Here is a 199,423-nt window from a genome sequence, read left to right as displayed (position 1 = left end):
ATACCAATCATTTTGCCTTGAAAGGGCGGTTATACCTCAAAGCCCTGCAAGCGGCTTTTGCGGAACTGGCCGTCCTCAAAAATCAACTCAGCCAACATCCACAAATGGAGTTGGCGTAACATCAGTTCTTACTTTCAATAAAAAGTATTTAGTACAGTCAAACATTTCTAATACTGTTTTCGCCTTCTCCTGGCTGCCTTTGCGCACCGATGGCAACAGAACGTCGAATCCATCCTGATACTTTCGTACTTACCGTTGCAGTGTAAACAGATCTTTTGATAGTACACCCGCTCCCCATAGCGTTCGGCGCGTTCATACTTGAAATTACGTACGGGTTTAGATTTGATGGGTTCTTCCATTGGGATAAAAGTTAAGTAGTGAATTGGACTCAATAAGTTCTGTAAAATCACTGTATAATCACTGCATAAGCAAACGATAAGCTTCCCATAATCGGGCAAAACCATGCCTAAAGCCACTAAAAAGCCACCCAAAAGCCTATAAGGACTTTTGCTGTATTACCTCATTCAAATCATTGTAAGTTGCGTATAGACTTGAGCGGTCTTTAACAGGGAAACCAACAGCCTGTAAGTTGCCATAGGCCGCACGTCCGGCAGTGTCATTGTCAAAAAAACAGTTGATGCGTTTCGCGCCTTCCAGCGTTGCCAGGGCTTGCTTTAGGTTGGTCGTGGAATTAAGAATGATCGTTGTGCAAACCGGACGTACAAACAGGCTCATGGTTAGGTAAGACAGGAAATCAAAAAAGCCTTCAAACAAATCAATCTCGTCGGAGCCTGCTACTGGAATGGTTCGGATCGCACTGACACCTAACCAGCCTTTGAACAGCTTGGATCGCAGGGCGTAGCTGTAGCTATCCTTATCGGTCTTGAAGCCAACGGCGTAATACGCCCGGTTTTTATTGAGGTAGCGAATCTCATAGAGGTATCGTTTGGCAAGTGCTGGTGGAATGCACCGGCTCATGACATAATCCATCAGAACGTGGTTAAATAAGGCTCGTTCGTCCAGCAAGGTCATAGCCGACGACTCGTCGGCTTGTGGGGTTGTATTGACAATAGATAGACCGCTGAAAGAAGAAGCAGGTTTTCACGCATGGTTTATCAACATCAAGTGCAGCATAATGAACGGACGAAACCAGTTGGAACCTTCTATCGCTCGTAAGGTGGATTCAGGATTTGTTCCCCAAAATTATCTGCAAATAAATCGCGATGTGGAAAGCATAGCTGTAATCTCCAGCGGGAAGATTATTGCTTGTGAATGTTCCTCTATCGGCTAGCGCGGGCCAGTGCTAATCAAACCCAACCACCAGCTATTCAAGATTTAAAATAGACCATGTTAATCGCATTGAACTATTGCGGTATTGACGGGCAATGTACCGATACTAAAGGGACGCATCATAAAAGCGATTAACTATTAACGGAATTGAGAAGCCCTTCAAAATACGTTTAAGTCCTGCCGAATAAAGATCTGGTTGTCCCAAACTCATCCTTTACTTATCTGCACTCAGGACCTATCCACTTGATGTAGCTTTACAGCTACATTTGAACAGCTAGAGAGCTATTTGAAATGGCTGTGTTACAATAAATCTTTGCTTGACGAAACGAATGCACGTTCTGTGTACTCCATTCTCTAACCCAGTCTCTCTTGGAACATCTGGATTCGAAATCGACACATCAAATCAATGAAGAAGGTTTGTGGAATCTGTTTCTGGAAGGAGATCGGGCCGCTTTAGGCGAGATAGCTAACAGGCATTACAATAAACTTTACAACTACGGAACCCGATTTACCCAGGATAAAGATTTTGTGCGGGACTGCTTGCAGGAGCTTTTTATGGAATTATGGGAAAGGAGAGACAAGCTTTCGAAGATCCAGTATGTAAAACCCTACTTGCTGACATCGCTACGGCATAAGCTGATTAATGAATCCTTTAAATTGAAGCGATTTAAGCAATACGAAGAGCTGCCGTTTCTGTCTGATGTTACTGAAAAGCCAATTGAATTGTCAATTATTGAACTCGAATCGTCTTGGGAAAATGCGATGAGGCTCAAAACTATTATTTCCGGACTCACGAGCAGGCAACAGGAAATAATATACCTCAGGTTTTATCAGGGGCTGGAATTTGTAGAAATCACCCAGATTATGAACATGGAACGACAGAGCGTCGCAAATCTGCTTCACCGTTCTTTAAGGGACATACGTGATAAATGGCGTGCTGCGGAATTTTCAACGCCCTTGCTATTATTTTTCTTACCAACTACCCTATTCATTATCAACTACTTACTAACTAATTTAAAAAAAAGCATCATTCTATGAGTATGTATATGCCAATATTACACCTATATGATAAAAATGGGCACAAAATACTCGAATGAAAAAATACAGTTCGTATGACGCGCCTGATTTTGCGGCAGATGAGTTTTTCCAGGAATGGGTACTCCGGCCCAACAAGTCAAGCGAGCGATTTTGGAGACAATGGCTCTCAGATCATCCCGGCTCCCAAAGCACACTTTGGGAAGCCGCAGAATGGGTCATAGCCATTCACTCGATGTATCCGGATGACCTTACAGAAGAATGCAGGAAGCAGGAAATAATTAAGCTTTTTGAGAAAAAAGCTCCAAAAAAAATACGGTGGTTTCACATCGCCGGCCAAACTGGTTACTGGCTACGCGCAGTTGCCGTTTGTATCCTTTTGTCAGGTTTGCTAGGTTGGTATTATACTTCAACTTTTCATACTGTAGACTACACGACTCCGTTCGGGCATGCGCCGGATGAAATGGTCATCAGCGAGAACAAATCTGAAAAAGCCGTTACAATTTTGCTTGATGATGGCAGCGCGATCACACTCGATACCGGAAGCTCTATTAGATATCCCAAAAATATTAGATACTCAGTCAGGAAAGTTGAGCTGACAGGGAGTGCTTTTTTTGATGTTGCTCGAAATACAGAGAAACCATTTCTGGTAATTGCCGGCGAGACGTTGACCAAAGTCCTTGGCACAAGTTTCAGGATCAAATGTAGTCGTAATAAAGTAGTCGTAGCTGTTAAAACCGGTCAAGTTTCCGTGCGTTCCAATGCGGATCGGGGTAGTACAGATGCAGACGTCCTCCTCACCCAGAATCAACAAGTCGTTTACGACAGCCAAAGTGAAAATTTTCGATCGGGTAAGGTGGAAGTCCCCTGGGGCCTGCCGGACATGCGAAATGTTCAGCTAGTACCTGACTTGGAGGATACGCTTGTCTCCGAGCTTTTTCGGAGGCTTGAAATGAGTTACGGAGTCCAAATATCCTATAATGAAACAAGTTTTTCAGATTGCCGTATCACCACCCAATTTACTGATGAAACACTACGGCAGAAATTACAGGCAATCTGCTCAGTTACCAAAGCGACTTTCAGATTTGAAGATGGACGCATTGTAATCGAAGGTGCCTGCCAGTAAGCTACATAACGATCAGCAACGGAGTAGCAACCTTGACCGACTATGAGAATCAAGCAAGGATATCACATCCATTCCGGATGAATAAAAAAAACTGCCCATTATCTAATGAAACTCACCAAACCCTTAAAGAAATGCACGTACATATACAACTGCCACTCTTGACACGTATATTGGTAAGCGTTGTACTCAATACGCTCGTAGTAATCCTTATATTTAGTGGTAGTACCCAAGCTTCCCGCTCCGAGACTCAGGACATGCTGAGTAAAAAGATCAGTATCCAGGTCAATAATGAGCCAGTTAAGAAAGTGTTTCGAAATCTTAACCGGCTTACAGGCGTCAAATTCGCCTACAACTCAGGGTTATTCGAGGAAAACAAACGAGTTAGTATAAAGGCGATCAACAAATCACTTGCCGAGGTCTTAAACGGAGTTTTCGAGCCGCTGGGCATAGGTTACAGTGTCCAGAACAATCTGGTCTTGCTCAAACCGTTAGAATCGCCCGTCACGAGTGAAGCAAGGACTTATCAGCCACCCTCGAAATCCTTCAACTTAGTAACTGGAAAAGTTACCGATAATAACGCGGGCCCGCTTCCGGGTGTAAGTATTGTTGTAAAAGGCACGCAGAGGGGAACTGTTACCAATGAAAATGGAAGTTTTACGATTGATTTGCTGGCGCAGGATTCCATTCTCGTTTTCAGCTTTATAGGTTATCAGAACCGCGAAGAAAATATTCGTAACCGTTCTGAAATCAACGTCGTGCTCATTCCCGAAAACAGATCGTTGGATGAGGTGGTCGTGGTTGGCTACGGCACCCAGAAAGTTTCTGACTTGACCGGCTCGGTTTCCAGAATTTCGGAGAAGGACATACAGAGTCGGCCGGTCTCATCTTTTCAGGACGCCATTCAGGGGCGTTCCAGTGGTGTTTATGTACGGCAAACAGGCGGGAATCTTGACGGACGGTTTTCGATCTCCGTGAGAGGGACCGGCTCTGTTACCGGGAGCAATGACCCTCTGGTCGTAGTTGATGGCATCCCACTGTTCAGCGGAGGCTTTTCCACGATCAATCCGAAAGATATTGTGTCCATCGATATCCTTAAAGATGCATCAGCAACTGCCATTTATGGTGCGAGGGCAGCGAATGGTGTACTCTTGATAACCACACGACGCGGAAAAGAAGGGAAATCCAACATAACCGTTAGTGCAGATATTGGCATCGAACAAATGTCAAACCAATACCATGTACTCACAACCGAACAACAGAGAAGGCTATTTGTAGACGCGTTTAAAAATACAGGCAAGAACACGGCGGCCTATGAAGACCTGACTAATCCGGCCTGGCAGATCGACACAGACTGGCAAAAACTGGGAACCCGGACAGCCGCAAGACGTAGCTATTCGATAGGACTGAGCGGTGGGACCGATAAGAGTACCTATTCGGTTTCGATTGGGCATCTTGACCGACAGGGAACGATAAGAAACTCCGACTTCAAATCGTATAGCTTCCGGGCCAACAACGACATTACCATCAAAAAAAGGTTAAAGGTTTCATCAAACCTCTCGGGCAGCCATCAGATACAACATGTCCTTAACCAGGATAGTTGGGGAGGAGGTACTTATGGTTCGTTTCTATCCAGCCATTCCTACACCAAGCCATACGACGATAACGGAAACCTGACTGCGATCAACACCGCAGCGGATCCCTATTTCGGAGCTAACTCTAATCCGTTGATCGACCAGTTCCAGCCAGTCAGGGAAGAAAAGCTGACCCGTTTGCTTGGTGCCGTCAAGGCTGACCTTGACATTGTGAAAGGCCTGCGGTTTGGCGGCAGCCTGGGTGCCGACCTTGTCCTCGGCAATAATTACTCCTACCTCCCTGTTTATCAGATCGGGCTGTTCAGCAGGCCGCAGGGAAGTGTAACCATCCGATCAGGACAAGATCTCAACTGGTTGACTGACGCCACTTTTCAATATGACAAGGAATTCAACAAACATGGTGTCAAGATCCTGGTGGGCTTTTCAACTCAACAATTCAATACGCGTTCGGCCACTATCACCGGGACGGGAACGCTCGACAATGCGCTGAACCAGCTTTCCAACCAAACCAACTTTAACGCCACAGGCGCAGAGGTTAACTCGGGACTTGTTTCTTCTTTTGCCCGTCTGAATTACAGTTATAACGACAAATACCTGCTGACCGCTACGGTCCGAAGGGATGGATCATCCAAATTCGGGCCGGCCAAAAAATACGGAACGTTCCCATCGGCCTCAATAGCGTGGCGGGTTACGCAGGAAGATTTTGCCCGTAATATTCCCGGATTGCACGAGCTGAAATTAAGATCTAGTTATGGACTGACTGGAAACCAGAACCTGGGAGATTTCTCATTTATAACAAGGGCCGGCCCGGCATCGTATGTTTATGGTAATTCAGTGGTAATTGGAAATGCTGCACAAAACATTGGCAATCCGAACCTGCAATGGGAATCAGCCAGGCAGTTTGACGCCGGGCTGGATCTGAGTTTGCTTAGAGGCCGGTTATCCTTTACACTCGACTATTACCACAAACTATCGGACAATCTTCTTATCAGGACGCCGATCCCCTTTACGTCCGGTGTCCAGGAAGATCCGACTGTCAACATCGGATCGCTGAAGAACACGGGATTTGAGTTTTCCCTGAATTCTCAGAATATATCGGGAAAAGTTAGCTGGTCCACCAATTTCAATATTAGTACCAATAAAAACGTAGTGCTGGATTTAGGTAAAAATTCTATCGGCGACCCATTACAAATTCCCGGTGGCGTTATGCCGCTTTCCAACGAGATCACTAACCTAACCGTTACCGGTAGGCCCGTTGGCGCATTCTACATGTACAGATTTATAGGTATATGGCAGTTAGGAGAAGAAGAAGCTGCTAAAAAATGGGCAAATGCTGTGCCGGGGGACCTCAAATTCGCAGATAATAACCATAACGGAATTATGGATGAGGGCGACAAAGAGTTTGTTGGGCAACCGCAACCGAAAGTGTTTGGAGGGATAAACAACACCATATCGTATCATGGCTTTTCGGCTTCGTTCCTATTCAATTTTGCAGCGGGCAATAAACTCTATCATTCCATGAGGAACCTGAACGCCAGGGCTGTACCGTTCAACCAGCAACTTGCCGAGGTCGCCGACTACTGGACTCCTACAAACCCAACTAATAAAGTCCCCAGAGCCTCTCAGCAATCAGGCAATACCACGTATTTGGCCACCAAAGTTTCGACCCGTTATCTCGAAAATGCAGACTTCCTGCGTCTTAAAAATGTAAACCTGTCATATGACTTTTCTGAACAAGTAGTTAAAAAATTACGATTGGACGCTGCCAGATTGACACTAAGCGCAACTAATTTATTCACTTTAACAAAATATACCGGACTAGACCCCGAAGCCTCAAGCAATGCTAGTCTGCTCTGGGCTGGTATCGATCTCACACCCTACCCACTTACCAAGCTCTATTCCATGTCCTTTTTGGTAACCTTTTAATATCAGACCCATGCTAAGCATCACACAAAGCAGCAGGAGATCTTTTTACGCATTGATCATAAGCCTTGCATTGTCTTCCTGCTCCAGTCTTTTAGACCCCGTACCACTGGGAATAATCGAACTTAACAAACTCTTTACGACCCGTGATGGGATAATTGCTGCCGTAAATGGAAGCTATGCACCTTTACAAGCCCTTTACCGTGGCCCAATGCAGCAATTAACAGACCTGGCCAGTGATGACGGCTGGACCTGGCGTAATGAACTTGATCCAGATGTTTACATTATCCAGGCAAATTCAACCTATAATCGAGATGTATGGGAGACTCATTACCTGGGAATTTGCCGCGCAAACGACGTCATCAACAACATCGAGAACGCGGCAGATTTAACTGATCCGGTATTGAAAAAGGCTGTGGAGGGGCAGGCAAAGTTCATTCGTGCCTATTATTATTTCAACCTTGTAAGGCTTTTCGGGGACGTTCCTCTAATAGTCAGGCAAATAAAAACGCGTGATGACGCAGAACAGCCGCGGGCTGCGACCAAAGAGATCTATGCCCAAATAAAAAAGGATCTTTCCGACGCTGAAACACTGCTACCTGCGAATTATTCAGGCTCTTTTGGCCTGGAAAAAGGCAGGCCAACTGCCCAATCTGCTTCCGCATTGAAAGCCCTGGTCCATCTGGAACTCGAAGAATGGGACCAGGTAAAGATCGCCACCGAAGGGATTATCAATAAAGCAGCTCTACCAGTGAACTATGCCAGCAACTTCAACGGAACTGCCGAAAATAGTCCAGCGAGTTTTTTTGAAGTGCAATACGGTGGCGTAGCCAGCGCGACTACTAGCATCCTTGGTCAATCGTGGTCGCCTACCAGCGCAGGTGGCCAAGCGGCTATGCTGCCTACGGACAATACCATGAATGGGACCGGTGGAGGACTTTCATCCGGGAACGGCATTGTTCAGGCTTTTGAGCCTGGCGATCTTCGCAAAACCGTTTCTCTTGCGAGCTACGATCTGATCAATTTCCTTGATGTCAATCGCGCCAAGGGTAGCCTGCTATACGTTAACAAATATTACAATACCGTCGATCCCAGAGGACAAAGTACCTGGAATTATCCGCTGATCAGACTGTCTGAGATAATTTTGACACGAGCTGAAGCCTTGAACGAAATTGGTTTTCAGGCGGATAAAGAGGCTTTCGAATTGCTGAATCTGGTGCGTACGAAGGCTGGTTTGAAGCCTTTACTATCCTCAGATATCGGCGGGCAGGAGGAATTTCGCAACGCGATCAGAAAAGAGCGACGAACGGAGCTGGCCTTTGAAGCAAAACGGTACTTCGATCTGAACCGCTGGGGAATACTGGCAACTACAATTCAGGAACAAATGAATTTGTCGAAACGGACATTCCCAGCAGCCAGGTCCGCTTCCCACCCTATTACGGGAAAACAGTACTTTTTATATCCGTTACCGGCAACAGAATTTATCAATAACGCACGGTTGGGACAACAAAATCCCGGCTACAACTAAATCGACGAACAATGAAATTACTTCGTAGAATTTCAAACGCCAAAATAGTAGCGGCATGTGTCGCTTCTATAACAATTTTGTGTATACCTTCTTTTAGAAATGTGCCGACAGACGGTCCGGGTACAAAAGCCGATCTGCCCAATATCGTTGTCATTCTTGCAGATGATATGGGTTATGGTGATATTCGAGCTTATAACCCTGAATCTCAGATTCCGACTCCAAATCTGGATAAGCTGGCCGTTGGTGGTCTGAGGTTTACGGACGCCCACTCGGGTTCGTCGGTCTGTACGCCAACGCGTTATGGTCTGCTGACCGGCCGCTATGCTTTCCGGTCTTCACTCAAAAAAGGCGTTTTGGGAGGATATTCGCCCCCGCTGATTGAGAACGACCGCTTTACAATCGCCGATCTGCTTAGTAATGCTGGCTATCATACGGGTATCGTTGGCAAATGGCACCTTGGCTTATCCTTCGCAATCGATAGTGTTACCACTTCGACAAATGCGCCGGCAGATTCAACATCCGGTTGGCCAAACGGCAACGGCATCAATGTAGAAAAGCCGTTGGTGAATAGCCCTAATGATGTAGGGTTTGATTACAGCTATATTATTCCGGCTTCACTGGATATGCCACCATACGTCTATTTTGACGATAAAAAGCCCACGGAACGGGGCATTGTACAACTTGAAGGAAGCAAATATCCGCGTGGGGTGCTCTGGCGTGAGGGCAAAGCATCGGCAAACTTCAACATCCACGCAACACTCGACCACTTTTCAAAAAAAGCTACTGACTTTATATCAAAATCGGCCCGGTCGGAAAAACCTTTCTTTTTATATCTTCCGCTAACAGGGCCGCACACGCCCTGGCTCCCTTCCCAACGTTTTAAGGGCAAATCAAAGGCAGGTATATATGGTGATTTTGTAGCCCATACCGACGCTGTTGTTGGCGAGGTAATGCACACCTTAGACAGCCTTGGCATCACCGGGAATACGTTGGTTATATTCACGTCAGACAACGGAGCGGACTGGAGGCCTGGTGATAAACAGTTATTCCCTGCCCATCAGGCAAATTATATATTCCGCGGTCAAAAATCGGATATTTGGGAAGGTGGACACCGGGTGCCTTTTTTGGCAAGTTGGCCAATGGGCATTAAACCGGGCCGGCAGACTTCAAACACTATTTGCCTTACTGATCTTCTGGCTACCTTCGCAACGATCACACACCAAAAAATACCCGCTTCGGCCGCACAGGACAGCTTCGATTTCTCAACTGTCCTCACAAATAATGCTCCAGTAAACCCTACAAGGCAAAGCATTATCCACCATTCGATAAAGGGCATGTTTGCACTCAGAAAAGGCAAATGGAAGTACATTGAAGGAAAAGGAAGCGGTGGATGGTCGGAAGACAATTCCCCGACGGCAGATTTGCAGGCTCAGTTGTATGATCTGGAAACAGACCCCACCGAAAGCAAAAATGTGTTTACATCGTTTTCAGACATAGCGCGCAGTCTAGACAGTGAGTTACAAAAGCAGAAAAAATCGGGTTACACCAGATCGGGGAGCAATAAGTGACCCGCAGCGGAAATAGCCAGATAGGAGACAATAAGCCTCATTCTTGTAGGGGCGTTAGTAACACATTTTTATTTTATGATGAAAAAATACGAAAGCAAGATTTTGCTTCTAACAGTATTTATGTCATTTATGACATCGGGAATCTGGGTTTCAGGGCAAAACACAATGAGCACTGCAAGTCGGCCTACGATTATATTCATTTTGGCAGATGATTGGGGATATGGTGATTTGGGGTGTTATGGGAATGCCGATGTTACTACCCCCAATCTAGACAAATTAGCGTCCCAGGGAACCCGTTACACGCAATTCCACGTGACCAGCGGTGTTTGCTCTCCGAGCAGAAGTTCGATACTTACCGGACATTTTCCGGCCAGGCATCGTATTCATGGGCACTTTGCAGGAAATGGGGAGAATTCCAGTCGAAACATGCCGAACTGGCTGGATGAGAACTTGCCGGTATATTTACCAAAACAAATGCGTGAAGCGGGTTACGTTACCGCACATATAGGAAAGTGGCATCTGGGCGGTGGAGGGGCGCCCAATGGAGATACGGGAGCGCCCGAACCGAAGGTATATGGTTATGATGAAACCAGAGTATGGAATGGTAACGGACCCACCTGGAAAGGTGATCAGCATTGGCCGACGACGAGGTACATGGATAATGACACGCTTTGGATTCAGAATTCGAGCAAACTGGCAGTCGACGAGTCAATTGATTTTTTGCGAAGGAACAGGGGGAAGTCGCCCATGTTTTTGAATATTTGGTTGAAGGACCCACATACCCCGCTTGCCCCATCAGCGCGGCAAAGAAAACCGTTTAAAGGTTTAGAACCCGATAAAGAGACGTATTATTCGGTGTTGGCAGATGCAGATTACCATATTGGAAGGCTCATAGATAGCTTGGCAAAAATGGGACTTGATGATAATACATTGCTGATCTTTACAAGTGACAATGGCCCCGCAAACTATGCGCCGGCAAGAATCGCGGGGTCGACAGCGGGCTTGAAGGGACGAAAAACTGATATTTTTGAAGGAGGGGTTAATGTCCCCTTAATTATAAGGTGGCCCGGCCACGTTGCTGCGGGAGCGGTAGATACCCTGAGTGTTTTGTCGGCGGTTGATTTACTGCCTACCTTCTGCGAATTAGCAGGGAATAAGCTTCCGAAAGAGTTTAAGCCAGACGGGGAAAGTTTTGCCAACTTGTTGCAAAAAAGGCCCTTTAAGCGTTCAAAGCCACTATTTTGGGAATGGAGATTTCCTTATCTGGGAACCGACCGTAATAGACAAAATAGCTGGGCCAACATCGCGGTACGAGATGGAGACTGGAAATTAATAGCGAATAATAGTATTAATCGAATTGAACTTTATATGATCTCCGTCGATCCGTTTGAAACAAAAAACTTGGCGAACGACAATCCGGAGAAAGTGAAAGAGCTGCTTAATAAATGGAATGAGTGGAAATCCGGGCTTCCGGACTAAGAGACATTAATAGGTCGATGGCTATCCCAGAGCTTAAACCTTGTACACGTTTACCATCTAAATCTATGCGAAGTTTTTTTCGATATTTTCTTATCCTTATACAACTTCTGCTATTGGTAGGATCTTCTTACAGTCAGATTACCCGGCCACTTACTTCGCGTCCCAATATTATTGTCATTGTTGCCGACGATCTCGGCTTTGGTGATTTGGCTTGTTATGGCAACAAAAATCACCAGACACCCAATATCGATAAGCTAGCGCGAGAAGGTATAAAGTTTCTTGATTTTCACTCGAATGGCGTCGTTTGCAGCCCTACAAGGGCATCGTTACTTACCGGGAAATATCCTCAAAGCACTGGCATTACAGGTGTAATTACAGCAAAAAGCCATCGGGATGTTGGGCTGGATGCCAATGAGACACTGATTTCGGAAATCTTAAAAGGAAATGACTATAAGACTGGTATAATAGGGAAATGGCATTTAGGGTACGACACAATCTATTCGCCTGTTAAGCAAGGATTTGACATCTTCAAAGGATACGTCAGTGGCAATGTTGATTACAATACACATTTCGATCTGGAGAACCATTTCGACTGGTGGTCCAATACAAGTAAATCAGACGAAGCAGGGTACACAACAGATCTGATAACAAAACATGCTTTGTCATTTATCGACCAAAATAAGAGCAACCCGTTCTTTTTATACATTGCTCACGAGGCACCACATGCACCATATCAGGTAAGGGATAGCCGACCTGAACGCACCGGAGACCCTGGATTTAAACCTGAACCGGTTACGGACAAAAGAAAGTTATACGGGCAGATGATTGGAATTATGGATGAAGGTATAGGGGAAATTATCACAGCGCTCGACAAATACAAGATTTTAGAAAATACGCTTATTCTGTTTCTATCAGATAACGGAGCTACTGAGGTCGGTTCTAATCTTCCTTTCAAAGGTCAAAAAGGGCAGGTTTGGGAAGGTGGACATCGCATCCCAATGATTGCCTACTGGAAAGGAGTAGCAGCCCCTCAAGTCACCGATGAACTTCTTATGACGATGGATATATTTCCTACAATTTCAGAATTAACAGGTTCTAAAATCCCGGAAAACGTGCAGTTAGAAGGTAGAGGCTTTAGAAATATACTATTAAATAGAGCCTTCCATTCAACAGAAAGGCCGGTTTTCTGGAGCTTTAAAAATTCTGGGGCAGTAAGAAAGGGTAAGTGGAAGCTAGTCAGGGAAAATCAGGACTATTATTTATATGACTTAAGTAAAGATTCGGGAGAGACGGAAAGCGTATTTAAGCAATTTTCCTCCACGGCCAAGCAGTTAGTGGACTTGCTAGTCCGATGGGAAAGGAAAATGTCGGCCATTCCAGCGAAATCGTAATTGCCACAGAATTTTAGTGAGTTTAAAAGAAGGCATTTAGTTCCTGCTTAACTACCTAGCTCAGTAGGCTTATTTTGCAGCTACAACGAGTATGAAACCAAAGCCCAATATTCGTCGAAACGAAAATGCCTGAATCTGAAGCTGGCTATGATTAGGCCACATACAGTTAACGTATACTGATATAGGTTAGCTTAAGTTTTCGGCTCTACCTCGATTTATTTCTATATTCATTTGACTGGTTTATGGCAGATTACCAAATTCATTTTATTATGCTAAGATGTCGGTATTTTGCAACAATTAAGTAACTATTAATCTGACCATAGTGTTGAATGAATTCATAAACACCGGGGAGATAACTCGGGGTAAACTGTCAGCCGATCAGCAAAATTCGGTTTTCGTATGCAAATTAGTCGCTTTCATATAAAGCACTGACAAACAGGCGACGACGTAGCGAAGCGATTACATCTTACTCTAAAATCGACTATCTAATCGCAAAAAAAGAGTTGTTCAGCTGCCATATCCTGAAAGTATGGCAGCTGAACAACTCTTTTTTTAGGGTAAACTAGTTACTGCCAGCCACCGCCCAGCGACCGGTACAACTCAATAAGCGATAAAAACTGCGCCCGTTTTGTCTCGATCCGCGACAGTTCAGCATCCAGCACGCTCCGCTGGGCCGTTATCACTTCCAGATAAGTAGCGTATCCATTGATGAACAGTTCATTCGACGTCGTAGCTGCCTTCCGCAGCATGGCTACTTCCTGATCCTGGATATCGGCAACACCCCGATAGTTTTCCAGGCCTTTCAGGCTACTGACCACCTCGCTAACGCCATTTAGAATCGTTTTCTGATAGGCATAATACGCTTCTTTGCTCCTGGCGACCGACACGGCATAATTACCTTTCAGCAATCGCCGGTTAAAGACCGGAGCCGTCAGGCCACCTAAAGCACCCAGCGCCAGCGAGGCAGGGTCGAAAAAGGTGGCAGCCCGGAAGGAATTCAACCCAATATAGGGCGTTAGCGTCAGCGATGGCAGAAAGTCAGCCTGCGCCACGGCCACATCAACATTGGCCGCTTCCAGTTCGCGTTCGGCCTGCCGAATGTCGGGTCTGCGACGTACCAACTGAACCGGTAGTCCAGCAACAACCGAGGCTGGAACCTTCTGATCTTCTATCGACCGACCACGCGCAATCGGTTGAGGGTAACGACCCAGCAAGGCATTTAGCTGATTTTCGACCTGAACAATCTCCTGTCGAACTTTGCCTTCCAGACCCCGCGTGTTCAGTAATTGAGCCGTAAACTGCTGAACAGCCAGCTCTGTTACCCGACCGGCCGCTTTCTGTACATTGACCAGTTCGACAGCGCGCTGTTGCAACACAACATTTTCCCGAATAATATCCAGTTCACCATCCAGCGCCAGCAAGGTGTAATACAATCGGGCAACTTCTGCCGTCAGTGCAGTGACGACCAGATTCTGCCCTTCCTGCGAAGCCAGCACACGGGTGTATGCAGCCCGTCGGCGATTGCGAAGCTTGCCCCAGATGTCAAGCTCCCACGAACTGCGAAAGCCCAGAAAAAAGTCGGGAGTGGGATTTGGAATACGGCTCTGCCCGTTGATATTTTCCGACAGGTTCGTGTCGTAGTTCCCGATCCCGTTCATCGTATACCGACCGTATCGATCCAGACCGGCAGCCGCTACAGCGTTGACAGTCGGCAACAAGGCCCCCTGACTGATCTGAAAACCGGCCCGAGCTATTTCTATGCGCTGGATAGCCATCTTCAGATCGGGATTCTGGCCCAGCGCCGTATCGATCAACCGAACCAGATACGGATCGGAAAATAGTTCTTTCCGGTCCAGATTACCGATGCCGACCGAATCGGTGCGGCCGATAAACGACGCAGGCACGGACATATCGGGTGTTTTTGAAGGTGTATGAACAACCCGACAACCACTCAGACTGGTCAGAAAAACGACCAGACTAAGTCCGTAGGCAAGGCTATGTTTCTTGAAGGATAGCACCGTTGGCATTCGTTTTAGTAGCTAGTAAATTAGAACCTGGCTCATCATCTGCATTCGTATTTTTCGAGGCAAATCGCTGAGCTAGTTTAGCGAATAGAATATAAAGTCCGGGCACCAGAATCAGGCCGAAAATGGTCCCGATGAGCATGCCGCCGGCAGCAGCCGTTCCGATCGATCGGTTACCCAATGCACCCGCTCCCGACGCAATACAGAGCGGAATCAACCCGGCAATGAAAGCCAGTGAAGTCATCAGAATAGGCCGCAAACGGGTAACAGCCCCTTCAACGGCCGCTTTTACAATGGATAATCCCTCCTGTTGTCGCTGGTTGGCAAACTCCACAATCAGAATGGCGTTCTTACCCAGCAAACCAATCAGCATGACCAGCGAAACCTGCGCATAAATGTTGTTTTGCAGACCCGCGAATTGCAGGCATAAAAACGAACCAAAAATCCCGGCAGGTAACGATAACAGAACCGCCAGCGGCAAAAACAGGCTCTCGTATTGCGCCACCAGCAGCAGATACACAAAGACCAGACAGATGGCGAAAATATAGATGGCCTGATCGCCCGACAGCACTTCTTCGCGCGACATACCCGACCATTCGAAGGAGTAACCGCGCGGCAGGGTTTCTTTAGCCACCTCCTGCACCGCCCGCAGGGCATCACCGCTACTGTAGCCCGGTGTCGGATCGCCATTGATCAGGGCCGACATGTACATGTTGTAGCGGGTGATCTGTTCCGGTCCGTATACACGCTGAAGGCTGACAAAATTCGAATAAGGGACCATTTCGCCCTCCCGGTTCTTCACCCGCAGATTCAGTACATCTTCTGGCTTTGCCCGGTATTCGGGAGATGCCTGTACCATAACTTTATACATCTGCCCGAACCGAATGAAATTCGACGCGTAATAGCTACCCATCAGCGTTTGCAGCGTACTCATCGCATTATCGATCGAAACGCCTTTCTGCGCGGCTTTATCCTGGTCTACCTGCAACAGATACTGCGGAAAGCTGGGGTCGAAGCTTGTAAAGGCATTCCCGATTTCTGGCCGCTTTTTGAGGGCTGCAATGAAATCATCAGCCACCTTTTTTGTCTTTTGCAGATCGCCGGAGCCCGTTCGGTCCAGCATTCGCAGTTCGAAACCACTGGAGTTACCAAAGCCCGGCACCGTTGGCGGTGGGAAAAACTGAATGCTGGCATCCTGAACAGTCTTCGTTTTCTGTTCCAGATCGGCAATTACCTCTTCCATCGTTTGCGTGCGCTCATCCCAACTTTTCAGGTTGATCATGCCCATTCCGTAAGAAGCTCCTACCCCATCGGTCATGAGGCTATAGCCAGCCAGCGTCGATACGTTTTCGACAGCTTCCATGCGTGAGGCCACCTGCTGAATTTTGTCCAGTACATCTTCCGTACGCTTCACTGTAGCCCCAACGGGCGTGGTCACGTTTACGTAAATCATACCCTGATCTTCCGTTGGAATAAACCCGCTCGGCAAATACGAGGTGATTCCCCAGGTACCGGCGGCAAACAGCAGCAGCATCGCAACGGTAACAGCCCCACGGCTGGCAACCCGCCGGAGAATTTTCTGATAGCGGCCCGTCATGGCATCGAAGCCCCGGTTGAAGCTGGCAAAAAACCGTCCGAGCAATCCGGCTGATTCATGAGCGTGGGTAGGTCGTAGCAACAAAGCGCACAAAGCGGGCGTGAGCGTTACGGCATTGATACCCGAGATGACAATGGCAACGGCCAGCGTCAGCGAAAACTGTCGATAGAAAATTCCGACCGGCCCCGACATGAAGGCTACAGGCACGAACACCGCCGACATAACCAGCGTAATAGCAATCAATGCCCCACTGATTTCCTTCATTGCCGCAAACGTAGCGGCCCTCGGCGACAGATGGCCGCCCCCGGCGCTGGTCTCAGCCATCTTGGCGTGAACGGCCTCAACGACCACAATCGCATTATCGACCACAATACCAATGGCCAGCACCAGCGCAAATAGGGTAAGCAGGTTGATCGAAAAACCGATCATGCTCATGAACGCGAACGAACCAACCAGCGCTACCGGCACTGCCAGGGCGCAAATCAGTGTCGAGCGCCAGTCCTGCAGGAAGATAAATACGACCAGAAAAACCAGCACAAAAGCCTCGATCAGGGTGCGGACCACCTCGTGTATCGACGCATCCAGAAACCGTGATACATCGTAAGCGAAGTTGTAGGTCATGCCGGGCGGGAAGTTCGTTTTCTTCAGTTCAGCCATCCGTGCTTTCACGTTGTTGATAACTTCCTGCGCGTTCGATCCTGGCCGTTGTTTCAGCATGATCGATGCCGACGGGCGACCATCCGTTTTCGACAGTACATCGTAATCAAGTGAGCCGAACTCCACGTCGGCTACATCCTTCAGGCGCAGAATCGATCCGTCGGATTCGGATCGCAAAACGAGGTTTTCGTACTGTTTCGGATCGAAGAACTTACCGCTGTAACGAAGTACGTACTGAAGCACCTGCGAAGCACGACCCGAGCTTTCACCCGCTTTACCGGGAGCCACTTCGACGTTCTGTTCACGGATGGCGGCAATTACTTCATCGGGCGACACGCCGTAGGACGTCATACGATCGGGTTTGAGCCAGACCCGCATCGAATATTCCCGCGAGCCCATGATATCGACAAACCCAACCCCATCGATCCGTTTCAGTTCGGCCAGCACGTTGATGTCGGCGAAGTTGTAAATGAACTTCTCATCGACGCTCGGGTCATCGCTGAAAATATTGAGGTACAACAGCATACTGTTCACCTCTTTTTCGGTCGATACCCCGGCTTTAATAACCTCTTCAGGTAATTCATCGAGCACTGTTGTCACGCGGTTCTGAACGCCCATAGCCGCCAGATCGGGATCAGTACCCACTTTAAAAAACACCTGAATAAGCGTACTACCATCGTTGCCCGAAACCGAGTTCATGTATACCATACCCGGCACTCCATTAATGGCGCGCTCCAGCGGCATGGCTACAGCCTTGGTGGCTACTTCGGCATTAGCGCCTGTATATTTGGCTGTTACCGTTACCGAGGGTGGCACAATATCGGGAAACTGCGTAATGGGCAAACCGACCAGAGCAAGCCCTCCCAGCAGTGTAATAAGCACCGATATAACCGCCGATAGCAACGGTCTTTTGATAAATAAATCGAACATAATTTCAGTGGACAGTTTTCACCAGGCACCTTTCCGTTCATCGTATGCACCGATACGACAAAACAGAATTGCCTACTGAAAACTTTTGGGTTATTGTTGAGCTAGCGTACTTTGCGACGAGAGACTATCAGCAGAAACGGCTTCCGGAATGATCTGCATACCATCGCGGACATTCTGAATTCCTTCATAAACGACCCGTTCGCCCGGCTCCAGACCCGATTGCACCAGATAGTACTGGTCTACCCTGCCCTGGGTTACAAAACTCCGCGACTTCACTTTGTTGGATGCATCCACGATGTAGACATAGTTCTTGTCCTGCACCTCAAATACGGCCTTCTGGGGCACCAACAGCGCATCGTCTACGTCATTCGCCAGCCGGATCTTGCCCGACGATCCGTGTCGAAGGAGTTTTTCCGGATTCGGGAATCGCGCCCGGAAAGCAATGGTTCCTGCCCCTTCTTCAAAGACACTTTCTACTGTTTCGATCTTGCCCTTATGGGCATATTTTGAATCATCGGCCAGCAGCATTTCCACCGTCTGGATGCCCTCGCTGGGATTTTTTCGGTGTTTTTTGACGTAGGCCAGGTATTCCTTTTCCGAAACGTCGAAGTAGGCATACACTTCGCGGGTATCCGATACGGAAGTCAGCAGAGCCCCTTCTTCGATCAGGCTACCCATCTTGAACGGAATCCGGTTAATAACGCCATCGAAAGGTGCTTTAACACTCGCATGCGACAGTCGGAGTGCAGCGTTATCCTGCATCGACTTTGCTTCGTCAATAGAGGCACGGGCGGCATCTAATTTGGCCTTGGCCAGTTCGAGTTCAGAAGGAGAAACGACGTTTTTATCGACGAGCAATTTCACCCGACCCAGCTCAACTTCAGCAGTTTTAGCTCCTGCTACGGCACTTTTTAAATTGGCTTTCGCCTTATCGAGTTCGGCCTGATATTCGGCCTCATTGAGTTTAAACAACAATTGTCCCTGCCGAACAGGTTGCCCTTCGTCGACGAAGATCTTTTCCAGAAAGCCCGACACCCGAGCCCTGATTTCAACATTGCGAACCGCTTCCAATGTGCCGACATACTCCTTTTTGAGCGTCGTGGATTGACGTGCCAATTTCACAACGGGCAACGTCAGTGTTTCCGGCTGATCGGTTTGTGCTTCCTTACCCGTACAGCCAATTAGTACCGCACCCATGAGAAGGGCGGCTAGAATTCCATAGTTTTTCATCTTTTAAGGCAGATAGTATACGCGTGAAAACAAGGCAGATACAGCCATCCTTTCGGTGGCTACCTACCAGCTATCACACAGATTGATTTATCGTGAAGACCAGGCCATATGTGTAAAGGCGCGACATATTCCATCAATAGACCAGATGGTTCTGCTCTTTTGACGCATAGGGAATCGCATCAGAAACGTTTCTTACACACGCGGGTTATGCCGCGAACTGGGGGGGAGGAGACGAAATTTCGGGCACATGTGTAGGAACATGTGCAGGCTTGAAGGGCACCGATTGCCGATTCAAATACCAGTAATGTTCGGCTAAGGTGCGGAACACAAACAGCTGATGGAAGAAATAATCCTGTTCAACGTTGGTTACCTCGGAGTCGTCGGATTCTTCGTGTTCGGGTATGGCATTTTCGAGACCGAAGCATTCTTCCAGCAGAAGCTCACTGAAGCTTTCTATTTCGTTGATCGACAAATTCTCGCGTCGTTCGCCGGGAAACCTGGGGGTAGCGTATGGATCAGGCGCATCAATACTGACATTGATGACGTGTAACGCCATCAACAGGCAAAGTAGCCGGTGCAGTACGGATTGACGCTGAAGATTACCCATAAACCCAATTTGGTTGGTAGGTTCACAAATATAACCAGCAACGGGCATAACCTGTTCCATCTTACCAATTCCAGGAGCAGATTGGCAATTTCTTTTAAGTTTTCCTTGGTTTGCTACAATTTAGAAAGTTAGGTCATTAGCCGATGGGGCAAATTATCGCTTAAGTCATTGAGTCAAATGGCGCAATTATGTATTGATCTGGTGGCCAAAAGCGAATTTGCCTATTTACCTGCACAGAAACCGTGGCATACTTCTGTGCCTGATTAAATTATTCTTCTACCTTACGGATTGACAAAACACTCAGTTGTGCTGGCTTTTCGTCGGTATTGGTCAGGCCGCTTACAGCTACTTTCTGCTCGACGGCTTCGGTCTGTAGCCAGTTACGCAATTTACTCGCGTATCCTACCTGTGTCCATTTCGTTGGTAGCCCATAGGTCAATTGCCCGCCCGGCTTCAGCAAGTTGAGCCCCAGTTCAACAAACAGTACGTACGGATCGGCCTTACTTGTATAGGTATTTGGAAACGTTCCCTGAAAATACGCCCTGGAGCTGGGAAATCCTTCGGGGCGAGTGAATGGTGGAACGCCGATCACAGCATCAAAACCCGCATAATTTCCGGTTTCATCAAGCACGTCAGGAAACGCAAATCGCCACTCAACCGCCTGCTGAAACACACGTTGTTTATTGATGTAAGCCGCTTTTTTCTGTTGTAGGTGGCTGGTTAGCTTCTGTTGTCGGTCATCCTGACTAATGGAATCAAACGGTAAAGCCGCCTGTGCGAGTCTGGCTTCGAGCCGACGAATCTCAAGAACTTCTTTCTGCCCAGCGAGTGCTACCTGATTCAGAAATTCGGCAAATTCCTGTATTCGGGCATGAATTTGTTCTTCATCCGGCTTTTCTGGATTTTGCCGGAGGGCCAGCGCATCCATTCTATACTGGTTGAAGTCGATCAGAAATTTCTCGCGAATTGGGCTCTTCAAACCATCAGCCTGAAAATCCAGACCGAATCGCGACACCAGCGCATTGCCGATTTTTATATTTAAGGCGCATGGTAGAGACGCAATATCCCGTCGGTCAACTTTACCCGTCGCTTCAGTAACCGGAACGCTTTTTATCAATTCGATCCATAGCCTCAAGGTACAGAAATTGACGGCGATGGAACTAATATCTACACCAAAGAGGCAGTTTTCCAGAAGCGTCAGTTTTTCATGAACTATTGTTTTCTGGACCCGCTGCATTTCTACAGGGGAAAATTTGGTCAGGTTCGCTCCTTCCGGAATGTACTCAAATGGCTCACCATCCTCATTGTTGATCACTAATTCGTTATTGACAGAGCTGACACAAAGTTGATGAATACGTTGCCCGTCGCTATCGACCAGAATGCCCAGCTCGGCTTTCAGAACGATAAGTTCATGCAGAGCTGCTACAAGAAAACGTCCGCTACCAACGGCTGGGTCTACAATGCGAAGGCTATTGAAAACAGCATTGAAGCGCAGCAGTGACTGGGGTTCATGAAAATGACTGAAGTAACTACTGAGTTCTTCAATACTCGTTGCCTTAATCGAATCGTCGGGGCGCAGGGAATTCAGATCGGGATAGGTGGTAAATGTCGAGACCACCGCCCTACGCACGGTATTGCGAACAATCTCTGCAACCAGGTGATCCGGAATTAGTACTGAATTAGTACGATAGCAGTTGATCATCTCAAAAATCGCTCCCAACGCGGCTGCCGTAATGTTCGGTTTATCTTCCTGCACGACAAGGGGATCGTCAACGGAGAAATCATAGGCATCCAGAAAATTCTGCAAATAGTGTAGTGTTGAGCGTTGTGCTGCCTCTGGTCCAGCCTGTACATTATTGAGAACTGTCTGGCCAGCTATTGGTAATTCGAGCGTATTGTCAAGATCGCCGATCGTTACTGTCTGTCGTTCAAGATCGGTCTTATCAAACAGGGAACAAGCTAAATAGGGAACACGTCCAAACCGGTTTATGCTATCAGCAGACCGACGTTCTTCCGGTACGGCCATTACGTCGAAAAACAACGCATTAAGTGCGGTGAAGTCATGAATCCGCTGTGCAGTCAGAACGTGGGCGCTTTGGTCGTGCAGACCATACTTAACCAGTTGTGCGTCGAGCAGTTTTATAAACAGCATACGACCAAGCCAGGTAAAGCATAGTTCCAGCCCAATAGCAACCAGTTGATCCGTTTCCGTAGCACCGTAGGTAGCCAGTCCTTCCACATTTACCAGCGCATTCTGTTTTCGGAGCTGACTAATGGCATTTTCTAATAACGACCCCTCCGCCCGTTCATTTTCGGGCAATCGCTGAATAAGCCGGCCTTTCTTATTGGTCGGTAATTCGTGTAGTCCAACGATGTAGAGCAGTTCATTATAAAAGCGTTTGCTGACGGCGTCTGTGCCATTTGGCAGCGGTTGTTTTAGTAAATGTTCTGGCGAGAACACCTTAACGACTGGCATCAGGGCGCGATTTCCCTGCTCGGGAGGGAGTTTGAGCGCATCGGCAAATTCACGCAGATTCAGGTATGTGACCGGTACGTCGACGTCAAGATCACGCAGAATACGAGCCGTTTCGGTATAGAAAAAAGCGTCGTCTTTCTTCTGCTGTTGCCTAAGCTGAAACAATCGTTTCAGCCGGGCATTGTCGTAAAAGAACTGACGAAAATCGGTTTCGTCGAAAATGAACCAGTTATAAACGTCCGTAATAATTAACTGGCAAACTACGTGATCCGGGTCGCGTTCACGAAGCTCGAAGTAGTATAATATCAGTTCATGAAGGGCTTTGACATTATTTTTGAGCGGAGTCATCATCTCGGCCGCAAACACTTTTCGGGTCTCGATAATAGCGCTCGAGGGGAAGCTGCCCGGCAATAATTTATCAGGAGTTTCCGACGCTACGGGTCCGGTCTGAATAACAAGATCGATCCATTCGTTCGTATGAACGTCGAAGGTATTGCCATAGAACATTTCGCTCAGAAATTCGGCAACAATGTTTTTCTGGTACTCTTCGGACTCTTTCTCGTCTACCCGCGAAAACAGCCGCGTCAATGCGCTACGGAATGTATCTAGTTGCTCCTGCGGGACCGATTGCCGGGCATATGCTTTATTGAGTGACTGAAGTGGTTTACGAAGGTGGAGCCTCATGGAGGCAAATTTAACGCTAAACAAAGAGAACACAGAGGCTTTGCCGTGTTCACAAGTTTTTTTCGACTTGCCCCTGCTCACTCTCTGTGTTCTCTGTACTGACTAACTCTTATTCCCGAACAACTGATTCCAGACGCTCTTGGCCTTTTCCTTCGCTTCTTCGATTTGAAGAGCGGCTTCAGCCTTCAGTTCGTCGAGCTTAACCTGCGCAGCTTCGAGTTGCACGGATGCTTCAGCTTTCAGTTCATCAAACTTATCTTCGGCAACATCCGATAATTCGTCGGCTTTGGCAGAAGCAGCGGCAAAAACGGTTTCGGCCTGCGCTTGCAGAGTAGCCAGATTCTCGGCTGTAGATGCCTTCGCTGCGTCGAAATGCTCAGTCGCCTTTGCTTTAATCCCTTCAATATCAATATCTTTTCCAAACTCCTGCGCTTGAGCAACCAGCTTGTCTTTCAATTCATCGAGTTGGGTAGCCGCTGCATTGAGGTGTTGGCCAGCTTCGGTTTTGAAGGCCTCGAGTTTCTCGGCAGTGGTTGTCTTGGCAGCCTTTACTTCTTCGGCAGCTGTGTTTTTTGCGTTGTCTTCCATAAAATCACTTGTGGGCTTTTAATAATGAGCGAAAATTGAACAGAAACGGGGGCAAAACCAAAAAGAAAGGGAAGAAGGGAAAAAGACGAGCGGAAATGGTAACAGGGCCTGAAGAGAGGCAGGTCCCGTTTTCGGGTCGTTTTCCCTAAGCTACCCCAGCCGCCGGACAATCAGGCTATTGACCAGTTCAAACAGGTTGGCGGGTTTTAGCGTGCGCCAGTTAGCAATGTCCAGCGTACCGCCAAAGTTGATGTAATAGTCCAGGTGGTATTTTTTCCATTCGCGTTCAATAAACTCCGGCGAATGAATAGCCGCAATCCAGCCATCCTCTACATCCTCAAACCATTCTTCATAATAACTGTCATCAGATCCGTGGAAATTAAAAATATTTTCACTGATCAGAATAAAATACTTGATTCCCTCATAGACCAGCAGGTCTATGACCTGCCGCTTCAGGTACATGATATCGTTGTGGAGCGTATCGTTCCATTCCCCAAAAAGTTCGATCACGACAAACTGACGATCATAATTGGCGAACAGTATCTTGCAATACAGGGTTTCTGAGCCAATTTCGTCCCAAAGTGGATGGATGTAATAGCCGTATATATTGTTTTCGTACTGCTGCATATTATACTCCCGTTCGTGAAACGGCGACCGCTCGTCGTCAGCCGATGTATAATATTTTTCCCAGCCGTAAAAGGGTTCGATGTCCTGCATAATCAATTTCACAAATGAATGCTTAATGAATAATCGGGTCACTGGCGCAATGAACATGTGAATGGAATGCCTATTCACGTACTCGCCAGTCTACTCACTCACTAATTAATTTCGTAACCGCTTTTAGAACGAATTGGTTGAACGAATTGCGTATTTTGCTGACGATGAAAATGCGGTTTCGTCAGCTCGAATCGTTTGTCGTACTGCTCACGTATCCCGCAAGGCACTGCGTCAGGCATTTACGCCCATTTGGCGGGTAAAATACCGTTTTTTTGTACAAGCCGAAGAACTCACTATATCCGTACAGGCCTATTGCATTACTCGTAGCTTTACGGCATGAAACCCATCAGCAAAAACATTCTCATTACGGGTGTCTCAACGGGCATTGGGTACGGCGCAGCCAAACAGTTCGTTCAGCGTGGTTATACAGTCTTCGGGAGCGTTCGTCACCAGACCGACGCCGATCGGCTCGTGGCTGAATTGGGCGACAATTTCATTCCCCTGCTGTTTGACGTAACCGATACGGATGCCATTGCCGAAGCCGCAAAATTTCTCACCACCCGGCTGGCTAACAGCGGGCTTGGTGGTCTCATCAATAATGCGGGAATTGCCATGGGCGGCCCACTGCAATATCAGCCCATCGACACAATACGAAACCATTTTGAGGTCAATGTATTGGGATTAATTCAGGTCACGCAGGCGTTTCTGCCATTGCTTGGTGCACGGGCCAATCATGCTGTCCAGCCTGGCCGGATTCAGAATATCAGTTCGGTGAATGGACAGGTCGCGATTCCGTTTATGGGTGCCTATGTCGGTTCCAAACACGCCGTAGAAGGCATTTCGCACAGCCTGCGACGGGAGCTGGCGCTGTTTGGTATTGAGGTCGTTATTGTTGGACCGGGAGCCGTTAAAACACCCATTTGGGGCAAAGGAACAGATATTAGTGCCTATAACAACACTGTCTATTATCCGGCCATGCAATGGTTTCTGAAACAAGTCGAGACCTCCGAAAAGCGTGGATTTTCAATTGATTACCTCGGCGAGCGCATTGTACAGATTCACGAAACAACCCAGCCACGAACCCGTTATGCATTAGTACCCAACAAGCTAACAAGCTGGATACTACCCCGGCTCCTCCCCGATCGAATGATTGACTGGATATTGGGACGAGTTAGCGGATTGCGGTATAAACCGTAAGGTTTGCTCCTTTCACTGGTTAAGTCAATAGCTTTCTTTTGAGCAAGTAAAAAACCATGCTTAAACCCGCTTTTCAAAAAGACGACACTCTCCTGGCCGACATCGAAACGGCCCGAAATCACCCCGAATCACTGCATATCTGGTGGCTTGGGCAGAGCGGTTTTCTGGTACAGTATAATGGCAAACAGTTACTGTTCGATCCGTATCTATCGGACTCATTATCGGAGAAATACGCCCATACTGACAAGCCCCATGTACGTATCTCAGAACGGGTTATTCAGCCGGGCCATTTGGGTATGATTGATGTTGTCACATCCAGCCATAACCATACTGACCATTTAGACTATAATACCTTATTCCCCTTGTTTGCTGCCAATTGGCAGCTGCAGCTGGTTATTCCTGAGGCCAACCGCACCTTTGTAACAGATCGGCTTGGTATCGCTCCAGATCAGCCCATTGGCCTCAACGATAGCCAAACAGTTCCTGTAGGTGGCTTCATCTTTCATGGTGTTCCGGCGGCCCACAATGAATTGGAGCGTGATGCAGAAGGCCGTTGCAAATTTATGGGCTTTGTGGTCGAGATCGGCCCCTATCGTGTTTACCATTCCGGCGATACACTCTGGTACGATGGCATGGTCGATATTCTGAAACCCTTCAAGGTAGACGTAGCTTTTCTGCCCATTAACGGCAACAAACCCGAACGGCGTGTGGCGGGTAATCTTAACCCCAATGAAGCAGCCCGACTTGGCCGCGACATTGAGGCCAAACTCGTTATTCCGCACCATTACGATCTGTTTGAATTCAATACTGCCGATCCGGCCGATTTTGTGAAAGCCTGTGAACAGTATGGCACGCCCTACCGCGTCATGCAACTGGGCGAAGGCATAAGCATTGACTAGTAGAATCACGACAAAACACACGATGAAAACCTCCCTCCTGCTCCATTTACCGGCTTTATTGCTCCTGATTGCACAACTTAGTGTAGCCCAAACGCCTAACTTCAAGATACAGGTTGTTGATAACCAGATCAATATTGGTTATGGGCTAGCCATTGGCGATGTAGATGGCGACAAACGACCCGATATTTTACTGGCCGATCAGAAAGAGTTTGTCTGGTATCAGAATCCCGGCAATAAAACCAGCCCGTGGAAAAAGTACGTCATGGCAGCCAATCTGACTCCACAGGATAACGTCTGCATTGCCGCCCGCGATCTGGATGGCGACGGGCGCGTGGAGGTGGCCGTTGGCGCAGGCTGGAACCCTGCCGAAACCGGTGACAGTACCAAATCAGGCGCCGTATTTTATCTCGTTCGCCCGCAGGACCCAACACAACGCTGGGAAGCCATTCGCCTACACCATGAAGTAACTACCCACCGGATGCGCTGGGCGAAAACTGGCAAAGACAATTATCAGTTAATCGTTGTTCCTTTACACGGACTGGGCAACAAAAATGGCGAGGGTCGGGGCGTACGAATCTGGGGCTATGAATTCCCGAAAGATCCGCGTAGTACGTGGAAACGTCAGCTGGTAGATTCAACAATGCACTTGACTCATAACTTCGAGATTTGGGAAGATGGAGCAACCACCGGACTGATCGTGGCCGGAAAAGAAGGCGGCAATGTGTTCGAATGGAAGAAAAAGAAGTGGCTTCCGGTCGACGACGAATCGGCCAGTAATGCGCTGCCGCTCCTCAACAAAGGCGTTGAAGGCATTGGCGAAATCCGGCGCCTGAACGGTGGAAGTGCGATTGCAACGATTCAGCCGATGCACGGTAATCTGCTTCAGGTAGAAAGCGGTTCCTACTCGTTCAAAAAATCGACAACGAAAGGTTCCGATAAAGAGGTCGACGTTCTAACCGATATATTCAGTCAGGGACATGCGCTTGCCTGTGGTGATTTTCTGGGTGTTGGCAGCGATCAGATTGTGGCTGGCTGGCGCAACCCAAACGCAGCCGGGAAAGTAGGTATTCGACTCTTTAAGCCCAAAGACGAAGGAAATGTGGAAGGCTACTCGCTGGACGATAGTGTCCGAATGGCCTGCGAAGACCTTCAGACAGCCGACCTCGATGGTGATGGTGATCTGGACATTATTGCTTCGGGCCGCGCCACGTTAAACGTACTGATCTACTGGAACCAGTTGAAATGACCTAGTCGCCGATCTTAACCATGACGCGGACAATTTTTTTGTATAGTCTTTCTCTGGCAGGCCTGGTCATTGTACTGAAGCTATTAGAATACCGTTTTTTAGTTCGTGTTTTACCGCTGGAAATTTACCTCGGCACTGTTGCTGTTTTGTTTACAGCACTAGGTATATGGGCAGGACGAAAGCTCACCCGGACAAAAACAGTAGTGGTTCACGAGTCTGATTTTCAGTTCGATCCGGCGTTACTGGCAAAGGTCGGCATTAGTAAACGGGAATACGAGGTGCTTGGACTTATGGCGCAAGGTCTTTCTAATCAGGAAATAGCCGATGCCCTTTTTGTCTCCCTCAATACCATCAAAACGCATTCGTCAAATTTATTTCTCAAGCTCGATACGAAGCGCCGGACGCAAGCGATCCAGAAGGCTAAGAATCTCCGCCTGATTCCCTAATACATTGGTATGATTCTACGAATCGGCACACAAATCATACTTTCGGGTGATGCAGACGCAAGGGCATTTAGCTTGTTTCGCTGAAAAAAAATCATGAAAAGAATCGTCTTGATTTATGGCCTCATTGCCGGAACCATTGTAGGAGGCATGTTTGCCGTCACAGCTCCATTATGGCAAAATGGAACCATCACCTTCGACAATGGCATGTGGGTTGGTTATGCCACCATGGTCATTGCCCTATCCCTGATTTTTTTCGGGATAAAATCGTATCGCGACAATCATTCAGGCGGTGCAATTTCCTTTGGAACGGCATTTAAAGTGGGAATCCTCATTGCATTGATTGCCTCTTTACTCTACTGCATTGCCTGGGAAATCTGTTACAATACGCTTTACCCAAACTTCATGGAAATGGCCGCCCAATACAAGCAAGCAACCATGAAAAACAGCGGGGCCACAGCACAGGAAATCGCAAAGACGATGGCCGAATTTCAGGAGAGTGCTGAGTCGTATAAGAATCCGTTGGTGCGTTTTGCCTTTACACTTATGGAAATTTTCCCGGTTGGCGTGGTTATTAGCCTGATTAGTGCGGCTCTCCTTCGAAAAAAAGAATTCCTTCCAGCTGACTAACAACGATACCCGTCATGTTAGTCTGATACGTACGATTGTATAGTGTCGAACAGGAAGGAGTCTGGCAACATGTATAGTGCTGTATACAGCTAACACCCATTCGAACTCTTTATTCGTATATTATACTATCTGACTAGCAGTGCTTATGGCTTATCTAAAGTTATATTGATCAATTGCTGGTTCCGTATGACACCAATAGGTAAGGCTTTCAGGTAGTGTAGTTGGCTTTGAATAGCCACTAACTGACTGACAGTGGCTACCGTTGTCCCATTCACGGTTCGGATCACATCGCCTTTCTGTAGTCCAGACGTTACTGGCTGGTCGCCTTGGGGGATCTCAACGACAAGAATACCCAGTTCATCTGGTAGCCCGTAAGCTGACCTATCCCCGGCACCCCGTATATCCCGCACTTTTATACCCAACCACATTGTTTCTGCTTGTTCCTTCTCTACAGTCGGTTGAAGCAACAAGGGCAGTTTGGGTGACCGGGTCAAACTGCGTAACCTGGCCGTCTGCACACCAAACCCATTCATTGAAAAATTCTGAAATCCTAACGCTAATGCCGGACTGTTTTTAGCTACCCGGTAATCACCCTGTTTCGGATTCAGAAAATGGGGATCACCGAAACGACTGTGTGCATCGGTTCCATTTTGCTGAGCCTTCAGTAAAGCCTCCTGGTCAGGAAATAAATTATTATCAAGTTCTTTGCTCCAATAATTAATTCGAATTGGCGCGTAAGGCCGTGTAACAATATTTTTCCGAAAGACATCTTCATTGTTTTTAAACCAGACGTGTGGATGGAACGAGTTGTTTAGTATGACATTATTTTCGGCAGTCCGGTAAAAGCCTTCCCGAAATTTTAAACCACCATTCAGCAATACGTTATTATAAATGTGGTAATTACTACTGCCATCATCCAGATCAATGTCCCAGCCATGATCGCAACGAAATCGATTATTCCGAATAACGATCGTCTTTTGAGCATCTAGCTTAATTAATTCCGGGTGGGAAGCCACAAGGCTATCCATCGTTTTCCGATTCGGATGCCAGAATCGGTCGCGTCCCCATGAATTAAAGGCGCCATGATCACCCGTTTCCAACACGGTGTCAAACACATCGTTGAATTCTAACAGATGACCACCCCAGGTACCATCGCCAATATTGATGCCTGCCCGAGGTGTCTGATAAATTGTATTATGGCGTACGGTAATGTCAGATGTCATCGAAATTTCGATCGCCGTTGCCTGTTTTTCAATCTCCCCAATATGATGAATCAGATTGTCCTCTGCATTGCACTGAGCCGGGTAACGGTCATTCTTTGGCCCGGGTTGTAAATCCATTTTTTCATAAGGCACAAACCACTCATATCGGAAGGCGGGTGAACGTACCGCTGAGGTATCTCCAACAAAACCAATAGCCGTTGCACCAATGTGGTGAATATGGCACCCTTTCACCGACGTGTTTCGGTTGTGTCGGCTAACCAGTATGGCATTCCCGCCCAAGTTTGACAACTCACAATCAGCCAATTGGCAATTTTCCGTATTCTCCAGGTAAACAGCCGCTCCTCTGTATAGCATCCAGTCGCTGCGTAATAGGGGTTCGTAGGGTTCCATAAACGTACGCTCCGCATTGACCAATCGAATACCCTGAATCTGTACCCCTCGAAGTGGAACTTCAGGAGTGCCTCTCAAGTCAAGTAATGACTGTAACCCTGATACCTCAATACGAGCCGTTTCTAAGTTCGTGCCTTGGCCGGGGATCACTGAAAGCGTATGCGTTGTTTTATCATAGAACCATTCACCGGGAGAATCTAACTCCTCAATTATGTTTTCCACAAACCGATATTTAGGGTGCATCTCCGAAGGACGGTTGTTCTGCCAACCGCCTTCGGAGATCAATTTCCCATCAACTTTACCCTTGATCCGGTAGTGAAAACTTCCCCATTCATGCGAATGAAGCGCATGAACATAGCCCCCTTCCGGATTTTTCCAGCGCTGAATTCGTTCTTCACTAAGTGCATCGGAGGCCGTTCCATGAAAAATGCGGGCTGTCGAATCATAATTCGGGTAGCGGGCCAGGTTCTGCTTCTGCCCGTTTATAACTAATTGCCCAAACGAATCTCCCGTTACCGTTGTCGTCCAGATATGCTCTCCATTCTTTTGCCAACGTCCGGTAATTTTCCGGCCGCCATTTAGTTCGACACGCTCGTCTCTATACGCACGAATCAATAGCCGTTTCGAACCGATTCGCTGTGGATCAATATGAATTGTTTTGGTAAGATAGTAAATGCCCTGTCGAAGATAGATTTGAACCTCAGCATGCGGGGCTGTTCTTACTTTATCCAACGCTTTTTCCAGCGTAGCTACTGGTGCGGTCAACGTACCAGCCTGCGTATCGTTACCGGAAGGGGCAACGTATATCCGCGTTTGTGAATAAGCGAATGAGGATACCAGTAGGGCGCAAAAAGTCAATTGTTTCATACAATGAATGGTTGACCAGTCAGCATGGAATTACTTCCCGTTAGATTAGTAAGAATCAGCATGCGTTCTGGGCTATATTTCGATGGCAACGGTTCTATTTACCGTAGGTTGGATTTTGGGGAATATTGTTATTCTGAATTTCAAAATCCGGGATGAGCCAGGTATTGTTATAGTTACCAATTGGTACGGACAATTTGTCGCCCCGGGCCTGCTGCACTTTAGCGAAGTTATTGGTACGCTTGAGATCGAACCAGGCTTGATCTTCGGCATATAACTCCCACCGACGTTCATTAAAGACAGCTTCCCGAAATTGATCTTTGCTCAGACCAGCCAAAGCAGGCACCTGAGTCGGATCCGATTTGTTGATGCGTGCCCGTTCCCGAATCGTATTGATAAAGCTGTAGGCCAACGTCGGACCTGCCAGCTCGTTTTCAGCTTCAGCAGCAATCAGGTACATTTCAGCCAGTCGAAAAATGGGCGTCGTGTAAATTAATTTACCGGCTACTGCCGTTGGGGTTAGGTTTTGACTAACAAATTCAGGATCAACATACTTGTTGTAGTAAGGCCGAAGTGTATTGTCAGCCTGATCTTTCGTGGTCGTGACAATTCCCCAATCCTTACGGCGATCACCTTTGGGAAAGCTATTCACAAAGGCCATTGTGGGTAAAAGAATTGGACTATAGCCAGTACCAGGATACGTTATTGTTTGACGATCATTCCCCGAAACAACTCCATTATAAAGTATCTCCCAAATGGATTCTGATGTATAAGCTGAATTATGGAATACCTTACCATAATCGGGGATCAGGCTATATTTACCAGAATTTATAACGGCAATTGCTTTATCACGGGCATCCTTGAAAAAGGCGGTTTGATTCAGAGGATTCCCAGCCATTGTCAGGTATACTTTTGCCAGCAACGCTGTTGCTACCCATTTGTTTACGCGACCCTGAGCTGCTGTTTCGGGTAATTGCTGTTCTGCCGTAATCAGATCGGCCACAATAAGCGCATAAATATCCTTCTGGGGTGACCGGGGTATTGCTACCTGATCAAATGATTGAACCGTTTGCGTACGCAGTGGTACATCGCCAAACAACTGTACCAGATTAAAGTACGCAAAACCACGTAATGCTTTAGCTTCTCCTTCCAGTCGCTTTCTATCCACATCAGTTAAAAAACTCGCAGCCGGTAGTTTTTCGAGCAGTTGATTGGCATTACTAATCATCTGGTACCAGCCTTGCCATGTGTTGCGGAACGCCCAGTATGTAGTACCTGGATTATTCTGCCAGATTTGAAGCGTATTTTCAGTAGCCGACGGTTGGTCGTTATAGTCCGCAAAGAGTTCTTTGGGTTTCTCTGCTTCACCTCCGTATAAAGCGGGTAGCTGTGCATACAGCCCGTTTGCTGCTGCTTCGAAGCTATCTTTGGATGTAAAAAAATTGGCTGGCGAAATAAAACTAAGCGGCTTTTCAACCAGATCCTGCTCGCAACCGCTTCCTATCAACCCCAGGCAGATAGTATAAATAATTAATTTATGTTTCATGGTTAACAGGGATAGTGGGTTAGAAAGTGGTTTTCAGGCCAATAGTTATTGACTTCATTGACGGGTAAACGCCACGGTCCCATCCATTGACAACGGAGCTATTCCAGGATGCTTCGGGATCATAGTGAGGAAACTTTGTAATGGTCAACTGATTCTGGGCGCTTACGTACACCTGCAACTGCTGAAGTTTAATTCGCTGAAGTAAAGGCTGGGATAGGTTATAAGCGAAGGTTATATCGCGCAGGCGCAGATAAGAGCCCGGCTCTACCCATTTGGACGTAGGATCGCCGAAATTATTAGTGGAAACCGCCCGTCCATATGTGTTACTGGTACCAGGCCCAGTCCAGCGATTTTCCCAGGCTTCCTGGCGAACATTCCAGCTGCCATTTACTGCATTATAATATTTGCTGAACTCGTTTACGATATCATTTCCGTAGGTGCCTACCAGCAGGAAGCTCAGCGTAAAGTTTTTATAGGACAAGTTGTGATTAAACCCAAAAGTAAATTTAGGCTGCAGCTTGCTTAGCGTCATCCGATCCTGGTCACTCACAACACCATCGTTGTTGCTATCCTGAAACCGGTAATCGCCTGCACGCTTGGCCGGTTCGCCATTGGCAACGGCTTCATCGTTCGTTTGATAAACGCCGTCAATTTTATATCCCCATAGTTGAAAAGGAGACTGGCCTAGGATCAATGGAAACCAGTTTCCACCGGCGACGTTACTCACTTCGAGCCGGGTAATGGCATTGCCCTGTGCATCTTTACCTAAATCAATGACCTTAGCTCGGTTAAAATTCATGGTCAGCGTGGACGTCCACTTGAGAGTGCCAACCAAATTTTTGGTCGATAACTGCAACTCAAGCCCTTTATTCTGAATTTCACCTACATTCCTTAATGCAGACCTGAATCCTGACGACGTAGGAAGTGTGGCTTGTAATAATAAATCTTTCGTATTCTTAATGTAGTAATCAGCCGTCAGGGCTATCCGTCCATTCATAAAGCCGACATCGACACCTGCATCAAACTGATGGGTTGTTTCCCATTTTAAATCTTTATTCGCCAATGAACCCTGTATAAATCCAACGGTTTGTTTCCCGTCGAAAGTTGGGCTGACCACGCTTAGCTGCGACAGTGTCTGATAAGGCGAAATTGCCTGATTACCAGAGCTACCATAACTTAGGCGAAGTTTTAGATCAGAAATGGATTTGATCGGTTGTAGAAAGGCTTCATCGGATAAGCGCCAGGCAAAGGCCGCCGATGGGAAAAAAGCAAACTTATGGTTTTCGCCAAATTTAGAGGAGCCATCGTACCGCCCGGTCAGCGTAAGCAGATAGCGATTTAAGAGTGAATAGTTTACCCGACCCAAATACGAAATCAGCTTATACTGGCTCGAGTAACTGGATGGTGCACTGAACTTTGCGCCCGATTGAAGGGAGTTGTTAAGCAGCAGGTCACTCGTAAATGTATTTGAACTACCCGACAATCCATCCGACTGATTGACCTGATACGTAAATCCGGCTACAGCATCGATGCCGTGAATACCAACTGTTTTAGCATAGGTCAATAAATCTTCATTGACAATGGTAGCCCGGTACCCAAATGATTTTAATGCGCTCCCCCCCGGCTGACCAATTGTAATTGTTGAGGGTGCGAAATTATCGGATTTACTGACGCCCGCATCGACACCCGTATTAATGCGAATACCTAATCCTTTTCCCAGATCATACCGAAAATCGATGCTGCCAACTACCCGATTGTCTGTATTGCGATTGTAATAATCGTTAGCCAGACCAACCGGATTTGAGCCTCCCCATTGAACACCCGTAAAGCGGGTATACGTTTTCCCATCCGCTTCATAAATACCACTGATGGGCGACATAACCAGGGCTGTAAAGGGAACTCCCAATTCCGAATTAACATACGTATTGGCCGTTTTAGCCTGGGTAACGGCCAACGCTGTACTTAATCTACCCCGCGTTCCCAGTGTCTGGTCGCCATTAATCCGAAAGGATAGCCGTTTAAAACCAGAATTTCGGACAATACCATCCTGATCGAGGTAATTAAGGGAGGCATAGTATTTTGTCTTGTCATTGCCGCCAGTAACAGACAGTTGATGGCTCATCATGGGTGCCTTACGGTACGCCTGATCCTGCCAGTCGGTTCCCTGACCAAATCCCCGAATCTGATTATCCGTATAAACAGGCGCTTTCCCATCATTTTGGGCCGTTTCATTCACCATTTGAGCGTATTCGGTGGCATTGAGCAGATCAATTTTCTTACGAAGGCTCTGTACGCTGTAGTACCCCTGATAACTGACAGATGCTTTGTTCTGACCACCTCGTTTCGTAGTAATCAAAACAACACCATTGGCTCCCCTGGAACCGTAGATGGCTGTTGCCGAAGCATCTTTAAGGATTTCTATCGATTGAATATCACCTTGATTCAGATCAGACCCGACTCCGTCGAGTGGCATTCCATCGATCACGTAGAGCGGATCGTTTCCACCCGTAATCGAATTAGCGCCCCTCACCCGAATGATCATCGCTTCACCCGGTTGCCCCGATTTTTGATTGACCTGAACGCCTGCCGCCTGGCCCTGTAACGTACTGGCTAAGCTGGTTACGGGAACCTGATTGATTTTTTCAGAACCGACCGATGATACGGAGCCCGTTAAATCTGATTTTCGAACCGTTCCGTAGCCAACCACGACCACTTCGTTGAGCGCCTGATCACCAGGCACTAACATTGTCGTTAAACTGGTTTGATTACCAACTATTACTTCTTTCTTTTGGTATCCTACAAAACTAAATACCAGCACAGCACTGGCATCGGGAACATCAATACGATAGTTTCCATTAGCATCCGAACTTGTTCCCCGCTTCGTATTTTTCACGACAATACTAACGCCTGGCAAACCCGCTCCTTTTTCATCTTTAACAGAGCCAGTAACGGTCATATCCATCGGCCCAATCGATTGGCTACCAGCAAGATGATCAGTGATTTCGAGCGATGCTTCGGGCTGTATTCGAGAAAAAATAATTTGCTTTCCCGATACTTCAAACTGTACATTTCTGGGCTTAAGCAAGCGTGTCAGTAAATCGGCCAGCCGTTCATTGGTTGCGATGATTGAAATGCGATCTTCGGCATGAATAACCTTTGAATTGAAAACAAACTTTACGTCAGCTAATTGACTCAACTGCTTCAGGGCTTTATTAAGCCGGGTTTGCTCAATTTTTACATTTATTCGCCGTTCGAGAAGATCCTGCGCATTAACGTCGGCGCCGAAGCTAACAGCACTGAATACCAACGCCACAGTGAGTTGAATGGCAGTGATTTTCATAAGCGTAAACAGTAGCGTTTTTTTCATTAGTTTTACGAGGTTTTAACTAGTTAAACCAAAAAGATTCCTCTCATCCATGTAAATGGATGCTCTGACTGAGAACATAGAGGGGATTTCAAAAGCCGATAGTGCCTGGCCGCACTATCGGCTTTACTGCTTAAAAGGAATTAGTTTACACCATAGGCAGCTCACAGATAAAAGGTTAAGAATAGATACAGTCTGTAAATCGGTAGTTCCTGTTTATTGGCATCCGGTTGAATGAATGACAATCTTACCGTCGATAATCTCATACGTAGCGCCAATACCTTTACAAATGATAGCCAATTGTTCATTCATTGTTTCATCGGCAAGAGAAGCAGTCAGTGCGCAGTCTCGCATCAGATCCGAATCGTAAATAATGGCGATGCCATAGGCTTGTTCGAAGCGTTGGAGTACCGTACCGACAGGCGTTTCATCGAATTCAAAATCGCTGGTTTTAAGGCTGTGATCTACTACGGCCGGTTTTTCTACCAACATTTTTTTGAATTCAGCATTGACTTTCGAAAATTCAACCTGCTGGTTAGGAGTTAATGAAATGACGCGTTTATCCATAAAAGAGGCTTGATGCGATCCTGCATGGTCCGTATTTGCATACACAGCTACTTTACCAGTACGAACGGCAACCGTTAACTGGCAATCTTCAGGGTAAGCCCGAACCCGAAAACTAGTTCCCAATACACGGGTAACGATCTGATCAGCATAGACCAAAAAAGGATGTGCTGGATTTTTGACAATGGTAAAGAATGCTTCTCCGGTCAGGGTAACTTCACGGCTTGAATCGGCGAAAACGCTCGGATAAGCAAGTGAGGATTTGGGAGAAAGCGCTACCTCACTTCCATCGGGCAATACTACCCGCACTGGCTGCTGCGTATCATTTCGTTTAACCTCTATACGACGGGGTAACTGTTTCGACGCAACCGGCTCCGTTCCTGACAGGAATTGGTGTTTTGACTGATTAAGCCACCACCCTCCTATTCCTGTCAGGAGCAGCACGGCAGCCGCTACAGCCCTCCATGACAAAAATGAACGGGTTATGCGTTGAAACGGCTTATGCGTCTCTTGCCGGTCGATTCTGTGGAGCATCCGCTGCACATCTTCCTGAATCTGATCCTGACTAACAATAGGTTGCTCGATGTGTAAACTTAAAACCAGTTGGCGAGCCAGTTTTAGATCGGCCGTTCGATCAGTGTGGTGCGCTAACCATTCCTCCCAAAAAAATTCGTTGGCAGGAGTGGGATTTTTGATCCAGTCCTGGAAATACGGATCAAATAAAAAATCGTCAACTGTGAATAATTCGTAGTCAGGCATATTGAACAGCATTCATATCCTGATAGCGATAAACTCGTTGCAGATACTGTTTCTAATTAAACTTTTTTTGTTTTTCGGCTACGCGGCATCAACCTATTAGCGGTAGCAGCAGGAGCAACCAGAAAATTTCGGCGCTGACCTTATGACGGAGTTGGCGAAACGTGGTTTGAAACAAATTTGAAACTGACTGCTCAGATATACCCATGATTTGAGCAATCGAGGGACGATCAATATTGTGATAGAATCGGAGATAGATAGCTTCCTTAGCCCGTGGTGGTAATTGATTTATTAATTGCTGGATGTGTTGTGTATTAGTTTGAGCCTTTTCATCCTCAATCAACTGATCTTCAGGCGAAAAAAATATAGTAAATCTTGTATCTTCATACTCATCAGCTATGGGGATTAAGCTGACTCGTTGGCGAAGTAGGTGTTTTTTGTGAAGCAGCCGACGTAACATAGCCATCAGATAAGGCAGAACCTGACTGGTAGTTAACCGACTAAGGGTTGTGCGACAGTTCCAGAGATCAACAAATATATCCTGAATGCAGTCCCGTATATCATCTTTTTCCCGGTTAAACTTGGTACCGTACCGAATCAGAGCTGTATAGTTTCTGGTCATCAATTTCCCTAAAGCCACAGGATCACCTTGCTGAAACTGGCCCCATAACAGCGCATCATCGATAGTGTCCGCAACATTCATACCTTTATTATCGTGAAATAATATAAATATATCTTTAAAAATAATTATTTGTACAAATATAACTCAACAATAATATCATTTATGCTGACTTTTATTTTTTAGTCATGTTTTGCCTAACTACTGGCTTGAAAAATCAGTGTACAATTCTGTTGACTGTACAGATTACTGCCCAACAACAAAGGGAGCGTATGGACTATTTGCGCAACTAGTCCATACGCTCCCTTTGTTGTTGTGATTCAGAATAACCTGACTGTTAATTAATAGTCAGTAATAAATTAACCAGCGTATTTTATTACTGATTCCCCAACTGCCCGGCCAGTGAACGAAGAGCCGAAGATAAGCCTTCGAGCCGGGGAGCAATATCACCTTCAGACCCCATCAGCGTACTAAATTCAACGGTTTGGGTTGCAAGCCGGTTAAATAACTGACTCAACTCAGTGGTGTTAATCTGACCACTTTCCAGCTCGGTTTTTACCTGTTCGAGCGTAGTTGTGATTTCGGTAGCATTTTCGGCTTTGCGGAGTTCTACCAGCCATTCGTCAATAACACCCGTGCCACTCTGTGGTGTCGATGTTGTAAAGTCTGTGCCCAAAACACTCATCGTTGAATCGAGCAGATCGGTTGATTCTTCGTGTGATAGCATATTAGAGTTGACTGCTAAAGTTTCGTAATGCATTTACTAATTGCTTCAACTGGCCAGCGGTTACCTGATCAACACTTGGTTCATGCGAAAGAGCCGTTGTATGACTGGCTAAACTCAGGAGCAAATGCCGGATTTTATCGCTGTCGTACTGTTCTGATTTAAGGTGATCGCGTAGCTCGCCCAGTTCAGCCAGAATACGTTCTGCGCCAACATCGCCCCGCAATGCATTTAGCCAGCCTTCCAGCAAAAGGATACCTCGCTCAGCCGAAAGAATGGTTGTAATCCCTTCGCCAAATGCGCCCAGTGTATCAGTGAGCATCCGATGCTCGAGTGTGGTTTGCGTTTCCATAATGTAGTGAATTAGGTTTTGTACGTCGTAAAAAGGATAAATGGCTAGCTATTCAGGTATCCGTTACAGTTTATTTCCAAAGCTTCGTAGAATTTTTGACAAGCTTTCCAGACCGCCCGTCCAGGTTCCTTCGGCATATGGCCCTTCGGCAACGCTCTGGGTTTTATCGGCCAGACTGAGCATTAATTCACGAATGCGCTGATCGTTCGGCTGAGCACTCTGTAATTCGACACGAAGCTCGTTCAATTCAGCCTCAAGCTGATTTAAATTCGGATCACCCTGTAAGGCCTGTAGCCAGCCATCAATGAGCATCACGCCCTGAGCTGGCGAAATAGTCGACTCATTCTCGTGGCGAAGCGTTCCGAGCGTGTCCTGCAGCATTCGTTCTTCCAGTATGTTCGATCCCATTTGCGTTTGTGGTTTGTAGTCTGTGAAATTCGGTTTATAGTTTCCCATTAATGCTTCCGTTACATTGGAGCCAGCCATAAACCGAATTCCAATAAACCGTAAACTTTTATAGTTGTGCAGCCAGCTTTCGGAGCGAGGTTGCCACGTTTTCCAGCTTACCAGACGTTTGTTCATGAATATTCGATCCCTGCGCCACCTGCGACGTGTGATCGGCAAGGCTAAACAGTAATGCACGAATACGGTCAGCATCTGGATTAGTGAACTGTAGCTCACTCCGTAGTTCCTTTAGCTTTCCTTCAATAATTTCGGCACTTATATTTCCTTCAATGACTTTCAGCCATCCATTAATAAGTTGGACGCCATCGGCAGGAGATGTTTCCGTTCCATCCCCAAACGCCCCAACTGTCTGATCAAACAGCCGCTGATCCAATGCGTGTGAAGCCATAAACGTAAGTGATTAGATTAGTGAGTTGTCGGGTCATAAAGTCACTGGGCGCAGTTACTAACGCTGGAACGTTATGACTCCTGACCATTATTTATACCGCCGTTGAAATCTGTCCGGCAAAGTTGCGAAGCGCCGTAGCCAGTGTCTGTAAGCGGGATTGTAGATCGCCTTCAGCTTTCGGAGCTGCTTTGTCGGTCTTATCGGCCAGTTCGTTCAATAATTGCTGAAGTCGCTGCGGACTCGGCTCTCCCGTTTTTAACTCATCGTGAAGGTGAGTAAGAGGCTCCACCAGATCGCCGGTGAAATGATTAGTTTTAATCGATGAAAACCAGTCCGTAATGAGCGACATTCCTTCCTGGGGCGATGCTGCCTGGCCCTGATCAAAAGCTGCTACTGTAGCATCAAGCAGGGTTGTAGCCGACGAACCGGTTGTTTGCGAATGTTGATTTGCCATAGTCGTTGAGAACCACCGAAGCGGAGGTTAATTGGTTTTGTATTTACTAAAACCCTTCAATCGACGCTTTGTTTGGGGGCAAAACAAAAGAGAGAGCCTGCCTTATCGCAAAACCCTCTCTTCCTGTTTATTACGAATTTAGTACTGTGAGCGTCCTCCCGAGGAGCCAGTATCGGTATCCGATTCGTACCTGGCCGCATGGTCAGGCCTGTTTTCACTCGATACACCCGACGACCGGGTGCCTGATTCCGGACTATAATCGTCGCCGGTTGCGCCCCCTATACTGCGAGCACCACCGTCGCTACCAGTCGTATCGTCCATGTCGATTATCGATGTACCTGCGCCACTGTTTGTTGACTCGCCACCAACTGTACTCGTCATGGGTGCCTGCCCTCCCATATTGGCCGGTTTCGACGAGCCTCCGAGCTGATAACTGAATCCTTCCAGCGCTTCGATCAACGGAGCAAGCTTTGTTTTCACGTCGCTATCAGCTAAACGGGCGGTATGTCTGACCTGATTAACCAGGTTTTCGAGGATTCCCCGGATATGCCATCCGTTCGGGTTGCCACTTTGTAGCTCAGCTTTCAGTTCACTCAAACCGTTTGCAACAGAAATCGTGTTCTGTTCGCCATTACGTAATGTGGTTATCCAGGTGTCAATGAGCGAAATACCGTCAAATGGGGAGATATCGGTCGTATTGCCATTGAAGGCATTAACGGTTGTATCAACTAAATTCGATGCATGCTGATTCAGTGCCATAATGATCGGGTTTAGGATTAGATAATTTAAGATTGTCAGCTATTGTTTGCTACCTGCCGATGCAGGTTCTCAAGGGTTGCCACCAATTGAGAGAGTTCTTCCTGTTCGGCACTGGCTTCGGCCGTAGCAGCCACTTTCTGGGTTTGGCTGATCAAATCTTCCAATAAAGCGGCAATACGCTGGTTGTCGGGCCGGTTGTACTGCTGGGCTACATGAACTTCGGCCCGTAAACTTTCAAGCGTATCGGCAATGTCGTCGGTATCTTCATCACCTGCAACATCGAGTCGATTCAACCATTGATCGATGATGGATAAACCGTCAGTGGCCGTTGTTTCGCCAATCCGTCCATCGAATGTATTAACTGTTTGCTCAATGAGCGACGTCTGGTTTTGATTCTGAGAAATCATAATCGTATCAGTTGATTAAAGTTATTTCGCCAACCCCTGTGCAAAATCTTTCAGGGCTGTCGACAGGTTCTGCAAACCTTGTTTATAGTCACCTTCGGCGGCATTGTTGGCAAGGTCGATCGTTTCGCCGGAGAGGTCGTATAAAAGGCGTTCGACTTCCCGGATATTATTGGCGTTGATTGCGTCACGGAGTTTTTCAAGGGGTTCGGCTACCCATTGCGTGCTTACGTTTGACCGCACAATCCCGATCCATTCCTGAATTAGATTCACTCCATCATCGGGCGTTGTTGAACGCGCTCCACCACCGAGGGTAGCCAGCGTATCGTCCAGCATCGTGGCGATTTTTTGATCGTGATGTGCCATAACGTTGAATCCATTAGTTTTGACAAAAAGAACTGTTCCTTTCAGGGATTGTTCGTTCAGTGATCACTTTTTCAAATAAAATCTACTAACTGACTCGACTATTGATGGACCCGAACCGCCTACAACCCGACATACGTTATCAGTTTGCCCGAAGCGGGGGTGCAGGTGGCCAGAACGTGAATAAAGTGGCAACCAAAGCTGAACTCCGCTTCGATGTTCGCAACTCAGCCCTGCTTACCGACGAGGAACGGGCTATTCTGGAAGAAAAACTGGTCAGTAAACTCACTACCGACGGCGAACTGGTGCTTACCCACCAAACCGAACGGACGCAGTTGGCTAACAAAGAGAAGGTTACAAAGAAATTTTACCGCCTGATTGAAAAAGCCTTTGAGAAACCCAAACCCCGTAAAGCAACCAAACCGTCGAAGGCATCGGTCGACGAACGGATTTCGGAGAAAAAGCGGAAGGGAGACGTAAAAGCGAATCGAAAACGAATTGATTATGAGTAGCTTGATCCACTTGCCTGTTCAAGGTTATTGCGTGAATCGAGTAAATGATTTTACCTCAAAAAGTGGTCGATAAGATCGACCTCATCGTTTACGGCTGCCGTACCCATTAATAAAAAAAGCCCAAATACTCGCAGGAGTATTTGGGCCTTCATTCCAAGTCAATAATACATTACAACTCCCGAATCTGTACGTTCCGATACCAGACGCGCTCTTTGGGACTATGGTTCTGCAGGGCTATTTTACCTTTTGCATGAGGTTTGGCATAAGGCCAGTTCGCAAACTTACTTTTAGCCACCAGTTGCTTCCAATCGTCGGAACCGTATTCATAATCGACCATTTTCTTCCCATTCAGGTAATGTTCGACATGATTATTGTTGACCACAATCCGGCCTTTGTTCCATTCGCCCGGCGCTTTTGTCACGTTCATATCGGCGGGCGGAATCATATCGTAATTAGCGCCCGTTAACTGAGTATCTTTCAGCTTATACGGTTTTCCGTCGCCATCCAGATACCCTTTATCATCAATTACCTGGTATTCAGGGCCCGACATATACGTCGATTTAATATCTGGACTGTCAATAATTTTGTAGACAACACCGCTATTGCTGCCTTTCGGGATTTTGAAGTCAAATTCGAGTTCAAAATTTTCATATTCTTTATCGGTAACGAGGTCTCCACCGGTACCATCGGGCGTTAATGCCCCATCTTCAATACTCCAGCCAACTACGCCGTCTTTATGATAGCTATGCCAGCCTTTAATTTCTTTACCATTAAAAAGCGCCGTCCACTTTGGTTTTTTGTCGGGGGGAGTTGCAACTGCCATTGCGCTTAACAATAGACAGGGAATCAGTAATTTTTTCATGGTCTTAAAAGATTTAGCGGCTAAAAGTAGGAAAAAAGTAACGCGGGTGGAAACCTGCGCCCTTAGTCTACACAAATTGTGCTAACCAGAATCGCGTTTCCACCCGCGTTACACCAATCCAAATCTTAGCTTAACTCGCCATATCGCGGGCAGCTTCAGGATCATTATATTTCCGATCGAGTCCTTCTGTCGACTTCTGATCAGAGCGATCTGGGCCGGAAATCATATCTTGCGCTGTTACACTACTTTCGTCGGCCATTTCGCGGGGTAGCTCCTGAGCTTCTTTTTTCTCTTCCGGACGTTCGCCCGGCTGATAAACGTCAGCATCTTTAGCGCTCACATCATAGGGATGGGCAGCATCGCCAGTATCTGGTTTCTCTTCCATACCCTGATCATCAGGACCAGCTGCCTGGCCCTGATAGTGACTACCCGGCGTAGATTCATCCGGAGCGGATTCATTCAGTTCTACATCCGTCTCATCGATCAAACCCGATACTTCGGCGGTATACGTCAGAAAATCGGTAGTTGCTACCCGATGTCGCGCCGTTGTGTATCCTGCATTGATTTCATGCGAGCGATCGGGCTGATCGGGCTCCTGAATTTCGGGATTCGCCGGTTTGGGCGAACCCGGCAGATCTGGTATTTCAGGACCGGGAACGGGTGGCGTTGGTGGTGTTTCCGGAATTCCCGGCACCGGCTGCGTTGGATCAGGTGAAGGCGGTGTTGTCGGAACCGAGTTCTGAACCGATATATCGCCTACTCCGGTCGGAAACGCCCAGGCTCCAAATGCCCCTGTCGGCGTAGAATCTGTACCCTTTTCAGTACGATCATTCGGCGCATCTTCGGAAGGCAGCCCCGTATTGACGGTGTCGCCCGCATCGGGATTACCCGTTAATTCGGCCTCAGCAATCGGATCATTAGGTACTTCCCGATTGTCGATCACGTCGCCGACGCGTAGGGCTGCATCCGAGTTTTCGTAGGTTTTACCATGCTGCTGGTCGCCCTGTAAGCTCCGTTCTTCGTCACTACTGTAACGATTGCGGAGTTGTTCGTCCATAACATCGTCTTCGGTATCACCAATGGGCGTCAACTTGCCGTCCACGAGTTTAACCATATTTGTTTCGCCCTGATCGGCACCGAACATGGCTTCCGCATTTTCGTTGGAAACGATATTGGCTTGTTGTGCACCATCGCTAAGGGCTGATGAATTTGAGTTCTCCATGATTGCTGTGAATGTTTTCGGTTTATGCAAAACCACCAGGAACAGAAAAGGTTTGGTGTTTGCAGACAGGATGTCTCTGTTAGAAAATCATCTTGCCCGTTTCAGACGGATACATCCCGTTGCGAAGCGGAGCTAACTATCTATTGCTCTGTTGATGTTGCGCGTTGCAGGATCGTTTACTCAATCACAAGGTTACGCCCACGCTACTTTGAGATCCGTAAATTAATCTAAAAAGCTGTCGCTAAGGGGATGTGATGTCGGTTTGAAGAAACCGACATAGCAGGGATGATTCGCCGTCGCGATTTGAGAAACTTCGATGTTCATGCCGGATGCGGCTTTGAGAAACCGCAGAGGTCAGGTTCTTCAACCTGACCTCACGCTACTATCCGTTAAATGATGTCAAAGCAGGTAGCCATCTCAGCAACTTACGGATTCAATCACTCGCTACTTAAGCGCGTCAAATAAAATTTCGGCGGGGTGCTGCGCTTTTCGTCCGGTTCCGTCTTTTATCTGGTGTCGGCAGCTCGTACCGGCAGCCGAAATAATAGCTTGCTCTGCCTGTCGGACAGCAGGGAACAACACGAGTTCACCAATTTGCATCGACAGATCATAATGCTCGGTTTCGTACCCAAACGAGCCTGCCATGCCGCAACAACCCGATGGTATCAACTGAACCTGATAGTTTTTAGGAAGCGATAGCATTTTTTTCACCGGAACCATCGACGACAAGGCTTTCTGGTGACAATGGCCGTGGATTTTCACCTGTCTTACCTCATCAATGAATGAGCTGCTATCAATTCGCTTGTTGTCGATCTCACGCGCAACCCATTCCTCAAACAGGAAAACGTGCTGAGCGATTCGCTGTGCATCGGCCTTCAACTCAGCCGGTACAAGATCAGGGTATTCGTCCCGGAAGGTCAGGATAGCCGAGGGTTCCAGACCGATCAATGGCGTTTCGGCTGTAATCAGGTCTTTGAGCAACGTTACATTTCGAATAGCGATCTGCCGGGCATCGGCAACCAATCCTTTCGATAAATACGTTCGCCCGCTTTCAACGTGGTTAGGAATAGTAACGGCATAGCCTAAACGTTCCAGCAACTGAATTGCTTTCTGGCCAACCTCCACATCGTTGTAATTCGTAAATTCATCGCAGAAAAGGAGAACCTGAGCATGCTGCTGTCCGTTTTTCGCCTTACTCCTCGCCGAAAACCATTTTCTCAACGTCGTTCCAGCCAGTTCCGGCATTGTTCGGTCGGGGTGAAAACCAACCGTTTTATTGGCAATACGTCGAAGCGATGGTGTATCGTATATCGCGTTATAGGCCCAGGGAGCAATGCTGGCCAGCGACATCAGTTTTGTAAAATTGCCAACCAATTTAGCCCGTAACGGAATCCCGGATTCCCGGTATTGCTGCTGCGTAAATTCAGCCTTCATGCGTGTCATGTCCACGCTCGATGGGCATTCAGCTTTACAGGCTTTGCACGACAGACATAAGTCCAGAACTTCCTTAACCGTCGCGTAGTCGTGGTCGGTCGGCTTCTGGGTATTGCCGTAAAAATGCCGCAAAATATTGGCCCTTGCCCGCGTCGTATCGCGTTCGCGCCGGGTAGCCATATAGCTTGGGCACATCGTTCCACCGGAGATTTCCGTTTTGCGGCAATCGCCTGAGCCCGAACATTTTTCAGCCAGTTCGAGCAATCCACCGTCTTTGGAGAAATCAAAAACGGTCTTCGGTTGTGGAATCACCACATCAGCTTCCGAACGCAGCGACTCGTTCATGGGTGGTGTGTCGACAACTTTGCCGGGATTGAATGTATTATGTGGGTCCCAGAGCGCCTTCACATCTTTGCACAGCTGGTAGTTTTCGGGCCCGAGCATAAACGCGATGCATTCACCCCGCAGCCGCCCGTCGCCATGCTCGCCCGACAACGAACCGCCGTATTTTTTGACCAGTTGCGCCGTGTCCATCAGCAATGCCCGAAACTTGGTGCGCCCCTCCGACGATTTGAGATTAATGAGTGGCAACACGTGAATTTCTCCGGCTCCGGCATGTGCCGAATATTCGAGTTTCAGGCCGTGATTTTCCCACGCCATTTTATCCAGTTCGTCGATATAATCGGGCAGGTCATGTACATCAACAGCCGTGTCCTCAATGACGTTGGCCGGTTTTTCGTCGCCGGGGATATTATACATGATACTCAATCCAGCCTTCCGTAATGCCCAGGGCTTTTTGGTTTCTTCATCAAACAGAATTGGATAGGCATATCCCAGGTTTTTGGCCCGAAGAGCGGCCACAAACGCTTCGGCTTGCTGTTGAACACCGGTCACGGTGTTATCAAAAAACTCGACCATCAGGATCGCTTTCGGATCGCCTTCTACAAACGTACGGTTCTTCGTCTGCTCGATGTTGGTTTTGGTCAGTTGCAGAATATAATCATCCACCAGTTCCGAAGCATAGCACTGATGCGCCAACGCTACCAGATTTGCTTCCAGTGATTGCCGAATGGTATCGAAATGCGCACATACGAGCGCCGTTTCTTTAGGAGGCAAGGGCAACAGGTTCAGTTTTGCTTCGGTAATAAAGCAAAGCGTACCCTCCGATCCGGCAATGAGGTGAGCAAAGTTGAATGTTTTAGCAGGGTAAAGGGAATCATCCGGCTCCTGAGAATCTGGCTCCACGCCCCAAAAATCGACCAGCGCATCCAGTGCATAGCCTGTATTTCGGCGTGAAACGGTTGGCTTTGGGTATCCATCACGAATGTGCTGCTGAACGTTTTGCTTGGATAACCAGTCACGGAACTGAACATATAATCGCTGTTCCAACGGACTAACGACATTTTCGCCCCGGCATTTGGTGTCGAACTGATCGCGGGTAAGAGGGCCAAATGTTACTTCGGCACCATCGCTCAATACAACACGAACTTCGAGCAGATGGTCGCGGGTAGTTCCCCAGACAATGGAATGAAGTCCGCATGAATTGTTGCCAATCATCCCGCCAATCATGGCACGGCTGGCAGTCGAAGTTTCTGGGCCGAAGTGCAGACCATGTGGTTTCAGGTAAGCATTGAGGTCGTCGCGAATAACGCCCGGCTGAACACGCACCCACTGCTGGTCAGCGTTGACATCCAGAACCTGACCGAAATATTTAGAAATATCGACCACAATACCACTTCCTACAACCTGCCCGGCCAGGGATGTTCCGGCCGCACGCGGAATCAGGCCCAGTCCGTGTTGCTGGGCAAACCGTAGAAGCCGTTTAATATCGGCAACCGATTTCGGCAGCGCTACGGCAATGGGCATTTCCTGATACACCGACGCATCAGTGGCATAGAGCACACGCTGAGCGGTATGTTCAGGGGTTTCATCGAAATATAAATCACCTTCAAAAGAAGGCTCCAGCGTAGCGAAGGGCGGGTTGTAAGGGAGACGGAACATGGGGCAAATATATGACGAAACTGTTTAGCTTTCTGCTGATAATTGTAATGCGCTGAACAGCCCTAATAACGTACTAGCCAGAATGAGGGCTATAAATAGGAACGATGGCCACAGAATAATCTGCTTCTGATGATAGAAGCTAACCCATAGGATTTGACTTATAACACCTAAAAACAAGCCAGCCACTACGGTGCGAATCGTAGCCAATAATTGGTCGGTATTCTGTTGTTGATTGGCTCTGTTCTCGGACGTTGGCGAACCAGGAGTATTCATCTGTTCGGTGGACGGACGTCGGATAATCCACAATAAGCCGACTAAACAACAACCGACAAAGGCGATCACCAGTAACGTTGACGGGTTACCCCAGCGATTGGGTTCGCCGTTTCCTTTAAAATGAATTGGGATAGGTCCCGATAGTTTTATTGTTCCGGCGAGGGCCAAACCAATCTCCACAAGTAACAGAAAAACGGTTAGTCGGTTCGCATTACGTTCGTACGTGCTCATATCCATATCTACCAATAGGATAATAACAGTAAAGGTACGAAAACCGAAGCGGGTTTATGGAAATACAGCCAATAAGACATCAATCGGCTAAAAAACCTGATCGCTATGACAACCCGCCGAACCCATATCCCGGTCCGAATCGACTTCACACCGTTTGTCAGTATTGCCTTGTTACTGATCGTGTTCTTTGTGTTTCAGAAAGCCATTCAGCGCCCGGTTATCATGGGCGTTACAGTGCCATCGGGCTGTCAAAAATATGAATCGCCGATTTATCCCAGAAAAGTAGTAACACTATTCTTACTCGATAAAGACCGAATTGGTTTTATGCAGTATTGGGGTGGGAACGATAAGGCAGAATTACAGCAAACCGGGTTCGGACCAGAAGGCTTGACTAAATTACTGGAAACGGTGAAAAATTCAGCGAACGGCGATGTGGCAGTTATAATTAAGCCGACTTCATTTGCCACTTTCGGAAACGTAGCCAACACGCTGAAAGCACTAAAACTTGTCGGTAATCTTCCTTATTTACTCCTATCTGGCCTCAACAGCGATGATCAGCTAATGATCCAGCATTACGAACGGCTGTTTATTCGGTATCCATCCTCATTTGTCAGAGAGCCAGTGTTGTTAAAAAAACCAGCTTATTTCAATTCACAGCAAGACAGTTGACCAACCAAAAAATCCATTCTCATGCGCAATCGCCGAAATCGTTCGTTACCTCGTATTGACATGACGCCCTTTGTCAGTATTGCCCTGTTACTGATCGTATTTTTTGTGTGGGTAAAGGCAGTTCAACAACCAACTGTAGTTAGTGGTTGGGACGTGCCGGGTTGTAGAAAAGGGATTGTACCTGAACGGTCGAAATGGGTACTGGAAATAATACTGGTTGATCGGGATACAATTCAGTTCTGTCATTTTCGAGGCAGATCTGTTTGTCGGGCAAACTTTGTTACCGCTCATCGACACTCGACCCAACTGCGCGAAGCCTTGTTTCGCCATAGAAAAGAGGCTTTAACTCCAGGTGAACTGGCAATTGTTGTACGACCCTGCCCAGAATCAACACTTGGCAATTTTGTTGATGTACTGGATGAATTCCGAATCGCAGGCAACCTGCCTTATCTACTTCGCTATTGACCAATCATCATCCCCGGTCTAAAGCCCGCTTGAGCAAACCACCAATGAAACTACCTACAAACGTCAGAATCATTGAGCCGTATAGGCCAAAGTTTTCAATATCCCGGTCGGCAGGACCATCGGGCGTTGGCACAAAAATCATATAGCCAAGCCAGATAACGACAGCCTGGGCAATGGCTAGCATCCAGCCCCGGCGCGGCTCCAGAAAACCCAAACCAGCCGCGAGGGCAGGCGTAATAAAATAGGGCAAGTGAATCGTTGGCGTAGTTTTAATGCAAAACAGAATGATGGCACTACTCAAGAGCGTCAGGCCCAGATTAATACCAAATCGGCGGTCAAAGAAACTGGTGGACATAAAATAAGGCCCGCCTAATATCCGGCGGGCCCCAAAGTTATCACACAATCAGGTCGAACTATATCTTTCCGGACGGTGAGTGTATTAACGGTTAATCGAAACGCTACCGCTGGTAGCTGAAATGTTGACTGCGATACCACCACCATTTAGTTTTCCGCGAACGCGATCTTTCTCAATATTGCCATCAAATTTAGATAGCGACTCAGGAATATTGACCCGGTTCCCGCTCAGATTCAGATCCATACCTTTGTCCATAGGCATTTTTACACGAACGCCACCAGCGCTGGTGCTCAGTCGAACATAGTCGCCCAGTTTGACGATCTCTACGTCAACGCTGCCTGCGCTCGTATTCGCGTCGATGCTCCCCGAAACGCCCGAGAGCCGTACTGAACCACCCGAAGTGCCTGCCTTGATATCGCCTTCGATATCATTACCGTTTACGCTACCACCACTGGTTTGCGCATCAACACTGCCCTTCAGGTCAGTTAGCCGAATGCTTCCCCCCGACGTATGCAAACGCATTTTGCCAGTCGATTCCTTCGCTTCAATTGACCCACCCGATGTTTGCAGGTCGATATCTTTACGGCAGCGATCCATATGAATCGATCCACCCGATGTCTGACCATTGATGTCGCCTTCGATATCGCTCAGGTGCAGGCTACCACCGCTAGTGCGAAACTTCTGCGCTCCGGTGAGAGTCGCCATATGAATCGAACCGCCGGATGTACGCAGATCTGTCGATACATTGCGAGGTGTGTAGAACTTAAACCCGATACTTAACGATTTTTTCCAATCCCGATCATTATTGCGACGTTTTGCCGTTGCCACAATGGTGCTGCCTTCCTGCGCAATTGAGATATCGTAATCTTTGAGTCTTTCTTCGATCTCCGCTTTATCGAGTTTGTCGTTCCAGTTGTTAGCCCGAACAAACATCTCAACTTTTGCATTATTATCGGTGCCGCCTTCGATGGTGAGGCTACCACCCGACGTTTCAGCCCGAACGGCGTTGATTTTCCCAGAAAAGGTTTTGGTTTGATAAGGTGTATCCCGGTCATCATTCCGATTTTGGGCGGGCGATGTCAGTGCGAGTGTCGTTGCACTCAAAAGGGTCAGTAGAAACTGGTTGCGTTTCATGTGGTTTCGTTTTGTATGTAGTAAAGATGTTGTCGGGCAGGAGAAGGTTGCACGACGTGGATTTTTTCCTTGTTCGGTTAGCCCACTAGCTTTGTTCCAACAGGCTTGCAAGTGCCGTGCCACACCACAAATAGCACTGAAAATCAATCCATTAATTTACGTATCCATTTAAAACTGTCCATCATCGGACAGACTTTGTTCGATGATGGACAGTTTCTGGATTCAATCTGACTATTGGACAAGCCTTTCGCGGAGAGCCACGGTCCGCCGTGCGGTGCTACGGTTACTAATGACGGGCAAACAAACCGTGGCACCGCACGGCGGACCGTGGCTCTCCGCGAAAGGCTTGTTGGGTTAGGCGAATTCAGGCTACTTTTTCGTCTTCGCTAATGTTGGTTTTATACAGTGTTTTGAGGGCTGTAGAATTAAACAATCGAGCGGCAGCCTGTCCTTTTGCTAACAGAGACTTAATGGCCGGATTCTGTCAAACTCCCTCAAACTCATTCATCTCCGCGATATAGCTGGCATAAGCTGAAGCGAATTTCCCCGTCAATGGATAGATCAATGTCTGTGCTGCGGCTTCGTTATTTCCCCGTTTTGCCTGAACGAGGGCAAGATCGAATGAAATATCACTTTTTCGATAAAACAGGCTGGAACTTCCTTTAGCTACCTCCTGCACGTTTGGTCGATGATCGTAAGTTAACGCATCCAGTAAAATCTGCTCAGCCTTTTTAAGACTATCAACGGGCGGCTTGTCCATTCCATTCTGGGGTTTGCGAGGCCGGGCACGTTCGTCCTGAAGATAATCATAAGCCTGCGTGTCAGCCAATCCAGATTGAGCCGTAGCGATACGCAAATTAAGAAATAGAAATAGTGCAATTAAAAGCTGATTCATAGCTACATAAGGTGAATCTGATTGGTGCTGCCAATTACCTTAAAATCAAATCAATTCTCAATAGATGAAGGGCAATTAATAGAATATTTTAAATATTTGAGTTTTAAATATAATATAATTGGCAAAATTATAATAATAAAATATTTTATCTTGACTATTAGATAAATGCCATATTATATTTGGATTAAAAGCACAAGTACCTGTTCATTCCTTTTCATCCATACACATCCGAATCCCATTTATTCTGACGCCAGATGGCTGTTGGTTTTTTACCCGTATTCGGAAAAAGGCTCTCAAGAGCCAGCTCTGGTTTAGCTTCTGGTAGCCTAAGGCAGCCAGTTCCAGTATCCGTTCAATAATCAATCAAAATAGTACTTTTTTAATCTAAAACTAAGTGAGATGCGAAACAGAAGTTTACTATTAATGCTGTTTTTCTCCTTGTATTTACCTGTCCAGCTCGTTGCCCAGAGCCGGACCATTAAAGGTATAGTCACATCTGGAGAAGATAACTCGCCCACACCCGGTGTGAACGTGGTTGTGAAGGGTACAATCTTTGGTGCATCGACCAACGCAGAAGGGGTGTACACCATTTCAGTGCCGGATAATTTAATCAAAAACGGTGTGCTGATTTTCTCCTTCATCGGCATGAAAACCGCGGAGGTGCCCATTGGGGCTCAGAGTTCCATTTCCATACGCTTACAAAATGACGCCACATCGCTGGACGAAGTTATTGTCAGTGCACTGGGATTCAAGGAAAACGCCGATAAACGAGGAGCGACAGCGTCTAAAATCGAAGCGAAAGACCTCGTTCGATCCGGTGAAACGGGGGTTATTAACGGCATGTCCGGAAAAGCCGCCGGGGTGCAGATTACGCGCTCAGCTGGTGATCCGGGAGCGGGTTCCTACATCCAGATTCGGGGGCAAAACACCATTACCGGCTCAACGCAGCCGCTGGTCATTGTGGATGGTATTCCCATTAGTAACTCAACGCTTGGTGATGGCGTGGCAGGTGTGACGCAGCAGTCACGACTGAACGATATCAACCCCGACGACATTGCCTCGATGCAGATTCTGAAAGGCGCATCGGCGGCTGCCCTGTGGGGCTCCCGGGCTGCCAATGGCGTAGTGGTAATCACGACGAAGAAAGGTGCCAACAGCGATAAGGTCAACATCTCCTATAGTTCTACGGTATCGTTCGATAAGCCAAACTTATTGCACCCATTGCAAAACACCTATGGACAGGGATCAGATGGGTTGTATAACCCTACCAGCCAAAATTCATGGGGCGATAAAATTGCGAACCGGGCCGGGGGGGACGATGTCGTCAATATGAATGGCGCACGCTTTGAAGCCTATAACGGGCAGACATTCTACCCCATTATCACCAAAAATTCGAAACAAACCTTTCAGGAGGAGCGCAAAGATGCCGTTTTCCGGACGGGTACATACATCGACAATAACCTGGCGATCAGTGGTGGAAACGACAAAAGCAACTTTTACCTGAGCGTGGGCGATCTGCGCCAAAAGGGTATCATCAACGGGCAAAGTGATTACAATCGAACCACACTTCGGTTTAACTCCGAACGTCGATTCAATGACATCATCAAAGCCACCACGAATGCTACCTACGCCCGAACGACATCCAACCGGATTCAGCGCAGTAATAGCGTCAATGGGCTCTATATCGGGATGCTCCGTACCTCCCCTGATTTCGACAGTCGGGCCTATAAGGGTAATTATTTCGCTTCGCCAACGGCCAGTGCCATTCCTAACCGGCAACGCGCCTACCGAAACTACCTGGGGGCTTTAGCCAATCCAATCTATAACGATCCGTTGTGGGCCATTAATGAGTTGACCAACTTTTCGGAAGTAGATCGCTTCATTCTGAGCTCAGAACTGCTCATCACACCAGCCAGCTGGTTCGACATAACTGCTCGTGCGGGTCTTGACGCGAACACGGATCACCGCATTACGAACTATCCCGTAAACTCGGCATCAAACAGCGGATTGGGCACGTACAATGAAGAGATTTACAAAGAATCGGAAATGAACGGCGACCTCATTGGCCGGATCTTTAAGGACTTTGGCAAGAACATCAACACGACCCTGATCGTAGGCTTTAACATCAACGATCGGAAGTACCTCAATATCGGGGCAAACATGAACACGTTCATTGTTCCGGATGCCCCCGCCAACTTTGGCAATTCGCTGGCCGCCAATGATGCCCCTTACCGGACAACCACAAACCGTCGAATGGCCCGGCTCTATTCGACTTTGAATGTGGGCTTCTACAATCAGCTATTTGTCAATGCATCGGTAGCCGGGGAAGCGGGATCGACCTTTGGCAGTCAGACAAAATCAACCTTCTATTACCCCTCTGCCGATGTGGCCTGGCAGTTCACCCAATTACCGATGCTGCGCGATAAAAGCATTCTGTCATTCGGTAAATTACGGGCTTCCTACGGGGTTGTGGGTGTTCAGCCCGATGCCTATCGAAACACGACAACGTACGTCAATGCGTCGTTTAGCAGCTGGGCCAATACACTCAGTGGCGCAGGATATGGCAATGGAGCGTATGTACGAAGCAGTCGTCAGGGCGATCCGTTTCTGCGACCTGAACGGAAAACCGAATGGGAGTTAGGTACTGATCTGCGGTTCTTTAACAACAAACTGACGGCTGGCTTTACCTACTATCAGAATGAAATCAAAGACCTGCTGCTCGACGTAGCTGCTGCTGGATCGACGGGCTACACGTCGAAATACACGAATGCAGGGTCGATGTCCAACAAAGGATGGGAACTGGAATTACACTATAACCTGCTGACAAATAAAGACTTCAACTGGAACGTCTTCGGCAATGTCAGCCGGAATATTAACCGCGTGACGAACCTGGCCGGAACCGACATCATTACACTGGGAGGCTTCAGCACAACAGCCAGTACCGTAGCGAAAGTGGGTTATGCGATGTCGGCGCTCTACGGTGGTGTTTACCAGCGAACTGAAACGGGTGCGCTCCAGCTCAATGCCAATGGTTTCCCACAGGTTGCATCGCAGTTTGGTGTGATTGGCGACCCGAACCCCGATTATCGCGGTGGTTTCGGCACCAATTTTTCCTACAAGAAAGTTTCACTGAATGTTCTTTTCGAGACCTTCCAGGGTGGCGATTTCTACAACGGCACACGGGGCACGCTCTATAATTTTGGTACGCACCGAGACGTCGGAAACGACGTAACACTGACGCAGGATCTGAAGAACTATGCAGGCAAAACCATTACGGCCGGAAGTACCGTTCGGGGTAATATTCAGGACTTCGGTGCCGGTCCGGTACTCCTCGATCAGTCGTACTATACCTCCATTGGGGGCGGTTTCAGCACATTGGTTGAGCAGTTTATTACGGATGCCAGCTGGACCCGGTTACGCGAAGTATCGCTGGGCTATTCGATCAGCTCGCCAAAGTTCCGTCAGAAGAGCCGTCTGCAATCGATTGACGTGACCGTTACGGGCCGCAATCCCGTTCTGTGGACGAAAATGGTCGGTGTTGATCCGGAAACGGCGCTTAACGGAGCCAGTAACTCGCGGGGCCAGGATTATTTCAATAGCCCCAATACCAAATCACTGCTGGTTAGTATAAAAATCAATTACTAATTCTCACGAAGAAGTATCAATCATGAATCGAGCCTATAAATCATTTTTTTCGATATTGCTTGGTCTACAATTGTTCTCCTGCTCGTCTATTGTCGAGAACCTGAACGTAGATCCAAACAACCCGACCAACTCAACGGCCAGCCTGTTGCTGACCGGCACTCAGATTGCGAACATGGCTACCCAGGAAGGGATGGCCAGTCGCCTGACAACCATCTGGGATGGGTATGCTTCCGGCGCCGACCGGCAATGGCTGGATTACCACAACTACAACGTATCGGCAGGTGTCTATGACGGCGACTGGAATCTGGTTTTCACCGGAACGAATGCCAATGCGCTCCTGACCATCAATCAGGCAACGGCGCTCGGAAACCGGAAGATGGCGGCTATTGCCAAAATTTTGCGGGCCAATGCGCTGGCAACGGGTACCGAACTTTGGGGTGATATTCCATTTGATCAGGCGGGCGACATCACCAAATTCCCCAATCCCGCCTTTGAACCACAGGCAACGGTATATACCAAATTGCTGGCGCTGCTCGACGATGCTATTACGGATCTGAAATCAGGAGTAGGCACGGTTAGTACTGAAGATATTCATTTTGCGGGTGATGCCACGAAATGGACGCAGGTTGCCTACACGCTGAAAGCCCGGTTACTGACCGATACGAAACAGTATGATGCGGCTTATACGGCCGCTCAAACGGGGGTTAGTGCCTATGCCAATTCGCTGTATGCACCACACGGTACGACCACCAATGTGAACCAGAATGCATATTTCTCCTTTCTGGCCAGTTCACGAACCGGTGACATAAACGCGGTTGGCGCTTATAACGTTAGTTTATTGAACCCTACCAATGCACGGTATAGAGGCAATGCGAAAACCATCGAGACGGCTCGGTTTAAGTTCTATTATTTAGAGAACGGTATCAACAGCCCCGGCAAAATTGAGCCCAATACAACGGCAGCCGCTGGTTTCTTCGCTCAGAGCGCCAGTTTTCCCCTCGTTACGTATCAGGAAAATATTCTGACACTGGCCGAAATGGCCTTACGATCAGGAAAAGGGTTTACGACTGCTTTAGGGCACCTGAATACGTACCGCACTTTCCTGAACACCGGTGGCTATATCAACACGACTTATCTCACAGCCGGTGCCTATAAATATGAACCGTATGTAGCGGCTGACTTTGCGGCTGGTGGTATTGAAAATGCCGATGGCATCACAGCCGACAATGCGCTGCTTCGGGAAATTTTGCAGGAACGCTACGTTTCGTTCTATGGCCAGCACCTGGGCTGGAACGACGAGCGCCGGACCCGCACCGAAGCGTATGGAATCAAGCTGACACCCAACACGGGTACGCTGCTCCCGTGGCGGTTCATTTATCCGCAAAATGAGATCAATTCCAACCCAAGTACACCCAAGCCGGTGCCGCCAACGTTCGACGCTCCGACTATTTATAAGTAGCCTTTGAGTGTAGTAATGCCGTGGAGTCAGTTGCGAATAACTGGCTCCACGGCATTGCCGTTTTTAGCGGATTTTGATGGCTACACGTCGATTCTTGATTCGCCCTGTTTCGGTCGTGTTGTCAGCAATTGGTTGTGTTCCGCCGTAGCCTTTTGTCTCAATACGATCTTCATGTATGCCGTGCCGATTCAGATAGGTAGCTACAACCTTAGCGCGATTTTCTGAAAGGGCCAGATTCAAGCGGGGATCACCGACATTATCGGTATGCCCTTCTATGTCAATTATCCAGTTCGGATTTGTTTTCAGAGCCTGTACCAATCGATTTAACTCGGTTGTCGATTCAGGCAATAAGGTATAGCTGCTCTGCTCAAACTGAACCGTGCGCAACACGACTGGTTCACCAATTGTCAGTTTCAATTCTGGTTCAACTGGCCGCTCGGGTGCTGGTGAGTTCGTTGACACTTTAGTAGTCGATACGGGCTTAGGCACCGCTCCTGGTTTTACAACCGACGGGCGAACTGGCCTGGGAGTCAATTTGGCAATTTTGCCAGGCGTGGTAACTGTTTGTTTCGGAGTCTGAACCGGTGGTGCTTTAGGTGGCACGCTAACTGGCTTGGGAGCGACAATAGCCACTGGCTTTTTTTGGAAGAAATATTGCGCTGTTATCGGCTCGCTGGGGGTATTGAACCGGTCCGAAACTAGTTTTTTTGCGTCGGGCTTTTGCCAGTAAAGCTCAATTTCGCCCTCAAGCATGGCATTAAAATAATCGACTCGCAAATCATAGTATTGACCAGCCTGTAGAATTACTGTACCTGTAAAACTTTTGGAGTCATTTAGCTGCCAGGAATCGATCACTTTCTTATTGCCCACCCAAACCCGAATGCCGTCGTCTACTTTCGCATAAAATCCGTATTGTCCGGTGGTCGGAGCCAGCAGTTTGCCCGTCCAGCGAATGGAATAATAGGATTTGTCAACGCCCTTTCCCGGAGTACGGTCTCGCCAATTGAACCGAATGGCCGGATCTATCCGGGTTCCGACTTTCCGGTCGAAGTTGGTGCCGTTATAATACTCACCCTTCAGGCCAGGCTGGGCGTTTACCTGTCCAGTTGCAAACCAGAGCAGAATTCCGAAAAGTGCGGTTGCGTATTTCATTGGCATATTGCCCAACCTCCTCCATCCTATTCAGTCCGCAAACTAGTTGCCGGATTCGTCAATGCCGTCCGGTATGTACGCCAACCAATGGTTAGAGCGCCTAAAAGCAGCATCGTTCCAAAACATAAGCCGAGCGTTCCGACTCCTATCGAAACATGATAGGCAAAGGTCATCAGGAAAAAGCTCGCAGCCAGATAACCCAGGGGTAATGCAATCGCCCCCGCAATCAAAAGTAATTTCAGAAAATCCCACGACAAAAGCCAGACGACCTGATCAACCCGTGCACCCATAACTTTCCGTACGCCAACCTCTTTCGTGCGCAACTCGGTCGTATAGGTAACCATTCCTAGCAAACCCAGACAGGCAATCGCCACAGCCAATCCAATCAATAACGCCATGAAATTTACGTCGTCTGAGATATTGTGCCGATTACTCAGGAAGTCATCGTACCATACACCCGCAAACGGTTCATAGGGATTCAGACGCTTCCAGATACGGGCAATGTCATCGTGAATAGCTTCGTGATTTCCACCCGCAACCTTTACATTGAGGTACCGAAACTGCTGCGGTTGATAACGAAGGATAAGCGGGCTGATTTTCATTGCCATTGTTGTAAACTGAAAGTCTTTCAAAACCCCGGCAATCTGCACTTCGGTACTATCATTTAACCAGAGTGTCTGCCCAACGGCTGCTCCTGCTTCGCCCAATCTGAACGACCGCACAGCCTCTTCATTGATCAGCACGAACCGGGACGACGAGTCAGCTGCCGAAGCGGGCAAATTCTGACCTGTCAGTAGTTTCAACCCTGTAACTGGAACTAGATTCGCATCGGCAGCCAGGACATGGGCTTGCGCCGAATCACTCCTGGCCTGTTGCCGTCGAACAACCTGCCAACCACCGCCATGATCGCCAAACAGAGCAGACGTTGCGGCTACCCGCTCTACCCCAGCTAACCGATTAATCTCGGCGGATAAATGCCTGGCCGGGAAGCCATTGAGTGGCACCACAAATACATCTTTACGCTGAAAGCCATAATCGGCAGTGCCCATAAAATGTTGTTGCCGCGCCAGGGCCAGCAACGCGATCATGGCAAACATGGAAATAGAAAACTGAGCGACTATCAACGATTTTCGAAGGGTAATGCCCCTAAATACGCGCAATCCGGTCTGACTCCTCAGTACCTGCGCCGGTTGAAATCCCGACAAAACCCTGGCAGGCAGGAGGCCAGCCAGTAAACCAGTCGCAACGCTAAACGTGATGAAGATCAGCCACATGCGCGTATCGCCCTCCCACTGCACTCCGCCAATGAGCCATTGCTGCACAAACGGCATCGGTTTTACCAACTGAAGCATTCCGTAGGCCAGCCCAAGCCCCAATAGCGACAATACGGCCGATTCGGCCATGAACTGCCCCATCAACTGCCAGCGCAATGCTCCGGCAACTTTCCGGATGCCAACTTCGCGGGCGCGGCTCAACGAACGGGCCAGCGTCAGGTTGATGTAGTTAAAAGCAGCTAACAGCAGTGTAAGCAAGCCAACCCCCAACTCCGTTTCCAGCTTTCCGGCCGTTGGTTCATGGGTCGAATACATCAACTCTTCCCGTGAAGGCGAAAGCGCTGCCAGCGACTGACTGCGAAATGTATAGCCTTTCTCGGTAGTGAATCGTACATCTTTGGTGACCCGCCCAGCCAGTTTTGGCAACACGCCCTCCAGTGTTTCTACCGGCGTATTGGGTTTTAGCAAAACGTAGGTATAACCCTGCGAATACGTCTTCCAGTCGGTCAACGATCGCTTCCAGTCGGGGCTGGAGAAACTCGCCATGGATACCAACACGTCGAAGGTGAGATGCGATTTGGCAACTGGTTCAGCAAAAACGCCTGTAATGGTCAACGCACCCAGTTCCGGATGCTCCATGGTTTTACCGATAGGATTTGCCGTACCGAAAAACCGTTGTGCGGTCTTTTGCGTCAGCACGACGGTTTGTGGTGCAATGGCGGCCTGACCTTTGGCCAGCCGAAAGCCGAAAATTTTAAAGAAGCCGGGATCAACGGCGCTGTATATCACCGGCAATTGTTTACGATTGGCCGTAAAATCGCCATTATTTCGAATTACCCTGGTTGCTTCTTCTACGAAAGGATAGTCCTGTTTTAGGGCCTGAGCCAATGGCATGGGCGATGTGGCAAATCCCTGTTCATCGTTGTTCCGGGCGGTTACGTCAGTTAGAAGGCGGTACGTCCGATCGGGGTGCGGATGAAATTTATCGTACTCAAAAGCACCTTTGATATCGATCATTGCCAGCAAACAAACCAACATCCCTGATGCCAGCCCAAAGATGTTAATAAACGAAAACAGCTTATGTTTCCAGAGGTTTCGAAGCGCCGTTTTCAGGAAATTGCGTAGCATATTTTTAGTATATCTTTGAGATCGTTGCAAACTTAACCCGGTCAGCTAATTTACCCACCAAATCCTTCATCGCCAACGTTCGTTCATGACGATGACATGGGCATATACGCGCCTTTAAAACATCAGCAGGTTATTTCAAGGCTCCATGTCGAACCAGGCATTTTGTATTACAAAAACCAGAGCATTCCGTATGAGCCACTGGCCGAAACCATGCTGGCCGAGGGATATGGCAATCCGGTTCCCGATGTGCTCCTGTTCGACCACGCTGCCGAACAGACCCGCCTTATTATTGAGGTCTGTCAGACCAACGGCGAGCGAAACGACCTGCTGAAAGTAGTCCGGCTGATCCAGGACCACGCTTATGGTATTCAGGAAGGGTTTGTCTATACTTATAAAACCCATCAATGGTCTCGTTACCGAAAGGGCGATGGCGGAGTAGCTACTCGTTCATCCTTTTCCGAAGTACTTCATCTGGATCTGAGACAGTTTGCCTTATAATAAAGACCCGTTCGCCGGTCTTTACTCGGCTCTCAGGCTCTTCACCGGATTCATCAACGCGGCTTTGATGGACTGAAAACTTACCGTTGCCAGAGCGATAACTAATGCCAGTAAACCCGCTGATACAAATACCCACCACTCGATCGTAATACGATAGGCAAAATCCTGTAGCCATCGACTCATGGCATACCAGGCCAGGGGCGTAGCGACTACGATGGAAATCAGGACCAGTTTCAGGAAATCGCGGGAGAGCAGAATGACGATGCTACTCACCGATGCACCTAGCACTTTACGAACCCCAATTTCCTTGTTACGCTGTTCAGCAGCAAAAGCGGCCAGGCCAAATAATCCCAGGCAGGCGATTAAAACGGCCAGAATTGTAAAGGACAATAAGACTGTGCCCTGCTTCTGTTCCGCTTTATATTGTTTAGAGAAGTTTTCGTCGAGAAAATGAAAATCCAGTGTAGCCGTCGGGTCAAACGTTCGATAAACAGACTGGATGTAGGCCAGCGCTTCCGTTGTTTTGGCGGGCTGAATCCGTACGAACACATTGTCCTTATCGGCGGGTTGAGGCATCTGTAATACCAACGGTTCGATCTTGTGCTGCAACGAGTAGGTATGAAAATCCTTCACAACACCCACTACCCGAGCTTCGGCTGTGTGTTTCTCGTTATCAATGTAATATTTTACCCGTTTGCCAATTGGTTCTTTCCAGCCCAGTTGCTTCATCAGGGTTTCGTTGATCAGAACGGCACCCCCCAAATCGCTCTTAAACGATTCTGAGAAGCTACGTCCACTCAGTAGCTTGATTTGCAGCGTTTTCAGGTAGTCTGAATCTACAGAGAACTTCTGAACAATTTGAGTACCGGGTGGCATTGCGCCGTTCTGCTCGAAGAACATTCCGGCTCCGCCAATGCTGTTATTCCCTAATGGATTGCTGGCAGCCGCTACGCTTTCAATCAATGGGCTTTGCGTTAATCGTTCTTTCAGCGCATCGACTCTCTGGCGAACTCCCTCATTATCAATATGGAAAGTAAGTACCTGATCTTTATTGAATCCCAGATTCTTATGCAGAACGAATTCCATTTGGCGGTAAACCACGCCAGAGCAGGCAATCAGTGCTACCGTTGCTACAAACTGAAAGACCACCAGCGACTGTTTGAAGGTAATGCTTCCCAGTTGATTTCCGACTATACCTTTCAGGGCTGCTACCGGCCGAAAGTTGGCGAGTAACAACGCTGGATACAGACCACTCAACACCCCAACAAGTATTGAAAATAAGGCAACAATAAACAGTCTCTCCCCTATTCCTCCAATCGACAGCGTTTTGTCGGCCATCTGGTTAAAATAAGGCAGTGCCATAATAACCAGGCTAAAACCGACTAAGGCAGCCATAAACGTCATCAGCATGGACTCCGTCAGGAACTGCCCAATGAGCTGTAACCGATACGAGCCAATTGCTTTTCGAACACCTACTTCACGAGTACGCTTGAGCGAACGGGCCGTGTATAAATTCACATAATTGATGCAGGCAATCAATAAAATCAGGGCAGCTACTATTCCGAAAATAGAGACGGTAGCCACGTTGCCATTGGGGCCGATTTCATAATCCAGGTGCGAGCGTAGATGGATCGAAGTCAGTGGCTGAAGCTCCATACGATAGTCAAGCTCCCCCATTTCTTTCTTAATGTATTTCTGATAAAAACCAGGCAGCTTAGCCTCCAGCGCCTTATGGCTGCTCCCTTCCGTCAGCAGCAGATAGGTGTACAATTCAAAATTTTCCCAGCCGTTTGTGTAATTCGTCGGCAAGGAGCGCAAGGCCCTGAATTGCAGGTGCGAATTAGACGGTACATCGTCCATTACGCCCGTAATGGTATTCGGGAAATGATTACCAAACTCAATGGTCTGACCAATCGCTTTGCGGGAGTCACCAAACAAATTTTCGGCAACGCTCTTTGTCAGTACAATGCTTTGAGGTTTGCTCAGTGCCGACTTCGGATCACCATAGAGTAACGGAAAAGTGAAGATATCGAAGATCGTTTTATCGGCAAAAAAGATATCGCCTACCTCCATTTTTTTGTCCTTGAACGTAATCGTTCCTCCTCCTTCGGGATTGATACGAACCGTTTTTTCAATTTCCGGATAATCATTTTGCAGGGCTGACGCGTAGGGGGCCGATGTGGGTGCGAGTTTTAGATTTCCACCTGGCCACTGCGCATAATGTACCACCCGAACGATGCGGTCGGCTTGGGTATGAAACCGGTCGTAGCTTAATTCATCGATTACATACAGCGCCATCAACCATACGGCGGCCATGCCGATTCCGAGGCCAACTATATTAAGACCACTGAACAGCTTGTTTTTCCAGAGAGTCCGAACGGTTATTTTGATGTAATTACGTAGCATAGTTGCAAGTAGCTTAGGTATAACTCGATATAGGGACTATTCCAAACGCCGTACCACAATTACAACATATCTAATTATCAGCACATTACCTTAACAACCTTTACTCTACTGTCCGCAAACGGACGGTTTTTCTGGCCATTTGCGGACAGGTTTCTCAACAGATCGGATCGAAAAGAACGGGGTGGCCCTATCTTATTCCGATCGTAAACTCTTCACCGGATTCATCAGGGCCGCTTTGACGCTCTGGAAACTCACCGTCAGAACGGCGATTCCGGCGGCCAGCAAACCGGCCAGTGCAAACACCCACCACTCCAGATCAACCTTGTACGCAAAGTTCTGTAGCCAATTATTCATGCCCCACCAGGCCAGGGGCGCTGCAATAATTATGGCGATGAAGACTAGTTTCAGAAAGTCTTTGGAGAGTAGTGTAACAATACTGCCCACCGATGCACCCAGCACTTTCCGAACCCCAATTTCCTTTGTGCGTTGTTCGGTGGTATACGCAGCCAGGCCGAACAAACCCAGGCAGGCAATAAAGATGGCCAGGGCAGAGGCTATCGTGAAAACCTGGCCGTATTGTAGCTCACTCTGGTATTGTTCATTATAATGTTCATCCACGAAGTAATACTCGAATGGGTTGCCCGGATAGCTGGCTTTATAAATCCGCTCCAACTCAGCTATTTTCTCCGTCAACCGACCACCCTGGACTGGATCGGTAGCCAGTTGAATGGTCAGGTCACTGACCGAACGACGGGGCATAAAAATTACCGGCTCAATGGCCCGCTGTAAACCCTGATGATGGTAATCGCGAACGACGCCCACAATTTCGTAGGGTTGCCCCCAGTTGATCAATTTACCCACTGCCTGTTGTGCCGATGTAAAGCCTAACTGGCGAATAGCTGTTTCATTGACCAGCAGTTTAGCACTCTTTTCCCAGCCTAATTCGGCTTCGCGCTGGGTGAAGTTCCGCCCTGCGGCCAGCCCGATTTCATAGGTTGGCAGGTAACGGTCATCAATAATTCCCATTGAATAGCTTTTCTTATCATCACCAGGTCGTGCGTTTTGCTTGGTGATACCGCCAGTCGTGAAGTTGTAGAAGTTACCGGGCACGATGCCTGTCTGGCAAAAGTTTTTCACGTACGGTAGCTGATTTAGTTCATTTTCCAGCCGTGTTGTCCCCGACGAAAACGAATCAGTTAGCTTGACCTGCGGCCCCTGAATAACCACCCGCTGAGTTAGTTTAACGCCCAGATCCTTGTCCTGCATATACTGCAACTGCCGATATAACACCATCGTTGCGATTACCAGCGCTACCGATGCGCTGAACTGAGCGATCACCAGCGTTTTGCGCAACCAGTTTCCCTTGCCAGTCTGATAAGCACCTTTTAGGGTCTGCACCGGCCGAAACGATGTAAGGGCAAAGGCCACGTACCCACCCGACGACAGCGCACCCACCACCAGTAACCCCAACCCAACCAGCCAGAAGCCACTGTTACTCAGCAGGCTCATCGATAAATCTTTCTGCACAAAATCGTTGAAGACTCCTTGCAATGAGGTAACGAGGCCAAGTCCCAGCGCAAATCCAACGATATTCAAAAGCAGTGATTCACCCAGAAACTGTCCGATCAATTGGCCCTGTCTGGCTCCAATTACTTTCCGAACGCCCACTTCTTTGGCCCGTTTCAACGCTCCGGCAGTGGATAGATTCACATAGTTGAACCAGGCGATCAGCAGAATTAAGCCAGCAATGCCACTCAGCAGATACACAAATCCCAGGCTACCACTCGTACGATATGGATCATCGAGCGAAGCTGCCAAATGAATGTTTTTGGCGGGTTGCAACAGAAATACACTTTCGTCTTCGGGCTTAATTTTTTTCTTGTACGCGTTAAATTTAGACTCCAGGGCTTTGTAATCGCCATCCGTCGGAAGTTGCAGAAACGTGGTCAGATAGGAACCGTCGAATCCGTCGAGCCGTGCCCACGAATTTCCGTTCAGATTGGCCGGATTGGCCAGCGTTTGCAGCGAAAAAACGGCGTCAAAAACCAGGTCGGAGTTTTGGGGAATGTCGGCATAAACAGCCGTAACCGTATATAATGTTTTTCCAAACTGATTGTTGAGCGTCAGGGTGCGGCCTAATGCTTTTCCAGTGGCAAAATACTTGCGTGCCTGCGACTGTGAAAGTGCAACGGTATTCGGCTGGGTTAGCGCTGATGCGGCTGTTCCCTGCACCAATGGAAATGTAAAGAGCGTGAAAAAACTGGCATCGGCATAGCCCAGCTTACTTTCCCGAAATGATTTTGGGTCCTGATTATCCTGATCACTGCTCGAAACCGAAACAATACCATTGGCGGCATTTTCGGCTATCCGGCAAAAATTCTTCACTTCAGGGAATTGTTGTTTGGCCAAGGGTGCCACAGCCGGAGCCATATCGACCCAGATATCGCCCGATTTGGTTTGCGACAGCATTCGGTACAGTGTGGGCAGATTCGCATGAAAGCTGTTCACGCTCCGTTCGTAGGCAACGTATTCCAGAATTAGCACAAAGGCGGCAATGCCGAGTGCCAGGCCTGCACTATTAATGAGCGAGAACACCCGATTTTTACGCAGATTGCGCAGGGTGATTTTCAGGTAGTTTAAGATCATGGTTGGTTTTAGATTAGGTCAGTCGGGCCGGTTGTACATCCTCCCCTGATCGTTGATTGACAGCGTAACTGGTTGTTTACCCGGAATGTCACGAGCTATTCCTACAATATTTTACTGCGACGTACTGAGTTACCCGATCTTGAAGGCATAGTTCCGGACGTGAGGCTATTAACCGGGTGTTTGCTGGCTGTTGTATTTCTCACTCTGCGCATAGAGCGTATTCGCGAATGGGCATACGACAAGTACTGAAAAAGCATTTCATCATGAGTCGTTTAGGTTGGTTAGCGTTAACTCCAGCGCGAATAAGTTTCCTATTCGTCAGATAATCAGATCAGTAATTCAAGCTCAACTCCTATGCCATAACGTCAATTTTGCGTTTAAACTCACTGTGAGCCCTACCACAAAACGACCTGTCCGCAAACGGACGGCATCGCTGACCATTTGCGGACAGGTCGTTTGTAGAAACGGGTCGGAATGTTCCGGCAGGCAGTCTCTACATCATTCGCTTCGTAAACTCTTCACCGGATTGACCAACGCGGCTTTGATGCTCTGGAAGCTAACGGTAAACAGGGCAATGCTAACCGCCAGTATAGCCGCCAATCCGAACACCCACCAACTGAGCGCGGTATGATAGGCGAATCCTTCGAGCCACTGTGCCATAGCCCAGCCGGCCAGGGGCGACGCAATCAGAATAGCGATACCAACCAGTTTCAGGAAATCCTGCGATAACAGGGCGACCAGACTGGACACCGACGCCCCCAGCACTTTCCGAACGCCAATTTCTTTGGTACGCTGCTCAGCCATGAACATGGACAAACCAAACAAACCCAGGCACGAAATCAGAATGGCAACGCTGGCGAAAACACTGAACAACGTCTGTTGCGTTTGTTCACGAGCGTAAAGCCGGCCAAAGCGCTCGTCCAGAAACTGATAGTCGAACGGACGTTGCGGAAAAAACCGCTTCCAGACCGATTCAACGTGTCGGACTCCGGCAGGCACATTCCCCTGTATCGGAATGGATAACCAATTGAAATCTTCGGTTGACATGACCATGGCAATAGCCGCTACTTTCTGATGTAGCGACTCAAAATGGTAATCTTTCGTTACGCCGATGATCTGGCCGTTTGCGGGGCCATAGCGAAACGACTTGCCAATGGCCTGCTGGGGTGTCCAGCCTAACAACCGGACCGCTGTTTCGTTCAACACGATCATTGACGTATCGGTCGAATACGAACGGGAGAAATTACGGCCAGCCGCCATGCCTATCTGGTAGGCCGGAATGAAATCATAATCTACCCGCAAACCGCGCAGGTTAATGGTAACCGGGGCCATCGTGTCGCCTTTTTCGGCATAGGCATCATACGAGTCCAGCAAACGTCCCGACGGTATCCGCGACGAACGACCCACCTCGCCGACAATACCCGTTTCTTTCAGTTGCTGTTTAAGGGTCTCATAGTTCGTCGTTGAATCGCCCACATCGGGCAGCAACAGCACCTGATCTTTCTTATAGCCTAACCGGTAATCCTGAATATACTTCATCTGATTGTAGACCACCACTGTACTGATGATCAGCGCAACGGCAATGGCAAACTGCGTAACAACCAGTGTCTGGCGTAATTTGCCGGTACGCATAGCCGACGTAATCTGCCCTTTTAATACGCCCAGCGGCCGGAACGAGGTCAGAAAGAATGCCGGATAGCTACCCGCGACCAAACCGGTCAACAGGGTAATAGCGACCAGAATGCTTAGGAAGACCGGATCGAGGAGTTGGCTAAATTCGAGTTGCTTATGCGTAAAGCTGTTCAGTGCAGGCAGACAAATGAGCACCAGAACAATAGCGACACCCAGGGCAAACAGAACCAAAATAATCGACTCGCTTAGAAACTGGCTGATAAGTTGGGAGCGCAAGGCCCCTACAACCTTGCGCATACCCACCTCCCTTGCCCGCCCAGCCGAGCGAGCTGTTGCCAGATTCATGTAATTGATGCAGGCAATCAGCAGTATGAACAGACCGATTGCCGAAAACAGATAAATGTATTTTATGTCGCCGGTTGCTTCCAGCTCCGAATCGGTATGCGAACGAAGATGAATGTCAGCAATATTCTGCAAGTTCAGCACCGACCATGTAGAGGGTTTATTACCCCCTTCTGCCGGAACGTGTTTGTTCTGAAATTCGGGGAAAGCGGCCTCAACACGTTGTGGATTGGCTCCCGGTTTCAGTAACAGATAGGTATTGAACGAGTTGTTGCTCCAGTTGGTCCGCAACCCCTCGGCACCGTATAAACGGGGGTCGTTCAACGTCGAAAATGACATCAAAAAACTGGGATGAAAATGAGCTTGTGCGGGCAATGGCTCATAGACTCCCGTTACGGTCAGATCATACTGGTTATTGAGTCGTACAGTCTTGCCAACCGGGTTTTCCTTACCAAAATATTTCTCCGCCATTGGCCGGGAGAACATAATCGAGAACGGATTCACCAGTGCCTGATCGGGATTACCACTGACAAGCTGGAAACTCAATACCTTGAACAGATTGGCTTCAGCCAGATACATATTCTCCTCATTGAACGAATGTTCGCCGTAGCGCAGCAACCCATTGTTATCAATCGTTCGAACAACCTGCTCTACGTCGGGGAAGTCCTGCTTGATCAAAGGCCCGAATGGTGGAGCGGCCTGCGCCAGTTTCAGAGAAGCAGTTCCTTCCGATGATAGAAACGTTCTGGTAACGCGGTAAATACGGTCGGCATTGGCGTTATAGCGGTCGTAACTTAGTTCATCCCGTACGTAAAGCGCAATAAGCAGGAAACAAGCCAGCCCCACAGCTACACCAGTAATGTTAATAAAACTGAAGGTTTTGTGTTTCGACAGATTGCGAAAAGCAATTTTGATGTAGTTGCGGAACATGGCTTTTTAACAGTTTGATTGAGTAGATGTTGGATCTATAGGCTCAGATAGCACCGGTTAACAGCTTACGCTGGATTTCCCGATCGCCCTTTTTCACAAACGCGATGGGCACAAAATCATCGGTCGGTGCACCAATGTAGTAGAGTGTCCAATTCTGATCGTAATGGGAGATCATTTCGCGCAGACAGTCCACCCGGTCGAAGGTTGGAATAGTGCAGTCACCCCAGTAAAAAAGCTCCACCCGATAGTGTAGTTCATGTTTTTTACCGTTGATCGTTACATCGATTTCGATGTCCTGTTTGCCGGGTGTCGAGGGAATGGGAATAGCAATGTGTGCCATGGTTGTTTAGATTTAGTGAATTAGCGAATAAATAATTAGTCAGGTTAATCATATTTGATCAAAAACTTTTCCGCCCTGGCGGTACAACGCTTATGGAATCTGTAGTTGATCAACTCTCAGAGTACGAACGCGGAAAACCTATGCCTAATCTTATTCATGGCGCGATTCAGGCGAATCTGGTTTCTGAACTTAAAATGCGATACCGCCATGAATACCGCATAGCCAGTGAAACCTCATTAGCAACTCAGCCAGATAGCACTACTCCAGACGTAGTGGTGTATCCGGTCATTCCATTAAACTATCAGAACGAGCCGGCCAGACGAACAGATCCCCCTTTACTGTGCATTGAGATTCAGGCGCCTTCTCAAAGCAATGAAGAAATGATAAACAAGACGCATATCTATTTCCAATTTGGGGTAAAGTCGTGCTGGATCGTATTACCAGGCCTGCGGGCCGTAATGATCTTTGACCGACCCGGTCATTACGTCTTTTTCTACGAAGACGCCACATTAAGTGATCCGAACATAGGATTTGAGTTTCCATTGACTGCTATTTGTGCCTAGTCTGTTTACTTCATTCTGCCCTGCCTGCTTAACTCATGATCACTCTGTGCGCAAGCTTTTCACGGGATTCATCAACGCGGCTTTTACACTCTGAAAACTCACCGTTGCCAGAGCAATAAACACGGTAAAACAAGCCGCTCCTACGAACAGCCACGCACTAAGATTTACGTGAAACGGATACATTTCCAGCCAGTTATTCAGTGATAGCCAGGCTATAGGTATGGCAATCAGGATGGCAGGCAGCAGCAACCAGAGCAAATCGCGCGAAAGTAAGGTCGCCACTTCGGCAGTCGATGCACCCAGCACTTTACGAACCCCAATTTCTTTCGTACGTCGTTCGGCCGAGAACGTAGCAATACCGAACAAACCCAGACACGAAATGAACAGGCATAATCCGGCGGCCCAGCTGATGATTTGCCGTAAACGCGTTTCCAGATCATACTGCTGCGCAAGAATTGTATCCATAAATTGGTAGTGATAATAATGCTGCGGAACAATCTCGTGGTACATATGGTCGAGCATGGTTAGTGTTCGGGCGCTATTGCCGGGTCGTATTCTGACCCAGACCTCGCCAAATCCCAGATCAGCATCACCAATGAAAACCTGTGGCCTGATTGCTTCATGCAACGACGAAAAATGATAATCCCGCACGACGCCCACAACCCGATACGCTTTGTTCGTACGATCCGGGAAAAAGACCCGTTGCCCGATCGGATTTTTCCAGCCTGCTTCGCGAACAAAGCTTTCGTTAACCAGGGCGTTGTCGAGCGTATCCGATGCATACGCCGTCGAAAAATTTCGGCCCTGAGCTAGTTTAATGCCCAGCGTTGGCAAATAATTGTCATCGATACGCAGGTAATTAACGTCCAGCTCTTTGTCGGTAGTCCGTACGCTGGTGTATTCATCGAGCCGGTCTTTTGCCGTAACGCTGACAACATCGGGCTGGCTGGCGAGTTTCTGCCGGAATAGTCGGGCAAAGTTGTCATTACCTTCCCGTTGCGGAGGAAGCTCGATCCGAACCAGATGCTCGGGATTATAGCCAAGATCTTTGGTGGTCAGAAAGTCGAATTGGGCAAAAACGGCCAGCGTTGCTACGATCAGTATAACCGACAGCGCAAACTGCACGACAACCAATCCCTGGCTGAGGTAATTTTTTCCCGGAAGCCCAACCCGGCCGTACAAAACGCGCGACGGATTGAACTTCGACAGGACGAAGGCGGGATATGATCCGGCCAACAGTGCTGTGATGACCAGCAAGCCCACATAAAGCAGCACCAGCCGGGTATCAAACAGATACGACAGACTTAAGGTTTGGCCTACAACTGCGTTGACGTACGGTAAAATAAGCTGCGCCAGCACCAGGGCCAGACCGAATGCAAGTGTGCTCAGCAGAAATGATTCGCCTAAAAACTGCTTGATCAGCTGGCTTCGTTTTCCGCCGATTACCTTCCGAACGCCCACTTCCCGCGCCCGTCGCAGTGAACGGGCAATGGTCAGATTAACAAAATTGATGCAGGCAATGGTCAGAATAAAAATGGCGATGCCTCCCAGCAGATACAGAACCATGGGGCTATTGGGTGAAGCCAGTTCATTGCCGCCACCATAGCTCACCGTTAAATGAATGTCGGTGAGGGGTTGCAGGCCGAATAGCCGCTGTTCCTGATAACCGCGCTCCTGAGCGGCTTTGGCTACCTGCTCCCGACCCAAAACAGCAAACGTCTGAGCCATCTTCTGCTCTACTTTTGCTGTCGATACACCGGGCCTCAGCACGAAAAACGTGGCCAGATACTGACTGAGCCATTGGTCGTCTTTGTAGTTGTTAAATGGCAGCAGCATCTCAAATTGCAGCGACGAATTTGGTCGTGGATTAGAAGCAACCCCCGATACGACAAACGGTTCAAACTTTCCGTTGATCTCTAAACTAAGTCGCTGACCCAGCGCGTGCGCGGTTCCAAAATACTTTTCGGCTCCTTTTTCGGTCAATACCACCGAATTAACCCCAGCAAGTGCCGATCGGGATGTACCTTCCAGAAGAGGCAGTGAAAACGTCTGAAAGAAATTACTATCGACATAGTGCGCATTCTGAAAGAAGCCTTCGTTGCTCTGACGAACGTTAAATGAAACGCCCATCATCCGCGTTACCGACTCAATTTCGGGAATGCTGGCCGCAAAAGCAGGCCCCTGAACGGCTCCGGTATTACCTGTCCGGTGTTTGATTTCTGTACCGCTGGCATTGGTTGTAGTATTCGTCAACCGGTAAATGCGGTCCGCCTTTTCATGAAACCCATCGAAGGTTACTTCATTTTTAAGGTACAGCGCAATAATCAATACGCAGGTAAGGCCAAGGCTTAAACCCGACAAATTGAGCAGACTGTAAACCCGTTGGTTGACAAGATTCCGCCAGGCGATTTTCAGATAATTCCGGATCATTGAGCGTATTCGTTATTTACTATTTTTAGGGACGCCTATTTCTTTTTCAATCCCATCGATGATCTGCTGCCGTTCCTGCTGCGATTTGTCATGGGCATCGACTTTACGTTCATACGTGAACTCTTCGCCATCTTTCTTAAACCGATAACGCAGGAATAACTGCCCGGATTCTGAATTGTATTTCACCTCTTTGGTATAGGGATTCTTCCCACCTACGGCCACTGCCTGATTATCACCACTACTCACCGATACAATGGACTGATCACTACTGATTATGGTCATCGGCTCGGGAGGGGTTGGGGGAGTTGGAGCCCTTGGCTCACGCGGGGCCAGTGCTGCCCGTGGAGCGATAGGCCGTTTGGGTGGCTCGGGCATTCCCACGTTCAGCGAATCCAGAATATGCTCGCGTAGTGCATTCCGCTCATCCCGATTCAACCTGGAGACATCGAACGTGCGGTCATAGTCAATCGGTTTGCCATCCATAGTGCCGTTTACGCGAATCGATAAGGTTTTGCCATCATCGTTAATGCTTCGACTGATTGAGTTCTTCTGCTGAGCCAGAGCCAGCGATGCAGTGAGCGCGAATAAAGATGTTACGAGCGTTTTCATACGAATTGTTGTTTATTCAGTTTTCAATGATTTTACCGGATTCATCAGGGCTGCTTTAATGCTCTGGAAACTTACCGTTACTAAAGCGATACCCACGGCCAGCACACCCGCCAGCGCGAATATCCACCACTCAATGGCAAGCTTATAGGCAAAGCCCTGCAACCATCGGTTCATGGCATACCACGCCAGAGGAGACGCAATGACAATAGCGATCAGTACCAGTTTCAGGAAGTCTTTGGAAAGCAAGCCAACAATACCACCAACGGAAGCGCCGAGTACTTTGCGGACGCCAATTTCTTTGGTGCGCTGTTCAGCCGTAAAAGCGGATAGACCAAACAAGCCCAGGCAGGAAATGAAGATGGCTAAAAACGCGAAATAATTCGCCAGCATGCCCACAATGGCTTCGCTTTTATAGAGTTTCTGATATTCTTCGTCAGCAAACCGGTACGAAAATGGAAATTTCGGATTCAGTTGTTTCCACAACGTTTCCACACTAGCCAGCGCCTGCCTGGTTTGTCCCGGTTGTGTGCGAATCAGGAAATTCTGGGAACCGGGGTCGGTATTTAACCGGATGATCAGTGGTGCGATTGGAATGTGAAGCGACTGAAAATGAAAGTCCTCCATAACACCAATTATTTTACCCGGCTTACCCCACATCGTAATTGGCTGCCCAACGAGCGACCCGGCCAGTCCACCGGTGCGGTTTTTATACCCAATGCGCCGGGCCGTGGCTTCGTTGATCAGGTAATTGCTGGTATCTGTACCAAATTCGGGTGAAAAATCGCGGCCCGTCAGTTTTAGCTTCAGGGTCTTTATCAGATCGTAACCGACTGCTGTCTGCGTAATTTCAATATTGACGTTCGGATCTTTCCCCGGCCAGGTTACTCCACCCGTACTGCTTCCGATATTTGTCGGAGCTTCCTGCATGGACGATACGGCCAGAATTCCGGGCTGATGCATCAACTCATCCTTAAATGTTTTATAGGTCGACAGGGTTGACAGTTCGCCCTCAACCGGAACATAAATCAGGTTCTCGCGCTCATACCCAAGGTTTGTCGTTTGCACATAGTTGACCTGCCGATACACAATGATCGTACCCACAATGAGCAGCATCGACAGCACAAACTGAAAAACAACCAATCCCTGCCGGAATAGCCGCGCGCCAGAGCCAAACTTTAGCGAACCCTTCAGTACCCGAACCGGCTCAAGCGACGACAAAAACAGGGCGGGATAACTTCCGGCAAGTAAGCCGGTGAGCAATGCCATACTGATCAATACGATCCAGAACGATGGTTGCGTCGTTTGCAGATTAATGTGCTTTCCCGTTAATGAGTTGAACGAAGGCAGCAGGAAGAAAACAAGAAATAACGCAAAGCCTAGAGCCAGAATGGTGAACAGTAAAGCTTCGCCAATAAACTGCCCGACCAGTAAACTTCGTACGGCGCCAATCACTTTTCGAACGCCCACTTCTTTCGCCCGTTTGATCGAACGAGCCGTGGCCAGATTCATGAAATTGATGCAGGCAATCAGCAACAGGAAAACGGCAACAATACTAAACAATCGTATATATTCGATGCGACCACCATCCTGCTGGCCATTCTTGAAGTTGGAATACAGATAACCATCGGGATAAGCCTGAAGGAAGAGCTGCGCATCGAAGTTTTTGCCAATGTCCTTATTATACTTCCGCAAAAACGGTTTGAGCTTAGCGTTGAGGTTTGCCACGTTCGCATCAGGTCGAAGCATGATACGCGTATGCGGACCGTTATTTCCCCACTCTTTCATCCACGGATTGCGCGCCAGACAATTCTGCCAGTTGAGCAAAAAATCATAGTTATCTGATGAGTTTTCCGGCAGATTTTCAAAAACGGCCGTAACCTGAAAATCATCCCGATTGTCGATTCGGATACTTTTTCCCAGAGCCGCTACCGGATTGCCGAAATAGGACTCAGCTACTTTTCTGGAAATAGCAATACCATTCGGCGAACTCAAGGCCGTAGCGGGAGTACCAGCCAGGAGTGGAATACTGAACATGTTGAACCAGTCGGCCCCAGCCCAATGTCCGGTTTCTTTGTTAATCTTATCACCAACGGCAAACGTCATCTGGGCGTCCCAGCCCGTATAGCCTGCTGAATAGACAATTTCGGGAAATTGTTTTTTCAACTCATCGGGCAACACCCCCGGCGTAAAACGTCCGGCATCTATTTTACCATCGTATAGCTGACGTTGCATCACGTTATACAACTGAGGCCCATTTGCATGGTAATTATCGACACTCAACTCATCCTGAATCCACAGGAAAATCAACAGGCTACAGGCCATGCCGAGGGCCAGCCCCAGAATATTGATAGCCGAGAAGGCTTTATTCCGAATGATGTTTCGCCACGCGATTTTAAAATAGTTTAAGAGCATCGCTTTAGTAGGTTCAGGAATAGTGAGTGGCTGATTGACGAATTATTTGGCGGTAATTAACCCGCTTTTATTCAGGCTGCCATTGATCGGGCCTGTTGTTACGATCTTCTCAGATTTCGCCCGGCCTCCGATCGTCAGATTTCCGGCTCCCGTCATAGCGATCTGGAGATCATCCACATCAACCGTTAAAAAAGCGTCTCCGGCTCCACTGGTAGCGATTGCGAGCGTTTTACTCTTGATGGTGGACTTTCCGAATAATTTGGAAGCTCCATCAACCGCAATGCTTTTCAGCTGTCGATAGGTCACGTACACATTAATCTCTTCGCCGTTATAGTCACCCTCCGTTTTTACCGTCAATACGTTATTCTCAACGCTGGTGATAATATCCTTCAGGCCAATTCCTTTAACCACCAGTTTAAGGCTTTCTTTTTCGCCCTGCTGAAGGTGCACTTGTACTAACCCATCCGTTTTAATTCCGTTAAAAGATTGAATGGGCCGCGTTTCTGTTGCCTGTCCATACCCTTTGACAAGCGTTACCAGAAGCAGAATGAGCGTTCCTAGACTCGTATGTTTTTGCATGTCATGTGTTTTATTAAGACCCATTTCTTTACTCGCTTCTCAGGGATTTCACCGGATTCATCAAGGCGGCTTTGATGCTCTGGAAGCTCACCGTCAATAGCGCAATACCTACGGCCAGTAAACCCGCCAGCCCAAACGCCCACCAGGGCATATCGATCCGATAGGCAAAGTCCGACAGCCATCGGCTCATGGCGTACCAGGCGATGGGCGATGCAATCAGAATAGCCACCAGAACCAATACCAAAAAATCTTTGGAAAGAAGCGCTACCAAGCCTGGCACCGACGCACCCAGCACTTTACGAATGCCAATTTCTTTCGTCCGCAACCGGATAACGTACATCGCCAGACCAAGCAAACCCATACAGGCAATAAAAATCGCCAGCATGGCAAACAGTCCGAAAATTCGCTGAGCCACCTGTTCTGACTGATACAGCGCACTCCAGTCGGTATCCAGGAACGAGAAATGAAAAGGCTGATCGGGCAGATAGCGTTTCCAGACACGCTCGATCTGGCCCACGACAGCCGTTGGCTCATCGGCTTTTATGCGAATAACGAGTTCATTATTGGTCCGCCGAAATACCCGGTCATTCAGCACAAAAAGTGGGCTAATGCGCTGGTGTAGTGAGCCAAAATGGAAATTACGAACCACGCCAACAACGGTGTAGGTTACGGGTGGGCCGCCCTGTTGCGCGAAGTTGTCAGGGCTGATCAGTTGCTTCCCGATGGGGTTCGTCAAGCCCATTTGCCGAACCGCTTCTTCGTTCAGAATAACCGATAGCGAATCATTGCCCGATCGACGGAACGGACGACCGGCCATCATCTCCATCTGAAGTGTTTGCAGATAGTTTTCATCAACGACACATCCCCTACCCGTAACGGTTTCAGTCTCACCATTTTTCCGGAATGTGATGCCAAAAAATCCTTCATCGCCCGGTGCACTTGACGTACCTCCAACGCCCGCTACGCCCGCAAGCTGGGATACCTCCTGCTTGAAAGCTTCCGTATTTTTGTCGAGGAAAAACGCTCCTTTTAACTTAACGACTGACTCTTTTGTGAAACCCAGTTCTTTCTGCTGGATAAAATTCAACTGGCTGAATACAACAATGGTGCTCACGATCAGCAGTACCGATACGGCAAACTGAAATACAACCAGTCCATTACGCAGCCAGTGCCCCTGCCGGGTCGATGAGAATTTACCTTTTAATACTTTGATAGGCTCGAACTTCGACAGGACGCCCGCCGGATAGCTACCCGCCAGCAGACCAACGAATAACGCTCCGCCTACCAATAACGGCAGCGTTTCCCACCGAACTATCGACCACAATGTGAGCGGCTTACCAGCCAGATTATTGAATGGCGTAAGTACAACAGCCACGATCAGAATGGCCACAACCAAACTGAACAGGCTCAACAACACCGATTCGGTCAGAAATTGAGTCGCCAGCTGGCCAGTCGTTGAACCAAGTGATTTGCGGATGCCTACCTCACGCGCCCGCTCCGATGAACGGGCGGTGGCCAGATTCATAAAATTGATGCAGGCAATGACCAGTACGAAGGCCGCAATCACCGAAAAAATTGACACCAGTGAGCGGCTTCCATTGGGCTGATACTCTGCTTCCAGATGCGAGTCAAGGTGTATGCTCCGAAGCGGTTGCAGGAAATAAAAATATCCGTTGCCCGCTTTTACGTATTCTTTGTAGGACACGCCAAAATTCCGTTCAACCTCACCGGCCGCGTATTTCTCTACCACAGTGGGCAATTTTGCCTGAACTGTTTCGGGGGTCGTATTTGGGCGAAGCAGCAAATATGTATGCGCGGCAAAACTGATGTGGTTAGGTCGCTCTTCCTGTTGCCCCCGCGTCGACACCAGAAAATTGAAGGTAAAATGGGCATTGCGAATAGGGTCAGCACAGATGCCTGTTACTTCAAGTTTTGGCCCCTGGATAATCTCCAGCATCTTTCCAATCGGGTTGGCAGTACCGAATAGGCGCCGGGCTGTGCGTTCCGTCAAAACGACCGTATTGGGCCGGGTTAACGCCTGACTGGCCCTGCCACGCAGCAACGGCATTTGAAACACCTGAAAAAAGGTTGAATCCACGCCCAGAACACCCCGCTCCTCCACCGTTCGCCCGTCGATTTTAAACAGAGTCGGATTATTGTTCCCGCCAAAATCGAAAACGCGCGTAGCCTGCTCGATTTCAGGAATTTCCTTTTTAACCGATTGTGCGTAGGATGGTGGAATAATAGCGTATTTCGTACTCCGCCCCGGATAGTTGCGTTCCAGCGCCATGCGGTAAATCCGATCACCATTTGCCCAATGACGGTCGTAGCTCAACTCATCGGATACGTACAGTACAATCAACAGGCAGCAAGCCATGCCAATAGCCAACCCCGCAATGTTGATAGCCGTGTTGGTCCGGTGTTTCGCCAGATTACGAAGTGCGATTTTGAGGTAGTTTCGTAGCATGGTTGTTTAGGTTTTGTCGAAGTGCAATGTATCGGGCCAGTCTCTACCTTATTCGGCTCTCAGACTCTTTACGGGGTTCATCAACGCGGCTTTTATACTCTGAAAACTCACCGTTAGTAGCGCAATGCCAACCGCCAGCAAACCGGCCAGGGCGAACATCCACCACGAAATGTCGATTTTATAGGCAAAGTCGGCCAGCCACCTGTTCATTACATACCAGGCAATCGGCGAAGCTATCACCAGTGCAATCAGGACAAGCCGAACAAAATCGAGCGAGAACAAGCCAAAAATGTGAGCGGTGGAGGCCCCTAGTGCTTTCCGGATGCCCACCTCTTTTGTACGCGACTCAGCCATGAAGGCGACAACCCCATAAAGTCCCAGACAACCAATGAAGATAGCAATGCCTGCCAGCAACTGGAACAATGAATACATGCGTTCCTCGCTCTTGTAGAAATTAGCCAGAGTTTCGTCCAGAAAACTGTACTTGAACACAAAGTCGGGGAAGGTAGCATTCCAGGCAGATTCTACTTCCTTCAGCAAGCCGCTCACGGCTTCTGCCCCCCCTTTTTGTATGGAAAGTTTAATACCCAGGTTTCGATATTGATCCCGGTAAGAGGTTAGCACACTCGGCTCGATTCGTTGATGCAACGAAAAGGCGTTGAAGTCCTTCACTACACCCACAATTGGTTTTTTCAGGTCTTCGCCGTTAACCCTCATGAACTTCCCAATGACCTGCTCTGGCTTCTGGAAACCCAGCCGCTTCATAAAAGCTTCATTGATCACAAACTCCCGCATCGTATCGCCAGGTTGGTACATCCGTCCGGCAATTAGCTTCAGGCCGTAGGTGTGCAGATACGCCGTATCGGCCGGACGCATAAGAATCCCATAATCAGGTTCTTTCTCATCATTCTCAAAACGAAAACCCGTAGTCCAGTTACTGCTGGAAGAAGGTGTCGTCATGCCATAACTCAACGACTGGATGCCAGGCAGTCCGGTCAGTTTGGCTTTCAAACTTTCTAACTGCCCCGGTTTTTTCTCGGGTATCAATACACTCACTACTGCATCCCGGCTATAGCCCAGATCGGCGGAGCGGAAGTATTTCATCTGGCTGTAGGCAATGATGGTCCCGATGATCAGTATCTGCGAAATGGCAAACTGACCCACAATCAGCCCCCGGCGCAGGGTCAGCTGGTTGATACCCGACGAACCACCCTGCCCCGACGCCCGAATTTTACCTTTCAACGCTAAAATAGGCTGATAGCCTGATAACACTAAAGCGGGATAAAATCCGGCCAGGCCAGTTGTGAGTAAGCCCAGCGTAATTAAAAAAGCAATCACGACCGGATCGAACAGGGTTGCCGCACCGGGTTTAATATTGAGCAACTCACCTACGTAGGGCAGTGATACCTGCGCCAGAAGTAGGGACAAAACCACCGCCAGACCTGTCAGGACGCCCGTTTCCCCCAGAAATTGGCGGACCAGTTGGCCACGTGAACTTCCCAGCACTTTACGGACACCCACTTCTTTCGCCCGGCGGATCGCCTGTGCCGTAGCCAGATTGATAAAGTTGACGCAGGCCGTGATCAGTATGAACAATCCGATCAGGCCCATCGCCCAAATCATTTCCTTACTGACGGTTCGCTTGGCATAATTGTCGGTCCGGGTATCGAAATGAATTTGGGTCAGCGGTTGCAGTTCATAACTCAGGTCGCGGGCGTCGTCGGACTTGTGGTATTTTTTGACAAAAGCGGCTAACTGCTGTGTCATTTTTGCGGACTCAATGGCCTGGTCATCCGGCGTACCGGGCAGTTTCATATAAATTTGCGCTCCGCCGTAGGTCGACTGCCAATCATCCCAGTTCGTATAAGCCCCGTACTGTTTCAGCGATGCAAAGGATAGTAATACATCAAACGGCACACTACTTGTGACGGGTGGCTCCTCAACAACGCCTGTTACGACAAAATCCATCTTATTTTCGACGCGCAGGGTCTTGCCGATTGGGTTACCCGCGCCGAAATATTTTTGAGCCATGCGCTCGCTCAATACAACCGTATTTGGATTGGAGATGGATGTTTGCGGGCTGCCGCTTTTCCAGGTATAATCGAACAGTCGAAAATACGCTGGCTCGACAAAGGCCAGAATGCCATCACCCTCCTGAAATTTTTTAGTGGCCTGATCTGCTTTCCCGTTCACCGTTACGACTACATTAGCAATTCGGTGAACCATCGTAAGGTCATGTTTCAGACTCGGGAAGTCGGTTCGTAGGGCAGCCAGCGCAGGCAGGGGTATGCCCGCACTCCGCCGGTCGTTGTTCGATTTTTTATTGAACGAGACTATCCGGTAGGTTTGATCAGCGTATGCATTATGCCGGTCAAAGCTCAGCTCATAACGAATCGCCAGAAAGAGAAGCAGGCAGCAGGACAGACTCAATGTCAGACCTAACACGTTGATGACCGAGTAGTTCCAGTTGCGCTTCAATGCGCGAAAAGCAGTTGTGAAATAGTTGCGTAACATAAAAAGCGATTATTCGGATCGTAAGGATTTCACAGGATTCATCAGGGCCGATTTAATACTTTGGAAGCTTACCGTCAGGAGCGCAATGGCAACCGCCAGTACGCCCGTCAGGGCAAACATCCACCACGAAATATCGACCTTATACGGAAAATCGGCCAGCCACTTATCCATCACATACCACGCAACGGGCGAGGCCAGCACCAAAGCGATTAAAACAAGCCGAACAAAATCGAGCGAGAACAAACCGAAAATATGGGTCATCGATGCGCCCAGCACTTTTCGAATGCCCACTTCTTTCGTTCGCGATTCGGCCATAAACGCAACGACACCGTAGAGGCCTAAACAACCGATGAAAATAACAATGCCCGCCAGCAGCCGAAACAGCGAGTACATGCGCTCTTCACTCTTGTAGAAATTGGCAAGTCGCTGATCCAGAAATTCATAGCTGAACACAAAATCGGGGAAGGTCGCATTCCAACTGGTTTCAACCTCACGAATAAAACCACTGATGCCCTCCGTACCACCCTGTTGGGTCGATAGCTTAATCCCGAGAACGTTATAGGCTCCGCGATTACTGGTTAATAAACAGGCGTTTGTTTGCTGGTGTAGTGAAAAGGTGTTGAAATCTTTCACAACCCCAACTATTTGTTTTTTGGGATTTTCCGGCCCGCCCAGCGCTATGTATTTACCCAGGATCTGACGCGCATCGCGAAGACCCATTTTCTTGACAAATGACTCATTCACCACAAACTCCCGCATGGTGTCGGCAGGTTGATACATCCGACCGGCAATCAATTTCAGGCCATACGTACTGAAATACGATGTATCGGCGGGGCGCATCACCACGCTAAAATCGGCCGGTTTTGGCTCATTCTCGTAGCTAAAGCTCGTCCACCAGTTGCCATCTGAGGAAGGGACCGAAAGGCCATAACTGAGCGACTTTACATTAGGCAATATGGCCAGTTTGGCCTTCAGATTTTCCAGCTGCCCTGGTTTATGTTCAGGCACCGGTATTGTCAGGACGGCTTCTTTGTTATAGCCCAGATCGGCAGTACGGACGTACTTCATCTGGCTGTAGGCAATGATGGTCCCGATGATCAGCATCTGCGAAATGGCAAACTGAAATACAATCAGGCTCCGGCGCAATGTCAACTGACTGCTGCCCGCCATCCGGACTTTTCCACGCAGCGCCAAAACAGGCTGATAACCTGACAACACCAATGCGGGGTAAAAACCAGAAAGCACCGTTGTCAGGAGTGTCAATAAGAAGATAAAACTAATAACGACGGGATCGAACAGCACCAGTGCCGAAGCTTTGATATCCAGCAGTTCAGAAACATACGGCAGCGCCAGATTAGCGACTAGAAACGCCAGTCCAACAGCCAGTGTGGTCAAAAATCCCGTTTCGCCCAGAAACTGCCGGACTAATTGCGCTCGCGAGCTACCGAGCACTTTGCGCACGCCTACTTCCTTCGCCCGGCGGATTGCCTGCGCTGTGGCCAGATTGATGAAGTTGACACAGGCCGTTATCAGAACAAATAACCCGATTAGCGCCATTGACCAGATCATTTGCCGACTCACTGTGCGGTTGGCAGAATTGCCCGTGCGTGTGTCGAAATGAATGTTCGTGAGCGGTTGCAGTTCGTATTGTATAGCTTTCGCATCGTCGGGTTTCATGTATTTCCGAATAAATGGAACCAGCTGCCGTTCCATCTGCGCCGAGGCAACCGTTTCTGGTAAGGCCAGATAAATCTGGGCACCGCTGTAGGTTGACCCCCATTCGTCCCAGCCGCCGTTAGCTCCATACTGTTTCAGGGAAGTGAATGACAGCAACACTTCGAATGGTAAACTACTCGTAACCGGGGGCGTCTGCACCACGCCCGTTACGACAAAATCCATCTTATTTTCGATGCGAATTGTCTTGCCTATCGGGTCGGCGCTACCAAAATATTTATGCGCCATCCGCTCCGACAAAACCACCGTATTGGGATTTTTCACGGCAGTTGCCGGATTTCCTGCTTTCCATTGGAAATCGAACAAGCGGAAATATTCAGGTTCGACAAAGGCAATAACTCCGCCCTCTTCCTGGAACTTACTGGCTTTGTGGTCACTGACCCTGAGCAATGCACCATACACTTCATAAGCCATGGTAATCTGATGCTTTAGCTCAGGAAAGTCGTTCCGCAAAGCGGCCAAAGCGGGTAAGGGTATACCCACGTTCCGATCATCACCTTTCGATCGTTTGTTGTACGTAATGAGCCGGTAGGTCCGATCGGCATTGGCATGATGCTGATCGTAGCTCAGTTCATAGCGAATTGCCAGAAACAGGATCAAGCAACAAGCCAGGCCAAATGTCAGCCCGACAATGTTGATTACGGTATAATTCCAATTGCGCCTGAGGGCACGGAGTGCTGTAGTGAAATAACTTTTTAGCATAATTATCGCGTCCCTATTCGGACCTTAATGATTTCACCGGATTCGTTAGAGCCGCTTTTATACTTTGGAAACTAACGGTCAGAATGGCGATGACCACAGCCAGCATACCCGCCAGCGCAAACACCCACCACTCCATATCGATCTTGTAAGCAAAACCCAGCAACCACTGACTCATGGCATACCAGGCTAATGGAGTTGCCAGGACAATAGCAATCACAACGGGCTTGAGGAAATCGCGCGACAGCAAGGTGACAATACCCGCTATCGATGCTCCCAATACTTTACGGACACCAATTTCTTTCGTCCGTTGCTCGGCCGTGAAGGTGGCCAGGCCAAACAATCCTAAGCACGAAATAAAAATGGCCAGAAAGGCAAAGACATTGGCTAGTTCACTCACCAGTGTTTCGCTGTGATACTGCCTGTTGAATTCTTCATCGGCGAACCGATAATCGAATGGATATTTGGGATTTAGTTTTTTCCAGCTCTGCTCCAGCGAAGTCAGTACCTCTTTCGTTTTGCCAGGCTGCGTTTTCACAATGGCAAGCCCAAACGATGACGCTGACTGAAAATTAACCATCAACGGGGCAATCTTATCGTGTAATGAATGGATGTGAAAATCCTTCATCAGGCCAATAATCGTGCCCTTCCGGCCATTATAGGTGATGGGCTGCCCAACGGGATTTTTCAGATTCATCACTTTGGCAGCGGCTTCGTTGATCAGGATGTTGGCCGAATCCGTTCCAAAGGCGGGCGAGAAATCGCGGCCCGCTACTAAAGGAATTTTCATCGTTTTTGTGAAATCGTAGCTGGCTTCCAGCTGCCACAAACCGGTTTTATCGTCGGCGGCTTTGCCGGGCCAGCTGATACCGTCGGTTGCCATGCCAATGTTGGTAGGCATCGTTGAAGCACGTGTCATATGCTGCACAAATCCTGCCTGCATTGTCTCCTGCTTAAAAGCTTCATACTTACTGGACAAGGTGCCCTCCAGCGGTACATAAATCACATTTTCGCGATCGAGACCCAGATTTTTCGTTTGGATGTACTTCATCTGCCGGAACACAATAGCCGTGCATACAATCAGGGCAATCGACAGTGTAAACTGAAAAATCACAAGGCCCCGACGCAGTAGAGACGCGCCCGGCTTAAACTTTAGTGAGCCTTTCAACACGGTAATCGGACTCATCGACGACAACACCAGAGCCGGATAGCTTCCGGCTATGAATCCGGTCAGCAGCGTGAATCCGAGAATTGTTACAATGAATTGAGGATTGGCAAACGGAATGGATAAGCTCTTCTCCGTTAACGTATTAAAAACGGGCATCAACGCCAGAACAAGTATCAGAGCGACAATAACCGATAGCAAAGTAGTCAATATAGCTTCGGCCATAAATTGCCCAAACAGCAGGCTCTTAACCGCACCAACTACTTTACGGACACCTACTTCTTTGGCCCGTTTAACCGAACGAGCGGTCGCCAGATTCATAAAGTTTACACAGGCAATCAATACAATAAACAGGGCAACTATGGAGAATAAGCGAACGTATTCGATGCGGCCGCCATCAGCAATGCCTTTTGTGAATTTAGAATACAGATACATCTCGCGATAGGGTTGCAGCACCATCGCTTTGTCTTTCACGGTCGGGTCTTTATGATGCAGAAAATCCTGAATCTTCGCGTTTACACCTGCCAGCGATGCATCAGCTCGCAATCGGACGTAGGTAGGAGGCCCGTAGTGATCAAAGCCCGCTACCATCCACGGATTATCGATAAAACAGTTGGCGATCGGCAACACAAAGTCGAACTTAATGGATGAGTTGCCCGGCACGTTAGCTGCCACGCCCGTTACCATACAATCCCGCTTATCGTCGATCCGAATGGTTTTCCCGACTGGATTTTCGCGGCCGAAATACGCCTGAGCCATTTTCTGCGAAATGACGATATTATTCGGTGCCGACAACACGCTTCTGGGATTTCCCTGCAACAGCGGAAAGCCAAATAGAGTAAAGAAATCAGGCCCGGCGTAACGGCCATTTTCTTTTCCTATTTTTTGCCCAATGGTTACCAGTTGTTTATAATCCCAGACAACAGTACTGGCCTGCGTAACCTCCGGGATTTCCTGTTTCAGCGCTTCGGCCAGCCGTCCCGGAGTTGCATCCATACTTCCGGCAATACTCCCGGACTTATCTTTATTATGAATAATAATTTTATAGAGCTGATCGCTATCCGGCAGAAAGGTATCATAGCTCCGTTCATCCTGCACCCACAGGTAAATGAACAGACTACAGGCAATTCCCAGCCCAAGCCCCAGTATGTTAATGGCCGAGAAACTTTTGTTACGGGTCAGATTCCGCCAGGCAATTTTAAGATAGTTCGTTAGCATTAGTTTGTTGTTTGCATGTCGAAACTAGTTTGTAGATCCCTACTCAGACCGTAAACTCTTCACTGGATTCGTTAGAGCTGCTTTCACACTCTGATAGATCACGGTTGCCCAGCAGATGCCCAGCGTGAGCAGGCAGGCTACCACAAATACCCATACGCCGATGTCGGTTTTGTAGGGAAAGTTCTGTAGCCATTTATACATGGAATACCAGGCAATCGGAATGGCGATAGGAAAGGAGAACAGCACCAGTTTTGTGAAGTCTTTCGACAGCAACAGGACAACGCTGGAAATCGATGCGCCCAACACCTTCCGCACGCCAATTTCCTTCACCCGCTGCTCTGTGGTGAACGTGGCTAAGCCAAACAAGCCCAGACAGGCAATGAGAATGGTCAGGCCCGAGAAGGTCGAGAAAATCCGGCCCCGTAATTCATCGGCGCGGTATGCTGACTCAAAATCCTGATCCAGAAACCGGTATTCAAACAATCGATCCGGATAGGTTTCACGCCATTTCTGGCCAATGAACGCTACGGTTTTGTCAGCATTTTTCGGCTGTATTTTAATGTGAATGACCGGATTGGCCCGGCGACACATCAGAATCATCGGTTCGATGGGGTTGTAAAGTGACTGCTGATGAAAATCTTTGATCACCCCGATCACCAGTGCTGTAGGTGGGGGTGGGCCCTGCTGATTGCCCTGAGGAAGGCTGCCCAGAATAACTTTTTTACCCAGCGGTTCTTTCCAACCCATACGCTCTACCACGGCCTGATTGATAATAACCGAGTTAAGGGTATCTGCCGGAATTTTTTCGGAGAAATCACGACCCGCTACGACCTTCATGCCCATCGTTTTCAGGTAATCGTAGTCGATTTGGAAAGGTTTGAATCCCATTTCCTTTAAGCCGGTATTGGACTCAACCGTGAAGATAACCCGGCTACCAATGTTGCTGGTTGGAGCCGAGGCAGAGGCCACTTCCCGAATGTTCGGATTAGCCAGCAGGTCATTCCGTAGCGCATTGAACCGCGCTCTGGGCTGCCGGTCCTGATAATCGATCGTCAATACCTGTTCCCGGTCATAGCCTAAATCATGATCCTGCATGAAGTTTAGCTGCTTATACACAATCCAGGTGCAGATGAGCATCGTCAGCGAAATAGCAAACTGGGCCACCACCAGCGTTTTTCGGAAGAAACTTCCACCTTTGGCATTGAATGAGCCTTTGAGTACTGCCGCCGGTTCAAAAGAGGATAAGTAAAAAGCGGGATAGCTGCCACTGATGAAGCCCGTAAACACGACAATGGCCAGAGCAATGAGCATAAACTGCGGCTGTAACAATTCCTGAAACCGAATCTCTTTCCCCGAAACGCTGTTAAAGAAAGGCAGTAATACGACAACCAGAATCAGACTGGCCACCAGCGAGAGAACCGTCATCAGCACCGATTCGGTTAGGAACTGCGCCATCAGCCGACCTCGTACTGATCCCATCACTTTTCGAAGCCCTACTTCTTTGGCGCGTTTGGCCGACCGGGCCGTGGCTAAATTCATGTAGTTGATACTAGCCAGCAGCAGCATAAAAAATGCGACTGCGCTGAACGTATACACGTAGCCAATGTTCCCATTCGATTCGCCTTCGAGATTTGAGTACAGGTGAATACGGGTCAACGGCTGTAATTCATAGGTAATTTTAATGCCCATTCGCTTAAAAATCGGCCCTATGTATTTGTCGTAGACCTCAGGAAACTTGCTCTCGAGAATTTTGGTATCGAAATTTTCGGGCAATACCAGATAACTGTATATGTAAAAACCACCCCAGCCAGTTGCCTGGCGTTCGTTCTGGCCCGTAGAAAACAGGGCGTTGAACGTGAAGTGAGAGTTCTTCGGCACATCTTCCAGAACACCCGTTACTTTATAGAACGTCGTATCATTGGTTTGAAGCGACTGACCCAGCGCACTACCGGAACCAAAAAATTTCTGGGCCACCTTTTGAGTCAATACCACGCTACCAGGCTGATCGAGAGCCGTTTTGGCGTCGCCTTCGATAAACTTATAGCTAAAGACATCGAACACCGTAGAATCGGCGGCATAGATCTCATCTTCGTAGAACCGCTTCTCGCCCTGCCGAAACATCATCCGGCCGTAGGGAAAGAATCGAACGTAATTTTTGACAAACGGATAATCCTGCTTCAGTTGTTTGACTAAAGGCGGCTGTGTACTGCTCCAGCGATTGACTTTGTCGGGCTCGGTAATGTGCGAAACGATGCGATATATCTGGTTTGCATTCGCCTGGTAGCGATCATAGCTCAGTTCGTCAGTCACATACAGCAGCAATAACAAGCCGCATGTGACACCGATGGTCAGGCCCAGAATGTTGATCAGACTATAGAATTTGTCCTTTCGAAGATTCCGCCAGGCAATTTTGAGATAATTAAGTAGCATAGTTGTTGGGGTTTAGGCACCAGTCATTATTCACTTCTCAATGAGTTCACCGGATTCATCAGGGCGGCTTTAATGCTTTGAAAGCTGACTGTCAACAAGGCAATACCTGCTGCCAGAAGCCCCGCCAGGGCGAACACCCACCACTCCATATCGGCCTTGTAAGCAAAGCCCTGTAACCACAGACTCATGGCATACCAGGCCAGGGGCGACGCAATAACAATGGCGATCAGCACCAGTTTCAGGAAGTCTTTGGAGAGCAAGCCTACTAGGCTGGCCACCGATGCGCCAAGTACTTTCCGGACGCCGATTTCTTTGGTTCGTTGATTCGCTGCGAACGTGATAAGCCCGAATAAGCCAAGGCACGAAATGAAAATCGAGATAGCAGCAAAAATCCGGAATGCGTCGAATACCAATTGCTCAATGATGTAATTTTTCGCCAGCGACTCGTTCAAAAATGTGTACTGATACACATCGTCCGGAAAGAGTTGTTTCCAGGTTTTTTCAATAAACCCGAGCGTTTGCGGCAGGTTTAACAAACGGCTGTTCTGTGTTTGCACCCGCAAATGAATTTCATCATAAAAACCTGTATTCCAAACCATTAAAACACAGGGTGTAATAGCTTGCTGCAACGAAACATTATGAAAATCTTTGACTACGCCCAGTATAGGAGCTTCTCCTTCATTGATAATCATGGTTTTACCAATGGCCTGTTCGGGAGTCAGACCGAGCATTTTTACCATTGTTTCATTGACAACAAAGGCATTGAACCGTGAACCTTCCGGCATATTATTCGACTGAGTGAACCACCTTCCGGCGATGAGCTTCAGATCAAAAAGCGATTGATAGGCCAGATCAACAAATTTCTCTTCAGCCTGCCGATTCATTTGAACGGTTTCTGACTTTAGCCGAAAATCGGTGCCATAATGATTATTGGTAATTGGGGCCCCTGAACCAAAACTAACTTCCTTAATGGCAGGGCTTTGCAACAATTTCTCCCGGAACGTACCGAGTTTACCGGCAACCTGATTGCGTGGTCCGTTTATGGTAATGACAGCATCTTTCGTAAAGCCTAAATCCTTGCTACTGAATAAATTCATTTGCCGACTGACGACAAAGGTGCTAACCAACAGGGCATAGGTAATGCAGAATTGCAGCACAATTAATCCCTGCCGAAGTGAGAATCGGGCATGTCGCTGGGGGGTAGTGTTCTTTAATGCGTTGATCGGTTGAGCATTGGATAGAACAATTGCCGGATAAAACCCGGCCAGTAATGCCACAACCAGAATCAGACCAGCACTGAACGCCCAGATGGTCGGATCGGCACTAAGATTTAGATCAATGATCGTCAGCGACTGGTTAATCCAGTTCAATAGCGCATTCAGGATCAGTAGCGACAACAAACCGGCTACAATAGCAATGATGAGGGTTTCGCCAATAAACTGGCTGAACAATTGCACTTGTGTACCACCCACTACTTTCCGGACGCCTACTTCTTTCCGTCGGCGGATGGCCTGGGCAGTAGTCAGGTTGATAAAGTTGAATGAGGCTATCAGAATCAGGAAAACGGCCAGACTGACCAATCCCCAGAGCATATCGCGGCTAACAATGTAGCTCCCCTGTGAACTTCCATACAGCGTTTCGGTGTGGATACTGGTGATCGGCTGAAGGAAATAACTGATTCGGCGGATATCATCCGCTTTCATGTACTTCTTTTGTAATGCCTGTAACTGACCTTCAAAGGCCTTTGGATCAGCACCGACGGGCAGCGTAACATAGGTCGTTCCGCGATAATTACCCGACCAGTTGGTAGCCTGATACGGGTTGTTGGCCTTAAAAAACTGGTAATTGACTAAAATATCGAACAGCAGATTTGTCGTGGAGGGCGGGTTGCGAATGATGCCTGATACGAGAAGCGGATCACCGTTGTTGAGTGTCAAGGTCTTGCCCAGCAGCTCCTCAAAACGTCCTGCATATCCGACGAAGTACCGCTCAGCCATTTTCTGCGTCAGCACGACGCTGTTGGGTTGCTGAAAGGCCGTTCGGGCATTACCCGCCAGCCAGATACCATCCGGAAAAACGTTCACAAAATCGAACGTCCGTAGATAGTTGGCATCGGCAAACATGACACGTTTCTCGTCAAAGCGATGGACAACGCCCCGGCTATCGATCGAACTGATCAGTCGACTATCCGGTCCGGCCGTTTGGGTAACACCAACGCCCGGCATGTTCTGACGGATGGCTTCGGCTAATGGATAGGCCGTAGTAGGCCAATGCTGGACACCGTCGGCGGTTTTGTTGTGGTGAACGATCCGGTATATCCGGCTTACGTTTGAATGAAATCCATCGAAGCCAGATTCATAGCGCACGAAAATATAGATCACTAAGCAGCACGTTATGCCCAGGGTTAACCCCAGAACATTGATAGCCGCGTTTGTCTTGTCGGTCCAAAGACGGCGGAAAGCGATCTTAAGATAGTTTCGTAGCATTACTATTTTTTTTGCAAAGACCAGATCACATGCCTTATCGCAGGGTATTGATTATGTCGGCGCTTACCCAATAGATATCACCGCTCCGGCTAAAAAACAGGTACTTTCCATCACTGGAAACAAATGGGCAAAACTCATACTGATCGGTATTGATTTCTTTACCCATGTTCTTTGCTTTCTGCCACGCCCCTTTTTCATCTTTAAAGCTGATGAACAGGTCTCCTTTTCCAAACCCATCCGACCTTTCTCCGCAGAATATGAGGTACTTCTCATCGGGCGAAACGAATACGTCCGCTTCGTACTGTTCGCTGTTTATCGAACTACCCAGCTTCTGGGAACGCTGAAATCCACCACTCGAAAATCGGGAAGCGTAGATATCATAGTTCTGTTCATTAGGCGGCTTTGTCGCTCCATTCGATGAATAGTACATCGTACCATCAGCCGTAAAGGACATGTAGTATTCGTTTTTATCCGAGTTTATCGCCCGACCGGCATTGACCGGCTCCGACCAGCCGTCTTTCCTGCGATCGATGTACCAGATATCAAAATCTTTCTTGTCGCCCTGCCCATCCAGCGACCGATCAGAGATAAAAAACAGCTTCGTCCCATCCGGTGACAGAAAAGGGTCATTATACTCATACCTGTCACTGGCCAGGATGACCGCAGGCTCCGTCCATTTGCCGTTTTTAAGCGTTGAAAGCCTGATCTGGGGCTTTTTATTCACGATTACGGCGTAATAGAATTCCTTCCCATCATTCGAAAAAACGGAGCCATATTCATACTGACCTTTGAGAGACACTTTATCCGGTGCAAACACTTGAGCCACTAAACCAGGTCGTGGCTGGTTCAAATACATCGACTCCGCAGGCTGTCCTCGTGTTACAGCTGTCATGGCCAGTATCAGCATGAATATGAATAGTGGACGTTTCAAGGCGGCAGCGGTGTTAAGGCGACAAAAATTCCTGGTGATTAACGCGTACTACATTGGGCTTAGACCGGGCAAATCCAGTATTCGCTGTTACTTACCCGGCCTGGCATTATTCAGACCGTAAACTCTTGACCGGATTCATCAAAGCCGCTTTTACACTTTGATAACTCACTGTCAATAAGGCTATAGCAACCGCCAGTACACCCGCCAGTGCAAACATCCACCACGAAATGTCGATTTTGTAGGCAAAGCCCTGCAACCAATTATTCATGGTGTACCAGGCTACCGGCACGGCAATCACGATCGCAATGGCAACGAGTTTTAAAAAGTCTTTCGAGAGTAAAGCCACGATGCTGGTAACCGACGCACCCAGTACTTTGCGGACGCCGATCTCTTTCGTGCGTTGTTCGGCGGTGAAAGTAGCCAGGCCGAACAGACCCAGGCAGGCAACGAAAATGGTCAATCCGGCAAAAATGCCCAGAATTTCGCCAATTTTCTGCTCGGCCCGGTAGGTATCGTTAAATCGTTCATCCAGAAATGAGTACGTAAAAGGCCCTTCGACTTTAAAGCCGTCCCAGTTCTTTTTCATGGCCGCCAGCAAACCCGTAATGTCTTTGGTTTTTGCCTTTACAATCATGGTTCCGGCATTCTTGTTGAGCACCATTACGAGCGGAGAAATGCGCTCGTGTAAGGATTTGAAGTGAAAATCCTTAACGATCCCAATGACCCGTAGCTGAGTCTTTTTGCCTTGATTATCGGAGTTGGTGATCGTGTGTCCTAACGCCTTGTTGCCCCATCCAAGTACTTTGGCAGTTGTCTCGTTAAGAATCGCTCCCGCCGAATCGGTCCCGTAGTCTTTCGAGAAATTCCGACCAGCCACCAGTTGCATACCCAGTGTCGACATGTAATTATAATCGACGTCGTATCGGAGCGTTTTTATCAATCCGGTCTCATTCGATTCGGGATAAATCGTGAAGTTGTTATTGTAGCTTGGGCCAGCAGGCAGGTAGCCCGATGTGCTTACATTCACCACCCGAGGGTCTTGCAGGAGTTGATTTCGGAACACTTCGTTCTTATCACCCAGCATCCAGGCTTCCGGCAACACGATAACCTGGTCTTTGTTATACCCTAATTTCTTGTTCTGGATATAAGCCAGTTGCTGATACACGACAATGGTTCCTATCGTTAAAGCAATGGAAATAAAGAACTGAAACACGATCAGACTGCTCCGTAGACCAAAACTTTTTTTACCTGATGTAAACCGATCGAGCGAATTTCCCCCTTTCAGCACAGACACAGGCTTGAAGGATGACAGGAAAAAAGCGGGGTAACTCCCGGCCAGAACGCTAACAAAGAGGCCAAATAGCAACAGGCTGGGCAGAAGCCAGGGATTCGCTAACAAGTGCAGACTTAGCGATTTACCCGCCAGTTCATTGAAGGCTGGCAAAACCAGGTAAACCAATCCAACACCTAACAGTAAGGCAACAGCCGTTAGTATCGAGGATTCGAGCAGAAACTGCCCCATCAGCTCCAGTTTCATCGAACCCATTACCTTCCGGATACCAACCTCCCGACCTCGCTTTGAGGCCCCGGCCGTAGACAGGTTCATGAAGTTGATGCAGGCGATGAGGAGAATAAACAACGCAACGGCCCCAAAAATGTACACGTACCGAATATCCCCGTTGGCATCCAGTTCACCGCTTAGTTCTGAATGCAGGTGAATCGTTGTCAGCGGCTGCAAAAATAAACCAAGGTCGTTGCCTTTTTTGCGGAACTGCGCAAAGCTCATTCCGAAGGCTTTCTGCAATTGCGGCCCCATGTATTTTTCGACAACCTGAGGTAGTTTTGCCTCCAGCTGTTTGTAGTCGTAGCCTTTGGGTAATACCAGGTAGGTGAAAAATTCAGACGTCATCCAGGAAGGCTGTTTCGCATCCGGGAAACCGGCCATCGATGCGAACATATCGAAATGAAAGTGAGAATTAACCGGTAACTTTTCAATCACACCCGTAACTGTGTAGGGCGTGTTCCAGCTTTTAACCGTCAATACCTTCCCGATCGGATCTTCATTTCCGAAATATTTATGCGCTACTTCCTGCGTAACTACGACGGTATTGGGCTGGATCAACGCTGTTTTTGGATCACCCTTTACGAACGGAAGTGTAAACACCTGGAAGAAATTAGAGTCGGCAAAAGCAACCTCGCTTTCTCTGAACGTTTTGTCACCATAGACGATAAAAGGCATTCCTGCACGACGTAAGCGCGTAGCTTCCTGCACTTCGGGGTAGTCGGCTTTAAGCGTTTGGGCAGTAGGCGGCATAACGTGTGCCTCGTTCATTTTTTCGCCCTGTATCGATCCCCGAAAAATAACGCGCACAATGCGATCAGCCTTTTCGTTGAAGCGGTCGTAGCTTAACTCATCCAGAACGAACAGGCTGATGAGCAAACACGTAGCCAACCCAATGGCCAGCCCAACGATGTTGATCGCTGAAAAGGCTTTGTTGCGGGCCAGATTCCGCCAGGCGATTTTAAAATAATTATGTAGCATCGGGGTCGAGAATTAGTATATACTGCCAAAATCAGTGCTACGATTTTGTGAGACTCACGACAATCGAAGCACTGATTTTATCGAAACACCTGAATTACTTAACGTCAACCGTATTCGTTTCACCCGCCTTCACCTTGAACGTCGACTGAATTTGCAGTACTCCGTTCTGGTAGTATTTCAGGTTATACTCACCCGAACTCAGCGGTATCTGGTACGGGAATAATCGTTTGTCGGTATTCACTTTTGCATCCCGTTCAATTGAGTAATCTTCAGTTGGACTGGTAATTTCAAGCTTTACTTTTCCGGTACAGCTTTCGCAACGGAATGTGACAACTGTCTGGCCAGCGTCTGCCGGAGGGCTGGGCGGAACAGGCGGCTTCGGTACCGATGGGACCTCTCGCGGTTTGGCCGGAACAGCTACCCCCTCCGAATCGCCGGGCGAGCGATCCCGATGGGCAACGGCTTCCGGTATGGCGATTGATTGGCCGATACCCAGCGAATCGAGAACCCGATTTTTAAGTGCATCCTTTTCTGAACTGCTTAGTTTGGTTACGTCAAATGTTCGATCATACTTCACCGCACGCCCGTTTCGTTCGCCATCGACCTGAATGGACATTACTTTACCATCTTCGTTAATGACCGTGTTGAGCGTCGACGATGATTGCGCCAACGACAAAAAGCCAGAAGCGAGCATTAAAAGAATTAGAATAGGTTTCATGAACTCCTGCAGGATAATTAAATCTGATCGGTCAACAGCCGTGCCATGAACGAAAAAGGCCGTTTCTGACGTCAGAAACGGCCTTCATCCGAATAACGTTGTCCGAAAGTGGACACTTTACGTCCGATTGTGAACGGAGAAACAGCAATTTTAGCCTGCTTTACACCTGATCAGGGATAGATCAGGTACTTTTTGCGCATTTGCTTAAATGCCGACAGACCCGGCTCCCAGCTTTGGCGAATTTCTTTTTCACTTTTACCCGCACTAATTTGCTGTTTTAAGTTTTCGGTGCCAGCCAGAAACGCGAAATTCCCCATCTGCGTACTCTGGCTCCTATCAAAAAACCGGGCTTTATCGGGATACGCCTTGTATAGTTCCATCAACCATTGCAGATTGAGCTTCTTCGTTTTTCGCAGGATAGTAGTATCGTATTTTCGTAGATCGATCCCATAGCAATCGGTATTCTGATGTAACGGCGTTTCGCTCATGCCTTTAAGGCTAACCGGCCGAAACGAAAAGGGATAAATTCCTTTCAGCGCCGGAGCACCCAACACCGTAAAAGGCATATAAGTCCCTCTCCCCTGACTGACAATTGTTCCCTCGAACCAGCAAATGCTGGGATACAGCATGATAGATTGCTGCGTATTGAGGTTAGGCGAGGGCATTACGGGTAACGTATATGGCGTATCGTGTGTGTAGTTAGCCACTTTTACAATCCGAAGTTTGCACTGGTTTTTCGGAATTCCCCATCCTTCGCCGTTAATCATGCGGGCAAATTCGGCCATAGTAAGCCCATGCGTAATGGGAATGCGATGCATGCCGATTCCCGAATGGAGATGATCCTCTAAAATAGGGCCATCGACAATAAATCCGTTTGGATTAGGCCGGTCCAGAATCATCAGCTCCTTGTTATTTTCGGCACAGGCTTCCATCACATGGTTAAGCGTATTGATGTAGGTGTAAAAACGGGCACCTACATCCTGAATGTCGAAAATCAGTAAATCAATATTGGCCAGATGCTCTTTCGATGGTTTCCTGTTTTTGCCGTATAAAGAAACAATCGGAATGCCGGTTCTGGAATCAACACTATCATCGACATGATCGCCGTTGCTGGCATTACCCCTAAACCCGTGCTCAGGCCCGAAAATCGTTACGATGTTTACGCCCAGACTGACCAGACTGTCGACGCTCGGTTTACGGCCAATAATGGAGGTTTGATTGACGACCATTCCAATGCGTTTCCCCTTTAGATAAGGCAGATAGGCCGAAATTTGGTCAGCGCCCGTCACGACTGAATTTGCGTTCAGAGCAACAGTTGTGGCCGGTCCATCGACAACCGCTAAACGGTTAACCGGAAAAAGAAATCCGAGTAGCAAGGGGAGTAAGAAGAGAAAACCAGTTTTCATGTAAATCCAGCATCTGGGCGGTCAGCTAGCAAATTGCGGATAAAAGGGCTTGCTTCCAAGATTTAATGAGCCGACGATAACGATTTATTGGCAAAGTCCGGCACGTTTTTATCGATCCACCCGCTATTCCCGATTCGGCTTAATGGCGACAAAGGCCCTGAGTTTGATGTCGTCAGTTACATCGATTGGCTTAAACAAATCGTACCATCCATTGCGTTGACCACCAGACCCGTAATTGATGTGCGCCCAGAATGTGCCATTTTCCTGTTGATAACCATCAATGACGGTCGAATGCCCATAGGTTGTGAAATTGCCGAAATGAAAATATACAGGTCGTCGGGCATCGATCTCCTTCCGGATCAATGCGATCACATCGTCTTGTTTCAGCACATTTCGAATATCTTCCTGTTTGGCAATGGCTTCCAGCTGAGCTTGCGGAATGGGAATCGGTTCGGAGAATGACACATAAAATTCAGCGTTACATGGAAAATGTTTTTTGATTTGCCCAACCGGATTGACCATCTCCAGGTATCGACTCGTGCCAAAATCTTTGCGGATCGCTTCGGCGGTTAGGTACGAAAATAAGGCCACTGTATTTTTTGCATCGGCGGATGTCGTTGGCTCAATACGTGACGCAAACTGATCCCACGAAAAGGCATGATTGGATAAGGTATCCTGGATTTTATACCCTTTTGAACACTGGTAATTCACGATACCGGCCGGTCGTAACTGATGGTAATAAAAGATTTGAGCAAGGGCGGTACTCCAGCAACCCAGTACATGATTTTCGGGTGTATAGCTGGCATAACTACCATATTGATCCCACTGGGTTTTCAATAGAAACGGCGCATTCTTTTGCGTTGGTTGTTGCAATTGAGCCGACACATTCGCCTGGGTAAAGCAGGCGAGTAAGAGCATTAACAGGAAGCGTTGCATAGTTCGATTGAGTTTGGATTGACGATTGAATTGTCAGGCAAACCAACCGAAATCATTCTTCCCAAACCTCTCAGTTTGGCTTTTGAGAGCTCTCAATCGTTGTTTTGAGCGTTTTTTGTGTGCTAAACTGCCGGGGCGAAAGACCAGTGGTGGCTTTGAAAATGCGATAAAAACTGGCTTCGGAGTTAAAGCCCGACTCTAATGCAATACCCAGAATGGAAAGGTGCTGATAAGCCGGATCGGTTAACCGATGCTTTACCTCATCGACCCGTCGTTCATTGATGAGACTGCGAAAGCTTTTATCAAACTCGCTGTTAATAACCCCGGACACAATACCCGGCGAAAGATTCAGTTTACGGGCAAGACTCGTCAGGCTAAGGTCCGGATCTAAAAAAACATGCTCCTGCCCGATAGCCATTTCGATTTTGTCCTTTACGTCCTGAATTTGCTCCTGGCTTACCCCATCCAGTGTTCGTTTGGGCAATGCATCGACCGCCGACTCGTCGAAAGCAACCTCGAAAGGCGGCTGCTGGTATCCCGTAATCCCGAGGTAATAAACATTTACTGCCAGATAAACATAGAAAAATTTCCAGTGCAGGAAGGAATAAGTCGTAAAGGATAAACCAAGGTCCAGAAAAATATTCAGCGAGAGCAATAGCCACACGCCCCCGGTCACAAGCAGCATATTTCGAAGCCAGAGATAACTTGGATACGCTGGGTTCGAAACCGTATCGAACAACCAGTTTCGATAGCGGATTAACCGACGTAAACTCATAAGTCCATACACTCCGCCCAGTAATACCGACAGCAGGTCTTCAACTTCCTTTACGTTATTGAAGTACAGCGATTCGGCTATCTGGTCTTTGAGCGCCAGATTCTCCGTTGTTTGGGTCTGGCTATAGACCAGCACGGCATGAATCATAAAGACCAGCGTCGGCACAAAATGAATCAGCCATGATCGGTTCAGTGTAAACTTACTTTGTGTCAACGAAACAACATACAGGTAGAGCAGCGGCTGCAGCGTGAGGTCGAACGCCAGCGGAAAATAGCGCAGGGAAGGATTCTGCCACAAACCCAATGTATGAAGCAGAATCTTCCCGCTGAGAATGCAAAAAACAACCAGAATCAGGGCCAGCACCTGTTTACTGGCATATTGACCGTATTTAATCAGCAACAAAACAACATAAAGCAACCCCTGCGTAATACCCAGGATGACGATGAGGTCGAATAGTTGGAAGCTTATGTTCATGCACTAACTTACACAAATTAGTGCTTATTCGCTCCGTAAACTCTTGACCGGATTCATCAGGGCGGCTTTAATACTCTGAAAACCAATTGTCAATAGGGCAATACCAATGGCGATGGAACCTGCCACCGCAAACATCCACCACTCGATGTCAATCTTGTAGGCAAAGCTTTGCAACCACTGGCTCATGGCATACCAGGCAACGGGCGTTGTACAGACAATGGCGATCAATACGGGCTTCAAAAAATCTCTGGAGAGCAGGGTCACGACACTAGTTACCGATGCGCCCAGCACTTTGCGCACCCCAATTTCTTTCGTCCGTTGCTCAGCGGTGAAGGTTGCCAGACCAAACAGACCCAGGCAGGATATGAAAATAGCCAGTATTGCAAAGTAATTCGCCAGTTGGCTGGCCATCTGTTCGCTTTGATAGAGCCGGGTAAACTCCTGGTCAGAAAACTGATACGTAAACGGAAACCTGGGATTCAGCTCTTTGCTAACTCTCTCTAAACTGGCCAGTGCTTCCCTGGTTTTACCCGCTTCCGTCCGAACCAGAACCGTCCCCCATTGCCGTTTTTCATCCAGACGAATAATCAGCGGTTCAATGGTCTGGTGCATTGACGTAAAGTGAAAATCGCTTAAAACGCCAATTATCATGCCCTGTCGCTGACCCCACGATAAGGGTTGACCGATCGCCGATCCGCCGGTGCGGTTTTTATAGCCCATTTTTGCCAATGCCGTCTCGTTTACCAGAAATCCTAACGAATCGGTACCAAAATCTTTTGAGAAATCACGTCCTTCTTTCAGTTGAAGCTTCATGGTTTTCACAAAATCATAGCCAACCGTCTCATCGGCAAAGGATATGGCCTGATCTGGATCTTTGCCGGGCCAGCCGAAATCGCCCGTATGATGAGAAATCACGGTGGGTGTTCCCCGCATACGCGAAATGGTCAGCACGCCAGCCATTTTACCGGCTTCTTCTTTAAACAGGGTGTATTTCTGGCCTAGTTCGCCTTCTAATGGAATATAAATGAGGTTCTCCCGATTGTAACCGAGATTTTTCGTCTGGATGTAGTCCATTTGCCGATACATGACAATCATGCCGACAATCAGCAGCATGGAAAGGGCAAACTGAAACACCACCAGACTTTTGCGAAACAACGTTGCCCCCGGACTGAACCGAAGGCTTCCTTTCAGTACCCGAATGGGACTCATAGCCGACAGGAAAAGAGCCGGATAACTACCCGAAACAAAGCCAGTTAACGTGAGTAAACCCAGTAGTGTTGCCCAGAATACAGGCTTACTAACGGGCAGTACCAACTGTTTTCCGGTCAGCGTATTGAAGGCTGGCAGTATCAGCGCAACCAGACCCACGGCAATAATGATCGAAAAGAAGGTGAGCAACATCGCTTCACCCACAAATTGCCCCATTAAGGCCGACCGAACCGCTCCAACCACTTTCCGGACACCGACTTCTTTGGCGCGTTTGGCCGACCGGGCCGTGGCCAGATTCATGAAATTGATGCAGGCAATAATCAGGATGAACAGGGCGACAAGACTGAAAAGGCGCACATACTCAATTCGGCCGCCATCGAGCTGACCATTTTTAAATGTAGAATGAAGGTATTTTTCCGGATAGGGTTGTAGGGCCAGTTCTTCAACAATCGCCTTACTTTTGGGTTTGAATCGGTAGGTAAAATCCTTGATTTTGGCTTCAACCTTTGCCGGATCAGCACCTGGTTGTAGTTGTATGAACGTAGATGGATTGTAGTTGCTCCAGTTATTTACCCAATCGTTTACTTTCACATAGTCTTTCCAGGTTCTTAAAAAATCAAATTGCTGCGATGAATTAGCCGGTAAATTGTCAAATACCGCGGTTACGGTCAGGTCATCTTTATTTTCGTAGCGAATCGCTTTCCCAATGGCTTTTTCCGGGCTCCCAAAAAATTGATCGGCCATCTTTCGGGAAATGGCAATGCCATTGGGAGCATCCAGTGCTGTTTCAGGATTTCCCTGAAGGAGTTTATAACTAAACATCCTGAAAAAATCAGCCCCGGCAAACGTTCCCTCCATTTTATTAATCCGATCGCCCACCTGAAATGTAAATGGATTGTTCCACTCCAGACTGCTGGCATATTGCACCTCCGGAATGATCCGTTTCAGTTCGTCGGCCAACAGACCCTGAGTACTATAGCTTGCTTCTGTTTTGCCATCAAATTGCTGACGTTCATATACCTGATACAGGTACTTACCATTTACATGAAAACCATCTACACTTCGTTCGTCCTGCACCCAAAGTAAAATCAGCAGACTACAAGCCATACCTAAAGCAAGCCCCAACATATTGATGGCCGAAAAGGCTTTATTGCGAATCAGATTGCGCCAGGCAACCGTGAAATAATTGCGTATCATAATCGGATTGGGAAAATAGGATTGAGAATAGTCACCGAATCGTCCTGTGCGCCCATTCGGATGGTGCGCGGCTGCCTGCCAGAACATACTAATCCTGGGTTTGCGTTTGATGATCGACGGTCGTACATAAGCCAGTACATCCCACCAGTAGCGTTGCCGGGCTTTAGTTTTACCCCACCGCGCAACCCGCAAGGCGAAGCGCTCGTGCAGATCGCCCAGCACCTCCTCCCGCAGGTGGGGTGCGCAGAACCAGTTGAGCAGTCGGTCAGCGAAGCGGGGTGGTTGGTTCATACTGAAATTGGGCTAATTAATGAGGATCTCCAGCAGCCAATTGATTGTACACGTTCGGGAGTCGCCCGCGCAGTTCATTTTACATTATTACTCCGACCGCAGGGATTTGACTGGATTCATCAGAGCCGCTTTTATACTCTGGAAACTCACCGTCAACAAAGTAATCAATAAGGCACCACTACCCGATGCTGCAAAAATCCACCAGGAAATGTCCGTGTGGTACGTATAGTTCTGGAGCCAATCACTGAGGAAGTAATAGGCAATTGGCGTAGCGATACCGAAGGCGATCAGGACCAGAAACACAAAATCTTTGGAGAGCAAACCCCACAGATTCAATACGGAAGCGCCCAGCACTTTGCGAACCCCGATTTCTTTGGTGCGTTGTTCGGCAATGAAGGAAGCGAGCCCGAAAATTCCCAGGCAACTAATCAATATAGCGAGAATAGCAAAGAACGAAGCCAGCGTACCAATGTGCTCTTCTGCCGCAAATTTTTTGGTGTATTCGGCATCAGCGAATTTGTAATCGAAGGGAGCGGTCGGATTGTATTTTTGAAAAACTCCCCCAATCTTACTCACCGCTTCACTGGCGCTCATCGTCGGGTTCATCCGGATGTTAATAAAGTTGCTGGGAAAATTGCTTATGTAAAAAAACGTTTGCCTGGCGGGTTCATAAGGCGACTCCATCACCATGTCTTTAATCACACCGATGATTTTATACCGCAGATTTCCTTCTCTGATTGTTTTGCCGACCGGATTTTTCAATCCCATGAATTTTACGGCGGCTTCGTTGATGACCATGCTGGTGGAGTCGGTTCCGAAGGTTCGGGAAAAATCGCGTCCTTCTGTAAATTGCCAGCCTATCGTTTTTCCAAACTCGTAGGTTACACCCACCACCGCAAAATCGGGCTGCTGATTCGGGTCTTTTCCATCCCAGTCAAAACCACCATTTACATTCCAGACCCCCGTTAGCGGACTTTCGGATTCGGCTATTTCTGTCACCGCTCCTGATTGCAGTAAATCGCTGCGAAAGGCATCGTAATGATTGTGGATATCAGCCGTGGTTGTCTGCACGTATAACAGCCCATTTCGGCTGTAGCCCATTGGCCTGTTTTTAGCATATTGAATCTGGCGAAACACAATAATTGTTCCGATAATCAACGTGACCGACACTGTAAATTGAATGACTACCAGCACTTTGCGGGGAAGCGAAGCAAATCGGCCAACCTGAAAGGTTCCTTTCAGCACTTTAACGGGTTGGAAAGAAGACAGATAGAAAGCCGGATAACTGCCCGCTATGATGCCGGTCAACACTGTAAATCCAATGCTGGCGATCCAGAACAAAGGTGTTGACCACAGAATGGCCATTTTCTTGGCGGCAACCTCATTAAAGAATGGCAAAATGAGTTGTACCAACAGCAATGATAGTACAAATGCAATCAGGACAACCAATAAGGATTCGCTAAAAAACTGCCCGATTAATTGTCCACGAATTGAGCCAACTGCTTTTCGAATACCGACTTCTTTAGCCCGTTTTTCGGAACGGGCTGTGCTCAGATTCATAAAATTGATGCAGGCCAACAGCAGCACAAAAATTCCGATAATGCCAAACAGCCAGACAAACTGGATTTGACCACCCACATTGACACCATTTTTAAACTCCGAATACAAATGCCAGTTTTTCATTGGCTGGAGAAAAATTTCAGGCTTAAACTGGGCTAATTCCTTCCTTACATTGGCTACTTTGGCGTCTTTAATTTTTGCCGAGACATTGTCCATATCTGCTTGATCGGCAAGCTGAACAAACAGTTGAAATGAATTATTATCCCACTTATCCTGCGAGTTTTTCACCCAATCCCGTATGGCCACATTCACCTGCCAGGGAACCATGTAATCGAGGTTATTAAACTGGGTATTATAGGGCAAATCTTCATAAACCCCCGTGACTTTAACCGCTATCTGATTGTCTATTTTTAGTAGTTTACCCATTGGATCGCCAGTGCCAAAAAACGCATTGGCTACTGATTCAGAAATCATAATCGAATACGGCTCTTTCAGTCCTGTCCGCGTGCCTTTGATCATCTTTAAGGAAAACATGTCGGGCGCTTCCGGCTCTATATAATTACCATTCTTCCAGAATTTTTTAGTTCCGATCGACAGAATATGCCCTTCTGTCCAGGAGGATAGTAAAACATGCTTAAAATCAGTACCATAGACCGTGCGGAGCTCATTGGCCAGCGGTATCGGTATAGCAGGCCCGGTGGCGGTATTTCCATTGATGGTTTGGTGCTGCATGACCTGGGCAATACGATCGTAGTGCTGATAGTATTTATTGAATGACAATTCATCATAAATCCACAGGCCAATGAGTATAGCCACAGTCATACCGACCGCCAGCCCCCCAATGTTAATAAAGGAATATACTTTTTGCCTGACCAGATTGCGAAAGGCAATTTTTAGATAGTTGCGTAGCATGGCGCTATTCGTTGGTTTAGGGTATTCAGATGGTTGTCGTTTGATCATAGCAGGCCGCACATAAGCCAGCACTTCACGCCAGTAGCGCCATTGGGCTTTGGTTTCACCCAAACGCGTCATTCGCAAGGCGTACCGTTCATGTAAATCGCCCAGCACTTCCTCCCGCAGATGGGGGGCGCAAAACCAGTTGAGCAGCCAATCGGCTAAGCGGGGTGGTTTGGCTGGTCGGTCGGGGCGGTTTCGGGGTGTATTCATACTGGATAAAGACTACGGTAGAATGGAAAAGAATCGTCAGGACTACGGTTTCAGGAATTAGCCCTTCTACAGTAGCTTTTATCCAGTTTACTCACTACTCCGATCGTAGGGATTTTACCGGATTCATCAACGCAGCTTTAATGCTTTGAAAGCTGACTGTTAATAAGGCAATACCAATTGCCAGAACACCAGCTAGGACAAAAACCCACCATTCGGTGGTTATCTTATACGCAAAATCCTGTAGCCACTGGTTCATGGCATACCAGGCGATGGGTGATGCAATGACAATGGCGATCAGTACCAGTTTCAGGAAATCCCGTGATAAAAGAGTAACAATACCAATGGTAGTGGCTCCCAGCACTTTGCGGATGCCGATTTCTTTCGTGCGCTGTTCGGCCATGTAGGTTGCCAGCCCGAACAATCCCAGGCAGGCGATCAGGACGGCAAGTCCGGCAAATGTCAGGGCAATTTGTCCGATCCGCTGCTCGGCCCGGTACATTGTATCGAAGGCTTCGTCCATAAACCGGTAACTGAATTGAACACCGGTAGGCATTTTTTGCCAGGCGGTTTCCGCCTGTTTCAGCAGATTCGGAAGGTTTTGAGTATTGACTCGAAACGAAGCCAGCGCCGTACTTGTGCCCAGATTCAATACCAGCGGGCCGATGGTTTTCCGCAACGACTCATAATTAAAGTCGTTCACAACGCCAATGATGGTCAGCGGAGTCGCATCACCACCCGAATAAATTTTCTGCCCAACCGGATTGGAATAGCCGAGAAGTCGCGCCATTGACTCATTGATCACAACCGCGCTGGAATCCTCCCCGAAGTCTTTCGAGAAACTCCGTCCTTTCACCATTTTCATTCCCATGGTTCCGATGTAATCGTAGTCCACGAACCAGCTTTGTGTATCGATCCTATTGTCGGATGAACTAACCCGCTCTTTCGAAAACGTCCGGCCATTCCGTTGTGAAGAAGTCACCGGCAGAAACCCGCTTAGCGTACCGGTGGTAACGCCCGGTAGGGTAAGCACCTCGTTCTTAAAAGCATCCACATTGGAGCCCAGAGCGTGGGTTCCGTTGATGATCAGAATTTGTTCTTTGTCAAAACCGAGGTTTTTAGTCTGGATATAATTGAGCTGGCGGTAAACAATGAGCGTACCGATAATCAGTATAACGGAGGTGGCAAATTGAAAAACAACCAGCGCATTCCGGAAATTGCTCTTTCTCAGATTGTTCCCCATCGTACCTTTCAGGACGGCAATTGGGTTGAAACCGGACAGGAAAAAGGCCGGATAACTGCCCGCGACTAAACCGACCCCAATCGGCAACAACAGGAGAAATGGTAGAATGGGTATCGCAAACAGGCGATTTACGGAAAGTGTTTTGGCGGCCAGTTCGTTAAAAAATGGCATGATCAGGGCAGCGAATCCTAGTGCGAGGAGCAATGAAAGCGTCACGGTCAGGATCGACTCGGCCAGAAACTGCCCAATCAATGATTGCCGACTGGTGCCTATAGCTTTCCGAATCCCGACCTCTTTGGCGCGTTTGGCCGACCGGGCCGTCGATAAATTCATGAAATTAACGCAGGCAATCAGCAGCACAAACAGCGCAACCGCCGAAAAAACAGCCACGAACTGACTATTTCCGTTCACATCCAGTTCGGCCCGACGATCTGACCGGAGGTGAATGTCGGTTAGCGGAAATAAGGTAAACACCAGTCTATTTCCACCCCGGTTAAAGTCTTTCGCACTGACCATCTTCATTTTCTGTTTAGCCTGCGGAAAGAGGTATTTTTCAATAATCTGCGAGAAATTCCGGTTAAAGGCTTTGTAATCAACCCCTTCTTTTAATACAACATACGTCTGAAAATTGCTTGTCAGATAATTCCCCCAGTCGTATTTGACGTTCTTCATCGAGAAGATAAAGTCGAAATGAAAGTGAGAATTTTGTGGAATATCGCGGATAACGGCAGTTACGGTATAAGGCGCTTTGTTTACCTCAAGCGTTTTACCCACTACATTGGGCGTTCCAAAATACTTTCTGGCGGTCGATTCGGTGATGACAACCGAATTAGGGGCGTTCAGCGCGGTTTTGGTATTACCAAAAAGAGCAGGTAGCGTAAAGACGTTGAACAAGGTCGGATCGGCAAATACCGATCGGCGTTCGTCGATAGACTCATTGCCTTTCCGAACAATTTTCGACCCGTTTACGTCATAAAAACGAACGTATTCCTCCACTTGCGGGTAATCCTTCTTCAATGTTTCTCCCATCGGGTCACCGACCTGGGTCAGGCTTTGTTCGGTACCGCCAAAGGTTGCATCGACGTTGATCCGGTAAATCCGATCAGCTTTTTCATGAAAGCGGTCATAACTCAGTTCGTCCACTACATACAACGTTATCAGCAGGCAACTCGCCAAACCGAGTGCCAGTCCGAAGATGTTCAGAAAGGAGAGAAAGGGCTGGCTGCGTAAATTTCGCCAGGCGATCAGCAAATAATTTCGGATCGTATCAGGGCTCAAAACAGAGGTTAATGGAAACTCACTGCGACCCGTTCGCAGGAGTGGTTGAATCGTTGACTTTCGTCTGATAATCGATGGCCGTACATAAGCCCGTACTTCCCGCCAATACCGTCGGCGGGCCTGGGCCTCGCCCACTCGCTGCACCTTCAGGTAATACCGCTCATGCAGATCCCCCAGCACTTCTTCCCGCAGATGCGGGGCGCAGAAGAGCCTGAGCAGGTAGTCGGCAAAACGGGGCGGTTGGTTCATGATGAAGGCTGAAAAATGACTAATTGATACTGATTTTCCGTGACCATGCAGCGTTACAAGTTTGGGGCGACCGGTCGTTTCATTTTACATACCCATGTTCATTACTCTGACCTCAGTGATTTCACGGGATTGATCAAGGCGGCTTTTATACTCTGGAAACTCACCGTCAGCAATGTCACGGCTAATGCTCCTACGCCTGAGATGGCAAAAATCCACCACGACAGATCGGTGCGATACGTAAAATTCCGAAGCCAGTTACTGAGGAAATAATAGGCAATTGGTGTAGCGATACCGAAAGCAATGCTGACTAATGCAACGAAATCTTTCGAGAGTAAGCCCCAGACGCTGAACACCGATGCGCCTAATACTTTCCGGATACCAATCTCTTTTGTCCGTTGTTCGGCCATAAACGAAGCCAGCCCAAACAAGCCCAGGCAGGAAATAAAAATGGCAATTATGGTGAAAACAAAGGCCAGATTACTGACTCGTTCTTCTCTGGCGAACTTTTGGGCATACTCCTGATCAGCGAATTTGTAGTCGAAGGGTGCCGAGGGGATAAGCTTCTTAAAGACAGCCTCCAGTTTGGGGAGAACTTCCGCTACGCTCACATTCGGATTGATTCGGATATTGATCCAGTCATAAGCATTCTCCAGAAAGAAGACAGTCGGTATCGTTGGTTCGTAAGGCGACAAGGCCACCATGTCTTTTACGACACCCAGAATAATAAATGGCTTGGGCTTACGCCATCCAGGTGCCCACACAACGGTTTCACCTACAGGATTTTTCAACCCGGTCAGTTTGGCAAACGATTCGTTGACAATGAACCCCGACGAATCACTAGCGAAGGTTCGGGCAAAGTCGCGCCCTGCTGTAAATTGCCAACCTACCGTTTTGCCATATTCTGTACCGACTGGCAGTGTACCACATCCATTTGGGCAGGTGATTACAGTTCCTTTCCGGGAAAAGCCGCCATTCCACATGGTGATATTCGTTACCGAACTCCTCGACTCCGCTACCTCGGAAACGAAACCAGTATTTTTCAGTTCCTGCCTGATCAGGTCAAACTTACCATCGAACTCGGCCGTTTTTTCCTGAATCATCAACAGGCCCGCCCGGCTATAACCAATCGGGCGGTTTTTAGCATGTTGAATTTGCCGATAAACAATCAGCGTACTAATGACTAAGGTAACCGAAACCGTAAATTGTACCACGACCAGTACCTTTCGGGGTATAGTCGCCAAACGCCCGACCCCGGATGCACCTAAACCAGGAACGCCTTTCAAGACTCTGACTGGCTGAAAGGATGATAAATAAAGAGCGGGATAACTGCCTGCCAGAAAGCCTGTTAGCCCGACAAAACCAAGACCGGCGAGCCAGAAATAGGGATTAGTCCAGGGAAAGTTCAGTTGCTTGGCAGCCAGATCGTTAAACCAGGGCAACGACACGGTAACCAGAAGGATAGTGACTATAAAGGCAAGAAAAATGACCAGAAATGACTCGCTAAAGAATTGGCTGACTAATTGCCCACGCTGTGAACCTACTGCCTTGCGAATACCTACTTCTTTAGCTCGCTTCGCCGAACGGGCCGTTGCCAGGTTCATGAAATTGATACAGGCCAGGAGTAAGACAAAGACACCAATCAGACCAATTAGCCATACCATCTGTACAGGTCCTGCGTCATCTACATCATAGCTACCATACAAATGCCATTTACGCATCGGGAGCAGACTGATTTGCGGTTGCCTCTTCAATAGTTCCTGGGCTCCCTCGAGCTTTTTAAGCTTATTGATTTCAATATCTTTAATACTGGAAGAAACCTGGGCAAACCCCGCTTGTGGCTGAAGCTGGACATAAATAGAGAGGAACCAATTATCCCACTGTTGCTGCTTTACCCAGGGATTGACAGAAGTCCATAAATCAAAAGGAGCAAAAAATTTCACCTCGTGAAATTCGGTATTGTAGGGTAAGTCTTCATAAACGCCAGTTACTTTGGCATCCATACTGGCATTGATCTTTACGAGCTTATTTATTGGATTAGCCTTCCCGAAGATAGCCCTGGCTGCCGATGCCGAAAGTAAGATCGAGTTCGGATCGTTCAGTCCCGCCCAGGTACCTTCGAGCATTTTTAAGGATAGCATTTCAGCAATACCCCCATCTATGAACTGCCCTTTCTGGCTTAATTTTGTTTCGCCAGCAGCCAGAATATAATCTTCTGCTGCCCGCGCAATGAGAATGTGTCTGAAATAGCCAGGGTAATTGGTTTTAAGTTCTGTAGCCAGCGGATAGGGCAAAGTCGTATTGGAATATCGTTTCCCTTCATCCCGTATGCCTAATTCCGTAACCTTGGCAATTCGGTTGTAATTGTTGTGATAGGTATTGAATGTCAACTCATCCCATACCCATAAGCCATTCAGCACCGCGACGGCCATGCCAATAGCCAACCCTCCAATATTAATGAACGAGTACCCTTTGTTTTTAACAAGGGTTCGAAAAGCGATTTTGAGATAGTTGCGTAGCATAACTGTATTTGTTGGTTGGGAAAAGTCACTACTTTGTCGTCTGATGATCGCTGGTCGCACATAAGCCCGTACTTCCCGCCAATACCGTCGGCGGGCCTGGGCCTCGCCCACTCGATGCACCTTCAGGTAATACCGCTCATGCAGATCCCCCAGCACTTCCTCCCGCAGATGCGGGGCGCAGAAGAGCCTGAGCAGGTAGTCGGCAAAACGGGGCGGTCTAACCGGTCCGCCAGCGCGGTTTCGGGGTGTGTTCATACTGGATAATGCTTATCAGCGCTCCCTGGTCAATTACGAATTCTACATTCTTTATTCCGATCGCAGGGATTTTACCGGATTCATTAAAGCCGCTTTGATGGCCTGATAACTGACAGTAGCCAGGGCAATGCCTATCGCGACAACGCCCGCCACAACAAATACCCACCATTCGACGCTGATGTGATAGGCGAATTCGTTTAACCATTGATTCGTTACCCACCAGCCTAGCGGAAAAGCAATGCCATTGGCGATCAGGACCAGCTTAAGGAAATCTTTCGACAACAAGGCAGTTAAATTCAAAATACTGGCTCCCAGCACTTTGCGAACGCCAATTTCCTTGATCCGTTGTTCGGCAGCGTAGGTGGCCAGGCCAAAAAGCCCCAGACAGGCGATGAAAATCGTAGCCAGCGCGATCCAGATCAACAGGGTTTCACGGCGTCGGTCTTCGGCATAAAAACGAGCCAGTTGCTCATCCAGAAAGTGATACTCCAGCAGATTTGTAGGGTCAATTTTGACCAGAACATCATTCATTTTGGCCAGTGTCGCCGGAATATCCCTACCTTCGATCCGTGCGGTAAAGTAATCAATGTTATGCACCGGATTCTTCTGGTAGGCTAATACCATCGGAGCAATTTTTTCGCGTAATGATTGAAAATGAAAATCATTTACGATGCCGATGACTCTTGCTTTAAAAGGCTGATTCGTCTCGTTGAGCGGATTATAGCTTCCCCCCATTGCTCTGGATGGTATTTCAATTGGCTGCGCCGAAGCCTCCTCGATACCGAGTAGTTTAGCCGCTGTTTCGTTGAGAAGAACGGATGCCGTATCGCCCATTCCACCAAAATTTCGACCGTTCAATAGCCGCACGTTAAAGGTTTTGGCAAAGTTTTCATCGGCCCCTATCAGGTAAGCAACCTTGTGTTCATCGGTATTTCCCTCGGTCCTGATTTTGACCGTTGGAATTGTTTTCCATTCGCCCGGTACTCTGGAGGTAACCGATACATTTTTGACCGCAGCGATTCGTCTAAATTCGCTTTTGATCGTTTCGGCATCACTTCGTACTTTACTACTATTGATATCGATTACCAGCAATAACTCTTTATCGAAGCCCAGATTCTTGTTATTCATAAACTGGACTTGCTGAAAAAGTACGATGGTGGCAATCATCATGACGACCGATATTGTAAACTGAAAAACGACCAATCCTTTCCGCAACGACAAACCACTTCTGTTCTGGATCCTGAGATTTTTCAGCAAAAAAAGCGGGCTGAACTTCGACAATAAAAAGGAAGGATAACTACCTGATAATAAACCCGTAATAACAAGCGCAAAAAGTGTGTAAAGCCAAATGCGATAATTGCTATGAATACCTAAAGAGAGTTCTTTATTGGTGAATTCATTGAAGGCAGGAAGCAGTATATTCACCAGCACCACGGCCAACCCAAACGAGATGGCGGTCACAACCAGTGACTCGGTTAGAAACTGATGGATGAGATGGCTCTGAAACGCTCCACTGGCTTTGCGAACGCCAATTTCTTTCGACCGGTTTGAAGCCCTGGCCGTGGCCAGATTCATGTAATTGATGCAGGCAATGAGCAACACAAACAAAGCCACAATGGCAAAGATCTTGATGTAGAGGAAAACTCCCCGGCTCATTGCTTCTACGTTGGAATTTCTGGCACCGTCAATAATATGCTCCGAAAAAAGGTGAATATCGGCCAGAGGTTGCAGGCTATAGCTCATAGAAGTGCCTGCATCCAGTTTGACATTGGCATTGAGTAAATGCGTGATTTTCGTAGCGGCTACCTCCGGATTGGCTTTATCTTTCAACAAAAAGAACGTCATGAAATTTTGGGAAGCCCAGTTAGACGTACTTTCATCAAAATCCTGGTCGCTGCTGATGGTCGCTTCCGATATAACCAGATTGAAATCGAAGCTTGAATTGCGAGGATGATTTTTCAGAACAGCCGTTATTTTCAGCGGCTTATCTGGTATAAACTCAAACTCAACGGTTTTTCCGACAACCTGCGTCGTGTTAAAAAGTCGTTGTGCCAGCTCTTCGGCAAGAATGATGGAATTAGGCTCGTTCAAAGCCGATTTACTATCACCATCAACGGCCTCAAAATCAAAAATCTCCAACAAGCCTGGGTTACCAAAGACGACCGTTTCCTGAAACGTATTCTTGTTTTCCGGATTTTTTATATTGGCTCTTCCGGTTCGGGTAATCCGGGCCGAGTTTTCGATTTCGCCAATGCTTTTCTTCGACTCTTCGGCTACTTTGTAACTCGATGCCGCAATGGTCAGGTCTTCAGCAGGCGTTTTTTTATGCTGAATGGCCCGGTAAATTTGGTTCGTTCGGCTATGCTGCTGGTCGAACGTCAGCTCATCGAACAGGTATAATCCGATCAGCAGAAAACAGGTGATACCGAAAGTCAAACCAGCCACGTTAAGGGCCGTATAAAGTTTATGTCGGCTCAGGGTTCGAAAAGCGATTTTGACGTAATTCCGTAGCATGTCTGTAGTTGTTGGATTAGGATACTTGCTTGATTTTCGTTTAATCACAGAAGGCCGTACATAGGCCAGCACGTCCCGCCAATACCGTTGGCGGGCTGCGTTCGCACCGGCTCGCTGCGCCCGCAGGTAATACCGCTCATGCAAATCGCCCAGTACCTCCTCCCGAAGATGAGGGGCACAGAAGAGCCTGAGCAGTCGGTCAGCGAAGCGGGGCGGTCCAACCGGTCCGCCAGCGCGGTTTCTGGGTGTGTTCATAGCTTCTGGCTATTCCGATCGTAGGGAATTAACCGGATTCATCAAGGCCGCTCGCACCGCTTTGTAACTGACTGTAATCCAGGCAATCAACACAGAAAGACCGATGGCAATCAAAAATATACCGATGCTTAGCGGGATACGAAACTCGAATTTTTCGAGCCACTTTTGCATAAAGTAGTAGGAAACGGGAGCCGCAATGACAAAGGCTACGCCAATCAGTATCGTAAATTCTTTAGAGAATAAATAGACGATCTGTGAGACGGAGGCACCCAGTACTTTTCGGATACCGACTTCCCGTGTGCGCTGCACGGCCATAAATGAGACCAGTCCGTATAGACCCAGACATGAAATAAAAATTGCGATAGCCGAGAACAGTTTATAAAGTATGGAGAGCTGTTCTTCCTGTTCATAAAACCGGGCTATACTTTTATCCAGAAACTCGTATTCGTAGATGTAATTCGGAAAAATTCGGGTCCAGATTTTTTCTACAGAAGCCAACCCTCCTTTTATGTTCTGAGGCTGTAATTTTACCCCGATCAGCCCGAAATTATTTTTTCGGCTTGCCATCAAAACTGGCGGAATAGCTCCATGCAATGAGTGGGCATGAAAATCTTTGACAACGCCCACAATCGGTGCTTTCATTCCTCCCCAGACACTTATTTCTTTTCCAATAACGTCTCTGAGATTTTTCACACCCAGTCTTTTTACGAGGGTTTCATTAACTACATAACCTTGTACCGTGTCGCTGGCCGAATACGCCTTGCCTTCAATAATTGGCAGGTTGAATGTCTTGAAATAATCAGCATCTGCCCAATTTAAGAGCGCCGAGAAATCCGTTTCTTTCAGGTTTCTGTTGTAGCGAAATGGGGTATTCCAGGTCCATTTGTCGGCCGGGGCTCTGAATGCAAAACTGACATTTTCAATGCCCGATTGTTGTACTAACTGCGTTTTCAGGAGATCGAATTTTGTTCGGCTTATACTATCATTCGGGATGGGAACTCTTACAATCGTCTCTTTATCAAAGCCCAGTGATTTCGTTTGAAAAAAACTCATTTGCCTCACAATCACTACCGTAACAATAATAAGAACCTGCGCAATGACAAACTGAGTCACCACCAGACCCCGTCGTAACGAAATGCCTCCAATTGTTTTTGCGGTAATTTTACTTTTAAGGGCCAACGTTGCCTTGAAACCCGACAACACCCAGGCTGGATAAAAACCAGACAGAAAAATCACGACAATAGCTGTCACCGCTAAAAACAGCAGTAGCGTTGGATTGTCGATGAAAGAAAGGTGCAGTGAAAAATGAAGTAATTGATTCAGGAATGGCAGTGTCAGTTGGGCCAGAAGTACAGCAATAAACAAAGAGGCAATTGTGATGACGGTAGTTTCTCCCAAAAACTGACTTGTCAACTGCCCCCGATTACTGCCCAGAGCCTTACGAACTCCTACTTCTCTGGAACGATTAACGGCCTGTGCGGTTGCCAGATTGATAAAATTGACACAGGCTACCAGCAACAAAAATACCCCGATCAATTCCAGCACATGAATCATTTCCGGACTGATGGTATGATCCGAGAAATTACTAAACCGGCTATCAAAATGCACCTCATCGAGAGGGCGGATAAAATTACGAACCCGGCTTAGCTGGTAAGGTGTTTTGTGCTTTTTATCGAAAGCCAGCATCCAGGAATTGAACTGGTCAGGCGATACATTCTGAGGTAACAGAATGAAACAATTCCAGTTGTGAGAAACGCTTTCCCAGTCATCCCGATTACTACTTCCTTGCAGAAAATTCTTGTAGGATAGCACTACTTTCAATGGAAAATCGGAGTTAGCCGGTATATTCTTTAAAATCCCCGTAACTCGGTAAAAATCTTTTCCATTACCGACATTGATTGTTTTTCCGATTGCTTCTTTCCAGTCACCAAAGAATTTTTCGGCCGTTTCCTGAGTCAAAATCGCCGTATTTGGTTCAGAAAGTGCAGTCTGGGGATTACCAGCCAACAGGCCGAAATCGAACATTGCAAAGAATTGAGGTTCAGCATAATACACGCCACCTTCGTCCTTGAATTTTTTCTCGATAATCTGCTTCTTGCTATCGTAGATATTGATCTGACCGCCCCCTGCTACGATGGCAGCCACTTTTTCCAGTTGCGGATAGTCTAATCGGAGTGCAGTGGGTACGGGCAAAGGGACGCCTTCGCCGTAGCTTACAGCACCATAATGGAATTCAGAAACAACCTGATAAATCCGATCTTTTTTAGTATGAAAATTATCAAAACTCAGCTCAAACTGAACCACCAGAAAAACAAGTAAACAGGCTGCAATGCCCACCGCTAAACCCGCAATATTTATAAAGGAGTACGCCTTGTTTCTGCTCAGGTTTCGAAAGGCGATTTTGACGTAATTCCGTAGCATGTCTGTAGTTGTTGGGTTTGGATATTGACCGAATCGTCGGACCGTGGGCTGTCGTTTAATAATCGAAGGCCGCATATAGGCCAGCACGTCCCGCCAATACCGTCGGCGGGCCTGGGCTTCACCCAATCGTTCTACTCGTAAGGCATAGCGTTCATGGAGATCGCCCAGCACTTCTTCCCGCAGATGCGGGGCGCACAGCCACTCAATGAGTTTAGTTATCCATCCAGGTGCGGGCCGATGTTTCACGGATGATGGGCCGTTGCTGGGGTTTGGGGGCTTCGATTTCATAGCACACAATGGGCTACTAGCTCCATTCCAGCCGAATGGTAGGAATGATCCGTTCCCACATCCGATTTCGAACCAGATGCACCTCGCTCATGATCCGCCCGCCCAGTGCCGTAACCGTAAACAGGCGTTTTCGTCGTCCGCCCCGTTCGGCTGTTGCCTCGCCCAGATAGGAGGTGAGATACCCCTTCTGTTCGAGTCGTTGCAGGGCGGCATGCACGGCCCCCGTGCTGACAGTCTGGTTGGTTTCCCGTTCGAGTTCTTCAGCGATAACCACCGAATAGGCTTTGGGAGAAAGCACAGCCACGGCCAGCAAAACAACCTCTTCAAACTCACCTAAGTCACTTCGTCGCATGAGGTAATCGATAAAATTGTAGCGCTCTTTTTATTTCCTCTATTTCTGTATGTCAAATGCCTTGCCAAACTAACGAATGGTGCTATTCTGAGCAGGAATGGCCAGATTTCGGATTTATCGCTACGGCGCACTGTCCAAAAACGGACAAACTGCGTACGCTGACGGACAATAAAAAAGGCACCGTTTGTAGTACGGTGCCTTCGGGTTGACTTAATGGTATCTATTCGGATCGTAAACTTTTGACCGGGTTAACCAAAGCTGCTTTTATACTCTGGAAACTTACTGTCAATAGCGTAATAACCAGAGCGCCGACGCCAGACAGGGCAAAAATCCACCACGAAATCTCGGTACGATACTCGTATTTCTGAAGCCAGTTATCGAGAAAATAATAGGCAATTGGCGTGGCAATACCGAAGGAAATAAGCACCAGGATCACAAAGTCTTTGGAGAGCAGACCCCACAGGTTAAGCACCGAAGCACCCAGTACCTTCCGAACGCCAATTTCTTTGGTACGCTGCTCGGCCATGAACGAGGCCAGGCCGAAAAGTCCTAAACAACTGATGAAAATGGCGAGGCTAGCCAGCACGGAAGCTAATTTACCAACGCGTTCTTCGGCGGCAAATTTCAACGCATGCTCCTGATCGACAAATTTGTAGTCGAACGGAGCAGCCGGATTGTACTTTTTGAAAACTGCTTCGGTTTTACTCAACGCTTCTCTGGCACTGGCTGCCGGATCTATTTTCAGAACGACAAAATTGCCTTTTCGCTTATTGATGACAAAAACAGATGGCCTTACGGGTTTGTAGGGCGATTCCATGACCATGTCTTTAATGACACCGATAACCTTAAAGGATTCTCCGTTTAAGAAATCCCCCCCTTTAACAAGTTCGCCAATCGGATTCGTAAAGCCCATGAGTTTCGCGGCCGATTCGTTCAGCACCATACCTACCGAATCGGTCGTAAATTTTCTTGAAAAATCCCGCCCCTGCACAAATTGCCACCCAATGGTTTTCCCGAAATCATGCGATACTTTAATTGTACCAATACTAGCTTGTAGATTCGGGTCTTTACCACGCCAGTCAAAATCAGGTAATGACAGAAAAAGGTCGGTTAATGGGCTGTGTGATTCGGCCATTTCCAGAACGGCACCAGCCTTTTGCAATTCATACCGAACGGCCTCAAAATGCTCATGAATATCGGGAGTCGGCGTTTGAATCATGATCAAACCGGCCCTGCTGTAGCCAATCGGGCGGCTCTGAGCGAATTGAATCTGTCGATAAACAATGATGGTGCCGATGATAAGGGTGACTGATACCGTAAATTGTATCACAACCAGTACCTTACGAGGCAGTGCGGCAAATCGACCTACCTGAAACCCATATCCTTTCAATGCTTTGATGGGCTGGAAAGACGAGAGGTAAAGAGCCGGGTAGCTCCCCGCCAGAAAGCCTGTCAGCGCAATAAACCCTATGCTAATTAACCAGAAATAAGGTGAGAGCCAGAACATGGTAATTTGTTTCCCCGCCAGCTCATTAAAACCTGTCATCGAGATGGTTGCCAGTCCGATCGCCAGCGCAAATGCCAGTAGAACCACCAAAAACGATTCGCTGAAAAACTGACTGATCAACTGACTCCGTACCGAACCGACAGCTTTCCGAATACCCACCTCCTTAGCTCGTTTTTCGGAGCGGGCTGTACTCAGATTCATGAAATTGATACAGGCCAGCAATAAGACAAACGCACCGATTATACCAAATAACCAAACGTACTGGATTCGTCCGCCTATGCTCACGCCATTTTCAAATTCGGAGTAGAGATGCCATTTACGCATCGGATGCAGGAACATCTGGGCTTTATATTGCCAGCTTTCTTTCCGCCCGTTCATTAATTTAATGTCTTTGATCTTCGCCGAAACGTTATCCACATCAGCCTTATCGGCCAGTTGGACGTATGTGCGAAATTGATTGCTATCCCAATTGTCTTTGTCTTTGGTTGCCCTGGCAATAATGTCCCAGGGTGCCAGAAATGACACCTCATTGAATTGCGAGTTCTGGGGAAAGTCTTCATAGACACCTGCCACTTTTACGCTCGACTCATCATTGATTTTCAACAACTTACCAACCGGATCGCTTTCCCCAAAGAACGCCTTCGCTACTGATTCCGACAGTAAGATGGATGATGGATCTTTTAAACCGGCCCGTGTTCCTCTCACCATCCTCAGGCTCAGCATGTCGGCAATTTCGGGTTCGGCGTAATTGCCGAGTTTGGTAAATTTCTTTTCGCCAACAGCCAGGATCGTAGAAAAAGTACCCGACGACATTGCCACATAGGTAAAATCCGTTCCATATGTTCGGCGAAGTGCATTGCCCAATGGCATTGGATTATGCTCCTGTGTGGTAACGACCCCATTATACGTCTGGTTTTGCATGACCTGGGCAATACGGTCGTAGTTTTGGTGGTATTTATTATAGGAAAGCTCATCCCATATCCATAAGCCAATAAGCATAGCCACAGCCATTCCGACGGCCAGCCCACCAATATTAATGAACGAATAGGCCTTGTTTCGCACAAGATTGCGAAAAGCGATTTTAAAATAGTTGCGTATCATAGTAGGACTTAGGAAAAAAGGGGTCGAATAGTCTTGTTTTCGCTTTGTGAGTGGCCGTACCAGTTTCAGTGCACTCAGGCCATACCGCCAGCGGGCGCGTCGCTCCCCTACCGTTTCTACCCAGTAGTCGTAGAGTTCGAGCAGGTCGCCCTGCACTTCCTCCTCAGTAGTAGGATTGCCCCACCAATGAAGGAGTTTTTGGGGCCAGCGAGGTGGTTTGCTCATCCTGTAAATGGGAAGTTTTACGCTAGTATTTAGTCATTGCGTCTTCTTATGTGAATGCCGCTATGGCTCTGCTGGTTACCGCCGTAAGAAAAATTGCCAGCCGCCCACATACTGTACTTTTCTTTATAGCGACTAAAAATGGCGCTGGGCAGCTTCTTACCATTGACCGTCATCTCGGTAGCAGACAGCGTGACCGACACTAATTCTTTCTGACTCGATACAATACTGTCCTTGATTAAGTCATCGATCATGTTGCTCATCATCGTCTGATCGGCATCAACGTTTTCGTGACTTATGCCTGTATGCGTCTGGCTGGCATGAATTTGCTCCTGATCAAATCTGGTTTGGGAATTGACATCATGAGCTTCAGTCAGCGTATATCTGGTATTAACACTCGCCTGAAAATCCTGCTCATGAACGCGTTTTTTCTGATTTCTGCTTTCCTCTAACTGGTCTTTCGCCAGTTGCTTCCTGATTGTATTAATGACGCCATTGTAGGGTGCATAGTTGTCGGCGGGGATTTTCTCCTCGTCAACCCGTAATTCATCAAGTATGCCGTTGCTCAACGCAAACAGATACTCATGCCCTTCATAAAATGTATGCACCGTTTCCTTTAAGGTTCCCGATTTATCATGATTGACGATGTAATAGTTGTTGTATTTTTCTGCATCACGATTCTGTGCGTGCGCTCCAATTCCTGATGCCACGGTAGCTGCCGCCAGCAATCCTATTATCAAAAAATTACGGTTCATTTTCTTCGACGTTCAGTTGTGGTAAAACATATACTTCAGTACAGTCTATTCGCTTCGTAAGCTTTTTACAGGATTGACCAGAGCCGCCTTAATACTCTGAAAACTGACGGTCAACAGGGCAATTATGGCCATCAACAGGCCCGTCAGCGCAAATACCCACCACTGGATCTCGACTTTGAACTCAAAATTCTGAAGCCACTGACTCATGGCGTACCAGGCGATGGGAGAAGCAATGACAATGGCGATCAACACCAGTTTCAGGAAGTCTTTGGAGAGCAGTGTAACAATACCAGCAACCGAAGCACCCAATACTTTACGAACGCCGATTTCTTTGGTTCGCTGTTCAGCCGTGAACGTAGCTAAGCCGAACAAACCCAGACAGGCAATCAACATGGCCAGAAATGTCGAGACCTCAATAAGTTCCGCTGTCCGGGTTTCAGACTGGTAAGCCTGCGCCAGTGATTCGTCCAGGAAACTGTAATCAAATACATGCGTTGGGAAGGTGGCTATCCATGCTTTTTCAATTTGCGACAAAGCCGCCTGTACGGTCTCGGCCGTAGGCTTTTCGGTTTGCAGCTTGATACCTGCCTGGTAAAAGTTTTTGGGTACGACCTGAATAACAGTTGGATCTATTTTCTGGTGTAGCGAATTGACATTAAAGTTTTTCGCGACCCCAATAATCGTTGCAAACTCTTCGCCGTCTCCGTAGTACACACGCTGCCCAATGGCATCCGTTGGACGACTAATGCCCATCCGATTGATAAATACCTCATTAGCAATGAGTTTAAAGGAGGCTGAGGACGTATCTGTGTCTTTAAGTTTTTCTCCGGCCAACAATTGAATGCCGTACGTATCCAGATAGTGGGAATCACCCATTTTCATCTGGGTTTTGATATCGGTGGCCTGGGCACCTTTCCGATACTGCATACCCTGCATCCAGTTACTTTCTGCCGATGCGCTATTGTACGAAAAGCTGACATCTTTAATCAGTGGTGATTCGATAAGTTGATTGCGTAGGGCCTGTAAATTTTCGAGCTTATTATCTGGTAGACCAACCGTAATGATGGCTGCCTTATTAAAACCCAGATCAGCATTCCGGAAAAAGGTAAGTTGCTGATTGATCAATAAGGCACTGCTGATAAGAATCAATGATACCGTAAACTGAACCACCACTAGTCCCTGTCGCAGGGAAAACCACTGTTTCCCGTGCGCTAACGTATTGTTTTTCAACGCCCAGATCGGCGCCATGCCCGATAGCCGAAACGCCGGATAGACCCCTGCCAATAAAGTTGTCAGGCCGGCCAGAACAAGCGCGAATAGGGCGGTTTGCCAGGTAAATAAATCCGGCGATTTCAATGGAACCGCCAGCGTATCAGCCATGGCAGGCAGCATAATCCAGGCCAACAGGATGGCTAAGAGGACAGCGAAAAGTGTGAGCAGGCCAGCCTCGGTGAGAAACTGGTAAATCAGCGACCAGCGATTACTGCCAATGGCCTTCCGAATACCGACTTCTTTCGCCCGCTTGAATGCCTGAGCTGTGCTTAAATTGATGAAGTTAAAACAGGCAATCAGCAGTACAAGCAAACCGATAAACGACAGTGTCTTGAGTAAAGGTATATTAGCCGACCGTCCGCCCAGATTGCTGCTATAATGAATTTGAGATAATGAGTTTAGAAAAAAACGCTTGTCGGATAGCGCTTCTTTACCCATATATTTGACTATAATAGCCTGGAAGCGTTTGGTCAGTTGGGCGGGATTGATACCATTTTTCAGTAACACAAACACCTGAAAATTATCATTCCAGCCATTCCACTTATTCAAGTCAATATCGGGCTTGGCTGTTTTGATCGTAGGAAACGAAACCAGCAGATCGAATGGGAAACTGGTTGTTGCTGGATGGTCTTCCAATACACCAGCTACCAGCAAATCCTGCTTATTATCGAGCCGAATGGTTTTGCTGAGTACATCCGTCGTGCCAAAATACTTTTCCGCATACGCACGTGTCAGTACAACGGTATTGGGTTGCGACAGCGCAGTGCGGGGATCGCCCGCTACCCATTGATAATCAAGCAAATGAAATAACTTATTGTCGGCAAATATGAACGGCTCCTTGAACCGTTTATCGGAGTTGGGCACCGCAAAGGTACTGCCCCAAACCCGAAGCAAGGGAACGACTAACTCCGCTTCGGGAAGGTCGGTACGCAAGGCATTGGCCATGCCTGTATACGTACCCGGATAGCTGTGTTTTTCTTTAATATTTTCACCTTCAACCCGATACACCCGGCTCCCGTTTGCGTTATTCTGGTCGTAGCTGGTTTCGTGTCTGACAGCTAAAAATATCAATACCGTACAGGCCATACCTGTTGCCAGACCAGTGATGTTAATGAAGGAATAACCCTTGCTTTTGGCGAGGTTTCGAAAAGCGATTTTGACATAATTACGTATCATACCAGGACTTAGTAAAAAAGGTGATGGGTAATCTAACGATGATTTAGGTTTGGCCAGCGGCCGTATTAGTTTCAATGCATTCAGGGCATATCGCCAGCGGGCACGGCGCTCGCCAACGGTCTGTACCCAGTAGTCGTAGAGTTCGAGCAAGTCGCCCTGCACCTCTTCCTGCGTGTTGGGGTCGGCCCACCAACTCAGGAGAGTTGTGGCCCAACGGGGTGGGAGAGTTGGCTTCATGGTTTTTTACTCATTTTTTAATAAATATTACTCTGCCCTCAATGTTTTTGCCGGGTTGGTTTGAGCTGCTTTCCATGAAAAATACCCTACCGCCCCTAACGCAATACCTAAGACAATTAATAGAAGAAAGGACATGGTTAAATAACTTATCCCATTATTAAAAACAAGATAACTATTCATGTACATGGCGATGGCTATTCCGAGAGGAATGGCTATGGCAGTTGCAATGGCCAGCAGTTTAATAAAGTCAGCTGACATCAATTTTATCACTTCAGAGCCAGTAGCGCCCATTACTTTTCTGATGCCTATTTCTTTCGTTCGTTTTTCTAAACTGTAAGTAAGTATACCGATGAGTCCTAATATGGCTATCACAAAAATCACAATGCTTTCCATACCCGCAAACTGCATGTCTTCATAAGGATAATAGCGTTCGTACATATCTGTATCCAGCCATAAAGCATTCATTTCCACGTAAGGACTGTATTTCTTCCATACGTTTTTTATCGTGGCTTCAAGAGCTTTTCTATCATCTACAGCGCTTGTTTTCAGGCACATAATTTTAAATAATGAAGGCCGGTACTGGAAAATTATGGGCTCTATTTTACGTTCATAATCATAATGGCAAAAATTTGAAACAACCCCTATAATGGTTGCGGAAAGAGTATCATTCACAAGAATGAGTTTCCCTATTGCGTCTTGTTCAGAACCAAGTTTAAGATTTTCTACTAACTTTTGGTTTACCACAACCATAGGTGATGGTGATTCTGAATTACTTTCAATTAGGTTTTTTCCTGCCATTATTTTCAGACCCATATTTTCAATAAAATTATGGTCTGCGGCATAATAAAACGCTGACCTCGATGCTTCATTTTTGCCATTTTTAATACTAGAATAGGCTGGTTTATTACCAAAACTAAGGGAGGTGTATCCTATTTTTTGGACGTCTTTAATGGTACTTATCTCAGCAGCAAACTGTTTATTTTGATTTCCGGCCAGGTTTATATTAAGTATATGATCGCGCCGGTAATTTTCATTATCAGTGGCCATATAATTTGTTTGATAAAACGCATGACCAGTAAAAAATATATATGTCAACGCTATCGTAAATTGACCGATTATTAATGATTTTCGTAAACCTATTTTCCCAAAAGTCGTAGGTAAAATACTTCCTTTCAACACGTTGACAGGTTGAAAGGAAGACAATATAAGACTTGGAGACGCCCCAGCGACTAAACCCAGAATCAGGTTGAAAACGAAAAACAACAGAATAAGGTAGCCCAGATGGTCAATATCCCAATTGAGCCAGGAAACATGAACCTGATTCTTTATAAACCATAATAAAAACAAACCAATACCCAGGGCCAAATAAGAAACTAATACCGATTCAGTTAAAAATTGAAGAACAAGTTGAGATTTTGTTGCACCCATTACTTTTCTTACACCTACTTCACGGCCTCGGTTCATAGATCGGGCAAGTGTAAGATTGATATAATTAAAAGCCGCCAGTAAAATGATAATTAATTGAAATCCAAAGTTTATATAAATACTCCTGAAGTCCTGAATATAGGGGTCGTTCTTTAATATTTCCTTTGATGGCGAAATTTCTGCCAAGTATTGTGCTTTGAAACGTAGGGTTGTATTTACCGCCGGTCCAATTAATTTATTGACTTCCGCCGAGGTTTGTGATAACTGCTTATCAAGGTCGATAGAAGTCTTTCCTTTCGCTATTTTTATAAACGTATGCGCATTCAGTGCTGACCAATTATTTGTTTTACTATTGAGGCCCAAATAACCGATCATCGGTATAATTACATCGGTTCTGAACTGAGTTTTTTTCTGATTGAATGGTTTTAGAACGCCAACAATTTTAAAAGCGCCATACTTTGGATGTTCAAGAACATTACCAATCGGATCTGCATCTCTAAAGAACCATTGGGCAGTCTCGTAAGTGAGAACAATTGTATTAGGTTCAACGGGATAAGTACCTTTTTCTAATGGGAAATTAAATAGTTCATAAAAGGATTCATCGGCATAAATTGCCTTTATGTTTTTTGTTTTTATTCCATTGCTTAAAATCCAATCGAAGTCTCTTATTATAGTCGCCGAATTATCGATACCCGCAAGATTTTCCTTAATATGTTTGGCCAATAGAACAGGGCTTGAGGCCCAGTTTGTCAGTTCGCCATCTTTATTTTTTTCGTCGGTTATTACTCGTACTATCCGGTCGCTATCCCGGTGAAAATTATCGTATTCGTAATAATTTACAATCTGAATTAATGCCATCAATGCGGAAGGAATGGCAAGACTTAATCCTACTATATTAATTAGGGAAAAGAGTTTATATTTTAACAGATTCCTCCACGCGATTTTAAAATAGTTACGTATCATGGTTGGGCTGTATAGATAGCTTGTTGGATAACCGTTTGTCTTTTTTCGTTTGGCGAATGGTCTTAATAACTTGAGCGCACTGAACGTATATCGCCAATTGGCTTTTCGCTTCCCCATCGTCTGCACCCAGTAGTCGTAGAGTTCGAGCAGATCGCCTTCAACTTCTTCCAACGTGTCGGGATTCCCGAAGGTCTCCAGGAGCCAGTTGGCCCAGCGGGGTGATGAATTGGTAGCCATGCGTTCTGTTTGAATAAAGACCGATCCGCCGGTGTGGTCTTTATTCCGATCGTAATGATTTGACTGGATTCATCAGGGCCGCTTTGATACTCTGGAAACTCACCGTCAATAAGGCAATACCAGTAGCGAGGAAACCCGCCAACACAAACACCCACCAACTGATGGTGATTTTGTAGGCGAAATTCTGAAGCCATTGATTCATCACGTACCAGGCAATGGGAGAAGCAGTAACAATGGCAACCAGAACCAGCTTCAAAAAGTCTTTGGAGAGCAGGGTGGCAATGCTGTATACCGATGCACCGAGTACTTTCCGAACCCCAATTTCCTTGGTCCGCTGCTCGGTTGTGAAGGCAGCTAAACCAAATAAGCCAAGGCAGGCAATGAAAATAGCCAGGAACGCGAAAACGGTAGCCAGTGTGCCAACAACGGTTTCGCTTTTATAGAGCGTCGCATAATCGGAATCGACAAACGAATAAGAAAATGGAAACTTAGGGTTTAGTTTCCGACAAAGTGCCTCGACACTGGCTAATGCCTGTTCGGTTTGGCCAGGTTTGGTTCGAATCAGAACATTGTCATGGTTCCAGTTCTCAGCTAACCGAATAATGAGTGGCCGAATCGGATTGTGCAATGAGTTGAAATGAAAATCTTCGATCAGCCCCACAATTGTTCCCGGTTTTTGTCCGAACGATAAGGGCTGTCCAACCGGATCTTTATAACCAATCCGCCTGGCAGCGGCCTGGTTGATGAGGTAATTACTCGAGTCCGTGCCAAAACTGGGCGAAAAATCACGGCCACGGATGATGTTAATCTTCATCGTTTTAGCAAAATCGTAGCCAACCCAGGTATTATTGAATTGAATAGCAGATGTAGGATCTTTCCCCACCCACTCTACGCCATCGGTCGTATTTCCGTTTTGCAGCGGGCTTGTCTGTATGTGTGAAACAGACTGAATACCTGGCTGTTGAAGGAGTTCCTGTTTAAAAAGCTGGAATTTTTGGGCAATTTCGCCTTCACCCTGAATCTTGATCAGATTCTCCCGATCATAGCCAAGATTCTTCGTTTGGATATAGTGCAGCTGTCGATAAATAACAACGGTTCCGATGATCAGCAGCATCGATAAAACAAACTGAAATACGACCAGGCCACGCCGAAACAGTTGTGCTCCAGCGCCCAAACGGAGTGTTCCTTTCAGCACGAGTACCGGCCTGAGCGACGACAAAAACAACGCCGGATAGCTTCCGGCCAAAGCGCCCGTAACCACGAGCAATAGGGGCAGACCTATCCAGAGAAGGGGCTGGTTAAAGGGGAGTATAAGTTGCTTGTCGGTTAGCTGATTAAATACGGGCAGCACCAACGCCACCAGCCCGGTCGCCAGCCCAAGTGCCAGCGTAGTCAGGAGCATAGCTTCGCCCATAAACTGCCCCATCAGCGATGCCCGTCTAGCCCCTACAACTTTCCGAACGCCTACTTCACGCGCTCGTTTGACCGAACGGGCCGTTGCCAGATTCATGAAGTTGATGCACGCAATAAAAAGTAAAAACACAGCCACAATGATAAATAGCCGCACATATTCGATGCGTCCGCCATCGCGATGGCCGTTTTTAAAGTTAGAATACAAATACGCTTCTGACTCGGGTTGCAGGAAGAGCTGGATGTTAAAATTCGGGCCAATGTCCTTATTCCGGCCCTTTAGAAATGTTTTGAGCTTGGCATCAACTACGGCCGGATTGGCATCTGGCCGTAGTTGCAGGCGGGTTCCCGGCCCGGCATTTTCCCACTGGTCGAGCCAGGGCTCCCGCTTTAAGTACTTCTGCCAGTTCAGCAAAAAATCGTACTTATCGGGTGAACTGTCAGGTAAATTATCAAATACGGCCGTAACCTGATAGTCGGTTCCACTGTCAAATCGAATGGATTTGCCCAGAGCGGTCTGTGGGTTGCCAAAATAGATTTCAGCTATTTTTTTTGAAATTACCAGGCTATTGGGTGAATTAAGCGCATTGATATAGGTTCCGGCTACTAATGGAATACTGTACATCGTTAACCAATCTGCTCCAACAAAATAGCCTGTCTGTCGGGTCACCTTCTCCCCTACCGTCAGCACATGCTGTTCCGGGTTTGAAAAACCAGCCGCATAAACAACCTCCGGAAATTGCTTTTTGAGTTCATCAGCTAAAATTCCGGGAGTATCCTCATCGGTAACGATTCGGCCATCGGCAATTTCGTTCTCCATGATTCGGTACAAATCGGCGCTGTTTTCGTACTGAGTACCTATGCTCAATTCATCTTGAATCCACAAAAATATCAGCAGGCTGGAGGCCATACCCAGGGTTAGCCCTGAAATGTTGATGACGGAAAACGCTTTGTTGCGAATCAGATTCCGCCAGGCGATTATCAAATAATTCCGGATCATAGCAGGGCTCAAAAAAAAGGGTGAATCATAATCGGATACTGGTCTTCTTTTTGCCAATGGCCGCAGTAGTTTCAGTACACTCAGTCCATAGCGCCAGTTGGCGCGTCGCTCCCCCACCGTTTCTACCCAATAGGCATAGAGTTCGAGCAGGTCGCCCTGCACTTCTTCAACTGTGTTGGGATCGCCAAAAGATTCCAGCAGTCTGTTGGCCCAGCGGGGTGGTTTCATCATGGAGAACGACTAATGGCTAATGTAAAATGAAAGATAAAGCCGGTATTCATTGACGTTCAGATGGCATTATCCACTGCCTATATCATTCCGATCGTAAGGATTGAACCGGATTCATCAGGGCGGCTTTAATACTTTGAAAACTCACCGTCAGAAGCGCAATACCAATAGCGAGAAATGCCGCCAGAACGAACACCCACCATTCAATATCAATCTTATAGGCGAAATCCTGTAACCATCGACTCATGGCATACCAGGCCAGTGGCGTGGCAATCACAATGGCCACCAGCACCAGTTTCAGGAAGTCTTTCGACAACAAGGCGACCACGCTGGTAACTGATGCCCCTAATACTTTGCGCACCCCGATCTCTTTGGTCCGCTGCTGGGCCGTAAACATGGCCAGACCAAAGAGTCCCAAACAGGAGATAATGACTGTCAGGCTGGCGAAGATGCCAAACAATTGGCCAACCCGTTGTTCAGACTGGTAAATCCTGTTGAATCGTTCATTCAGGAATGAATAAGCAAATGGATTATCCGTCTGAGCTTTCCATTTCTGCTCCAGTGTTTTTAATAACCCCGGCATGTCTGTGGTTCGGACTCGCAGGGCCATTTGATAATAATCGGCTCCATAAAACATAACCAGAGGGGCAATGTGCTGGTGCATCGACTCGAAGTGAAAATTCTTCACAACCCCAACAATCGTGTACAGCCGGCGACTTTCCGGGCTACCATTGCCCACTGTCCAGAGCCGTTGTCCAATCGGGTTTTTCCAGCCGAATCGTTTGGCAGCAGCTTCGTTAATCAGTATAGCGGCACTGTCGGACGGAAAGGCTTTCGAGAAATTCCGACCCTGAGCCAGGTTAATCCCTAACGTTGGCAGGTAATTTTCGTCGATGTAGTATGTTTTCTCCCGGTAAATAGCTGCCTGGGCAGATCCGTTATCTGGCTGAAATCCATCGTTTCCGCTGTTCGATACGCCAGCGGGAAGATATCCTGCCTGCGTTGCATTGATTACCTGTGCTAGTTTGGCCAGTTCAGCTCTGAATGCCTTGCCTTTGGGCCCAAGCGAATAGGTATCATGCAGGATAAGTACCTGATCCTTATCGAATCCTACTTTTTTGTTCTGAATAAAATAGAGCTGCCGATAAACGACCAGTGTTCCGATAATCATTCCGATAGAAACCACAAACTGAGTGGTAACCAGTGTGTTTCGTAGCCAGCCACTGCGGAACCCGGCCCGCATCTGCCCTTTCAGTACACTCACTGGCTTAAACGCCGACAGGAAAAAGGCGGGGTAGCTACCTGCCAGCAACCCGATCAACAAGCAAGTCAATACGATACCTGCCAGCATCCAGCCACTTGTCAAGGCATTATATCCAAACTGTTTTCCTGCCAGCTGATTAAAGCTTGGCAACACGATCGCTACGATACTAAGGGCAACCACCAGGGCCATGAATGTAATCAGTACCGACTCGCTTAAAAATTGCCCGATCAATTGCTGTTGCACTGACCCTAATACCTTCCGAATACCCACTTCTTTCGCCCTTCCGGCCGATCCAGCAGTAGATAGGTTCATGAAGTTGATGCAGGCAACCAGCAGAATAAATACCGCGATAATCGAAAAGATATAAATGTATTTAACGTCACTGTTGGATTCGATCTCAGCCTCCAGGTCGGAGTGAAGATGAATATCCGTAATGGGTTGAAATCCGAATCCGAACCGATCTCCTTTCCGGGTAAACTCGTCCAGACTAATGCCGAAAAGCGCCTGGATTTCAGAGCCGATGTGCTTCTTCACCAGTTCCGGCATTTTAGCCCTCAGGTCGTCAATTGAATAACCTGGTCGAAGCACCACATAGGTATAGGCACCACTACTTAACCACGTATTGCGGAGCTCAATCGAGCGCATTGACCCGAACATATCGTAGTGAAAGTGTGTGTTCGAGGGAACGTCCTGACAAACACCTGTTACCCGAAAAAGCCCCCGAGTACCGAGCGTCAGTGTCTGGCCAATTGGGTCCTGCTCACCAAAATATTTTTTGGCAATTGTTTCCGTAAGGACGATTGTATTCGGTTCCGTCAATACCGTTTTGGGATTGCCTTTCAGCAACGGTATGGAGAAGACATCGAAAAAGTTGGAATCCGCAAAAACGACATGCTCTTCCTTAAAGCTATCGCGGTTATGCTTTACAATAAATGTGCCTTCCTGATCAAAGCGGGTAGTGGCTTCTACCCCAGAATAATCACGAACCAGCGCTGGTCCAACCGGAACGCTCACTGGTGCTGTATTAATCTCCTTTCCACCAACCTGACCATGAATATTCACCCGGAAGATACGATCGGCTTTGGCATGGTAGCGATCATAACTCAATTCATCCAGAACAAACAACACAATCAGCAGGCATGTAGCCAGCCCAATAGCCAAGCCAATAATGTTAATGGCTGTGAAGGCTTTGTGGAGCACAAGGTTCCGCCAGGCAATTTTCAAATAGTTTCGTAACATGGTAGGGCTCAAAAAAAAGATGGTCTGCGGTTCCCTGCCGGAATAGCCTGATTCCGAAAACGCGATCGTTGACTTTGCAAATGGTCGTAACAACTTCAGTACGCTCAGTGTATATCGCCAGCGGGCTTCGCGTTCACCCACTGCCTCTACCCAATAATCGTAGAGTTCGAGCAGATCCCCCTGCACTTCTTCGACCGTATTGGGATCACCAAAAGCCTCCAAAAGCCAATTGGCCCAGCGGGGTGGTTGAGGGTTGGAGTTCATAGATTTCTCTTTTGGAGACCAGTCCGCCAGTTTCTATTTATTCGCTACGTAACGACTTCACTGGATTAATCAAGGCCGCTTTGATGCTTTGATAACTCACGGTCAACAAGGTTATCGCCAAAGCGCCCAAACCCGAAATGGCAAAAATCCACCACGACATCTCGGTTCGGTACTCATATTTCTGAAGCCAGCTATGCAGAAAATAGTAAGCAATTGGCGTGGCAATACCAAAGGAAATAATCACCAGTAATACAAAGTCTTTCGAGAGCAGGCTCCACACGTTGAGGACAGAAGCTCCTAATACTTTGCGCACCCCGATTTCTTTGGTGCGTTGTTCGGCCACAAACGAAGCCAACCCGAAAAGCCCCAGGCTGGAGATGAAAATGGCCAGAATCGCGAAGACCGATGCGAGCTTGCCAATACGTTCTTCGGCCGCAAATTTCAGGGCATATTGCTGATCGATGAATCGGTAATCGAACGGGCTACCGGGATTGAATTTGCGAAAAACGGCTTCGATCTTGGCCAATGACTCGCTGGTGCTCCGGCTGAGGTTAAGCTTAATATTGATGACACTTGCCCATCCATAATCCAGCATATATACCGTCTGAAAAACGGGCTCAAAGGGTGAAGCCATCAGCATATCCTTGATAACCCCAACCACCCGATACGGCTTGCCATTCCACTTGATCTGCTTGCCTACGGGATCTTTTACGCCCATGTATCGCACGGCTGTTTCATTCAGAACCATACCCGACGAATCACTCGGGAACTGCCGGGAAAAGTCGCGGCCCTGCACAAATTGCCAGCCTACGGTTTTGCCAAAATCATGCGTAACGGCAATGGTTCCAAAGTTATCTTTGAAGTTAGGATCTTTGCCCACCCAGTCGAAACCGCTATTCTGCGAATTCAGATCAGTTGTTGGGGCCGATGAGGTCGACATATCCACAACGGCTCCGGTTCGTATCAGCTCATCGCGAAGGGTATTGTAGTGCTGGTGTAATTCCGGCGTGTTCATCGAAACGGTAATCAAGCCACTTCGTTCATAGCCTACAGGCCGACTCTTGGCGTGCTCAATTTGCCGGAACACGATAATCGTTCCAATGATCAGCGTCACTGAAACCGTAAACTGCACCACGACCAATACCTGGCGAGGAATCGACGCAAACCGACCGACCCGAAAGGTTCCTTTTAGCACCTTGACCGCCTGGAATGACGACAGGTACAGGGCTGGATAGCTCCCTGCAATCAGGCCGGTCAGTACGCTGAAGCCAATACCGCAAAGCCAGAAAACGGGATTCGTCCATAAAATGCCGATCTGTTTATCAGCCACTTCGTTAAAAAGAGGCAGTATAAGTAGCGCCAATACGATTGACAACACAAATGCGAAGGCAACCACCAGCAGCGATTCGCTGAAAAACTGGCTGATCAACTGACTCCGTACCGAGCCGACCGCTTTCCGAATACCTACCTCCTTGGCTCGTTTTTCGGAGCGGGCCGTTGATAGATTCATGAAATTGATGCAGGCCAGCAAGAGCACAAACACGCCAATGATGCCGAAAAGCCAGACGTATTGAATCCGCCCATCCAGGTTTCCCGATTTATCCCAGCCCGAATAGAGGTGCCATTTGCTCATGGGCTGGAGGTATACCTTCGGTTTAATAAACGCGGTTTCAGGGTTATGTTTGAGCCGTATGTTTTTGATTTTGTCCGACACTGCTTCAAATGATGAATTCGGCGCGATCTGAGCCAACACCTGCCAGGAGAAATTCCCCCATTCGACATTGTCCTGAGCCCGTTTCACCCAAGCTTCCGACGAGGCATACAGGTCCCACGGAGCCATGAACTTCATATCTCTGAATTCGGTATTATAGGGAAAATCTTCATAAACGCCCGTCACTTTCACGTCTAGTTTGTTGTCGATCTTCATGAGCTTACCCACCGGATCGGACGTACCGAACAGGGCCTGTGCGACCGATTCAGACAATAAAATCGACGAAGGATCTTTTAAGCCGGACCGCGTTCCGCTGAGCATCTTCAGCGTGAGCATATCAGGTGCATCAGCACTCAGGTAATTACCGGTTTTGGTAAATTTGTTGTCGCCATACGACAGGATGTGATCGCGCGTCCAGGACGACATGATAACATGGGTAAAATCATCGGCATAAACCGTCCGTAGCTCCTGGCCCATAGGTGCCGGATTATATTCTCCATGAAACACCTCGCCGTTGAACGTTCCGTTTTGCATGACCTTCGCAATACGGTCGTAATTCTGGAAGTACTTATCAAACGACAGTTCGTCATAAATCCACAGGCCAATGAGCATGGCAACGGTCATGCCCATGGCAAGCCCACCAATATTGATAAACGAGTATGCCTTGTTCTTAACAAGGTTCCTCAGGGCAATTTTCAGATAATTTCGGATCATGGAAGGGCTCCCAAAAAAGGGAGGGGAATAGTCATCAGCTTGTTTACGGGTGGCCAATGGCCGCATTAGTTTCAATACACTCAGGCTATATCGCCAGCGGGCCTTACGCTCACCTATTGTCTCAATCCAGTAATCGTAGAGTTCGAGCAGGTCGCCCTGCACCTCTTCCCGCGTATCGGGATGGCCGAATGTTTCCAGTAGCCAGTTGGCCCAACGGGGCGGATTTGTCATAGGAATGGATCATTGATACTGTAAAATGGATGGTGTAAGGGACGCTGCTGATCGACAACCTGTTGTACATTTTACACTATTCTTTTCATTAGCTTCCCATCAATTGAAGGGTTTGCGGAGGTAGCGAATCCCACAGTTGCTCACGAATCTGTTTAACCTCAGATAGCGCTTTTCGACCGGCTGCTGTTACCATAAAAAAGCGCTTCCGACGGCCACCACGTTCGGCAGTGGCACCGCCCATTTGGGAGGATAAAAAGCCTTTTTCCTCCAGGCGTTGTAACGTCGTGTGAACGGTACTGAAACCAACCGCACGGCCTGTTTTCTGCTCGATTTCCTGCGTAACCGTAACTCCGTAAGCGCTCTCGTCCAGGATCGCTACAGTCAGCAGAACAACCTCTTCAAACTCTCCCAAGAAGGCTCTTTTCATGCCCTTATTATTTTATACGATAATGTCGATCAAATGCGGTGCCAAGAGTCAACTAGTGGCCTGATTTGAGCTAAAAGCACGTTTTTGCTAATTATGAAAAACCTATTTGTCCGATTCTGGACATCTGCTGTACGTAAAACGGACAGAACTCCTCACGAATAAAGTGCTTTACAATCAGCAGTAATTCGAACGGGTCAGTTTTTTTGAGGAGTATAAAAATCTGGAAACCGACGATAGACCTAGAAACGATCCTCCCCTTTCCAGACTCTGTGACTTATTCACTTCGCAGGCTTTTTACCGGATTCATCAACGCGGCTTTGATACTCTGAAAACTCACGGTCAATTGAGCAATGCCTACGGCCAACAACCCTGCCAGCACAAAGACCCACCACTCAATATCGATACGGTACGCGAAATCGGCCAGCCATTGGTGCATGGCGTACCAGGCCAGGGGTGATGCGATGAAGATGGAAATCAGGACGAGTTTCAAGAAATCTTTGGAGAGTAGCGCCACGATGCTGGTCACTGACGCACCCAGCACTTTCCGAACGCCAATTTCTTTGGTCCGCTGCTCAGCCGTAAACATGGCCAGTCCAAACAATCCCAGACAGGCGATGAAAATGGCAATAATGGCAAAGTAGTTAGCCAGCTTTCCAATAAGCGTCTCACTCTTATACTGCTCCCGGAAACTTTCGTCAGCAAAGCGATAGTCAAATGGATAAGCCGGATTGAATTGCTTGGCCAGGCGCTCCATGCTCTTGAGCGCCTGTTCGGTCTGGCCGGGATGGGTGCGGACCAGCAGTGTGTAATTCGTTGAATCCAGCCGAATAATCAGCGGTTCGATGGCAACGCGTAATGAATTTACGTGGAAATTTTTCATCAAACCGATAATCTTACCGGATTTGCTCCAGAATTTCAAATCCTGCCCAACTGGATTTTTCATGCCCATCCGGCGGGCGGCCTCTTCATTGACGAGGTAGTTGGTACTATCGGTCACGAAGGTTTTCGAGAAATCGCGTCCGGCCAATAGCCTGATTTTCATTGTCTTTATGAAATCATAACTAACGGCCATATTCGTAAACAGGGTTTTATCGCCTTCGGGCTTTCCTTTCCATTCAACCCCAATTGTCGAGCTGCCAATCTCCATCGGATCATTGCCCGATGAGGAAACCGACTGAATACCGGGTGCCTGCACTAATTCCTCACGGAATGAATCGAATCGTTTCGATAAATCGCCCTCAAGTGTCATATAAACCACATTCTCTCGGTCAAGACCCAGGTTTTTCGTACGGATGTAATCGACTTGCCGACCAGCGATCAAGGTGCCTATAATCAATAGCAACGAAAGCGAAAACTGAAACACGACCAACCCCTGCCGAAATAACACGGCTCCGGCATTGAAGCGCAGCGTTCCTTTTAAAACCCTCACCGGCTGGAGCGACGATAGGAACAGAGCCGGATAACTACCTGAAACAAGGCCGGTTATCAGCGCCAGCCCGAGTAATGTTAGCCAGTAAAACGGATTGGTATATTGAATGGAAATGTGTTTCTCCGTTAACGTATTGAAAACCGGCAGTAGCAACGGTACCAAAATCATGGCAATCAGCAGTGAGAGTAAAGACATCAGCACCGCTTCGCCCACAAACTGCCCAACAAGGTAAGACCGCTCTGCTCCTACTACCTTCCGAATGCCCACTTCCTTTGCCCGTTTGGCCGACCGGGCGGTGGCTAAATTCATGAAGTTGATACAGGCAATGATCAGCAGAAAAATAGCAACGATTGTAAATAGCCGCACGTATTCAATGCGACCACCATCGGGCTTTCCGTTTGTAAATTTTGAGTGTAAATAAGCCTCTTCGTAGGGAAACATAAATGTCGTGATGGTTGTCACGTTTTTGTCGTGCTTCCGAACCATGTTCAGAATCTTGGCATTAACGACATTTACATCGGCATTCTGGTGCAATAGTGCGAATGTCCGAATGCCATTATTTTCCCACTTTGTCAGCCACTCGTTCTCTTTTTCATAGGGTGTTTCGGGCAGCACAAAGTCAAATTTCAGCGACGACGTTTCAGGAATATCCTTCACAACACCCGTTACCTGATGATCGTCTTTATTATTAACCCGAACGGTCCGGCCAACAACGTCGGTCCGGCCGAATAGTTTCAGCGCTACTTTCTCAGAGATAACAATGGACGATGGCCCAACAATGGCCGTCTTCGGGTTGCCCTGAACGAAGGGGAACGAGAAAATCTGGAATAAATCCGGGCTGGCATAGCGACCTTTCTCCTTGTAGGCCTTATCGCCTACGCTCAGCAACTGTTCTTCCTGCCAGGTAATCTTGACGCTTTTTTCTACCTCCGGCACTTCGGCTGTCAAGGCCAGCGCCAACGGGCCGGGTGTTGAGGGTGTGGTGCTAATATCATTGCCCGTCCACTGCTGATTTTCCATCACCTGATAGATGCGCGGACCATTGGCGTGAAACTGGTCGATACTCCGCTCATCCTGCACCCAAAGCAGGATCAGCAAACTGCTGGTCATGCCCAGCGCCAGACCCAGTACATTGATGAAGGAAAAGGTTTTACTCTTGGCAATGTTGCGCCAGGCGATTTTGACGTAGTTCCGGAACATAGTTTCCTGTCTTTTGAGGAGCGATCGTCCTAAAAGACAGGAAATTTCTGCTTTCGTTGCTTGGTGTATGCGGTCTCATGAAAAAATGTGCTTCCGGGCGTATTTTGTAGCGTTGTAAAGTATTGCGCACCAGCGGTCAGGCTCTGCATTAATCATTCCGCAGACTTTTAACGGGATTTGCCAGGGCAGCTTTCACGCTCTGAAAGGATACCGTCAATAAAGCAATACCTGTTGCCAGTCCGCCAGCCAGTGCAAATACCCACCACTCAATGCTGATCTTATAGGCAAAATCCTGCAACCATTTATTCATCGCGTACCAAGCAATCGGCGATGCGATGAGGATGGAAATCAGAACGAGTTTGAGAAAATCTTTGGACAACAAAATGACAATGCCCGAAACCGATGCACCCAGCACTTTCCGAACGCCAATTTCTTTGGTCCGCACTTCAACCGAAAAGGTCATCAGACCGAGTAAACCCAGGCATGCAACCAGCAGTGTGAGTATCGTAAAGCCATTGAACAACTGCATCAGGCGTGTTTCCCGTGAATATAGTTTATCATAGGCTTCATCCAGAAAATAATAGTCGAAGGGGGCGGTGGGCTGACTATGGTTGTATAGCGTTTTGAGCTGATCGAGGGATTTAGAAACATCTGTGTTCGGATTCAGCTTCACTAACAGATAACCGCCTTTTGCCAGCATCGAACGGTTCGTGTCGCTAACAACGGTTAATTTCATGGGCGAAACAGCACCATGCAGACTGCGCAGATGAAAATCGGTGGTAATTCCGTCGGCGGGCTGATCTTTAAGAGGAGCAGGCTGTTGGAGCGGATTTCCCTTGATACCGGCCTCTTTGATCAGCGTTTGGTTATAGACAATCAGGTCTTTGGTTACCGGACCTACTTCCCAACCAGGTGGTCGATATTGCCAGCGAACGCCCATCATATCAAAAAATGGCTTATCAACGGTTAAGACATTCACCATCAGCTGCTTCTTATTTTTTTCCGCGTTTATAAACATGATGGCAATTCTGTTGGTAAATAACGCCGAGTTCGAAACCGCTACGTTACCAGTTCCCGCCCATTGCCGAATGGCATCGCGAAGGCCCGAGAATTGCGGCACCATTTCTCCGTCGATATGAATGGCGACCACCTGTGCCCGATTGATACCCAGGTTTTTCGTTCGCAGAAAACGCATTTGCGCATACAGTACCAGACTGCAAATCAATAATCCAATACTCGCCGTAAACTGAACCGTCGTAAAAACCCGCCGTACCCCTACCCCACTCTGCCGCCAACCGATTGCGCCCTTAAGAACAAGGGCCGGTCGAAAGCCGGACAGCAATAATGCCGGATAACTTCCCGACAGTAATGAACACCCCAGCCATAAAGCCAGCATCAACCCCAGGTATGGGGCCTGGGTCAATACGCGTTTGTCCATATGCAGATCAAGGGTATGATTTGCCCACGGGAAAAGCGCCTGAAGCAGTACGAGCGATAGCAAAAACGCCAGCGTAGTGGTCAGAAATGATTCCATAAAAAACTGACCGATCAGTTCGCTTCGCTGTCCACCAATGGCTTTACGAATACCCACTTCACGCGCCCGCTTGGTAGCTCTGGCGGTGGTGAGACTTATGTAATTGATGACGGCTAACACCAGAATAACCAGCGCAATCGTCATCAGGATGTATAAAGACTGCCGAACGCTCTTTGAGGTGTTGCGGCTATCCAGGTGCAGCGTTGGCAGGGCTTCGAGAAAGAATTTTGCCGACATTCCAACGAAATGGATTCCGCTTTTAATCGTCTCCAGTTTCTTTTCCACCGCGCTTGCGCTGGCTCCCTGGTGCAATACCAGATAGGTACTTAGAAAACCTTGCCCTTTGTATAAATCCTGTTGTTGAGCACCAAGCGAAGGCATTGTATGTAAAGAAACCAATGCATTAAACTGAATCACTGAATTGGTTGGCAACTCATCAAGTACGGCCGAAACGGTGAGCGGAAAATGTTTATCATAAATCATCGTTTTGCCAATGGGATTTTGGGTGCCGAAATATTTCTCGGCCAATTGCCGGGTCAGTACGATTCGACCGGGCTCCCGAAGAGCCGTTTTAACATCTCCCTGAAGTACGCGCAACCCAAATACAGATAGCGTGGCAGCATCGGCAAAGCCAATGTGTTCTTCGTTAAACTGGTGATTCTGATCCGATTGAAGTATAGCATCGCCATCCGAAATGCGAACAACCTCTTCGACTTCCGGAATCTGCTGTTTTACTTCACGGCCAAATGCTTCCTGTAATCCGGTGAATGTAACATCCTGATCACCATACTTCATGATTGACATGATCCGGTAGGTTCGATCACTAAAGGGCTCGAAACGATCATAATGAAACTCATGCCAGACGTATAACGCGATGAAGGTGCTGACGGCTAATCCAACCGTTAAGCCAATGATATTCACTGCGCTAAACAATTGATTTTTCCAGAGTTGACGAAAAGCGATTGCGAAATAATTGCGAATCATATCCATACTCACTAAAGGCGTTGAAGTAAATTTCTGGTGATTTTGTTTTACAGCAAAGGGCCATCCCGGCGGAGGTTTGACAAACCCCAGTACATCCCAAACGTAGCGCCACCGCGCCCGACGTTCGCCAATTCGACCCACCTGATAACCAAACTCCTCATGCAGATCGCCCAGAACTTCTTCGAGTCGTTCAGGAGCGAGTAACCACGCCAACGAACCAGTCGATCAGCCCAGCGGGGCGGTCCAACTGGTTCGTTGGCGTGGTTTCGGGGCGTGTTCTTCATAAAGCAGCCAGATTGACCAGGGATACACGTTTCTTTGTTTACATTACTCCGACCGTAGTGATTTTACGGGATTCATCAGGGCAGCCTTAAGCGCCTGATAGCTCACCGTCAACAGCGTGATTAGCAAAGCCCCGAAGCCCGCAGCAACAAAGATCCAACCGGCTATTTCTGTCCGATATTCATACTTACTCAACCAGTTGTTCAGTAAATACCACGCAATTGGCGACGAAATGAGACAGGAAATGATGACCAGGACAACAAAATCTTTTGACAATAAACCCCAGAGATTAGCCACCGAAGCCCCCAGTACTTTGCGGACACCGATTTCTTTGGTACGCTGCTCGGCCATGAACGAAGCCAGACCGAAGATGCCCAGACACGAAATGAAAATGGCTAGGCCCGCGAAGAAACTGGCCAGTTTACCGATCCGTTCTTCAGCCGCGAATTTTGCCGCGTATTCCTGATCAGCAAAACGGTAATCGAAGGGAGCAGCGGGATTGATTTTTTTAAAAACAGCTTCTATTTTACCCAGAGCCTCCCGAGTGCTCAGCGCAGGATTCAGCTTGATATGAATGACATTTAAGCCCCGCTCCTTCGTATCGATCATAAAAACCGTAGGCATAACGGGTTCGAAAGGCGATTTCATCACCATATCTTTTACGACCCCGATAAGTTTCCAGTTTTTACCATGCCACTTGATAATTTCGCCAACCGGATTCGTCAATTCGGTCTGTTTAACGGCAGCTTCGTTAAACAAAAAAGTCAGTGAATCGCTCGTAAACTGTCTTGAAAATTCGCGTCCTTCCTTGATTTTCCAGCCAATAACTTTTCCAAAATCCGGCGTAACGGAAATTGTCCCAAACGATGCCTGCCGGTTCGGATCTTTACCGCGCCACTCCAGATTATTGGCCGATGACCAGATGTTCGTGATCGGGCTCGACGATTCGGCCATGTTGGCAACGACGCCAGTTTCTAACAATTCATTTCGGATGGCATCGTAATTTCCCTGTATTTCGGGCGTATTCATCGTAATGTTGATCAGCCCTTCCCGGCTGTAGCCAATCGGTCGATTTTTGGCAAACTGAATCTGGCGAAAAACAATGATCGTTCCGATAATCAGCGTGACGGAAACCGTAAACTGCACCACAACCAGTACCTGACGGGGAATGGACGCAAATCGACCAATATTAATGGCTCCTTTTAGCACTTTAATTGGCTGAAACGAAGAGAGATAAAGAGCCGGGTAACTTCCGGCCACAATACCCGTAAAGAAGCAAAAGCCAATACTGAAAAGCCAGAATCTCGAATCCAGCCATAGTATTGTCATTTGCTTGTCGGCCACTTCATTAAAATAGGGCAGACTGAGTTGAACCAAAATCAGCGACAACACAAACGACAAGCACACGATCAGGAACGACTCACTAAAAAACTGGCCAATAATCTGTCGTCTCAGCGAACCAATGGCTTTTCGGATGCCTACTTCTTTGGCCCGTTTCTGCGAACGGGCTGTGCTCAGGTTCATAAAATTGATGCAGGCCAGCAGCAACACAAACACGCCAATGATGCTGAAAAGCCATACAAACTGAATCCGGCCGCCCTTGTTAGCTCCGTTCTCCCACTCCGAATACAGATGCCATTGGGTCATAGGATACAAAAAGAGCGCGGAATAGGTCTTGTCTTTGATGTGATTGAAAAATACATCTTTGATTTTCAGTGAAACCGCATCAAAACTGCTGTTTGGCTGGAGCTGCGTAAAAATCCCAAATGAACTACTGCGCCAGTTATCCGTTTCTTCCCCTGACGAGAAAAGCAGGGCAATCGGAGCAACAAACGCAACGTCTTTAAATGTTGAGTTATGGGGCAAATCTTCATAAACACCGGTTACCTGCACCGTATGTTTATTGCCAATTTTAATGATTTTGTGAAGCGGGTCAGCATCACCGAAAAACGATCTGGACATTGACTCAGAAAGCAAAACCGAGGCCGGATCTTTCAGCCCCTGGCGCGTGCCTTTCAGCATTTTCAGCGTCATCATTTCCGGAAATTCAGCTTCAACATAGCTTCCGGCAATCGAAAATTTCTTATCCTGATACGCCACGATCTGGTCGAAGCCCCAGGTCGTAGCAACTACATATTTGAAGTCATTAGGGTATTTGGTTCGCAGTTCCTGGCTTAGTGGCATGGGCAATGCACCAAACGTTTGGATGCCTTTATCCAGGGTCTGATTTTCCATTACCTGTGCAATGCGAGCGTGGTTCTGGTGATATGTATTGAACGATAATTCGTCGTACACCCAAAGTCCGATCAGCATCGCAACGGCCATACCAACAGACAACCCAACGATATTGATTGTCGAGAATCCTTTGTTGTTAACCAGATTCCGATACGCGATTTTTAGATAATTCCGTAGCATGGTTGGGTTCATTAAATTGGTTGTTGAATAAGCTCCGTGTCGGCGGGCTACCGGCGGAGACTTGACAAATCCCAGTACATCCCAGACGTAGCGCCACCGCGCCCGGCGCTCACCAATCCGACCTACCTGATACATAAACTCTTCGTGCAGATCGCCCTGCACTTCCTCCAGTCGATCAGGCGTCAGAAACCACCTTAAGAGTCGGTCGGCCCAGCGGGGCGGTTTATTTATCATGAGGAATGGCGAATGAGTTTACGGGGCATCTATTGACTATCGATATGCGTTGCTTCGTTTACATTACTCCGATCGGAGCGATTTCACAGGGTCCATCAATGCCGCTTTGATCGCCTGATAGCCCACGGTCAACAATGTAATTATCGTGATCGACGCTGCGGCTAGTATAAATATGCCCATGCCCAGATCAATATGGTAAGCAAAATTGTTAAGCCATTGATTCAGCGCCCAGCCAATCAGGGGAAAGGCAATCAGCATAGCAATCAATAGCAGTTTCAGAAAATCCATTGATAGCATAGTTGCAACATTGCCCACAGTGGCTCCGACGACCTTTCGGATACCGATTTCCTTTTGCCTCCGTTGAGCCGTAAAAGCGGCTAACCCAAACAGGCCCAGGCAGCAAATGAGGATAGTGAGTCCGGCAAAATACTGCGACAAAATACTGATCCTGCGTTCTGAAGCGTAGAGTGCGTTATAATTTTCGTCCAGAAACTGGTAATCAAAAACAATCCCTTTATTATAAGCCTGAAACGTTTTTTGTATCTGTGCTATAGTCTGTTTCTCAGCCCCTCCTTTAATCTTCACCATGATATTGGGCATGACTGGATAAACCTGAAAAAAGCAGGGTTTTACGGTTTCATAGAGCGATTCAAAATTGAAATTCTTCACTACACCCACAATCTGTCGCTTCCGGTCCCAGAACTTTACAGTCTTTCCAATCGGATCTTTCAGCCCCATGCTTTTAATGGCGGCTTCGTTGAATATGATCTCGTTCTGGGCACTCGCATTGCTGGAAAAGCTACGGCCTTCTTTCAGGTCCATTCCAAGCGTTTCGATAAAATTGTAGCCTACTTCCAGATTCGAAAATTCGATATCTCTGCCCGGTGGTCTTCCCGGCCATTCAAACCCGGAAATAGCACCATGATCGCCCGTCAAATTGTGATAATAGCTCGATGCGTTAATAACACCCGGAATTGTTTTGATTTCGTTCAGAAATGCCTCTGCGGTTTTCAATTTAACAGAATCCATTTCCAGGGGAATTTCAAAATGGATAATGTTCTCCCGATTGTAGCCCAGATTTTTAGATTGTATGTAGTCAATTTGCCGGTAAACAGCCAAAACGGAGACGATAAACACGATCGAAACCGTGAACTGAAATACGACCAAACCCTTTCTTATCCACAATTCACCGACCGAGGTTTTTAGCTTGCCTTTCAGTACGGCTGTCGGGTTAAAGCCGGAAAGATATAGGGCCGGGTAGCTACCCGCCACCAGACCAGTCAATAAGGCTATCCCTAAAACTGACAGAATAAGCGTGCCGTTAAAGTCAATTCCAATATGCTTTCCGGTAATGGTGTTAAATTGAGGAAGCAATAAAATGAGCAGGAAAAAGGCCATAACGAGGGCCATAAAAGCCATCAGAATGGACTCGCCCAGGTACTGAAAAACAAGCGAACTGCGAAGGGCTCCAACTACTTTTTTGATACCCACTTCTTTCATTCTGCCAGATGCTTTTGCCGTCGATAAATTCATAAAATTGATGCAGGCAATCAGCAGGATAAAGAGCGCAATAATCGAAAATAGCTTCACATAGGTAATTCTTCCGCCAACCTGTACACCATTTTCAAATTGACCATAGAGGTATTTGTCCGAGTATTTGATGGCAAATAATTGCGCCGTCTGTGTTTTATCTTTTGACTTCAGATAATCCTTTATTTTAGCGTTGAACCGGTTCATTTCTGTTCCGTTCTTTACAATCAGAAATGTACTGGGGTCACTATTGCCCCAGGATTTCATTCCCGGTCGTTTTTCGACAAACAGATCGAAGTTGAACAGCATATCGAACGGCTCGGTCGAGTTAGCCGGGCTGTTTGCAAACACACCCCCAATGCTATAAAACCCACTAAACTCACCGTAATCCCACTTGACCGTTTTGCCGGGTACATTATCAATTGTACCAAATAGTTTTATGGCCAGATCCTGTGAAATGGCGATCGTCTGTTTGCCCGAGAATATGCTGTTTTTATCACCCAGGATAAATGGGCACGTAAATACATTGAAATAATCCTTTCCAATAAATTGACTGCCTGCTTTCAAATGCGTCTCGCCAAATGAAATTATTCCCTTACTGGAAAACCAGGAGGCAGGAACGACCGGTACAGCATGCTCAATTTCAGGAATTTCCGATGCCAGCCCATTCGCCAGAAGACCGGGTGTGTGGTTGATCGTTTTGATACCATCTTCGTGGTAGTGATTGGCCATCACCTGAAAAAGCTGATCATCTTTTTCGTTGACTTTGTCAATGTGTAATTCATCATTTACCCACAGGTAAATTAACAACGTACAAGCCAGCCCCGTAGACAAACCGATCAGGTTAAGCAGCGTAAATTGACGATCTTTCAGTAAATTCCGCCAGGCGATTTTGACATAATTCTGGATCATAATCGGATTTAGAAAAGATGATGAAGCGGTTCCATACCGGTGGTGTACGGCTCCGACTGCTGATTTACGCTGGCTCGTAAATGGCCATCCCGGCGAAGGTTTGACAAACCCCAGAACATCCCAGACGTAGCGCCACCGCGCCCGACGTTCGCCAATTCGACCCATCTGATACATAAACTCTTCGTGCAGATCGCCCTGCACTTCCTCCAGTCGATCAGGAGCGAGAAACCAGGCCAGGAGTCGGTCGGCCCAGCGGGGTGGTCGGATCGGTTCGTTGGCGCGGTTGCGGGGCTTGTTCTTCATGAGTAATCTGGAATGACTACTAATTTTTAAAGATCATTGAGCAATGCACGTGCGGGGTCGCTCGTGCAGTTCATGTTTCATTACTCCGACCGCAGCGATTTCACCGGATTCATCAGGGCGGCTTTAATGCTCTGGAAGCTGACCGTTAGCAAGGCTATAGCCAACGCCAGTAATCCCGACAAGGCAAAAATCCACCATTGAATGTCGACTCGATACGCGAAATCCTGTAACCACAACCTCATCGAATACCAGGCAATTGGCACGGCAATGACAATAGCGATAATAACAAGTTTGATAAAGTCTTTGGCTAACAGCTCAATGATACCCACAACACTGGCACCCAGTACTTTACGGACGCCAATCTCACGGGTACGTACCTGTGCCGTGTAGGTTGCCAGACCAAACAAACCCAGGCAGGATATCAGAATGGCAATCGTTGCAAACACATTGAAGAGAAATCCGGTTTTCTGCTCTGACTTGTAGAGGTTATTAAAGACATCGTCCAGGAATGTGTATTCGAACGGGTAATCAGCATTATATTGTTTCCAGGATCGCTGGGCGGCAGCAATAACCTGCTCCGCATCCTTTCCGGTCGTTTTTATATAAATCGCCCGCATTTGACTGGGCTCATAATAAAATATGGCGGGCTCAATTTTTTGCCGCATGGAGGCAAAATGAAAATCTTTGACAACACCAATAATGGTTCCGTTGTGGTTCCGAAGTTTAAACCGTTTGCCAATCGGGTTTTTAATCCGGGCAGCTTTTATAGCGGTCTCATTCAAGATAAAATGGAGTGAGTCAGAAACGGCTCCGGTAAAATTGGCTCCCTGCTGCAACTTCATTTTGAAGAAGGGAATGAAATCCTTATCAATCGCAACAGGACGCATCATCATGGTTTCGCCCTGCGCTTTTCCATCCCATTCATTATTGCCGGTTTGCTCACCAAGCCTGACGATGTTTGAACTGGCCCTGGAAACAGCAGCAACACCCGGCTGATTGAGCAGTTCTGCTTTGACCGCATCGTAATGCTTGCTCATATCCCGCATGAAAAAAGCGAAGACATGCGTTTTATCGTAACCCAATTCTTTTGAGCGAATGTATCGCAGTTGATTGCCGATAATGAATGTACCGGCGATCAGAATTATCGAAACCGCAAACTGAGTCACTACCAATACCCTCCGAAATACGGCTTCACTAAAGCGGGCCGATATTTTGCCTTTTAGTGCTTTGAGTGGCTCGAGCGAAGAGAGCAACAACGCCGGATAAATACTCGACGCGATCAATGTACCGGCAATGGTCAGGCCAATCACCTGCCAGATGTGGTAGTTGGTAAAATCGATGACAAGTTGTTTGCCCGAAAGCGCATTGTATGAAGGCAAAAGCGCATAGATCAACCCAATGGCCAGGATTGCCGCCAGCAAAAACAGCAGCGCCGTTTCAACCACGAACTGCATAAATAACTGTGTCTTGGCAGCTCCCACAATTTTACGCATACTCACCTCTTTAGAACGGAGCATGGAGCGAGCCGTCGAGAGGTTTACGTAGTTAATGCAGGCAATCGCCAAAATCAGCAACGCAATGATGGAAAACATCCTGACCGTTTCAATACCGCCGTTGGTGCCATCCGCTTTATATAAATGCATGTCGGGCAGTGGTTGTAACAGGTAAGTCAGATCGGTGTCGTCGGGCTTATTTCGAAGGTGTATGTTCCGCAGCTTAGTAGCCAGATTCCCGACCGATGTACCAGGTTGCAGCAAGAGGTAGGTATCGTAACTAAACTGAGAAAAATCATTGTCCATGTTTTTACCGTCCCTGTTTTCCTTATACATCGTTTTGAACAGGAGGGATATGGGCAGAAACATGTCGTTATCAATAGTCGAATTTTTGGGGAAATCCCGAATGATACCACTCACCTTAAAGGATACGTTTTCATTGGCTGCCAGTATTTTTCCCAACGGGTTTTCGCTCCCAAAATAGCGTTTGGCGGTGGTTTCGGTCAAAATGATCGAATGGTCGTCGGGAAATGGATTTGCCGGATTTCCCTGAATGAGATTAAAGTCAAATACAGAAAAAAAGGCTGGGTCTGTAAACGAAGTACGCTCCTCATTAATCGTTTTATCCCTGTATTTAAACAAGGTGAAATACCCATTCCCCGTTAAGCGAAGGGCATTTTTTACTTCGGGAAGCTCTTTTCTGGCAAAACTGGCAATGGGTGCTACAGTCGTCGTCCAGATTTGCTGGCTCGTACCGGTGCCGACTCTATTTTCGAGTCGGTAGATGTTGGTAGCCTGATTATGAAAACGATCAAAGCTTAATTCATCCTGTACCCATAGTAAAATCAGAATACCGACCGATAAACCGGCAGTCAGGCCTGTAATATTAATCACCGAATAGAATCTGTTCTTCAACAAATTGCGCCATGCGGTTCTGAAATAATTACGTAGCATATAGATATTGACTAAAGATGGAGTTGAGTACTCGTTTACATGCTGTTTTCCGGCAAAGGACCTTCCAGACAACTGTCGGGCAGGTTGAGGTTTGATAAATCCAAGCACATCCCGGAGGTAGCGCCACCGCGCCCGACGTTCGCCAATCCGACCTGCCTGATAGGCAAACTCTTCGTGCAAATCCCCCTGCACTTCCTCCAGCCGATCAGGAGCGCAGACGAGTTTGAGCAGACGGTCAGCGAAGCGGGGTGGTCCGACCGGTCCACCAGCGCGGTTGCGGGAGGAACTCATTGTGCGTAATGGTTACTGAAAACTGGATGATTATTTTTTGAGGTTACCATCGTAGGGCTTTCGCATCAAGCCGTGCCACGGTTTGTTTGCTCATGATTAGTAACCGTGGCACGGCTTGATGCGAAAGCCCTATATCGTTTTTCATCACTATCATTCTGCTCGCAGCGATTTTACCGGATTCATCAAAGCCGCCTTGATACTCTGGAAACTAATGGTTAAAACGGCAACGGCAATGGTCAGAAAGCTTGTTGCAGCGAACATCCACCACTCAATGTGAATAGGATATGCAAAGCTCTGCAACCACTGATTCATAGCCCACCAGGCCAGCGGTGACGCAAGAAGGATGGCGATAAAGACTAGTTGCAGGAAGTCTCGGGAGAGCATTACCATGATGCCCGAAACCGAAGCGCCAAGTACTTTCCGAATACCGACTTCTTTTGTCCGCACCTGGGCAGCATATGCGGATAAGCCAAAAAGACCCAGACAGGAAATGAACATAGCGAAGATGGCAAACACATTCAGCACATTGCCTACCCGCTGTTCTGAATCGTATAGCCGAGCCAGTTTTTCATCCAGAAACGTGTAAATGAACAGGCTTTCGGGCGAAATACGGGCTAGTGTAGAGCGGGCAAACTGCATGGTTTCAGGTAGTTTATTCCCTTTTATTTTTAGCAGAAAATAATTTGCCTGACCAGGATCCTGAACAATCACCAAAGGATCTACGGTGGTATGCAGGGAAGCGAAATGAAAGTCTTTCACGACGCCGACTATCTCTCCTGTATCGCCTAATGCGGCCACTTTTTGTCCGATCGGAGAATTCAGTTTCAGGGCTTTAACCGCCGATTCGTTCAGAATAAAAGACAAGGGGAACCAATTCGCTTTTTTGATAAAATTGCTGCCCGATTTTATCCCGATCTGGAGCACTGGAAGCGTGTTTTCATCGGCCCACATGAATCGCATCTGACTGGCATCTTCTGATTTTCCCAGTGGCGTAAGCATATCTGTACCAAATCGATCACCAGGTAAGGTTGAAATCCGGGAAACATTCGTGATGGCTGAATTTTTCAGTAATTCCTGCTGAAGCGTGTTCGATTTTTCCCACATTTCCCGCCCGTAGAGCTTTACGGCAACTACCTGCTCATGATCGAAACCCAGGTCCTTACTCTGGAAAAATTTCATTTGTCGATACACGACAATGGTACCGAAGATCATGAAGACCGATACGCTAAACTGGAATACAATCAGTCCTTTTCGAACCAGCGTAACCGATGAAACCTGATTTTTCTTCCCTTTCAGGGAATTGATGGGGTCGAAATTAGAAATGAACCAGGCGGGATAAAATCCGGCGACCACGCTGATTAAGGAAACCAGTACTATAATCAGTAGGGCGTTTGCTGGACTGAACAGCTCGCCAAAGCGAATATCCTTGGCCGTCAGCTCATTATAAAATGGAATAGCCAGCCTGAACACAAGGAACGCCAATAAAGCTGCGGCCAGTGTCAGAATAAATGATTCACCCAAAAACTGGTTGATCAACTGTTCTTTGCGGGCACCCAGCACCTTCCGTACGCCCACTTCCTTCATTCGGTTAAATGCCTGAGCTGTAGCCATATTGATAAAATTGACCGCAGCAAGCAGCAGGATAAACAGGGCCGCAATGGAAAAAACATAGACATACGTAATGTCGCTGTTTGGCCCCATTTCCTTTTCCAGTTTTGAGTGCAGGTGAATGTCCGTAATCGGCTGAAGGTTCGTCTTTCGGGTCGCCAGAATTTCATCCCTGGTTTCACCTTTTAGCTCATAGAATTTCACCATAAACTCGGGTATTCGCGCTTCTACGGCCGAACGCGTCGAGTTGCTGTTGAGTAAAACATAGTTATAAAATCCAGCCCATCCCCGGCTTTCGCGATCACGTTTATCCACATATTTATTGTATGTGGACATGGAAATCAGGTAGTCGAATTGCAGGTGTGCAGGAAACGGAAAACGCCTGATTACACCTGTTACGGTTAACGGGCGTTTGTCCAGATCATCCTGAATCCGTTTCCCCAGTGGCTCTTCGTCACCAAAGTATTTTTTCGCCAGTGCTTCGGTCAGCACAATCGCATCGATCTGCTTCAACGCTGTCCGTGGATCACCTTTCACAAACGAAAGATCGAATACGTCCACTACTGTCGAATCGGCAAAATAGCCGCTTTTCTCTTCAAACTGCTGCAACTCCCCCCCCGACGATTTGTAACTGAATACCCGATCTGGATAAGGGCGATGAAATCGGGCCACGCGCTCAATGGCAGGAATTTGCTGCTGCATTTCTATCCCCAGAATTGGCGAAGTAGCAGCCCACTGCCGGCTCTTCTGGCTAATATTCTCTGACGTAATCCTGTAAATGCGGTCTGCCTTCGAAAACCCTTTATCGTAATTCAGTTCCTCCCGTACATGAAGAATAATCAGTAATCCACAGGCCAGCCCCAGGGCCAGTCCAGCCACAGTAAGCGAACTGTTTAGGCGATACCGCAGTACGTTTCTCCAGGCGATTTTAGCGTAGTTCCGAAACATGATCGGGTTTGTTTGATAGGTTGATAATTTTAGTTCCTGTCGGCGTTTGACAGCCGAAAGCCAAATAAATCCCAGTATATCCTGCCAATAGCGCCACCGCGCCCGACGCTCACCAATCTGATCCACCTGATAGGCAAACTCTTCGTGCAAATCCCCCTGCACTTCCTCCAGTCGATCAGGAGTGCAGACGAGTTTGAGCAGACGGTCAGCGAAACGGGGGGTGTGCATTTTGAGTAATGGCTACTGATTTTTAGTGGCAGTTTGGCAATTCAGGCTCAGACAACTCTGCGCGGTTCATTTTACAGTGTACATTCTCCATTATCGCTATTACTCAGCTCTCAGGCTCTTGACGGGATTCATCAAAGCCGCTTTAATACTCTGGAAACTGACCGTCAGGAGCGCAATTGCAGCCGACAATATCCCTGCCACGACGAACATCCACCACTCAATATCAATTTTGTAGGCAAAACCCTGCAACCACTGATTCATAGCCCACCACGCAATCGGCGACGCAACGAGGATAGCGATTGCCACCAGTTTCAGAAAATCCTGCGAGAGTAGGCCAACAATGCTGGAAACCGATGCGCCGAGCACTTTGCGAACGCCAATCTCTTTGGTTCGTTGTTCGGCGGTAAACGTAGCCAGACCAAACAATCCCAGACACGAAATGAATATGGCCAGGAAGGCAAAGTAATTCGATAACTTACTGACAACCTGCTCACTCTGGTATTGTCGGGCATATTCCTGATCGGTGAACGAATAGGTAAAGGGGAATTTAGGATTCATTTTTTTGCAAAGGGCCTCCAATTGGGCGAGTGCTTCCTTTGTTTTCCCGGCTTCAATGCGAACGATCACATTACCGCCCTGCCGCCTGGAATCCGTACTTAGGTAAGCAATCAATGGCCGTATGGACGTGTGTAGCGATTGGAAATGAAAGTCTTTCAATACGCCAATTATTGCCCCTTTACCATTGCCCCAGTTTATGATTTTCCCGATTGGATTTTTGTAGCCAATCACTTTGAGTGCAGCTTCATTGATTAAAAAACCAGTGGAGTCGGTTGGATATGCTTTCGAGAAATCACGGCCATCGGCAACGCTTAGGTTCATGGTTTCGACAAAATCGTACCCAACACCAACAGGCGTAAACCGGACTTTGCCGTTTGGATCACTACCCGTCCAGCTTATACCTTCAGTGCCCGAGCCATTAGAGGCTGGTGACGCGGTCATGTGTGATACGTGTTTTATGCTGGGAATCTGCGAAATCTGCTCTTTCAGCACATCGTAGTTTTTAACCAGATCGCCTTCCAGTGGAAAGTAAACCAGGTTTTCGCGATCATACCCCAGGTTTTTGGTCTGCACATACTCAACCTGCCGATAAATGATAATCATACCGACAATCAGAATAATGGAGAGCGCAAATTGAAATACGACCAACCCCTGCCGAAGCCAGGTAGACTTTGTATCAACTTTCATCGCTCCTTTCAAGACCCGAATTGGGTTAAGCGCTGAGAGAAAAAAGGCCGGGTAACTACCAGCGAGTAACCCCGTCAGCAATGTCAATCCGGCCAAAATACCCCAAAACGAAAGGTCGTTAATGGGAAGACTTATTTGTTTATCTGTCAGACTATTAAAAGACGGCAACAACAAAGCAACGAATAAAATGGCCAGAAAAATGGCGAAAACGGTCAACAACAGGGCCTCGCCAACAAACTGCCCAATTAGCAGTGAACGCATGGCACCAACGACTTTGCGTACGCCAACTTCTTTAGCCCGTTTGCCCGATCGAGCGGTCGCCAGATTCATGAAATTGATGCAGGCAATCAGCAGGATAAAAACAGCGACAATAGTAAACAGCCGTACGTATTCAATCCGCCCGCCATCGATCTGAGCATTCTTAAAATTGCTGTTCAGGTAATAGTCATGGAAAGGCTGCATGGCCAGTTCCGTATGAACGGGCTTATTTCCATCGCGATTAAATTTGTCCAGCAAATGCGTGATTTTGGCTTCTACTTTCGCCGGATCAGCATCGGGACGAATCATAAAAAACGTGAGTGGATCCGTACTTTCCCAGCCTTTAGCCCAGGCATTATCTTCAACAAATTCATCCCAATTCCGTAAACAGTCGAACTTCAGCGTGCTGTTCTTCGCGATGTTTTCAAAGACGGCAGTTATCAGTAAATCTTTACGATTGTCGAAGCGAATGGTCTTGCCAATAGCCGCTTCGGGGCTGCCAAAGAAACTCTCAGCCATGCTTCTGGAAATAGCCAGGCTATTTCGGTCTTTCAACGCGGCTTCTGGCGTGCCCTGCAAGAGTTTGTAGCTAAACATTTTGAAGAAATCAGCACTTGCCGCATTGGTGGCCTGTTTATTGACTTTGCTCCCGACAGAAAATGTCTGGTCACTCACCCACTCATAGGGTGTTGACAGCTGAATTTCAGGAATCGATTTTTTTAGTTCATCGGCTAACGGACCAGGTGTCCAGATTACGCCCTGCACTTTGCCGCTGAAATACTCCCGCATATAAATCCGGTACAGTTGCTGCTTGTTGGCGTGAAAAGCATCGATGCTCAGTTCATCCTGCACCCAAAGCATAATCAACAGGCTACAGGCCATGCCCAATGCCAGGCCCAGGATGTTAACGCCCGAGAACGTCTTGTTCTTAACGAGGTTCCGAAACGCGATTTTTAGATAATTCCGTAGCATGGTTGGGTTCATTAAATAAGTTGTTGAATAAGCTCCGTGTCGGCGGGCTACCGGCGGAGACTTGACAAATCCCAGTACATCCCAGACGTAGCGCCACCGCGCCCGGCGCTCACCAATCCGGTCGATCTGATAGGCAAACTCTTCGCGCAAATCGCCCTGTACTTCCTCCAGTCGATCAGGAGCGCAGATAACGTTCAGCAACCGATCGGCCCAGCGAGGAGGATTCGGAGCCGATTTCATAGGCTGGTCGACAGCTTGAACGGGCTGACCAGGCGAGTCCATAAACTAGCCCGAACATCCTGAATTTCCTGTAAGGTTCGACGTCCATAGGCAGTTACCGTAAACAGGCGCTTCCGACGGCCACCTCGTTCGGCGGTCGGTTCTCCCATTTCCGACTTCACCATACCTTTATCTTCCAGCCGCTGTAAAGCTGCGTGAATCTGGTTCAGCCGAACGGAACGGCCTGTCTCCTCAATGATTTCGTGAGTAATCGCTACGCCATAGGCCTGGCCTTGTACTTCCAGTACGGCGACAGTCAGTAAAACCACTTCTTCAAACTCGCCCAACGAAGCCCGTTTCATGCGGCAGGATTTAGTTCTACTTTTGCTGAGCAAATGGTCTGCCAGAAAACAAAAAGCGGCTCAAGAGTAGCTGAGCCGCTTTTTTATTAGTTGTTCTAAAAACTCAGTGTCCGATTATGGACAACTGTTCGTCCGGTTCAGGACGGTGGTTAACCCAAATTCTGACGTTGATTGTGGGAGTGATTTATACACAAAAAGTCCGTAAGCAAATGCCATGCACCTACTTACGGACACCCTCTCCACCTTTACCTGAATGGCTAATTCTCTGACAAGTTTTTTTAATTAGGAATCAGCCCATGTGGGTCAATCACGAATTTTTTAGCGGCCCCTTTATCAAAATCCTGGTAACCTTTCGGAGCTTTGTCCAGACTGATAACTTCTACATTAACAGCTTTGGCAATCTGTATTTTATCATACAGAATAGCATTCATCAGCTGCCGATGGTATTTCATTACTGGACATTGACCGGTATAGAATGAATGTGATTTGGCCCAGCCTAAACCAATACGGATAGTCAGATTGCCTTCTTTGGCAGCCTCAGTAGCAGCACCAGGATCACCCGTTACATAAAGGCCGGGAATACCAATGGCCCCACCGGCCCTGGTGATAGTCATGGCTGCATTTAATACAGTGGCTGGTTGCTCAGTGCCTGCATCGGCCCCATGCCCATGAGCCTCGAAACCCACACAATCAACGGCAGAGTCGACTTCTGGTACACCAATGATGGCAGCAATCTGATCGCCCAGCGATATTTCTTTTCGAAGATCGACCACTTCACAGCCAAAGCTTTTGGCCTGCTCCAGTCGCTCGGGAATCATATCGCCAACAATAACGACAGCCGCGCCCAACAAATGGCAGGAAGCTGCACAGGCCAACCCAACCGGTCCGGCCCCGGCAACATAAACGATTGAGCCCGGCCCAACGCCTGCCGTAACTGCGCCATGATAACCCGTCGGGAAAATATCGGAAAGAAGCGTTAAATCCCGAATTTTGGCCATTGCCTGATCTTTATCCGGAAATTTCAGCAAATTAAAATCAGCGTAAGGAACCATCACATATTCGGCCTGTCCGCCAACCCAACCGCCCATATCGACGTAGCCATAGGCAGCACCGGGCCGGGATGGATTAACATTCAGGCAAATACCGGTTTGACCAACTTTGCAGTTTCGGCAGCGTCCACAGGCAATATTAAATGGAACCGATACCAGATCACCTTCTTTAATGAATTCAACATCGCGCCCGGCTTCAATGACCAGGCCCGTTATTTCGTGCCCGAGCACCAAACCGGCAGGAGCCGTTGTTCGTCCCCGCACCATGTGCTGATCGCTGCCGCAGATGTTGGTTGAAACGATTTGCAGAATAACTCCATGGTGGCATTTACGATCACCAAGGGCCAGCTTCGGATACTCAATGGATTGTACTTCAACCACACCGGGTTTTATGTAGGCAACGCCATGATTCTGACACATATTACTGAGGTTTTGAAGGTTACTGAGTTTAGCTGAGGGAATCAACACCTGCCTGCGCTACTTCATTGTCGTTTTCGACAGTGCTACCCGACACACCAATGGCTCCTATGATCTGACCATCCGCATTTTCGATAGGAATACCGCCCGGAAATGTAATCAACCCACCATTCGAATGCTCAATATTGAACAGTGATCCACCCGGTTGAGACAGTTTACCAACCTCGCCCGTTGGCATATCAAAATAGCGGGCTGTCCGGGCTTTTTTCTGCGCAATATCTACTGAACCCAGCCACGCGCCATCCATTCGGGCAAATGCCGTTAGGTTAGCACCGGCATCGACAACAGCAATGTTCATCAGGGTCCCTAATTCTACTGCCTTTACTTTGGCCGCCTTTACGGCAGTTTCTGCCTGTTCTAACGTGATGTTTGTTGCGCTCATGATTACCTGATTTTAATCGATCGGACTCTATCTTCTGAGTCGTTGAGCAAAACTAGACAATCGCCAAGGCTTCCACTTGCACGATAATACCAACAAATACTACTATTATCCAATTCTACTTGTAGATTGGTATAGATTGGTCCTAAAATGCGTTTATAGGGAATAGCGCAAAACACGATGAAAAACGGGTATCCCCTTCAGACTATTAACCTATCAGACACCAGAGAATTAGATTCACTGGTCGAACACCGTCGGGTATTCAATCTGAATCACTGCGAGCTTAATATATTTGAAACATATCGGCAATGTTCAGACGTTGTTCTGTCGTATAACGGCCTGGTTATTACCAGCATGTTACGTGGAAAAAAGGTGATGCACCTATCCCAGAATCCCGGCTTTGATTTTCTGCCCGGAGAAACAGTGATTCTGCCGGAAGGGGTTTCGATGAAGGTAGATTTTCCGGAAGCTGACCAGAAACACCCCGTTCAATGCGCAACGATTGCCCTGGATTGGGATGTGGTGACCAGCATGCTGAACTTTTTGAATGACTATTATCCCCGGAAAGATGAGGGTGCAGAATGGAAGCTGAATTTCAGCCAATACCATTTTTACAATAATCGGGAGTTGGCCAATGTCATGAACAAGTTGATTAGCATCAGCATGGAAGATGATATAGCCAAGGATGCACTAGCCGATTTAACGCTCAAATCGCTGTTGATCCGGGTAATTCAGACGCAGAATATGGCTCTGCTAGAAGATGGTCTGTCGACCAACAACCGGTTTGGGCTGGTTATCGAATACATTCGGGAAAACCTGGCAGAAAAGATTGGAATCGAGGTATTGTGCCAGAAAGCCTGTATGAGTAAATCCAGTTTCTTCCGATCGTTTAAAGAAACCTTTGGCCTCTCACCGCTGGAATTTATTATCAGAGAACGAATCAGTCTGGCCAAACGGCTGCTGGTCAATCCAGCCACAACCGTCACCGAAGTTTGTTATCAGGCAGGGTTTAACAACCTGCATTATTTTTCCCGCCTGTTCAAAATGCTGGAAGGCGTAACACCATCATCATATCGGCAGACGGTTTGTCCGTAAGACGTTAGTATTAAGCCAGGTACGCATTACTTTACATCAGCGCAGTGATCTGCGGTTCTTCGCCGGGCATATCAACCGGCCTCTACTGCTGCACCTCCAGCCGATAGCCAACGCCATGTACGGCTACGATTCGGACTGTAGAGTCGGGTTGTAGCAGTTTCCGGAGTCGCGATACAAAAACGTCCAGGCTACGCCCAACGATTATGCCTTCGTCTTCCCAAACCGATTTGAGGATAAAGTCCCGCTCCAATACCTGATTAGGGTACCGTACGAAAAGATGAAAGAGTTTGGCTTCCCGATAGGTGAGTACATGACTAATACCATCTACTTTAACGGACTGATTGGACATGTTTAAAGCCACCCTCCCTACCCGAATCAAATTTTCGGGTTCGGCCATACCTGTCTCAGACATTGTCTGTTCCTTTGTTGTCTTGTCGGCCCGATGCCAGACAACATAAACGCCACCCAAAAGCAGGACGCCCAAAGCCCATGACCACCAATTAGCGGCCTGCTGATCATGGGCTTTTTCGGCTGCTTTGAAAATCACCTGCAAATTATAGCAACCCCGGCCTTGCTGACGGCCTCCACAGGGTACTTCATTCTTCTCACTGACATCTCGAAAATTATAACCAAGCTGCAATTCCCCATTTGTACAGTCGAGTACAGCAACATCATAATTCGTTTTGATCTCATGCACATCCAGCGACTGCTGTAACAACGCTGGCAACCGGCCATAATCGAAGGGACGCTCCAGGCGAACAATGAATGTAGTAGCGTTAATTTGTTGTACCGGCGGAATTCGGGAAGTAGAATCCCCTTTTTCTTTCAGCAAAAGATGGGTTGTACGACGAAGAGCCAGATTAACTTTCTGAGCAAAGTGGTCAGTTTCGGTATAGCGGACAACAGGCGTTAACCACACAAACTGCGTGAATAGCAAACCAGCCACCAACAAACCGATAATAACCGCTACTTTTCTCATGTCTGACGGAGATCTTACGGTAAAAATAATACAATCAATCCGTTTGAAAACAGAAAGCATTAACAACCATCTTTACCACTTCTCATTCGTAAGAAAGGAAACAGATTATACGTAGCCTTAGACAGATAATCGCTCAACAGAATGCTTCGCCCGGCTGGCCAATCCTCTTTCCGCACAGGTTCAATGACCAGATCATCACCAGGTTTTGCCACGGCAAGGACCAAGGCTACATCCATGTTAAAAACCGACCGATTCGTGTTCGAAGCGCCACAGTTGATTGGTTGCCCTTTCCGTTTCAGGTAAATTCGAAACGGGATTTTCGTTGCCACAGTCGTTTCAGGATTTCCCACTACCAGTGAAAGAATACCTTTGCTGGACATTGAAAACCAGTCGTAATTCAGGGGACTATTATCCAGCAACAAGGGATTCGCGTAAAAAATGGTAGTACCTGTTTCCTTCCTGACTGCTGCTCTGCTGGCGCTGGCCAGAGCCAAGTTATACGTGCTACGCTGACCAAACGTGTCGATCATCGTTACAAGCAGCACGAGTAGTGTCATTGACGAACACGCTATTTGTTTAGCTTTCATAAGACCTGGTGTTTATTGTACTAAAATTTCGTTGTGCGGTACAGCATATTGATCGTCCAGTGTTAATAAAATAACCCGGTCGCCTTTCTTACATTTCGCCAGAACTTTCTTTACATCGATCTCTTTAACTTCCTCCTGGGTAAGCAGCAACAGTGTTTGCGTAGCTTTATCTTTAATGGCCACTCTAAAAGGGACTTTCTCCAGTCCTTTACTTCCTGTGGGTGAAAGGCTAACGGTTTGTAGCGTTAATTGGCCAGTGGCCGATGACGAGAGAAGGCACTTCCCTTTATCGGTATAACTGTCGACAACCATTTTGTTATTCAAAAAGGCAGCCGAACAAGTACTGAAGGAATGCTGGCCTAAACAGGCGTTAGACACGACCAGACCCAATATGGCAAGCATGAGTCCATTTATTTTTTTCATGGTTCCTGTTGTTTATGTGAACACTGAACCAAAAGTATGGCCTCTGCTTGCCGTAGTTGGAAAACCCCTGTAAAACATTGTAAACGAATTGTAAAACTCAGTTATCAATGCTTTTTCAGGGGAAAATTACACTGTATCGGCAGATCGATCCCTGCATTATTCCGACCGTAACGACTTCACGGGGTTCATCAGTGCTGCCTTGATACTTTGATAGCTTACTGTCAGCAAGGCAATGCTTACCGCCAGCAAACCAGCCAGCACAAAGACCCACCACTCAATATCGATTTTGTAGGCGAAATCCTGTAACCATTTATTCATAGCCCACCAGGCAAGTGGTGAAGCAATGACGATCGAAATCAGCACTAATTTCAGAAAATCTTTGGAGAGTAGTGTAACAATACTGGCTACCGATGCCCCGAGCACTTTGCGGACACCAATTTCTTTGGTCCGTTGCTCGGCGGTGAACGTAGCCAACCCGAATAGGCCAAGGCAGGAAACCACTACCGTTAGTAAAGCAAACCCATTGAACAATGTCATCATCAGCTTGTCTTTCCGGTATTGAGCATCAAATGAAGCGTCTAAAAATGTGTAGTTAAAGGGGTAATTTGGGTAATGTTTCTGCCAGGTAGCCTGTATTAGTGGCAGGTGTTCCGGCTTCATTTTCAGCATTAAAGTAGAGGGCGGAAATGTATTAAAAATCAGCACCAATGGATCAATAGCCGTGTGAAGTGAACGATAGTTAAAATTTCTGACCACACCGATTACGTTGCCTTTATGCATGAAACCCTCCATCGGTTGTCCAACGGCCTGCTTCCAGCCCGCCATTTTAACAAAAGCTTCATTGACCAGGAATGCACCATTCTTATCGGTTGCCAAAGCAGTCGATTAATTCCGCCCACTGCCCAATTTAATATCCAGCAAAGGCAAAAACCGATCGTCAATGAATAGATAATTACCCATTACTTCCCGTTTTTTTCCTGTAGACTGAAACAACGTAGTCGCTTGTGGCAGCAGCGCATCCGGCTGAAGCCCAGACCCAAGCGATACGGCTTTAATTTCACTCCGTTGCCGTAATGTAGTTGCGAATGCATAAGCTGAGGCTCTCGCCAGCGAATCGTCGGGGAGATGAACTGTCATAACCTGCTCTTTCGTGAACCCTAAGCCAACATGCTGCATATAATTCATCTGGTTGTGAGCGACCAGCACCCCGGCAATCATGCCCATTGCCAGCGTAAACTGGAATACAGTGATGGTTTTTCGAAGCAAGCCCCCCCGCGCAAAACTGCCTGATCGTGTACTAAGCACAGCAGCCGTCTTATACTCCGACAATACGAAAGCAGGATACAGCCCGCCCAGTAACGTCGTACTTAGTAAAGCGATACCTGCCATCAGCAACCCATCACGCCATGATAAGCCAAGCTGAATGTTCAGCAAATCATTAAAGAAAGGAATGGTTACTACTAAAAGAACTATTGCCAAAATGACTGAAATGAAACTCAACAGGAATGATTCAAACAAAAACTGACCAACTAACTGTCGTCGCAATGCGCCGTTTGCTTTCCGGATACCCACTTCCCTGGCCCGTCCGGTGGCTCGTGCGGTTAACAGATTGATGTAATTCAGTATAGCAATGATCAGTACAAAAACGGCCAGAAACAGGAATATATACCCGTATTGCTTATTCCCTTTAGGCATATCGGCCATTTTCCCCTGGCTAAAGTGCACATCCTTCAGGAACTCTGTCCGAAAAACAACCGAATAGCCAGAAGCGCCAAGTTTCTTAAATTCCGGTTGAATGAAATTCCGGCTGATCAGATCTAACTTCTTCCCGAACGCTTTCAGATCAGGACGCTCCCGGAACAAAACGAAAGTATAGACCGGAAAATCTTCACCTAACCAGGACGTCGACGTTGAAAAGTTCTTTGACAATAACGCATTGATTTTCATATCCGCATTCGAAGGCAAATCGGCCATAACGCCAGTAATGCGATACATCTTTTTGTTGCACCAGAATAATTCACCAACAACCCTAGTACGTCCTGCGTATTTGCGGGCAAAGCTTTCTGTAACAACAGCCGTATTCGGCTCTACCAATGCCCGAGCCGAGCCTCCCTCTACAAAGGGATAGCTGAACATAGAAAAGGCATTCTGATCGGCGTAATACACATCGGGTTCATTCAGCAATTTAGTCCCGTACCGTATTGTCGCTGAAAGTGGCTCAAACCGAACGGCTATTTCAACTTCAGGGTAGTCGCGTGTCAATATACCAGCCAGTAAAATGGGGCTGGATGCTACCGACATAGGCGCATCGGGAGTGGTAAGATTTGTAGTAACACGAACAATACGCTCAGCATTTTCGTGAAATCCATCGTAGGTAAACTCATGGTTTACATACAGGAACATGAGCAGACAAGCCGTCAGACCAACGGCCAGGCCACCCACATTCAGACTGGTGTAGAGTTTATTATGCCAGAGATTTCGGCACGCGATTTTGATGAATGAGCGAAACATGATGCTGTTTTTGAAAGAGATTTTACCGAAATACGGAACCCTACCCTGGTGAAACAGTTGCGGGATTAATCGAAACGTAACGACTTCACGGGGTTCATCAGTGCTGCTTTCACACTCTGAAAACTAACGGTCAATAACGCAATGGCAATGGCCAGCAATCCGGCCAACACAAAGACCCACCAGGCAATGTCGATCTTGTAGGCGAAATCCTGTAACCACTGGTTCATAGCCCACCATGCCACAGGCGAAGCCAGTACAATGGCAGTCAATACGAGCTTTAAGAAATCTTTGGAGAGCAGGGCTACGATACTGGCTACCGATGCACCCAGTACTTTGCGGATACCGATTTCTTTTGTGCGCTGCCCAACCGTGAACGCAACCAGACCGTATAGCCCAAGCCCACAAATAACCATCGCCATCAACGCGAACGTATTGACAAGTTGCGATATGGTGGTTTCAGTTTCATAAAACTGAGCGAGTTGATCATTCAGGAATTCATAGTCAAAGACATCGGTTGGATACAGGCTTTGCCAGACTTGCCGAATATGAGCCAGGGTCTGAACCGATGATTGACCTGAAATTCGAATACCAGCCTGCCGGTACATGGCAGGAAAGGAGGCTATAAAACACGGCGCAATGGCTTCATGCAACGACTTTTGATGAAAATCTTTAACGACTCCCACAATCGGCAGCGGCACCTGCGACAGATAATACTGCATTGGTTTACCGATGATATCCTGTGGGTTGCGAAAGCCAAGTTTATGGGCCAGGGTTTCATTAATAACATATTCCCGAATTGAGTCTCCTTCGCTAATATTCCGCCCGGCCACTAGTTGTAGATTGTATGCTTTCAGATAATCAGCATCAGCGAGCCGTTCCCGAACCGGAAAAGTAACCCATTCGGTCTTACTGCCAAATTTGAATGACCCACCGTTCATAACACCAGCCGATGGCGGGCGGTATTGCAAGGTTACCGCCTTGATATCGGGATACTGATTCAGTTTGTTTTTGAAGGCCTGCCACGTTTCTTTTCCGGAGTTTGGCAGATTGACGATCAATACGTTGTCTTTTTGAAAGCCCAGGTCGGTTTGCCGAATGAAATTCATTTGTTTCATCACCACCAGTGACCCTACCAGCAAGATCTGACAAATGACAAACTGTAGAACGACCAATCCTTTCCGCAATGAATAACCACCCAGCGACGAAGCCATAAGTTTGCCCCGAAGGCTTGCCCAGGGACTGAAACCCGACAGCACAAAAGCCGGGTAACCACCTGCCAGAAGCACCACAATGGCCATCAACAGGCCGATGAACAACAGCATCGGTCCATTGGGCTTAAGAGACAGCGAAATATGCACCCGGTTACTGAATAATGGCAGACTTACTACTACCACCAGCATGGCCAGAATCGTAGCGATAACGACAATCAGGCTGGTTTCGAGCAGAAATTGTCGGGCCAGTTGAATCCTCGAACTACCCAGTGTTTTGCGGATACCGACTTCCTTGCTTCGCCGAAACGCCTGAGCGGTGGCCAGATTAACAAAATTAATGCAGGCAATAACGATCAAAAATAGACCAATCAGCCCCAGTGAGCCCAGCAATGAAAGTCGAATAACACCACCCACGCGTTGCACATCAAAATGTATATCGGCCAGAGGTTGAATGTGAAAATGGAAAGCCTTGGCAACGTCGCCAAAGTGTTTTTTTGACAGAGCCGGGAAGGTCGTTTCAATTTGTCTGGCAGTGGCTGGCTTATTGTCTTTCAGCGTACAATATAGCCGGTTCGTGCTGCTCAACTGCCCCCACTCATGAACATCAAACTCAGGGTCGAGCTGCCGAATGGTCGGCATGGAAATAAACAGGCCAATATTCGTGTCTGTCGGACGAACGGGGTCAGCGACAAGGCCCGTAACGGTCGCATTCACCTTGTGATCCAGTTCCATAACCTGACCCATAGGGTCGCTGTCACCAAAGTAGCGTTTGGCCCATGATTCCGTTAAAACCACGCTGTTCGGTTCGCGAAGGGCCGTTTTGGGATTACCACCTAACCACTGATAATCGAAAATCTGAAATAGTTCGGCTTCAACAATAGCAGTGCCTTCCTGTTCGAGAAAGCGGTTAGGGGACGTCTGACCGGGGCGGTTTATGCTGACCGTCAATGACCGATTCATCCGCAAAAAAGCAGCCTGATCGACCTGGGGATAGTCGGTTCGCAACGTTTTCGACATAGGCAGCGGGGCCTCGGGGTAGTGCTCAATCGAACCATCATCGAGGTGCAGATCCAAAACAATCCTGTATATACGGTCGAATTTTGCGTGATGCCGGTCGGTGTTCAGGTGATGGTAAATGAACAAAAAGATGAGCAGTCCGCCCGCCATGCCAATAGTTAGCCCAACAACATTGAGCAACGTGTAAGCACGCTGGGCGTTAAGGTTTCTGAAGGCGATTTTGAGGTAATTGCGGAACATAACTTTTTGGTTAAATTTGTTTATATAATTTAGCTTTTATGTATAAGCCAACTTTCCCCGAATATGCTCAGGTCAATGATGATATGAGTGTTTATGGCCCCAAAGCGCATCAACGGGTCATTTCTAAACTCAATTCAGGCCTTGGTCCACTTTTCTATCGCGAACACTGTATCCAGCTTGAACCCCTACCTGAAACGATGCTCGATGAGGGGCAAGCGAGTCCCGTTCCTGATTTGATATTATACGACAACACGGCTCGAACAACCCCTATAATCATTGAAGTTTGCCATACCGATGGGTTACGTAAAGACCTTAAAAAAGTAATCGCCCTACTTGAAGCCGATGATTATGGTATACAGGAAGGGTTTGTATACGACTACATAGCAGCCCAATGGTATCGTTATTCTAAAGGCGACGGTGGGTTGACTCAGTCGACATCATTTTCGGAAGTCCTGCAATTAGATCTGAATCAATTTCTGTAACGTATTGCCGATGCGCAGTTGCTACTCGCTTCGCAAACTCTTCACCGGATTCACCAGCGCAGCCCGAATCGCCTGCATACTAACAACTAACCCCGTCAACACAGCCAGCACACCCGTGACCATTAAAAATGGTGTCCACGACAGGTTGGTTCGGTAGGCAAAGTGTGCCAGCCAATTGTTCAGGAAATAATGCGCGAGGGGAAAGGCAATCAGACTGGCAACCAGCAGAATCAGCACAAATTCCTGCATGAACAAATTGACAATACCGATGGTCGATGCGCCGAGTACTTTCCGAATACCAATCTCTTTGGTACGGCGGGTCACGTTCAGCGACACCAGTCCCAGCACACCCAATAACACAATGACCAATGCCAGCGTAGTGGCCAATCTCGACGCTTTTTGCAGTTGCACTTCAGTCCTGTAAAGCTTCTGGAGCGTATCGTCCATGAACGAATACTCGAACGGAGCATCGGGAAACAGTCGCGCCCATTCCTGGCCGATAGCGGCTACCGTTTCGGGCAAATGACCGGGCGCAAGTTTGAACGAAAAATACCGATAAATGGGATTCGCCCGTACGTGGAAGAAAATGATCGGATTGATGGTTTCGTGCAGTGAACCAAAGTGAAAATCACTCAGAATACCCGCTACCCGACAGGTGTAACTACCGCCCTGTAACCGCACAAGCTGCCCCATTGCGCTTGCCGGATTGGCCCAGCCAAGTGCTCGGGCTGCTGACTCATTCAGGATAACGCGGGTAGAGTCGTAGCCTTCGCCATTGGCATGAAAAAACTGCCCTTCCCGCATTTGTAGACCGTAGGTTTTCCCAAAGTGTTCATCGGTTGTCATAATGGTAACCACCGTTGCATTACTACTGTCGCGGCCCTGCCGGAACAACCTGCCGCTACCACTGCTTTTCCCATCCGGAATTTCGAACGAAAAGCTCACATCGCTCACACCTGGTATGCGGGCCAGTTGATTTCTGACCCCTTCCATACGCTGCACACCAACGGGCGACCAATCGCGCGGCACTGACGCCACCGTCATCACGGTCTCTTTCTGATAGCCTAAATCTTTAGTGAAAAAATACGCTACCTGCCGACCAATAACCAGGGCTCCAACGAAAACACAGATGGCAACCGTAAACTGAAATACAATCAATGCCCGGCGAAACCCGATGCCCTTCTGAACAGATGCTACGAGCTTCCCTTTCAGTGATTCGACAGACGGCAGGCCCGACAACACAAAGGCAGGATAGCTACCCGCCAGCAGACCAATCAATAAAACCAGCCCCAATAAGGCTGCGAACGAAACTACCGGCCAATCGACCAGCGATAGTATTGGCCTTCCTAACAGGTTGGCAAACATAGTGCGGAAGAGTTCATGGCAGCCCAATGCCAGGAATGTTGCACCGGTTGTCAACAATAAAGCTTCAGCCAGAAATTGGCCAATGATCTGTTTTTTCAATCCGCCCAGTACCTTCCGAACGCCAATTTCGCGCAGGCGCGTTGCCGACATACCTATCGTAATATTGACGAAGTTGACTACGGCCATCAACAGAATAAACACAGCAATGATCGTAAGAGCCAGTACCATCTTTTCGACTAAGCCGTTCTGAGCTTTCAGGTAGTATGTTTCCAGCGGGCTGAGGTAGGCCTGCAAATTTTCCCTGAAACCCGGTGGTGCATAGGTAGCCAGACACTGCGCCAATGGTTGCGTTAACCTGTCGGCGGTAACGCCCGGCTGTAGTTCCAGATAAGTCGGGATATACTGATTCTGCCAGGAGCGCATACTTGCTTCCAGCGTGAAATAGCCCACATTACGCATCGGAATGAATAGCTGGTCGGGTAGTTCAACCAGATTCGTAACGCTATTCTTCGGCAGATTTTTCAGTACCCCCGTAACCGTAAAGATCTGCTTCCCGCTTGCGGGCGTTTGTACGGTTAGCTGTCGTTGAAGCACATCGGTTTTACCAAAATACTTCAGAGCAAGAGCCGCCGTAATGACAATTGAATTGGGTTCAAGAAGGGCCGTTTTGGGATTGCCTTGTACCATCGGAAAACCAAACATCGACAACAGCGTTGAATCGCCGATTTCAATGGCTTCCCGAAAGTGTTTCTGACCATTCGAGACGATGGCCGTTACACCGTAGTAGCGATAATAATTGGCAATCAGATTGGGGTATAACTGCTTGAGCGTCGGGCCAAGTGGTGCCAGCGTCGTGATGTCGAGGCCCATGTTTTCCTCCTTCCAGCGGCTTTGCACTACATACTGCTGACCAGAATTCCGGAGGGTTTTATTGACGGCTAGTTCACCTTGAATATAGTTACCAATGAGCAGCAAAAATGTAATCCCAACTGTCAGACCAATTAGCGTTACGAGCGCGTAAAGCCGCCGTCGGAGGAGGTTCCGGAACGCAATTTTGAGATAGTTTTCAATCATATTGCCGTACATTATTTTGTAGCGGCAAGGTACATACAAAGCTCTTGGTCAGCCTGTTAAAAAAAGTTAAGGTTTGTGAGCTGCCCGGTCTGCCCGACCGGGCAGCTCAGCACTATTCACTACGCAGACTTTTCACCGGGTTCATCAACGCGGCCTTAATACTTTGAAAACTAACGGTTAATAAGGCAATGCTTATTGCCAATAATCCTGCCAGGGCAAATATCCACCATTCGATATCAATCTTATAGGCAAAGTCTTTTAGCCATTGGCTCATAGCATACCAGGCCAGCGGAGAAGCAATAACAATGGCTACCAGCACCAGCTTCAGGAAGTCTTTTGAGAGTAAGCCGATGATGCTGCCCACCGAAGCGCCTAACACCTTACGAACTCCGATTTCTTTGGTTCGCTGTTCGGCCATGAATGCGGCCAGGCCAAACAGACCTAGGCAGGCAATCAGTATGGCCAATGCAGCAAACGTTAGGGCAATCGTACCAATGCGTTGCTCTGCCCGGTACATATTATCGAAACTTGCGTCCATAAACTGGTAGCTGAACGGCTGATCAGGGGCAATTTGCTTCCACTTTGCTTCTATTTGTTTCATCAGCACCGGTACATTGGCGCTACTCAGCCGAAACGAAGCGGCTCCTGAATTGGAATCGAGCACCAGCGACAAGGATCCGATGTTACGCCGGAGCGATTCGAAGTGGAAATTTTTGACAATGCCAATGATCGTAAACGTTTTTCGGGTTTTGCCCTGGCTATCATCAAACCGCCATACCCGCTTGCCGATGGGGTCTTTAAACCCTAAAACGTTCACAGCCGCTTCATTTAGAATGATACCCGATGAATCGGAACCGAAGTCCCGTGAAAAATCGCGGCCTTTAACCAGTTGCATCCCCAGCGTTTTCACATAATCGTAGTCAACACCCCAGTTCTGCATACTAACCCCTTTGTTCATATCCGCCTGACCCTCGGCGAAATAAGCATTATCATTGCGGCTCGACGGGGTTGGCAGATATCCGGAAATGCTTCCACTCACGACACCCGGCAAACGAAGTACTTCCTGCTTAAACGTTTCCGCTTGCCTTCCTATTGAATAGACGCCATGAACAGTCATGACCTGATCGCGGTTGAACCCTACGTTTTTGGTCTGTATGTAGGTGATCTGACGATACACGATAATCGTCCCCACAATAAGTACCACCGACATCATAAACTGAAATACCACCAGGCCACTCCGCAATCCAACACTCTTGAAGCTGACATTAATTTTGCCTTTCAGGACAGTAATTGGTTGAAAGGATGATAGGAATAAGGCTGGATAGCTACCTGCCAGCAATCCGACCACAATTGGCAGGGAAATCAGTAAGGGCAGATAATACGGTGATACCAACTGGTTCAGGCTCATTTCTTTGGCCGCAATGGTATTGAAGCCCGGCAATGCTACAGCCACCAGGATCAATGCCAGCATCATGGCCAGTACCGTCGTCAGAATTGATTCGGTCATAAACTGCCCAACAAGCTGTTGCCGTTCTGACCCCATCACTTTCCGAACACCTACCTCTTTTGCCCGATTCGCCGAGCGAGCCGTTGCCAGGTTCATGAAGTTGATACAGGCAATAATCAGAATGAACAAGGCTACAGCCGAGAAGATATACACATATTGGATGTCGCCGTTGGGTGCCAGTTCGATTTGTTGTTTGGAATGCAGGTGAATATCAGTGAGTGGAATGAGCCAGAATCCCATTTGATTACCCGCTTTCCGGAACTGTTCCATGGTAGTACCAATAATCTGCAAGGCCTGCGGACCAGCGTATTTTTCAATAATCGTATCGAAATTTTTGGCAAATGCGACCGGATCAGTTCCTGGTTTCAGCAAAATATAGGTATGGTGATTATTACTGAGCCATTGCCCCCACGGATAATTATCACTGAGCATACTCAGGAAGAAGTTGCTATGGAAGTGCGAATTTTTGGGCATATCCTGCATCACGCCCGATACGGTAAAGGTTCTGTTACCATCGAACAACATTGGCTGACCCATCGGATTGCGGTTGCCAAAGTGACGCTTAGCCGCCGACTCGCTAATAACTACCTTATTAGGCTCAGCCAAAGCCCGTTTCGGATCACCTGATAGCAAGGGCAATGTGAAGACGTCAAACAGCGTTGAATCGGCAAAGGTGATATTGTCTTCGCGCAGATTTGTCGGTTCGCCGACCCGCTTTACCGACCATGTTCCGCGATCATGCAGCCGCACAAACTGCTCGACCTGCGGGTAATCTTTTTTGAGGGTTGGACCAACCGGATCAGGCGAAACCGCAAAGTGCATGTCATTACCGCCGAATTTAATATCGGACTGAACGCGGTAGATACGGTCAGCTTTCGCATTGTAGCGATCATAGCTCAGCTCGTCCAGGACATAGAGCATGATGAGCATACAGCAGGCCAGACCAACCGCCAGCCCGAAGATGTTGATGAATGTAAAGCCCCGCTGTTTCTGAAGTGTCCGCCAGGCGATTTTGAGATAGTTAGTAAGCATACTGCTTTGTTTTGGTTATCTTTGAAAAAACTCATTGCGGTATGGAAACAACATCATTTGATCTGATTGAAGAATTCCACTCCGAAGACATTATGTCGGTCAATCATTCTAAATTAATTCATCGGTTAAGCGTAACACTTGACCGTTACACCGAGCAGTATGATGTCTTGCCTGAACTGGAGCTAAAATTAAATGGCAAACCTGTCAAACCAGACGTATCCATATACCCTCGCCTGCCCGAAGATTGGGATAATGACATCATTTTTTATACACAGCCCCCTATCATAGCTATTGAAATTCAGTCGCCTAAACAGGCTACGACAGAAATTACGACCAAGATGAACGACATCTACTTTCCAGCGGGTGTTCAATCAGTCTGGATTATTATCCCCCCCCTTCGGTTAGTGTTTATTCAAACACCAGATGGTCAGAAAACGCCCTATACACAAGGAATTATTCAGGACCCGGTCACCAATATCGCCATTTCGTTTGACTCAATATTTAGATAAATTGTTGACCTCATCTACACTTTAGTTCACAAAGTTTTCCCTTCTGAAATCGATTTTATCATAGCCTCCACATTAGCCTTATTCAATGAATCAGGAGCCTGTGGTAAGGCCGCCCGCAAATAGGGCAGGGCATCTTTCGGTTTACCAACGGCGATCAGTGCCCGGCTCATGCCCATATTGGTTGTAAACTGATTCGGATTTTTGTCGTAGTTGGTTTTAAAAACTGCGTAAGCCTCCTGATCGCGCTTCTGGGAAAGCAGGGTGCGCCCATACTGATGAAGTTCGTTCATCGTGCCCATCGGCAACGCTTCTTTCATCAAAATAGAAGCTTCATCGGATTTATTAAGCGCAGTAAGTAAAGCTGCTTTCGCGCTAAGTGTCTGAAAATTCTTTTGCCCAATATACCGCGCGCTTATAGCCTGATCAGCCCAAACCAGTCCCTGTTTCAGATCATGGCTCGTCGTCAGGCAGTATGTAGCAGCCTGCACCAGCGATTCCCAGGTGAATCCCGGCTTCGAAAGCAATTCCCGCCGGAACGATGCCATTTGCTGACCAACCATATCCACGCTCACCGTGAACGGAATCATCCGTTTCTCCCAGCTCAGAGCAACCGCAGCCGAGCTATCCGTCTGATTGACGAACGAATACGTCAGCAATTCCACCGACCGGTCGAGTGCCTGGTTTTTCACCGTCACGCGCAGGACGTCCAATGCCGGATCGTAATAATAGCTTCCCCAGGATACGACTATTCTGGAAAATATAACGGTGGTTTCCTGTTCGCCAAGGTTCATAAACAGCCCGTACGTACCGGCAGCCAGCGCTTTACCCTCAACTCGTACATCATCCGAAAAGGTAATCGTTGTTGTTTCATTGGCTCCGGCCCGCCACGGAGCCGCCTGACCGGGCCCGTACCCAAGATCCTGAAAGCCATAGTGAGCAATGGATGTTCCCCAGATTTTCCCTTCCCTTCCTTTCACACCGGGCCGGTCGTAATGAATGGTTACAGTCGCCAAACCAATCTGTTCCGAGACTGATGCTTTTTTATTACCGCCAATTGGGGGTGTAGTCAATTGAGCCCAGCTTACGAGTGATCCATGCAGGAGAGCGATAAAAAGCAGTGTGTTACGCATGGGTTTTAACAGAAATAATCCAACGCCTAACTTCATCAAATGTCGCACCGAAAATACAAGACATTGACTGCTAACTTATTAAACTATAAGCTCAATCACTAAATGTCCGGATTCGGACAATGGGCGGACAGAAATAGGGACTAGATCGTCGCCTATTTTTTATTGGAGCCATCGCTATGAATAGCAATCATAAAGATTACAGCTATGCACACGCAGGTGTGGCCGTAAGCAGCAAACCAACCGGCCCTTTTCGCTAGCTGGGCAGTATAAAACCCAATGGACATTATTCGAGGGATATGACCGTTTTTCGGGACAATGATGGAAAAGCGTATCTGATTCACGCATCCGAAAACAATACGACTAGGCACGTTTGCCCGTTGTCGGACGATTATCTACAGCCAATCAACCGTTATGTCCGCACTCTTAAAGGAAAACAGCGCCAAGCACCGGCTATTTTGGCCTTTTTCAGAGGTCAAGTCGGGGAAACTTGACATTTCGTGGCAGCCCGAATCGTTGACAAAATTCTAAACGTTGTCAACGACTCTCTACTGGCCGAACCCACCAAACGCCTGCTCAACAAAGGCTTTGCTCTAACTTCTTGTTATGCCTGTGAACCCGTTCCTGCATTATTCGGAACGTAACGATTTGACTGGGTTCATCAGGGCCGCTTTTACGCTCTGGAAACTCACTGTTAGCAGCGCAATCAGCAAAACCAATACGAATGGCATCACAAATAGCCACCACTGAATGTCTGTGCGGAAAGCATAGCTCTGGAGCCACTGACTAACCGCATACCAGGCTAATGGCGTTGCAACAACAAAGGCAATCAGAATCAGCACCGCAAATTCCTGATAAAGCATTTGCACAATCTCACCCACCGACGCGCCCAGCACTTTTCGAATACCAATCTCTTTCGTCCGTTGTGCCGTTGTAAATGAAGCCAGACCAAACAGGCCCAGGCAGGCGACCAGAATAGCTAAGCCAGTAAACAACCCAAATACCTGCCCAAATCGCTGGTCAGCACGGTATTGTTCGTTAAAGCGTTCGTCCAGAAACGAATATTCAAACGGATTGCCGGGGAAAAAGTGATTCCATTCCGTGCGTATAACATCAACCGTGTTATCGAGTTGTCCGGATGCCAGCTTGATGGAGAAATAACCCCGCACATCTGGAATCAGGCGCAGAATAAGCGGTTCGTAGGCATCCCGCAATGACTGCTGATGGAAATTGTCGGTAACCCCAACCAACGTAAATGTTTCACCCCAGAATTCAATCTGTTTGCCAATGGCCTGATCGGGCTGATCGAATCCAAGCTGTTTGGCGGCCATCTTATTGAAAATGAGCGCCTTTGGATCACTCCCGAACTCTTTGGCGAAGTTGCGGCCAGCCAGTAGTTTCAGATCGAATGTTTTTAGAAAATCGTAGTCAATGCCAATGACCCGGTATTGTTTGCTTTTACTTTCATCCATGCCTTTTAATCGAATGCCGCCCGCGTTCCAGTCCGAAGCCTGGCCGGGCACCACGGTAGAGGCTGCAATGGAACGGACACCCGGCCGGCGAAGCAGTTCTTCCTTAAACGCCAGCATCTGCCGCATAAACGTCGAGTCAGTTTTAATAATCGGCGGATTGATTACCAGCGTTTGCTCGATGTTTAGACCGAGACTTTGCGCCCGCATGAACTGAATCTGGCTGAAAACGGCCAGTGTACCCACCAACAGGAACAACGAAGCTGCAAACTGAAATACAACCAGCGACTTACGCAAAACAATGCCCTGCCGCGAGGTGCTTACTTTACCTTTCAGAACCGATACCGGTTTAAATCCTGACAGGACAAACGCTGGGTATAAACCCGAAAGAAACGCACCTACCACAAAAAGCCCGACCAAAGGCAACCAGAACATGCGGCTCCCTAACAGCGAAAATGACAGTTGCTGGCCTGACAACTCACTAAATATGGGTAACGACCCGACAACGATCAGCAGAGCCAGCCCAACAGCCAGCCCATTCAGCAAAACAGACTCTGTCATAAATTGCCGAATGAGCTGTCCGCGCAACGAACCTACGGCTTTCCGTACGCCCACTTCTTTAGCTCGGTTGATCGCACGTGCAGTGGCCAGATTGATGTAATTGACCCAGGCAATCACGACAATAAAGAACGCAATTGCCAGCAACAGATACACCGTTTTGCCATCACCGTTAGGCTCTGCTTCTTCCATGAAATGCGAGTACAAATGAATATCCCGCAGCGGTTGAAGCGTATAGACAGCATCGGAGTCGTATTTTTTTAGCTCAGCGCCGATTGTCTTCTGAATATAGGGCACAAACTTAGCTTCGAGCGCTTTCGGGCTGGCGTCTGAACGGAGCAGCAGGTACGATAACGCGCCATCCCACATCCAGGCATTATCGGGATTATTGTCTTTCCCCATCTCCTTAATAAAGGTTAAATGTGGAATCAGCAAATCGGCATGCAGGTGTGTATTGGCAGGCATGTCCCGATAAACGCCCGTTACTTTGACGGCCTGCCGCTGGTTGATGCGGATCGTCTTGCCAATTGGGTTTTCAGACCCGAACAGTCGTCTGGCTACTGATTCGGAAAGAACAACGGTGTTGGGTTCGGCCAGCGCGGTAGCAGCAGTCCCGGCCAGCAACGGATACGAAAAAATCTTAAAGAACGACTCACTGGCAACGAACACCCGCTCGACCTTCAGGCTTTTTTCGCCATAATCAGCGATGAGCGCCCGGCGTTTCAGCACTTTAACATAATCGTCGACCTCACCGAAATTGGCTTTAAACGAATTACCGGCGGCCTGTGCCCCACCTACCCATTGCGTACTGAGTTTACCTTTATCGTACCGATCCTGCCGAACGCGATAGATATGGTCGCCTTTAGCATGAAAATTATCAAAGCTTAATTCAAACGTAACGTATTGCAGAATGAGCACACAGGCTGCGATGCCAATGGCCAGCCCCAGAATGTTGATTGCCGAAAAGGCTTTGTTACGGGTAAGATTCCGCCAGGCGATTTTGATGTAATTTCGTAGCACAGAGTAGTGGGTTTAGAAAATGCTGTGAGGTATCGAATGCACGGTTTTCGGCTCCATGCCATTTGCGCGGTAAAGACGCAGCAGAATTCAGAAAGCTGCTTGGGCCGACAAAAAAAGCGTGGTCGGTCCGTCGTCACGGCGAGGAATAAGCAGCCTCGTCCCACGCTTTTTGTACCATGATCTCCCCTATTCTGTTCGAAGTGATTTGGCCGGGTTTGTTAAAGCTGCTTTTAGAGACTCGTAACCTACCGTTAGTACCGTAATAACGATCACCAGCCCGAAGGTTAGAGCAAATACCCACCAGCCTAGTTGAATGTGATACACATAGCCCCGAAGCCAGCCATTCATCAGTAACCAGCCAATGGGAGCAGCCAGCACAAATCCAATTACCAGTAACCGGCCAAATTCACGGCCAAACAGCCAGAGCAGTTCATTTATACTGGCCCCCAGCACTTTTCGTACACCAATTTCCTTCGTTTTTGCCTCGGCCATAAACGCGACTAAACCATACAGACCGAGACATCCAATGAGAATGGCAATGAGCGAAAACACCTGCGCCAATCCTAACAGGATGCGTTCGGTGAGGTAAAACTGGTTCAACAGATCATCGACAAAATCGGCTTTGAAGACGTGCTCAGGAAACAGCTCATTCCAGTTATCTTCAACGGCTTTCACGGTAGCGGTGAGATTGGCAGGATTCAGTTTCAGGGCCGCCATGTGGTTTTCTCGATAATAATTCAGGATGGTTGCTGGCGGAATCGCTTCCCGCAATTCGCTCAGATGAAAATCATTGACGACGCCAACGACAGTTTTTGTGCTACCCCAAATCTTGATCTGCTTCCCCAGCACGTCGGCTGGAGAACGAAGTCCCAGTTGTTTTATCATCGTTTCGTTGACCAGCGCTTCGCTATTGGTTGTGTCGTTATTCAGAAAATTCCGGCCAGCCAGCAGCTTAATTCCAAACAGCGGAACGAAATCTTTATCGCCGACTTTAACGGCTGTTGGAAATTTCTCCGGTTCGGTATGCGTATCGAAGGTGAATGGAACCGGAATTCGGCGGTACGAAGCGGGTGGTTCGGCGGCCAGGGCTACCTGCTCAACGCCCGCAATCTGCCGCAACTGATTTCGCAGCACGTCCTGCTTCAGAGGATTATTGGTCGGAACGAGTATAGTCAGGATAGCTTCTTTACGAAAACCCATATCCGTCTGCTGCATATGCCTCACCTGCGCCATCATAACAATGACCCCAATGATGAACAGTTGGGTAATGAAAAACTGCATCACAACCAGCCCGCGCCGAACCGATACGCTACCAACCTGTTTGGCGGTCAGTTGCCCGTAACCCGCCCGCAGTGCCGCCACCGGGTTGAAACGTGCCATCACCAGTGCCGGATAAAAGCCAGCCAGCAGAACCACACCCACCAGCAGACTCCCAAACCAACGTAACGAATCCGGCTTAAACACATCAAGAATCGATAGATCAGTTTTCAACACGGCCAATGCGTTGTTCAGCATCGGCAGGCAGAAATAGGCCAGCACCAACGCCAGCACAACAGCCATCAGCGTCACAAGCGTTGTTTCGGTCATAAACTGCCCGATCAGCTGCCCGCGTGAACTACCCATCACTTTCCGAACACCCACTTCTTTCGACCGTTTCAGGGCATGAGCGGTGGCGATGTTGATGAAATTGATGCAAGCCGCCATCACCAGAAACAGGCCGACAATAATCAGGGCGTAGAGAATAGGCCGGGGTGCCTGCCCGCCGTACATTGGATTATGGTTCAGATCGTCGAGCGTTAGTGCATGAAAGTCCAGTTTCTTTGCCTCGACCGTGTTCAGGTATTTCTGCCGGATCGCTGGAAATACGCTGGTCAGACGATCAACGGGAGTTCCTTCGCGCAGGGTTACAAAACACAGCGTTGAAACACTTTCCCAATTCTGCATCGCCTGCTTTCCTCGATCGCCAATCAGCGCTGGAATAGTAGCATATGAGATGAATACATCGTAGCGTAGCTTGGTATTAGATGGAAGGTTTTTAACCAGTCCCGTAACCGTCAGATTCGTCTGGTTATCAAAGCGTACTGTTTTGCCAATTGGATTCTCCGTACCAAAATATTTCCCGGCATATCGTTCCGATAACACCACCGTATTCGGTGCCGACAGGGCTGTTGCAGGATTTCCGCTCACCCATTCCGTATCGAACACATCGAAAAATTGCGGTTCTGTAAAACACAGGTTACGTGACTCTTCAAACTTTTTGGTGTAACCGCCTTTACCATCAGGTATACTGATGATGCGACCGAACATGTTTTCGAGCCGGACAGCATGCTCCACAAAAGGCATATCCCGGCGCAAAACCTCCCCTAATGGGCGTGGTGTAGCATCCGTGGGAACAACATTATCCTGTCGGATGTCGGTAACGATCCAGAAGGTACGATCAGCCTTGGCATGATACTGATCGAAACTGAACATATAACTGACCAGCAGAAAAATGATGATACCACAGGCCAGACCTATGGATAATCCGACGATACTGATGGCACTGACTTTACGGTTGCGCCAGAGGTTGCGCAGGGAAATTTTCAGATAATTCCGAACCATATCACTTAACTAGTAAAGGATTGAGAATAGACGTTTCAATTCGTTTACTGTAAGAGATTATTTTATCGAATTATCCATATCAGCGGCAATAAACCAGCGATTATTTTCACCCTGACGCAGCGCCAGAATAAACTTCCCAACATCAGCGCCCGTCTCCTGGTAACGATAAGCGCCAATGATATACCCAACGGAACCCGATTGTGCAAACGATAGTGCACGCAGGTAAAGCGGACCGCCCGCGCCCCGATATGCCTGCTCCAGGCCAGCGTGGCCACGTACGGGCGGGCGCTGTGGCTGCATGACAAACCCATCGGGAACGAATAAGGCAACCAGCGCTTTTGTATCCTTTGCCTTCCAGGCTCGTTCATAATCACGCAGTACGCGGTCGATTTCGGGTGGCAATGTCACCGATGGCAACTGATCGGCGTTAACGCTGGCTGATCCTGATGATGATGACTGTGCCAACAGAGGATTCGTACCAGCGATGAAGAAAAGGATTAACAGAAGCGATTTCATGTCTATTCAGCTCTGAGGCTCTTGACCGGATTCATCAAGGCTGCTTTAATGCTCTGGAAACTGACCGTCAGCAATGCAATTCCGACAGCCAGTAAACCCGCCAACGCAAATACCCACCAGTCAATGTCGATCCGATAGGCAAAATCACGCAGCCACTGGCTCATGGCATACCAGGCGATTGGTGAAGCCAGCATAATAGCAATCAGCACCAGTTTCAGGAAATCTTTGGAGAGAAGTCCTACGATACTAAACACCGAGGCTCCAAGCACTTTCCGAACGCCAATTTCTTTGGTGCGCTGCGCCGTTGTGTAGGCCGATAAGCCAAACAGGCCAAGACAGGCCAGAAAAATGGATAGAAAAGCAAAGACACTGAAGATTCGGCCGGTACGCGTTTCAGCTACATAAAGCTTATTGAACTCTTCGTCCATAAATTCGTACGAAAACGGGCGATCAGGTATCAATGTTCTCCATTTACGTTCCAGAAACTGGAGGGTGTTGGGCAACTGGCTACCCGATAGTTTAACGAGCAGCACTTCACCGCCCATCTCCGGAAACAGGATTAGTGGGCCAATTTTCTGTTTCATGGAAGCAAAGTGAAAATCAGCGACAACGGCTTTGATTTCGCCCTTTCGATTGCCACCCATGTCAATTTTCTGGCCAATGGCCTGCTGCGGTGTCCAGCCTAGTTCTTTTACGGCCGATTCATTCGGGATAAAATGGTAGTAATTCAGGCTGTCGCCGTCGGGGTGCATGGCTTGCTCCACATCCATTTGCGTTAAATCCCGGCCTGCAACCAGTTGTAGTCCAACCGTTTTAATGAAGTCCTCATCGATCTGTAAGCCAGCAACCATCTTGTAGTTTGCATCAGGTCTGTTGGCCCGGCGCATTCCATAACCGCCATTGATAAACACTGGCGATTCAGAAGCCAAAGAAACCTGCTGCACGTCGGCACTTTGCCGGAACTCGCTCTTCAAGGATCGTATTTTTTCCTTAACCTGCTTATCGACAGGCAGCATCAGTACATGGTCTTTGCTGTAGCCTAGTTTTTTCTTCTGAATAAACGTCAACTGGTTCCGAACCAGCAACGTACTAATGATCAGAAAGGCCGTAATGGCAAACTGAAACACAATCAATGCCTTACGAAACTGGCCCGCTCCGGCGGTTTTCAGGTGACCTTTCAGCACACGTATTGGCTGAAACCGTGCCAGCACCAACGCCGGATAGCTGCCCGCAATCAGGCTCACTACGACGCCCACACCGAGTAACAACAGAAGATTGGCCGGTTGGAACCAGACGCCAACCGAAAATTGCCGGTCCGACAGTGTGTTGAACACGGGGAGCGTCAGGCTGGCTAGTAGCAAGGCCAGCACCAGGGCGATTGCTGTTACGATGACCGATTCGCCAATGAACTGACCAAACAATTGTCGCTGCATAGCGCCCATCACTTTGCGAACGCCAACTTCCTGGGCCCTTTCTACGGCGCGGGAGGTTGCCAGGTTAACGTAATTGACGCAGGCAATGAGTAAAATCAGTAAGGCAATCGACCCAAAAATATAGATGTATGTTAGATCGCCATTGGGTTCAAAACTTCCTTCCACATCCGAGTATAAATGCACCCGGCGGAGCGGTTCGAGATTGTAGGTCAGGTAATTACTGCCCGACATTTCCTCCTTGCTGAACTGCGTTTTCATAAAGCCCGGAATTTTTGCCTGTAAATAGGCAATGTCTTCGGGTTTACGAAGCAATAAATAGGTCGCGTAATTGGCAGAGTACCATTCTTCTGACTTAGCCGCAGGAAGCGTCATAAACGAAGTCAGCAAATCGTATTTGATCTGTGAATTGGCGGGGCAATCGTTTACCACACCCGTTACGGAATAATCCCGAAACGAGCCACCCGTATTAATGCGCAAAGTTTTGCCTACCGGATTCTCCGTACCGAAATATTTTCGGGCTGTTGTTTCCGACAAAACCACCAGATTTGGTCCGGCCAGCGCGGTCTGCGGATTTCCTTTGATCAAGTGAAATGAAAACAGGTAAAAAAACGCAGAATCGGCAAATACAATTCGTTTTTCACTGAATTGCTGGTCGCCATTACTCACAATACCGTCCCGATTAATGAGCCGGACACCTGATTCTATTTCCGGAAATTGACGACCAAATTCAGGAGCGACTTTCGTGCCCGTTTGCGGTATTTTAGCCGTATGACCTTCCATACTATACTCCATCGTTACCCGCGCAATTCGGTCTGCTTTCTGCTGGAAATCGTCATAGCTTAGTTCGTGGGTAATGTACATGAACAGAAGCAGGCAGGAAGCCAGTCCTACCGACAGTCCAACGACGTTGATACCAGAGAATATTTTGTTTCTCCACAAGTTCCGAACAGCAATTTTCAGGTAGTTTCGTAGCATATTAGCAGGGCTTTATCATCATTCAGATCGTAAACTCTTCACTGGATTTGTCAATGCGGCTTTGATACTCTGCAAACTGACGGTTACGAGGGCAACACTTCCGGCCAAACCACCCGCCAGGATGAATACCCACCAGTCGATATCAATTTTGTAGGTGTATTGCTTCAGAAATTGACTCATCGCATACCAGGCAATGGGTGTTGCAATCACAAAAGCAATCAGTACCAATTTTAGAAAATCCTGCGACAACAGCGAAACGATACTGGCCACTGTAGCGCCGAGTACCTTACGCACGCCAATCTCTTTGGTTCGTTGCGTTACCACAAATGACACCAAACCAAAAAGGCCTAAACTGCCGATAAAAATACCGACAATGGCAAATAATGTTAGAAAGTTAGACAGTTTCTGTTCGTCGGCATAGAACGTTTGTAATTCCTGATCCAGAAATTTTGCCTCGAAATAATAGTTCGGAAAAATCGCTTTCCAGTATTGTTCAATGTGAGCGAGTGCTTTCGTAGACTGGCTCGGATCTATACGTATACTGGCCTGCTGAAAATTCCAGTCGGCGTACAGAAAAACGTGCGGAACAATAGACGATTTCAGGCTTTGCGAATGATAGTCTTTGACCACACCCATGATGGTAAACAAGTTTCCATCCGATAACTTAATTCGTTCGCCAATTATCTTATCTGGCCGTTGATAGCCTAAATCACGGGCGGCTTTCTCATTAATAATCGCCACTGTATTTGTATCGGCCCGCGTCCATGAACGACCAGCCACCAACGGAATTTTGAAAAAGTTGAAGTAGTTGGTATCGACGTATTGAATGCGAAATGTGGATTGGCCTTCGGGTAAATTTCGGTGATGGATCGTATTCCACCACCAATTGTGATTACTCGACGGTGTTGTTAAGGCAAATGCGACATCTTTTACTTCCGGATGCTGAAGCAATTGCTGCCGAAACCGTTCGCGCACGACCGCATTGCCCCGATCGGGCATCGTAACGGTTACAATGGCAGCTTTATTAAAGCCCAGATCTTTCTGATAGAAGTAGCGAATCTGCCTGATGCCAATTAACGTACAGATAACCAGCACCTGGGCAATAACAAACTGTGTAACAACCAACGACTGCCGCAGCGTAATTCCGCCCTTGCGCGGCACAAACAATCGGCCGCGCAGTATCCGAACCGGCTGAAAACCCGACAGCACCAATGCCGGATAGCTACCTGCCAACAACGTCACAATTCCACCCAGAATGAGCAGAAATGAAACTGTACCATGATCCCAAACATGGGATTGGTTCACCTGCGTATTCAGCAACTGATCGGCATTGCGAATTAGCTGGGCTGCCAGGAAACTACCCAAACCAATAGCGGCAAAAACCAGAAAGGCCGTTTCGCCAAAGAATTGTGCAATTAGCTGAATTCGAGTGCTACCCAGCACTTTTCGTACGGCAATTTCACGACTACGCTGCACAGCCTGCACCGTCGCCAGATTAATAAAATTGATGCAGGCAATGAAGACCAGAAACAAGCCGATGCCTGCCAATGTATACAGCATCCATTCGGGAAGTACATAATTATACGGGTCGGCATCGCTCTGTGTATCGAGATGGACGTTCATTATTGGCAATAGGTCATATCCCGTATAGGCAGATTCATTCTTATGCTGGCTTGCCAATGTGGCCAACAGTGATTCAATAGCAGATGGAGACGCCCCAGCTTTCAAGAGCACATAGCCATGATGCATTGAATCGCCACCAGCCCAGTAATTTTCATGGTTATATTCCGGTTGAATTCGCTTTAACGTCTCGCGGGAAGCCAGCACTTCAAACTGAAATTCGGTATTAACCGGCATTTTTCGGATGATTCCCGACACGGTGAGATCAACATTGTTTCGAATGCGGATTGTTTTGCCCAGTGCGTCATTGCTGCCGAAAAAACGGCGGGCAGTGGGTTCATCCAGAACTACCTGAAACGGTTGATTTAACGACTGCATGGGCGAACCTTTCACCCATTCCACATCAATCATGTCGAGAAATTGAGGTGGTGCAAAAAAGACATGCTTAACAGTAAAAACCCGTTGGCCAACTTTCAATCCATCCGATTCGATCGCATACGTATTGACGGCTTTCTCGACACCCGGTATCTGTTCATTGATGGCTTTAATGAGGCCCTGCGGCACATGAGAGCCCTTTTCTCCAAATTTATCATTGGCAATAAGCCGATACAGCCGGTCAGCATGCCGATGATATCGATCGAAACTATACTCAAACCGCACAATCCAGAATAACACAATGGCAACGCCCAATCCAAGGGTCAGACCGGTTAAATTGATGAGCGCATAATTCCGGTTACGGATCAAACTGCGCCAGGTGGTTTTGAGGTAGTTTCGTAGCATAGTTTTAGGCTTTGTATCGATTGGTTCGTCCGTGCAACCTGTTTGCCGCACGGACGAACCAATCGATACATTATTCGGATCGCAAACTCTTCACCGGATTCATCAGGGCCGCCCGAATGGCCTGATAACTAACAGTCAATAAGGTAATTACAGTGGCCCCAATGCCCGACAGCACAAAAATCCACCAGGAGATGTTTGTACGGTATTCGTATTCCTGCAACCAATCGTCCAGGAAGAAATAAGCAATTGGCGTTGCAATCAGGAAGGAGATGATGACCAGTCGAACAAAATCTTTGGAGAGCAAGCCCCATAGATTCAAGACGGAAGCACCCAGCACTTTCCGAACGCCAATTTCTTTAATGCGCTGCTCGGCAATGAACGATGCCAGACCAAACAGCCCTAAACAACTGATAAAAATGGCCAGTACCGCAAAAATCCGGGCCAGCTTTCCAACGCGCTCCTCCGACCTGAATTTAGCATCGTACTGTTCATCAGCAAACTTGAAATCAAACGGACTGTCGGAGTCGTATTTTTTAAAAACCGCTTCTACTTTCTTAAGGGCATCTTCTACCGGTGCATTAGGCATTAGTTTGACATTGATCACATTCGCCCAATCATAATTTACCATAAAAATGGTTGGTTTGATCGGTGTATAAGGCGACTCCATGACCATGTCTTTCACCACACCGACAACCGTACAGGGTTTGTCATTGTAGCGAATGATTTTACCAACAATATTTTTCAAACCCGTCAGCTTAACAGCGGCTTCGTTCAGGACAAAAGCGGAGGTATCGGTTGAGAAATCCCTGGAAAAATCCCGACCTTCTTTGATTTTCCAGTTAATGGTTTTTCCGAAATGATGGGTGCAGGCAACCACCCCAAACAAGGGTATTGATTTCGGATCTTTCCCCTCCCATTCAAAACCAATCTGGTTCGACCAGACGCCCGTTGTGGGGCTGGATGATTCGCTCATTTCATAAACGGCTCCTGATTTCAGCAAATCATCGCGTAAGGGATCGTATTTCTTGTTGAGATTGGAGCTTAATGAGATTTGCAGCAATCCCTGACGGTCATAGCCAACGGGTCGATTTTTGGCATGCTGAATTTGTCGAAAAACGATAATGGTACCGATGATCAGCGTAATGGAAACGGTAAACTGAACCACGACCAACACCTTGCGCGGTACAGCTGCCCACCGGCCCACTCTAAATGTTCCCTTCAGCACCTCCAGCGGATTGAACGACGACAGATACAATGCCGGATAACTACCTGACAGCAAGCCCGTCATGAGCGAAAATCCAATAATCATCGCCCAGAACAGAGGAGCCTGATACGGAATACTAACCTGCTTACCCGATAAATCGTTGAATGCCGATAAAGAAATCAGAACGATCAGAATGGCTAAAACCAGCGCAAAACCAACTACCAGCAGAGACTCGCTCAGAAATTGGGTAATGAGTTGTTGGCGGAGCGAACCAACGGCTTTGCGGATGCCTACTTCTTTGGCTCTTTTTTCGGATCGGGCCGTGCTCAGGTTCATAAAATTGATGCAGGCCAGCAGCAATACAAAGACGCCGATAATGGCAAATAGCCAAACAAACTGAATGGCCCCGCCTACATTTTTTCCTTCTTTAAAATCAGAGTATAAATGCCAGTGACTCATCGGATGTAGAAAATACTCCGGATTTTCCTGGGGCGACGTGTGCTTTTTCTCTACGTCTCTGATCTTGGCCGAAACCTTATTCATGTCGGCCTGGTCAGCTACCTGAACGAAGGTTTGAAACGAGTGATTACTCCACTGTTGCTGCGACTCTTTTACCCAGGATTGTTCGGCCAGATAGGCGCTCCAGGGTATATAAAATTTTGTATCGTAAAAGTCGGAGTTAAACGGTATGTCTTCAAAAACACCCGTCACTTTCATGTTGTTTTTACTGTCAATTTTAATGATTTTGTTGAGTGGATCTTTATCCCCAAAAAGGACTTTAGCAACCGACTCCGACAGCAAAATAGAAGCGGGCTCTTTAAGAGCCGTAGCATACTCACCTTTGAGCATCTTGAGCGAGAGCATCTGTGGAAAAACCGGCTCTACATACATGCCCTCTTTATTGATTTTCTTGTCCCCATTTACCAGCAAATGCCCGAAATTCCAGGATGCCAGCGATGCGTATTTGAAATCGGGAGCATATTTGGTTTTTATCTCGGTGGCAGACGGAATAGAAACGGCCCGGCTACTTCCTGTGGTGCCATTGAACGTCTGATTGATGTACAATTGTGCTAGCCGATCATATCCTTTATGGAATTTATTGAAGGATAGTTCGTCGTAAATCCATAAGCCAATGAGCATAGCGACTGCCATACCTACGGCTAAACCAAAAATGTTGATAAACGAATAAACCTTGTTTTTGGACAGGTTCCGGAGGGCTATTTTAAAATAGTTTCGCAGCATAGTGTTAGGGGTTGATTGAGCGTTTCTCATGCATTAGCAAAAACCCCGTGCAGAGAGCTACTCACAGACATCGTAAAGATGCAATCGGGATCAGAAACGCTGCTTTACGGCATTAAAAACTTACGATCAGCAAGGAGTAGCCCGACAATCCCGGCCAATTTCCGTTCTACCTGTAAGCAACATCCTATAAATAAAAATAACAGTGACCAATACGATCAATGTTATTCTTTTACAGCCATAACCGCTTACAAAAGTTGACTATCTGATGGCGTCAACTTGGTTCGGACAAGGAGATGATTTTCTTGGTCAGGGCATAAAAAATTTAGCAGAGAAACGATTTCCCTGCTTATAATCACCTGCCCTACGCAGTTTTACCTATTGATTCATGGATTTGATACCCAGACTACGTTCAGTTTCCTGAATGATTGCCTTCTTTTCGCTCTCGCTTTTGCCGAGAACATTAGCAGTACGCTCGAATACGAGTTCATCACCGTCTTTCTTGAACGTATATTGCATCCAGAGCCGACCGTTTTCTTTGTCTTCCCGATGAATGACTGATGCCGGAGCTACATCACTTGACGATAACTCATGCTTCGATGTTGCAACAATTTTTTCGTCGCGGTTCGTGTCTTCGTTGGTGTTCACGATAACCATAGAAACAGTTGATTCATCATTCTGCTTCTTCTTGTACTTTACGTCGCGCTTACGCTCATTGAATACTCCCGCATAACGACCATCAAATTCCTGATCCAGCGAATCGAGTATATGGTTTTCCAATGCTTTAACCGCTCTCGCATCCAGTTCAGATACATCGAATGAGCGATTGAAATGCAGGGAGCGCCCTGATTGTTCAGCATCAACACGAATCCGAAGTTGCTGACCGTCGGTCGTCACTTCTTTGCTAAACGATGACCGTTGCGCCACTGCGCTAAAGCCGACTGCAAGGAGGAGGAGGGTAAGTAGCGTTTTCATAAATCGGCAGCGGTTGCGTCTTAATTAGAGGTGAGCATAGTTGTGCGTATATGTTTCCAGCTAGGATCATGCCAAGCTATTAACTTTCTAAATATCAATATATTACAGTGAATACAATACGAAAAATGTCCGAAAACGGACATTTTTCGTACGGCAGTGGACAATCAGAATCACACAGCGGCTTACCCGTCATTCGGCCTATTCCGCCCGCAAACTTTTGACCGGATTAACCAGGGCTGCTTTAATGCTCTGGAAGCTAACGGTTAGTATTGTTACAATAACAACCAGTAAGCCTGCCAGTGCAAACACCCACCAGTGAATGTCAATCCGATAGGCAAAGGCCATTAGCCATTTGTTCATGGCCCACCACGCAACCGGAGAAGCAATGACAAGTGCAATCAGGACCAAAATGACAAAATCTTTCGACACAAGTCGAACAATATTCGTGACTGACGCGCCTAATACTTTCCGAATGCCAATTTCTTTTGTTTTCTGCTGCGTTACGAGTGATACCAACCCAAATAAGCCCAGGCATGAAATCAGAATGGCCAGTCCGGCAAAATAACTAATGAGTTTACTCAACCGTTGTTCCCGTTCGTAGCGCTGTGCCAGATTCTGATCAACAAATTCATAAGCAAATACTTTCTCTGGAAAATACCGATCCCACTCCTGCCGTATCGCGTCTAGTGTTTCGGGAACCTGCTGAGGCTGAATTTTAATCGAGAATAATGTCAATAGCGGCTGATCGATGGTCAATAGCATACCTTCAATCGGGTTCTGAAGCGATTGATTATGAAAGTCTTTCAGCACGCCAACAATCTTACCCTGTTTGCCTTCGAGATTTACAGACCTGCCGATGGCTGCATCTGGCGACTTCCAGCCGAGTTGCTTTACGCCCGTTTCATTAATCAGGAACGCCGAGGTTTTATCAGTCGGATAGGCTTCAGAAAAATTGCGTCCGGCCACAAAGGTCAATCCATACATTTCAGCAAAATTGTGATCAACGCCCATCGCCCCAACAAACAGATTGTCATCGGGTGTGTGTCCCTCAGGAATCACATTTCGCCGTACCGCACCATCACCCATTCGACGGGTCGATAACGTTACTTCTTTAACGTGCGGATTTTTAAGCAGAACCTCCCGAAAAGTCTTCAGTCGTAGATAAGCACTGTCGGTACGCGTGGCAAATACGTTCGTAATTTTATCATTTCGGGTATTGGCGGTGATGATAAAGTCTTTATCGAAACCCAGCGGTTGATCTTTCATATACCGAAGCTGCTGGAACGAAATTATAGCCCCGATAATCAACGCGATCGATGCCACAAACTGCGCGCCTAACAATACTTGCCGTACTGCGCCACCCCGCGCTTTGCCGCTCACAAAATTGCCTTTAAGCGTTGTTATCGGCTGGAAACCGGATACAAAAAAAGCGGGATAACTACCTGCCAATAGCCCGGTCAATAAGCCCATTCCGACAAACAGCAGGATTAACCCGCCATTGGTCAGAAAATAACTGATCGTAAGCTGTTTACCGGTCAGATTATTCAATACGGGCAGCAGTAAAGCAATCAGAAATAGAGAAAGCAGTAAGGCAATACTGCTAAGCAATACTGACTCTCCCAGAAACTGCCCAATGAGTTGCTTCTTTTCACTACCAAGCACTTTACGAATACCAACTTCTTTGGCCCGCCTGAGCGAACGTGCCGTCGATAGATTCACAAAATTGATACAGGCAATCAGCAGTGTAATTACTGCAATGCCAATAAATACATAAATGTAGGTCATGCTTCCCGAAGGCTCAGGCCCACTCTGTGCGTCAGAACGAAGGTGAATGTCTTTCAGCGGTTCGAGCGAATAGACAATGTCGTTAGCGAACTGTTTATTGGCATGATCGAGCAAAAATTTGGGGAATCGGGCATTCACCGATTCGGGCGATCGGCCGGGCCGCAACAGCACATAGGTATATCCATGCGAAATAACCCAGTTTTGCGGGAGATTTTCCCGAACCAGATCGCTTTCAGTGGCAAACATTGTCTCATAATTCGAGAGCAGATCAATATGAATGTGCGAGTTATCCGGAAACTTATCTACAACACCCGTTACGCGCAATGGATGTTGTCCTTCATAGATCAGGGTTTTACCAAGCGGGTTTTGCGCACCAAAATATTTGGCGGCTATTTCGTCGGTGATTACAACGGTAAACTTGTCTTTCAGTGCTGTTCGGGCATTACCTTGTCGGAAATTGAACGAGAAAATATCGAGCAATGTCGAGTCGCCAAAGAAAAATCGTTCTTCATCGTATTTCACTGGCCGGGTCTGTTGCAGGCTAGGCACTTCAATCGTCGCACTACTTCTATACACGCGTGCTGATTTCTCAATTTCCGAAAATGCACCTGTCAATAGCGGAGAAACTGGCGGTGGCGTCAAGGCCAGCGGCTCCGTCAAACCGGCAAATTTGGGTAAATACGAAATCCGATAAATCCGGTCAAATTTCTGATGAAATGTATCGTAGCTAAGTTCGTGTCGAACAAAGAGCAGAATCAGAAAGCAACAGGTTAGTCCGACTGTCAACCCGACAATGTTGATGACGGAAAAACTCATCTGACGAAGCAGATTTCGGTACGCGATTTTAAGGTAGTTGAGGAACATGATCAAAAATTTATGTAGTAACCAGTTATCAGATTAGCCAGCCAGATGACCAGAATTGTTCATCAGTCTTACTCGTAATAATCGTAACTGACGGTTCAAATCCCGGATTTCCTGCAGATAATGCGAATAAGCGTCTGGATTACAATCTCTCAAGCCGCTTCGATGGCCATATAAGGCGACCAGTGCATCCCGTCGTGCACTTAATTTTTCGTATAGTTGAGTAAGCATGGTTTTAGGATTTGTGCTATTTAGAGCCACAGGCATCTCGCAGTGATATACTTGTGGCTCTAGACTATTCGGAACGTAATGATTTTACTGGATTCATCAGGGCGGCCTTAATACTTTGGAAACTAACGGTTATCAGCGCGATGGCAATGGCTAATGCGCCTGCCAGTACAAACACCCACCAGTCAATATCAATCTTATAGGCAAAGTCCTGCAACCATTTATTCATGGCCCACCACGCAATGGGTGAGGCAACGACTATGGCAATCAAAACAAGTTTCAGAAAATCTTTCGAAAGCAGGGTTACGATGCTGGTTACGGAAGCGCCCAGCACTTTGCGTACCCCAATTTCTTTGGTCCGTTGCTGGATCGATATTAACGCAATGGAAAACAGTCCCATACACGACAATAAAATAGCGACCCCGGCGGCCGATGAGAAGATGGTAGCCAACCGCTGTTCTTTTTTATACCAGCGTTCGGTGTTTTCATCCAGGAATGACCCAATAAACTCCTGCTTCGGCGCAACCGTCTTCCAGGCTTTTTTAATGCTTTCCACCGCGCCGGTCAGGTTTTGAGGATTTACCCGAACCAGAATGTATTGAATGGGAGAGTTCGATTGCATTTGCAGCGCAATGGGCTTGGCTTCCTGATGCAGTGAATACAGATTGAAGTCAGAGACAACACCAACGATCTGAAACTCTTTGTTATCAGGCTTGATGAACTTACCAACTGGGTTGGCTTCTCCCAACTGCTTTGCCATACTTTGCGTAATGAGTATGGCCGAACTCGAATCGGTACTGAACGATGTACTAAAATCACGGCCTTGTAGTAATTTGACACCCATCGTTTTCAGGTAATCAGTATCAATCCGTAGCCAATCGCAGGTGATATTCCGTTTGCCATACAGAAAGCCATACATCATGCGCGATGAGCTTCCATCCAGCCCTGCCCCAATGTTAACGCCCGAACCCGATACGGCGGCTATGTTTGGTTGATTAGCCAGTCGGTCGCGCATGGTTTTCAGCGCATCGTTACCATTCAATTCGTTCCCTACCGGTATGCTGACAACCTGTTCCTTATCAAGGCCCATCGGTTTCTGTTGTAAATAATTGATCTGCTGACGTACAATGACTGTACACACAATAAGCAGGCAAGCAATGGTAAACTGGGTAACAATGAGCGAATTACGGAGCAAGCCGGGTCGACTCATCTTCACTCTCCCTTTTAGTACCTCAACGGCGTTGAAGCGTGTTACGAACCAGGATGGATAGCCGCCAGCCACCAGTGTAATGCCCAGAAAACCGAATCCGGTAATAAGCAATACGCTTGGTTTCAAAAAATCGGCCAATGTCAGATGGCTTTGAAACGATCGATTAAAGTAAGGTAAGGCCGAATAAGCTAACCCTAATCCAATCAATAAAGCGCCCAGACAAAGCATCAGTGTTTCGCCCCATATTTGCCCAAATAACTGGACACGCTGTGCGCCCAGTGACTTCCGAACGCCCACTTCGCGCGCCCGTGAGAACGATTGAGCAATTGTGAGGTTGATAAAATTAATACAGGCAATCGCCAGGATGAAGAACCCAACCAGCAACAACGTGACTACGTAGGTGCGGCTAATACCAAGCCCATGCGTGGTTTCGGTATCAAAGTGAACAGTTAATAGGGGTTGTAAAATCAGGCTTCGCTGGAAACCCAGCTCATTTTTTGGATAGCCTAGCTCCTTTTGCTCTTTATTGTCTTTCGCAAAGTATTTGTCCATGAATGCCTGCGTCCGCCTTTGCAGCGTTTGCGGGTCCGTACCTGCTTTTAGTTTGACGTAGACATCATGATTACCATGATCCCAACGGCTTTTATTTTCTTCATAGTCGCCCGCGTTTTCGCTTCGAATAAGCGCATCGTAATCGAATGTTGAATTTTTAGGCGCATCACTAACCACACCTGTGACCGTAAAGGCCTGCCAGGTGTTATTCATCCGAAGCTGGAGTGGTTTACCGAGTGGTTCTTCCATTCCGAAAATATCCCTGGCCATGCTCTCGCTGATGACAATGTCACTCAAGCTATTCATCGCCGTTCCTGAATTACCTTTCAGGAGGGGAAACGTGAACATTTTCAGGAAATCAGCACCGACCATTCTGACGTTTTTGCCGTACGTCTGATCTTTCCGCCGAACGCTCGCCGTTCGGTTAAAATAGCGGGAAACCCCTTCGATCTCCGGAAACTCCGCTTTGAGTGCGGGCGAAATCGGATAAGGCATCGTGCTACTTTTGTCGGGCGTACCATCCCGGTTGGAGGACAGGAAATAGAGACGAAAAAGCCGGTCTGAATCGGTATGAAACCGGTCATAGGATAGTTCAAAGGTGGCTGTCAGAAAAAGCAGTACACATGTCCCAAACGCGACCGACAAACCAACAATGTTAATCAGTGAATGTGTACTGTTTTTCCAGAGCGTGCGGAAGGCTATTTTCAGATAATTGCGCAGCATACGAATGATTATCAGTATATTTTTAGCTCAAATTTATTTTCAACAGTCATCTACGTACCTATTAGGACTCAACAAACTTTTCGGCAGACTACGCTTCCTACAAATGATTCTGCTCGCTAAAAGCACCAGGCCAGTAGCGAGCAGAAAAAAGAAAAAGCTACTTCATACCGTTTAAGGTCATTTATTCGCTTCGTAAACTCGTAATCGGATTCATCAGGGCCGCTTTAATGCTCTGATAGCTTACCGTTAGAAAAGCGATTAATAGTGCCAGCAGACCAGCAACACCGAAAATCCACCAGGTCAATTCTGTCTGGTACGCAAACGTCCCCAGCCATGTACTCACAGCCCACCAGGCTAACGGCGAAGCCAAAACAAGTGCAATAACGACGAGTTTCAGGAAGTCTTTAGAAAGCAACCCAATGATGTTTGTGACACTGGCGCCCAGCACTTTGCGTACCCCAATTTCTTTGGTGCGCTGCTCAGCAGTAAATGCTGCGAGGGCAAATAATCCCAGACACGAAATCAGAATAGCAAGCATGCCAAAATAATTGACGAGAGCGTTCACCTGCTGTTCACTACGGTATAATTTTTCGTAGGCTTCGTCAACAAAATGATAGTTGAAGGGGTAATTCGGATTAAACTCCTTCGTGATCCGTTCTAAATCGGCGATGGCCTGCTGGGTTTGACCAGCACGGGTTTTTACCAGCAAATAACTTGTATTCAATGGGTTAAAAACCAATACCAAAGGATTAATGGCTTCGTGTAATGAAGTCAAATGAAAATCTTTCATCAGCCCGACAATTCGCCCTTTTCCGCTCCAAAACGTGATTTCTTTACCAACGGGGTCTTTCATTCCCATCAGTTTAGCCGTGGCTTCGTTGATCAGGTAATTTGATGAATCGGCGGGACTATCTGCCCGAAAATCGCGACCACCTACCAATTTGATATTCATCGTTTTAATGAAATCGGCCCCGATAGCCATCGCTGAGACGGTTGTTTGCAGAGCCGGGTCTTTGCCCGTCCAGTTCAAATCGCCGGATGTGCTCTGTACACTTACAGGTAGCGACATCGCCGTTGATGCCGATGCAATGGATGGTGCCCGTAGTACCTCCTGTCGGAATGGTTCCAGCTTTTTAGGCTGAGCAATTTCGCCTTCCAGGGGTACATAAACCACGTTTTCACGATCAAGACCCAGGTTCTTGGTCCGCAGATAATCCATCTGTTTACCCACAACCAGCATGCCAACAATCAGGAAAATAGAGAGCGAAAACTGAAAGACAACCAACGCCCGCCGAAACAGCGCAGGCCCGGAACCGAACTGTAAGCGACCCTTGAGAATTTTGATGGGTTGCAGCGATGATAGAAACAGAGCTGGGTAGCTTCCTGATAGAAAGCCGGTTATCAGCACCAGCATTGTGACGATGAGCCAGAGTGTCGGCTCGGCAAGATTAAGTACGATCTGTTTTCCGAATAAGGCATTAAAGGTTGGCAAAACTGCCCAAACCAGCCCGAATGCCAACACAACGGCTACTAAACTCGTAACGATTGATTCACTCAAAAACTGTCCGATCAACGACGAACGTAAAGCACCAACCACTTTTCTGACGCCCACTTCTTTGGCACGCATTGCCGAGCGGGCCGTTGCCAGATTCATGAAATTGATACAGGCAATGAGCAGGATAAACAGCGCAACAATCGAGAAAATGCGAACGTATTCAATCCGTCCCCCTACCGACTGACCATTTTTGTAGTCTGCATACAGGTGCAGATCGGTCATGGGTTGCAATGTTGGCCGTCCTGAATCGAAGTTTTTCCCTCCGTAACGTGGATAGATATGTTTCATGGCGGCTGTTGCCTGGGCAATCGTCGTATTAGGCTTGAGCCGAACATACGTATAGAATCCGTTATTGCCCCAGGTTTTCATCCAATCCTGCTCCTGTACTTTCCAGTTTACGAGCCAGTCGAATTGCAGCGTTGAGTTATGGGGCAAATCGTCGATTACGGCACCAACCACGTAGAATTTGTCATTGTCGAGTTGAAGTGTTTTACCGATAGCCTGGCCGTTTGGAAAATATTTCCCGGCTATCTTTTTGGTAATAACAATCTGATTCGTTTGGGCCAGGGCCGCTTTGGGATTGCCATCAAGTACAGGCAGATCGAATACACCAAAAAAATCATCGGTGGCATAATGACCTTTTTCTTTGGCGTTTCTTTCGCCGACTTTTATCAAAAGCTCCGGCCCGTAATTAATCTTAGTGACAGCGGCCACTTGAGGCACATCTTTCGCAATGGCTTCCTGTAAAGGGCCGGGCGTGACGAAATTCGTAACCGTTTCGCCATTATAAGGAAAATTAACCCGAACATACTGAATTCGCTCTGCGTCGGGCAGAAAGCGATCATAGCTTAATTCATCACGCACCCAGAGCCCAATCAACAAACTGCAGGCCATGCCCAGCGCTAACCCCAATACGTTGATGGATGAGTAGAGTTTGTTCTTTAACAAACTCCGAACAGCAATTTTGAGGTAATTACGGAACATAGCTATTGGGGTTAACTTTGGCCTAAAGCACGTTTGAACCACTTCCAGAAACAATACTTATTGAAGTTTATGGAAGCCTTGTTCCTGATTTAGTGCTATACGATTTTCAATCAGAACAGGCCAAAGTCATTGGTAAGGTTTGTCAGGCAAATGACCTTAAAGACGAAACCGGTAAAATTATCCGGCTGATTGGCGAAAATGAGTATGCTATTCCGGCAGGCTTTGTCCTCAACGACAAGACCCAGGAATGATAGCGGTAAGGCAACCGCATCTACTTTTCCCAGGTCTTGCAGTTGGACTTAAATTCCTTCGCAGGTTTTTGGCCCAGAGCCGTGCCACGGTTTGTGTTGTTAACCGTGGCACGGCTCTGGGCCAAAAACCTGCTTCCTATAGATGGTTCTCTACGTGTTAAACGTGGAAGTTTTCCGTTACTACTTTACCATCGAACAGGTTCACAATACGGTGCGCAAAACCAGCATCGTAGGGTGAGTGCGTTACCATGATAATCGTAGTTCCTTCGTCGTTTAATTCACCAAGAAGTTTCATTACTTCCTCGCCATTTTTCGAGTCGAGGTTACCCGTCGGCTCATCCGCCAGGATTAATTTGGGTTTTGCAACAACCGCCCGAGCAATGGCCGTCCGTTGTTGCTGACCACCTGAGAGCTGCTGCGGGAAGTGATTGCGCCGATGCATGATGCTCATCCGTTCGAGAGCTTCTTCAACACGCTTTTTGCGCTCTTCGGTAGGCGTTTTAAGATACAGCAACGGCAGTTCGACGTTTTCGTAAACGGTCAGTTCGTCGATCAGGTTAAAGCTCTGGAATACGAACCCGATAGAGCCTTTCCGCAACTGTGCCCGCTGGCGCTCCGTCATTTTGGCAACAGCAGTTCCGTAGAAATTGTATTCGCCCTCGCTCGGATTGTCTAACAGACCAAGGATGTTTAGCAGGGTGGATTTACCACAACCGGACGGACCCATGATGGCCACGAACTCGCCGTCTTTAACGTCCATGTTAATGCCATTGAGGGCGGTGGTTTCTACTTCTTCGGTAGCGAAGAGCTTCTGTAGGTTAACTGTCTGTATCATACTATTTCAGAATGGTTCTGAGGGTTTAAAATTCTAGAACTTCGTTATCGCCAAAATTTTCGTAAGAACTCGTAATAACCTGCTCGCCGGGCTGCAAACCTTCAAGCACTTCATAAAACTCTGGGTTTTTACGGCCCAGCGTAATTGGCCGCTTCACCGCTCGTTTGCCCGACTTATCGACTACGTATACCCAGTTGCCACCTGTGTCGGAGAAGAAACCACCTACGGGCAGCAACGTAGCTTTAGCCGCTTTGCCTAACTCCAACTGAATCGGCGACGACTGACCGCGCTTGATGCCTTCGGGTGTGCCCTTCGGAAAAACCATATCAACTTCAAATCGACCACTTTTTACTTCGGGATATACGCGGCTGATTTCCAGATCGTGCATTTTCCCGTTGAACTCAAATGATCCTTTTAGACCCGAAAATACGCGGCTAATGTAGTGTTCATCAATACCAACCCGCATTTTAAACCCATTCAGATCATCAATCTGACCAATATTCTGGCCCCGGTTAATGTTCGACCCAACTTCGACATCGATACTCGACAACTGACCTGATACTGGTGCTTTAACGACCAGATTATCGAGCGTCTGTTGCCAAAGAGCAACATTTCGCTGTGTACGTTGCAAGGTGCCCTCAAGTTGTTTGATCTGAAATTTTGCGTTTTCCTCCTGATACTTCTGCGTTTCGATTTCGATGGTACGCTGCGTGACTAATCGTTCGAAAGCCCGTTTCGCTTTCAGGTAGTCTTCTTCAGAGACAACTTTATCTTTGTACAGCTTTTCCTGACGATCGTAAGTGTCTTTCGCCTGAGAAATTTGAGCATCTACATCAGCCAGCGTTTTACGGAGCGTAAATCGTTCGATCTGTATCCGTTGGCGCGTATTCTGCAAGTCGTTGACAAGTCGGTTGGCTTCTGTTTCCGATTGTAGAAAGCTCAGTTTAAGGCTCTGGTTTTCAAGTTTCAGGAGCACATCGCCCTTCTTAACCATGTTGCCACCCTCAACGAGTTTTGACGTTACATAACCGCCCTCGATGGCATCCAATCGAATTGTCTTCAGCGGTTGAACAACGCCCGTAACGGCGATGAAGTCCTCAAACGGTCCGGTAGATACGTTCGAGACGGTGATTTTATCTTTTTCGACGTTCAGCTTCGACCGGCGGTCAGCAAACAGGAACGTGTAAGCTAATAGACTCAAAATCAGCGTACCACCACCAAAAATTGCGATACGTTGTGTTGTCCAGAAACGTTTAGGTAAGGCGCGATCCATTGTAATTTTTCAATTAGCACATTAAGAAATAAAACACTAAGCGTGTGCTTTACTCCTTTTGAGCCAATAGTCGTGCCAACTAATAAAATATACTGATTATCAGCAAATTAATTCACAGCCAAAAATAACGGCTGTCCGGTTTCGGACAAATAGCTGTCCGGTTTCAAAACCGGTTCATTTATCATTTAACCTCTACAAGCACATAGGGCTTAAGCGTTGTTGCCCGTGTGTCATAATTCAGGAAATCGGCGGTTAGCTGGCTAATGTGAAAATAAGGAAAAATCGCTACCCGACGAACGCGGAAACCGCGCATTTCCAGTGAATCAGCATACGTATTTGTAGTAAAAACCTGCACCGCCCGACGGCTGCTCATCTGTCGTAATACCGAGTCTTCACGAATGTATTGCGTTGGCGCATGGGCATAAAATTCATACGACCACGAGCTTTCCCCAAATGTACCGGGGCCGTAAAGTACCGTTGGCCGCTTGGCAAGCACTGGCTGTTCATTAACAAACCGGGCCGCTGTCAAACCTGCCTGATACTGCATAAATGTTGGATAAAGGAACAGATTGAGTACACCAGCCAGTACCAGCATCGCTCCCACCATCCGACCCATTAACGACAACATGGTAGTTTGCCGAAACAAGGTGATCGTTGCAAACGTGATGATAATTACCCAACTGAGCGCGATTCCGAGTTTAGCGGGTTTTACAACAAACAATACGGCCACGATCAGTACGACTAACAACAACCCAATAATTGACTGTGCAACCGCCCACCGACGAAGGTTAACCGGTTTCAGACTCACCAGAAACTGAGCAGTCAGTATTGCATAGAACGGAAAAACGATATTCAGATAATGCGGGAGCTGAAAACCCGATAACGAAAACAGCGCAAATGTAGCAAGGCCCGACCCCAGTGAAACGTACTCCGGCAAGGGATTTTGTCGCTTTATTAACGCGACAAGGGCTTTCCCAACGCCAATATAGAGCGGTAACGACCACGGCAGAAAAGCCCAAAGCAGCGTATGAAGAAAGAAAAATTTGTCGCCCGCGCCTTTAATGGGCCCTGTGTTAAAAAAACGCCCGAACTGACTGTCCCAGAAGAAAAACCGAATGCCCGAAACGCCCGTATTTCCAAAGACTACTTTTCCGGGCTGGAGGTCGAATTGCTGGTATAAACAAAAAATCTCAGGCAACGTAAAAACAAACGATAACACAACCGCCAGATACCACTTCGGTTTTAATAACTCCCGCCAGTTACCGGTCAATAGCCAGTGAAGTCCTAGACCTGCGCCAATTGGAACGATCACGAAGAGCCCTTTAGTCATCAGGGCGCAACCCGTCAGGAACGACCCGAGAATCAGATGAAGCCAGTTTTTAGACGTGTCATCTTTATCTCTCAGAAAGACCCGGTAAAAATGGTAAACTGGCCCGATGATTAGTAGCGTCAGGTAGGGCTCAGCCCGCACATCACTATTAGAAAGTACACCGTGAAAGGCCGTCAACAGAACCAGAACCGCTAGTTGCGCTGTCAGTTTTGAATAGGCAAGCCGAACAAACTTATAGGTGTAAATGGCGCTCCCCAAAAAGAACAGAAGAGCCGGAAATTTATAGGCGAATGTATTAATCCCAAAAATAAGATAGCTCAGGGCCGATACCCAAAAAGGAAAGTGCGGCTTATCGAGCCAGTCGCGGCCAACGGCATACAGATTAACAAAATCCCCGGTTTGGGCCATTATTTTGGCAATACAGGCATAGAGCGCGCCATCGGGTTCAAGAATTGGCGGAAATAAGCCAGTAGCATTAAGAAATACGCCAGCTACTACCAGGGCATAAAACCAGCGATCATTGAGAGGGGGGGCAATGTCAGTCATTAGTCGGCATAAAATTATCGCTCAACGGTCAACTTCCAGAAAATGACCACAAATCACGACCAATGACCGCTCAACGACTTTTGGCAACGAAAGTACGTAAGAAAAGCTTAATTCGTTGTTGAAACAGTGCCTGCGTGCAACAAATCGCCAGACTCTTTATCTTTGGTATATGCAAGATGCGAAACTTCTCCTCGTCGACGATGACCCCGACGTGCTGCTGGCTGCCCGGTTGCTGCTGAAACGACATTTCGGCGCGGTGGACATCGAAAAAAATCCCGAAAAACTGCCTTTTCTGCTCAATAATAACCGATACGACGCAATTGTGCTGGACATGAATTTTCAGCGTGATGTTAGCAGTGGCCGTGAGGGATTTGCCTGGCTTGATCGTATTTTAGATATCGATCCGGCCGCTCGGGTAATTTTATTTACGGCGTATGGCGACGTCGAAATGGCTGTTCGGGCCATGAAAGCCGGTGCCATTGATTTTGTGCTCAAACCCTGGCAAAATGATAAGTTTCTGGATACTATCCGCGGAGCCGTTGAAGGGCGAAAGGACGAAAAAGAAGACGGCGAAAAGGGCGGTAAAGACAAACTATCGGCCAAAGTAAATGGGAAACATGCCACCATCATCGGTTCGGCCATGCGTCCGGTACTGGAAACCGTCGAACGTGTCGCTCCCACCGATGCCAACGTGCTGATTTTGGGAGAGAATGGAACTGGCAAAGATTTAATCGCCCGGGCGATTCACGAACAGTCAGATCGCCGGGACAAACCGTTTATAAGCGTTGATGTAGGTGCTCTCACTGAAAGCCTGTTCGAGAGCGAAGTATTCGGGCATGTGAAGGGGGCGTTTACCGATGCCCGTGACGATCGGGCTGGTCGGTTTGAAGAAGCGAACGGTGGAACGATTTTTCTGGACGAGATAGGTAACCTTACTCCTTCTCAGCAAGCCCGTTTGTTAACTGTTCTGCAACAGCGTCAGGTAACACGCGTTGGTTCGAACAAAGCCCGACCGGTCGATGTTCGACTCGTCTGCGCTACGAATGCGGACCTGAATCAACGGGTGGCCGAACGGCAATTTCGGCAGGATTTGCTTTATCGCATCAACACGATTGAGCTTCATTTACCTCCCCTGCGTGAGCGCCCGTCCGATATTGGTCTGCTGGCCGAACATTTCCTAAAAAAATACGCCAAGCAATACAATCGATCCGTTTCGGGGTTGAGCCCGGCATTATTGGCTGAAATGAAACAATATCGCTGGCCCGGAAACGTGCGCGAACTACAGCATGCTGTGGAGCGGGCCGTTATTCTTGCCCGGCCCGAACTAACGCAGGGCACTCTACTGGAGCCAGGTAATTTTGTATTCCGAAAAGACGCGTCTGCAACAACGTCGCCGGTCAATGAAACGCTGCAGTTGGAAGACATGGAGCGGCAATTGATTCAACAGGCAATGCAGAAACATCGGGGTAGCATCACGGATGTTGCTCGAGAACTGGGGGTATCCCGTCAGGCGTTGTACAGACGACTGGAGAAATTTGGGCTGTGAGTTATTGCCTGATCTGAATCGGCATTGGAACCGTAATTCAGCCATTGCCAATTCAGATCAGGCCGTATAGTTACCAGCATGTCTACTTTAACCGATCTTTGAGGATAGTCAAAATTTCGATCTGAGTATCTTTCAGAAATTTTATTTCCTCCTGTAGTCCATCTACTTTACTGTCAATTTTCGTATCAAGTCCCTCTAGTCCAAGCTGCACTTCACCTCGAAGGCTTTCAAATTGACTCTGCTGTTGATCGAATCGTTGGTTAACCTGGGCAAAACGATTGTCCATATCAGCCCTTATCTGATCAAATCGATGATCAACCTCAACAAACTGATGATTTATATCGGCAGTGAGTTGATCGAACCGTTGGCTTACACTAACCGTTAGATTAGCCAGCCCTCTAGCAGTACTTTCTGCCTGCTGAGCTACTTTTTGCACTTGAGCATGGGTCTCAGTAGCTAGTTGGAAAATCTGGCTATTCGACTCAATGAGCCGATCTGTTTTTTGAGCCACGTCGGCTAATATGGGTTCAATCTGGTCAAGACCGGTCCGCCGATGCGGTTTATCTGGTGTCATACAAGCAATACGGTTTCTCTGTAAATATACGTAAATACCATAGTCAACTACAAATACGGCAGAACTATTTTACTGGCTAACCACCCCTAATACACCAAGTTCCAGAGAAATAGCCTCCTGTGCCAGTCTCACTAGTTCATCGGGGGTTTGCCCGGCAGGCTCGATACCGGGCAGCACCACCCACGACATTCGCGAAAATGAGGTCAATGGAAATACACCAGTCGGATTGAAAGGACCCGTTCCTCGAATGGCAATAGGCACCACGAGCGCATCGGGTGCCCGCTTGAGCAGCATGGCTAATCCACCCGCTACAAAAGGGCGCATTTTTCCCGATGAAGATCGCGTTCCCTCCGGAAAAATAACCGCCGAATGTTTCGTTTGCTGAATATGCTTACCCAGGCGGGCAATTTCAACGATGGCCTGTTTCGGATCGTTACGATCGATAAGGGCGGCTCCGCTTTTACGCAGGTTATAGGATACACCGGGTATTCCATGTGCCAGCTCAATTTTGGAAACAAAAATGGGGGTATGACGACGCAGAAACCAGATAATCGGTGAAATATCGAACATACTCTGGTGGTTGGCCACAAAAATAATCGGGCGATCAGTTGGCAGATTGGGCTGTTGCTGAAAGCGTATACTACTACCAGTCAGATACCAGCCATATGCAATAAACGCATTCATCCAATCGACCACTTTTTTATGCGCCGGTTTCCCAAATACATGGAACGCAATGACCTGAAGAACGTGAAAAACCACTAAAGTCAATCCGAAGTAGAGCAGGTATACAGAGCTCAAAAAATAATCCAGAATTTTTTTCATAGCGCCTTTTTGGGCATCGAAATACGCCTATTGCCTTATTTTAGCTCAAAAATAGCAATCCGTCAGGTTTTGTTAGGTAGAAAAAGGCAAAGCACACTAAATCTGTCGTTTGTTTTAAGTGTACCTTGCAAGTTTATTGAATTGATTGATCATCTTCTTTGTTGATTTTACATGATTCTATCGGCCTCTCGTATAGACGTAATGCGTTTCGTCGGCGAAAAAATAAACGCCTTAATTGGGGAGTATCTTAAGCCTATCGAAACGAACTGGCAACCGGCTGACCTGCTGCCCGATTCCGCACAGGAAAATTTTCTGGACGAGGTCAAGCTCCTTCGCGAAAGCACGCGTGAATTATCCTACGATTACGTGGCCGTTCTGGTGGGCGATACCATTACCGAAGAAGCCCTCCCAACCTATGAATCATGGCTGATGGGGATGGAAGGTGTTGACCAGAATAGCCCGCAACACTGGACCCAATGGATTCGGGGCTGGACAGCCGAAGAAAACCGGCACGGTGACCTGCTCAACAAATTCCTGTACCTGTCGGGCCGGGTTAATATGCGGGCCATGGAAGTTTCGACTCAGTATCTGATTGCGGATGGATTCGATATTGGAACGGGTCGCGACCCT

General features: G+C 47.7%; 125 protein-coding genes and 1 pseudogene (1 of these 126 running past the window's edge). 26 read left to right on the top strand and 100 right to left on the bottom strand.

Features of this window, described 5'->3' with window-relative positions:
- Positions 1–119 (top strand): annotated as a pseudogene (locus GJR95_RS42940) (IS701 family transposase); the annotation flags it as partial.
- A 376-nt stretch (positions 120–495) separates the two neighbouring features.
- On the opposite strand, the gene GJR95_RS05745 reads toward GJR95_RS42940, so the two are convergent.
- The gene (locus GJR95_RS05745) at positions 496–1,032 is read right to left on the bottom strand and encodes a toprim domain-containing protein (RefSeq protein ID WP_162384964.1); all 537 of its coding nucleotides are present in this window, start codon (positions 1,030–1,032) and stop codon (positions 496–498) included.
- A 627-nt stretch (positions 1,033–1,659) separates the two neighbouring features.
- On the opposite strand from GJR95_RS05745, the gene GJR95_RS05740 reads away from it, so the two are divergent.
- From GJR95_RS05740 to GJR95_RS05710, 7 genes are all read left to right on the top strand, one after another.
- Complete coding sequence (locus GJR95_RS05740) at positions 1,660–2,328, top strand: RNA polymerase sigma factor (RefSeq protein ID WP_162384963.1); 669 nt, start codon at positions 1,660–1,662, stop codon at positions 2,326–2,328.
- 55 nt (positions 2,329–2,383) lie between these two features.
- Positions 2,384–3,451 carry a FecR family protein gene (locus tag GJR95_RS05735; RefSeq protein ID WP_162384962.1) on the top strand — a complete coding sequence of 356 codons (1,068 nt, stop codon included), beginning with the start codon at positions 2,384–2,386 and terminating at the stop codon, positions 3,449–3,451.
- Positions 3,452–3,582: 131 nt separating this feature from the next.
- Positions 3,583–6,969, top strand: a complete 3,387-nt coding sequence (locus GJR95_RS05730; RefSeq protein ID WP_162384961.1) for a TonB-dependent receptor — start codon at positions 3,583–3,585, stop codon at positions 6,967–6,969.
- 10 nt (positions 6,970–6,979) lie between these two features.
- Positions 6,980–8,494 carry a RagB/SusD family nutrient uptake outer membrane protein gene (locus tag GJR95_RS05725; protein ID WP_162384960.1) on the top strand — a complete coding sequence of 505 codons (1,515 nt, stop codon included), beginning with the start codon at positions 6,980–6,982 and terminating at the stop codon, positions 8,492–8,494.
- A 101-nt stretch (positions 8,495–8,595) separates the two neighbouring features.
- Positions 8,596–10,062 (top strand): sulfatase family protein, encoded by a 1,467-nt coding sequence (locus tag GJR95_RS05720; protein ID WP_162384959.1) that lies wholly within the window; start codon positions 8,596–8,598, stop codon positions 10,060–10,062.
- A 75-nt stretch (positions 10,063–10,137) separates the two neighbouring features.
- Positions 10,138–11,541: a sulfatase family protein gene (locus GJR95_RS05715; protein ID WP_162384958.1), complete on the top strand. Its 1,404-nt coding sequence runs from the start codon at positions 10,138–10,140 to the stop codon at positions 11,539–11,541.
- A 65-nt stretch (positions 11,542–11,606) separates the two neighbouring features.
- Positions 11,607–12,932, top strand: a complete 1,326-nt coding sequence (locus tag GJR95_RS05710) for a sulfatase-like hydrolase/transferase (protein WP_162384957.1) — start codon at positions 11,607–11,609, stop codon at positions 12,930–12,932.
- 566 nt (positions 12,933–13,498) lie between these two features.
- Here GJR95_RS05710 and GJR95_RS05705 read toward each other — a convergent pair.
- From GJR95_RS05705 to GJR95_RS05675, 7 genes are all read right to left on the bottom strand, one after another.
- Positions 13,499–14,959 carry a TolC family protein gene (locus GJR95_RS05705; protein ID WP_162384956.1) on the bottom strand — a complete coding sequence of 487 codons (1,461 nt, stop codon included), beginning with the start codon at positions 14,957–14,959 and terminating at the stop codon, positions 13,499–13,501.
- Positions 14,928–18,140, bottom strand: a complete 3,213-nt coding sequence (locus GJR95_RS05700; RefSeq protein ID WP_162384955.1) for an efflux RND transporter permease subunit — start codon at positions 18,138–18,140, stop codon at positions 14,928–14,930. The genes GJR95_RS05705 and GJR95_RS05700 overlap by 32 nt, the downstream gene beginning before the upstream one ends.
- A gap of 90 nt (positions 18,141–18,230) precedes the next feature.
- Positions 18,231–19,370 carry an efflux RND transporter periplasmic adaptor subunit gene (locus GJR95_RS05695; RefSeq protein WP_162384954.1) on the bottom strand — a complete coding sequence of 380 codons (1,140 nt, stop codon included), beginning with the start codon at positions 19,368–19,370 and terminating at the stop codon, positions 18,231–18,233.
- A 205-nt stretch (positions 19,371–19,575) separates the two neighbouring features.
- A complete protein-coding gene (locus GJR95_RS05690) occupies positions 19,576–19,977 on the bottom strand; it encodes a hypothetical protein (RefSeq protein ID WP_162384953.1) in 402 nt (133 codons plus the stop codon).
- A 268-nt stretch (positions 19,978–20,245) separates the two neighbouring features.
- Positions 20,246–23,137 carry a type IIG restriction enzyme/methyltransferase gene (locus GJR95_RS05685; RefSeq protein WP_162384952.1) on the bottom strand — a complete coding sequence of 964 codons (2,892 nt, stop codon included), beginning with the start codon at positions 23,135–23,137 and terminating at the stop codon, positions 20,246–20,248.
- A 102-nt stretch (positions 23,138–23,239) separates the two neighbouring features.
- Positions 23,240–23,725 carry a hypothetical protein gene (locus GJR95_RS05680; RefSeq protein WP_162384951.1) on the bottom strand — a complete coding sequence of 162 codons (486 nt, stop codon included), beginning with the start codon at positions 23,723–23,725 and terminating at the stop codon, positions 23,240–23,242.
- A 150-nt stretch (positions 23,726–23,875) separates the two neighbouring features.
- Entirely contained in the window at positions 23,876–24,442 is a 567-nt protein-coding gene (locus tag GJR95_RS05675) for a hypothetical protein (protein WP_162391596.1), read from the bottom strand.
- A gap of 336 nt (positions 24,443–24,778) precedes the next feature.
- Here GJR95_RS05675 and GJR95_RS05670 point away from each other — a divergent pair, with 336 nt between their 5' ends.
- The 5 genes from GJR95_RS05670 (at position 24,779) to GJR95_RS05650 (ending at position 28,857) form a co-directional block, all read left to right on the top strand.
- Positions 24,779–25,639 carry an SDR family NAD(P)-dependent oxidoreductase gene (locus GJR95_RS05670; protein ID WP_162384950.1) on the top strand — a complete coding sequence of 287 codons (861 nt, stop codon included), beginning with the start codon at positions 24,779–24,781 and terminating at the stop codon, positions 25,637–25,639.
- A gap of 56 nt (positions 25,640–25,695) precedes the next feature.
- Positions 25,696–26,538, top strand: coding sequence for an MBL fold metallo-hydrolase (locus tag GJR95_RS05665; RefSeq protein ID WP_162384949.1), 843 nt, complete (start codon positions 25,696–25,698; stop codon positions 26,536–26,538).
- A gap of 22 nt (positions 26,539–26,560) precedes the next feature.
- Positions 26,561–27,784, top strand: a complete 1,224-nt coding sequence (locus GJR95_RS05660; protein ID WP_162384948.1) for an FG-GAP repeat domain-containing protein — start codon at positions 26,561–26,563, stop codon at positions 27,782–27,784.
- Between the two features lie 20 nt (positions 27,785–27,804).
- Positions 27,805–28,230, top strand: a complete 426-nt coding sequence (locus tag GJR95_RS05655) for a helix-turn-helix transcriptional regulator (protein WP_162384947.1) — start codon at positions 27,805–27,807, stop codon at positions 28,228–28,230.
- 93 nt (positions 28,231–28,323) lie between these two features.
- Positions 28,324–28,857, top strand: a complete 534-nt coding sequence (locus tag GJR95_RS05650) for a DUF4199 domain-containing protein (protein WP_162384946.1) — start codon at positions 28,324–28,326, stop codon at positions 28,855–28,857.
- A 143-nt stretch (positions 28,858–29,000) separates the two neighbouring features.
- Here the strand turns inward: GJR95_RS05650 and GJR95_RS05645 are convergent, their stop codons facing one another.
- From GJR95_RS05645 to GJR95_RS05585, 13 genes are all read right to left on the bottom strand, one after another.
- A complete protein-coding gene (locus tag GJR95_RS05645; RefSeq protein WP_162384945.1) occupies positions 29,001–31,337 on the bottom strand; it encodes a right-handed parallel beta-helix repeat-containing protein in 2,337 nt (778 codons plus the stop codon).
- Positions 31,338–31,431: 94 nt separating this feature from the next.
- Positions 31,432–32,880 (bottom strand): RagB/SusD family nutrient uptake outer membrane protein, encoded by a 1,449-nt coding sequence (locus tag GJR95_RS05640; protein ID WP_162384944.1) that lies wholly within the window; start codon positions 32,878–32,880, stop codon positions 31,432–31,434.
- 19 nt (positions 32,881–32,899) lie between these two features.
- Positions 32,900–36,247 carry a SusC/RagA family TonB-linked outer membrane protein gene (locus tag GJR95_RS05635; protein WP_162384943.1) on the bottom strand — a complete coding sequence of 1,116 codons (3,348 nt, stop codon included), beginning with the start codon at positions 36,245–36,247 and terminating at the stop codon, positions 32,900–32,902.
- A gap of 213 nt (positions 36,248–36,460) precedes the next feature.
- Positions 36,461–37,567, bottom strand: a complete 1,107-nt coding sequence (locus GJR95_RS05630; protein ID WP_162384942.1) for a FecR family protein — start codon at positions 37,565–37,567, stop codon at positions 36,461–36,463.
- An 88-nt stretch (positions 37,568–37,655) separates the two neighbouring features.
- Positions 37,656–38,267, bottom strand: a complete 612-nt coding sequence (locus GJR95_RS05625; protein ID WP_162384941.1) for an RNA polymerase sigma factor — start codon at positions 38,265–38,267, stop codon at positions 37,656–37,658.
- 292 nt (positions 38,268–38,559) lie between these two features.
- Entirely contained in the window at positions 38,560–38,910 is a 351-nt protein-coding gene (locus GJR95_RS05620) for a hypothetical protein (RefSeq protein WP_162384940.1), read from the bottom strand.
- Position 38,911: 1 nt separating this feature from the next.
- Complete coding sequence (locus tag GJR95_RS05615; RefSeq protein ID WP_162384939.1) at positions 38,912–39,259, bottom strand: hypothetical protein; 348 nt, start codon at positions 39,257–39,259, stop codon at positions 38,912–38,914.
- Between the two features lie 63 nt (positions 39,260–39,322).
- A complete protein-coding gene (locus tag GJR95_RS05610; RefSeq protein WP_232541097.1) occupies positions 39,323–39,841 on the bottom strand; it encodes a hypothetical protein in 519 nt (172 codons plus the stop codon).
- On the bottom strand, positions 39,774–40,112 hold the full coding sequence (locus tag GJR95_RS05605; RefSeq protein WP_162384938.1) for a hypothetical protein: 339 nt from the start codon (positions 40,110–40,112) through the stop codon (positions 39,774–39,776). The genes GJR95_RS05610 and GJR95_RS05605 overlap by 68 nt, the downstream gene beginning before the upstream one ends.
- 91 nt (positions 40,113–40,203) lie before the next feature.
- Complete coding sequence (locus GJR95_RS05600) at positions 40,204–40,566, bottom strand: hypothetical protein (protein WP_162384937.1); 363 nt, start codon at positions 40,564–40,566, stop codon at positions 40,204–40,206.
- A 138-nt stretch (positions 40,567–40,704) separates the two neighbouring features.
- Complete coding sequence (locus GJR95_RS05595; RefSeq protein WP_162384936.1) at positions 40,705–41,325, bottom strand: hypothetical protein; 621 nt, start codon at positions 41,323–41,325, stop codon at positions 40,705–40,707.
- Positions 41,326–41,360: 35 nt separating this feature from the next.
- Entirely contained in the window at positions 41,361–41,732 is a 372-nt protein-coding gene (locus GJR95_RS05590; protein WP_162384935.1) for a hypothetical protein, read from the bottom strand.
- Positions 41,733–41,753: 21 nt separating this feature from the next.
- Positions 41,754–42,095, bottom strand: a complete 342-nt coding sequence (locus GJR95_RS05585; protein ID WP_162384934.1) for a hypothetical protein — start codon at positions 42,093–42,095, stop codon at positions 41,754–41,756.
- A gap of 104 nt (positions 42,096–42,199) precedes the next feature.
- Here GJR95_RS05585 and arfB point away from each other — a divergent pair, with 104 nt between their 5' ends.
- Entirely contained in the window at positions 42,200–42,604 is a 405-nt protein-coding gene (arfB, locus tag GJR95_RS05580) for an alternative ribosome rescue aminoacyl-tRNA hydrolase ArfB (RefSeq protein ID WP_162384933.1), read from the top strand.
- A 169-nt stretch (positions 42,605–42,773) separates the two neighbouring features.
- Here arfB and GJR95_RS05575 read toward each other — a convergent pair whose 3' ends face one another.
- The 4 genes from GJR95_RS05575 to GJR95_RS05560 form a co-directional block, all read right to left on the bottom strand.
- The gene (locus GJR95_RS05575) at positions 42,774–43,466 is read right to left on the bottom strand and encodes a 3-keto-disaccharide hydrolase (RefSeq protein ID WP_162384932.1); all 693 of its coding nucleotides are present in this window, start codon (positions 43,464–43,466) and stop codon (positions 42,774–42,776) included.
- Between the two features lie 130 nt (positions 43,467–43,596).
- Complete coding sequence (locus GJR95_RS05570; protein WP_162384931.1) at positions 43,597–44,688, bottom strand: hypothetical protein; 1,092 nt, start codon at positions 44,686–44,688, stop codon at positions 43,597–43,599.
- A gap of 444 nt (positions 44,689–45,132) precedes the next feature.
- Positions 45,133–48,123, bottom strand: a complete 2,991-nt coding sequence (locus GJR95_RS05565) for an FAD-binding and (Fe-S)-binding domain-containing protein (RefSeq protein WP_162384930.1) — start codon at positions 48,121–48,123, stop codon at positions 45,133–45,135.
- A 24-nt stretch (positions 48,124–48,147) separates the two neighbouring features.
- Positions 48,148–48,627: a hypothetical protein gene (locus GJR95_RS05560; protein WP_162384929.1), complete on the bottom strand. Its 480-nt coding sequence runs from the start codon at positions 48,625–48,627 to the stop codon at positions 48,148–48,150.
- A gap of 105 nt (positions 48,628–48,732) precedes the next feature.
- Between GJR95_RS05560 and GJR95_RS05555 the strand changes: the two genes are divergently transcribed.
- Positions 48,733–49,296: a biopolymer transporter ExbD gene (locus GJR95_RS05555; protein ID WP_162384928.1), complete on the top strand. Its 564-nt coding sequence runs from the start codon at positions 48,733–48,735 to the stop codon at positions 49,294–49,296.
- A gap of 21 nt (positions 49,297–49,317) precedes the next feature.
- Positions 49,318–49,761, top strand: coding sequence for a biopolymer transporter ExbD (locus GJR95_RS05550; RefSeq protein WP_162384927.1), 444 nt, complete (start codon positions 49,318–49,320; stop codon positions 49,759–49,761).
- Between the two features lie 7 nt (positions 49,762–49,768).
- Here GJR95_RS05550 and GJR95_RS05545 read toward each other — a convergent pair whose 3' ends face one another.
- The 3 genes from GJR95_RS05545 to GJR95_RS05535 form a co-directional block, all read right to left on the bottom strand.
- The gene (locus GJR95_RS05545) at positions 49,769–50,116 is read right to left on the bottom strand and encodes a hypothetical protein (RefSeq protein ID WP_162384926.1); all 348 of its coding nucleotides are present in this window, start codon (positions 50,114–50,116) and stop codon (positions 49,769–49,771) included.
- Between the two features lie 84 nt (positions 50,117–50,200).
- Positions 50,201–51,250, bottom strand: coding sequence for a DUF4097 family beta strand repeat-containing protein (locus GJR95_RS05540; protein ID WP_162384925.1), 1,050 nt, complete (start codon positions 51,248–51,250; stop codon positions 50,201–50,203).
- A gap of 484 nt (positions 51,251–51,734) precedes the next feature.
- On the bottom strand, positions 51,735–52,145 hold the full coding sequence (locus GJR95_RS05535; RefSeq protein ID WP_162384924.1) for a hypothetical protein: 411 nt from the start codon (positions 52,143–52,145) through the stop codon (positions 51,735–51,737).
- Positions 52,146–52,544: 399 nt separating this feature from the next.
- Between GJR95_RS05535 and GJR95_RS05530 the strand changes: the two genes are divergently transcribed.
- Both GJR95_RS05530 and GJR95_RS05525 read left to right on the top strand, forming a co-directional pair.
- The gene (locus GJR95_RS05530; protein WP_162384923.1) at positions 52,545–55,790 is read left to right on the top strand and encodes a SusC/RagA family TonB-linked outer membrane protein; all 3,246 of its coding nucleotides are present in this window, start codon (positions 52,545–52,547) and stop codon (positions 55,788–55,790) included.
- A gap of 22 nt (positions 55,791–55,812) precedes the next feature.
- A complete protein-coding gene (locus GJR95_RS05525) occupies positions 55,813–57,249 on the top strand; it encodes a SusD/RagB family nutrient-binding outer membrane lipoprotein (RefSeq protein WP_162384922.1) in 1,437 nt (478 codons plus the stop codon).
- A 63-nt stretch (positions 57,250–57,312) separates the two neighbouring features.
- Here the strand turns inward: GJR95_RS05525 and GJR95_RS05520 are convergent, their stop codons facing one another.
- Together GJR95_RS05520 and GJR95_RS05515 are read right to left on the bottom strand one after the other, a co-directional pair.
- Positions 57,313–58,401: a PA14 domain-containing protein gene (locus GJR95_RS05520; protein WP_162384921.1), complete on the bottom strand. Its 1,089-nt coding sequence runs from the start codon at positions 58,399–58,401 to the stop codon at positions 57,313–57,315.
- A gap of 26 nt (positions 58,402–58,427) precedes the next feature.
- On the bottom strand, positions 58,428–60,803 hold the full coding sequence (locus GJR95_RS05515) for an ABC transporter permease (protein ID WP_162384920.1): 2,376 nt from the start codon (positions 60,801–60,803) through the stop codon (positions 58,428–58,430).
- 96 nt (positions 60,804–60,899) lie between these two features.
- On the opposite strand from GJR95_RS05515, the gene GJR95_RS05510 reads away from it, so the two are divergent.
- Complete coding sequence (locus GJR95_RS05510) at positions 60,900–61,301, top strand: hypothetical protein (protein WP_162384919.1); 402 nt, start codon at positions 60,900–60,902, stop codon at positions 61,299–61,301.
- Between the two features lie 21 nt (positions 61,302–61,322).
- Here the strand turns inward: GJR95_RS05510 and GJR95_RS05505 are convergent, their stop codons facing one another.
- The 4 genes from GJR95_RS05505 to GJR95_RS05490 form a co-directional block, all read right to left on the bottom strand.
- On the bottom strand, positions 61,323–63,707 hold the full coding sequence (locus GJR95_RS05505; protein ID WP_162384918.1) for an ABC transporter permease: 2,385 nt from the start codon (positions 63,705–63,707) through the stop codon (positions 61,323–61,325).
- 192 nt (positions 63,708–63,899) lie between these two features.
- Positions 63,900–66,353, bottom strand: coding sequence for an ABC transporter permease (locus GJR95_RS05500; RefSeq protein ID WP_162384917.1), 2,454 nt, complete (start codon positions 66,351–66,353; stop codon positions 63,900–63,902).
- 498 nt (positions 66,354–66,851) lie between these two features.
- Positions 66,852–69,257 carry an ABC transporter permease gene (locus GJR95_RS05495; RefSeq protein ID WP_162384916.1) on the bottom strand — a complete coding sequence of 802 codons (2,406 nt, stop codon included), beginning with the start codon at positions 69,255–69,257 and terminating at the stop codon, positions 66,852–66,854.
- 43 nt (positions 69,258–69,300) lie between these two features.
- The gene (locus GJR95_RS05490) at positions 69,301–69,597 is read right to left on the bottom strand and encodes a hypothetical protein (RefSeq protein WP_162384915.1); all 297 of its coding nucleotides are present in this window, start codon (positions 69,595–69,597) and stop codon (positions 69,301–69,303) included.
- Between the two features lie 140 nt (positions 69,598–69,737).
- Between GJR95_RS05490 and GJR95_RS05485 the strand changes: the two genes are divergently transcribed.
- Positions 69,738–70,160: a Uma2 family endonuclease gene (locus tag GJR95_RS05485; RefSeq protein WP_162391594.1), complete on the top strand. Its 423-nt coding sequence runs from the start codon at positions 69,738–69,740 to the stop codon at positions 70,158–70,160.
- A 39-nt stretch (positions 70,161–70,199) separates the two neighbouring features.
- On the opposite strand, the gene GJR95_RS05480 is transcribed toward GJR95_RS05485, so the two are convergent.
- From GJR95_RS05480 to GJR95_RS05280, 41 genes are all read right to left on the bottom strand, one after another.
- Positions 70,200–72,590 carry an ABC transporter permease gene (locus GJR95_RS05480; RefSeq protein WP_162384914.1) on the bottom strand — a complete coding sequence of 797 codons (2,391 nt, stop codon included), beginning with the start codon at positions 72,588–72,590 and terminating at the stop codon, positions 70,200–70,202.
- Positions 72,591–72,602: 12 nt separating this feature from the next.
- Positions 72,603–73,199 (bottom strand): hypothetical protein, encoded by a 597-nt coding sequence (locus GJR95_RS05475; RefSeq protein ID WP_162384913.1) that lies wholly within the window; start codon positions 73,197–73,199, stop codon positions 72,603–72,605.
- 12 nt (positions 73,200–73,211) lie between these two features.
- Complete coding sequence (locus GJR95_RS05470) at positions 73,212–75,611, bottom strand: ABC transporter permease (RefSeq protein ID WP_162384912.1); 2,400 nt, start codon at positions 75,609–75,611, stop codon at positions 73,212–73,214.
- A 42-nt stretch (positions 75,612–75,653) separates the two neighbouring features.
- The gene (locus GJR95_RS05465; protein ID WP_162384911.1) at positions 75,654–76,190 is read right to left on the bottom strand and encodes a GIN domain-containing protein; all 537 of its coding nucleotides are present in this window, start codon (positions 76,188–76,190) and stop codon (positions 75,654–75,656) included.
- A gap of 28 nt (positions 76,191–76,218) precedes the next feature.
- Positions 76,219–78,657, bottom strand: a complete 2,439-nt coding sequence (locus tag GJR95_RS05460) for an ABC transporter permease (protein WP_162384910.1) — start codon at positions 78,655–78,657, stop codon at positions 76,219–76,221.
- Positions 78,658–78,705: 48 nt separating this feature from the next.
- Positions 78,706–81,171, bottom strand: a complete 2,466-nt coding sequence (locus GJR95_RS05455; RefSeq protein ID WP_162384909.1) for an ABC transporter permease — start codon at positions 81,169–81,171, stop codon at positions 78,706–78,708.
- A 9-nt stretch (positions 81,172–81,180) separates the two neighbouring features.
- The gene (locus GJR95_RS05450) at positions 81,181–83,607 is read right to left on the bottom strand and encodes an ABC transporter permease (RefSeq protein WP_162384908.1); all 2,427 of its coding nucleotides are present in this window, start codon (positions 83,605–83,607) and stop codon (positions 81,181–81,183) included.
- A gap of 13 nt (positions 83,608–83,620) precedes the next feature.
- A complete protein-coding gene (locus tag GJR95_RS05445; protein ID WP_162384907.1) occupies positions 83,621–85,987 on the bottom strand; it encodes an ABC transporter permease in 2,367 nt (788 codons plus the stop codon).
- Between the two features lie 39 nt (positions 85,988–86,026).
- On the bottom strand, positions 86,027–88,417 hold the full coding sequence (locus GJR95_RS05440) for an ABC transporter permease (RefSeq protein WP_162384906.1): 2,391 nt from the start codon (positions 88,415–88,417) through the stop codon (positions 86,027–86,029).
- Positions 88,418–88,443: 26 nt separating this feature from the next.
- Positions 88,444–90,903, bottom strand: a complete 2,460-nt coding sequence (locus GJR95_RS05435; protein ID WP_162384905.1) for an FtsX-like permease family protein — start codon at positions 90,901–90,903, stop codon at positions 88,444–88,446.
- A gap of 34 nt (positions 90,904–90,937) precedes the next feature.
- A complete protein-coding gene (locus tag GJR95_RS05430) occupies positions 90,938–91,795 on the bottom strand; it encodes a hypothetical protein (protein ID WP_232541096.1) in 858 nt (285 codons plus the stop codon).
- A gap of 145 nt (positions 91,796–91,940) precedes the next feature.
- Positions 91,941–94,376 carry an ABC transporter permease gene (locus GJR95_RS05425; RefSeq protein ID WP_162384904.1) on the bottom strand — a complete coding sequence of 812 codons (2,436 nt, stop codon included), beginning with the start codon at positions 94,374–94,376 and terminating at the stop codon, positions 91,941–91,943.
- A 94-nt stretch (positions 94,377–94,470) separates the two neighbouring features.
- Entirely contained in the window at positions 94,471–95,094 is a 624-nt protein-coding gene (locus GJR95_RS05420; RefSeq protein ID WP_162384903.1) for a hypothetical protein, read from the bottom strand.
- A 170-nt stretch (positions 95,095–95,264) separates the two neighbouring features.
- The gene (locus tag GJR95_RS05415; protein ID WP_162384902.1) at positions 95,265–96,500 is read right to left on the bottom strand and encodes an exo-beta-N-acetylmuramidase NamZ family protein; all 1,236 of its coding nucleotides are present in this window, start codon (positions 96,498–96,500) and stop codon (positions 95,265–95,267) included.
- Positions 96,501–96,623: 123 nt separating this feature from the next.
- Positions 96,624–97,436 (bottom strand): C10 family peptidase, encoded by an 813-nt coding sequence (locus tag GJR95_RS05410; RefSeq protein WP_162384901.1) that lies wholly within the window; start codon positions 97,434–97,436, stop codon positions 96,624–96,626.
- Between the two features lie 70 nt (positions 97,437–97,506).
- The gene (locus GJR95_RS05405) at positions 97,507–98,685 is read right to left on the bottom strand and encodes a helix-turn-helix domain-containing protein (protein WP_162384900.1); all 1,179 of its coding nucleotides are present in this window, start codon (positions 98,683–98,685) and stop codon (positions 97,507–97,509) included.
- A 24-nt stretch (positions 98,686–98,709) separates the two neighbouring features.
- Positions 98,710–101,382, bottom strand: a complete 2,673-nt coding sequence (locus tag GJR95_RS05400; RefSeq protein WP_232541095.1) for an ABC transporter permease — start codon at positions 101,380–101,382, stop codon at positions 98,710–98,712.
- A gap of 87 nt (positions 101,383–101,469) precedes the next feature.
- A complete protein-coding gene (locus GJR95_RS05395) occupies positions 101,470–104,109 on the bottom strand; it encodes an ABC transporter permease (protein WP_174260190.1) in 2,640 nt (879 codons plus the stop codon).
- 94 nt (positions 104,110–104,203) lie between these two features.
- Complete coding sequence (locus GJR95_RS05390) at positions 104,204–106,876, bottom strand: ABC transporter permease (RefSeq protein ID WP_162384899.1); 2,673 nt, start codon at positions 106,874–106,876, stop codon at positions 104,204–104,206.
- 101 nt (positions 106,877–106,977) lie between these two features.
- Positions 106,978–109,650: an ABC transporter permease gene (locus GJR95_RS05385; protein WP_162384898.1), complete on the bottom strand. Its 2,673-nt coding sequence runs from the start codon at positions 109,648–109,650 to the stop codon at positions 106,978–106,980.
- A gap of 51 nt (positions 109,651–109,701) precedes the next feature.
- Complete coding sequence (locus tag GJR95_RS05380) at positions 109,702–112,419, bottom strand: ABC transporter permease (protein WP_162384897.1); 2,718 nt, start codon at positions 112,417–112,419, stop codon at positions 109,702–109,704.
- Between the two features lie 9 nt (positions 112,420–112,428).
- On the bottom strand, positions 112,429–115,128 hold the full coding sequence (locus GJR95_RS05375; protein ID WP_198424808.1) for an ABC transporter permease: 2,700 nt from the start codon (positions 115,126–115,128) through the stop codon (positions 112,429–112,431).
- 16 nt (positions 115,129–115,144) lie between these two features.
- A complete protein-coding gene (locus GJR95_RS05370) occupies positions 115,145–115,480 on the bottom strand; it encodes a PadR family transcriptional regulator (protein ID WP_162384896.1) in 336 nt (111 codons plus the stop codon).
- Positions 115,481–115,700: 220 nt separating this feature from the next.
- Positions 115,701–118,313, bottom strand: coding sequence for an ABC transporter permease (locus GJR95_RS05365; RefSeq protein WP_174260189.1), 2,613 nt, complete (start codon positions 118,311–118,313; stop codon positions 115,701–115,703).
- Between the two features lie 29 nt (positions 118,314–118,342).
- A complete protein-coding gene (locus GJR95_RS05360) occupies positions 118,343–119,065 on the bottom strand; it encodes a hypothetical protein (protein WP_162384895.1) in 723 nt (240 codons plus the stop codon).
- Positions 119,066–119,110: 45 nt separating this feature from the next.
- Complete coding sequence (locus tag GJR95_RS05355) at positions 119,111–121,750, bottom strand: ABC transporter permease (RefSeq protein ID WP_162384894.1); 2,640 nt, start codon at positions 121,748–121,750, stop codon at positions 119,111–119,113.
- A 27-nt stretch (positions 121,751–121,777) separates the two neighbouring features.
- Entirely contained in the window at positions 121,778–124,375 is a 2,598-nt protein-coding gene (locus GJR95_RS05350; protein WP_162384893.1) for a permease prefix domain 2-containing transporter, read from the bottom strand.
- A gap of 40 nt (positions 124,376–124,415) precedes the next feature.
- Positions 124,416–127,016 carry an ABC transporter permease gene (locus GJR95_RS05345; RefSeq protein WP_232541094.1) on the bottom strand — a complete coding sequence of 867 codons (2,601 nt, stop codon included), beginning with the start codon at positions 127,014–127,016 and terminating at the stop codon, positions 124,416–124,418.
- Positions 127,017–127,098: 82 nt separating this feature from the next.
- Entirely contained in the window at positions 127,099–129,780 is a 2,682-nt protein-coding gene (locus GJR95_RS05340) for an ABC transporter permease (protein ID WP_162384892.1), read from the bottom strand.
- 37 nt (positions 129,781–129,817) lie between these two features.
- Positions 129,818–132,436 (bottom strand): ABC transporter permease, encoded by a 2,619-nt coding sequence (locus GJR95_RS05335; RefSeq protein WP_162384891.1) that lies wholly within the window; start codon positions 132,434–132,436, stop codon positions 129,818–129,820.
- A gap of 88 nt (positions 132,437–132,524) precedes the next feature.
- Entirely contained in the window at positions 132,525–132,863 is a 339-nt protein-coding gene (locus tag GJR95_RS05330; RefSeq protein WP_162384890.1) for a PadR family transcriptional regulator, read from the bottom strand.
- Between the two features lie 274 nt (positions 132,864–133,137).
- Positions 133,138–135,492 carry an ABC transporter permease gene (locus GJR95_RS05325; protein ID WP_162384889.1) on the bottom strand — a complete coding sequence of 785 codons (2,355 nt, stop codon included), beginning with the start codon at positions 135,490–135,492 and terminating at the stop codon, positions 133,138–133,140.
- Positions 135,493–135,640: 148 nt separating this feature from the next.
- Complete coding sequence (locus tag GJR95_RS05320) at positions 135,641–138,223, bottom strand: FtsX-like permease family protein (RefSeq protein WP_232541093.1); 2,583 nt, start codon at positions 138,221–138,223, stop codon at positions 135,641–135,643.
- A 114-nt stretch (positions 138,224–138,337) separates the two neighbouring features.
- Positions 138,338–140,941: an ABC transporter permease gene (locus GJR95_RS05315; RefSeq protein WP_162384888.1), complete on the bottom strand. Its 2,604-nt coding sequence runs from the start codon at positions 140,939–140,941 to the stop codon at positions 138,338–138,340.
- Between the two features lie 63 nt (positions 140,942–141,004).
- Entirely contained in the window at positions 141,005–143,686 is a 2,682-nt protein-coding gene (locus GJR95_RS05310) for a permease prefix domain 2-containing transporter (RefSeq protein WP_232541092.1), read from the bottom strand.
- Positions 143,687–143,766: 80 nt separating this feature from the next.
- On the bottom strand, positions 143,767–146,424 hold the full coding sequence (locus GJR95_RS05305) for an ABC transporter permease (protein WP_232541091.1): 2,658 nt from the start codon (positions 146,422–146,424) through the stop codon (positions 143,767–143,769).
- A 150-nt stretch (positions 146,425–146,574) separates the two neighbouring features.
- A complete protein-coding gene (locus tag GJR95_RS05300; RefSeq protein WP_232541090.1) occupies positions 146,575–149,208 on the bottom strand; it encodes an FtsX-like permease family protein in 2,634 nt (877 codons plus the stop codon).
- Positions 149,209–149,307: 99 nt separating this feature from the next.
- Complete coding sequence (locus GJR95_RS05295; RefSeq protein WP_232541089.1) at positions 149,308–151,923, bottom strand: ABC transporter permease; 2,616 nt, start codon at positions 151,921–151,923, stop codon at positions 149,308–149,310.
- Entirely contained in the window at positions 151,920–152,264 is a 345-nt protein-coding gene (locus GJR95_RS05290; protein WP_162384887.1) for a PadR family transcriptional regulator, read from the bottom strand. Before GJR95_RS05290 ends, GJR95_RS05295 begins: the two co-directional genes overlap by 4 nt.
- Before the next feature lie 278 nt (positions 152,265–152,542).
- The gene (fdhA, locus tag GJR95_RS05285) at positions 152,543–153,733 is read right to left on the bottom strand and encodes a formaldehyde dehydrogenase, glutathione-independent (RefSeq protein WP_162384886.1); all 1,191 of its coding nucleotides are present in this window, start codon (positions 153,731–153,733) and stop codon (positions 152,543–152,545) included.
- Positions 153,734–153,761: 28 nt separating this feature from the next.
- Positions 153,762–154,172 carry a GlcG/HbpS family heme-binding protein gene (locus GJR95_RS05280; RefSeq protein WP_162384885.1) on the bottom strand — a complete coding sequence of 137 codons (411 nt, stop codon included), beginning with the start codon at positions 154,170–154,172 and terminating at the stop codon, positions 153,762–153,764.
- Between the two features lie 177 nt (positions 154,173–154,349).
- Between GJR95_RS05280 and GJR95_RS05275 the strand changes: the two genes are divergently transcribed.
- On the top strand, positions 154,350–155,264 hold the full coding sequence (locus tag GJR95_RS05275; RefSeq protein ID WP_162384884.1) for a helix-turn-helix domain-containing protein: 915 nt from the start codon (positions 154,350–154,352) through the stop codon (positions 155,262–155,264).
- Positions 155,265–155,346: 82 nt separating this feature from the next.
- Here GJR95_RS05275 and GJR95_RS05270 read toward each other — a convergent pair whose 3' ends face one another.
- The 6 genes from GJR95_RS05270 to GJR95_RS05250 form a co-directional block, all read right to left on the bottom strand.
- Positions 155,347–156,243 carry a winged helix-turn-helix domain-containing protein gene (locus GJR95_RS05270; protein WP_162384883.1) on the bottom strand — a complete coding sequence of 299 codons (897 nt, stop codon included), beginning with the start codon at positions 156,241–156,243 and terminating at the stop codon, positions 155,347–155,349.
- Positions 156,244–156,302: 59 nt separating this feature from the next.
- Positions 156,303–156,830, bottom strand: coding sequence for a hypothetical protein (locus tag GJR95_RS05265; protein ID WP_162384882.1), 528 nt, complete (start codon positions 156,828–156,830; stop codon positions 156,303–156,305).
- 12 nt (positions 156,831–156,842) lie between these two features.
- Positions 156,843–157,253, bottom strand: a complete 411-nt coding sequence (locus GJR95_RS05260) for a hypothetical protein (RefSeq protein WP_162384881.1) — start codon at positions 157,251–157,253, stop codon at positions 156,843–156,845.
- Positions 157,254–157,409: 156 nt separating this feature from the next.
- Positions 157,410–158,129 (bottom strand): ABC transporter permease, encoded by a 720-nt coding sequence (locus GJR95_RS42020; RefSeq protein ID WP_232541088.1) that lies wholly within the window; start codon positions 158,127–158,129, stop codon positions 157,410–157,412.
- Between the two features lie 9 nt (positions 158,130–158,138).
- Positions 158,139–159,764, bottom strand: coding sequence for an ABC transporter permease (locus tag GJR95_RS05255; RefSeq protein WP_232541087.1), 1,626 nt, complete (start codon positions 159,762–159,764; stop codon positions 158,139–158,141).
- A gap of 65 nt (positions 159,765–159,829) precedes the next feature.
- The gene (locus tag GJR95_RS05250; RefSeq protein ID WP_162384880.1) at positions 159,830–162,232 is read right to left on the bottom strand and encodes an ABC transporter permease; all 2,403 of its coding nucleotides are present in this window, start codon (positions 162,230–162,232) and stop codon (positions 159,830–159,832) included.
- A gap of 38 nt (positions 162,233–162,270) precedes the next feature.
- Between GJR95_RS05250 and GJR95_RS05245 the strand changes: the two genes are divergently transcribed.
- Positions 162,271–162,714, top strand: coding sequence for a hypothetical protein (locus GJR95_RS05245; RefSeq protein WP_162384879.1), 444 nt, complete (start codon positions 162,271–162,273; stop codon positions 162,712–162,714).
- 21 nt (positions 162,715–162,735) lie between these two features.
- On the opposite strand, the gene GJR95_RS05240 is transcribed toward GJR95_RS05245, so the two are convergent.
- Both GJR95_RS05240 and GJR95_RS05235 read right to left on the bottom strand, forming a co-directional pair.
- Positions 162,736–165,153: an ABC transporter permease gene (locus GJR95_RS05240; RefSeq protein ID WP_162384878.1), complete on the bottom strand. Its 2,418-nt coding sequence runs from the start codon at positions 165,151–165,153 to the stop codon at positions 162,736–162,738.
- A 112-nt stretch (positions 165,154–165,265) separates the two neighbouring features.
- The gene (locus GJR95_RS05235; protein ID WP_162384877.1) at positions 165,266–167,692 is read right to left on the bottom strand and encodes an ABC transporter permease; all 2,427 of its coding nucleotides are present in this window, start codon (positions 167,690–167,692) and stop codon (positions 165,266–165,268) included.
- 41 nt (positions 167,693–167,733) lie between these two features.
- Here GJR95_RS05235 and GJR95_RS05230 point away from each other — a divergent pair, with 41 nt between their 5' ends.
- Entirely contained in the window at positions 167,734–168,201 is a 468-nt protein-coding gene (locus tag GJR95_RS05230) for a Uma2 family endonuclease (RefSeq protein WP_162384876.1), read from the top strand.
- A gap of 26 nt (positions 168,202–168,227) precedes the next feature.
- Here the strand turns inward: GJR95_RS05230 and GJR95_RS05225 are convergent, their stop codons facing one another.
- From GJR95_RS05225 to GJR95_RS05170, 12 genes are all read right to left on the bottom strand, one after another.
- Complete coding sequence (locus GJR95_RS05225; RefSeq protein WP_162384875.1) at positions 168,228–169,331, bottom strand: DUF2911 domain-containing protein; 1,104 nt, start codon at positions 169,329–169,331, stop codon at positions 168,228–168,230.
- 626 nt (positions 169,332–169,957) lie between these two features.
- Positions 169,958–172,375, bottom strand: coding sequence for an ABC transporter permease (locus GJR95_RS05220; protein ID WP_162384874.1), 2,418 nt, complete (start codon positions 172,373–172,375; stop codon positions 169,958–169,960).
- Between the two features lie 186 nt (positions 172,376–172,561).
- Entirely contained in the window at positions 172,562–174,976 is a 2,415-nt protein-coding gene (locus GJR95_RS05215) for an ABC transporter permease (RefSeq protein WP_162384873.1), read from the bottom strand.
- Between the two features lie 57 nt (positions 174,977–175,033).
- The gene (locus GJR95_RS05210; protein WP_162384872.1) at positions 175,034–175,492 is read right to left on the bottom strand and encodes a YybH family protein; all 459 of its coding nucleotides are present in this window, start codon (positions 175,490–175,492) and stop codon (positions 175,034–175,036) included.
- 2 nt (positions 175,493–175,494) lie between these two features.
- A complete protein-coding gene (locus GJR95_RS05205) occupies positions 175,495–177,900 on the bottom strand; it encodes an ABC transporter permease (RefSeq protein ID WP_162384871.1) in 2,406 nt (801 codons plus the stop codon).
- 18 nt (positions 177,901–177,918) lie between these two features.
- On the bottom strand, positions 177,919–180,300 hold the full coding sequence (locus tag GJR95_RS05200; protein WP_162384870.1) for an ABC transporter permease: 2,382 nt from the start codon (positions 180,298–180,300) through the stop codon (positions 177,919–177,921).
- A gap of 70 nt (positions 180,301–180,370) precedes the next feature.
- Positions 180,371–182,746 (bottom strand): ABC transporter permease, encoded by a 2,376-nt coding sequence (locus GJR95_RS05195; RefSeq protein ID WP_162384869.1) that lies wholly within the window; start codon positions 182,744–182,746, stop codon positions 180,371–180,373.
- Between the two features lie 375 nt (positions 182,747–183,121).
- Positions 183,122–183,718 carry a hypothetical protein gene (locus GJR95_RS05190; RefSeq protein ID WP_162384868.1) on the bottom strand — a complete coding sequence of 199 codons (597 nt, stop codon included), beginning with the start codon at positions 183,716–183,718 and terminating at the stop codon, positions 183,122–183,124.
- A 198-nt stretch (positions 183,719–183,916) separates the two neighbouring features.
- Positions 183,917–186,367 (bottom strand): ABC transporter permease, encoded by a 2,451-nt coding sequence (locus GJR95_RS05185; RefSeq protein ID WP_162384867.1) that lies wholly within the window; start codon positions 186,365–186,367, stop codon positions 183,917–183,919.
- 33 nt (positions 186,368–186,400) lie between these two features.
- Positions 186,401–186,595 carry a hypothetical protein gene (locus GJR95_RS05180; protein ID WP_162384866.1) on the bottom strand — a complete coding sequence of 65 codons (195 nt, stop codon included), beginning with the start codon at positions 186,593–186,595 and terminating at the stop codon, positions 186,401–186,403.
- A 64-nt stretch (positions 186,596–186,659) separates the two neighbouring features.
- The gene (locus tag GJR95_RS05175; RefSeq protein WP_162384865.1) at positions 186,660–189,077 is read right to left on the bottom strand and encodes an ABC transporter permease; all 2,418 of its coding nucleotides are present in this window, start codon (positions 189,075–189,077) and stop codon (positions 186,660–186,662) included.
- A gap of 181 nt (positions 189,078–189,258) precedes the next feature.
- A complete protein-coding gene (locus GJR95_RS05170; RefSeq protein WP_162384864.1) occupies positions 189,259–191,616 on the bottom strand; it encodes an ABC transporter permease in 2,358 nt (785 codons plus the stop codon).
- Between the two features lie 92 nt (positions 191,617–191,708).
- On the opposite strand from GJR95_RS05170, the gene GJR95_RS05165 reads away from it, so the two are divergent.
- Positions 191,709–191,867 (top strand): hypothetical protein, encoded by a 159-nt coding sequence (locus tag GJR95_RS05165; RefSeq protein ID WP_162384863.1) that lies wholly within the window; start codon positions 191,709–191,711, stop codon positions 191,865–191,867.
- 157 nt (positions 191,868–192,024) lie between these two features.
- Here the strand turns inward: GJR95_RS05165 and GJR95_RS05160 are convergent, their stop codons facing one another.
- The 3 genes from GJR95_RS05160 to GJR95_RS05150 form a co-directional block, all read right to left on the bottom strand.
- The gene (locus tag GJR95_RS05160; RefSeq protein WP_162384862.1) at positions 192,025–192,702 is read right to left on the bottom strand and encodes an ABC transporter ATP-binding protein; all 678 of its coding nucleotides are present in this window, start codon (positions 192,700–192,702) and stop codon (positions 192,025–192,027) included.
- Positions 192,703–192,727: 25 nt separating this feature from the next.
- Entirely contained in the window at positions 192,728–193,975 is a 1,248-nt protein-coding gene (locus GJR95_RS05155; RefSeq protein WP_162384861.1) for an efflux RND transporter periplasmic adaptor subunit, read from the bottom strand.
- Positions 193,976–194,156: 181 nt separating this feature from the next.
- Positions 194,157–195,851 (bottom strand): ArnT family glycosyltransferase, encoded by a 1,695-nt coding sequence (locus GJR95_RS05150; RefSeq protein WP_162384860.1) that lies wholly within the window; start codon positions 195,849–195,851, stop codon positions 194,157–194,159.
- 169 nt (positions 195,852–196,020) lie between these two features.
- On the opposite strand from GJR95_RS05150, the gene GJR95_RS05145 reads away from it, so the two are divergent.
- Entirely contained in the window at positions 196,021–197,397 is a 1,377-nt protein-coding gene (locus tag GJR95_RS05145) for a sigma-54-dependent transcriptional regulator (protein ID WP_162384859.1), read from the top strand.
- Between the two features lie 82 nt (positions 197,398–197,479).
- On the opposite strand, the gene GJR95_RS41770 is transcribed toward GJR95_RS05145, so the two are convergent.
- A complete protein-coding gene (locus GJR95_RS41770; protein WP_198424807.1) occupies positions 197,480–197,971 on the bottom strand; it encodes a hypothetical protein in 492 nt (163 codons plus the stop codon).
- A 69-nt stretch (positions 197,972–198,040) separates the two neighbouring features.
- Complete coding sequence (locus GJR95_RS05135) at positions 198,041–198,793, bottom strand: lysophospholipid acyltransferase family protein (RefSeq protein ID WP_162384858.1); 753 nt, start codon at positions 198,791–198,793, stop codon at positions 198,041–198,043.
- Between the two features lie 201 nt (positions 198,794–198,994).
- Here GJR95_RS05135 and GJR95_RS05130 point away from each other — a divergent pair, with 201 nt between their 5' ends.
- On the top strand, positions 198,995–199,423 hold the beginning of the coding sequence (locus tag GJR95_RS05130) for an acyl-ACP desaturase (protein ID WP_162384857.1). Its footprint extends 516 nt past the window's final position; only the first 429 of its 945 coding nucleotides appear in the window; its start codon is at positions 198,995–198,997; its stop codon lies off the right edge, out of view.

It is taken from the genome of Spirosoma endbachense (genome assembly GCF_010233585.1).
GTDB classification, from domain to species: Bacteria; Bacteroidota; Bacteroidia; order Cytophagales; family Spirosomataceae; genus Spirosoma; species Spirosoma endbachense.
Note: the sequence above shows the minus strand (reverse complement) of the source record. Positions and strands in the feature narration are given on the sequence as shown.

Excerpts from the sequence above, each read along its gene's own strand:
- GJR95_RS05390 (WP_162384899.1), bottom strand. The coding sequence starts at position 106,876 with ATGAACCAACCGCCCCGTTTTGCCGACTACCTGCTCAGGCTCTTCTGC.
- GJR95_RS05375 (WP_198424808.1), bottom strand. The coding sequence starts at position 115,128 with ATGAAATCGAAGCCCCCAAACCCCAGCAACGGCCCATCATCCGTGAAA.
- GJR95_RS05245 (WP_162384879.1), top strand. The coding sequence starts at position 162,271 with ATGTATAAGCCAACTTTCCCCGAATATGCTCAGGTCAATGATGATATG.
- GJR95_RS05735 (WP_162384962.1), top strand. The coding sequence starts at position 2,384 with ATGAAAAAATACAGTTCGTATGACGCGCCTGATTTTGCGGCAGATGAG.
- GJR95_RS05185 (WP_162384867.1), bottom strand. The coding sequence starts at position 186,367 with ATGTTCCTCAACTACCTTAAAATCGCGTACCGAAATCTGCTTCGTCAG.
- GJR95_RS05475 (WP_162384913.1), bottom strand. The coding sequence starts at position 73,199 with ATGAAAACGCTCGTAACATCTTTATTCGCGCTCACTGCATCGCTGGCT.
- GJR95_RS05650 (WP_162384946.1), top strand. The coding sequence starts at position 28,324 with ATGAAAAGAATCGTCTTGATTTATGGCCTCATTGCCGGAACCATTGTA.
- GJR95_RS05655 (WP_162384947.1), top strand. The coding sequence starts at position 27,805 with ATGACGCGGACAATTTTTTTGTATAGTCTTTCTCTGGCAGGCCTGGTC.
- GJR95_RS05270 (WP_162384883.1), bottom strand. The coding sequence starts at position 156,243 with ATGAGAAAAGTAGCGGTTATTATCGGTTTGTTGGTGGCTGGTTTGCTA.
- GJR95_RS05255 (WP_232541087.1), bottom strand. The coding sequence starts at position 159,764 with ATGTTTCGCTCATTCATCAAAATCGCGTGCCGAAATCTCTGGCATAAT.
- GJR95_RS05200 (WP_162384870.1), bottom strand. The coding sequence starts at position 180,300 with ATGCTACGAAACTACCTCAAAACCACCTGGCGCAGTTTGATCCGTAAC.
- GJR95_RS05395 (WP_174260190.1), bottom strand. The coding sequence starts at position 104,109 with ATGAATACACCCCGAAACCGCCCCGACCGACCAGCCAAACCACCCCGC.
- GJR95_RS05555 (WP_162384928.1), top strand. The coding sequence starts at position 48,733 with ATGACAACCCGCCGAACCCATATCCCGGTCCGAATCGACTTCACACCG.
- GJR95_RS05670 (WP_162384950.1), top strand. The coding sequence starts at position 24,779 with ATGAAACCCATCAGCAAAAACATTCTCATTACGGGTGTCTCAACGGGC.
- GJR95_RS05695 (WP_162384954.1), bottom strand. The coding sequence starts at position 19,370 with ATGAAAAACTATGGAATTCTAGCCGCCCTTCTCATGGGTGCGGTACTA.
- GJR95_RS05565 (WP_162384930.1), bottom strand. The coding sequence starts at position 48,123 with ATGTTCCGTCTCCCTTACAACCCGCCCTTCGCTACGCTGGAGCCTTCT.
- GJR95_RS05360 (WP_162384895.1), bottom strand. The coding sequence starts at position 119,065 with ATGAACCGTAATTTTTTGATAATAGGATTGCTGGCGGCAGCTACCGTG.
- GJR95_RS05205 (WP_162384871.1), bottom strand. The coding sequence starts at position 177,900 with ATGCTACGAAACTACCTGAAAATTGCTGTTCGGAACTTGTGGAGAAAC.
- GJR95_RS05430 (WP_232541096.1), bottom strand. The coding sequence starts at position 91,795 with ATGACAGCTGTAACACGAGGACAGCCTGCGGAGTCGATGTATTTGAAC.
- GJR95_RS05400 (WP_232541095.1), bottom strand. The coding sequence starts at position 101,382 with ATGAACCAACCACCCCGCTTCGCTGACCGACTGCTCAACTGGTTCTGC.
- GJR95_RS05460 (WP_162384910.1), bottom strand. The coding sequence starts at position 78,657 with ATGCTACGAAACTACCTCAAAATCGCACTTCGTAATCTGGCGAAACAC.
- GJR95_RS41770 (WP_198424807.1), bottom strand. The coding sequence starts at position 197,971 with ATGACACCAGATAAACCGCATCGGCGGACCGGTCTTGACCAGATTGAA.
- GJR95_RS05470 (WP_162384912.1), bottom strand. The coding sequence starts at position 75,611 with ATGCTCTTAAACTATTTTAAAATCGCGTGGCGAAACATCATTCGGAAT.
- GJR95_RS05425 (WP_162384904.1), bottom strand. The coding sequence starts at position 94,376 with ATGCTACATAATTATTTTAAAATCGCCTGGCGGAATCTGGCCCGCAAC.
- GJR95_RS05235 (WP_162384877.1), bottom strand. The coding sequence starts at position 167,692 with ATGCTTACTAACTATCTCAAAATCGCCTGGCGGACACTTCAGAAACAG.
- GJR95_RS05330 (WP_162384890.1), bottom strand. The coding sequence starts at position 132,863 with ATGAAAAGAGCCTTCTTGGGAGAGTTTGAAGAGGTTGTTCTGCTGACT.
- GJR95_RS05620 (WP_162384940.1), bottom strand. The coding sequence starts at position 38,910 with ATGCTATCACACGAAGAATCAACCGATCTGCTCGATTCAACGATGAGT.
- GJR95_RS05630 (WP_162384942.1), bottom strand. The coding sequence starts at position 37,567 with ATGCCTGACTACGAATTATTCACAGTTGACGATTTTTTATTTGATCCG.
- GJR95_RS05685 (WP_162384952.1), bottom strand. The coding sequence starts at position 23,137 with ATGAGGCTCCACCTTCGTAAACCACTTCAGTCACTCAATAAAGCATAT.
- GJR95_RS05175 (WP_162384865.1), bottom strand. The coding sequence starts at position 189,077 with ATGCTGCGCAATTATCTGAAAATAGCCTTCCGCACGCTCTGGAAAAAC.
- GJR95_RS05355 (WP_162384894.1), bottom strand. The coding sequence starts at position 121,750 with ATGAAGCCAACTCTCCCACCCCGTTGGGCCACAACTCTCCTGAGTTGG.
- GJR95_RS05145 (WP_162384859.1), top strand. The coding sequence starts at position 196,021 with ATGCAAGATGCGAAACTTCTCCTCGTCGACGATGACCCCGACGTGCTG.
- GJR95_RS05350 (WP_162384893.1), bottom strand. The coding sequence starts at position 124,375 with ATGGCTACCAATTCATCACCCCGCTGGGCCAACTGGCTCCTGGAGACC.
- GJR95_RS05440 (WP_162384906.1), bottom strand. The coding sequence starts at position 88,417 with ATGCTACTTAATTATCTCAAAATTGCCTGGCGGAATCTTCGAAAGGAC.
- GJR95_RS05505 (WP_162384918.1), bottom strand. The coding sequence starts at position 63,707 with ATGCTACGTAATTACATCAAAATAACCGTTCGGACTCTCTGGAAAAAC.
- GJR95_RS05545 (WP_162384926.1), bottom strand. The coding sequence starts at position 50,116 with ATGTCCACCAGTTTCTTTGACCGCCGATTTGGTATTAATCTGGGCCTG.
- GJR95_RS05210 (WP_162384872.1), bottom strand. The coding sequence starts at position 175,492 with ATGAAATCGCTTCTGTTAATCCTTTTCTTCATCGCTGGTACGAATCCT.
- GJR95_RS05610 (WP_232541097.1), bottom strand. The coding sequence starts at position 39,841 with ATGAACAAACGTCTGGTAAGCTGGAAAACGTGGCAACCTCGCTCCGAA.
- GJR95_RS05250 (WP_162384880.1), bottom strand. The coding sequence starts at position 162,232 with ATGTTCCGCAATTACCTCAAAATCGCCTTCAGAAACCTTAACGCCCAG.
- GJR95_RS05290 (WP_162384887.1), bottom strand. The coding sequence starts at position 152,264 with ATGAAACGGGCTTCGTTGGGCGAGTTTGAAGAAGTGGTTTTACTGACT.
- GJR95_RS05385 (WP_162384898.1), bottom strand. The coding sequence starts at position 109,650 with ATGAACACACCCCGAAACCGCGCTGGCGGACCGGTTAGACCGCCCCGT.
- GJR95_RS05155 (WP_162384861.1), bottom strand. The coding sequence starts at position 193,975 with ATGGATCGCGCCTTACCTAAACGTTTCTGGACAACACAACGTATCGCA.
- GJR95_RS05540 (WP_162384925.1), bottom strand. The coding sequence starts at position 51,250 with ATGAAACGCAACCAGTTTCTACTGACCCTTTTGAGTGCAACGACACTC.
- GJR95_RS05520 (WP_162384921.1), bottom strand. The coding sequence starts at position 58,401 with ATGAAATACGCAACCGCACTTTTCGGAATTCTGCTCTGGTTTGCAACT.
- GJR95_RS05485 (WP_162391594.1), top strand. The coding sequence starts at position 69,738 with ATGCCTAATCTTATTCATGGCGCGATTCAGGCGAATCTGGTTTCTGAA.
- GJR95_RS05190 (WP_162384868.1), bottom strand. The coding sequence starts at position 183,718 with ATGAAAACGCTACTTACCCTCCTCCTCCTTGCAGTCGGCTTTAGCGCA.
- GJR95_RS05455 (WP_162384909.1), bottom strand. The coding sequence starts at position 81,171 with ATGTTACGCAACTATTTCACAACTGCTTTTCGCGCATTGAAGCGCAAC.
- GJR95_RS05680 (WP_162384951.1), bottom strand. The coding sequence starts at position 23,725 with ATGGAAGACAACGCAAAAAACACAGCTGCCGAAGAAGTAAAGGCTGCC.
- GJR95_RS05715 (WP_162384958.1), top strand. The coding sequence starts at position 10,138 with ATGATGAAAAAATACGAAAGCAAGATTTTGCTTCTAACAGTATTTATG.
- GJR95_RS05560 (WP_162384929.1), bottom strand. The coding sequence starts at position 48,627 with ATGAGCACGTACGAACGTAATGCGAACCGACTAACCGTTTTTCTGTTA.
- GJR95_RS05645 (WP_162384945.1), bottom strand. The coding sequence starts at position 31,337 with ATGAAACAATTGACTTTTTGCGCCCTACTGGTATCCTCATTCGCTTAT.
- GJR95_RS05170 (WP_162384864.1), bottom strand. The coding sequence starts at position 191,616 with ATGTTCCGTAATTACCTCAAAATTGCTGTTCGGAGTTTGTTAAAGAAC.
- GJR95_RS05415 (WP_162384902.1), bottom strand. The coding sequence starts at position 96,500 with ATGAAAACTGGTTTTCTCTTCTTACTCCCCTTGCTACTCGGATTTCTT.
- GJR95_RS05730 (WP_162384961.1), top strand. The coding sequence starts at position 3,583 with ATGCACGTACATATACAACTGCCACTCTTGACACGTATATTGGTAAGC.
- GJR95_RS05725 (WP_162384960.1), top strand. The coding sequence starts at position 6,980 with ATGCTAAGCATCACACAAAGCAGCAGGAGATCTTTTTACGCATTGATC.
- GJR95_RS05345 (WP_232541094.1), bottom strand. The coding sequence starts at position 127,016 with ATGATGAAACCACCCCGCTGGGCCAACAGACTGCTGGAATCTTTTGGC.
- GJR95_RS05525 (WP_162384922.1), top strand. The coding sequence starts at position 55,813 with ATGAATCGAGCCTATAAATCATTTTTTTCGATATTGCTTGGTCTACAA.
- GJR95_RS05660 (WP_162384948.1), top strand. The coding sequence starts at position 26,561 with ATGAAAACCTCCCTCCTGCTCCATTTACCGGCTTTATTGCTCCTGATT.
- arfB (WP_162384933.1), top strand. The coding sequence starts at position 42,200 with ATGGACCCGAACCGCCTACAACCCGACATACGTTATCAGTTTGCCCGA.
- GJR95_RS05180 (WP_162384866.1), bottom strand. The coding sequence starts at position 186,595 with ATGCTTACTCAACTATACGAAAAATTAAGTGCACGACGGGATGCACTG.
- GJR95_RS05600 (WP_162384937.1), bottom strand. The coding sequence starts at position 40,566 with ATGGCAAATCAACATTCGCAAACAACCGGTTCGTCGGCTACAACCCTG.
- GJR95_RS05225 (WP_162384875.1), bottom strand. The coding sequence starts at position 169,331 with ATGCGTAACACACTGCTTTTTATCGCTCTCCTGCATGGATCACTCGTA.
- GJR95_RS05615 (WP_162384939.1), bottom strand. The coding sequence starts at position 39,259 with ATGGAAACGCAAACCACACTCGAGCATCGGATGCTCACTGATACACTG.
- GJR95_RS05625 (WP_162384941.1), bottom strand. The coding sequence starts at position 38,267 with ATGAATGTTGCGGACACTATCGATGATGCGCTGTTATGGGGCCAGTTT.
- GJR95_RS05605 (WP_162384938.1), bottom strand. The coding sequence starts at position 40,112 with ATGGCTTCACACGCATTGGATCAGCGGCTGTTTGATCAGACAGTTGGG.
- GJR95_RS05410 (WP_162384901.1), bottom strand. The coding sequence starts at position 97,436 with ATGCAACGCTTCCTGTTAATGCTCTTACTCGCCTGCTTTACCCAGGCG.
- GJR95_RS05380 (WP_162384897.1), bottom strand. The coding sequence starts at position 112,419 with ATGAACACACCCAGAAACCGCGCTGGCGGACCGGTTGGACCGCCCCGC.
- GJR95_RS05690 (WP_162384953.1), bottom strand. The coding sequence starts at position 19,977 with ATGGGTAATCTTCAGCGTCAATCCGTACTGCACCGGCTACTTTGCCTG.
- GJR95_RS05150 (WP_162384860.1), bottom strand. The coding sequence starts at position 195,851 with ATGACTGACATTGCCCCCCCTCTCAATGATCGCTGGTTTTATGCCCTG.
- GJR95_RS05575 (WP_162384932.1), bottom strand. The coding sequence starts at position 43,466 with ATGAAAAAATTACTGATTCCCTGTCTATTGTTAAGCGCAATGGCAGTT.
- GJR95_RS05305 (WP_232541091.1), bottom strand. The coding sequence starts at position 146,424 with ATGAGTTCCTCCCGCAACCGCGCTGGTGGACCGGTCGGACCACCCCGC.
- GJR95_RS05500 (WP_162384917.1), bottom strand. The coding sequence starts at position 66,353 with ATGATCTTAAACTACCTGAAAATCACCCTGCGCAATCTGCGTAAAAAT.
- GJR95_RS05510 (WP_162384919.1), top strand. The coding sequence starts at position 60,900 with ATGGGCATATACGCGCCTTTAAAACATCAGCAGGTTATTTCAAGGCTC.
- GJR95_RS05445 (WP_162384907.1), bottom strand. The coding sequence starts at position 85,987 with ATGCTAACGAACTATCTTAAAATTGCCTGGCGGAATCTGACCCGTAAC.
- GJR95_RS05260 (WP_162384881.1), bottom strand. The coding sequence starts at position 157,253 with ATGAAAAAAATAAATGGACTCATGCTTGCCATATTGGGTCTGGTCGTG.
- GJR95_RS05295 (WP_232541089.1), bottom strand. The coding sequence starts at position 151,923 with ATGAAATCGGCTCCGAATCCTCCTCGCTGGGCCGATCGGTTGCTGAAC.
- GJR95_RS05195 (WP_162384869.1), bottom strand. The coding sequence starts at position 182,746 with ATGCTGCGAAACTATTTTAAAATAGCCCTCCGGAACCTGTCCAAAAAC.
- GJR95_RS05675 (WP_162391596.1), bottom strand. The coding sequence starts at position 24,442 with ATGCAGGACATCGAACCCTTTTACGGCTGGGAAAAATATTATACATCG.
- GJR95_RS05640 (WP_162384944.1), bottom strand. The coding sequence starts at position 32,880 with ATGAAACATAAATTAATTATTTATACTATCTGCCTGGGGTTGATAGGA.
- GJR95_RS05700 (WP_162384955.1), bottom strand. The coding sequence starts at position 18,140 with ATGTTCGATTTATTTATCAAAAGACCGTTGCTATCGGCGGTTATATCG.
- GJR95_RS05265 (WP_162384882.1), bottom strand. The coding sequence starts at position 156,830 with ATGAAAGCTAAACAAATAGCGTGTTCGTCAATGACACTACTCGTGCTG.
- GJR95_RS05495 (WP_162384916.1), bottom strand. The coding sequence starts at position 69,257 with ATGTTCCGCAACTACATCAAAATTGCTTTTCGCAATCTGTCGAAACAC.
- GJR95_RS05435 (WP_162384905.1), bottom strand. The coding sequence starts at position 90,903 with ATGCTACGAAACTATCTTAAGATCGCTTTCCGCCGTCTTTGGACCGAC.
- GJR95_RS05665 (WP_162384949.1), top strand. The coding sequence starts at position 25,696 with ATGCTTAAACCCGCTTTTCAAAAAGACGACACTCTCCTGGCCGACATC.
- GJR95_RS05705 (WP_162384956.1), bottom strand. The coding sequence starts at position 14,959 with ATGCCAACGGTGCTATCCTTCAAGAAACATAGCCTTGCCTACGGACTT.
- GJR95_RS05595 (WP_162384936.1), bottom strand. The coding sequence starts at position 41,325 with ATGGCACTGAATCAGCATGCATCGAATTTAGTTGATACAACCGTTAAT.
- GJR95_RS05465 (WP_162384911.1), bottom strand. The coding sequence starts at position 76,190 with ATGCAAAAACATACGAGTCTAGGAACGCTCATTCTGCTTCTGGTAACG.
- GJR95_RS05535 (WP_162384924.1), bottom strand. The coding sequence starts at position 52,145 with ATGAATCAGCTTTTAATTGCACTATTTCTATTTCTTAATTTGCGTATC.
- GJR95_RS05405 (WP_162384900.1), bottom strand. The coding sequence starts at position 98,685 with ATGAACATAAGCTTCCAACTATTCGACCTCATCGTCATCCTGGGTATT.
- GJR95_RS05420 (WP_162384903.1), bottom strand. The coding sequence starts at position 95,094 with ATGAAACCTATTCTAATTCTTTTAATGCTCGCTTCTGGCTTTTTGTCG.
- GJR95_RS05315 (WP_162384888.1), bottom strand. The coding sequence starts at position 140,941 with ATGATAAATAAACCGCCCCGCTGGGCCGACCGACTCTTAAGGTGGTTT.
- GJR95_RS05325 (WP_162384889.1), bottom strand. The coding sequence starts at position 135,492 with ATGTTCCGGAACTACGTCAAAATCGCCTGGCGCAACATTGCCAAGAGT.
- GJR95_RS05530 (WP_162384923.1), top strand. The coding sequence starts at position 52,545 with ATGCGAAACAGAAGTTTACTATTAATGCTGTTTTTCTCCTTGTATTTA.
- GJR95_RS05585 (WP_162384934.1), bottom strand. The coding sequence starts at position 42,095 with ATGGCACATCACGATCAAAAAATCGCCACGATGCTGGACGATACGCTG.
- GJR95_RS05135 (WP_162384858.1), bottom strand. The coding sequence starts at position 198,793 with ATGAAAAAAATTCTGGATTATTTTTTGAGCTCTGTATACCTGCTCTAC.
- GJR95_RS05335 (WP_162384891.1), bottom strand. The coding sequence starts at position 132,436 with ATGACAAATCCGCCCCGTTGGGCCAACTGGCTACTGGAAACATTCGGC.
- GJR95_RS05160 (WP_162384862.1), bottom strand. The coding sequence starts at position 192,702 with ATGATACAGACAGTTAACCTACAGAAGCTCTTCGCTACCGAAGAAGTA.
- GJR95_RS05365 (WP_174260189.1), bottom strand. The coding sequence starts at position 118,313 with ATGAGCAAACCACCTCGCTGGCCCCAAAAACTCCTTCATTGGTGGGGC.
- GJR95_RS05340 (WP_162384892.1), bottom strand. The coding sequence starts at position 129,780 with ATGAACTCCAACCCTCAACCACCCCGCTGGGCCAATTGGCTTTTGGAG.
- GJR95_RS05300 (WP_232541090.1), bottom strand. The coding sequence starts at position 149,208 with ATGCACACCCCCCGTTTCGCTGACCGTCTGCTCAAACTCGTCTGCACT.
- GJR95_RS05450 (WP_162384908.1), bottom strand. The coding sequence starts at position 83,607 with ATGCTAAAAAGTTATTTCACTACAGCACTCCGTGCCCTCAGGCGCAAT.
- GJR95_RS05515 (WP_162384920.1), bottom strand. The coding sequence starts at position 60,803 with ATGCTACGCAATTTCCTGAAAACGGCGCTTCGAAACCTCTGGAAACAT.
- GJR95_RS05745 (WP_162384964.1), bottom strand. The coding sequence starts at position 1,032 with ATGACCTTGCTGGACGAACGAGCCTTATTTAACCACGTTCTGATGGAT.
- GJR95_RS05570 (WP_162384931.1), bottom strand. The coding sequence starts at position 44,688 with ATGGAGAACTCAAATTCATCAGCCCTTAGCGATGGTGCACAACAAGCC.
- GJR95_RS05275 (WP_162384884.1), top strand. The coding sequence starts at position 154,350 with ATGAAAAACGGGTATCCCCTTCAGACTATTAACCTATCAGACACCAGA.
- GJR95_RS05370 (WP_162384896.1), bottom strand. The coding sequence starts at position 115,480 with ATGCGACGAAGTGACTTAGGTGAGTTTGAAGAGGTTGTTTTGCTGGCC.
- GJR95_RS05280 (WP_162384885.1), bottom strand. The coding sequence starts at position 154,172 with ATGAGCGCAACAAACATCACGTTAGAACAGGCAGAAACTGCCGTAAAG.
- GJR95_RS05310 (WP_232541092.1), bottom strand. The coding sequence starts at position 143,686 with ATGAAGAACAAGCCCCGCAACCGCGCCAACGAACCGATCCGACCACCC.
- GJR95_RS05550 (WP_162384927.1), top strand. The coding sequence starts at position 49,318 with ATGCGCAATCGCCGAAATCGTTCGTTACCTCGTATTGACATGACGCCC.
- GJR95_RS05590 (WP_162384935.1), bottom strand. The coding sequence starts at position 41,732 with ATGATTTCTCAGAATCAAAACCAGACGTCGCTCATTGAGCAAACAGTT.
- GJR95_RS05240 (WP_162384878.1), bottom strand. The coding sequence starts at position 165,153 with ATGATTGAAAACTATCTCAAAATTGCGTTCCGGAACCTCCTCCGACGG.
- GJR95_RS05710 (WP_162384957.1), top strand. The coding sequence starts at position 11,607 with ATGCGAAGTTTTTTTCGATATTTTCTTATCCTTATACAACTTCTGCTA.
- GJR95_RS05635 (WP_162384943.1), bottom strand. The coding sequence starts at position 36,247 with ATGAAAAAAACGCTACTGTTTACGCTTATGAAAATCACTGCCATTCAA.
- GJR95_RS05215 (WP_162384873.1), bottom strand. The coding sequence starts at position 174,976 with ATGGTTCGGAATTATCTGAAAATTTCCCTGCGCAACCTCTGGCGCAAC.
- GJR95_RS05230 (WP_162384876.1), top strand. The coding sequence starts at position 167,734 with ATGGAAACAACATCATTTGATCTGATTGAAGAATTCCACTCCGAAGAC.
- GJR95_RS05480 (WP_162384914.1), bottom strand. The coding sequence starts at position 72,590 with ATGATCCGGAATTATCTGAAAATCGCCTGGCGGAATCTTGTCAACCAA.
- fdhA (WP_162384886.1), bottom strand. The coding sequence starts at position 153,733 with ATGTGTCAGAATCATGGCGTTGCCTACATAAAACCCGGTGTGGTTGAA.
- GJR95_RS05490 (WP_162384915.1), bottom strand. The coding sequence starts at position 69,597 with ATGGCACACATTGCTATTCCCATTCCCTCGACACCCGGCAAACAGGAC.